The organism is Streptacidiphilus sp. EB103A (assembly GCF_041261405.1).
Classification (GTDB): Bacteria; Actinomycetota; Actinomycetes; order Streptomycetales; family Streptomycetaceae; genus Streptacidiphilus.
In genome coordinates, this window is sequence record NZ_JBGCAQ010000008.1 from 1 (window position 1) to 226,640 (window position 226,640).

The following is a 226,640-nucleotide window of genomic DNA, read 5'->3' on the forward strand; positions in this document are numbered from 1 at the left end:
CTGATCCACCCCGAAGGGCTTCACCGTTCGACTTGCATGTGTTAAGCACGCCGCCAGCGTTCGTCCTGAGCCAGGATCAAACTCTCCGTGAATGTTCTCGGGATATCCCGATCGCACCCGCGAAAGAGCGGCACGACGATCAGCGGAATAGCCGACCTCGTACACTGCGTCCTCGCTAGTGTTTACTACTATTTTTTCCCAAAGGAACCTCGACCGCCCACAGAATTGCAGGCGGACGGGGTATCAACATTTGGCGTTGACTTTTGGCACGCTGTTGAGTTCTCAAGGTACGGACGCTTCCTTTGAGGCCGTTTCACCGGCACTCTCCGGGCGCTTCGTTCTGTTCTCACCTTAGCAGATTCGTTTCGTCCGGGCGAACCGTCCGAATTTCGTTTCTGCACCCTGCTGAGCTGGGCTGTCGCTTGGCGACCGGAGTTACGTTACCGCATTTTCCGGATGTCCGGAAATCGCGGCTGCTAATTCGCACGACAAAGCGAACCCGTCCGAATCCGACGCATGCGTCGACTCGAAAAGTTCAGTTTCGAAGTGGCGGATAAGCTTGGCAACTTTGGTCACGTGAGGACCGGTGCGGCGAGGCGAAGCCCCGTACGACGTACCGGCCCGAATCAGGCGACTCGGCCAACACTAGACGACCCTGGGGGATACGTCAAACATCGGGGGTGAAGATCCTTTGGAATCCTCACCCCCGATGCCGTCGACGCAGGTCAGGCCGTGGGAATGAGCTCCACGGCGGCCAGGCTTCGCTTGCCGCGACGGAGCAGGAGCCAGCGGCCGTGCAGGAGGTCGGCGGTGGTGGGGGCGGCCTCCTCGTCAGTCACCTTGGCGTTGTTGAGGTAGGCACCGCCCTCCTTGACTGCGCGTCGGGCGGCCGACTTGCTGGGGACCAGGCCGGTGGCGGCTAGCAGGTCGACGACGCTGGCGAGTTCACCCACCTGGGCCTGCGGGAGCTCCGCGACGGCCGCGTCCAGGGTGGCGGCGTCCAACTCGGCGAGGTCGCCCTGGCCGAAAAGGGCCCTGGAGGCGGCGATCGCTCGGTCGAGCTGCTCCTGGCCGTGCACCAGTACGGTGACGTCCTCGGCCAGGGCCCGCTGTGCTGTGCGGGCGGCCGGCTTCTCGACGGTCTGCCGCTCCAGCTCCTCGATCTCCTCCTGCGAGCGGAAGGTGAAGATGCGAAGGAAGTTGGCCACGTCGCGGTCGTCCGCGTTCAGCCAGAACTGGTAGAAGGCGTACGGGGAGGTCATCTCTGCGTCCAGCCAGATGGCGCCGCCCTCGGTCTTGCCGAACTTGGTGCCGTCCGCCTTGGTGATCAGCGGGGTGCCGAGGGCGTGAACGGACTTGCCCTCGGCCTTGCGGATCAGTTCGGTGCCGGCCGTGAGGTTGCCCCACTGGTCGCTGCCACCGGTCTGCAGGGTGCAGCCGTAGCGGCGGTTCAGCTCCAGGTAGTCCATGCCCTGGAGGACCTGGTAGCTGAACTCCGTGTAGCTGATGCCGGCGTCGGAGTTGAGCCGTCGGGCGACGGCCTCCTTGGCGATCATGGTGTTGACCCGGAAGTACTTGCCGATGTCGCGCAGCAGGCTGATCGCCGACATCCCCGAGGTCCAGTCCAGGTTGTTGACGACCCGGGCCGCGTGCGGTCCCTCGAAGTCGAGGAACCGCTCGACCTGGCCGCGGAGCCGGAGCACCCACGCGGCGACCGTCTCCGGGTCGTTGAGGGTGCGCTCGGAGGTGGGGCGGGGGTCACCGATGAGCCCGGTGGCGCCGCCCACCAGGGGCAGCGGGAAGTTCCCCGCGTTCTGGATGTGCCGCATGGTGATCAGCTGCACCAGATTGCCGATGTGCAGGCTGGGCGCCGTCGGGTCGAAGCCGCAATAGAACGTGACCGGACCGTCCGCGAATGCCTTGCGCAGTGCGTCCTCGTCGGTGGAAAGGGCGATCAGCCCGCGCCACTTCAGCTCGTCGACGATGTCCGTCACGGTGTCGCTTCTCCTTCGGTCCGGTGCCGGCGGTGGTCCGCACAGCCTGACCGAGCCTACGCGGTTCCTGCCACTCGATTCCTCTCGGCTTCGGCGTGGAGCTGCTCCGACTCGGTGAGGCGTTCGCCCAGGCGCCTGGCAGTGCTGGGCGCGGCGATGACGGCCACGACCGCGGCCAGCAGCCAGCCGCCGGCGACGATGGGGAACCAGTGGCCCGGCCCCGAGGACGGGTAGGGGACGACGTTGCGGTAGAGGGTGTAGCCGAGCAGGGCCAGGGCGGCGAGGGGGATGACGATCTGCCACATCGGCACCGGCATCCGGCGCTGGACGAAGATCAGCCGGATCGCGCCGATGGTGGTGAGGGCGTAGGCGACCAGCAGGATCAGGGTGCCGATGGTGCCGCCCCAGACGAAAGTGGACTCCGGTACGGCGGAGAAGGCGACGATGCACAGGCCCAGGACCAGCGCCATCGTCGCGCTGACGAGGACCGCGGCGCGGGCCGGGGTGCCGTAGCGGGAGACCCGGCCCAGGCCGCGTTCGCCGAAGCCGTCCCTGCTCATCGCGTAGAGCAGGCGGGCCGAGCCGACGGTGCAGGCGAGGCAGCAGCCGAAGGCGCTGACGGTGGCGCCGAGGGTGACCAGATTGCCGACCCACGAGCTGAGATAGCTCGCGCCGAGGTCGCCGATCAGGGAGGACGAGGAGCCGAAGGCGGCGACGCCGGTCTTGCCGGCCCCGAAGCCCATCATCTCGACGGCGGTGACCACGACGAAGAAGGCGCCGCCGAAGAGGGTGGTGCCGAGGATCGCCCTGGGAATGTCGCGGCGGGGGTTGAGCGACTCCTCGCCGAGGGTGGAGGCGGCCTCGAAGCCGGCGAAGGAGAGGAAGCCGAAGACCACGCCGAGGAAGAGGGCGGACGGGGCGGTCCCGGGCGGCACCGAGAAGACGGACATGGTGAAGCCGTGTCCGGCCGGGGCGTTGCCGGCGATCAGCCGGACCAGGACCACGGCGGTGACGATCAGGATCAGCGCGACGGTCGCGCCCTCCACGGTGAGCAGCACATTGGTGCCGCGGCGGACCGAGGCGATGGTCAGCCAGCAGGCCAGCAGCAGCACCACGCCGGTGAGGATGAACGGGGCGTCCACCGGCGGGTTCGACCAGGCGCCGGTGCGCTGCAGGAAGGAGACGCCGAAGATGCCGACCACGGAGGAGGTGGTGACGCCGTAGAACAGGTAGGTGCCGACCAGGCCCCAGCCGGCGACCACGCCGCTGCGGGGGCCGAGGGTGGCGCCGACGAAGGCGTAGACCGAGCCGGCGTGCTGGTAGTACTGGCACAGCCGGACGAAGACATAGGCCACCAGCAGCACGCCGACGGCGGCGATCAGGAAGGCGAGGGGGACGGCGCGGCCGACGCTGGGCGCGGCGGCCTGGGGGTTGATGTTGACGGCCATGCTGGGTGCCATGAGTGCCATGGAGAGTCCCACGGCCTGCCAGACATTGAGGCTGGGGCGCAGTCCCCGCTGTGCGGGACGGTCGGTGGGGGTGGTCAGGGTGGAGTCGGACATGCCAGGTCCTTCCGCCGGGGGCGAGCGTCACGTCATCGCGCGGTACGTAGTGTGCTCGCGGCTTGTTACGGGCGTAAGGGGGCCTACGTGTAGAGCCTGGTGGCGTTGTCGGCGCCGATGAGGCCGGCGATGCGGGCGGCCTCGGCGGGGCGCAGGCCGGCGTCCCTGGTCCAGTTGGTGATCGCGTCGCGGAAGGCGCCGGCGCCGACGAGGTGGAGCTCGGGGAGGCCGTAGGCGTCGGTGGAGAACAGGACCTTGCCGAAGGGGGCCAGCTCCAGGGTTTCGGCGAGCAGGCGGGGGGCGGCCGGGCCGGTGTAGGAGAGGGTCAGGCCGACGTCGCAGTAGACGTGCGGGAAGGCCTGGGCGAGCCAGGCGGCCTGGCGGTGGTACGGGTAGCAGTGCAGCAGCACCAGCGGGGTGCCGTGCGGCTCCACGGCCCTGATGAAGTCGGTGAGGAGGGACGGGTCCGACCGATGGAGCGTCAGATCGGGGTCGCCGAAGCCGGTGTGGATCTGGATCGGGAGGCCCAGGTCGACGGCGGTCCAGAGGAGGTGGCGCAGCAGGGTCGGGTGGGTGAGACGGGGGTTGCCGCTGCGGGCAGACTCGGCGAGGTGCTCGCCGGCGGCGTGGGCGACTTCGGCGGGGGCGGGGCGGGCCGGGTCGATGTCCAGGCCGTGGCGGTAGGCGAGGACGGATTTCACTGCGATGGCGTCGGCGGCTCGGACGGCCTCGGCGATGGCGGTGCGGGTGGTCTCGCCCCAGTGGGCGGCGGTGGAGGTGGCGGCGGTGGCGGCCTGTTGGGCGACGTGTTCCAGGCGGACGACCTCGCGGACGGGGGTGCCGGAGAGGGCGGCGAAGGCGGGGAGGTCGAGGAGGGGGGAGCCTGCGGCCGTCTGGAGGCCGGTGTCGATGAAGCAGGAGTCGAGTGCGGCGGCGTGGAGGAGGCGGCGGGCGGATTCGGTGGGGCCCAGGGACGCGCGGGCCGCGAGGTAGGTGTCGGGGGTGGGGTGGCGACCTGCGTCGAGGACGGGGCCGCAGGTGCGGAGGACGGCGAGGCCCAGGGCGGAGTCCCAGGGGGTGGTGCCGGGGGGTGGGGGGCGGTCGGACTCTGTGAGGAGGGAGGCGAAGGCTTCGGGGGTGAGGGGGTGGGGGGTGAGGGGGTCGGGGGCGACGATGCTGTGGGTGTGGTGGTCGATCAGGTGCACGGGGCCTCCGGGGGTGGGGGCTGCGGGTTGTGCGGGTTGGGGGTGGTTGGTCGCGCAGTTCCCCGCGCCCCTTTGGTAGGTGCGGGGTTGGGGTGGTGCGGGGGTGCGGGTTGGGGGTGGTTGGTCGCGCAGTTCCCCGCGCCCCTGAGGTGGGAGCGGGGTTGGGGTGGTGCGGGGGTGCGGGTTGGGGGTGGTTGGCGGCGCGGGCGGTTGAAACAAGCACAGCCCCGCGCCGCTGGGGGTTAGTAGCGCCAGCGGGTTTGTTCGGCGATTTGGGTGGGGGTTTGGTTGGTGAAGAGGGTGATTTCGGCTTGGCGGACGGCCTGGATGGCGTGGAAGAGGGGGTCGCCCAGGGCTTCGTGGAGGGTGGTGGAGCGGGTGAAGGCGGCTAGGGCCTCGGGGGCGGTTTCGGGGAGGCGGGGTGGTGGGGTGGGGAGATGGGACGGGTCGCCGTTGACCTCGGCGGGGAGGGTGGCTGCGGTGTCCAGGCCAGCCAGGGCGGTGGCGATGGTGCCGCCGAGGGCCAGGTAGGGGTTGGCGGCGGCGTCGAAGCACTTGATCTCGGCGTTGGCGGAGCGGCCGGAGATCAGCCGCAGTGCGGCCTCGCGGTTCTCCAGGCCCCAGCACTGGTAGGCGCCGGCCCAATGCGAGGGGACCAGGCGGAGGTGGCTGGCCGGGCTGGGGGCGCCCAGCGCCAGCAGCGCGGGGAGGGCGTCGAGGATTCCGGCCAGGAAGGACTCGCCCTCCTTGGTGAGCTGGTGCCGGCCCTCGCCGCCGGTCATCAGGTTTCTGCCGTCGCGCCAGGCGCTGAGGTGGAGGTGGGCGCCGTTGCCGACGGTGCCGGGTTCGAAGGAGGGGGCGAAGGAGGCCCGCAGGCCGTGGCGGGCGGAGACGCCTCGGATGGTCTGGCGGACCAGCACGGTGGTGTCGGCTGCGGCCACGGGCTCCTCGGCGGCGACCGAGACCTCGAACTGGCCTGCGGCGTACTCGGGGTGGATCTGCTGGAGGTCCAGGCCCTGGGCCTCCAGGGCCTGGAGCAGGTCGCGGAGGTAGTCGGAGAGGTCGGTGAGGCGGTGCAGGCCGTAGGCGGGGCCGTTCTCGGCCGGGTCGGTGCCGTCGGGGCGGCGGAGGACCCATTCGACCTCGTAGGCCGCCAGCAGGCTCAGCCCCCGGGCGCGGGCCTGCTCGGTCATCCGGCGGGCGAACAGTCGCTGGCAGGCGGGGTGCGGGGTGCCGTCCTGGGCGTAGCGGTCGGCGGGGGCCCAGGCCCAGCCCGGCTGGGCGGCGAGCGGGACCGCGCGCTGCAGGTCGGGGAAGAGCCGCAGGTCGCCGTCGGGTCCGCCGAGGAAGCGGCTGGTGGTGGTGGAGTCGTCGACCAGGAAGACGTCGAAGACCGGGGACATGCCGACGCCGTCCCGGACGGCCTCGTCCAGTCTGCGCAGCGGGATGGCCTTGGTGCGGGTGATCCCGGCGTTGTCCACCCAGCTCAGCGCGAGTCCGACGACGCCCTCGGCGGCGAGTTGAGCCCGGGTCAGATGGGACTGTGCTGACCGTTCTTCGTCCATGGGAGCCCATGGTGCCGTGTGGGGGCCCTGTGGCGCGAGAGGGCGGCACGCACCGGAGTGACGGTGGTCACCCTGGCGGCGACGGCCTTGGGCTTCCTGGCGTCTTTATGTCATCATCTGAAGACATCAACTGATGACAATCTCTGGGAGAACGCCGATGGATGCCACACATGCTGCGCCCGGCGGTCTTCGTGAACGCGCTCTGGTGCCGGTGCTGGTGTTCCTCGGCATGGTGGTCGCGGTCATCAGCAGCCTGGGGTCGCCGCTGGTGCCCACCATCGCCTCCGTCGACCATGTCTCGCTGTCCGACGCGCAGTGGTCGCTGACCATCACCCTGCTGGTCGGCGCCGTCGCCACGCCCACGATGGGGCGGCTCGGCGACGGGCCGCACCGGCGACGGGTGATCATCGGCGCCATCACGGTGGTGCTGCTGGGCAGCGTGCTGGCGGCGCTGCCGCTCGGGTTCGGCTTCCTGATCGTCGGACGGGGCATGCAGGGCCTCGGCCTGGGCCTCACCCCGCTGGCCATCGCCACGGCGCGGGACGCGCTGCCGGCCGAGCGGTCGCGCCCCGCCGTCGCGCTGCTCTCCATCACCACGGTGGCCGGTGTCGGCCTGGGCTACCCGCTCACCGGGCTGATAGCGGAGTCCTGGGGCGTGCACGCCGGCTTCTGGTTCGGGGCGATCATCAGTGCGCTGGCGCTGACCGCCGCCGTTCTGGTCGTGCCGAACGCGCGGGGACGGGAGAAGCGTCCGCTGGACGCGCCCGGCGCGGTGCTGCTGGCCGTCGGGTTGGCCGCGCTGCTGCTCGCGCTGAGCGAGGGCGGGCTCTGGGGCTGGGGCTCGGCCCGGCTGCTCGGCCTGACCGTTGCCGCGCTGGTGCTGCTGGCCTGGTGGACCTTCCACGAACTGCGCACCGCGCACCCGCTGGTGGACCTGCGGTCGCTGCGGAACCGGGTGGTGCTCACCGCCGATGTGTCCGGGCTGATTGCCGGCGTCGCGATGTACATGTTGATGTCGATGGTGACCCGCTTCGTCCAGACGCCCTCCTCCGCCGGATACGGATTCGGGACCTCGGTCCTGGTCACCGGCCTGGTGCTGCTGCCGTTCTCGGTGGCCAGCGTCGCCTCCAGCAAGCTGGTGCCGCTGCTGGCCCGGCGCACCTCCACCGCGCTGGTGCTGCCGGTGGGCTGCGCGGTCTCGCTGCTGTCGATGGCGATGTTCCTGTTCGGCCGCAACAGCCTGTGGGAGCTCTTCGTGATCATGGGCGTCGCCGGGCTGGGCGTCGGCTGCACCTTCGCGGTGATGCCCGGACTGATCGTCGCCTCGGTCCCCGCGGACGAGACCGGCAGCGCCATCAGCTTCAACCAGGTGCTGCGGACCGTGGGCTACTCCACCGGCAGCGTGCTGAGCGCGGTGATCCTGGAGGCGCACACCCCCGCCGGGCGGCTGCTGCCCGAGAACAGCGGATACCAGGCCGCCGCCTGGCTGGGTTGCGCGGTCTGGGTGGTCACCGCCGTGGTTACCATCGTCCTGCCGCGACGGGGAGCCCGCGTGCGGAGCACGGTGACCGTGGACGAGGAGCTGCTGATGGACGAGAGCATCGCCGACGCCGAGACGGCGGAGGACAGCGTCTCCGCTGTGCCCGGACCGGGCCGCCGGTGAGCACGCCCAGGCGACGGGATTCGGCCCGCAGTCGCGAACTGCTGCTGGCGGCCGCGACCGACCTCTTCGCCGAGCGCGGCTTCGACCGCAGCACCATCCGGGAGATCGGCGAACGGGCCGGGGTGGACCCGGCCCTGATCGCCCGCTACTTCGGCGGCAAGGCCCAGCTCTACCTGGCCACACTGCAGTTGGACCAGCTCAACGCCAACCCGGCCGACCTGTTGGAGCCCGAGCGGGTCAGAGCCCTGCTCGACGGCGCGACGAAGCGCGGCCCGGGGCCGATCCACCGGGCCGCGGTCGCCCCGCACGAGGATCCCGAGGTGCAGGCCGCCGCCGCCGAGCAGTTGCACCGGCGGCTGGTCGACCCGCTGTGCGAGCGCTTCACCCGCGAGGGCCTGGACCGGCCGCAGCTGCGGGCGGAACTGGCCGTGGCCGCCTTCATCGGGGTGAGCCTGTCGCGGAGCAGCGGGACCTTCGCGGCGCTGGCGGAGGCCGAGACCGAGGAGATCGTCGGGCTGGTGGTGGAGTTGCTGACACCGCGAGCCTGACGGTTGGTCAGGCGGTCTGTGTGCGCCGCTTCTTGGGGACATGACGGCGGTAGGGGCTCACGGTGGGATCGTCGGTGATCCAGAAGCGCCAGGGGATGTCGGCCGCCGAGGAGACGCCGGTACGCGGGCCGGTGGAGACGGCTTCGGGTCCCGGCGGCGTTCCGGGCAGGATCCTGACCGGGGTGCCCGGCGAGCAGGCGTCGACGCCGTTGACGGCGCGGTCGAGGCCGAGGGCGGAGGCCAACCGGGCCGGGCCCCGGGCGAGGTCGGCATCGTTGCGGGAGCTGGGGCGGCGACGACGGGCCAGGAGGTGGCCGGAGCGGATCTCACCCGCGCGGAGCAGCACGCCGGAGGCGGTGGTGCCGGGGCCTGTCACCAGATTGGCGCAGAAGTGCATGCCGTAGGTGAAGTAGACGTAGACATGGCCGGGCTCCCCGAACATGACCGCGTTGCGGGCGGTCCTGCCCCGGTAGGAGTGAGCGGCGGGGTCGGCGGCGCCGCTGTATGCCTCGACCTCGGTGATCCGCAGCTCCACCGTTCCCTCGGGAAGCTCGGAGACCAGCGTCCGGCCGAGCAGGTCGGGGGCGACAAGCTCCGCCGGGCGGTCGAAGAAGCTGCGGCCGAGGGCGGCGGGGGCGGGGCGGGGCATGGGGTCGAGGGTACTGTCCGGGGTGGCCCGCGGGGTCCCTGCGGGGGCCCGGCGGCGTCCGGCACGGGTAGCGTTGGGGCCGACGAACCAGCGCTACGCAGGAGGTTGAACACGTGTCTGCAGCAAGGCGGCCCCTCCCCCACGACTTCCACCCGCCGGTACCGGAGCTCTCCGTCAGCAGCGAGGACATCGCCGACGGCGGCACCCTTCCGGACGACCACGTCTACAGCGAAGGCAATCTGTCGCCGCAGCTCAGCTGGGCCGGGGCGCCGGCCGGGACCAAGAGCTACGCGGTCACCTGCTACGACCCGGACGCGCCGACCGGCAGCGGGTTCTGGCACTGGACGGTGTTCGACATCCCGGCGAACGTGACCGAACTGCCCAGGGGCGCCGGCAGCGGCGACTTCAAGGGGCTGCCCGAGGGCGCCGTGCAGGTCCGCAATGACTACGGCACCCGGGACTTCGGCGGCGCCGCGCCGCCGCCCGGCGACGGCTCGCACCGCTACGTCTTCACCGTCTACGCCGTGGACCAGGAGAAACTGGGTCCCGACGCGGAGGTCTCGCCGGCCGTGGTCGGCTTCAACCTCCGCTTCCACGCGCTGGCGCGCGGACAGGTGATCGCCGAGTACGCCGCCCCGGAGGGCTGAGCAGCCGAAATTGCGTTGTTCCGGGGGCGGTCCGGCCCGCACAGTGGTCTCGCGTACTCCGAGGGGAACAGCCCTCGGAGTACGCGGCGCCGCCGTGCGGGCGGGGCACATCCTGTACCGCCTGGAGGTGGCCGGAATGCGCAACACACTCGTGCTGAACGCGAGCTACGAGCCGCTGTCGACGGTATCGCTGCAGCGTGCCGTGGTGCTGGTGCTCCAGGACAAGGCCGTGGTCGAGCACGCGCACCCGCTGCGCCGGGTCCGGGCCGCCTCGGTCGATCTGCCGGTGCCCCGGGTGGTGCGGCTGCGGCGCTATGTGCGGGTGCCGTTCCGACAACGGGCTCCGTGGTCACGGCGTGGAGTACTGGTACGGGACGGGTTCCGCTGCGCCTACTGCGGGCGGCGGGCGACCACCGTCGACCATGTGCTGCCGCGGTCCCGCGGGGGCGGGGACACCTGGCTGAACACGGTCGCGGCCTGTGCCGCCGACAACCACCGCAAGGCGGACCGGACACCGGAGCAGGCCGGGATGGCGCTGCTGGTGACCCCGTTCGAGCCGACTCCCGAGGCCACGCTGATGCTGGCGCTGGGGGCCGATCAGGACGATCTGCCGGAGTGGCTGCCGCTGCCGGCCTGACCGGGTCGGGGGCAGCAGTACAGGGGGTGAGGACTGCCGTCGGCCCGGCGCGGGGGACCGGGTCGGCGGTGGGGTCGGCTCAGCCGGTGGTGGTGAAGGCCGTGGCGGCGGTGCTGTAGGTGCTGGTGAACTCGGGCAGGGCGACCACCAGGTTGCCCTGGTAGAGGATCCGGCCCGAGGTCAGCAGCGAGCCGGTGTTCTGCGGGAAGCCGCCGCCGGGGGTCTCCTTGCCGGTGGCCAGGTCGAAGTGGCTGAGCCGGGCGGCCTGGCCGATGCGCTCCTCGGTCGCGACCACCGCGTCGTTGCCGTCGATGCCGACCAGCGCGATGTTGCCCTTCTCCTGGGGCGTCGACTGCCACAGCTGCTTGCCGTCGGCGAGGGTGAAGGCGGTGAGGACTCCCCCGGCACCGGCGCTGGCCTTCGGCGCCGCCAGCTCGGCGACCATGGTGGTGCTGGTGAAGTACAGGGCCGGGTCGGGATCGAAGCTGCCGTGGATGGCGTCCAGGGTCCCGGCGGTCTGCGAGACGAAGATCGTCGCCTGGGTGTCGCCCTTGGCGCTGAAGGACATGATGCTGTCCTTGGTGGCGTCGGACATGTGCACGGCCACGACGGCGGGGGTGGCCGACAGCACCGTGTACGAGGAGGCGCTCGCGGGCAGTCCGCGCCACCAGGTGAGCTTGCCGGTGCCCGCGTCCAGCGAGATCGCCTGCTGCTTGGGGCTGCTGTCGGCGCAGGTGCTCTGCACCAGCAGGGTGCTGCCGGTGCCGCTGCCGCTGATGCCGCCGCAGTACTTGCCGGGACCCGCGTAGGTCCAGCTCTGCTTTCCGGTAGCGATGTCGTAGCCGACCGCGGCGGAGTCGCCGACCGCGACGGCCCTGGTGTCGTTGACCATCACCGAGGCGCCGTAGGCGGAGGTGGCGTTGGCGATGGTCGCCTTCCACTTCTGCTGCCCGGTCGCGGTGTCGACGGCGACGAGCTGGGTGCAGGCCTGTCCGGTGCCGGCCTTCGCCTGGAAGAGGACGGCGCCGATCCCGGCGGCGTTGACGGTGGCGGACATCGCACAGGGGACGGCGCCGGCGCTGGGCGGAGCCACCGTCCACAGTTTGCTGCCGCTGGCGGAGTCGTAGGCGGTGACCCCCGTGCCGTCGCCGCGGACCAGGGCCTTGGCCAGCAGCCAGGAGCCGAGCAGGCCGTCGTTGCCCTGGGCCGCACCGGTGTCGGCTGCGGCCGCCCAGGCCTTGGAGTGGCTGCCGGCCAGGTTGGCGGTGGCGCCGCTCGCCGCGGCCTTGGTACCGCCGCTGCCCTGCCCGGCGACGACGACACCGGCGGCCACCACGACGATCAGGGCGACGGCGCCGACGGCCGCGCGCAGCAGGAAGGTTTTACGGTCCGTGCCCGGCGCCCTTCCCGTCGCCGCGGCCAACAGCCGGGAGTAGAGGGTGCCTTCGGCGCCGGGGTCCTTGTCGCGGTCGGAAGCCTCGGGGTCGGAAGCTTCGGGGTCGAGAGCCTCGGCTTCGGGGGCAGCAGGTTCGGCGGCGGCGTCGGGTTCCGGCTGGTCCGCAGCGGGCTCGGCGGTGTAGGGCTGGTACGGGTACGGCTCCGCGACCGGCTGGTAGTAGCCCTGCGGATCTCCGTAGGTCTGGTCGGTGTAGGGCTGGTATGCCTGCTGCTGGTACTCCTGGGAGTAGCCCTGCTGGGGGTAGTACTCCGGCTGCTGGTACGCCTGCTGGGAGAAATCCTGCTGCCCGTACTCCTGCTGCCCGTACCCCTGCGGCGCGTATTCCTGCTGCGGGTACGGCTGCTGGGAGTAACCGTCGGCGGGGTATCCGTAACCCTCCGGCTGCCAGTACTGCTGCTGCCCTTCCGGCGTCGGCCACTCGGGGTTCACCTGCGGGTACGCAGGGTCACTCCCCGTGAAGTCGCCGGGAACGTGTTCCTGGCCGTAGCCCTGACCGTAGTCATGGACGTAATCCGGGCTCTGGCCGGTGCCGGTTGGGTCGTGTTCCATGGGTTCCGTCAGCTCCCGCCTTCACGATGCGTGCGCCAGCATCTCATGCGGGACTGAGGAATCAGGCGTGCGTACCGGCGGCTTTTGCGAGGACGGATTCGATCGCGCTGTCGATGACAGCGGCCAGGCGCAGGTCCAGGGCGGTGATGCCGCCGGCGTCGTGAGTGCTGAGCGAGAAGTGCAGGGTGCGCCAGCGAATGTCGATGTCGGGGTGGTGGTCCATCGCCTCGGCGGCCTCACCGACAGCGACGACCATGCTGATGGCGGTGGGGAAGTCGGGCGCCTGGAGGGTGCGCAGCAGGGCGTCGCCTTCGCGGTGCCAGTGCGGGACGGCCTTGAGACCGTCGGCGATTTGTTCGTCGCTGAGGCGGGCACGGGACGGGCTCATGAGCTTGCTCCTGGTCGGCGAGTGGGGGGTTCAGGTTCCGTTCCCGCTGCGCCTCCGGATATGCGCGAAACAGCCTGTGGATCTGCCTGTCAGAGAAGGAGCTTGGCCATGGCCGCCAGGCCGACGACGACGATCAGAGCGCGCAGCGCGATCGGTGGCAGCCGGCGGCCGACCCGGGCGCCGATCTGGCCGCCGATGACCGATCCCGCGGCGATCAGCAGGGCGGCGGTCCAGTCGATGGAGGCCGCGAAGAGGAAGAACACCGCGGCGATGCCGTTGACCAGCCCGGCCAGGATGTTCTTGGTGGCGTTGATCCGCTGCAGGTCCTCGTCGAGCAGCAGGCCCATCAGCCCGAGCAGCAGCACGCCCTGGGCCGCGCCGAAGTAGCCGCCGTAGATGCCGGTGCCGAAGACCCCGACCAGCAGCGCCACCCCGCCGTCGGCGCGGTCCGGTCCGTGGCCGCGGGCCGCGAGGTAGCGGGCCAGCCGAGGTTGCAGGATCACCAGCAGCAGTGCGACGCCGATGAGCACCGGGACGATCGCCTGGAACGCGCCGGAGGGGAGCACCAGCAGCAGGATCGCGCCCAGCAGACCACCGAGCAGCGCGGCGCTGCCGAGCCGCAGCAGCCGGGAGCGCTGGCCCTTGAGCTCGGCGCGGTAGCCGAGGGCGCCGCTGAGCGAACCCGGGACCAGCCCGAGGGTGTTGGAGACATTGGCCGTGATCGGCGGCAGGCCGACGGCGAGCAGCACCGGGAAGGTGATCAGGGTGCCCGAGCCGACGACCGTGTTGATCGTCCCCGCGCCTATGCCGGCGGCGAAGACGCCGACCGCTTCCCACGGTGACATGGCTGCGCCCCTTCACTCCTGGTTCGTGTCCGGTCCGATCATGCACGATGCGGGGAGTGGAGGGGCGAGCGGGTTTGCGATGTGGGACGGCGTCCGCTGCTGCGGGCCCTACTCCGGGTCGATGGAGGGGTATTCGCGGCGCTTCTCCATCCGCGGCGGCGGCACGGCGCTGCCGTTGCTGTCCGAAGGGGCGTCACTGCCCTTGGGGGCGAGCCCGGTGAAGGCGCCGCTGAGGCCCTTGAGTGCGTCGCCGACCTCGCTGGGGATGATCCACAGCTTGTTGGAGTCGCCCTTGGCGATCTCCGGCAGCGTCTGCAGGTACTGGTAGGCCAGCAGCTTCTGGTCGGCGTCGCCCTCGTGGATGGCCTCGAAGACGGTGCGGATCGCGGCCGCCTCACCGTCGGCGCGCAGCACGGCGGCCTGGGCCTCGCCCTCGGCGCGGAGCACCTCGGCCTGCTTCTGGCCCTCGGCGGTGAGGATCTGGGCCTGCCGGGCGCCCTCGGCGGTGAGGATCGCGGCGCGCTTGTCGCGGTCCGCGCGCATCTGCTTCTCCATCGAGTCCTGGATGGAGGTGGGCGGCTCAATGGCCTTCAGCTCGACGCGGTTGACGCGGATGCCCCACTTGCCGGTGGCCTCGTCGAGGACCCCGCGCAGGCCGGCGTTGATGGTCTCCCGGGAGGTGAGGGTGGACTCCAGGTCCATGGAGCCGATGATGTTGCGCAGGGTGGTGACGGTGAGCTGCTCGATCGCCTGGATGTAGCTGGCGACCTCGTAGGTCGCCGCGCGGGCGTCGGTGACCTGGTAGTAGATGACGGTGTCGATGTTGACGACCAGGTTGTCCTGGGTGATCACCGGCTGCGGGGGGAACGGCACGACCTGCTCGCGCAGGTCGATCCGGTTGCGGATGGTGTCGATGAACGGCACCACGATGTTGAGGCCCGCGTTGAGGGTGCGGGTGTAGCGGCCGAACCGCTCCACGATGGCCGCGCTCGCCTGCGGGATCACCTGGATCGTCTTGATCAGTGCGACGAACGCCAGCACGACCAGGATGATCAGGACGATGATCACGGCATTCACGGGGACTCCACTTCCTGAACTTCCAGACTGCCGGGGACCTAGGAGGACAAGCGGGCTAAAGAACGATTGCGGTGGCGCCGTCGATCTGGGCGACGTTCACCTGCTGGCCCGGTGCGAAGACCTGGCCGGGATCCAGGGATCGCGCGGACCAGACCTCGCCCTGGAGCTTGATCCGGCCGCCGTGCTCGTCCACCTGCTCAAGGACCAGCGCGGTGGCGCCGGTGAGCGCCTCGATCCCCATCCGCACCTGGGGCCGGCCGCGCAGGCTGCGCATCGCCAACGGGCGTACGAAGACCACGAGCAGGACCGAGACGGCCAGGAAGACGACGAACTGCGCGACCGTCCCGACCCGGAGGACGGAGGCGAGCGCGGCGGCGCCGGCGCCGATCGCGAACATGGCGAATTCGGGCATGGCCGTGACCACCAGCGGCACGCCCAGGGCTGCCATGACGATCAACCACCACGTCCAGTTCTCCACAGCCTCATGGTAGGGGCGGAGAGGGGTCCGGGGAGAGGGCTTTGCGCAGGTAGTCCGGATGTTGACGTTGTGACGGAAGAGTGTGGGGGACGGTTGCGGAGGGGGCGGGCGCGGAGGGGACGGGCGGCTCAGCCCATCGGGAGGCCGCGGGCGGACCAGCGGTCGCCGTGGCGCTCCAGGGTGAGCGGGAGGCCGAAGCAGAGCGAGAGGTTGCGGGCGGTGAGGGTGTCGTCGATGGGGCCGGCCGCCAGCACCGTGCCCTGGCGGATCATCAGGACATGGGTGAAACCCGGGGCGATCTCCTCGACATGGTGGGTGACCATCACCATCGCGGGGGCCTTGGGGTCGCGGGCCAGCGCGCCGAGGCGGCGGACCAGGTCCTCGCGGCCGCCGAGGTCGAGGCCGGCTGCGGGCTCGTCCAGCAGCAGCAGTTCGGGGTCGGTCATCAGGGCGCGGGCGATCAGGGTGCGCTTGCGCTCGCCCTCGGAGAGGGTGCCGAACTTGCGGTCGGTGAACTCGGCCATGCCGAGCAGGTCGAGCAGCAGCCTGGCCCGGGACTCGTCGGAGGTCTCGTACTGCTCGCGCCAGGTGGCGGTCATGCCATAGGCGGCGGTGAGGACGGTGTCCAGCACGGTCTGCCGGCGCGGCAGCTTGTCGATCATCGCCGCGCCGGCCAGGCCGATCCTGGGGCGCAGTTCGAAGACGTCCACGCTGCCGAGCTTCTCGCCGAGGATCGCGGCGGTGCCGGTGGAGGGGAAGAGGTAGGAGGCGGCGATCTGGAGCAGCGTGGTCTTGCCCGCGCCGTTGGGGCCGAGAATCACCCAGCGCTCGCCTTCGGCGACGGACCAGGACACCTGCTCCACCAGCGCGCGTCCGTCCCGGACCACGGATACGTCCACCAGCTCGAGCACGTCGCTCATGCGTACGCCTTCCCCACTGCCTTGTTCTTGCGCCTCTGTGTATGCGTCGAGGGAAAACCTACGCCACGGAAGTGTGGGACTTCTCCGTAGGCTTGCCCCATGGCGCAGAACACCGGCGAAAGCCGTCCCGATGACCGATTCGACGAGCCCCGGTCGGGGCGCCTCGTTGCCTGGGGCAACGCCTGGCTGGGCGGGTTCGCCTCACCCGACCATGCGGGCGAGGGAATCAGGGGCCGGGACGACGCGCATACCGTGGACGGGATAGAGGGAGCGGCCGGGGCGGGACTCACCCTGGCTCTGGGTCGGTTGCGGGCCCAGGGGGTGACGGGGTTTCGGCTGGCGCTGCCGGCGCCGGGGCATCCGGTCGGGCTGACCGGTCCGGCGTCGTTCAACGAGCGGGCGCTGCCGGCCGGGGAGGCGGTGCTGACCGTGGGAGAGCTGTCGGTCGGACTGGTGCCGGAGGTGGTGCGGCACGGGCCGGTCGGCGACCAGCTGGTCCGGGTGGTGTGGCATGCGTCACCCGTGGACACCGGGGTCCCCGCCGATGTCCCCCAGCTGCGGGACGCCGAGCGGGAGCTGGCGCAGACACTGCGGGAGGCGACGGAGCTGCTGCTGCGCCTGGACGTGGCCGGGGGCGGCCCGGAGGTGCAGCAGGCGCTGGAGGCCTACCGCAGGCGGCGCCAGCCGGAGCTGCTGGCGCCCGGCTACCAGCCGCGCGCGGTACGGGTGCTGCAGTCGGCCCGGCAGGTGCGGGCGGTGCTGGAGCTGGCCGCGACCACCGACGGGGCGGCGGTCAGCGCCGGGGAGATGGCGGCGCGGGAGGCCGCGATGCGCCCGCTGGAGCGGGCGGCCCGGCGGGCTGCGGTGGCGGCCTACAACGCGATGGTGGACGAGCCGGCCCGGGACCCGTTCTAGGTTCTGCGGGAGTGGGTGCTGCGGGTGTCCGCGCCCCCGCGCGGAGGTTCGGCCTGCGGCGGGGGCGCGGGTGTCGGCGCTGTGTCAGTCGTTGTGGCAGCAGTTGCCGAACGCCGGGTTCAGCAGGCCGATCACATTGACGCTGTTGCCGCAGACGTTCACCGGGATGTGGACCGGCACCTGGACGGTGTTGCCGGAGACGACGCCGGGCGAGCCCTCGGTGTGTCCCGCCGCGACGGACTGCGCCGAGGCGGCGCCGGCGCCGGCCAGGACGGCGGCACCCGCGGCGGTGACGACGAGAGCACCCTTGCGAACGTTCATGTGTTGTGTCCTCCTTGAGCGGGCCCGGCGCCGCAGTTCGGCGTCGGGCTTCGACGTGGAGGCTAGGGAGAACCAACCGGTGAGTTCACCTTTTGACACTCTTTCGGGTTGATGTGACTGTTGCGCAGATCTGCTCTTCACTCCCCCCTGTGCCACCTGCGCGCCCCTAGCGCCATGGCGTTCGTCCGACAGTCCTACCGGGTTGCTCCGTTGCGGACCGCCCAGAGCGCCGCCTGGGTGCGATCGGCCAGGTCAAGCTTCATCAGGATGTTCGAGACATGGGTTTTCACCGTCTTCTCGGACAGATGCAGAGCCCGGGCGATCTCGCGGTTGGAACGACCGTCCGCGATATGCCCCAGCACCTCCTGCTCGCGCTCGGTCAGGGTGCCGCCGCGCCCCTGCGGGCCGCCTCGCGGGGACTCGTCCGCGAGCAGCGCCCCCGCCAGCTCCGGCTGCAGCAGCACATGTCCGGCGTGCACCGAGCGGATCGCGCCGGCCAGGGCCTCCGGGTCGACGTCCTTGTACACGTAGCCGGCCGCGCCGGCCCGCAGCGCGGGGACCACCGTGCGGTGCTCGGTGAAGCTGGTCACCACCAGGACCCGGGCCGGGTTGCCGCGCTCCTTGAGGATGCGCAGCGCCTCGATGCCGTCGGTGCCCGGCATCTTCACGTCCATCAGCACCACGTCGGGGTGGAGCTCCTCGGCGCGCTCGACGCCCTCGGCCCCGTCCGCGGCCTCGCCGACGACCTCGATGTCGTCCTGGACCTCCAGGAAGGTGCGCAGCCCCCGGCGCACCACCTGGTGGTCGTCCACCAGTAGGACGGTGATGCGCTTCGGGCTGTCAGCCACCGGGAACCTCCAGTACGACCACGGTCCCCTGGCCGGGGGCCGACTCGATCCGCAGCGTGCCGCCGACTCCGGCGGCACGGTCGCGCATGGACACCAGGCCGAGGTGCCGGCCGGCCCGGCGCACCTCGTCCGGGACGAAGCCGGCGCCGTCGTCGGTGACGGTCAGCACCGCGCCGCGGCCCGCACCGGCCGGGTGCAGCTCCACCCGTACCGCCTTCGCACCCGAGTGCCGCAGGGCGTTGTGCAGGGCCTCCTGGGCGACCCGGAGCAGTGCCGCCTCCTGTGCCGAGGGCAGGGCGCGGACGCGGGTGTGGGTGAAGCTGACGCGCGCGGCGTGGGCCCGGTCCAGGACCTCGATCTGGGAGCTGAGGGTCGGCAGCAGCCCGTCCTCGTCCAGGGCGGCCGGACGCAGCTCGATCACGACGCCGCGCAGTTCCTCGGCCGCCTCGGCGGCGAGCCGGGAGACCTCGGCCAGCTCGGCGCGGGCCCGGTCCGGATCCCGGCTGACCAGGGCGGAGGCCGCCTGGGCGGTCAGCCGCAGCGAGAACAGCTTCTGCGAGACCGCGTCGTGCAGATCGTGGGCGATCCGGGCGCGCTCGCCGGCCAGGGTCAGCTCTCGGCTGCGCTCGTAGAGGCGGGCGTTGGTGAGGGCGATGGCGGCGTGGGCGGCGAGGATGCGCAGCAGGTGCTCGTCGTGGGCGGTGAAGATCTCGCCGGGACGGCGCTTGTTGGCGAGACTGTGCTTGTTTGCAAGAAAGAGCGCTCCGATGATGTCGTCGCCGTCCAGGATCGGGACGCCGAGGAAGGCGCTCATGTCCGGGTGGGCGCTCGGCCAGCCGCCGAAGCGGGGGTCGTCGCGGACGTCGGCGAGGCGCTGCGGGGCGGTGTCCTTGAGCATCGCGGCCAGGATGCCGTGCTGGCGCGGCAGCGGGCCGATGGCCCGCCACTGGGCGTCGCTGATGCCGTCCACCACGAACTGGGCGAAGCCGCCGTGATCGTCAGGGACGCCCAGGGCCGCGTACTCCGCGCCGACCAGGGTGCGGGCCGAGGCGACGATGCGCTGCAGCACCTCGCGCACCTCCAGGTGACGGCTCATCGCCAGCACGGCGGAGCTGATCGCCTCGATGCCGCCCAGGCAGGGTTCGTCGGACGCTGCCTGGGCACTCGGCTGCTCGGTGCTCAGCTGCTCAGTGCTCAGCTGCTCGGCGCTCGGACGTTTGGCCATGCCGTCACCGTACCGCCGGGGTGATCGCCGGGCATCGGGCTCAGGGGGTGGCGGACCAGGACGGAAGGACTAGGACCAAGGGCCCGCCGGACCGCTCCCCGACGACCGAGGTACGGCGGCCCCGCTCCTGCCTACCGTCGGAGGCAGAAGGACACGACCACCCGAGGAGTGGACATGGCTGTCGCAGTGGTGACCGGAGCGTCGCGGGGGCTGGGCCGGGCGCTCGCCCTGGCGCTCGCCGCGCAGGGCTGGTCCTTGGTGCTGGACGCCCGGGGCGCGGAGGCGCTCGGCGCCGTCGCGGCGGAGCTGGACGGACCGGTGGTGGCGCTGCCCGGGGATGTCGCCGACCCCGCGCACCGGGCCGAACTGGTCTCGGCCGCACACGGGTTGGGCGGGATCGACCTGCTGGTCAACAATGCCAGTGTGCTGGGCGCGGAGCCGCTGGTGCCGCTGGCCGAGCAGTCGCTGACGGGCTTCGCCGAGGCGCTGACGGTGAACACGGTGGCGCCGCTGGGCCTGGTGCAGGCCGCGCTGCCGCTGCTGCGGGAGTCCGGCGGGGCGGTGCTGAACATCAGCTCGGACGCCGCCGTGGAGGCGTACGAGACCTGGGGCGGCTACGGGGCCAGCAAGGCCGCGCTGGACCACTGGTCCGCGGTGCTGGCCCAGGAGGAGCCCGCGCTGCGGGTGTGGTCGGTGGACCCGGGGGACATGCGCACCGCGATGTACGCGGCGGCGGTGCCCGGCGACGACGACAGCGGTCGGCCGCTGCCGGAGGAGGCCGCCGTCCCGGCGCTGCTGGAGCTGATCGGCAGCGGGGCCGCGAGCGGACGGTACGTGGTGTCGGGGCGGACGGCGAAGGAATGGACACGATGAGGGTGAAGCAAAAGGCGGGGGACGTGATGGTGCAAGGGAACGGGGCGCCACGGCTGCCCGGGAGGCTTCCGGCACCCGGACAGGACCGCAAGCGGCTGGGGAAGCGCGGGGACAGGGCCGGACACCTGGCCGCACCCGCACCCGATCCGGTGGCGGCCCTGGACGGCTTCGGCCTGGACGAGTTCGAACTGCCGGACGAGCTGGAGGCGACCGCGCCGCCGGAGGAGCGAGGACGCACCGGCCGGGACGACGTCCGGCTGCTGTACGGCGGCCGGGGCCCGCACGGGGAACTGACGGTCGGTCACCATGCCTTCCGGGAGCTGCCGCAGCTGCTGCAGCCCGGGGACGTGCTGGTGGTGAACGTCTCGGCCACGCTGCCCGCCGCGGTCGACGGCCGGGTGGCCGGCAGCGGAGAGCAGGTCGTCGTCCACTTCTCGACCCGGCGGTCCCGGCAGCGCTGGGTGGTGGAGCTGCGTACGCCGGACGGGCACGGCAGCACCCGGCAGCGCGACCACCGGGACGGCGCGGTCACGGTACGGCTGGCGGGCGGGGCCTCGCTGAGGCTGCTGGAGGGCGTCGGCCCCCGGCTGTGGGCGGCGGAGTTCACCGTCCCCGATCCCTTGGCCTACCTGGCGGCGCACGGGCGGGCGATCCGCTACGCCTACACCGACGCCGACCGGCCGATCGCCGCCTACCAGACGGTGTTCGCCCGGCCGCCGGCCGAGGTGCGCGGCGGATCGGCGGAGATGCCCAGTGCCGGGCGGCCGTTCACGGCCGAACTGGTGGCCCGGCTGGTGAGCCGGGGGGTGCAGATCGTGCCGATCACCCTGCACACCGGGGTCGCCTCGCTGGAGTCGCACGAACCGCCCTACGCGGAGTGGTTCGAGGTGCTGGAGCCGACGGTACGGGTGGTGCGGGCGGCGAGACGGGCCGGATCGCGGGTGGTGGCGGTGGGGACGACCGCGGTGCGGGCCCTGGAGTCCGCCGCCGACAGCGGCGACGGCAGGGGTGACCGTGCGGACGGCGTGCTGCGGGCGTCGTCGGGCTGGACCGAGCTGGTGATCACACCGCAGCGCGGGGTGCGGGTGGTGGACGGGATTCTGACGGGCCTTCATGAGCCGCGCGCCTCACACCTGTTGATGCTGGAGGCGATCGCCGGCCGACCGCTGCTCGACCTGAGCTACGCCGAGGCGCTGCGCGAGCGGTACCTCTGGCACGAGTTCGGCGACCTGCATCTCATCCTCTCCCGGTGACCGGACGCACACGGAGCGTATGATCACGGTGTGAACGAGGAGATGGCGGCGCTGTTCGCGCTGTTGGGGAAGCGCTGGACGCTGTCCGTACTGGGCGCGTTGCTGCGCGGCGACGACCGCTTCGACCAGCTGCGGGCCGCGGCGCCGCGGTTGAACGCACGGATGCTGTCGTCCCGGCTGTCCGAACTGGTCCACGCCGGGCTGCTGGTGCGTGAACTGGCGGCCGGGCCGCCGCCGTTGGTGCACTACCGGCTGACCACCGCGGGGGCCGCACTGGGGCCGGCGCTGGCGGGCTTCGACCGCTGTATGGACCGGGCGCCAGCCCCGACGCAGGAGGCTGCCTGACGGTGGCTCAGTTCCCGCGGAACCTGCCCTCGAACAGGTCGACCTGGATCCGCTCCTGGGGTTCCGCCTCGCGCTCCTCCCGCCAGCCCTCCCGCGGTGACATCGCGACGGTGATCGCCGCCACGGTCAGGAACACCACGATGCCCACCGCCACCGGAAGGATGAACTGGCCGACCGGGACGCCGCTCCGCGGCTCCGTCCCGGAGAGCCGGACGCTGACCGCCTGCATCGCCGTGTAGTGCATCGCGGTCACCGCCACCCCCGCGATCAGCGCGGACAGCAGCGACGCCCACAGCTTCCTGATGTTCAGCGTCATCCACAGCGCCGCGGTGGCGGCGAAGACGGCGATGAGGACCGAGAGGACCACCACGAGCGGGTTGTAGTCGACCGATCCGTTGAGCTCCATGGCAGCCATGCCCAGGTAGTGCATCACGGCGACACCGCCGCCGGTCAGCACTCCGCCGACCAGCAGGGTGGTGGCGTCGGGCGGGCGGTGGCCGACGTAGAAGACCCCGACGCCGACCACGACGATCGCCAGCAGCAGGCTGGCCAGGGTCATCGGGATGTTGTAGACGATGGTGGCGCTGCTGACGGAGAAGCCCAGCATCGCGATGAAGTGCATGGTCCAGATTCCGCAGCCGATGGAGCAGGCGGCCAGGAACAGCCAGCCGCGGCGCCGCTCCGGAGGCAGGTCCAGGGCCCGTACCGTGCAGCGAAGACCCAGTGCCGCGCCGATCACGGCGACGATGTAGGCCAGCAAGGGGTTCACCCAGCCGTAGGTGAACCCATCCATGTGCGCCATCCGCATTGTCCCCGTTCAGTGGTCAACGTGTGATTCCTGTGAGGTACGCGTGAATGGTATGAGCCCGTAAAGATCCTTTCTCGGTAATGCCGATTGTGATATGCGGTCGAACAAGACAAGGGGCCGCTCGCCTGTCGAGCAGGCGGGCGGCCCCGGTCGGTCGGGCGGGGTCAGCGTTGCCGCATGACCTCGGGCTCGTGCCGACGGAGCAGCCGGACCACCAGAACCGCGCAGACCACCCCGAGCAGCACCAGGGCGCCGGTGTCGATGGACCACTGGGCCAGCGTGTGCTTCCACAGCGGGTCGTCGGCATGCGCCGGGTCCCCGATGTGGGCCAGGTCGATGGTGGACGCCACGGCGGCGACCGCCCAGCGTGAGGGCACCAGCCAGACCAGCTGGGCCACGCCCGGCTGGGTCAGCTTGACCAGCACGCCACAGAAGACCACCTGGAGGATGGCCAGCAGCACCAGCAACGGCATGGTCTTCTCGGCGGTCTTGACCACGGCGGACACCACCAGGCCGAGCATCATCGAGACGATGCCGAGCAGGGTGAAGACGATCACCATCTCGGGCAGCGGCGAGGACGAGAACACCAGGCCGCTCTTCGGCAGCTTGTTCGGCAGAATGCCGATCACCGAGAGCACGATCGACTGCAGCGCGGTGATCAGGCCCAGCACGACCACCTTGGACATCATGTACGCCGAGCGGGACAGGCCGACCGCGCGCTCGCGCTCGTAGATCACCCGTTCTTTGATCAGTTCCCGGACCGAGTTGGCCGCCCCGGTGAGGACCACGCCCACGGCGATCACCAGCAGCAGGGTACCGGCGTCCGAGTTGGGCTTCTGCGGATCACCCGTGCCCACCAGGCCGGCCGAGGTGCCCAGGGCCAGGCTCATCGCACCCATGATCAGCGGTAGCGCGATCAGCAGGCCGACGAAGCCCTTGTCCGCGCCGATGACCGTGGCGTAGCGGCGGATCAGGGTGGACAGCTGGGAGCCCCAGCTCTGCTGCTTCGGCGGCTTGGACTGCTCGTGCTGTATCTGCACGGACTGGGCCTGCACGGCTTCGACGTCGGCCGAGTACATCTGGTAGTGCACCGAGCCGCGGAAGCGTCCGGCCCAGTCATGGTCCGGGTAGTTCTCGAAGGCCTGGAACACGTCGGCCCAGGTCTCGTACCCGAAGAAGTGCAGCGCCTCCTTCGGCGGGCCGAAGTAGGCCACCGAGCCGCCCGGCGCCATCACCAGCAGCCGGTCGCAGAGCGCGAGTTCGGCCACCGAGTGGGTCACCACCAGGACCGTGCGGCCCTCGTCGGCCAGACCGCGCAGCATCTTCATGACGTCGCGGTCCATGCCCGGGTCCAGGCCCGAGGTGGGCTCGTCCAGGAAGATCAGCGACGGCTTGGTGAGCAGCTCCAGGGCGACCGAGACGCGCTTGCGCTGGCCGCCGGAGAGCGCGGTGATCCGGTTGTCGGCGCGCTTCTCCAGGTGCAGCTCGGTGAGCACCTCGTCCACCCGGCGCTCGCGCTCGGAGGCCTCGGTGTCGCCGGGGAACCGCAGCTCGGCCGCGTACTTCAGGGCCGTACGGACCGTCAGCTGGGAGTGCAGGATGTCGTCCTGGGGCACCAGGCCGATGCGCTGGCGCAGCTCGGCGAACTGCTTGTAGAGGTTCCGGCCGTCGTAGAGCACGTCGCCGTTGTCGGCGGGGCGGTAGCCGGTGAGCGCCCGCAGCAGCGTGGACTTGCCGGAACCGGACGGGCCGATGACCGCGACCAGCGACTTCTCCGGGACCCCGAAGCTGACGTTGTTCAGCAGGATCTTCTCGGCGCCCTTGTGCTGGACCTTGACCACCAGGTGGCGGGCCGAGAAGGACACCTCACCGGTGTCGACGAACTCCTCCAGCTGGTCCCCGACCAGCCGGAAGGTCGAGTGGCCGACGCCGACGATGTCGGTGGGGCCGAGCAGCTGACGGGAGATCGGCTGGCCGTTGAGGTAGGTGCCGTTGTGGCTCTCGAGGTCGACGATCTCGTAGCGGCCGTCCTGCAGCTGGCGCAGTTCGGCGTGGTGCCGGGAGACCGAGAGGTCCGAGACCACCAGCTCGTTGTCCAGCCCGCGGCCGATCCTGATGGTGCGCAGGCCGCCGGCCAGGTTGCGGACCATGGTGGGGTTGCGCGAGCCGTAGACCGGCTCGGGGGCGGGCTGCGAGGGCTGCTGGGCGTAGCCGCCGAAGCCGCCGCCCTGCTGCGGGGGCACCGCCGCGCCGCCTCCGTACTGCTGCTCCCACTGCGGGGTCTGCTGGGCCTGCTGCGGCGGCTGCTGGACGTAGCCGGCCTGGGCCGCGTTCTGGGCCCCGGGGTTGAAGCGGGCGGTGCCCTGGTCGTGCCAGGCCTCGCCGCCGACCGGGGCGACCGGGCTGGGCAGGCCCGCGAAGTTCAGCCTCGGACCGCTCTCGGCGTTGCCCAGGGTCACCACGGTGCCCTGGCCCAGCTGGACCTGATTGGCCCTCTGGCCGTTGGCGAAGGTGCCGTTGGTGCTGCCCAGGTCCTCCATGACCCAGCCGTTGCCGTGGTAGGCGATGGTGGCGTGGCGCCAGGAGACCCTGGCGTCGTCCACCGCCACATCGGACTGCGGATCGCGCCCGATCGAGTAGCTCCGGCCGGGTTCCAGTGTTCTGCGTTGTCCGTTGAGTTCAAGTACCAGCTGCGGCACTGTTGCCTGCCCCACGATGTAGTCCCCCGAGATAGTCCCCACTCTTGACAGGGGAAGTTTAGGGATGCCGAACGATGGGGGGAATCATTCCAGCTCGATCAACGTGCGGGGAACCGGACCCCACTACCGTGACCGTGTGGCAATCTGACGGATGGGCAGCAGTTCGCTTGGGGGCGGTTAGACGATGACGGTGTACGGGCACCAGCGACCGACGGCGGGCACGGCAGGGCCGGGCGGCGGACTGCGCGACGGCGCGCTGTACGCGGCGGTCTCCGGGGCGGTGGCCGTGAGTTGGGCCTTCGCCGCGATGGCGGGGGTGGCCGCGCTGGGGATTCACCTGCTGGGCCTGGACACCTACGCGAAGCTGGGTTCGCTCACCGCGGCCCTGGTCGCGATGGCCGTCGGCGGCAGGATCAGCCCCTCGGGTGACGTCTCGTTCTTCGGCATCGACGCGGCCGGCGCCCAGGGCGCCATCGGGATCATCCCGCTGGGAATCACCCTGGTGGGTGCGGTGGTGCTGGGTTGGCTGTTCGTCAGACCGCTCCGGCGCCACCCGGTGCTGCGGCCCGGGCCGCTGCTGTCCAGGGTCGCCGGGGCGGTGGTCGCCTTCATGGTGCTGCTGGCGGTCGGGGCCTGGTCCGGGAACGGCACCGTGGCCATCAAGCTGAACTCGCTGCCGGGCAGCGGGAGCGGCTCGGGCTCCGGGAGCGGCGATCCGCTCGGCGGACTCGGCGGGCTGATCGGCAACAACAGCTCCGGATCCGGGTCCGGTTCGGGATCGGGCGGGACCGGCGGCCTGCTCGGGGGTATCGGGAGCCTCCTCGGCGGCGGCACCAACCCGACCGTGGGCTTCAAGGTCAACATGGCGCCGACGCTCGCCCTGGGCCTGCTCTGGGTGCTGGTGGTGCTGGCGCTCGCGCTGCTCGCCTCCAGGCGCTGCCCGCTGCCGGCCGGCTGGGAGTCGCTGCACCGCACCGTCCGCCCGGTCGCCTCGGCCGTGGTGACGATGCTGGTCGGGACCGTGCTGGTGGGCGCGCTGTCCGGGATCGTGGTCGGGCTGATGGGCAACGGCGGGGCGAAGACGGTGGGTGCGGCGCTGCTGGCGACGCCCAACGGGGTGTTCCTCGCCGTGGTGCTCGGCATGGCCGTCCCGTTCACCGGCAAGGCCAGCGGTCCGCTGGCGCAGTTCCTGCCCTCCCCGGTGAACCAACTGCTCAAGGGCGGCAGCGGACAGAGCATCACCCTGACGAAGCTGACGCAGCTGGACGGCCGGGTGTGGCTGCTGCCGGTGGCCGTGGCGCTGATGCTGCTGGCGGTCGGCGTGGTGGCGGCGGTACGGACCCCGCGTCCGGTGCTGCCGCAGAGCGGCGCGCGCGAGGCGGCCGGAGCCGCGCTGCGGCTGGGGGTGGCCATGGCCGTGGTCACCCCGGTGCTGCTGGTGCTGGCGGACGTGTCGGTGAACGCCAACCTGTCGGTGTTCGGCTTCAACGCGGTCGGCGCCGGACTGAGCATCAGCGGGAACCTGCTGATGGGGGTGGTGCTGGGGCTGGTCGAGGGGGCGGTGTTCGGCTTCCTCGGGGCGCTGCTGGTGGGCCGGTTCGCCTCCGCGAAGCGGGTGGCCATGACGCCGTCGGCACCGGGCGGCATCCCCGGCGACCGTGGGAACCTCGGGGACCGCACGGCGGAGTACCCGGCCGGCTACCCCTCGCCGTACCCGTCCGCGTACCAGGAGCAGGCGACGCGCCAGGACCCGCTGCCCTACCGGCAACCGCCGCAGCAGCCCTACCTTCCACCCGGCGGGCCGCCACCGGCCCCCGCGCCCGACAACCCGTACGCCACTCCCCCGGCCGCCCCCCCGGCCCCGCCGCCGGTGGGACCCCCGCCCGGCGGCTACAACCCGTACTCGGGCGGTCCCGCACAGACACCACCGCCGCCCACGGCCCCACCTGGGAGGTAGCGGCCCCGAATCCACTGTCCGGTGGGCGGGACGGTACGCGGAGCGGTCACTGCGGCCAGGTAGCGTTGGCCGCATCATGAGCGCTCAGTCCCCGGCCCCCGAGGCCGCTCCCGCACCCCGGACTCTGCTGGTCAAGGTGTTCGGCAAGGACCGCCCCGGTATCACCACCGGCCTCTTCACCACCCTCGCCGAGTACGGGGTCGACGTGGTCGACTTCGAGCAGGTGGTGACCCGGGGCCGGATAGTCCTCTGCGCCCTGGTGACGGCCCCGCCGCAGGAGGGCGAGCTGCGTGCCACCGTGCACCAGTGGGCCGACCGGCAGCATCTGCAGGCCGAGGTCATCTCCGGGACCGGCGACAACCGCCCGCGCGGCGAGGGCCGCTCGCACGTGACCGTCCTGGGCCACCCGCTGAGCGCCGCGGCGGTGGCGGCGCTCAGCGCCCGGATCACCGACTGCGGCGGCAACATCGACCGGGTGTTCCGGCTGGCCAAGTACCCCGTCACCGCGGTGGAACTGGCCGTCTCCGGGGTGCCCACCGAGCGGCTGCGGGCCGAGCTCGCGGCCGAGGCCGCGGTGCAGCGGGTCGATGTCGCGGTGGTCCGCTCGGGCCTGGAGCGGCGGGCGAAGCGGCTGATCGTGATGGACGTCGACTCGACGCTGATCCAGGACGAGGTGATCGAGCTCTTCGCGGCGCACGCGGGCTGCGAGGCCGAGGTGGCGGCGGTGACCGCCGCGGCCATGGCCGGCGAGCTGGACTTCGCCGAGTCGCTGCGGGCCCGGGTGGCGCTGCTGGCGGGCCTGGACGCGGACGTGGTCGCCAAGGTCCGGTCCGAGGTCCGACTGACGCCGGGGGCCAGGACCCTGATCCGCACCCTGAAGCGGCTCGGGTACCAGGTGGCCATCGTCTCCGGCGGCTTCACCCAGGTCACCGACGACCTGGTGGAGCGGCTCGGCCTGGACTTCGCCGCGGCCAACACCCTGGAGGTGGTGGACGGAAAGTTCACCGGCCGGGTGGTCGGCGAGATCGTGGACCGGGCCGGCAAGGCCCGGATGCTGATCCGCTTCGCCGAGGCCGCCGGCGTCCCGCTGGAGCAGACCGTCGCGATCGGCGACGGCGCCAACGACCTGGACATGCTCAACGCGGCCGGCCTGGGCGTCGCCTTCAACGCCAAGCCGGTGGTCCGCGAGGCCGCCGACACCGCGGTCAACGTCCCGTTCCTGGACACCGTGCTCTACCTGCTGGGCATCTCCCGCGAAGAGGTCGAGGACGCGGACGGGCCGTTGGCGGCGCACTGATCGCAGCGCACCTCGCAGGGGTGCGCGAGTCGACTCGCGCACCCCTGGGCCGGAGGGGTCTTCGGGTCAGTCCTTGGGTCAGTCCTTGGGGGACCAGAAGGTGGTGAGGTGGGCCACCCCGGGCTCGACGGCCTTCCAGGGCGTGTCGAGGGTGAGCACGGCGACCGCGGAGGTCGGGAAGCCGCTGCTGCGCAGCCGGGTCAGGGTGTCGCCCTCGAAGCCGCCGGTGAGGACCTCGGTCAGGCCCTGCACGCCCGGGTTGTGGCCGACCAGCAGGACGGTCCGGACCTCCTCGGGGACCAGTTCCTGCATCACCTCGATCAGCCGACCCGGGCTCGCCTCGTAGAGGCGCTCCTCGTAGACCGTTCTGGGCCGGGTCGGAAGCTCGTGGGCGAACAGCTTCCAGGTCTCCCTGGTGCGCTCGGAGGTGGAGCACAGGGCCAGGTCGGGGGTGATGCCGGTGCCGGCGAGCCAGCGTCCGGCGACGGGTGCGTCCTTGCGGCCGCGGTCGGCCAGCGGCCGCTCGTGGTCGGGCACGGCGGGCCAGTCGGCCTTGGCGTGCCGGAGGACGATGATCCTGCGGGACGAATCGACGCTCATACCTGCCAGCTTCCCAGAATTCGCGGAACCGGGTACTGGGAGCGGGACCAAGTCAGCCCATTGTGGTGGCGAAGGAGGCGATGACGCCGATCACCACGAGGATGGCGAGGATCAGGCCGAACATCTGCAGCAGCTTCTTGTTGCCGCCGGTGGGATTGGGTTCGAGAACGGGCATGCGACGAGTCTGCCACCGGCTTTCCGATGAGAACCGGCGGGGTCGTCCCTCTTACCCGCGGCCCGGCCGGACCTGGATCTCGTCCTCGATCTGGCGCGGACGGGCCGCCCGGCGGCCGACCAGGGCCTGCACCGACATCAGCACCGCGAGGAAGGCCAGCGGCCCGTACCAGCCGTGCTCGTGCTGGTAGAGGACGCCGATCAGGATCGGTCCGGGCACCGAGATCAGATAGCCGACGCCCTGGGTGAAGGAGGAGAGCCGGGTCACGCCCTCCCCGGCCCGGGCCCGCAGGCCGATCATGGTCAGGGTGAGCGGGAAGGCGCAGTTGGCGAAGCCGGCGAGCAGCGCCCAGATCCAGGGAGCGGCAGCCGGGGCGAACGCCAGCCCGGCGTAGGCGGCAAGGCCGGCTGCGGACAGGATGACCACGATGGCGCCCTGGTCGGGGCGGCGTACGGCGTAGGCCGGGATGACGAAGGACAGCGGGGCGCTGACGGCCATGGAGACCGCGAGCAGCAGCCCGGACTCGGAGGCCGAGATCCCGGCGTCCTGGAAGATCTGCGGCAGCCAGCCCAGGGTGGCGTAGGCGGCGGTGGCCTGCAGACCGAAGAAGACGGCGAGGGCCCAGGCGGTACGGCTGCGGGTGATCTTCAGCTTGGCCAGGGCGGGCGCGGCGAGGGCCGGGGCGGCGCCGACGCGGTCGCGGCGGATGAGCGCGAGCTGGGCCAGCCAGACCGCCAGGGCGACGGCCGCGGTCAGCGACCAGACGCCGAGGCCGACCCGCCAGCTGCCACCCAGCGCCTTGGTCAGCGGGACGGCGACGGCGGCCGCCGCGGAGGTGCCGAGGGCCAGCGACATCGAGTAGAGCCCGGTGACCGGGCCCACCCGGTCCGGGAAGTAGCGCTTCACCAGCACCGGCATCAGTACGTTGGAGACCGCGATGCCGCCCAGGGCCAGCGCGCTGAGCAGCAGGAACAGCGCGCTGTTCGGGGCGATCGAGCGGGCGGCCAGACCGAGCGTGATGGCGCCCATGCCCGCGCAGACGGTGGCGGCGGGACCGATCCGGCGGGCCAGGGTGGGTGCCAGCAGGCCGAACAGGGCGAAGCAGAGCGAGGGCAGCGCGGTCAGGATGCCGGCGACGGCCGCGCTCATCCCCAGCGTGCTGCGGACCTGGTCGAGCATCGGGCCGAGGGCGGCGACGGCGGGACGCAGGTTGAAGGCGGCCACCGCGATGGCGACGGCGAGCAGGTGGCGGGCGCGCTGAGGAGTGAGGATCGGCGGCGGCCGGTGGGCGGTGGAAGGCGGCGTGGGTGCGGTGGTCTCAGCGGCAGGCATGGCACCATCATAGAATGATGGGATGACTTAGTTTTGCGCAGCTCGGGAGCGCGATGATGGGATCACTGCACATCCCTCGACAAGGAGAGTCCATGGCACTGACCTCGCCCCGGCGTGAGCCGCTGGCCGACCAGGTGATCGCGCAGCTGCGGATCCAGATCACCTCGGGCGAGTGGCCGGTGGGCTCCCGCATCCCCACCGAGGTCGAGCTGGTCGAACAGCTGGGCGTGGCCCGCAACACCGTCCGCGAGGCGGTGCGGGCGCTGGCGCACAACGGGCTGCTGGACATCCGGCAGGGCTCGGGCACCTATGTGCTGGCGACGAGCGAGCTGGCCGGGGTGATGCACCGGCGGTTCGCGGACGCGGAGCAGGAGCAGGTCGCCGAACTGCGGGCGACGCTGGAGTCGTCGGCGGCGCGGTTGGCCGCGGGGCGGCGGACCGAGCGGGACCTGGAGCTGCTGGATCTCGCCAGCGAGCGGCGGGAGGAGGCCTGGAGGAGCGGGGACGCCGAGTCCTTCGTCCAGGCCGACGCCGCGTTCCACCAGGCGGTGGTGGCCGCCAGCCACAACGAGGTGCTGGCCGCGCTCTACGCGGACCTGGGCGAGGTGCTGCGGACGCATCTGCGGAACGATGTGGGGCCGGTGCTGGCCGCGGAGCGGTACGTGCCGCATGCCGACATCGTCGAGGCGATCAGGGTGCAGGACGGGGCGAGGGCTGCGGAGCGGGCGGCTTGGGTGGTGGGGCGGTGCAGCGTTGAGGAGGGAACCTGAGGGGGCGCGGGGGCTGTTTGGGCAACCGTGTACCTGGGTGGTGGGTTGGCCGCGCAGTTCCCCGCGCCCCTAAAAAAAATCAGGCGCCGATGGCGTGGAGGCCGCCGTCTACGTGGACGATCTCGCCGGTGGTCTTGGGGAACCAGTCCGAGAGCAGGGCGACCACGCCGCGGCCGGCCGGCTCGGGGTCGGTGACGTCCCAGGGCAGCGGGGAGCGGCCGTTCCAGGTGTCGGCCAGGGTGTCGAAGCCGGGGATCGACTTGGCGGCCATGGACTTGAGCGGGCCGGCGGAGACCAGGTTGCAGCGCACGTTCTGCTTGCCGAGGTCGCGGGCCAGGTAGCGGGAGGTGGCCTCCAGCGCGGCCTTCGCCGGGCCCATCCAGTCGTACTGCGGCCAGGCGATGGTGGCGTCGAAGGTCAGACCGACGACCGAGCCGCCCTCCTCCATCAGCGGCAGGCAGGCCATGGTCAGCGACTTCAGCGAGAACGCCGAGACGTGCACGGCGGTGGCCACGGACTCCCACGGGGTGTTGAGGAAGTTGCCGCCGAGGGCGTCCTGCGGGGCGAAGCCGATGGAGTGGACCACTCCGTCCAGGCCGCCCAGCTCCTCGCGGACCTTCTCGGCCAGCCCGGCCAGGTGCTCCGCGTTGGTGACGTCCAGCTCCAGCACCTTGCAGGGCTTGGGCAGCTTCTTGGCGATGCGCTCGGTCAGGCTGGGGCGGGGGAAGGCGGTGAGGATGATCTCCGCGCCCTGCTCCTGGGCCAGCTTGGCCACCTGGAATGCGATGGAGGTCTCCAACAGCACGCCGGTGACGAGGATGCGCTTGCCTTCGAGGATTCCACTCATGTCGGTCAGTGACCCATGCCCAATCCGCCGTCGACGGGAATGACGGCTCCGGTGATGTACGCGGCCTCGTCGGAGGAGAGGAAGCGGACGGTGGACGCGATCTCGGACGGATCCGCGTAGCGGCCCAGCGGCACGCCCGCGACGATCTCGGCCCGGCGCTCGTCGCTGAGCACCGAGGTCATGTCGGTGTCGACAAACCCGGGGGCGACCACATTGACGGTGATGTTGCGCGGGCCCAGCTCGCGCGCCAGCGAGCGGGCGAAGCCGACCAGGCCGGCCTTGGAGGCGGCGTAGTTGGCCTGGCCCGGAGACCCGCTCAGGCCGACGACCGAGGAGATCAGCACGACACGGCCCGTGCGCGCCCGCATCATCAGCTTGGTGGCGCGCTTCACGACGCGGAACGTGCCGGTCAGGTTGGTGTCCAGGACCGAGGTGAAGTCCTCCTCGGTCATGCGCAGCAGCAGCACGTCCCTGGTGACGCCGGCGTTGGCGATCAGGACCTCGACGGGGCCGTGCTCCGCCTCGACCTCCTTGAACGCCTGGTCGACCTGCTCGGCGTCGGTGATGTCGCACTTGACCCCGAAGAGGCCCTCCGGGGGCTCACCGGAGCGGTAGGTGACGGCGACCTTGTCGCCCGCCTCGGCGAAGGCTCGGGCGATCGCGAGGCCGATGCCCCGGTTGCCTCCGGTGACGAGAACCGAGCGGCTCAACGGTCCACCTCTCTCTCCTGGGTGACAGCTACTGGCAGAAACAGCCAACGCATGAGTACGCAGGCCTACGCATGGCGACGCTATCCGCAGAGGACACAGGCAGGCGAATCGGCGCCCGACAGTGGAACCGGTCCTCAGCTGTGGGTTTCCCACAGTGGGGTGCGCAGGCACGAGAACGCCATGTCCGGATATCGCAGCCGGACATGGCAGAAGGCCCGGCACCTGAGTGCCGGACCTTCCGTCGTGCGAGTAGCGGGGACAGGATTTGAACCTGCGACCTCTGGGTTATGAGCCCAGCGAGCTACCGAGCTGCTCCACCCCGCGTCGTTGTGTCCACACCGTACCCCGGCCGCGCCGATAAAAGCGAATGGGTATCGGCGGAGGTAGGGCAGGATGCCAGGCGAGACCCATCATCTGGAGGAGCTTGATGACGGACACATCACCGTCCCTCGATCCCACCTTCCTGGCGCTGCCGCTGCGCGCGCTGGCCGACGCGGCGCTGGCGCGGGCCGGCGAGCTCGGTGCGAGCCATGCCGACTTCCGGTTGGAGCGGGTGCGCAGCGCGTCCTGGCGGCTGCGGGACGCGCGGCCCGCCGGGACCTCGGACACGCTGCAGCTCGGCTTCGCCGTGCGGGTGGTGCTGGGCGGCGCCTGGGGCTTCGCGGCCGGGGTGGACCTGACCCCGTCGGCTGCGGCGCGGGTCGCCGAGCAGGCCGTGGCGATGGCCAGGCTCTCGGCCGGCATCGGCGCCGCCTCCGGCACCGAGGACCTGGTGGAGCTGGCCGAGGAGCCGGTGTACCCGGACGCGACCTGGGTCTCCTCGTACGAGGTGAACCCCTTCGAGGTCTCCGACGCGGAGAAGACCGCGCTGCTCGCCGACTGGAGCAGCCGGCTGCTGGGCGCCGAGGGCGTGTCCCATGTGACGGCGTCACTGCTGGCCGTGCAGGAGAACAAGTTCTACGCCGACAGCGCCGGGACGGTCACCACCCAGCAGCGGATCCGGCTGAACCCGGAGCTGGAGGCGGTCTCGGTGGACGACGCCACCGGCGCCTTCGACTCGATGCGGACGCTGGCGCCGCCGGTCGGGCGGGGCTGGGAGTACCTGGGCGGGAAGGGCTGGGACTGGGAGTCCGAGCTGGCGGAGCTGCCGGTGCTGCTGGCCGAGAAGATGAAGGCTCCGAGCGTCGAGGCCGGACGCTACGACCTGGTGATCGACCCGACCAACCTGTGGCTGACGATCCATGAGTCGATCGGCCACGCCACCGAGTTGGACCGGGCGCTGGGCTACGAGGCCGCCTACGCCGGGACCTCGTTCGCCACCTTCGACAAGCTCGGCAGCCTGCGCTACGGCTCCGACATCATGCATGTCACCGGGGACCGCACCGCCGAGCACGGCCTGTCCACCATCGGCTACGACGACGAGGGCGTGCGGACGCAGTCCTGGGACCTGGTGAAGGACGGCACCCTGGTCGGCTACCAGCTCGACCGGCGGATGGCGAGGCTCAAGGGCCTGGGCCGCTCCAACGGCTGCGCCTTCGCCGACTCCCCCGGCCATGTGCCGGTGCAGCGGATGGCCAACGTGTCGCTGCAGCCGGCCGCTGACGGCCCGGACACCGCCGGGCTGATCGCCGGCGTCGAGGACGGCATCTACATCGCCGGGGACCGCTCCTGGTCCATCGACATGCAGCGCTACAACTTCCAGTTCACCGGGCAGCGGGCCTACCGGATCCGCGGCGGACGGCTGGCCGGGCAGGTCAAGGACTTCGCCTACCAGGCCACCACCACCGACTTCTGGGGCTCGATGGAGGCCGTCGGCGGGCCGCAGACCTACCGGCTGGGCGGCGCCTTCAACTGCGGGAAGGCGCAGCCGGGCCAGGTCGCGGCAGTGTCGCACGGCTGCCCCTCGGCGCTGTTCCGCTCCGTCAACATTCTCAACACGCAGCAGGAAGCGGGTCGCTGATGTCTTCTCCTTCGGAGCTGGTCGAGCGGGCGCTCGAACTCTCGCGCACCGACGGCTGCGTCGTCATCGCCGACGAGGAGTCCGACGCCAATCTGCGCTGGGCCGGGAACGCGCTGACCACCAACGGGGTGACCCGGGGCCGGACGCTGACCGTGATCGCCACGGTGGACGGCAGCGAGGGCACCGCCTCCGGGGTGGTCTCCCGCGAGGCGGTGACCGCGGACGAGCTGGAGTCGCTGGTGCGGGCGGCCGAGGCGGCGGCCCGCGAGGCGGGCCCGGCCGAGGACGCCCAGCCGCTGGTGCGGCCAAGCGGTCCGGCCTCGGCCGACTTCACCGCGGAGCCCGCCGAGACCGGTGTGGACGTCTTCGCGGCCTTCGCCCCGGCGCTGGGCGAGGCCTTCGCGCGGGCGCGGAAGAGCGGCCGGCTGCTGTACGGCTTCGCCAACCACTCGGTCACCTCGACCTACCTGGGCAGCTCCACCGGCCTGCGGCTGCGGCACGACCAGCCGACCGGCACGGTCGAGCTCAACGCCAAGACCGCGGACCTGTCCGGCTCGGCCTGGGCCGGCGCGGCCACCCGGGACTTCACCGATGTGGACCCGGCCGCGCTGGAGGAGCAGCTGGCCCAGCGGCTGGTCTGGGGCGAGCGCAGGATCGACCTGCCGGCCGGACGCTACGAAACGCTGCTGCCGCCGTCGGCGCTGGCCGATCTGCTGATCTATCTGAGCTGGTCGGCCGGCGGCCGGGACGCGGCGGAGGGCCGTACGGTCTTCTCCAAGCCGGGCGGAGGAACCCGGATCGGCGAGCGACTGGCCGCGCTGCCGCTGACGCTGCGCAGCGACCCGGCCTACCCGGGCCTGGAGTCGGCCCCGTTCGTGATCACCCACTCCTCCGGCGGGGACTCCTCGGCCTTCGACAACGGGCTGCCGATCGAGCCGACGGACTGGATCAGGGACGGCGAGCTGGCCAACCTGCTGACGACCCGTCACTCGGCGGGCCTGACCGGGCTGCCGGTGCGGCCGGGCCCCGACAATCTGATCGTTGAATGTCACAGCGTCGACGCGGGCGGCACCGCCTCGATGGAGGAGATGGTCGCCCGCACCGAGCGCGGGCTGCTGCTGACCTGCCTGTGGTACATCCGCGAGGTGGACCCGGCCACGCTGCTGCTCACCGGGCTCACCCGGGACGGCGTCTACCTGGTGGAGAACGGCGAGGTCACCGGGGCGGTCAACAACTTCCGCTTCAACGAGTCGCCGGTGGACCTGCTGGGCCGGATCACCGAGGCCGGACGGACCGAGCGCTGCCTGCCGCGGGAGTGGTCCGACTGGTTCACCCGGGCCGCGATGCCGCCGGTCCGGGTGGCCGACTTCAACATGAGTTCGGTGAGCCAGGCGTCCTGACGGACCGCTGGGACGGCCGGGGCTACCGGTGGGGGGAATCCTGGGAATCTCCTCCAGAAACCGGGTGCCCCGGCCACGATGCGGCACGTGGCGCGGCGTACCGTGACGAGCATGGCGAAGTCCAAGGGCAAGGTCGAGGTCGTACGGATCACCGGGGCTCGTTCGAGCCTCACCGAGGACGTGCGCGGGCGGCAGCGTCGCTACATGATCGCCATGGCGGTGCGCACGCTCTGCGTGATCCTGGCCGTGGTGCTCTGGAAGGAGTCCCGGATCGTCGCGATCATCGCACTGGTCGGCGGGATATTCATCCCGTACCTCGCCGTGGTGGTCGCCAACGCCGGCCGTGAGAACTCCCCCAGCATGCCGGACACCTTCATCGGCCACCAGCCGCAGCCGATGCTGGAACCGGGCGCCGCCGCGCCGGCGCCGACCCCGACCGCGGCACCCCCGGTGAGCTGACTCACAGGGTTCTGCCAGGCTCTTTGCAGCCTGCTGAGATTTTCTCGTTTCCCCCTCTCAGGCCCCGTTTGCGCATGCAATACTTCACTCGCGTTCCGGACCTTCACCGGAACCGACGGACCGATGCCGGGCAGCTCCCCCCGTGGCTGCCCGGCATCTCCATGTGGTCACCGTGGTCACCGGCGGTACGCCGTCACCCGGCCCAGTCGGCGAACGGGACGACGTCCTTGAGGAAGCCCCGAAGGTCCAGGAACTGCGACAGGTGCTCCTTGTGCTCGTCGCAGGCGAGCCAGGTCTTGCGGCGCTCGGGGGTGTGCAGCTTGGGGTTGTTCCAGGCCAGGACCCAGACGGCGGTCTGACGGCAGCCCTTCGCGGAACAGTGCGGGTTCTCCTCGGTGCTCATGGGTGGAGTATCGCCCGCTCAGCCGCCGATGGCGGACATCGGGCGGTCCGGCTGGTGGAACGAGGGGTCGTCGATGCCGGCGCCGGCCTTCTTGCCCCACATGGCCTTGCGCCACAGCTCGGCGACGACCTCGTCGCCGGAGCCGTCGCGCAGGGCGGCGCGCAGGTCGGTCTCCTCGGTCGCGAAGAGGCAGTTGCGGATCTGGCCGTCGGCGGTGAGCCGGGTCCGGTCGCAGGCCCGGCAGAACGGGCGGGTGACACTGGCGATCACGCCGACCCGGGCCGGGCGGCCGTCCGGCCCGGTCCGGCCGTCGACCAGCCAGCGCTCGGCGGGGGCCGCGCCGCGCCGTCCGTCCGGTTCCGGGGTCAGCGCGAAGCGCTCGCCGAGGCGGGCGAGGATCTCCTCGGCGGTGACCATGTCGGTGCGGTCCCAGCCGTGCTGGGCGTCCAGCGGCATCTGTTCGATGAAGCGCAGCTCATAGCCGTGGTCCAGGCACCAGTCGAGCAGGTCGGCGGCCTCGTGGTCGTTGACGCCCCGCATCAGCACGGTATTGATCTTCACCGGACTCAGGCCCGCCGCTTCGGCGGCGGCCAGGCCGGCCACCACGTCGTCCAGGCGGTCGCGGCGGGTGAGGGTGTGGAAGGTCTCCCGGTCCAGGGTGTCCAGCGAGACGTTGACCCGGTCGAGACCGGCCTCGCGCAGGGCGGCGGCGGTACGGCCCAGGCCGATGCCGTTGGTGGTGAGCGACAGTTCGGGGCGCGGCTCCAGGGCCGCGCAGGCGGCGACGATGCCGACCAGGCCGGGCCGCAGCAGCGGCTCACCGCCGGTGAAGCGGACCTCGGTCACCCCGAGCGCGGTGACGGCCAGCCGCACCAGGCGCACGACCTCCGCGTCGGTCAGCAGCTGGGGCTTGGGCAGCCACTGCAGGCCCTGCTCGGGCATGCAGTAGGTGCAACGCAGGTTGCAGCGATCGGTCAGCGACACACGCAGATCGACTGCGCGGCGTCCGAATGTGTCGATCAACATGGCGGCCCGCTCCCCTTGACTGCCTCCCAGGGTATGACCTGGACCGGATCACCGGTCCCAGGAGTTCTGTCAGGACGCTTTGTCGATGAATTTCTCTACCGATGGCAGCCGCCGGCCCGCTACCGGAGGCAGGGGTGCGTCGTTGTCCAGTCTGAACCCCTTCGAGTGCGCACCGTCCCTGCGGGACAGCTGCGGAGGTCTGCCATGCCCAGGCGCCCCACATCCCGGAGCCGTGGCTCCGAACCCGAGCCCGAGCCGGGTACCGATCCCGGTCCGGTCCGGCCGCCCTTCGGGACGGTCCGGCTGGAGCGGGCGATCACGCCGGTGCCGCCGCCGGCCACGGTCCGGCACCCGCACGCGCTGCCACTGGGGCCGTCGGTGCCGATGCCGGTGCTGAGTTTCGCGGCGCTGCGCCGGATGCCCTAGGACGGCTGGGCCCGCCGGCCGGTCCGTGCGTGCCGGTCAGAAGGTGATCTTGACCTTGAGGGCGGTGCGCTCGTCCATGGACTTGTAGCCGATCGGGACGCCGTCCAGGCCGACGGTGGCGTCGAAGACCGGGGAGGGGTCGATGGTGCCGTTGAGGACGTCGGCCAGCAGCTCGGGGATGTAGGCGCGGGCCGGGGCGACGCCGCCGCGCAGGGCGACATTGCGGTCGAACATCTGGCCGATGTCGACGCCCGCGCTGCCGCCGTGCGGCACGCCGACATAGCCGACGGCCCCGCCGTCGCGGGTGATGGAGATCGCGGTGCGCATCGACTCCTCGGTGCCCACCGCCTCCAGCACCGCGTGCGCGCCGACGCCGCCGGTCAGCTCCTGCACCGCGGCGACGGCCGCCTCGCCGCGCTCCGCGACGATGTCGGTGGCACCGAACGTCCTGGCGATCGCGGTGCGGGACTCGTGCCGTCCCAGGGCGATGATCCGGTCCGCGCCCAGGCGCCGGGCGGCCAGCACCCCGCACAGGCCCACCGCGCCGTCGCCGACCACGGCGACCGTCGACCCCGGGCCCACCCCGGCCGCGACGGCGGCGTGATGCCCGGTCGCCATCACGTCGGAGAGCGCCAGCAGCGCGGTCAGCAGGTGCTGGTCCGCGGCTGCCTCCTGGGGAAGCTGCACCAGTGTGCCGTCGGCGAAGGGGACCCGGACCGCCTCGCCCTGGCCGCCGTCCGAACCGGGGCTGCCCCAGAAACCGCCGTGCGGGCAGGAGGTCTGCAGGCCCTCGACGCAGAACTCGCAGACGCCGTCGGACCAGACGAACGGGGCGACGACCAGGTCGCCGGGCCTGAAGCCGCGCACCTCGGAGCCCACGGCCTCGACCACGCCGAGGAACTCGTGGCCGATCCGCTGCCCCGGCTCGCGCGCCGAGACCCCGCGGTAGGCCCACAGGTCGCTGCCGCAGATACAGGCCAGCACGGTGCGTACCACGGCGTCCGTGGGCTTCTGTATCGCGGCGTCGGGGACCTCCTCGATCCGGATGTCGTGGGGGCCGTGGATCACGGTGGCACGCATGGAGGGGTCTCAATCTCTCGAGTGACAGAAGCCGACAAGCTGCAGCTGGTTCTCCGCCTACGATATTCCGCCCGCACGGGTGCGGCGGTCGTGGCGGGAGCTGTCAGAGTGGGCCCCTATTCTGGACGACCATGGAACCGACCCGCCTGGACGACATCGACGCGCAGCGCGCGGGCCGCCCCGCGGTCCACCCCTATCCCCCGGGCGGCTGGGCCGTGGTGGACGTCGAGACGACCGGCCTGGGCCGCACCGACCGCATCGTCTCGGTGGGTGTGTACCGGCTCGACCCGCTGGGCGAGGTGCTGGACCACTGGTACACCCCGGTCAACCCCGAGCGCGATCCCGGACCGGTCTGGATCCATGGTCTGACCAGCGAACACCTGGAGGGCGCCCCCACCTTCCCGGAGATCGCCGAGCCGCTGGCGGAGCGGCTGTCCGGACGGGTGCTGGTCGCGCACAACGCGCTCTTCGACTGGTCGATGATCTCCCGCGAGTACGCCCGGATGGGTGGCCGGGCCCCGGTCGAGCAGCGGCTGTGCACCATCGTGCTGGCCCGGGACCTGCGGCTGCCGCTGGCCAACCACCGGCTGGGCACCCTGGCCGGACACTTCGGGGTGATCCCCCGTCAGGCGCACCACGCGCTGGACGACGCCCGGGTGCTCGCCGAGGTGTTCCGGCCGAGCCTGCGGATGGCCGTGGAGGCCGGGCTGCCGCTGCCGTTCCAGCCGTGCGTGGCGCCCGCGCTGGTGGACCACCTCGCGGACGACGCCGACGCCGCGCCCTCGAACCGCGGCGGTGTGCTGAGCACTGCCGTCCGGACCGGCGGCTGGAGCCCCTACCGCCCCGCGCGACGGCGCCCGGCCTGCCCGTACCCGAATCCTGGACGCTGGGCGCCGGAGCAGCCGCTGGTGCAGGGGATGCGGGTGGCGATCAGCGGCGACACCGCCACCGACCGCGAGCTGCTGGAGGACCGGCTGACCGAGGCCGGCCTGCATGTGGCGAGTTCGGTCAGCAGCAGGACCAGCCTGCTGGTCACCAACGAGCCGGGCGGCTGGACCACCAAGGCGCGGCGCGCCCGCGAGGTCGGCACGCCGGTGGTCGACGAGGCCGCGTTCCTGCACCTGCTGCAGGCCGTCGTGCCGCAGCAGCGCCAGGGCTGACGCTCCCGCAGGCCGAGGCCGGGGCCCGCCGTAAGCGGACAGATCGGGCGGGGGTACCTTCAATGGGTGCTCCGCATCCTGCTGACCCGGCGCTGGGTGATCCTGACCCTGGTCTTCTTCGTGCTGATCCCGGTGATGTACCTGCTGGGCATGTGGCAGTTCCACCGCTACCAGCAGACCAACGTCGGCAACCGGCTGATCTCGCAGAACCTCTCGGCCGGGCCCGTCCCGATCGGGTCGCTGACCCGGCCCGGGGCCACCGTGCCCGGCAGCGAGCGGTACCGGAAGGTCACGGCGACCGGCCACTACGACACCGCGCACCAGTTCGTGGTGCGGCACCGCACCGACGCGGCCGGGGACACCATCGGCTACTACGTGGTCACCCCGCTGATCACCGCCGACGGCGACGCGGTGCTGGTGAACCGGGGCTGGGTGACCGCCGGCAACACCACCGGCGACCAGTACCCCAAGGTGCCCGGCGCCCCGTCCGGCACGGTCACCGTCACCGGGCTGCTGCAGCCGGACGAGACCACGGCGGTCAGCGGCATCCGCGACGTCAAGGGGCTCCCCGACCGGCAGTTCATGCTGATCAACAGCGTCGAACAGGCCGCGCACCAGCCCGAACCGGTGCTGGCCGGCTATCTGCAGCTGGTCGGCACCAGCCCGACCGCACCGGCCGGCGACTCCGCCGAACTCGTGCCCCTGCCGAACAACAGCGACAGCAGCAGCATGGCGGTGGTCGGCAAGGGCGTGCACCTGCCGTACGCGATCCAGTGGTGGCTGTTCGCGCTGCTGGTCCCGATCGCCTGGGGCGCACTGCTGCGCCGGGAGGTCAGGGACCGCGAACGCAAGGCCGTGGTCGCCGAGAAGAAGGCTGCCTTCCTGGCCGCGCAGCAGGCGCAGAGGGCCGAGAGGGACACGCCCGAGGAGTCGGTTGGCGCCCCCGCCGGGGCGACCGGGGAGTAGCGTCCGACCAGGAAATCGTCGGCCTTACCGAGTGAGGGGGACGCACATGCCCGGACGTATCGAGGACTACGCGCTGATCGGGGATCTGCAGACAGCGGCCCTGGTCGGCCGCGACGGCTCCATCGACTGGCTGTGCCTGCCCCGGTTCGACTCCCCCACCTGCTTCGCGGCCCTGCTCGGCGGCGAGGAGCACGGCGGCTGGCGGCTCGCGCCCGAGGGCGCCGAGGAGTGCACCAGCCGCTCCTACGTCGGTGACAGCCTGGTCCTGGAGACCGTCTGGGAGACCGACACCGGCACCGTCAAGGTGATCGACTTCATGCCGCAACGGGACCACACCCCCGATGTGATGCGGATCGTCGTGGGCATCTCGGGATGCGTGCGGATGCACGCCGAGATGCGGCTGCGCTTCGACTACGCCCGGGTGGTGCCGTGGATGCGGCGCACCGACCACCACCGGGTCGCGGTGGCGGGCCCGGACTCGGTGTGGATCCGCGGGCACTCCGCGATCCGCACCTTCGGCAAGAACTTCACCACCTTCGGGCAGTTCGAGGTCAACGCCGGCGACCGGATCCCCATAGTGCTGAGCTGGCTGCCCTCGCACCACTCCAGCCCGCCGCGCCAGGACGCCGAGAAGTCGCTCCAGGAGACCCTGCGGGGCTGGCAGGAGTGGGCGGCGGTGAGCAAGTACCGCGGGCCCTACCGGGATCCGGTGATGCGCTCGCTGGTCGTGCTCAAGGCGCTGACCTACGAGCCCACCGGCGGCATCGTCGCAGCCGCCACCGCCTCGCTGCCCGAGGAGATCGGCGGCGAGCGCAACTGGGACTACCGCTTCTGCTGGCTCCGCGACTCCACCATGACTCTCTCCGCGCTGCTGCGCAGCGGCTATGTCGAGGAGGCCTCGGCCTGGCGCGAGTGGCTGCTGCGCGCCATCGCCGGCGACCCGGCCGACCTGCAGACCATGTACGGGGTGGCCGGCGAGCGGAGACTGACCGAAATCACCGCCGACTGGCTCCCCGGGTACGAGGGCTCGGCGCCGGTCCGCTTCGGCAACGCCGCCGTCGACCAGCTGCAGCTGGACGTGTACGGGGAGGTGATAGACACCCTGTACCTCGCGCTGACGGCGGGAATACCGATGGAGCGTCATGTCTGGGCGCTCATCAACTCGTTCATGCGCTTCCTGGCGGACCACTGGAGCGACCCCGACGAGGGCCTGTGGGAGGTGCGCGGCGGACGCCGCCACTTCGTCCACTCCAAGGTGATGTGCTGGGTCGCCTTCGACCGGGCCGTGAAGATGGCCGAGATGACCGGCATGCCCGCACCGGTGGACCGCTGGCGCGAGGTCCGCGACGCGATCCACCTGGACGTCTGCACCCGGGGCTTCGACCAGGAGTTGGGCAGTTTCACCCAGTACTACGGCAGCAAGGAACTGGACGCGTCGACCCTCTTCGTGGTCAAGACCGGCTTTCTGCCGGCCGACGACCCACGGGTGGTCGGCACCGTCGACGCCGTGCAGAAGGGGCTGGACCACGACGGATTCGTCCTGCGGTACTCCACCGGGGAGTCGGAGGACGCCCAGGTGGACGGCCTGCAGGGCACCGAAGGCGCGTTCCTGGCCTGCTCGTTCTGGCTGGCGGACGCGCTGATCGCGATCGGGCGGAGGGAGGAGGGACGGCAGCTGTTCGAGCGGGTCGCCGCCATCTCCAACGACCTGGGCCTGATCTCCGAGGAGTGGGACCCGAAGGCCGGGCGGCAACTGGGCAACACCCCGCAGGCGTTCACCCATGTCGCCCTGGTCAACACCGCCTTCGCGCTGGAAGAGCCGAAGAAAGCACGACAGGAGGAGCTCTGATCCATGGATCTCGGACTTGAGGGACGTGTCTACGCCGTCACCGCCGCCACCCGCGGCCTCGGCTTCGCCAGCGCGGAGGCGCTGGTGGCCGACGGGGCCCGGGTGGTGCTGACCGGGCGCGGCCAGGCCTCGGTGGACGAGGCCGTCAAGCGGCTGGGCGGTGCGGCCGTGGCGGTCGGCGTGGTCGCCGACAACGCCACGGCGGACACCGGGGAGCGGCTGATCGCCGCGGCGAGGCAGCACTTCGGCCGGATCGACGGGGTGCTCGTCAGCGCGGGCGGCCCCCCGGCCGGGTCGATGCTCTCCGCGACGGACGAGGAGTGGGTCGGGGCGTTCGAGTCGGTGTTCCTGGGGGCGGTTCGCATCGCGCGACAGTTCGCGGGTGAACTGGGGGACGGCGGCTCGATCGGGTTTGTGCTGTCGACCTCGGTGCAGGAGCCGATCGGCGGGCTGGCGATCTCCAACGGCCTGCGGCCGGGGCTCGCGATGGCGGCGAAGACGCTCGCGGAGGAGCTGGGACCGCGGGGCATCCGGGTCTTCGGACTGCTGCCGGCCCGGATCGACACCGAAAGGGTCCAGCATCTCGACTCGCTCGGCGGTGACCCGGAGGGCGCGCGGGCCAGCGCGGCGGCGGGGATTCCGCTGCGGCGATACGGGAGGCCCGAGGAGTTCGGGAGGGTGGCGGCGTTTTATCTTTCACCGGCGGCTTCGTATCTGACTGGTGTCATGGTGCCGGTCGACGGGGGTGCGCTCCGGGGGATTTGAGCGGGGTTGGATTGCGTCTGCGGGTGGTGCATGGTTTCTGTTCGCGCAGTTCCCCGCGCCCCTAAGCAATTGCAACTGAGCCAGTGGCACAACCTGGGGGCGCGGGGAACTGCGCGAACAGAAACCCCCACGAACGTTCACTGAACCCTCGGAACCGCACCTGATTCCACCCGCAACCGCACCTCCGCCGACAGTGCCACCCCCAAAGAGCGCCGTGCGTTGGCGAGTGGGCCCGACGACAGCTCCCGAAGGACGGGGCCCGGGGCCGCCCCCGGGGCGAGGGTCAGAGCAATCCGCGCACGCGGACCGCCGAGGATCCGTACGCGGGCCCGGGAGACTCCGGCCATCTGCTCGGCCTCGTCGGTGACGGCCCGCGCCAGCGCCGCGCCACGCAGGCGGACCGGGAGGTCGGCCAGGTCCGGGACGGTGATCCGGTCCGCCGTGCCGGTCCGGAGCTGGGCCACGAGCCAGCTCAGCGACAGCAGCGCGGCCACCGCCAGCCCGGCGAACAGAGACGGCCACCACCAGCCCTCGCCGCGCCAGCGCACCCGGTCGGCCGGGGCCAGCACCGCGTGGTGCGGGTCCGTGAAGGTCCAGTCGGTCAGGTTCAGCCCCCCGGCCAGCAGCAGCGCTCCCCCGGCGAGAAGCACCAGGCCGACCAGGGCCAGCAGGGTGCGGTTGACCGCGCTCCGGCTCACGACTTCCCCCGGGGCTTGCCGTCCGCGCCGACCCTGACATGGACCATCGGCGGGCGGACCAGGCCCAACCGGGCGCGCTCCGCCGTGAGCTGCTCGGCCAGCGCCGACTTCACCTCGCTGGGATCGCCGAAGCCGACGACCGCGCGCACCCGCGCCCTGCGCCGCCCGACCTGCACCCGCGCCTCGCGCACCCCCGGCGTCTCCAGCGCGGCCCGGCGCAGCATCGCGGCCGCCGCACGCCGGTCCAGGCCGGCGCGCAGGCCGACGGTACCGTCCGTGGCGAGCGGCAGCAGGCGGCGCAGGCCGGGGGTGGCGGCGAGCAGCAGCAGCCACAGGCCCAGCGCGCAGGCCACGGCCGCGCCGGTGACCACCCAGGCGTCGTCGAGGTGACGCTGCGCCAGTTCGTCGGTGATCCGGATGCGCCAGGCATGGGCCCGGTGCCCGCTGCGGATGTAGCTCTCCTCGTAGAGCAGCGCTCCGGCCGCGGCGGTCAGGACCAGGGCGGTGAGGGCGGCGGCGTTGCGGCGGGCCGACCAGAACCGGCGGCCGCGCGGGGAGTCCGGCTGCTCCGGTGCGGCGGGGGCGGCCGGGGCGGGCGCCGTCCCGGCAGGTGAAGCGACGCTCATCGCAGTCTTCCGCCGGGGGCTGCCGGGACCAGGCGTTCCACCACCAGGTCGATCCTCGGGTCCTCCGAGCCCGCCAGCTGGACCACGCGCTCGGTGACCCGGCGGTGCACCGCGCGGGTGACGGCGGCGATGTCGAGGGGGTAGGGCAGGTCGAGGCCCACCGTGATGCTGACGCCGCGCCGCCCCTGCGAGGCGGTCGCCCGGGGGGAGTCGATCCGTCCAGGCCCGGTCAGCTGGTCGGCGAGGGCCTCGGCGGCCGCGCGGGCGGCGATCCGGGCGAGCACCCTGTCGGCGAGGCGGAGGCTGCCGCGCTCGCCCGGGGCGGGCAGGGACGGGGCGGGGACGGCGCCGTAGGCCATCAGCTCCTCCGGTCCCTGACCTTGCTGCTGCGGATCAGGTCGCCGAACTCCAGGTCACCGTCGAGAAGCCGCCCGGCCACGAAGCCGACCGCACCCAGGGCTGCGACCAGCAGGAACGCGGCGAAGCCGCCGAAGTATCCGGCGAAGCCGAGGGCCATGCCCACGGCCAGGCCGATCAGTGCCATGCTCACTGGACCCTGCTCTCGGTGGGTTCGTCGTCGTCCTGCTCGTCCGGCAGATGGACGTCGTTGACGGCGATATTGACCTCGACGACCTGCAGACCGGTGATCCGCTCCACCGAGCTGATCACGTTCTTCCGCACCACTGTCGCCAACTCCGCGATGGGGACCCCGTATTCGACCACCAGGTCGATGTCGAGGGCGGCCTGCCGCTCGCCGACCTCGGCCTTGACGCCCTTGCCGACATTGGGCCTGTTCCCGGGGACCCGGTCGCGCACCGCGCCGAAGCCACGGGATCCGCTGCCCAGGGCATGGATGCCCTGCACCTCCCTGGCCGCCATCCCGGCGACCTTCTCCACCACGCCCACGGCGATGGTGGTACGTCCGCGCTCACCGCTGGGCGCCAGTTGAACGGTCTCGTGCTGACGGGCACTGGGCTTGGTCACGTCGGTCATGGTGTGGGCTCCCGGTCGGGGTGCCCGGACTCAGCAGTCACAATCTGCATATACCGGGCATATCACCTCGACCTTAGGGGAGCCCCACGACACGCACACCGCAGTGAAGACGAACGGGTGAGGCGCTGCCGGGCGGCTACTCCCCCAGCCCCGCTAGGTCACGCAGCCGGCGCAGCTGCGCGGCGCGCTCAGCCGCACGCTGTTCGTCGTAGCCACGGCCGGGGGCGCCCTGGAGCAGTGCCTTGGTCTCCACCAGTGCGTCCCGGGGGGCGGCGAGCAGCGCCGCGGCCAGGTCCGCGGCGGCGGCGTGGAGTTCGGCGACGGGGAGGGCGGCGTTGGCCAGGCCGATGCGCACCGCCTCGTCCGCGCCGACCCAGCGGCCGGTGCCGCAGATCTCCAGCGCGCGGGCCGGACCCACCAGGTCCACCAGCGGCTTGGTCCCGCCCAGGTCCGGCACCAGGCCCAGGGCGGTCTCACGCATGGCGAACTGGACGTCGGCGGCGACCAGTCTGAGGTCGCAGGCCAGGGCGAGCTGGAATCCGGCGCCCACCGCATGGCCCTGCACCGCGGCGATGCTCACCAGGTCGGGACGGCGCCACCAGGTGAAGGCCTGCTGGTAGCCGGCGATGACCGCGTCGCCCTCCTCGCCCTTGGCCAGGTCGAGCAGACCGCGCTCGCCGGGGATCCCCTCCGGGGTGAAGGCGGCCCGGTCGAGACCGGCCGAGAAGGACTTGCCCTCGGCGAGCAGCAGCACCGCCCGCACCGTCCCGGGCAGGCCGCGGCCGACCGCGGCGAGGGAGCGCCACAGCGCGGGCGACTGGGCGTTGCGCCGCTCGGGGCGGCACAGCGTCACCGTCGCGACGGCGCCGTCCTCGGCCAGCTCCAGCCGGAGACCGGCCTCCGCCCACTCGGACGGGTCGGCGCCGGGGCCGGTGTGCATGGTGGGCGCGGAATGGGACACAGGGACCTCCAGCAGCGGTGCGGCTCCGAACTCTTCGGGCGCGGGCTACTGAAGAGTAACTTGTCGGACGCGACGATCGGCGACCGGGTGGGAGGCCCATGGTGCGGGACTCCGCCAGCCGCCGAAGCGTCAGGGATCTGACGTACTGATGGGTCGTACTGATGGATGCGTTTCAGGACGTGGCCGCGGCGGTCGCCTTGGCCTTACCGCGCGTGGCGCCACCGCGACCGCGGAGGGAAACTCCGGACTCGCTGAGCATGCGGTGGACGAATCCGTAGGACCGGCCCGTCTCCTCCGCCAACGCCCGGATACTCGCACCGGAGTCGTACTTCTTCTTCAGCTCGGTCGCGAGCTTCTCCCGTGCGGGGCCCGTTACCCGGCTGCCCTTTTTCAGAGTCTCGGCCACCCGTGCCTCCTCGTAGCAAGTGCTCTGTCGGAATCCCATGATCACCCATGGGTGACCTCCTGGCCACCCATTCCGCAAGGTCGGCAACGAAAATCCCGGCGGGCAGTGCCGGGCCGCGCGGCTGACCAGCGCGCGGTTTGCTGTCGCACGCCCGGGGACGTCACCGTGACATGGCGTGAAAATGCTGATCAGCAGCGGTGAATGGGCAATGCACGGGATTCCCGAATGAGCAGAAACAGAGCCGGTTCACTCGTACAGGTGGTGGGCCGTGCGATATGAACTCTTCTGGTCCAGATGCATGATCCAGCGACTACTCCGGCCGGTCGGAGCGGGGTCAGGCGAGGGAGACCAGATCGGCGTAGCCCTCGTTCCAGAGGTCCTCGATGCCGTCCGGCAGCAGGATGATCCGCTCCGGCTCCAGTGCCATGACGGCCCCCTCGTCGTGGGTGACCAGGACGACGGCACCGCTGAAGGAACGCAGCGCGCCCAGGATCTCTTCCCGGCTGGCCGGGTCGAGGTTGTTGGTGGGCTCGTCGAGGAGCAGCACATTGGCGCTGGACACCACCAGGGTCGCCAGGGCCAGCCGGGTCTTCTCGCCGCCGGAGAGCACTCCGGCGGGCTTGTCCACGTCGTCGCCGGAGAACAGGAACGAGCCGAGGATCTTGCGGACCTCCACCAGGTCCATGTCCGGCGCGGCCGAGCGCATGTTCTCCAGGATGGTGCGGTCGTTGTCCAGGGTCTCGTGCTCCTGGGCGTAGTAGCCGATCTTCAGCCCGTGGCCGGGGATGAGCGTGCCGGTGTCGGGCTCCTCCACGCCGGCCAGCATCCGCAGCAGCGTGGTCTTGCCGGCGCCGTTCAGGCCCAGCACGACCACCTTGGAGCCCTTGTCGATGGCCAGGTCGACATCGGTGAAGATCTCCAGCGAACCGTAGGACTTGGAGAGCCCCTCGGCCATCAGCGGGGTCTTGCCGCAGGGGGCCGGGTCGGGGAAGCGCAGCTTGGCGACCTTGTCGCTGACCCGGACCGCCTCAAGACCGGAGAGCAGCTTCTCCGCGCGGCGGGCCATGTTCTGGGCGGCCACGGTCTTGGTGGCCTTGGCCCGCATCTTGTCGGCCTGCGAGTTCAGCTGGGAGGCCTTCTTCTCGGCGTTGGCGCGTTCGCGCTTGCGGCGCTTCTCGTCGGCCTCGCGCTGCTGCTGGTAGAGCTTCCAGCCCATGTTGTAGACGTCGATGCAGGTGCGGTTGGCGTCCAGGTAGAACACCTTGTTGACGACCGTCTCCACCAGGTTGATGTCGTGGGAGATGACGATGAAGCCGCCGCGGTAGGTCTTCAGGTAGTCCCGGAGCCAGATGATGGAGTCGGCGTCCAGGTGGTTGGTGGGCTCGTCCAGGAGCAGGGTGTCGGAGTCCGAGAACAGGATCCGGGCCAGCTCGACCCGGCGCCGCTGACCGCCGGAGAGGGTGTGCAGCGGCTGGGCCAGGATGCGGTCCGGCAGCCCGAGGCTGGCGGCGATGGTGGCCGCCTCGGCCTCGGCGGCGTAGCCGCCCTTGGTGACGAACTCGGTCTCCAGCCGCGAGTACTTCTTCATGGCGTCGTCGCGGGTCTGGCCCTTGCCGTTGGCCATCTTGTCCTCGGCGATGCGCATCTTGCGCAGCACCTCGTCCAGGCCGCGGGCGCCCAGGATGCGGTTGCTGGCCAGCACGTCCAGATCCCCGGTGCGGGGGTCCTGCGGCAGGTAGCCGACCTGGCCGCTGCGGGTGACCGTGCCGGCGGCGGGGGCGCCCTCACCGGCCAGCACCTTGGTGAGCGTGGTCTTGCCGGCCCCGTTGCGGCCGACCAGGCCGATCCGGTCGCCGGGGGCTACCCGGAAGCTGGCGGACTCCAGCAGGATGCGGGCACCGGCACGCAGTTCGATGGCGTTGGCGGCAATCATGGCGAAGGTACTCCCGGGACGGCGAAGCGCTGGCGCGGGCCGTCGAGCGGGGCCCTGCTTGAGGCGGAGAGGCCCAGTCTACCGGGGGCCGGGCAGCGTCCTGATCGGCAAGGCGGGCGCGGGCTTGCCGGTGAGCCGCTGGACCACCTGGGTCGTGAGCCACGGAACGTCGCGGATGCCCACCGTGGTCGTCCCGGTGGCGACCGGCCGGGCCAGCGGGGTGGACTGGACCTGCCAGACCCTGCCCGTCCCGTCGAAGGCCTCGACGGTGCTGTAGCTGTCGCAGGGGCGGGCCAGCACCAGCAGGTCGTCGAGGGCCAGCGCCTGGGCCGGGGCGTAGGAGCAGCCGGCCTGCGGCAGGGTGTCGCTGCGGATGGAGCCGTCGGCGGTGTTGTACTCCATCACCACCTGCGCGGTGGGGACCAGGAAGACCTTGCCGCGGTCCAACGAGGCGACCAGTACGCCCACGTCGGCCGGGTGCAGGCGGAGCCGGTCGGCCAGGCCGGGGACGAAGCGGTGCCAGGCCACGGCGGCCGGATCGGCGCGGACGCCGGTGAGCATCCCGTCGCTCCAGACCGCCACGGTGATCCCGGCCAGCGGCACCACGCTCACCGGCTCGCTGCCGGGCCGCTTGTAGGACCACAGGGTGTGCCCGCTGTCGCTGCCCCTGGTCGCGTACAGCTGGACCGAGCCGTCGGCGCCGATCCGGAAGGCCCCGCCGTCCTCCTTGGAGACCGTGTCGTTGCTGTGGACCACCACCGAGTCGCCGAACGGGGCGGGCCGGTGGTCGCGCGCAGCGGCGCCCACGCCGACGGCGGCGAGGATCACGATGAGTGCTGCGAGCGCGGTACGCATGTTCACTACCGTAGGTCGAGGGGGCGGGGAAGGGGTGCAGGGTCGGCAAAATGGCGGTCCCAGGAGCGTAACGTTTCTCCTTCGGGCTGCCCGCAGGGCCCTCTGCGGCAGCTCAGCCGCGTGGCTGGTAGATGATCACCGCCGCGCCGAGCAGGCAGACCGCGGCGCCGGAGAGGTCCCACCCGGTGGGGCGGAAGCCGTCCACCAGCACGCCCCAGGCCAGCGACCCGGCGACGAACACCCCGCCGTAGGCGGCCAGCACCCGGCCGAAGGACGCGTCCGGCTGCAGGGCGGCGACAAAGCCGTAGGCGCCGAGCGCCAGCACCCCGCAGACCGCGTACTGCCACCCCCGGTTCTCCTTCACCGACTGCCAGACCAGCCAGCAGCCGCCGATCTCGGCGAACGCCGCCAGTACGAACAGCAGGATCGAACGCGTGACGGTCATCCCCGCACGATATGACGGATCACCGGTGAATCACCGGCGGCCCCAGGTGTGTCCCGTCACGCTGGACGGATCGGGCACCTAGCGTGAGCCCGAACCGGTCGAGGGAGGATGCCGATGTCGCGCCGCCGTGCGGTGACGCTGCTGGTCACGGCGGTGGTGGTGGTCGCCGCCGGGTTGGGGCTGTACGGGTGGTCCGGGGACGACGGCGGCGGGCGTGGCCCGGGGGCCGACGCGACCGCGGTGCCGGCCCACCCGGTGCCCTTCGGCGCCTTCCTGGGATCGACCGAGTCCGACGACGCGATGGCACAGCTCTCGGCCTGGCTGGGCGGCGCGCCGGTCCGGGTCGGGCACACCTATCTCCCCGGCGCCTCCTGGTCGGACATCGAGGGCAGCACCACCCTGCTCGGCCCGTGGGCGGCCTGGCGGGACGCCGCGCCGGACCGGCTGCTGGTGTTGGGGGTGCCGATGCTCCCCGACAACGAGGGGCAAGTCCCCGACGACCAGGTCCGGCAGCTGCTGGAACAGGGCGCCACCGGACGGAACGACGCCCACTACACCACCCTGGCCCGTACCCTGGTCGCGCTCGGCGCGCCGGACACGGTGCTCACCCTCGGCTGGGAGATGAACGGCACCAGCTACACCGGCCGCTGCGGTCCGGACCCCGCCGCCTGGAAGCAGTACTGGCGCCGGATCGTCACCGCCATGCGCGCGGTGCCCGGGCAGCGCTTCCGCTTCGAGTTCGCGCCGACCAGGGGCGCCGACGCGCACCCCTGGCCGGACTGCTACCCCGGCGACGACGTGACCGACGTCATCGGGATGGACAGCTACGACCTGGCCGGCTCCGACCCGGAGCGGACCGCGCCGTTCGCCAGCTATGTGGACGAGCCCTACGGACTGCTGGCCCAGGTCCGCTTCGCGGCGGCGCACCGCAAGCCGGTGTCGTACCCGGAGTGGGGGATGTACCACCGGGGCGACGACCCCGCGTACGTCAGAGGGATGCTGGACTGGGCGAGCACCCACGACACCCTCTACCAGACCATCACCGACTACTGCCCGCACGGGGTCTGGCGCTGCACCGACAATCCCCGCTCCGGACGGGTGTTCCGGGAGGCGCTCAGCGCGCGGTCAGGAGGCCGCTGAAGATCTGGGCCGGATCAGGGAGCGGCGTCCTGGGGCTTCGATGGCAAGGCGGAGGAGGGAGCCAACCGTGGTTGGTAAAGGGTGACCAGGGGGCACCTCCCGCCCGAAGGGTGGGGGAGACAACGCGGCCAGCGGAGTCTCAGGGCGTCGCGAGCCCGGCCCAGATCTTCAGCGGCCTCCTAGCTCCCTGAGCCTGGTGCGGACGGCGGCCAGCCAGGGGGCGCGGGCGCGCAGCCGGCGGACCGCGCCGGCGCGCAGGGCGATCGCCGCCGCGTGGACGGCCACCGCGGGCGCCCCGCCCAACAGCAGCCGCTCGTTCCGGGCCTGCTCGGGGCGCCAGCGCTGCTTGTAGGGCTCGTCACCGCGCAGCAGGCTCAGCTCGCCGCGACCGGTGGCGACGGCGTGGGCCGCGCTCTCCCGGAGCAGTATTCCGGCGACGTCCACCCGCTCCCGCAGCTCCGGGCGCACCCCGTAGAGGTAGAGCGCGGACAGTCCGTGCACCTGCAGCGTCAGATCGCAGGCCACCAGCTCGCCGTCCAGGCGGTACCGGCGGACGGTCGCGCGGCCGGCGGCGGCCATCCGCTCGGCGGACCGCGACAGGTGCTCGGCGAACCGGGGACGCAGATGCTCGGGGGTGACGCCGCGGCCGCGCCACTGCAGCTCATGCAGGGCCAGCAGCTCGCGGAGGGCCCGGGGCACCTCCTCGGGCGGCACCGTCCGGGTCTCGACCCCGGCGGCCTCCAGTCTGCGCAGCTTGACCCGGCTGCGCTGCGCGGTGCGTCCCGGCAGCCGGGACACCAGCTCCTCCATCGGCACGCCGGGCAGATGCTGGCACAGCGAGTCGGGCAGCCGCCGGGCCGCCCCCGGCCAGTGCTCGGCGATCCGGTGCGCGGCCGATCCCGGGCGCAGCTCGCGCAGGTCGAGCGCGACCCAGGGACGGCGCAGGCCGAGCTCCCCGGCCAGCGCCCGGGCCAGCACCGCCGCGGTCCGCTCGGCGTCGGCGTCGTCCAGCAGCACGTCCAGGAAGTCGGTCAGCCCCTGGCCGACCCCGGTCAGCAGCGGCAGCGCCCGCCGACGGAGCATCAGCGGGGCCGCGCCCACCAGGACGCCGTCCCGACGCACCGTCACCACCCGCAGCCGTCCCGGCCTGCCGTAGCTGTGCCACCAGGAGGAGAGCCAGGCGTGGCTCTGGAACGGGGTGGCCACGGGGCAGCGGTCGACCAGGGCGTCCCAGTCGGCTGCCAGGGCGTCGAAAGCGGCGGCTTCCCGCACCGTGCGCACCTCGGTCACCGGGGCCGGAGCCTGCGCCGATGCCGGTACCGGGGAGGCGCCTGCGGGGACGGAGCCGGCGAGCTGAGATGCCGTCATCGACGGGCCTGGGTCGCGGACTGCCGGGGGCGCTTGGAACCCGCCTCGGTGGAGGTGGGGGCGGAGGCGGAGTCCGGGGTCGGGGTCTCAGCAGGGGCCGGTTCGGCGGGCAGTTCGTCGGCCGACGCGTCGTCGGAAAGACCGTCCGAGCGGGGCTGCGGGAGCGGGGAGGGGGCCGGGCCGCCGCCGGTCCCCGACTGCCGGGCCATCATGCCGAGACCGCCGACCAGCAGGCCGGCCGCGCCGCCCACCGCCACATCCAGGCTGCGGGAGGGTGAACTCGCGGCGGCCGGCCTGGCCGCGGCGGCGAAGGTGATCAGGTGGACCCTGGTCTGCTTGGACGCGTCGTTGCCGAAGGTCACCAGCGAGCTCGCCACCGCGTTGGCCTCCGCGGCGGCGCGTGCGGCCGTCGGCGCGCTGCCGGTGATCTGGACCATCGGCGCGTCCGGCGAGGTGGTCGCCTGGATCAGCGGGGTCAGCTGCGCCAGCGGGACACCGGTACTGGCGGACGCGTCCAGCAGGATCTCCGGCTGGGCGATCACCCGACCGTAGGCCTGGGCGAAGTTGACGGCGGTGGCGCTGTCGCCGTCCGCCTGCGGTACCACCATCACATAGGCATTGGCCTGGTACTGCACCGGCGCGGCCAGCGCGTAGGCGCCACCGCAGGCGGCGCCGAGCGGGACGGCGGCGAGGACGGGCCAGCAGCGGCGCAGGATGCTGCGCGCGGCGTTGCGGCTAGTGTCGGACATGGCTGCGGGGCTCCTTGGGTTATCGAGAGGTCTTCGCCGCGGCAGCGGGCGGGTGCTGGGGAAGCGGAACAGTGCGGGCAGGGGCTGGGGTGGGGACGGCGGTACCGGCCCCGCCGAGCTGGTCGTAGAGCCCGGCCACCAGGGGGGCGAGCCGGGCGATGTCGTAGTGCCGGACCGCCTCCGGCTGCGGCAGCGGCGTACGGCACTGGCGCAGCAGCGCCAGTTCGGCGGCATAGGCGGCCGGGTCGGAGCGGACCCGACGGGCCCCCGGGGCCGCCTCCGGCGGGAGTTCGGACAGCGCCGGACCGGAGGACCAGCGCACCGGGAGCCCGGCGGCCAGTCCCTCGATCAGCGCCATGCCGAAGGTCTCGTTCCGGGACGGGGCCGCCAGCACGTCCATCGCCGTGAGCAGGTCGGGGACGTCGTCGCGCTCCCCGGCGAACACCACCCGGTCGGCGACGCCGGCCGCGCGGGCGCGCCGCTCCAGCGCCGGACGCTGCTCGCCGTCGCCGACCAGCAGCAGCCGGGCCCCGCCGTCCCGTTGGGGCATCAGGGCCAGGGCGTCCACCAGGACCTCGAACCGCTTGCCCGGAACCAGCCGACCGAGACCGCCGACCACCAGCGCGTCCTGCGGCAGGCCCAGGCCGGCCCGGAGGAACCGGCGGGTGGCGGCGCGGGTCGGCGCGGGCTGCGCGTAGCGGGCCGCGTCCACGCCGTTGGGGATGGTCAGCACCCGGTGCGCCGGCACCTTCCAGTCGGCCAGATGCTCGGCGACCGACTCTGACACCGCCAGGGTGCACTGCCCCAGCCGCTCCGCGGCCAGGTAGAGGGCCCGCACGCCGGGGGTGATCCGGCGTCCCTCGATGACCCCGGGCAGCAGTGAGTGCTCGGTGGCGACCACGGCGCCGACCCCGGCCAGCCGGGCGGCCAGCCGTCCGTAGACGCAGGCCCGGTAGAGGTGGCAGTGCACCAGGTCGTAACGGCCGTGCCGGATCAGACCGGTGAGCCGGGGCAGCGCGGCCGGGTCGCGGTTGCCCCGCATGCCCAGGTCGAACACCCGGACGCCGTCCTCGCGCAGGCCCTGGGCCACCGTGCCCGGGTTCTCCAGGGCCACCACGTCACACCGGTGACGATCCGGCAGATGCCGAAGCAGCAGCCGTAGTTGCTGCTCGGCGCCGCCGGCCGCGAGGCCGGTGATCACATGCAGGACCTTCATCGGGCATCCTCTCCGTCGACCCGGACACGCAGGCCGCGCAGCCGGTGCCGGGCGCGCTTGGCGCGCAGCCGCAGTCCGTTGTCGCGTTCGCCGACGTAGGAGCGCGGCAGCGCCCAGCGGCCGGTGAGCGGTCCGTGCGCGATGGCGGCGCCGTAGTGGTAGCCACTGTCGCGGACTGCGGCGGCCGCGGCGGCGTCGACCGCGCCGTAGGGGTAGCAGAATCCTCCGACCGGCTCACCGAGCAGGTCGCGCAGCAGCTCACGGCTGTGCCGGGTCTCCTCGGCCAGGGTTGCGGCGGCGATCCCCGGCAGCGAGCGGTGGTACATGCCGTGCGAGCCGATCTCGACCCCGCAGTCGTGCAGCCGGAAGATCTGATCCGCCGTCAGCAGCGGCTTGCGTGGCCCCTCGTCCCAGATGTTGTGCCCGCCGAGGCGGCCGACCACGACGAAGGCGGTGGCGCTGAACCCGTACCGCTGCAGCACCGGCAGCACCCCGCGGGTCAGGTCGGCGTAGCCGTCGTCGAAGGTCAGCCCGACCAGGTCGGCAGCCCGGCCCAGCGCGTGCGCGCGGAGCAGTTCGCCGAGGCCGACCCCGCGCAGGCCGTGGGCGTGCAGCCAGGCCATCTGCCGGGCGAAGCGCTCGGGGGTGACGGTGACCCGGTAGGGGTCCTCGGTGTAGTGGTCCACCGAGTGGTACATCAGCGTCCAGGGTGACTTGGCGGGTTTGATCCTGGGGCCGTGGAAGAGTTCCGTGCCCGAGGGGTTCGCAGGAACGGGGTCGGTCCGGGCAGTATCCGACAAGACGCCGTCGGACCGGACGCCGTCGGTCCGCGGCTCAGCCACCATGGCGTCCCTCCCCTTCGTCCTTGCGGCCACGGGTCCACAGCCGGGCCGTCAGTGCTGCCAGCGGTCCGGTCACCACCGGCGCCCTGAGCGCGGCGGCGGCGAGTACGAAGGCGGCGACGCCGGCTGCGGCGCCCAGGAGCACCGAGGGCAGCGCGTGGGCGGCGAAGGGCTGGGCCGCGGTGTAGGCGGCCGCGGCGGCGAGGGCGGCGGCGAGCAGCAGCCGGGCCTGGTCCAGCAGGACCGTGCGCAGCCGCAGGGCCACCCCGCGGGTCCTGATCCCCACCAGCAGCAGCACCGCGGTCAGGGTGATGCCGGTGGCGTTGGCGGCGGCCAGCCCGATCGCTCCGTGGCGTGCCACGGCGGCCAGCCCGATCGTGGTGGTGACCAGGAGTCCGAGGGCCATCGCGGCCAGCGGGAACCAGTCACTGCGGGACCCCGACCTGGCCGGGGCGGTGCCGAAGGCCACCACCGGACGGGTCGAGAAGAACGGCCGGACCAGCGCGCCGACCATGGCCTGGCCGAGCAGTCCCAGGCTGTAGACGCGCATCACCGAGCCGGTGGCGGCGGTGTCCTGGGCGGTGAAGGCCCCCCGCTGGAACAGCAGCGCGACGATCTGCGGGGCGCAGGCCATCAGCACGGCGGTGCCGGCCAGGACCAGTGCGCCGATCAGTGCGAGGTCCTTCTGAACCCGCTCCCGGGCCGCCTCCAGATCGCCGTCGGCGAGGGCCCTGGCGATGACCGGGAAGGTCACGGTGCACACCAGCACGCCGAGGGTCATCGCCATCTGGGCGACCTTCTCGGCGTAGTTGAGGTGCGAGATGGTTCCGGGGGCCAGCGAGGAGGCGAGATACCGCTCGACGAAGACCTGGGACTGGCGGGTGAGGGTGAACAGGGCGATGGGGAGCAGCGCGAGCGGGCTCAGCACCAGGGCGGGCGAGGCGGCGGTCTGCGGTCGCCGACGGGGCGTCAGGCGGGCGCAGTGGCGGGTGAAGGGCGGCAGCAGGACGGCCGTCATGAGGACGCTGCCGAGGGCGACGCCGGCTGCTGCGGCGCGGACTCCGAGAGAGCCGTGCAGCAGCACCATCAGCAGCAGGATGCCGGTGTTGTACGCGATGTAGACCGCGCCGGGGGCGGTGAAGCGGCGGTGCGCGCGGAGGCCGGCGCTGAGGTAACCGGTGAGGCCGAACGGCAGGATGGTGAGGGCGGTGAGGCGGGTGCAGACCACGGCGAGGGCGGGGTCGGCGAGGCCGGGGGCGAGGAGGTGGACCAGGAAGGGGGCGCCCAGGAGGGTTGCGGCTGAGACTGCAGCCAGGAGCAGGGCGAGTGGGGGGAGGGTGGCTCCGACCAGGTCTGCTACGGCGGGGGGGAGGGCCGGGGTACGGGGGGTGGGGGGCTGGTCGCGCAGTTCCCCGCGCCCCTTGGGTGCTGCATGGCTGGGCGCTGCGGGGACGTTCTCGCTGGCCCGGACCAACCTGCTGCGGGGTGTGGGGACTTGGGGCGGTTGTTGAGCGGTTTCGGTGTCGGCGGAGAGGGCGAGGCTGAAGGCGGGGACCATGAGGAAGGCCATGGCGTCCTCGATCAGCAGCGGGGCCGCGGTCTCGGGGACGGTCCAGGAGACGAGGAAGGCGTCGGTGCCTCGGCCCGCGCCGAAGTAGCGGGCCAGCAGGAGGTCGCGGAGCAGGCCGAGCAGGGAGCCGCCGGCGCTCATCACGGCGGTGATGCCGAAGGCTCGGGCCAGGACGGAGCGGGCGCGGCCGCGGGTCTCGGTGGGGCGGGGTGCGGTCAGGGTCACGTCGCGGCCTTCCGGTCGGACGCGTCGAAGGTCCCGAACGCGGCGAGGCCGACGACCACCGAGACCAGCACCGTGGTGGTGCCGCCGATGTCCGCGTAGAGGAAGTCGACGAGTTGCCAGACCAGCAGTCCGAGCAGCGCCGCCCCCAGGCCGCCCCGCTCGCGGGCGGTGCGGCGGACGGTGCCCAGGAGCAGCGAGAGGAAGAGCGCGGCGAAGGCCGTCAGGCCGACCAGTCCGTCCTCGCTGAGCAGCAGCAGGTACATGTTGTGCGGGGAGAGCAGCGGCTCGCGGGAGAAGCCCGCGCCCGCGCCGCCGGTGTCGCTGCCCGAGGACAGCCGCAGCGGTGCGTGGCCGTCGCGGAACTGGGGGAACTCCTTGGGGCCGACACCGGTCACCGGGTGGTCCCGCCAGATCCGGCCCGCCGTGGTCCAGAGGTCGTAGCGGTCCGTCACGGAGTGGTCGGGGGCGGCCCCGGCCACGGTGGTGATGCTGCCGAGCCGCTCGGCGACACTGGCGCCGCCGAGGCCGAACCCGCCGACCAGGACCACGGCAGCAGCGGCGGCGAACAGCGCGCCGCGCAGCGCCAGCCGGACGTCGGAGAGGACCAGGGCGACGACGGCGGCGCAGCCGGTGGCGATCCAGCTGCCCCGGCTGAAGGAGACGGCCAGCGGGAAGACCAGCCCGGCCGCGGTCAGACCGAGCAGCCAGGAGGCGCGGCGGCGCCCGGCCCGGCGGGCCTCCAGGGCCAAGCCCAGAGCGGCCAGCAGTCCGTAGCTGACGACGGCGGACATGGCCATCACGTCCTGGGCCCCGAAGGTGCCGACCGCGCGGGCGCTGCCGCCGGCATAGGAGGCGCCGGTGCCGGTGAGGAACTGCGCGGCGCCGACCGTACCCTCGATCACCGCGGCGCCCACCATCGCGCCCAGCACCAGCACCAGGTCCAGGCGTTCGCGCAGGGCGAGCAGCACGGCCAGCGGGACCAGCACGAACACCTGGATCAGCCGGACGAAGCCGGACAGGCTCTGGGACGGGTCCCGCGAGGCGATGGTGGAGGCGGCCACGGCGACGGCGATCACGCAGAACAGCACCGCGGCCCGGGTCGGGGCCAGGGCCCGCCCGGCGCGGAACGCGGAGAGAACCCGCAGTCCGCAGATCGCCACCAGCCCGACCGAGGCGACATCGGCGGGGGTCACATGGACGGCCGCGGTGACGTCCTGGTTGCCCAGGGGCACGCAGACGAGCAGCACCGTCAGCGCCGCCAGGGCGCTGGGACGCCGCAGCAGCGCCAGCAGCGCCTCCCGCCGTCCGGGCGGTGCGCCGGTCTGTGGATTGGCCTGCCGTGGCTGCGGCACGCTGAGAAGGGTCACCGCGGTGTCAGCTCCCGTCGGACTGGAGCACCGAGGAGATGGTGCGCAGCAGGATCTTGACGTCCTGCCAGAGGCTCCAGCTCTCGATGTAGTAGTTGTCGAAGCGGGTCCTGTCCTCGATGGAGGTGTCCCCGCGTAGGCCGTTGACCTGGGCGAATCCGGTGATGCCGACCGGCACCCGGTGCCGGTCGCGGTACTGCGGGTAGGCCTGGGCGAAGCGGGTCACGAAGTAGGGGCGCTCGGGGCGGGGGCCGACCAGGCTCATCTCGCCACGCAGCACGTTCCACAGCTGCGGAAGCTCGTCCAGGGAGGTACGGCGCAGGAAGCGGCCGATCGCGCTCATCCGCTGGTCCTGCGAGATGTTCCAGCGGGTGGCCGACTCCTGCTCGTCGGCCGGGCGCAGGCTGCGGAACTTGAGCACGGTGAAGCTCTCGCCGTCCAGGCCGATCCGCTCCTGACGGAAGATCACCCCCGGACCGCCGTCCACCCGTACCGCGATCGCGCAGGCGGCCAGGATCGGGGCGGCCAGCAGCAGGCCGAGACCGGCCAGACCGGCGTCGACCGCGCGCTTGACCGCCCAGGACGGTCGGCGCATCGCGGTGGGCCCGAGCCGCAGACAGGGGAACCCCCAGAGGTGGTCGCCCACCACGGTGCGGCGGTTGCCGTACTCGAAGGCGCCGAACTCCGGGAAGCCGGGCACGAACCAGACCTCGCAGCCGTGGCCGGAGCTGGTGCGCATGGTCTGCGCGACCTCGGCGTCGTCGGCGCCGCCGGAGGTGAGGATGACGTCGCGGATGCCCCGCGCGGGGATCGCCAGATCGAGCACCGCGGGACCGCCGAGCACCGGGACGGCGGAGTCGACCGGCAGGAAGAGCGGCTCGGGGTCGATGAACCCGACCGGGCGCAGCCCGTACTCAGGGTGGTCGAGCAGGGCGGCGGCGATCCGCTGGCCGATGTGCCCGGCGCCGGCGATCAGGGTCGGCCGGGGACGGCGCCGGCGGTGGCGGCGGAGCAGCGCGTAGGCGGCGCCCCGCCCCAGCACGTCCAGGCCGAGCTGGCACAGCACCAGCGCGACCAGCAGCCGGAGGTCCACCGGGACCACGGCGAGCCAGAGCCCGTGCAGGCCCCGGTCGAGCGTCAGCGCGAGGGAGACGGCGACGGCGGCCCGCGCCGCGAGCGAGGGGATCTCGTCGAGGACCGAGGGGGCCAGCCGCAACCGGTAGAGGCCGCCGTAGGAGTTGAGCAGTACCAGCACCGGCAGGATGACGCAGGCCGCCCACAGCACCCGGTCCGGCTCGCCCGAACCCAGCAGCGCCAGGGCCAGCACCGGCGCGAGCGCGTCCACGGCGAGCAGGGCGGCCGGGATCCCGGTACCGGGGCGCCGCCGCCGACGGCGCACGGCGGGCCCGGTGACCGCCGCGCCGCGCTCCACGGCGGTTGACGGGTAGGTGAGTTGGGCCGTGCCCAACCCGGAGGGAGTCGGCCCGGTCAGAGTCGGTCCGGTCAGAGTCGGTCCGGTCAGAGTGGGCGCGGTCGGAGTCGACGCAGTGGCACGCGGCAGTTCGTCGTTGTCAATGGTGGTCATCCGCGCACGTACTCCTCTGCTGTGTGCCCATGGGGACGGGGCCCTCCCGAAGCCCGGGCTCGGTCGAGGTAGCACCTGCCGTCGCGATCGACGACTCGGCCCGATTGCGACAAAAGGAATGAAGCAGGCAAATACGACAGTACAGAATGTCTCCAGTCGTTTTCTCAGCCGACGTGCTCATTCACACCGATGAGCATTAGTCAGATTTTCCGGCTGGAATTCGCGCAGCTGTCCCACCCGCAGCGGGCGCGGGAATGCGCCGCTCGGCGACCACTTCCTGATACACCGTCATCACGGCGGCGAGGGTCGTTCTCACGTCATGGTGTTCGACCATCCGTTCCCTCGCCCTGGCACCGGCCGCCAGACAGGCCACCGGATCCGCCAGCCGCGCCACCAGCGCCTCCCGCAGGGCGGCCGGATCGTCCACCGGCAGCAGCTTCTCGCCCGGCCCCAGGCACTCCCGGGCTCCGGCCACCTCGGTCAGCAGGACCGGGCAGCCGCAGGCCATGGCCTCCAGCGGAACCAACGCCATGCCCTCCCAACGGGAGGGCAGCACCAGCAGATCCGCCGCCGCGTACCAGTCCCGGGGATCGTCGGTGCGGCCGGCGAAGACCACGCTGTCGGGATCGGGCAGGCCGGCGGCCTGCGCCTGCAGTGCGGCGCGCTCGGGGCCGTCGCCGACCAGCGCGAGCCGCGCTCCGGGGATCCGGGACGGGATCGCGGACCAGGCCCGCAGCAGCACGTCCTGCCCCTTCTGCCGGCACAGCCTGCCGACGCAGACGACCAGCGGGGCAACGTCCCCCGGCCTGTCCTGCTGGGGCGGGGACAGCCTCAGCAGCTCCCTGGCCCGGGTCTGCGGCGGCAGCCGGACCGGGTCGAAACGGTCCAGGTCCACCCCGTTCGGGGCCAGCGCCCAGCGCCCGCCCACGCCGACGGACTCGCCCTCGGCACGCTCCTGCTCGCTGACGCACAGCAGCCGGTCGGTCCAGCGGACCGCCCAGCGCTCCCAGACCCGGGAGCCGATCGCCAGCGGCCCGCCGACCGCGGCGAACGACCAGGCGTGCGGCTGGAAGACGGTCGGGAACACGCCCCGGACCGCCAGCCGCCCCGCCAGACCCGCCTTGGCGCTGTGCAGATGCACCAGGTCGGGACGGGACTCGGCGACCAGCCGCCGCAGCGAGGCGATCTCGCCCGGCAGGCCGGGGCCCGGGGCGCGCACCGCCGTCCAGGGCAGCACCGTCGCACCCACCGCCACCGCCGCGTCCGCGAGCGGGCTCTGCGGCGGGCAGGCCAGCAGCACCCGGTGGCCGTCCTCGGCCTGCCCCCGGAGCAGGTCGACGACGACCCTGGCGACACCGCCGTCGACGGGCTGGGAGACATGAAGAATGGTCAGGGGCACGACGCGCAACCTACGGGCCGTGAGTCGTGCGTGCGGCATTCCCTCACCCCCAGGAATGAGGAACTCCACCCGGGAGAGTGATGCACGGGATTGCCGCGTAACTATCTACGGAAGGGATTACCGGGGCTTTGCTTTCGGCTGGAAATGACGGTTCGCCGGGCGCCTCGCCGCGCCTCGCCGCGCCCCGCCTCAGTCGTCCAGCCGGTGCGAGAGGTGGAGGTCCCGCTCGGTGTGGCCGTCCTCGATCCGGAGCGCGGTGGCCACCGGCGGGTAGCCGCTGGCGATCACGGTGTACTCCCCCGGCTCCAGGTCGGTGAAGCGGAACTGGCCGTCGGAGCCGGTGGTCGCGGCGGCGACCACGGTGCCGGTGGAGTCCAGCAGGGTGACCCTGGCGTCCTCGACCGCGTGCCCGGCGTTGGTGCGCACCGTCCCGCGCAGGGTGCCGCTGCCGGCCATGGCGACGTCCTGGCGGGTCTCCCCGCTGGGGGCGACGTCGACGGCCAGCGCGGTCGGGCGGTAGGCGCGGGCGCTGACGGCGAGGGTGTAGCGGCCGCAGACCAGGTCGCGGAAGTGGTACGCGCCGTCCGAGTCGGCATGGGTGGTGGCGGCGACCTCACCGCGGGCGTCGGTGAGGGTGACCGTGGCGTCGGCGACCGGCGCGCCCTCGGCGCTGCGGACCGCGCCGGAGAGCCGCCCGGTGCCGCCCAGCACCACATCGAGGTCCACCGGTCGGTTGCCCACGGTGACGGTGACCGCCTGCGGCTGATGGCCGGGCGCGGCGGCGATCAGCACGTAGTTGCCGCCCCGGGGCGCGGCCAGGGTCCAGCGGCCGTCCTGGCCGCTGCCGGCCCGGGCCACCTGGCGCCCGTCCATGTCGATCAGCGTCAGCACGGCGCGGGGCACTCCGGTCCGGTCGGGCTCCAGCACCGCGCCGCTGACCGGGGTACCGGGGGCGCCGGGGACGCCTGCGGTGTCCAGCGGGGAGGACGGTTGGTGCGGCACGGGAACCTCCTGGGCGGCCGGCTGGGCGGACTGTGCTGCCTCGTGGGGGAAGGCTGCCTCATAGGGGAGGCCGTCGTCGGTACCGGCCTGCGAGGGCGCGTGGGTGACCAAGGGTTTCTCCTTGAGCAGGAAGGCGAGCAGGAAGCCCAGCGCCAGGACCGGCACCAGGTAGAGGAACACCCGCGGCATCGCGGCCGCGAAGGAGTCGACATAGGCCAGCCGCAGCGGCGTCGGCAGCGACCGGACCAGCTCAGGCGTGATCGAGTCGGTCGGCGGGACGGCCCCGGCGGCGACGCCGACATGCGGCAGCCGGTCCCGGAGCTGCTCCGTCAGCCGGGAGTTGAACAGGGTGCCGAAGACCGCCGCGCCGACCGAACCACCGATCTGGCGCAGGTAGTTGTTGGCGGAGGTGGCGGCGCCCAGGTCGCCCGGAGCCACGGAGTTCTGCACCGCCAGCACCATCACCGGCAGCGCCAGCCCGACGCCGAGGCCCAGCACCGCCATCCCTGCGCTCTGCAGCAGGTAGGAGCTGTCGGCGTGGAGCAGGCCGAGCATGGCCATCCCGGCCGTGGACAGGGCGCCGCCGACGATCGGATAGACCTTGTAGCGTCCGGTGCGGCTGATCAACTGGCCCGAAGCGATGGAGGCCAGGACGATGCCGCCCATCATCGGCAGCATCTTCAGTCCGGAGACGGTGGCGCTGGCGCCGTCCACCATCTGCAGGAAGCTGGGCAGATAGCTGGCCGCGCCGAACAGGGCGACCCCGACCACGACGCCGATGGCGCCGGAGACATTGAAGACGCCGTCACGGAACAGCCGCAGCGGGATCACCGGCTCCACGGCCCGGCGTTCGGCCATCGGGAAGAGCAGCAGCGACAGCACCGCCCCGCCGATCAGACCGAGGATCACCGGCGAGCTCCAGGCGTACTGGCTGCCGCCCCAACTCGTCGCCAGGACCAGGCAGGTGCCGGTGACGGCGAGCAGCAGCGAGCCCAGCACGTCCAGCCTGGGGCGGCGTTCGCCCTCGCCCCGGCTGCGCTTCGGCTTGAGCACGAGGGAGGTGACGACCAGGGCGGCCAGCCCCAGCGGCAGGTTGACGTAGAAGCACCAGCGCCAGCCCGGACCGTCGGTGAACCAACCGCCGAGCAGCGGGCCCGCCACGGACGAAAGTCCGAACACGGCGCTGATCAGGCCCATGTAGCGCCCCCGGGCACGCGGCGAGACGACATCGCCGATGATCGCCTGGACGCCGATCATCAGCCCGCCGCCGCCGATGCCCTGGACCGCCCGATAGGCGATCAACTCGTCCATGCTGTGCGCCCAGCCGGCGAGCGCGGAGCCGACCAGGAAGACCGCGATGGCGAACTGGAACACGGACTTGCGGCCCAGCAGGTCGCCGAGTTTGCCGTAGACCGGCAACCCGATGGTGGAGGCCAGCAGATAGGCGGTCACCACCCAGGACATGTGCTGCAGGCCGTGCAGTTCGCCGACGATCCGTGGCAGCGCGGTGGCCACGATGGTCTGGTCGAGCGCGGCGAGCAGCAGTGCCATCATCAGTCCGGCGAATACCAGGCGAAGTTGACGTGGCGTCAAGTCGGCTGCGTCGGCGGCGGCTCCGGAACTGCGGGCAGGCGATGCTGGGGCAGGTGCGCTCTTGGCCGGACGGCTGGTCTGGGTCACGGACATGGCACGGATCATTGCATTGACCACGCACCGTCCTCGAACTGGTCATACGATCAGTTCGAGGACGGTCGAGGCCGGAAAATGGTCGACCGGGCGCGATTACCAGCGGAAATGTGACGCCATGTCGACGAGTTGCGAAACTCGCTTCATCGACATTTGGATCAGGTTCACTCCTGCGGGAGTTCCCTCGTCCCCGTGTTCCCCTGCGACCGATGCCGAACGGTCAGTTCTGGTCCGCCAGCGTCGGCGCCAGCTCCTCCAGCGCTCCCGTCACGATCGCCCGCATCGCCCGCTCCGCCGCCGCGGCGTCCTGCACGCAGACCGCCTCAGCGACCTCCCGGTGCAGTGCCACGGCATAGGGGGCCGGGTGGTGCGGCATGAGCTTGTGCTCGGTGCGCCCGGTGAGCACCGCGCCCACGGCGTCGGCGAGGTGGGCGAACATCTCGTTGCCCGAGGCGCGCAGGACCAGCGCATGGAAGGCGATGTCATGACGCAGGAAGGTCCGCAGGTCTCCGCTGCGCGCGGTGACGGTCAGCTCCACCGCGAGGGCGCTGAGCTCGCGGCAGTGGTCCTCGGTCGCCTGCTGGGCGGCGAGCGCCGCGGCCACCGGCTCGACCGCGACCCGCAGGCCGCCGAGCGAGCTCAGCTGCGCCGCGCGGTCGGCCCCGGCCAGCCGCCAGCGGATCACCAAAGGGTCGAATACGTCCCAGGCCTCGCGCGGCTGCACCGTCGTCCCGACCCGGCGGCGCGAGGCGACCAGGCGCATCGCCTCCAGCACCCGGACCGCTTCGCGGACCACCGTCCGGGACACCCCGTAGCGGGCCTCCAGCTCCTCGCCGCGCAGCACCGTCCCCTCCGGGATCTCACCGGAGGCGATGGCGGGCCCGAGGTCCGCGAGAAGGCGCCCGTGCAGGCCCTGGATGTCCATGGGGTCAGGGTATCCGGGCCTGCGGTAGCGAACTCATATGATGATTGCATCTCATCCACTTGAATAAGTCATACCTTTGGAGTCATAGTCCTCCCATGGCTCACAACGTCGTCGTCATGGGCGTCTCCGGTGTCGGCAAGACCACCGTCGCCCGGCTGCTCTCCGAACGACTCGCCCTCCCCTACGGGGAGGCCGACGACTTCCACCCGCCCGCCAACATCGCCAAGATGGCGGCCGGGACGCCGCTCGACGACGCCGACCGCCAACCCTGGCTGGAAGCCATCGGGGCGTGGCTGCAGCGGCAGAACGACGCCGGGGTCGGTGGCGTGGTGACCTGTTCCGCACTCAAGCGCCGCTACCGCGACACCCTGCGCGCCGCCTGCCCGGACATCTGGTTCCTGCACCTGGCCGGCCCCCACGACCTGGTCGCCGACCGGATCGGCCACCGCACCGGCCACTTCATGCCGCCCTCGCTGCTCGACTCGCAGTACTCGACGCTCGAACCGCTCGGGGCGGACGAGCGCGGTGCCGTCCTGGACGTGGGACCGGCGCCCGAGGAGCTCGTCGACGCGGCCGTCCGCCTGCTCACCACCCCCTGAGCCGTCAACACACTCTTGTCAACACACTCTTGTCAACGGAGACAACGCGTGACCCTCCTGCTGGCCGCTGACGCGGCCCTCCCCCACAGCGGCAGCGACGCCAGACTCGTCACCGCCATGCTGCTCGGCATCGCCGTGATCGTGGCCCTGATCAGCGGGCTGAAGCTGCATCCCTTCCTCGCCCTCACCCTGGGCTCGGGGGTCCTGGCGGCCGTCGCCGGCGTCCCCTTCGACAAGCTGATGACCGGCTTCTCGACCGGTTTCGGCGCGACCGTCACCAGCGTCGGCCTGCTCATCGGCCTCGGCGCGATGCTGGGCAAACTGCTGGCCGACTCGGGCGGCGCGGACATCATCGCGGACACGGTGTTGGCCCGTTCCGGGCCCCGTTCGATGCCCTGGGCGATGGGGCTGATCGCGGCTGTGCTCGGGCTGCCGCTGTTCTTCGAGATCGGCGTGGTGCTGCTGGTCCCGATCGTGGTGCTGGTCGCCCGGCGCGGAAACCTGCCGCTGCTGCGTGTCGGCATCCCCGCGCTGGCCGGGCTGTCCGTCCTGCACGGACTGATCCCGCCGCATCCGGGCCCGCTGGTCGCCGTGGCCGCGCTGCACGCGAACCTCGGCGTCACGCTGGGCCTCGGCCTGCTGGTCGCCGTACCCACCCTGGTCGTCGCAGGCCCCCTGTTCGCCCGCGTCGCCGAGCGCTGGGTCGGACCACTGGAGCTGCCGGCGGTGGACCAGTCGGAGGCGGAGGCGGAGTCGGAGGCGGAGGCGGAAGCGGAGGCGGCTGCCCGCCACAGGCCCGGCTTCGGCGCGACTCTCGGCACGATCCTGCTGCCGGTCGTGCTGATGCTGGGCAAGGCCCTGGTGGACATCACGGTCGACAAGCCGACCGCGACCCCGCAGCGCATCCTCGACTTCGTCGGATCACCGCTGATCGCGCTGCTGCTGGCGGTGCTGGTCGCGATGGTCACTCTGGGCCGCGCGGCCGGCTTCGACCGGGGCCGGATCTCGGCCACCGCGGCGGCCGCCCTCGGCCCGATCGCCGGGATCGTCTTCATCGTCGGCGCGGGCGGCGGCTTCAAGCAGACCCTGGTGGACGTGGGCGTCGGCAATGTCGTCAGCAGCTGGGCGACTCACCTGCACATCTCCGCGTTGCTGCTCGGCTGGCTGATCGCGGTGCTCATCCGGATCGCGACCGGCTCCGCCACGGTCGCCACCATCACTGCCGCCGGCATCGTCGCGCCGCTGGCGGCCGGGATGAGCACCACCCACACCTCGCTGCTGGTGCTCGCCATCGGCGCCGGATCGCTGTTCTTCTCGCACGTCAACGACGCCGGCTTCTGGCTGGTGAAGGAGTACTTCGGGATGAGCGTGGGTCAGACGCTCAAGTCCTGGTCGGTGATGGAGACGGTGATCTCGGTGATGGCGATAGCCCTGATCCTGCCGCTGAGCCTGCTGATCTGACGGGGTGGCTGGAGCCCCCGGAGCAGGGCTCCAGCCATTGGCTCAGTCGACGGAGGACGCCAGGCGGTCCAGGACCTCGTTGTTGATCCGGTTCAGGCCCTTGGGAGCGAAGGTCCGCTCGAAGAAGCCGCCGACGCCGCTGGCACCGGCCCAGGCCGTCTCGACGACCACCTTGGCCTTGCCCTCGCCCGCCGGGGTGACCGTCCAGGTGACCACCATGGTGGAGTTGGCGTCCGTCTCCACCAGCTGCCCCGGCGAGGGCTCGGTGACGGTGAACAGGCAGTCGCGCACCCGCTTCTCGGTCGCCTGCAGCTTCCAGTGCACAACCGTGCCCGCGCCCTTGCCGCCCTCTCGTACCTCGTACTCACTGAACTGGGCCGGGAGGATCGCCCCTCGGGACGACTGGTAGTCGGCCAGCACGTCGAAGACCCGCTCCGGCGAGGCGTCCAGCACCCGCTCGGTAACCGCGTAGACCTGGCCCATGGTTGTACTCCTCAAGCTCACTGTCAGTACCTGCTCACTGCTTACGTGGAAAGACAACCACCGCGCGAGCCGCCGTCCAAACCGGGGGCAGCCCTCTCCCGGTCACCGACCGTCCTGCGATGATGTCCGCCATGACGACCACCTGGGACGCGGCCGCTTTTGACGCCTTCGAACGGTCGGGCTGGGCGGGACGCGGCGCGGCATACGGGAGCGGCTTCGCCCGGCTGACCGCCCATACCGTCGATCCGCTGCTGGACGCGGCGGGGGTGACCTCGGGCACTGCAGTGCTGGACGTCGGCACCGGGCCCGGCATCGTCGCGGCGGCGGCGCTGGCGCGCGGCGCGGTCGTCACGGCGGTGGACGCCTCCCCGGAGATGACCGCGCTGGCGGGCGCCGCCTGCCCGGGCGCGGATGTGCGTCTCGCCGTCCTCCCCGAACTCCCCTTCCCTGACGGTTCGTTCGACGCCGTGGTCGGCAACTTCGTGATCAACCACCTGGGCGACGCGGCGGCCGGACTGGCCGAGCTGCACCGGGTGCTTCGACCCGGCGGCCGGATCGCGCTGACCTGCTGGGAGAAGGAGGCGATGCGCGCCACCGCGGTCTTCGGCGAGGCCGTCGCCGCGGTGGGCATCCCCCAGCAGGCCGACCTGCCGTCGTCGGGACCCTTCCTCGCGGGGGCCACCGACCGTGCCGCCGCATTCGGTGCGTTGCTCGCCGACTCCGGATTCACCGACGAGTCGGCCCGGCATCTGCGCTGGACCCACTCCGTGGACCGGGACGACTGGTGGGCCGCCGTCGTCGGCGGCACCCCGCTGACCGGCTCACTCATCGCGCGCCAGTCGGGCGAGGTGGTCGCCGAGATCAAGCGCCGCTACGACGACCTGGTCGCACCGTACGCGGAGGGGGCGTCGGGCCTGGTCACGCTGCCCGCCGTCGCGATACTCGGTGCAGGACGCAAGGGGGTGGGCCAACCGCTCGGCGCCGACGAGATCCTCGACATCGTCGACGCCGAGGACAAGGTGATCGGCCAGGCTTTGCGTGGCGAGGCCACCGCGAAGCGGCTGCGCCACCGCTGCGTCTTCATCCTCGCCCGGGACGCCGACGACCGAGTCTTCGTCCACCGCCGCACGGCCGAGAAGCTGGTCTTCCCGTCGATGCACGACATGTTCGTGGGCGGGGTGGTCGGCGCCGGCGAGAGCTACGACGAGGCGGCCAAGCGCGAGGCCGAGGAGGAACTGGGCGTCTCCGGCCTCTCCCCCGTCCCGCTGTTCCGCTTCCTCTACGAGTCCCCGGAACACACCTGGTGGTCAGCCGTCTACGAGACCAGGACCCCGACGGCGGTCGCCCCCCAGCAGGAAGAGGTCGCCTGGCACGCCTTCCTCACGGAGGCCGAACTCGCCGCCCGCCTCACCGCGTGGGAGTGGGTCCCGGACGGTCTGGAAGCCTGGCGTCGGCTGACCGCCTGGCGCAGCGGAAGGCCCGCCGACTGAGGCGAGGGCCTCGCGGGGCGGGGCAGGCGGGTGCAGAGTCCCTCCCCAAGCACTTCGTGCCGGGCATACCCCACCGCGGCCGAGCCCCCTTCCAGCGGCCGAGTCCGACGTGCGCGATTGCTCCCGCTGACTCGCCGTCGCCTCCGTGGGGCACGCCGATCCGTGCCTGGCTGGGGTGGCTCGGCTCCGCCTCGCGGCAACCACGAGGAGCGGGGGCGGTCAGCGGGGCGTGCGTTGCCGGGTGCGCGCCGGTGCCGGGGCTGCAGAAACGTTCCTTCTAGCCGGATTGCCCGTGCTGGGGGGAGTTACAACCACGCTGGGGTGTATTACACCCATATATGGTTGCTACGCCCCCCAGCGTGGTTGTAACTCCCCCCAGGTAACCCATATGGGGGACACACTCGCCCCGCCCCGCGCCCCCGCGAGCGCTCCGCGCCGGACCCGGGCCACCCCCGGCCTTGTCGCGCATGGGGTATCCCCTGCACGAAGTGCTTGGGGAGGAAGCCGCTTCCTTCCGGGCGTGAGCCCGGGAGACGGCGCGCAACTCGCCCCACCACACGCTGCCGTTGCAACCGTGGAGCGTCACACGCCTGAGCCTTTCGAGCGCGGGGCCCCGCCTCGGTAAACTTCTCTGTATGGATGTCCAGGAGACGATCTACAGGCACCTGCGTGACTACGCCGACCAGCTCACTCCGCCCGCGCCCTTCACCGACCACGTGGAGATCAGCGGAGGACACATCGTCGTGATAATGGCCCCGATGGGGACCCATGAACTCGTCGCATGGAACATCGCCGACGTGCTGCGGCCACAGTTGCCGTCCGGGATCATCGTTCACACCGGCGGTGATGTGGAGGATGCCGCACTGGGTATTCTGCGCCGCCCCGACGCCATCGTGGTCCCCTACGCCGCCATGCAGACGGACGGCGCGCTGAACCCCCGTGACCTGCTTCTCGCCGTCGAGGTCGTCTCGCCTTCCAATCCGGCCAACGACTACGTCGACAAGCTCGCCGAGTACCCGCTGATGGGCATCCCCCACTATCTGATCGTCGACCCGCGCGACGGGACGGCTCAGCACTACTGGCAGATCGTCCAGCGGAACGGGCGCCCCGGGTACGACGCGCATGTGCCGTATGTCTTCGGCGACAAAATCCCCGTGGGTGACTGGATTGTCGACACCACAGCGCTCCCTCGGTACGGCGAAGCTGCCAAGTAACCCCCTTCCTACTTCCCGGTAGCCCGGCTACAGTGTCCGCACCACCCCAGTCCGCGTCGGGAGCCGCAGCGACGGGTTGGTTGTTCTTTTCTGGCATGCCGTCACATCTATGGATCCGGCAGTGCCACTTCTCACGGTGACCTCAGTCGCGCCGTGCATCAGCACCACTCCCCCCTCATCATTTGTTGCGTGACCGTCCGAGCGACGTGACGGGCGCAACGCTCCCCGAGGAGTACCCAGCCATGACCCTGACTGAGCCCACCCCTGAGCCTGCCCCCGCCCTGGATGTCTTCCCCGTCGTCGCCGTCGTCGGACTCGGCACCATGGGGGCCGGAATCGCCGAGATCGCCGCGCGCAGCCGGCGCAGGGTGGTCGGCGTCGAGCTGGACGCCGCCGCTGCCGGAGCCGCGCTGCGGCGGATCGAGGAGTCGACGGCGCACTCCGTGGAACGCGGGCGGATGACCGCCGAGGAGCGTGCCGAGTTGCTCGGACGGATCAGCGTCGGGCACGACCTCAACGCCGCGGCCGAGGCGCAGCTGGTGATCGAGGAGATCCCCGAGCAGTTGGACGCGAAGCGCGAGCTGTTCGCCGAGCTGGACCGGATCTGCCCGGCCGGGACGGTGCTCGCGACCGGCACCACCGCGCTGTCGGTCACCCGGATCGCCGCGGCGACCCAGCGTCCCGAACGGGTGATCGGGCTGCACTTCTTCAACCCGGCCCCGGTGATGCAACTGGTCGAGGTCGTCCGCACGGTGCTGACCAGCGCTGATGTGGCCGAGGCGGCTGCCGCGTTCGCCCGGGGCCTGGGCAAGTCCCCGGTCGCCGCGGGCGACCGTCCGGGCTTCATCGTCAACGGTCTGCTGTTCGCCTACCTCAACCAGGCCGCCGCGATGTACGAGTCGCGCTATGCCACCCGGGAGGACATCGACGCGGCCATGCGGCTGGGCTGCGGGCTGCCGATGGGGCCGCTGGCGCTGCTCGACCTGATCGGGGTCGACGTGGCCAAGACCGTGCTGGAGGCGATGTACGCGCAGTCGCACGACCGGCTGCATGCCCCTGCTCCGGTGCTGGGTCAGCTGGTGGCGGCCGGGCTGCTGGGGCGGAAGACCGGGCGCGGCTTCTACACCTACGCCGCGCCAGGGTCGTCCCAGCCGGTGGCCGAGCCGGATGCGCACGGCGACATCGTGGCGGTGGCCGGACGGCAGGTCCGCGGCGTCGGCGTCTGCGGGTCGGGGACGATGGCGACCGGTATCGCGGAGGTCTTCGCCAAGGCCGGCTACGACGTCACCCTGGTCGCTCGCAGCCAGGAGAAGGCGGACCGGGCCAAGGCCGCGCTGGCGAAGTCGCTGGAGCGGATGGTGGCCAAGGGACGCCTGGGCGAGGCCGACCGGGACGCGGCGCTGGCGCGGGTCACCGCCTCGGGTTCGCTGGAGGACCTGGCCTCCGCCGATCTGGTGCTGGAGGCCGTCGCCGAGGACCTGGCGGTGAAGCAGGAGCTGTTCGCCACCCTGGACAAGATCTGCAGGCCCGGCGCGGTGCTGGCGACCACCACGTCCAGCCTGCCGGTGATCCAGTGCGCGATGGCGACCGGACGCCCGCAGGACGTGGTGGGGATGCACTTCTTCAACCCGGCCCCGGCGATGCGCCTGGTCGAGGTGGTCAGCACGGTGCTGACCGGGCCCGATGTCACCGCCACGGTGCTGGAGCTCTGCACAGCGGTGCGCAAGCACCCGGTGGAGTGCGGCGACCGGGCCGGCTTCATCGTCAACGCCCTGCTGTTCCCCTACCTCAACGACGCGGTGCGGATGATCGAGGAGCACTATGCCTCGGTCGACGACGTCGACACCGCGATGCAGCTGGGCTGCGGCTACCCGATGGGCCCGTTCGCGCTGCTGGACGTGGTCGGCCTGGATGTCTCGCTGACGATCGAGAAGGTGCTGCACGGCGAGTTCCGCGAGCCCGGACTGGCTCCGGCGCCGCTGCTGGAGCATCTGGTGGCGGCCGGATGCCTGGGCCGCAAGACGGGGCGTGGCTTCCGCGACCACGCGCGCCGGTGACGGCGCCGCTGCGGGCGCGCACGGCCGGACCGCCGAGGGTGCCCGTACGGGCGGGGCCGGCGTGTAGCGTTCCCGTCATGAGCGGGGCAGAGAACGGCGGGACGGTAACGGCGGTCGACCAGGCCAACGGCGCTCCGCGCCGGGTGACGGCACAGCGGCAGCAGATGCGCCAGGACCTGGCGGCGGCGGCCATGGAGCTGTTCGCCAACCAGGGCTACGAGGAGACGACGGTCGATCAGATCGCCGCCGCGGCCGGCGTGGCCAGGCGCACCTTCTTCCGCTACTTCCGGTCCAAGGAGGAGGCGATCTTCCCGGACCACGACGACACCCTGGTCCGGGTCGCCGACCTGCTGGCCGGCGCCGATCCGGCGGAGCATCCGCTGGACGTGGTCTGCCGGGGCATCAAGGAGGTGCTGCGGATGTACGCGGCGACGCCTGGAGTCTCGGTGGCCCGCTACCGGCTGATCCGGCAGGTGCCGACCCTGCGCGAGCGGGAGATCGCCGTGGTGGCCCGGTACGAGCGGCTGTTCACCCGGTATCTGCTGGGGCGCTTCGACACGGCGGGGCAGGCCTCCGGGGGCTGGGAGCGGGGGGTCGGCGACGACGCGATGCTGGCCGAGGTGTCGGCGGCGGCCGTGGTCGCGGCCCACAACCACGTGCTGCGGCGCTGGCTGCGTTCCGGCGGCCGGGGCGAGGTCGAACCGCAGCTGGACCACGCCTTCGAGGTGATCCGGCGGACCTTCTGGGGGAACGCACCCTCAGCCGGGGCATCCCAGCTGGCACCCAGTGCCACCAATGGCGTCGCGGCGACGTTGAGCAGCGCCGTGGAGAGCGCGGTGAGTGCCACGCCCTCAGGCGAGGTGCTGATCACCGTGGCCCGTACGGACGCTCCGCTGGACGAGGTGCTGCAGAGCATCCGCGCCGCACTCGGGGCCAAGTAGGGGACGTAACCGCAGGTCAGAGCAGAATCGTCAGGCCCCTCCCGGCGTGCCGGAGGGGCCCGACGCATGCCCTGGGGTATGTGTTGCCACGTGATGACGCTCACGTGTCCTGAGTCCATATTGGTGGCACGCAGTGTCTTTACGGGTGGCACAGGGTGCCAGTACCTTGTTACTCACTGGTCGCGGCGCCGCGGCTCCCCACCCTGGCGCGCCATGCCCAGGGCCCGTGCGACACCCCTGCACGGGCGGTCGGCAGCAGCCCCACCACCACGCGACTGAAGCGCAGCCCAGCAAGGCCCAGCACCTAAGCCCCTCATCACCGGTGTCCGTTCCCGGTACCCCCAACAGACGTCCCCGCACCCCTCAAGCGGGGAAGCCGCCGGAGGCAACCATGAAGGCCCCAGCCATGAAAAGCATCCTCGAAGCGATCACCAGCGAGGACGCGAGCCCGGCCGATTTCGCCGCACTCGACGTCCCCGAGTCCTACCGGGCGGTCACCCTCCACAAGGACGAGGAGCAGATGTTCGCCGGCCAGGACAGCCGCGACAAGGATCCTCGCAAGTCGCTGCACCTGGACGAGATCGCCGTGCCGGAGCTCGGCCCGGGCGAGGCCCTGGTCGCGGTGATGGCCAGCGCGGTGAACTACAACACCGTGTGGAGCTCGATCTTCGAGCCGGTCTCCACGTTCTCCTTCCTGGAGCGCTACGGGAAGCTCTCGCCGGAGACCTCGCGCCACAACCTGCCCTACCACGTGGTGGGTTCGGACCTGGCGGGCGTGGTGCTGCGCACCGGCCCCGGGGTGCACGCCTGGAAGCCCGGCGACGAGGTGGTCGCGCACTGCCTGAGCGTCGAGCTGGAGAGCGCGGACGGCCACAACGACACCATGCTCGACCCGGAGCAGCGGATCTGGGGCTTCGAGACCAACTTCGGCGGCCTGGCCGAGATCGCGCTGGTGAAGTCCAACCAGCTGATGCCCAAGCCGCAGCATCTGACCTGGGAGGAGGCCGCCTCCCCCGGCCTGGTGAACTCCACCGCCTACCGGCAGCTGGTCTCCCGCAACGGCGCCGGCATGAAGCAGGGGGACAACGTGCTGATCTGGGGGGCCAGCGGCGGCCTCGGCTCCTACGCCACCCAGTACGCGCTGGCCGGCGGTGCGACGCCGATCTGTGTGGTCTCCAACGACGCCAAGGCCGACATCTGCCGGGCGATGGGCGCCGAGGCGATCATCGACCGCAGCGCCGAGGGCTACCGGTTCTGGAAGGACGAGAACAACCAGGACCCGAAGGAGTGGAAGCGGCTGGGCGGGAGGATCCGCGAGCTGACGGGCGGTGAGGACGTCGACATCGTCTTCGAGCACCCGGGCCGGGAGACCTTCGGCGCGAGTGTCTACGTGACCCGGAAGGGCGGCACCATCGTCACCTGCGCGTCGACAAGTGGCTATATGCACCAGTATGACAACCGCTACCTCTGGATGTCCCTGAAGCGCATCGTCGGCTCGCACTTCGCCAACTACCGCGAGGCCTGGGAGGCGAACCGGCTGATCGCCAAGGGGAAGATCCACCCGACCCTGTCGAAGACCTACACTCTGGAGGAGACCGGCCAGGCGGCGCTGGACGTCCACCACAACCGGCACCAGGGCAAGGTGGGCGTGCTCTGCCTCTCCCCGCGCGAAGGTCTGGGCGTCAGGGACGAGGAACTGCGGGACAAGCATCTGTCGGCGATCAACCGCTTCAGGGGCGAGTGACTCCATGACCCAGCGAGACCGCCCCTGGCTGATGCGGACCTATGCGGGGCACTCCTCCGCCACCGCGTCGAACGAGCTGTACCGCAAGAACCTGGCGAAGGGTCAGACCGGCCTCTCCGTGGCCTTCGACCTGCCCACCCAGACCGGCTACGACCCCGACCACGTCCTGGCCAAGGGCGAGGTCGGCCGGGTCGGCGTGCCGGTGGGCCATGTCGGCGACATGCGGGCACTGTTCGACGGCATCCCGCTGGAGCGCACCAACACCTCCATGACGATCAACGCCACCGCCATGTGGCTGCTGGCGATGTACCAGGTCGTCGCGGAGGAGCAGGGCGCGGACATCGCCAAGCTCACCGGCACCACCCAGAACGACATCATCAAGGAGTACCTGTCACGCGGGACGCATGTCTTCCCGCCCGGTCCCAGCATCCGGCTGACCACCGACATGATCGCCTACACCGTGGCGAACATCCCCAAGTGGAACCCCATCAACATCTGCAGCTACCACCTCCAGGAGGCCGGGGCCACTCCGGTCCAGGAACTGGCGTTCGCGATGTGCACCGCGATCGCCGTGCTGGACGCGGTGCGGGACGGCGGCCAGGTCGCCCCCGAGCAGATGGGCGAGGTGGTCGCCCGGATCTCCTTCTTCGTCAACGCGGGCGTCCGCTTCGTCGAGGAGATGTGCAAGCTCCGTGCCTTCGGCCGGATCTGGGACACCGTCACCCGCGAGCGCTACGGCATCCAGGACGCCAAGCAACGGCGCTTCCGGTACGGGGTCCAGGTCAACTCACTGGGCCTGACGGAGGCCCAGCCGGAGAACAACGTCCAGCGGATCGTGCTGGAGATGCTGGCCGTGACGCTGTCCAAGGACGCCCGCGCCCGGGCCGTCCAGCTCCCGGCCTGGAACGAGGCGCTGGGCCTGCCCCGGCCCTGGGACCAGCAGTGGTCGCTGCGGATCCAGCAGGTGCTGGCGTACGAGTCGGACCTGCTGGAGTACGGCGACCTGTTCGAGGGCAGCCGGGTCGTCGAGGCCAAGGTGCAGGAGCTGGTCGAGGGCGCGACCGCCGAGATCGACAAGGTGCTGGCCATGGGCGGGGTCACTCCCGCCGTGGAGTCCGGCTACCTCAAGGCGGCTCTGGTCGGCTCGCACGCCGAGCGCCGGGCCCGGATCGAGTCCGGCGAGGACAAGGTCGTCGGGGTCAACTGCTTCGAGACCACCGAGCCCAGCCCGCTCACCGCCGATCTCGACACCGCGATCATGCAGGTCGACCCGGACGCGGAGCGGGCCGTGGTGGAGGCCTTCGCGCAGTGGCGCAAGGAGCGCGACGAGGACGCCGCTGTGGCCGCCCTGGCCGAGCTCAAGCGCCAGGCCGCCACTGACGCCAACCTGATGCCGGCCACCCTCGCCTGCGTCCGGGCCGGGGTGACCACCGGGGAGTGGGCCTTCGCGCTGCGCGAGGTCTTCGGCGAGTACCGCGCCCCCACCGGCGTCGGCGGCGCGCCGATCACCGGCTCGGTCGAGGGCGAGAGCGGCGCCGAGCTGCTGGCCGTCCGCGAGGCCGTCCGCGTCACCGCCGAGGAGATCGGCGCGGGCCGACTGCGGCTGCTGGTGGGCAAGCCCGGCCTGGACGGCCACTCCAACGGCGCCGAGCAGATCGCCGTACGGGCGCGCGACGCCGGGTTCGAGGTGGTCTACCAGGGCATCAGGCTGACGCCCGAGCAGATCACCTCGGCGGCGGTCGCCGAGGACGTCCACTGCGTCGGCCTGTCCATCCTCTCCGGCGCGCACGCCGAGCTCGTCCCGGACGTGCTGCGGCGGCTGCGGCGGGCCGGGGTGGAGGACGTGCCGGTGATCGTCGGCGGGATCATCCCGGCGGCGGACGAGCAGGACCTGCTGGCGCAGGGCGTCGCCGCCGTCTTCACCCCCAAGGACTTCGGTATCACCCACATCATCGGCCGTATTGTCGACGAGATCCGTCGCGCACACGGACTTCCACCGTTCTCGGACCTCAAGGAAGAGACCCTCACCGCATGACCGTGAATCGCCTCCGCCCCCGCCGCTCCTGCCTCGCCGTCCCGGGCAGCAACCCGCGCTTCCTGGAGAAGGCCCAGGGCCTGCCCGCCGACCAGGTCTTCCTGGACCTGGAGGACGCCTGCGCGCCGCTGGCCAAGGAGGGCGCCCGCCACACCATCGTGGACGCGCTGAACCAGGGCGACTGGACCGGGAAGACCCGGGTGGTCCGGGTCAACGACTGGACCACCCACTGGACCTACCGCGACGTGGTGACCGTCGTCGAGGGCGCCGGCCAGAACCTGGACTGCATCATGCTGCCCAAGGTCCAGGACGCCCAGCAGGTGGTCGCGCTGGACCTGCTGCTCACCCAGATCGAGAAGACCATGGGCTTCGAGGTCGGGAAGATCGGCATCGAGGCGCAGATCGAGAACGCCAAGGGCTTGATCAACGTGGACGCCATCGCGGAGGCCTCGCCCCGGCTGGAGACCATCATCTTCGGCCCGGCCGACTTCATGGCCTCCATCAACATGAAGACCCTGGTCGTCGGCGAGCAGCCGCCCGGCTACGGCGCGGACGCCTACCACTACATCCTGATGCGCATCCTGATGGCCGCCCGCGCCAACGACCTGCAGGCCATCGACGGCCCGTACCTGCAGATCCGCAACGTCGACGGCTACCGCGAGGTCGCCGGGCGCGCGGCCGCGCTGGGCTACGACGGCAAGTGGGTGCTGCACCCCGGCCAGGTGGACGCCGCCAACGAGGTGTTCTCGCCGAGCCAGGAGGACTACGACCACGCCGAGCTGATCCTGGACGCGTACGACTGGTGCACGTCCGAGGCCGGCGGCAAGAAGGGCTCGGCGATGCTCGGCGACGAGATGATCGACGAGGCCAGCCGGAAGATGGCGCTGGTCATCTCCGGGAAGGGCCGTGCGGCGGGGATGCAGCGGACCACCAAGTTCGAGATTCCGGAGGCGTAGGGTCATGCAGTTCGGACGCACCTTTGAGGAGTTCGAGGTCGGCGCGGTCTACAAGCACTGGCCCGGGAAGACCGTCACCGAGTACGACGACCACCTCTTCTGCCTGCTGACCATGAACCACCACCCGCTGCACCTGGACAGCAACTACGCCGAGAAGACCACGGACTTCGGGAAGAACGTGGTGGTCGGCAACTACATCTACTCGCTGCTGCTGGGGATGTCGGTGCCGGACGTCTCCGGCAAGGCGATCGCCAACCTGGAGGTCGAGTCGCTGAAGCACATCGCGCCGACGTTCCACGGGGACACCATCTACGGCGAAACGCTGGTCCTGGACAAGACGCCGTCGAAGTCCAAGAGCGACCGGGGGATCGTGTATGTGGAGACCAAGGGGTACAAGCAGGACGGCACCGTGGTGTGTGTGTTCCGCCGGAAGGTGATGGTTCCCACGGAGAGCTATATCAAGGAGCGGGGTGGGGATCAGGCGGGACGGCCTGAACCTCTGAGCTGACGGTGCGGGCCGTAGATGGTTGTTCGCGCAGTTCCCCGCGCCCCTAAAGAAAGACCCCCACGTGCCAGGTGTCCTGCGGCTGCTGCCACGGCCGCAGGACACCTACCCCCTCATCACATTTCCAGGAGCCAGCCATGGGACGCCTCGCTCAGACCGAAGGCCTCACCGAGATTCAGCAGGACATCCTCAGCACTGTCCGGAGCTTTGTCGACAAGGAGATCATTCCGGTCGCCACTGAGTTGGAGCACCGGGACGAGTACCCCGCCGCCATCGTCGAGGGCATGAAGGAGATGGGCCTGTTCGGGCTCATGATCCCGGAGGAGTACGGCGGTCTAGGCGAGTCGTTGCTGACCTACGCCCTGGTGGTGGAGGAGATCGCGCGCGGCTGGATGTCGGTGTCCGGCATCGTCAACACCCACTTCATCGTGGCGTACATGATCGCCCAGCACGGGACCCAGGCCCAGAAGGACCACTTCCTGCCGCGGATGGCGACCGGCGAGGTCCGCGGCGCCTTCTCGATGTCGGAGCCCGGCCTGGGGTCGGACGTCGGGGCGATCCGGACCAAGGGTGTCCGGGACGGCGACCACTACGTCATCAACGGCCAGAAGATGTGGCTGACCAACGGCGGCACCTCCACCCTGGTCGCGGTGCTCTGCCGGACCGACGAGGGGCACCCCGAGGGCACCGCCCCGCACAAGTCGATGACCACCTTCCTGATCGAGAAGACGCCGGGTTTTGGCCCCAACGAGAGCGTTCCGGGGCTCACCATCCCCGGCAAGATCGAGAAGATGGGCTACAAGGGCGTCGACACCACCGAGATGATCCTGGAGGACGTCCGCATCCCGGCGGACATGGTCCTCGGCGGGACCTCGGGCCGCGGCTTCTACCAGATGATGGACGGGGTCGAGGTGGGCCGGGTCAATGTCGCGGCCCGTGGCTGCGGCGTCGCCCATCGCGCCTTCGAGTTGGGCATCCGCTACGCCCAGCAGCGCAGCACCTTCGGCAAGAAGATCGCCGAGCACCAGGCGATCCAGTTCAAACTGTCGGAGATGGCCACCAAGGTCGAGGCCGCCCACCAGATGATGGTGATGGCCGCCCGCAAGAAGGACTCGGGCCAGCGCAACGACCTGGAGGCCGGCATGGCGAAGTACCTGGCCTCCGAGTACTGCAAAGAGGTGGTCGAGGACTCCTTCCGGATCCACGGCGGCTACGGCTTCTCCAAGGAGTACGAGATCGAGCGCCTCTACCGGGAGGCTCCGATGCTGCTCATCGGTGAGGGGACTGCGGAGATCCAGAAAATGATCATCGGTCGCCGGCTGCTGGAGGACTATCGTCTCGGAGAATGAGACGCGCTGTGCCGTCAACGGCGAGAATCGGCCGGAACCACTGGGTTCCGGCCGATTTCCCCGTTCTGCCTTCCGTACCATGGAGTACGTGCTTCGGTGCCCCGTTCGGCCCCGCGCGCGGGGCTGCTTCGCACGCCCCCTGTTGGCCTCGACAAGCCCCTGACCACTCCTGAGAGAGTTGTCACCGATCCTGTGAAACGCTTGGCCCCAAGGGGTCGACACCTCTACGTTCGTAGCAGGGGACGAGGCCGTGGAGAGCTTCCCCGCCTCCTGGAGGTTGCCTAGTGACCGTCTGCTGCCGATAGCATCCACCCCTGGACAGATACGTCCCCGAACCCCTCGATCACGCGGCCCCTCGCGCGGTCACCGTACGCCGGTACGCTCGGCGTCCATACCGTTCCCGGGCCCCCGCGACAAAGGTCTTCGATGCCCCTCAGTCCGTCCCCACGATCCGCGAGCCGTCCCCGTGTCACGCTTGCACGCGGCTGCTCGCCCTGGCTTGCCCCCACGGTCCTCACCGCCGCCGCCTGCACCGCCCTCACCCGGCGCAGCGGCAAGTGGGCCCTGGCGGCAGTACCGGCCTCCGCGCTCAGCGCGGGGATGCTGTGGTTCTTCCGCGACCCCGAGCGCACCATCGGCCAGGGTCGGGTGATCTCCCCCGCCGACGGCGTGGTGCAGAGCATCGACGCCTGGCCCGACGGCCGCACCCGGGTCGCGATCTTCATGAGCCCGCTCAATGTGCACGTCAACCGGGCGCCGCTGCCCGGCACGGTCACCTCGGTCGAGCATGTGGCCGGCGGGTTCGTCCCGGCGTTCAACAAGGACAGCGACCGCAACGAACGAGTGGTGTGGCACTTCGACACCGAGCTCGGCGACATCGAGATGGTCCAGATCGCCGGGGCCGTCGCCCGCCGGATCATCCCCTACCTGCCCGCCGGGACCAAGGTCGAGCAGGGCGAGCGGATCGGGCTGATCCGCTTCGGTTCGCGGGTCGACACCTATCTGCCCGCAGGCGTCGAGCCCGGGGTGCAGGTCGGCCAGAAGACCACGGCTGGGGTGACTCGCCTTGACCGTGACTGACCCCGAGACCCTGCAGGAGTCCGACGACGACCGGGACGGCGCGGCCCGTCGGCTGCGCTGGGTGCGCGACCGCGAGCTGCGCACCCCCCGTTCGCCCCAGCACCTGTCCACCGCGGACATGTTCACCCTGGGCAACGCCGTCTGCGGCTTCCTGGCGGTCTACTGCACCACCACCGGGGTGCTGATCCCACACCTCACCGGGGTGGCCACCAACGGCGACCGGCGCAGCGCGGCCACCGCGGTGACGCTGCTGCTGATCGGCTCGATGTGCGACCTGTTCGACGGCCTGGTGGCGCGCAAGCTGCGCTCCTCCGCGCTGGGCGCCGAACTGGACAACCTGGCCGACCTGATCAGCTTCGGCATCGCGCCTGCCTACTTCGTCGTGGTCTGGGGCATGGTCTCGGACGGCGCGCACCAGCGGGTGTCCGCCGGAATCGCCATCCTGGTGCTGCTCGCCGTGGTGCTGCGGCTGGCACGGTTCTCCTGCACCACGATGCGGCCCGGGGTGTTCCAGGGCATGCCCTGCCCGATGGGCGCGCTGACGGTGATCTCGATCGTGCTGCTCAACCCGCCGTTCGTGCTGGCCGTCCTGGGCATCGTCGCGGTGGCCGGGCTGATGGTGAGCCGGGTCGAGTACCCCAAGCCGCACGGGGTGCTGGCGACGGCGACGCTGTGCTGGATCGTGGTCAGCATGGGCTGCCTGGCGGCCTGGGCCACCGGCGTGCCCGGCGGCGAGACGCTGCTCAAGGTCGGCGCGACGCTCCAGGTCACGCTGGCGCTGGTGGCGCCGCTGATGGTGATCCGCCGCAAGGTCGGCGACGTCCGGGCCCGCCGCGCGGAGTCCCGTACCAGCTGAGTCCAGAGCAACTGAAGCCCCCGTGACCGCATCTGAGCGGACGCGGGGGCTTCGGCGTGGGCCGGCTCAGACCGCGGGGCTCGGCTCCGGCGCGGCCGCGACGGCGGCCGGTTCCGGCTTGCGCTCCCAGGGCGCCGGCTCGCCGCGTCGGACCAGGGCGAACACCAGCAGCCCCGCGGCGATGCCGGTGACGCCGGCGACCAGGTAGACCCGGTCGAGACCGGCCGCGAAGGAGGCGTGCACCAGCTGCCGGACGGTGTCCCGCCGGTCCGCGGGGACGGCGGCCAGCACCGCCTGGGCCCGGCCGCCGCTGAGCGCGGAGGCGGCCGCGTGCGGGTCGGTGAGGTGGCCGTCGGCCGTGACGAAGGACTGCACCCGATTGGCGAAGACCGTGCCGAGGACGGCGATGCCCAGGGCGTAGCCGAGCTGGCGGCCGGTGTTGACCACGCCGCTGGCCATCCCGACCCGCTCGCGCGGAACGCTGCCCAGAGCGGCGGACATCAGCACCGGCATGGCCGCGCCGACCCCGGCACCGCTGACGATCAGACCGGGCAGCGCCGTGGTCCAGGAGGAGCCGGGCGAGACCAGCATCAGCAGCAGCGCGCCGACGCCGACCAGGACCAGCCCGAGGCCGACCGGCAGCTGCGGCGGCGCCTTGCGGAAGATGCGGGCGTTGTTGCCGGAGACCACGAAGGCGGCCAGGGCCAGCGGGCAGACCGCCAGGCCCGCCTGGATCGGGCTGAGGCCCAGCACCGACTGCATCCAGATGCCGGTGTAGGTGAGGTGGGCGAAGGCGGCGGCGTTCACCAGCAGCGCGGCCAGGGTCAGCCCCACGAAGCTGCGGTTGCGCAGCAGCGACAGGTCCAACAGCGGGTCGGACACCCGCAGTTCCAGCAGGAAGAAGGCGAGCAGCGCCACGGCGGCCACGCCGAGCCAGATCAGCACGGTGCTGCTGCCCCAGCCCTGGTCGGCGCCCTCGATCAGGCCGTAGACCAGCGCACCGGAGAAGGCCGTGAAGGCGAAGGCTCCGGCGTAGTCGAGCGTCGCCGCGTCGAGTCGGCCCCGGCCAGGGCCCTGATCGCTTTTCAGATGACGCAGGGTCATCACTACGGCCAGTGCGGCGATCGGCAGATTGACGTAGAAGATCGCGCGCCAGTCGATCCGGTCGGTGAGCACCCCGCCGAGGACCGGGCCCACGGCCGCGGCGCCGCCGCTGACGGCGCCCCAGATGCCGAAGGCGGTGCCCCGGTCGCGGCCCTGGTAGGCGGCGTTGAGCAGCGAGGTGGTGGAGGTCAGCATCGCGGCGCCGCCGACGCCCTGGGCGGCGCGGGCCGCGATCAGGGTCGCGGCATCGGGCGCGAGGCCGCAGGCGAGCGAGGCGACGGCGAAGACGACCAGTCCGGCGAGGTAGAGCCGACGGTGGCCGAGTCGGTCGCCGAGCGCGCCGACGACCATCAGCAGGGCGGCCAGCACCAGTGCGTACATGTCCACCACCCACTGCAGCGAGGTGAAGGAGGAGTGCAGGTCGGAGGCCATGTCGGGCAGGGCGACATTCACGATGCTGACGTCGACCAGCAGCATGAAGGTGCCGAGGCAGATGGCGATCAGGGGGATCCACTTACGCATGCGACCAGCATCGGCGCCGGAGCACCGGGTTCCCCAGCCAGCGGCCCGCCAGCGGCGGAACTCGACATAATCTAGGCTGGAGCGGTGAAATCCCATGAGTTCGACCGGCTGGACCGGCAGCTGGTGCGCGCCCTCCAGGTCGACGGACGGGCCTCGTTCAACCGGATCGCGCAGGCGCTCGGGGTCTCCGACCAGACCGTCGCGCGCCGCTACGGCAGGCTGCGCGGCCAGGGATCGGTCCAGGTGATGGGGCTGACCAGCCCCGCCGTGATGGGCGAGGTCCAGTGGATCATCAGAGTCCAGTGCACCCCGGACGGCGCGGCCCCGGTCGCGGAGGCCCTGGCCCGCCGCGACGACACCGCCTGGATCAGCCTGATCTCCGGTGGCACCGAGATCACCTGCATGAGTCGCTCGGGCAGCGACCGCAACGACTCGCTGCTGCTGCAGCGGCTGCCGAGGACCCGCAGCGTGGTCGGGGTCACCGCCTACTGCGTGCTGCACACCTACTTCGGCGAATCACTCAGCCTGATCAGCAAGTTGGACACGCTGACGGTGGAGCAGGTGCAGCGGCTGGAGCCGGGGCCGTCCACCGCCGCACCACGGCCGGCCGGGTCGCTGGACGAGGCCGACCGCCGGATGCTGGCACTGTTGCAGCAGGACGGCCGTACCGGCCTGGCCGAGCTCGCGGCCGCCGGCGGGCTCTCGCAGACCTCGGTGCGCCGACGGATGGCCGAGCTGCAGGCGAGCGGGGTGCTCTACTTCGACATCGACTTCGACCGGAAGATCTTCGGGCTCGACACCGTGGCGATGCTGTGGCTGTCGGTCTCCCCGTCCGAGCTGGAGCGCACCGGGCGCGATCTGGCCGACCACCCCGAGGTGGCTTTCTGCTGCGCCACCACCGGGCCGACCAATCTGCACGCGGTGGTGATCTGCAAGTCCATTCCGGCCTTCTACACCTATCTGACCACCAGCATCTCCGCCCTGGACGCCGTCCAGCAGGTGGAGACCGGGCCGGTGCTGCGCCGGATCAAGGCCGCGGGCCCGTACCCGGCCGCGCCGGGGGACGTCCGGTACTGGAGCGGGCGGAAGGCGTAGCGCCGGCGGGGCTCAGCCCAGCGGGGGCAGCGCCTCCAGGGCGTGCAGGCTGAGCCGGTCCAGGCCGTCCACCACGGCGCCGGCCCGGTCGGCCGGGAGGACGGCGAAGACATGGCGGTCGAGTTCCTCGACATGGCGGCGGGCCGCCTGGACCAGCCGGGCCGCCCCGGCGGGGGTGAGCGTGACGACCTGCACCCGCTTGTCCTCGCTGGAGCGCTGCCGCTGGACCAGCCCGGTGGCGATCATCCGGTCGATCAGCCGGGTGGCCCCGCCGCTGGTGAGCACCAGGCGGCGGGAGAGGTCGCCCATGGGGGCGCCCTCCGGTTTGGCGGCCAGCAGCAGCAGGACTTCGAACATGGGGTGGCTGAGCCCGCTCTCGTGCTCCATCGAGGAGCCGAGCAGGCGCTCCAGCCGGTTGGCCGCGGTCAGCAGCACTCCGAAGGCCTGGATCCGGGAGTCGGCGACCGCGTCCGCGGGCGAATCGATCCGTCCTAAGGCTGTCATGTCCATTCCCCTCACCCGACTGCTGCCACACACCGTACTCGCCCTGCGGGTGGGGCAGTCGGCCGCGGGGCCGCGGGTCTCAGCGGCCGCCCTCGTGCACGCTGAAGGCGCTGCGGCGGGCCGCGCGGGCCACACCGGGGTCGGGGTGGGCCGAGGCGACGGCGGCCAGGACCTGGCCCGCCCTGGGGTGGCCGATCCTGCGGGCCAGCGCGAACAGCCGGCCCGGGTCGCCGTCGGTGGCGCCCTGGACATGGCGGACCAGCATCGCGGTGTCGCCGTGTTCGAGCACGGCCGCGCCGGTGTCCACCCACAGCCAGGCGGCGTCGTCCTGGCCGAGCACGTCCGAGGGCAGCACCTCCTCGTCGGTCTGCTCGGCCAGCCAGAGCAGCGCGTACGGGCGCAGCAGCGGCTCCTCGGTGCAGTCCCTGATGGCCGGCTCGGCCGGGTGCCCGGCGACCCGCAGCGCCTCGAAGGCGAGCCCGCGCAGCAGCGCGTCCTCGCCGCGGGCGACGTCGAGCAGGTCCGCGACCGCGCTCTCGGCCTGACGGGCCGCCAGCCAGGCCCGGTACTCGGCGCGGGCCGGGCCCGGGGAGTACTGCGCGCAGGCCGTCAGCAGCTCCAGCGCGGACTGCTCGATGTGCCCGGCGGCGGTCTGCGCGACGGTGCAGATCTCCTCCAGCTTGGCCCGCACCGCCCAGTGGCCCAGCGGGGTGAGCTCGGCGCAGACGTCCGCGACGGCGCTCTCGGCGTCGGCCGTGGCGAGGTCGGTGCGGACGGCGAGGTCGGTGCGGACCACGGCGCCGACGGCGGCGAAGCCGTCCAGCATCCAGTCCAGGACCCCGGCGACCTCGGTCGCGCCCGGAGTGAGGGTCAGCGCCAGCGCGCTGTCGCCGCGGACGGCGCTGACGGCCCAGGCGGCGTGCGGGACGGGGGCGCCCAGCGCGGGGGGAACGCCCCCGTGCCACTGCTCCTCCAGGCCGCGGCGCAGCAGTTCCAGCAGCTCGGTGAGCGGCACCGGGCCGTCCACCAGGTGCAGGAAGGAGAGCAGTTGCGGGGCGTGGTCGACGGCGAGCCCGGCCAGCGAGGTCAGGTTGCGGTCCGGTACCGGCACCAGCAGCGTCCAGGCGTCGAACAGCGCCGCCCAGCCGCGCAGCACGGCCTCGTCGTCGTGCTCCCAGGCGTGCAGCCGCCAGCCGGGGCCCGCGCCGCTGCCGCGCAGTTCGACCAGGCCGGCCAGCCGGGCCCGTTCCCAGGAGGCGACGGCGGCGTCATGGGTCATCGCCAGAGCGCGGCCGGCCGAGACCACGTCGCCCTCCAGCAGGTCGCCGCGCCGGTCGACGTTGGGCAGTTCGCCGGCCCAGCGGGCGATCCGGACCGCGTCGGCGAGCAGCCTGCGGGCGAGCGGGGAGAGCTGGGCGGGGCCGGGCAGCCCAGCAGGGGGCGTGCGGCGTGCATGCGCGCCGGAGCGCGCAGCGCCGGCGCTGCCCCCGCCTGCGGGTGGCACTGTGCCTGAGGTCGCCGCGCGGGGCTGCGGCGGGCGGGCGGCGGTCGGCAGCCGGGTCACCCTCGCGGGTGCACCCTCCTGTCGCCCGCCGACGGTGTCGGGTCGGCCAGAAATCTCGGATCGGCCAGTACGGTCACGCGAATTCCGGGACGTCACGCCGTGCAGTCTTCCCCGTCCGCGGGCCAGTTGTCACATCCCCTGGCGCGGCGGGGTCCTATCGGTCCCGGAATGGTGACGGAAGGGTCACAGGAGGGGGGTGAGGAATCTGAGCAGGGTCGCCTGGTAGCGCTCCGGATCCGCGTTCCACAGCGCCTCGTGCTCCGCGCCGGCGTACTCCTCGTAGACCACGAGATGCTCGCGCCGCCGGGCGAGCTCCCGGGCCGGGGCGACGGCCGCGACGGTGTCGTCCGCGCTGTGCAGCAACAGCGCCGGGACGGTGAGGTCGGCGCCGAGGGCCAGCCGGTCGAAACCGGCCGGATCGACCGCGGAGCGCCCCTGGGCCGCCCGTACGCCCAACTCGGCCAGGGCGCCGGGGACGCCGCGCCTGGTGGCCTGACGGCGCACCGTGTCCTCCCAGTCCAGCACCGGGGAGTCCAGCACCAGGCCGCGGACGGCCTCGCGGTGGTCGGAGCGGGCCGCCGCCCGGAGCGCCATGGTGGCTCCGACGGACCAGCCGTAGAGCAGGATCCGCCCCGCGCCGCCGTCCACCGCGAGACGGATCGCGGCCTCCACGTCGCGCCACTCGGTCTCGCCGAAGTGGGCGATGCCGTCGGGCGAGCGCGGCGCGCCCTCGTCGTTGCGGTAGGTCACCACCAGCACCGGGACCTTGAGCCGGTCCAGCAGCGGCAGCAGCGGCAGCGCCTGGCGGCGGTCGGCGCCGATGCCGTGGACGGCGATCACGCACAGGTCGCGCACGCCCGGCAGGTACCAGGCGGGCATCGGGCCGAGCTCGCCGCGGACATGGATCTCGGAGTAGTCGAGGCCGAGCGCGGAGCGGGGGTCGCCGGTGAGGACCTGCGGGGTGATCAGCACGGTCTGCCCGACCGCGAGCGCGGCGCCGGCGGTGCTCTCCAGCCGACGCACCACGGTCTGCGCGGTGGTGCCGAGCACCTCGCCCACGACCGCGTGTCCTGACGCGTACTCAAGCGCGTAGCGGCCGGGGCGCTGGGTCTCCCAGGAGCGGGTCAGCTCGACCCGCCCGGCGGCCAGGGAGTGGACCCGGAGCCCGCCGCCCGCCGCCGGGGCCGCGCCGCGGGGCCGGACCGAGAAATCGGAGACCACCCGTCCGGCGACCAGTGCGGCCGCGCCGGCGCCCACCGCCGTGGCCGTGGCCAGCACAGCCGTTCGTCCCCAGCGCATCTGGCTCCCAAGGTCGGTCCGCTACGACGTCCATACCCGCTCCAGACAATCCCAGTACCCCGCGGCGGTACGCGCCAGCGGTGCGCGGCCATCCGACGGAGTGTCCGAGTCCACCGTGCGCACCTGACACAGTGGGCATTGCCGCAGGTCCGGGGCATCGGTAGCGTGCCGGGCACTATCCGCAGCAGGGAAGCAGGTCTCGCGTGGGCACGTCCGCCACCGCCAACGGCGGTGTCTCGTTCTGGTATTCGACCATCGGGCTCCCCACCCCGCGAAGGCCGCTGGACGGTTCGGCCGAGGCCGATGTCTGCATCGTGGGCGGCGGCTACACCGGCCTGTGGACCGCGTACTACCTGAAGAAGGCCGATCCCGGCCTGCGCGTCACCGTCCTGGAGCAGCGCTTCTGCGGGTACGGCGCGTCCGGCCGCAACGGCGGCTGGCTCTACAACGGCTTCGCCGGGCGCGGCGTCTTCGCCCGCAGGTACGGCAAACCCGGCGCGATCGCCATGCAGCAGGCGATGAACGGCGCGGTGGACGAGGTGATCGCGGTGTGCGCGGCCGAGGGCATCGACGCCGACATCGCCAAGGGCGGGATGATGGAGGTCGCCCGCACCCCCGCCCAGTTGGAGCGGCTTGGGGCGTACGTCGAGAACGAGCACTCCTTCGGCGAGACCGGCCTGGAGCTGCTGAGCCCGACCGAGGCCGCCGCGCGGATCGACGTGGACGGCGCCCTGGGCGCCTGCTGGACCCCGCACGGGGCCCGGATCCAGCCCGCGAAGCTGGTGGTCGGGCTGGCCCGGGTGGTCGAGTCGATGGGCGTGTCGGTGTACGAGTCCACGACGGTGACCGAGATCGTTCCGGGCTCGTCAAGTGCGCTCGCCAAGGCGGTCACCGACCGGGGCACGGTGTCGGCGCGATTCGTGCTGCGGGCCACCGAGGGCTTCACCTCGGCGCTGCGCGGCGAGCGGCGGTCCTGGCTGCCGATGAACTCCTCGATGGTGGTCACCGAGCCGCTGCCGGCCGCGTTCTGGGAGGCGGTCGGCTGGTCCGGGCGGGAGACCCTGGGCGACATGGCGCACGCCTACATGTACGCGCAGCGCACCGCCGACGACCGGATCGCCCTGGGCGGACGCGGCGTCCCGTACCGCTTCGGCTCGCGCACCGACAACGACGGGCTGACGGCGCAGAAGACGGTGGACCAGCTGCGGGCGATCCTGGAGGACTTCTTCCCGGCCGCGGCCGGAGCGCGGATCGACCACGCCTGGTCCGGTGTGCTGGGCGTGCCACGGGACTGGTGTTCGACGGTGGAGCTGGACCCGGCCACCGGTCTCGGCCTGGCCGGCGGCTATGTCGGCAGCGGCGTGACCACCACCAACCTGGCCGCCCGGACCCTGCGGGACCTGGTGCTAGGGGAGGACACCGGGCTGACGGCACTGCCCTGGGTGAACCACCGGGTCAGGCGCTGGGAGCCGGAACCGCTGCGCTGGATCGGCGTGCACGGCATGTACGCCGCCTACCACGCGGCGGACCGGCAGGAACGCGGCGGCAGGGCGACGACCTCGCCGATCGCCCGGGTCGCCGACGTGGTCTCGGGACGGCACTGAGCCGGGACGGACCGGCGGGCGGGCCGCAGGGCGCTGACTGTCCGCAGTCGCGTGCGGACTCCCCGAGATGCGGAACACGGAGCGGTGGCTGAGGCTGGGATCCGGGGGGAGTCGGAAGACCGCAGCAGCACTGACCGCCTGGGGTGCCCATGTCTGTCCTACTCTGCGTCGTCATAGCTCCGATCGGCCTGCTCGTGATCCTGGGCATGTCATGGTTCGAGGACCACTTCCTCCGCCCGCCCACCAGCCCCGGTGAGCAGGTCGTACTCAGCCAGGTCGTGCAGGGGCAGGTGCTGCCCGGTCCGGTCCTGGGCCCGGTCCAGGCCCCGGCGTCGTCCGAGCCGGGATCGCCCGGCGTCGAACTGCTGCGCGTCGTCCGCACACCGAAGCAGCTGCCGGCGAGCAAGAACAACGCCGCCTGAGAAGGGGGCCGTCGGTGGCCGGGGTCGGCGTCGGTTGACGCTCGGTCCGGCTGCGTGGTGGTATCAGCAGGCCAAACGGAGGCATGGAGAGGAAGCCGGTGAAGGGGGAGACCCCCAGTCCGGCGCGGTCCCGCCACTGTCACCGGGGAGCGCCCTCGAACGACGGCCACGGCGGCGGCCACACCTGCTTCAGGCGGTGGCAGCTGCGGGAAGGCCCGGGGGCGTGTCGATCCGGGAGCCAGGAGACTCTCGCCCCCGGTTCGTCGATCCAGGGCGCGGACCCTGAGTGAGGACATTCACCGCCATGCGCGTTGCTGCCGCACCACCACTTCTGCCTGTAGTCCCCGTCGCCGCTCAGCCCTGCGGCTGACCGCCGTGCGGGCGACCACCGCCCTGGGCCTCGCAGCGGGATTCGCGGCCGACGCCGCCCTCGGCGACCCCCGGCGCGGGCACCCGGTGGCCGGGTTCGGCCGGGCGGCCGGAGCACTGGAGCGGCTGATCTGGCGTGACCGGCGCGGCACCGGAGCGGTCTTCACCGGGCTCTGCGTCGGCGCCGTCGCCGGGGCGGCCCGCTGCGGCGAGCACGCCCTGCGCGGCAACCCGGCCGGGACGGCGCTGTTCACGGCCGGGGCCACCTGGACCGTGCTCGGCGGCGCCTCCCTGGTGCGGGAGGCGCGCACCATTGGCGCCGCGCTGGAGGCGGGTGACCTCGCGGCCGCGCGCAAGCGGCTGCCCTACCTCTGCGGCCGCGACCCCAGGGAGCTGACCGAGCAGCAGATCGCCCGTGCGGTGGTCGAGTCGGTGGCCGAGAACACCGCCGACGCGGTGGTGAACGCCCTGGTGTGGGGCGCGGTGGCGGGCGCTCCCGGGCTGCTGGCGTTCCGCGCGGTGAACACCCTGGACGCCATGGTGGGCCATCGCTCGCCCCGCTACCTGCGGTTCGGCTGGGCCTCGGCCCGGCTCGACGACGTGGCGGGCTGGCCGGGGGCCCGGTTCACCGCGCTGCTGACGGTGGTCGCGGCGGGGTCGGAACACCGCCGGGACGCCTGGCGGGTCTGGCGGGCGGACGCCTCCAGCCACCCCAGCCCCAACGCCGGCCAGGCGGAGGCGGCCTTCGCGGGGGCGCTCGGGGTGCGACTGGGCGGGACCTTGAAGTACGGCGAAAGAACCGAGCACCGTCCGGTGCTCGGGGCCGGGTCGCGGCCGGTGGCGGTCGCGGACATCGAACGGGCCTGTCGGCTTTCGCGACGGGTAGGACTGCTGGCGGTCGGCGTGACCGCGCTGGTCGCGGCAGGAAAGGGGAGGCGCCGATGAACGGGGCACTGCTGGTCGCGGGGACCACGTCGGACGCGGGGAAGAGCGTGGTCACCGCCGGTGTCTGCCGCTGGCTGGCGCGCCAGGGGGTCTCGGTCGCGCCGTTCAAGGCGCAGAACATGTCGCTGAACTCCTTTGTCACCGCCGACGGCGCCGAGATCGGCCGGGCCCAGGCGATGCAGTCGGCCGCCGCCCGGATCGAACCCGAGGCGGCGATGAACCCGGTGCTGCTCAAGCCCGGCGCCGACCACCGCAGCCAGGTGGTGGTGCTGGGGCAGCCGGTCGCCGAGGTCGGCGCGCTGGACTACCGCGAGCGCAAGCCCGCGCTGCTGCGGATCGCCCTGGACTGCCTGGCCGATCTGCGCAGCCGCTACGACGTGGTGGTCTGCGAGGGCGCGGGCTCCCCCGCCGAGATCAACCTGCGGGACCGGGACATCGCCAACATGGGCCTGGCGGTCGCGGCCTCGCTGCCGGTGGTGGTGGTCGGCGACATCGACCGCGGCGGGGTGTTCGCGTCCATGTACGGGACGCTGGCGCTGCTGTCGGCCGAGGACCAGCGGCACCTGGCCGGCTGGATCGTCAACAAGTTCCGCGGCGACGTCCGGCTGCTCAAGCCCGGTCTGGACATGCTGGAAAAGCTGACGCACCGTCCGTCCCTGGGGGTGCTGCCGATGCTGCCGGGGCTCTGGCTGGACGCCGAGGACTCGCTGGACCTGGCCGGCCTGGTCGACCGGGCGCCCAGCGGCGGCGCCTCCGGGGAGGAGGTGCTGCGGGTCTCCGTGGTGCGGCTGCCCCGGCTGTCCAACTTCACCGACATCGACGCGCTGGCGCAGGAGCCCGGCGTGCTGGTGCGCTGGGCGACCCGGCCGGAGGAGCTGGCCGACGCCGACCTGGTGGTGCTCCCCGGAACCCGGGCGACCGTCGCCGACCTGCTCTGGCTGCGCGAGCGCGGCCTGGACGCGGCGCTGGCCGGTCGCGCCGCCGAGGGACGGCCGGTGCTGGGGGTGTGCGGCGGCTACCAGATGCTGGGGCGGACCATCGTGGACGAGGTCGAGTCCAAGGCCGGAGCCGTCCCCGGGCTGGGGCTGCTGCCGGTACGGGTGGAGTTCGCGGCCGCGAAGACCCTGGCCCGGCCGGTGGGCGAGGCCTACGGGGAGACCGTGGCCGGCTACGAGATCCACCACGGGACGGCTGTCGTCGAGGGCGGCGAGCCCTGGCTGGACGGAGTGCGCCAGGGCGCGCTGTGGGGCACCACCTGGCACGGCGCGCTGGAGAACGACGGCTTCCGCCGCGCCTTTCTGCGCGAGGTCGCGGCAGCCGCCGGGCGGCGCTTCGTCCCGGCCCCGGACACCAGCTTCGCCGCCGCGCGCGAGGAACGGCTGGACCGGCTGGGCGACCTGATCGAAGAACACGCCGACACCGCGGCGCTGCTGCGGCTGATCGAGGACGGTGTGCCGGACGGACTGCCGTTCGTGCCGCCGGGTGCGCCGTGACCGAACGAACCACTTCTGGAGAGGTACCTGCTGTGACAACGGTGCTGCTGCTGTCCACCTCGGACACCGACCTGCTGGCGGCCGGTGCCGCCGACGCCGGGTACCGGGTCGGCAACCCGACCCGGGTCGAGGTCGGTGAGGAGCTGGACCGGCTGCTCACCGGCTCGGACGTGGTCGTCGTGCGCCTGCTCGGCGGCCGGCGCGCCTGGGAGGAGGGGCTGGCCGCGATCGCCCGCTCCGGGGTGCCCGCAGTGCTGCTGGGCGGCGAGTCGGTGCCGGACGCCGAGCTGATGGGGATGTCCTCGGTCCCGGCCGGGGTGGTCGCCGAGGCGCTGTCCTACCTGGTCGAGGGCGGTCCGGCCAACCTGGCCGAGCTGGCCCGGTTCCTCTCCGACACGGTGCTGCTGACCGGCGAGGGCTTCGCCCCGCCGCAGCCGATGCCGCTCTACGGGGTCAGCGGCTCGCGTCCGGTGGTGGAGGGCCGTCCCACTGTCGGGGTGCTCTTCTACCGGGCGCACGAACTGTCCGGCAACACCGCCTTCGTGGACACCCTGTGCGACGCGGTGGAGGCCAGAGGCGGCAATGCGCTGCCGGTGTTCTGCGGCTCGCTGCGCGGCGCCGACGCCGAGCTGTTCGCGCTGCTGGGCCGCTGCGACGCGGTGGTGGCGACGGTGCTGGCCTCCGGCGGCACGGTGGCGGCCGACGCCAGCGCCGGGGGCGCCGAGGAGGCCTGGGACATCGGGGCGCTGGCCCAACTGGACATCCCGGTGCTGCAGGGCCTGTGCCTGACCTCCTCCCGCGCCGCCTGGGAGGCCTCGGACGCGGCACTCTCGCCGATGGACGCGGCCATGCAGGTCGCCATCCCCGAGTTCGACGGACGGCTGATCACCGTCCCGTTCTCGTTCAAGGAGCTGGGCGAGGACGGCATCCCGGTCTACGCCGCCGACCCCGAGCGGGCCGGACGGGTGGCCGGGATCGCGCTGCGGCACGCGGCGCTGAAGCACAAGCCCAATGCCGAGAAGAAGATCGCCGTGGTCTTCACCGCCTACCCGACCAAGCACTCCAGGGTCGGCAACGCGGTGGGCCTGGACACCCCCGCCTCGGCGGTGCGGCTGCTGGACGCGCTGCGCGGGGCCGGCTACCGGGTCGCCGACTACCCGTCCGGCGGCGACGAGCTGATCCACAAGCTGATCGCCGCCGGCGGCCACGACGTGGAGTGGCTGACCGAGGAGCAGCTGCGGGCCGCCCCGGCCCGGGTGCCGCTGGCCGACTACCAGCGCTGGTTCGCCACCCTGGAGCCCGAGTTGCGGGAGGGCATCCTGCGGCACTGGGGCGAGGCGCCCGGCAGCCTCTACGTCGACAACGGCGACATCGTGCTGGCCGCGCTGCAGTTCGACAACGTGATGCTGATGATCCAGCCTCCGCGCGGCTTCGGCGAGAACCCCATCGCCATCTACCACGACCCCGACCTGCCGCCCTCGCACCACTACCTGGCCGCCTACCGCTGGCTGGAGCAGTCCTGGGGCGCCGACGCCGTGGTCCACCTGGGCAAGCACGGCACCATGGAGTGGCTGCCCGGCAAGGGCCTCGGCCTGTCGGCGGGCTGCGCCCCGGACGCGGTGCTGGGCGAACTGCCGCTGGTCTACCCGTTCATCGTGAACGACCCCGGCGAGGGCACCCAGGCCAAGCGCCGCGGCCACGCCACCGTCGTGGACCACCTGGTGCCGCCGATGGCCCGCGCCGACACCTATGGCGACCTGGCCAAGCTGGAGCAGCTGCTCGACGAGTACGCGCTGGTCAAGGACTTGGACCCGGCCAAGGCCCCGGCGGTCCGGGCCCAGATCTGGACCCTGGTGAAGGCCGCCGAGCTGCACCACGACCTGCATGTCGAGGACCAGCCCGACGAAGAGGCCTTCGACGAGTTCGTGATGCACATCGACGGCTACCTCTGCGAGATCAAGGACGTTCAGATCCGCGACGGCCTGCACATCCTGGGCAGCGGGCCGGTCGACGAGGCCAGGGTCAACCTGGTGCTGGCGGTGCTGCGTTCGGCGCAGGTGTGGGGTGGGAAGGCCGATGCGCTGCCGGGGCTACGGGCGGCGCTGGCGGCGGAATTCGGGCTGGTGGAGAAGGAGTTGCTGGCGGAGCCGGGCACGCCGGTGAAGGTTCCGGCCGAGCTGACAGCCCTGGTGGCCGGACCGGCCCGGAGCGCGGCCGACGCGGTGGACCTGCTGGAACAGCTGTGCCGCAGGCTGGCCGAGGGCATGGAGCAGGCGGGTTGGGCCGCTGCCGCCGCCGAGCCGCTGGTACGGGAGGTGCTGGGGCACCGCAACGCCGACGCCGTGGCCGTGCTGCGGTTCGCCGCCGACGAGGTGGTCCCCCGGCTGGAGCGGACCACCGACGAGCTGACCCACATCCTGCGGGCCCTGCGCGGCGGCTACGTCCCCGCCGGACCGTCGGGTTCGCCGACCCGCGGACTGGTGAACGTCCTGCCGACCGGCCGGAACTTCTACTCCGTCGACCCCAAGGCCATTCCCTCCCGGCTGAGTTGGGAGGTCGGCCAGGCGCTGGCCGACTCGCTGGTGGCCCGCTACCTGGCCGACACCGGCGGCTATCCGCGCTCGGTCGGGCTGACCGTGTGGGGCACCTCCTGCATGCGCACCCAGGGCGACGACATCGCCGAGATCCTGGCCCTGCTCGGCTGCCGTCCGGTCTGGGACGACGCCTCCCGCCGGGTCACCGGCTTCGAGGTCGTCCCGACGGCCGAACTCGGCCGTCCCCGGGTGGATGTGACGGTCCGTATCTCCGGCTTCTTCCGGGACGCCTTCCCGCATGTGGTGGCGCTGCTGGACGACGCGGTGCAGGCGGTGGCGGCGCTGGACGAGCCCGAGGACGCCAACTACGTCCGGGCCCACGTCGAGCAGGACACCGCCGAGCACGGCGACCGCCGCCGGGCCACGGCCAGGATCTTCGGTTCAAAGCCCGGTGCCTACGGCGCGGGCCTGCTGCCGCTGATCGACGCCCGCAACTGGCACTCGGACGCGGACCTCGCCGAGGTCTACGCGGTCTGGGGCGGCTACGCCTACGGCCGCGGCCTGGACGGCCGGGCCGCGCGGGGCGACATGGAACAGGCGTTCCGCCGGATCTCGGTGGCGGCGAAGAATGTGGACACCCGCGAGCACGACATCGTCGACGCCGACGACTACTTCCAGTACCACGGCGGCATGGTGGCGATGGTGCGCCACCTGACGGGGACGTCACCCGAGGCCTATGTCGGCGACAGCGCGACCCCGGACCAGGTCAAGACCCGCACCCTCGGCGAGGAGACCCACCGGGTCTTCCGCGCCCGGGTGGTCAACCCCCGCTGGATGGCGGCCATGCGCCGCCACGGCTACAAGGGCGCCTTCGAGATGGCCGCGACGGTGGACTACCTCTTCGGCTACGACGCCACGGCAGGGGTGGTGGACGACTGGATGTACGAGAAGCTGGCGACCGAGTACGTCTTCGACCCCACCAACCGCGAGTTCATGAAGCAGTCCAACCCGTGGGCCCTGCGCGGCATCACCGAACGTCTGCTGGAGGCGGCCGACCGGCAGCTGTGGGCCGAGCCGGACCAGAACACCCTGGACCAGTTGCGCGCCACCTACCTCGAACTCGAAGGCGACCTCGAAGGGGACGACCAGTGACCGACTCCCGCTATCCCTTCACCGCGATCGTCGGCATGGACGACCTGCGCCTCTCGCTCCTGCTCAACGCGGTGTCACCGCAGGTCGGCGGGGTGCTGGTGCGCGGCGAGAAGGGGACCGCCAAGTCGACCATGGTGCGAGCGCTGGCCGGGCTGCTGCCGTCGATAGCCGTGGTCGACGGCTGCCGCTTCGCCTGCGACCCGGCGGCGCCGGACGCCCAGTGCCCGGACGGGCCGCACGACTTGGGCTTGCCGGACGCCGAACGGGCAACCCGGCTGGTGGAGTTGCCGGTCGGCGTCTCCGAGGACCGCATCGTCGGCTCGCTGGACCTGGAGCGGGCGCTCGCCGAGGGCGTCAAGGCGTACGAGCCGGGGCTGCTCGCCGCCGCGCACCGGGGCGTGCTCTACATCGACGAGGTGAATCTCCTCAACGACCACTTGGTCGACCTGCTGCTGGACGCCGCCGCGATGGGCCGCTCCTATGTCGAGCGCGAGGGCGTCTCGGTGCGGCACGCGGCGCGGTTCCTGCTGGTCGGGACGATGAACCCGGAGGAGGGCGAGCTGCGTCCGCAGCTGCTGGACCGCTTCGGGCTGACCGTGGAGGTCGCCGCCACCCGGGAACCGGTCGAGCGGGCTGAGGTGGTCCGGCGGCGGCTCGCCTACGACGCCGACCCGGAGGGCTTCGCGGAGCGCTGGGCGCAGGAGGAGAAGGAACTCGCGGTCCGGATCACGGCGGCGCGGTCGCTGCTGCCCTCGGTGGTCCTGGGCGATCCGGCGCTGCGTCAGATCACTGCTGTGTGCGCCGCGTTCGAGGTGGACGGGCTGCGCGCGGACATCGTGATGGCGCGCACCGCAGTCGCCCTCGCCGCCTGGGCGGGCCGGACCGATGTCATCGCCGAGGACGTCCGCACAGCCGCGCAGCTGGCGCTGCCGCACCGGCGTCGGCGCAATCCGTTCGACGCACCGGGGCTGGACGAGGAGAAGCTGGAGCAGACCCTGGAGCAGTCGGCCGGCGAGGAGCCGGACGGCGGCCCCGAGGACGACGGCCCCGGTCCCGAAGGACCGCCCGACGGCGGAGGCCCTGACGGCCCGTCCGGCGGCGGCCAGGACGCGCCCGAGCAGGAGGCCTCCGGCGAAGGGGCAGAGGCCGCGCCCAGCCGCACCGCCCCGGCCCCGCCCCAGCCCGCAGCGCCCGCGGCCTCCCCCTACCGGACCCGGCTGCTGACCGTGCCCGGGCTCGGCGAGGGCGCCGGGGGGCGCCGCTCGCGAGCCCGCACCGACAGCGGGGGGCACACCGTCCGCGCCGCCCGGCCGACCGGGGCGCTGCAGCGGTTGCACCTGGCCGCCACGATCCAGGCGGCGGCCCCGCACCAGCTCGCCAGGGGCCGGGACGGGCGGGCCCTGCGGCTGCGCCGGGACGACTTCCGCGAGCAGATCCGCGAGGGCCGCGAATCCAACCTGGTGCTGTTCGTGGTGGACGCCTCCGGCTCGATGGCCGCCCGCCAGCGGATGTCCGCGGTCAAGGGCGCGGTGCTGTCCCTGCTGATGGACGCCTACCAGCGCCGCGACAAGATCGGCATGGTCACCTTCCGGGGCTCGGACGCGGTGCTGGCACTGCCGCCGACCTCCTCGGTCGAGGTCGGCGCGGCCCGGCTGGAGCAGCTGCCCACGGGCGGCCGCACGCCGCTCGCCGCCGGGCTGCTGCGGGCCCACGAGACGCTGCGGCTGGAGCGGCTGCGCGACCCGCGCCGCCGTCCGCTGCTGGTCGTGGTCACCGACGGCCGGGCCACCGGCGGTCCGCAGGCGCTGCCCGACGCCCGCCGGGCGGCGCAGCTGCTGGCCGCCCAGGGGACCGCCGCCGTGGTCGTCGACTGCGAGAGCGGACCGGTCCGGCTCGGCCTGGCCGCCGAACTGGCGCAGCACCTCGCCGGAGAGGTGGTCCGGCTGGACGAGCTGGCCGCCGACAGTGTCACCCACCTCGTCACCGACCTCATCCGGAGCAAGCAGAAGGAGGCGGCGTAGCCATGCCGCAGGGACAGCCGACCACCGTTCCCGACGACGGTCTGACCACCCGTCAGCGCCGTACCCAGCCCGTGCTCGCCGTCCACACCGGGCCCGGCAAGGGCAAGTCGACCGCCGCCTTCGGCCTGGCCCTGCGGGCCTGGAACCAGGGATGGCCGATCGGGGTGTTCCAGTTCGTCAAGTCCGCCAAGTGGAAGGTCGGCGAGGAGCACGCGCTGCGGGTGCTGGGGGCCAGCGGCGAGGGCGGCAGTGTGGCCTGGCACAAGATGGGCGAGGGCTGGTCCTGGGTGCAGCGCGACATCGAGAACAGCGAGGACGCGGCCCGCGAGGGCTGGGAGCAGGTCAAGCGCGACCTGGCGGCCGAGACCTACCGGCTTTACGTGCTGGACGAGTTCACCTATCCGCTGCACTGGGGCTGGATCGACGCCGACGAGGTGCTGGCGGTGCTCAAGGACCGTCCCGGCAGCCAGCATGTGGTGATCACCGGCCGCAACGCCCCGGCAGCACTGGTGGACGCGGCGGACCTGGTGACCGAGATGACCAAGGTCAAGCACCCGATGGACGCGGGCCGCAAGGGCCAGCGCGGGATCGAGTGGTAGAGAGATCGCCATGCCGCACTCCCTCCCCCGCGTCGTCCTGGCCGCCCCCTCCTCCGGCAGCGGGAAGACCACCGTCGCCACCGGGCTGATGGCCGCGCTCACCGCGCGGGGGCTGGCGGTGTCGCCGCACAAGGTCGGTCCCGACTACATCGACCCCGGCTACCACGCGCTGGCCACCGGCCGTCCCGGACGCAATCTGGACGCCTTCCTGTGCGGGCCCGAGCGGCTGCCGGGCTTGCTGTTGCACGGCGCGGTCGGGGCGGACATCGCCGTGGTCGAGGGCGTGATGGGGATGTTCGACGGAGCGGCGGGGCGTGGGGAGTTCGCCTCGACGGCGCATGTGGCGAAGCTGCTGCGGGCCCCGGTGGTGCTGGTGGTGGACGCGTCCTCGCAGAGCAGGTCGGTGGCGGCGCTGGTGCACGGGTTCGCGTCCTGGGACCCGGAGGTGCGGCTGGGAGGGGTGATCCTCAACCGGGTCGCCTCGGACCGGCACGAGGAGCTGCTGCGGGACGCCCTGGAGGCCGGCGAGGGTGTGCCGGTGCTCGGTGCGGTGCGGCGGCAGGCGGAGGTGGTGACGCCCAGTCGGCACCTGGGGCTGATCCCCGCCGTGGAGCGCGACGCCGAGGCCCTGCGCGCGGTGCGGGACATGGGCGAACTGATCCGGGCCGGGGTGGATCTGGAGGCACTGCTGGCGCTGGCCCGCAGCGCTCCCCCGCTCACCGCCGAACCCTGGGACGCCGGGGCGGAGATCGCCGCGCTGGGCGGACCGGTGCCCGGACGCCCGGTGGTCGCGCTGGCCTCGGGCGCCGCCTTCTCCTTCTCCTACGCCGAGAACGCCGAACTCCTCACCGCCGCCGGGGCCGAGGTCGCCCCGTTCGACCCGCTGCGCGACGAGAAGCTGCCGGAAGGCACGTCCGCGCTGGTCATCGGGGGCGGCTTCCCCGAGGTGTATGCGGAGCGGCTGTCCGGCAACACCGCCCTGCGCGAGTCGGTACGAGCGCTCGCCGCCTCCGGTGCGCCGCTGGTGGCCGAGTGCGCCGGCCTGCTCTATCTCGCGCGCTCCCTGGACGGCGCCCCGATGTGCGGGGTGCTGGACGCCGAGGCGCGGATGACGGAGCGGCTGACGCTGGGCTACCGCGAGGCGGTGGCCCTGTCGGACAGTCCGCTGGCCGCTGCCGGGACCCGGCTGAACGGGCATGAGTTCCACCGCACGGTCTGCGAACCGGGCGGCGGTCCCGCGCCCGCCTGGGGCTGGCGCTCCACCGACGGACCGCGCACCGAGGGGTTCACCTCCCCCACCCTGCACGCCTCCTATCTGCACCTGCACTGGGCCGGCGCACCGCAGCTGCCGTACCGGCTGCTCACCCACGCGCCGCTCAGCGGCTGAGCCGCCGCGCCCGCTCCCGACCGTAGGCACGCAGCAGGAAGGGCAGCCGGTAGCGGGCCGCGCCGGCCCCGTAGGGGACCAGCACCGAACCGCGGATCAGCCCGGCCCAGGCGGTCTCCAGCGCCGCGCCGGACACGGGCGTGCAGGCCTGGTGGGCGTCGGACAGGTCGAAACCGACCGGCACCGCCGACAGTCGGGCCCACAGCAGTCGCTCGTCCCCCGTGCACAGCTCATGGCTGGCCTCGGCGGCGGATCGCAGCGTGCGGTCGGGCAGGTAGCGGCGGCCGGCTGCGGCGTGCGCCGGATCGAGCCCGCCGGGGGCCAGCGCGAGCAGCCCGGCCGGGCGGGCGGTCTCGGCCATCAGCCGCCGCGGCGGGGTAGTGACCAGTCGGCTGGCGGCGAGCTCGATGGCCAGCGGGTTGCGGTCCAGGAGGTGGCACAGCAGCAGCGCGTCCGGGTGCTCCCGGCGGCGCCGGACCATTGGGCTCGCGCCGAACTGGCGGGCCCGCAGGCAGAGCAGCGCGGTGGCCGGCGCCTCCGCGAGCGGGTCCAGGCGCTGGACGTACTCGTAGGGCGAACCGGGGGCGGCCCGGCCGACGCAGAGCACCGTCAGCTCGGGGCAGGTGTCCAGCAGGTACTCCAGAACCGCCGCGCCCCGGCCCCTGAGCCGTTCGGCGCCGTCCAGCAGCAGCAGGGTCGGCTCGGCGCCCAGGGTGCGGGCCAGGCCGCCGAGTTCGGACATGCCGGGGCGCTCGGGCACCCGCAGGGCGTAGCCGAGGGTACCGGCGAAGAGCTCGGGGGCCAGCAATGCGCCGAGATCGGCCCGGCGGACCCGTCCCGCGCCCTCCCCGCGCCAGGCTTCCGCGGCCTTCGCCGCGAGGCTCGACTTGCCGACGCCCACCGTTCCGGTCAGCGCGACCAGTCTCCAGGAGCCCAGAGCCCGGCGCAGATCTGCGAGTTCACGCTCCCGACCGAGCAGGGCGTCACCGGTCGGGCAGGGATCGGGGGGTGTGAATGCCTCGGTGGCCATGACGGCCTCCTCGCGCTGGTACGGGAAGGATCGGGCCCGCCACGGCACCCCCCGCCAGTGGAACCGGGGGAGCCCCTGCTGCAACGGCGGATGCCGTGACGGTCGCCGGGCCGCCCCCCGTACCGGTACCAGAGGCCCTTGCGGACCTCCTGCTGTACCCGGCTCCGGTGCGACCCGACGTGCTCCCAGCATCGACCGCGGCCCTGGGGCCCGGCATCGGTATCCCACGGAACCGGGTATACCTAGATCCGCGACGGCACCTACCTACACCGGGTCCTCCACGGTCCGCGACCGGGCCACCGCCGCCGCGATCTCGGTGCGCGAGGAGAAGCCCAGCTTGGCCAGGATGTGCTCGACATGGGCGTCCGCCGTGCGCTTGGAGATCACCAGCCGCTCGGCCACCTGACGGTTCGAGAGCCCCTCGGCGACCAGCGCGGCGACCTCGCGCTCACGGCGGGTGAGGGCGTCCGGACCGGGGACCGGCCGCTGCTCCCCCTGCGGCACCGCCGGCGGGCTGTCCGCGTCGGACCAGGCCAGGGCCACGACCTGGTCCAACTCGCCGGCCGCGCCCTGGCGGTGGCACTCCTCCCGGACCCGCTCACCGAGGGCCGCGATGATCTGCCGCACCGCCGTGTCATGCGGCCCGTGGAGCTCGACGGCGCCGCTCAGCGGCAGGCCCGACCGCTCCCAGAGCGCGGCGGCCGCGCCCAGCAGCCAGGCGGCCCGGCGGTGCCGGCCCTCCGCCGCCGCGACCCAGGCCAGCACCTCCAGGGCGTAGGCCTGGCCGGTGCGGTCGCCCAGCTCGGTTCGCAGTCGCAGGGACTGACGGGCACTCAGCGATGCCTCCCGGTACTGCCCGAGGGCGAACCTGGCCTGGGCCTTCACCAGCAGCAGAAAGCCGCGCAGCCAGCACTCCTCCGGTGCGGCGGCGAGTACGGCCAGATACGCGTCGCACACCTCGACACCCTTGTCCGCGCGGCCGGTGGTCACGTACTTGAGCGCCCAGTGCGCCATCATCAGGCCGTCGCTGACCGGGTCCTCGCCGGGGCGCACGTACTCGAAAACCTTCTGCGTATGGACCTCAACCTGCTCGTAGTCACCACGCCACCCGGCGGCCAGGGTCAGGAAGTGGTGGGCGTGCAGCCGCAGCCGGTCGTCGTCCAGGCGTTCCGCGATCGCCAGCGCCTCCTGCAGGCCCGGCAGGGCGCCGTCGTGGTCGCCGACGAACAGCGACAGCTCGGCGCCCAGGCTGAGCGCGAGCGATCGGGCCGCGGTGGGCTCGGGCTGCTCGGCGAGGGCGAGGTCGATCCAGTGCCGCCCCTCGGCGTGCATCCCTGAGCAGATCCAGAACACCCACAGGTCGGTACAGAAGGAGAGGGCCTGGTCCGAGTCCCCCGAGGTCTCGATCATGAAGCGCAGCGCGGCGCGCAGGTTCTCCAGCTCCGGGCAGAGCGCCCGGAACAGCGGCAGCTGCGCGTCGGTGGCGAAGCGCGCCCGGAACTCGGCTGCCAGCACCCGGTAGTGGTCCAGGTGCCGCTGCCGGACCTCGGGCCCTCCGCCACTCTGCTCCAGCCACTCGCCGCCGTACTCGCGGATGGTGTCGAGCAGCCGGTAGCGGGTCCGGGCGTCGTCGGTGTCGACCCGCAGCACCACCGACTTGTCGACCAGGCCGATCAGATGCTCCAGCACCGTCCCGCCGCCGAGTTCGCCGCCGGCGCAGATCCGCTCCACGGCGGTCAGGTCGAAGCTGCCGGCGAACACCGACAGCCGGGCCCAGAGCAGCCGCTCCTCGGCCGTGCACAGCTCATGGCTCCAGCCGATGGTGGTGCGCAGGGTCTGGTGCCGGGGCAGCGCGGTGCGGCGGCCGCCGGTGAGCAGCCGGAAGCGGTCCTCCAGCCGGGCGACCAGCTGGTCCAGCGGGATCGCCCGGAGCCGCACCGTGGCGAGCTCGATGGCCAGCGGGATGCCGTCGAGACGGCGGCACAGCGCCAGGACGTCGGCGCGGTTGGCGTCGCTGAGGGTGAATCCCGGCAGCACCGCGGCCGCCCGCTGGGCGAACAGGGCCACCGCGCCGACCCCGTCCGGGCCCTCGTCCTGGACCGGCAGCGGGGGGATGACCAGGGTGTGCTCCCCCGGGACGTCCAGCGGCTGGCGGCTGGTCGCCAGGATGCCGATCCCGGGCGCGTCGCGCAGCAGCAGGTCGGCGAGCATGGCGCAGGCGTCGACCAGGTGCTCGCAGGTGTCCAGGACCAGCAGCGCGGTCCGGTCGGCCAGGTACTCGGTGAGGAAGTCCAGCGGCGGACGCGCCGTCTGGTCCACTATCCCCAGCGAGGCGCAGACCGCCCTGGGCAGCAGTTCCGGCTCCGGGAGGGCGGAGAGCTCGACCAGGTAGACCCCGTCCGGGTAGCGCTCGCGCATCCCGGCGACGGTGCGCAGCGCGATCCGGGTCTTGCCGACACCGCCGGGACCGGTCAGCGTGACCAGTCTGGCCTGCGTCAACAGCCGTTCCACGGAGGCCAGTTCGGCTCTGCGGCCGACGAAGCCGGTGACTTCGGCGGGCAGTTCCCCGACCCGCCTGCCATGGACGCTGAAGGTCATCTCCACCCCGCCCGCCTCGCCGGTCAGCACCCTCCCGAGAGTATCGGTTCGTTCACTGCCTGTGGTGGTGATCAGTCAGAACGGAGGTGGGCGAGGACACAGCCGCTCCGGTTGACCTGGCGACGGCGCACGTGGTGGGATTTTGAAGCCTTGTACGGCGGCAATGATGAGGAAGTCCGGTGCGAATCCGGCGCGGTCCCGCCACTGTCACCGGGCGACGCGTCCCGTTACCGGGCGCGGCCGTCCCCGAGCCAGGAACTCTGGCCGCCGACACCACGATCCGGGGCGCGGACCCCGAGTGAGGACTACTGCCATGCGCTGCTGCGCTCCCGTGCCCCGCTGCCTGCCCACACCGTGGTGACGCCTCGACTGACCGGCGTGGGCATGGGCCCCGGCGATCCCGAGCTGGTCACGGTCAAGGCGGTCCGGGTGCTGCGCGAGGCCGCCGTGGTGGTCGTCCCGGTGCTGGACAGCGGCGAGACCGGACGGGCCGAGGCGACCGTGCTGCACCATCTGGACGGTGCCGCGGCCAAGGTCGAACGGGTGGTCTTCGCCCTGAACGAGCGCGAGGACCGGGCCCGCCGCGAGGCCGCCTGGGACGCGGCCGGCGCCCGGGTCGCCGAGCTGCTGCGGGAGCACGGCAGCGTCGCCTTCGCCACCATCGGCGACCCCAATGTCTACTCGACCTTCACCTACCTCGCCCAGACGCTGGCCCCGCTGGTCCCGGGCCTGGTCGTGGCGACCGTCCCCGGGATCACCGCGATGCAGGACCTGGCCGCGCGCAGCGGCACCGTCCTGGCCGAGGGCACCGAGCCGCTGACGCTGGTCCCGGTGACCGCGGGAGCGGAGGTGCTGCGGGACGCCCTGGCCGGGCCCGGCACCGTCGTCGCCTACAAGTTCGGACGGCTGGCCGAGCAGGTCGCCGCCGCGCTGCGGGAGACCGACCGGGACGGCACCGCCGTCTGGGGGTCCGCGCTGGGCCTGCCGGACGAGCAGATCCGCCCGGCCGGGCATCCGCTGACCGGATCGCTGCCGTACCTCTCGACCCTGATCGCACCCGCGACCCGCACCCGCCGTGGAGGCAAGCTGTGACCGGTACCGAGGCCATCAACGGCAAGGTCACCTTTGTCGGCGCGGGCCCCGGAGCCGCGGACCTGCTCACCTTCCGCGCGGCCCGGGCCATCGCCGAGGCCGACACGGTGATCTGGGCCGCCAGCCTGGTCCAGGCCGAGGTGCTGGAGCACGCCCGCGAGGACGCCGAGATCCTGGACTCCTCGCTGATCCCGATGGAGGACGTGCTGGCGGAGTACCAGCGCGCCGCCGACCAGGGCCGCCGGGTGGCCAGGATCCACTCGGGGGACCCCTCGCTGTGGGGTGCGGTCCAGGAGCAGCTGGACCGCTGCCGTGAGCTGGGCCTGGAGACCGAGATTGTCCCCGGCGTCTCCTCCTTCTCCGCCGTCGCCGCGATCATCCAGCGCGAACTGACCATCCCCGAGGTGGCCCAGAGCGTCATCCTGACCCGGCTCGGCGGGGGCAAGACCCCGATGCCGCCCGGCGAGGAGGTGCGCGACTTCGCCCGGCACGGCACCACCATGGCGATCTTCCTGTCCGCCGCGCGCACCAAGCAGCTGGTGGAGGAGCTGACCGCGGGCGGCTACCCGCCGGAGACCCCGGTCGTGGTCGCCTACCAGGCGACCTGGCCGGACGAGCTGGTGCTCCACGGCACGCTGGAGAGCCTGGAGGCGACCGTCAAGGAGCACCGGCTGTGGAAGCACACCCTGTTCCTGGTCGGCCCGGCGCTGGCGGCGACGGGGACCCGGTCGCACCTCTACCACCCCGGCCACTTCCACACCTTCCGCAAGGCCGACCCGGCGGCCCGGCGCGCCCTGCGCAGCAGCGGAGCGTCGTGACGGACCGGCACCCGATCACCGTCCTCGGCGCCGGGCAGGCCGCGGAGCACGCTGCCCTGATCGCCGGCGCCGGGCTGGCTCTGGGCGCGCGTCGGCACCTGGACGCCGCCGGGGTGCCACCGGAGCGGGCGGTGGTGCTCGGCCCGCTGGCCCCGGCGCTGGACGCGGTCGCCGCCGCGCTGGCTGCCGACGCCGGTCCGGTGCTGGTGCTGGCCTCCGGGGACCCGGGGTTCTTCGGCATCGTCCGCGCCCTGACCGAGCGTTTCGGCCCGGGGGCGCTGGACGTCCGACCCGGCGTCAGCAGTGTCGCCGAGGCCTTCGCCCGGGTGGGTCTGCCCTGGGACGACGCGGTGGTGGTGAGCGCCCACGGCCGTGACCCGCGTACCGCCCTGAACGTCTGCCGGGCGCACCGCAAGGTCGCTGTGCTGACGGCTCCGGGCGCCGGCCCCGCCGAGATCGGGGCGGCCCTGGCCGCCGTCCCGGGGCTGTGGCGTCGGCTGCTGGTGGCGACCGACCTCGGCGCGGACAGCGAGCGGATCGAGGAGGTGACGCCGGAGCAGGCCGCAGCGCGGGACTGGCCCGGCGTCCAGGTGGTGCTGAGCCTGGGTCCCGGTGCCGAGCTCCCCGGTCCGATGCGCGCCGTCGCCGGGGGCGCGGGCGTCGCCGAGGGCGGCTGGGGACTGCCCGAGGACGCCTTCGAGCACCGCGACTCGATGGTCACCAAGGCCGAGGTCCGCGCCCTGGCCCTGGCCCGACTCGGGCCGCGGCTGGGCGAGCTGGTCTGGGACGTGGGCGCGGGCAGCGGCTCGGTGGCCGTCGAGTGCGCCCGGCTCGGCTCGGCCGTGGTCGCGGTCGAGAAGACAGCAGACGGAGTGCAGCGGGTTACCGCGAACGCAGCGGCACATGGCGTCGATGTACTCGTGGTACACGGAGCCGCCCCGGACGCCCTCGCCGAACTGCCGGAGCCGGACGCGGTGTTCGTCGGCGGCGGCGGCGCGGACCTGGCGGAGATCGTCGCCGCCTGCGCCGAGCGCGCCCGGCGCAGCGTGGTGGTGACACTGGCCGCGCTGGACCGGATCCCCGCCGTACGGGCCGCGCTGCTCGCGGCGGGCTTCACCGCCGAGGGCGTACAGCTGCAGTCGTCACGGCTGGCCCCGCTGCCCGGCGGAGTGGTCCGCCTGGCCGCCACCAATCCGGTATTCGTCCTCTGGGGCACCCGACTTGATTCACCGTCAGCCCAGTCGTCAGGAGACACACTGTGATCGGCTTGATCGCCGCCACCTCGGCGGGCCGCTCGGCAGCCGCCGAACTCGCCGAGGCGCTGGGCGACTGCACCCTCTACCAGGAGCGGACCGTCGCCGCCTCGATCGCCCGGGCCTGGGCCGAGTGCGAGCAGTTGGTCTGCTTCCTCGCCACCGGCGCCACCGTGCGGTTGATCGCCCCGCTGCTGGCGGACAAGCACAGCGACCCCGGGGTGGTCTGCGTCGACGAGGCCCGGCGCTTCGCGGTGTCGCTCGTCGGCGGCCATGACGGCGGCGCCAACCGACTGGCCGCCCGGGTCGCCGAAGCCCTGGACGCCCAGCCGGTGCTGACCACGGCCACCGACGCGACGGGCCTGCCCGGCCTGGACACCCTCGGCTGGCACACCGAGGGCGAACTCGCCGCGGTGAGCCGCGCGCTGCTGGACGGCGCGCCGGTTCGGCTGCGGGCCGACGCGGTCCACCCGCTGCCCGCGCTGCCGCCGAACCTGACCGCCGACGCACCCTCGGACGCACCCACGGTCGTCATCAGCGACCGCATGCCCCAGCTGCCAACGGCGGAGTCCGGTCCGCAGCCCCCGGCCACCTCGGAGGTTCGCGGGGGTTCGGGGGGTCGCTCCCCGGAAGATCGGAGTATCAGCGACCGCATCGAGGCTTCCCGGCTCACGACGGTGACGCTGCGTCCGCGCACGCTGGTCGTCGGTGTCGGCGCCAGCCGCGGCGCTCCGGCCGAGGAGGTGCTCGGGCTGGTCGAAGCAGCCCTCGCGGACGCCGGGCTGAGCCGGCACTCCGTCAGCCACCTGGCCACCGTGGACGCCAAGGCCGACGAGCCCGCCCTGCTCGCGGCGGCCGCCGCCCTCGGCGTCGAGTTGGTCACCCACCCCGCCGAGGCGCTCGCCGCCGTAGCCGTCCCCAACCCCTCCCCCGCTCCGCAGGCGGCCGTCGGCACGCCCAGCGTCGCCGAGGCGGCCGCCCTGCTCGGCGGCGGCGAACTGCTGGTGCCCAAGCGGAAGTCCGCCCCCGAGGGGCGGGCCGCCATGGCCACCGTCGCCGTCGTCCGGCGGGCGCCGCGCGGACGGCTGGCGCTGGTCGGGCTCGGCCCGGGGGCGCGCGACCTGCTGACCCCGCGGGCGCGCGAGGAACTGCGCCGGGCCTCGGTCGTCGTCGGCCTGGACCAGTACGTCGACCAGATCCGCGACCTGCTGCGGCCCGGCACCCGGATCGAGGCCACCGGCCTCGGCGCCGAGGAGGAGCGCGCGCGCAGCGCCGTACGCCTCGCCGAGCAGGGTCACGCCGTCGCCCTGATCGGCAGCGGCGACGCCGGCGTCTACGCCATGGCCTCCCCCGCGCTGGCCGAGGCCGGCCCGGACATCGACGTCGTCGGCGTCCCCGGGGTCACCGCCGCTCTGGCCGCCTCCTCGCTGCTGGGCGCGCCGCTGGGCCACGACCATGTCTCGATCAGCCTCTCCGACCTGCACACCCCCTGGGAGGTCATCGAACGCCGGGTCCGCGCGGCGGCCGAGGCCGACCTGGTGGTCACCTTCTACAACCCGCGCAGCCGGGGCCGCGACTGGCAGCTCCCCAAGGCGCTGTCCCTGCTGGCCGAACACCGGACGCCGGACACCCCGGTCGGGGTCGCCCATGCGATCTCCCGCGCCGACGAGTGGCACACCGTCACCACCCTGGCCGAACTGGACGTCACCACCGTCGACATGACGACCGTCGTGGTGGTCGGCAACACCGCCTCGCGCACGGTCGCAGGCCGGATGGTCACCCCGCGCGGCTACCGGTGGCAGTCATGACGGCGCGCCAGGTCCACCCCATCGAACGCGAGTCCTACCGCCGCCTGCGGGCCAGGGCCGACACCAGCCATCTCCCCCCGCTCACCCGAGCCGTGGCCGAGCGGGTGGTGCACTCCAGCGCCGACCTCGCCTACCTCGACGACCTGGTGATCGCCGACGAGACGGTCCTGCGCGCCGCCGCCGACGCCCTGGCGGCCGGAGCGCCGCTGGTGGCCGATGTGCAGATGGTCGCCGCGGGCATCACCACCCGCCGGGCGCTGTGCCGGCTGAGCGACGCCAAGGGCGACCCGGCCACCGGGTTGACCCGCTCGGCCGCCGCCGTCCGGCTGGCCCTGGAGCAGGTCGGCCACGGCGCGGTGTGGGTGATCGGCTGCGCCCCCACCGCGCTGGAGGAACTGCTGCTGCTGGACGCCCGTCCGGCGCTGGTCATCGGCCTGCCGGTGGGCTTCGTCGGCGCGGCCGAGTCCAAGGCGGCACTGCGGGCCTCGGGGCTGCCGGCCGTCAGCAACATCTCCGAGAAGGGCGGCTCGGCGGTCGCCGCAGCGGCCGCCAACGCCCTGCTCTACCCGGATCTCTACGAGGAGCCTTCCCTGTGACGCCCCCAGCCCTGTTGATCGTCGGCCACGGCACCCGCGACGAGGCCGGCGCCGAGGCGTTCCGCTCCTTCGTCGACGGGCTGCGCGACCGGCTGCCGGACACCCCCGTCGGCGGCGGCTTCATCGAGCTGTCCCCGCCGCCGCTCGCCGACGCCGTCGCCGGACTGGTAACCGCCGGCGCCCGCCGCTTCGCCGCGGTGCCGCTGGTGCTGGTCTCCGCCGGGCATGCCAAGGGCGACATCCCGGCCGCCCTGGTCCGCGAGCGCGAGCGCCACCCCGGCACCTCCTTCTCCTACGGGCGGCCCCTCGGACCGCACCCCGCCCTGCTCACCGTCCTGGAGCGGCGGCTGGACGAGGTGCTGGCGCCCGAGGACCGCGCCGACACCACCGTGCTGCTGGTCGGCCGGGGCTCCACCGACCCCGATGCCAACGCCGAGGTGGTCAAGGTCGCCCGACTGCTCTGGGAGGGCCGCGGACTGGCCGGGGTGGAGACCTCGTTCGTCTCGCTCGCGGCGCCCGACGTCCCGTCCGGACTGACCCGCTGCCGACTGCTCGGCGCCAGGCGGATCGTGGTGCTGCCCTACTTCCTGTTCACCGGCATCCTCCCCGAACGGGTGGAACAGCAGGCCGCCGACTGGGCCGCCGCCCACCCGGACACCGACCTGCGCCAGGCTGCGGTGATGGGCCCCACCGAGGAGTTGGCCGAGCTGGTGCTGGCCCGCTACCGGGAGGCCCTCGCCGGAGATCTGCGGATGAACTGTGACACCTGCGTCTATCGTGTCGCCATGCCTGGTTTTGAGGACCGCGTCGGTGCGGCGCAGCGCCCGCACCACCACCCTGACGATCCTTCACACGACCACGACCACGGCCACGGCTCGCACACGCATGTTCACTGATCGAGAGCCCAACCTGCGCCACCACGGCGACACCGAGGTCGGCGGCGGCCTGGTCGATCTCGCGGTGAACGTAAGAGCGGGCACACCCCCGCCCTGGCTGCGGCAGCTGCTGGCGGACACCCTGGGCGGCCTCGCCGCCTACCCGGACGGGCGCTCCGCCCGCGCGGCCGTCGCCCGGCGGCACCGGCGCCCGGACAGCGAGACACTGCTCACCTCGGGCGCCGCCGAGGCGTTCGTGCTGCTGGCCCGAACGCTCAGGCCGCGTCGGACGGTTGTGGTGCACCCGCAGTTCACCGAGCCGGAGGCGGCGCTGCGCGACGCCGGGCACCCGGTGGAGCGGCTGATGCTCCGTCCCAGGAACGGTTTCCGGCTCGATCCGGCGACCGTCCCCGCCGACGCCGATCTGGTGGTCGTCGGCAATCCCACCAACCCGACCTCGATCCTGCACCCGGCCGCCGACCTCGCGGCGCTGGCCCGTCCCGGCCGAACCCTGGTGGTGGACGAGGCCTTCGCGGACACCGTGCCGGGCGAGGCGGAGAGCCTGGCCGGACGGCGCGACCTGCCGGGCGTGGTGGTACTGCGCAGCCTCACCAAGACCTGGGGGCTGGCCGGACTGCGCATCGGCTACGTCCTCGCCGCCCCCGGGATGATCGCCGCCCTGGAGGCCGCCCAGCCGCTGTGGCCGGTCTCGACGCCGGCCCTGGTCGCGGCCGAGGCGTGCAGCACCCCGGCCGCGCTCGCCGAGGCCGAGGCGGCCGCCCGCGCCACCGCCGAGGACCGGGAGTATCTGCTCTCCCGGCTCGCAGAGCTGCCCACCATCCGGACCTACGGTCAGCCTGCTGCATCGTTCGTCCTCATCCGCATGGCCGGCGCCACCACCGTCAGGGAGCGGCTGCGCGGTACCGGGTTCGCCGTCAGGCGCGGGGACACCTTCCCAGGTCTGGGCCCCGACTGGCTGCGGATCGCGGTGCGCGACAAGGCCACCCTGGACGCCTTCTTCGAGGCGCTGACGGCACTTCAACTGTAGTTCACATACCTGAACTTCGTCCAGCATCTTGACTCCGCCGAGTCGGCGGCGTGTCATGTCCTCACACCTGACCCCACGTCACCGAGGACGTACGCATGGACGACAGCACGCACCTCGCCGCACCCCTGCGCCGCCGCCACTTCCTCGGCGCCGGCGCCGCCGTGACCGGAGCCGCAATGCTCGGAGCCGGCACCACCGGAACGGCCACCGCCGCGACCCCCACCGCGGCGGTGGCCCCAACCTCCACCGCGGCCTCCACAACGGCCTCCACAACGGCCTCCACAGCCGACGCCTTCGACCAGCTCCGTGGCGTCTGGTCGGACATCCTCACCGGTGGCAGCGCCGTCGACCCGACCGACCCCGACTACGCGACGGCCATCGCCACCATCGACGCCACGGCCGCGGCCGCCATCGCGCGCTACGACAACTCCGCCGCCCCCGCGTCCGTCTACACCGACCTGCCGTTCACCCATGTCGAGAACGCCAGCGGCACCTACTACCGGATCCGCGACACCGCCATCGCCTGGGCCACCCCGGGCTCGGCCCACTACCAGGACGCCGCCGTCGTCGCCCGCCTGGTCGCCGCGCTGAAGCTGATCGGCGCCGCCTACTACAACCCCTCCTCCAACGAGGTCGGCAACTGGTACCACTGGGAGATCGGCGCCCCGCAGGCCCTGGTCAACGCCTGCGCCGTGCTGGGCAGCCAGGTCCCCGCCGCCGACCTGGCGACCTACCTCGGCACCGTGGCCCACTTCGTGCCCGACCCCACCCGCCAGCAGTCCGGCACCGTCCTCACCACCGGCGCCAACCGATCCGACATGTGCCAGATCACCATCCTGCGCGGCATCCTCGCCAAGGACGGCGCCCTGATCGCGCTCGGCCGCGACAAGCTCTCCGACATCTACCCCTACGTCACCACCTCGGACGGCTACTACCGCGACGGCGGCTACATCCAGCACGGCGCCATCCCCTACAACGGGCACTACTCCTACGTCCTGCTGAACGACCTCAGCCAGCTCTCGCTGCTGCTCAACGGCTCCGGCTGGCCGATCGCCGACCCCCAGTTCTCGGTCATCCTGGACTCGGTGGACCTCACCTACGCGCCCTTCATGTACGACGGGCTGGTGATGGACGTGGTCCGGGGCCGCTTCCTGTCCCGCCAGGGCGAGACCGACCACGACGCCGGGCACGCCATCACCGAGGCGATCCTCCGGCTGATCCCGGTCGGCTCCCGGGACCAGCAGAAGCGCTGGAAGGCGCTCTGCAAGGGCTGGATCGAGCGCGAGACCTTCACCACCATCCGAGCGTCGGCCACCCCCGCGCGGATGGCCCTGGTGAAGTCCGTCCTGGACGACAGCAAGGTGCACGCCATCGGCCAGGGCCCCGACCACGTCCAGCAGCCCTCGATCGAACGCGCCGTGCACCGCCGTCCCGGCTGGGCCTGGACGGTGGGCCTGTCCAGCAGCAGGATCGCCCGGCTGGAGGCCATCAACGGCGAGAACCAGCGCGGCTGGCACACCGGCGATGGCGCGACCTACCTCTACAACGACGACAACGGCCACTACACCGACGCCTACTGGCCCACCGTGGACGGCACCAGGCTGCCCGGCGTCACCGCGGACACCCTGCCGCTGGCCCCCAGCGCCGGAAGCGGCACCCTGCCGCCGACGACCTGGTCCGGCGGTGCGGTGCTGGACGGCAGGTGGGGCGCGGTCGGCCTGGACCTGGTCCCCTATGGCTCGCCGCTGCGGGCCAGGAAGTCCTGGTTCTGCCTGGACGACGGCGTGGTGGCGCTCGGCGCGGGGATCACCGGGAGCTCCGGCCACGCCGTCGAGACCACCATCGAGAACCGCAACCTCCATGCCTCGGGCAGCAACCGACTGACCGTCAACGGCCGCCCCACGCCCACCACCGCAGGCTGGACCGGCAGCTTCGCGGCCTCCGGCTGGGCCCATCTGGAGGGGGTCGGCGGCTACGTCATCCCGCCGGATTCCGCCCCCGGCGCCACCCTGCGCGCCCTGCGCGAACAGCGCACGGCCGCCTGGGCGGACATCGACAACGGACCCAGCACCGGCGGCACCACCACGCCCTACACCAACACCTTCGCGACCCTCTGGCTCGACCACGGCATCGACCCCAGCGGCGGCAGCTACGTCTATCTGCTGCTGCCCGGAGCGAGCGCCGCGAAGACCGCTCGCAGGGTGGAGCGCCCGGACGTCACCGTGCTGTCCAACACTCCGGCCCTGCAGGCGATCCACTCGCAGCGCAACAGCCTCACCGCCGCCAACTTCTTCACCGCCGGCGCCCTCCCCTCCGTGGGCGCCAGCGGCCCGGCCTCCGTGCTGTTCCAGGAGCACGACGGCCGACTGACCCTCGCGGTCAGCGACCCGACCTGCACCCAGACCTCACTGACCGTCACCCTCGACTCCAGGGCCCGCTACCGTCGCGGGTTCAGCGACGATCCCGGCGTCTCCGTCGACCTCAAGGGCGCCGCCCCGGTGATCACCCTGGACCTCACCCAGGGCCTGCCCGGCACCTCCAGGACGGTGCACCTGTCCTTCTGACCCGGCTCAGTGCCGACGCCGCCGGCGGCGGGTCGTCCCCACGACCGCGGCACCGGCGCCGACCAGCACCAGCGCGACACCGGCTATCACCGGGGTGTTGCTGCCGCCGCCGGTCTCGGCGAGGTTGGTGGTGGCAGCGGCCGGCGAGGCCGCCGCAGCGGCAGCGGAAGCCGGGACTGAGGTCAGCGGCGGCGGGGGCAGGGCGGCCCCGCTCGACGAGGCGGACCCGCCGGGCGCGGCCGAGCCGGAGGCAGCGGCGGAGGAAGAGGCGGAGGTCGACGGCGTGGACGAGCCGCCACCGCCTCCCTGGCCGCCGCTCTGACCCTTGGCGCAGTGCACGGCCGCGAGTTCGACCGTGCCGGTGACCTCGGCGACATTCAGGTTCAGTGGATTGACATGGACGTTGAGCTCCAGCGCGGTGGCGGCCGCCGTGATGGAGGTCACCGTCTTCCTGGAGAGCTCCAGATCGACCACCCCGATGCCGGGCACGCTGACCCTGGTCGGACCGGCCGCGCTCAGCGAGACCCCCTTGCCCAGCACGCTCAGCGTCCCCAGGATGCTGACGTCCGCGCTGGGCTGCCCGTCGACCGGGCAGTCCGCGGTGGCATGCACCTCCTTGAGGCCCACCACCTGGGTGAGCAGCCCGGGGAGGCTGATGTTCGCCTTGACCAGGTCGACCTGGGCATGGGCGCCGTGCCTGTCCACGGTGGCGGCGCTGTGGCCCAGGGTGGCGTCGAGCAGCGTCAGCTGCCGGCCCTGGTCGACGCCGCCGATGGTCGTCGTCAGCATCGAGCCGTCCACGCTCCTGGGCGTGTGCACCGCGTTCAGGCTGAGGGCCACCGGGATGTCCACGGCACCGTTGATCAGTCTGACGTCCAGCGCCAGCCCGGCGGTGGTGGCTGACGCCGCACCCCACGGGGAGCCGCCGGCGCCGTCGGCACGGGCGGGCTGGGCCGCCGCGAGCAGCGAGACGGCGAGTAAGGCGCCGGCGGCGGAGCCGGCGCGGCGGATGGTCATCATAGGAGCCCCCACAGATGTTCGTCGATCACAGACAGCAAGGAGAAGGCGCCGGACGCTCACCCCCTGTGACGGAGTGCCCGGACGCAATCTTGGATGCGGCCTATCCTTACGAACCGTGCGTCACTCTGGAGGCACACAGAGTGTGTTCACCCGAACGAGTGACGGAACCTCAGGTGTCGCTGCCGTCCCACCAGTTCAGGGCAGGCGCCAGTCAATCGGCTGCGCGCCCTGTCGTACCAACAGCTCATTGGCGCGGCTGAACGGGCGGGAACCGAAGAAGCCCCGATCCGCCGACCTGGGGCTGGGGTGCGGCGCCTCCAGGCAGGGCGCGGGACCCAGTAGCGGGCGCAGATTGCGGGCGTCGCGCCCCCAGAGAATGGCCACCAGCGCCGGTCCGCGCTCGACCAGCGCCCGGATCGCCTGCTCGGTCACGGCCTCCCAGCCCTTGTCGCGGTGGGCGTTGGGATTGCGCGGCGCGGTGGTGAGCGACCGGTTGAGCAGCAGCACGCCCTGCTCGGTCCACGGCGTCAGATCGCCGGTGCCCGGCGCGGGCAGACCGAGGTCCTGCTGGTACTCCTGGAAGATGTTGATCAGGCTGCCCGGCAGCGGCCGCACCTCGGGCGCCACCGAGAACGACAGGCCCACCGCGTGCCCCGGCGTGGGGTAGGGGTCCTGACCCACGATCAGTACCCGGACCTGCTCGAACGGCTGCTGGAACGCCCGTAGCACCTGCGGCCCCGGCGGGAGGTAGCCGCGCCCGGCGGCGATCTCCGCGCGCAGGAAGTCGCCCATCGCGGCGACCTGCCCGGCGACCGGCTCCAACGCCTTGGCCCAGCCGGGCTCGACGATCTCATGCAAAGGACGTGCGGCCATGGAGCGTCACTCTAATGCCACACCGACCCCCTTCTCCACGCGCGCGACAAACCCTGCGAAACAGGAAAGAATCGCCCCATGAACGCGCCGCCGGCCCCGGCACGACCCGTCCCGGAGCCACCGCACCATCTCGTCCGGGCCCTGGTCGCCACCTGGACGTACCTCCGCCGCGCGCCCGGCACCCACCTCTGGCTGCTGGCCCTGTTCGTCACCACCGTGGCGATCCACCATATGAGCCCGGATTTCGAGGAGGACTTCCTCCGCCAGCGCTCCACCAATCTGCACCAGCTGGCGACCGACCCGGTCCGGGTGCTGATCGCCAGCGCGTTCTGGCTGGACGGCAGCAGCTGGGTCCCCTACGTCTTCCTGTACACCGTCTTCCACGCCCCCGCCGAGCGCTGGCTCGGCACCTGGCGCTGGCTGGTCGCCGTGGCCGTCTGCCACGTCGGTGCCACCTACATCAGCGAGGGCGTCCTCTATGTGGCCATCCACCAGGGCCGCGCCCCGGCCTCGGCCGTCAACACCCTGGACGTGGGCGTCAGTTACGCCCTGGCCGGGATCCAGGCCCTGCTCTTCTACCGGATCGCCGACCCCTGGCGCTGGTTCTACCTGGCAGCCGTGCTGCTCTGGTACGGCTCGGCCCTGGTCCACGGCCGCACCTTCACCGACGTCGGCCACCTCACCGCCGCCCTGCTCGGCCTCGCCTGCTACCCGCTCACCTTCGGCCGGGACGGGGTCTGGCAGCCGACCCGGTCGCGGGCGGTCACCTGGCTGCGCGGCCTGCGCCACCGCTCAGCCGACCACTGACCCCCGCACCACCACGGCCTGCGGATCCGCCAGCACCCGTACATCCGCCCGCGGGTCCTCCCGGTACACGACCAGGTCGGCAGGGGCGCCCTCGGTCAGCCCGGGACGTCCCAGCCACTCCCGGGCGGACCAGCTGGCCGCCGCCAGTGCGGTCAGCGGCGGCAGTCCGGCGGCGACCAGCTCGGCGACCTCGTCCGCCACCAGTCCGTGCGGCAGCGAGCCGCCCGCGTCGGTCCCCACGAAGACCGGGACGCCCGCGTCATGGGCCGCCGCGACGGTGGCGTAGCGCCGTTGGTGAAGCTCCCTCATATGCCGGGCGTAGCCCGGGAACTTGCCCTCGGCCGCGGCGGCGATCCCCGGGAAGGTCGCGATGTTGACCAGGGTCGGCACGATCGCCACCCCCCGCTCGGCGAACAGCGGCAGCGTCTCCTCGGTGAGGCCGGTCGCGTGCTCCACGCAGTCGATCCCCGCCTGCACCAGGTCCGCCAGCGACTCCTCGGCGAAGCAGTGCGCGGTGACCCGCGCCCCCTCGGCGTGGGCGGCGGCCATCGCCTCGTCCAGGGCCCAGCGCGGCCAGCACGGCGCCAGGTCCCCGGTCTCCCGGTCGATCCAGTCGCCGACCAGCTTCACCCAGCCGTCGCCGCGCCGCGCCTCCTGCCGGATGTACGCGGCCAGGTCGCCGGGCTCGATCTCATGGGCGTAGTTGCGGATGTAGCGACGGGTACGGGCGATGTGCCGCCCGGCCCTGATGATCCGGGGCAGGTCGTCCCGGTCGTCCATCCAGCGGGTGTCGGACGGCGACCCGGCGTCGCGCAGCAGCAGCGCACCCGCCCCGCGGTCGGTCAGCGCCTGCTTCTCGGCGGTGGCCGCGTCGACCGCGCCGTGGCCGTCCAGGCCGACATGGCAGTGCGCGTCCACCAGTCCGGGCAGCACCCAGCCGTCGACCGTGCCGGCCTCGGCCGCCCCCGGCGGCCGGGAGAAGGTCACCCGGCCGCCGACCACCCAGAGCTCGTCCCGCACCTCCTCGGGGCCGACCAGGATCCGGCCCCTGACGTGCAGCGGCTGCGGCGCTGTCCCCGGCTGCGTCCCCATCGCGCTCACTTCGCCGCGGCCTCTCGGGCCCGGACCGCGCGGCGCAGGTCGTCCACCTGGTCCACCAGCCCCCGCCGCAGCGCCGCGGTGAGATCCGTCCTGGCCAGACATGCCTCCGCGGCCAGCACGGTCTCCTCGGTGGCGTGGTAGGCCGGGAAGCCGTAGCGGGTGAGCAGCCGCCCGACCGCGGGCCCGCGCCGCTGCGCGGTGTCCACCACGGCCTCGAAGTAGCGCTGCGGCCGGTCGCCCAGCAGTTCGTCCTGCTCCGGCTGCCAGAAGCCCTGGGCGGTCGCGGCGATCAGGTAGTTGGACAGGTCGCTGTCGAAGAGCGCCGTCCAGGCCGCCTCCTTGGCCTCCGGGTCGGGCAGCGCCGCGCGGCAGCGGGCCGCGCCCTCCTGCCCGGTGGCGCTGGTGTCCCGGACCAGTTCGGCCGCGATCTCGGCCTCGCCGGCCGCCCCCAGCACACACAGCCGCAGCAGCAGCTGCCAGCTCAACTCCGGGTCCAGCAGTGGGCCGCCGGGCACCCCGCCCTCCTCGCGCCAGGACTCCAGCACGGCCAGCTCGGCCGGGGTGGACGAGGCCGCGATCAGGCTGCGGACGGCGAGCAGCCGCAGCCCGGACGCGTCCTCGGGACCGCCCTCGGTCCGGCGCAGCAGATCGCGGCCGACCCCGGCCAGCAGCCCCAGCCCGGCCGAACGCCGGTCCGGCGTCAGGTACTGCTCGGCGAGGGTGGTCCGGGCGAAGCCGAGCACCGACTGCACCAGGTGCGCGGAGGACTCCCCCGGCAGATGGGCCGCGACCAGCTCCAGGTAACCCTGCGCGTCCAGCTCGCCGTCCCGCACCATGTCGCGCGCGGCGCCCCACAGCACCGCCCGGGCCAGCTCCTGCGGGATGCCGCCCAGCGATTCGGTGACAGTCCGCCAGGAACGGTCGTCCAGGCGGATCTTGACGAAGCCGAGGTCGGTGTCGTTGAGCAGCAGCAGATCGGGGTCGCCCGCCCCCACGCTGTCCAGCTCGTGCTCGGGCTCGGCCGGGAGGTCCAGCGAGCGGCGGGCCCGCAGCACCAAATGGCCGTCGGCGACGCGCTCGTAGGTGGCCGCGGTGATCAGCAGCGGGCGCAGCTCGCCGTCGGCCGAGGTGTGCGCGATGCGCGTGCCGCCACGGCCGCCGCTGTCCTCGCCGAGCTGGGCCGGTTCGACCCGCAGCGTGTCCACCCCGGTGGTGCGCAGCCAGCGCTCGGCCCAGGCGTGCACGTCCCGGCCGCTGCTCGCGGCCAGCGCCTGGAGCAGGTCGGCGAGCGCGGCGTTGCCGAAGGCGTGCTGCTGGAAGTAGGAGTTGACGCCCTTGAAGAAAGCCTCCTCTCCCAGCCAGGCGACGAGTTGGCGCAGCGCCGCGGCGCCCTTGGAGTAGGAGATGCCGTCGAAGTTCTGCAGCGCCTCCGCAGTGTCGTCCACGTTCTCGGGGGCCACCGGGTGGGTGGAGGGACGCTGGTCGGCGTCGTAGCCCCAGGACTTGCGGGCAGCCGCGAAGCCGGTCCAGGCGCCGGAGAAGCGGGTCGACTCGGAGACGACCGTGTAGGCCAGGTACTCGGCGAAGGACTCGTTCAGCCACAGGTCGTCCCACCAGCGCATGGTGACCAGGTCGCCGAACCACATGTGCGCCATCTCATGGGCGATGACGATGGCGCGTTCCTCGCGCTCGGTGTCGGTGACCGCCGAGCGGAACACGAACTCGTCGCGGAAGGTCACACAGCCGGGGTTCTCCATCGCTCCGGCGTTGAACTCGGGGACGAAGCACTGGTCGTAGGAGTCGAAGGGGTACCGCTGGTCGAACACCCGGTGGTAGTGGTCGAAGCTGCGCCGGGTGGTGTCCAGCATCTCCTCGGCGTCGACTTCCAGGTAGGGGGCGAGCGAGCGCCGGCAGTGCAGGCCGAGCGGGATGCCGTCGTGCTCGGACCGCACCGTGAACAGCGGCCCGGCGACGACGGCGACCAGGTAGTTGCTGATCGGCGGGGTGGGCGCGAACTCCCAGCGGCCGCCCTCCTGCCGGGTGACCAGACCGTTGGCGACCACGGTCCAGTCCTCCGGCGCCGTCACGCTCACCTCGTAGGCGGCCTTGAGGTCGGGCTGGTCGAAGCTGGCGAAGAAACGCGGCCCGTCGTCCAGGAACGCCTGCGTGTAGACGTAGGCCTCGCCGTCGGCGGGGTCGACGAACCGGTGCATCCCCTCGCCGGTACGGGAGTAGGCCATGACCGCCTCGACCAGCAGCTCGTTCTCCGCCGCGAGACCGTGCAGCGGGAGCCGCCCGTCGGCCAGCGCGCCCGGGTCCAGCTCCCGCCCGTTGAGCACGGCCCGCAGCAGGGTCTTCGGCTTCACGTCGACAAAGCTGCCCGCCCCGGGGCTGGAGCAGGCGAACCGGATCACCGTCACCGACCCGAAGACCTCGTCCCCCTGGGTCAGGTCCAGGTCCACAGTGCTGCTGCGGACCTCCAACAGACGACGGCGTTCAACGGCTTCAGCAAGCGTCAGAGCAGACATGCAGATCATGCTGCCACTGACCCACCCCGGATCACATCCCCACCCGCCTCAGCCACCCACCTACCTCAGGGGCGCGGGGAACTGCGCGAACAACCCACCACCCAGGTTCACCGCTGCAACACCCCGTCCACCCGCCTCGGCACGCCCACCCCACCATCCCGCAGTTCAACAGGAAGCAGAGCCTCAGGCACCCCCTGGTAGGCCACCGGCCGCACCCACCGCTCGATCGCCGTCCCCCCCACCGACGTCCCCGTCGACGTCGTGGCCGGGTACGGCCCCCCGTGCTGCATGGCCGGCGCCACCGCCACCCCCGTCGGCCACCCGCCGAACAGCACCCGCCCCGCCAGCGGCGTCAACCGCGCCAGCAGGTCCTCCGCGTCCGCCTCCCCCGGCTCCGCGTGCAGCGTCGCCGTGAGGTTGCCGCCCAGCCGCCCCAGCACCGCCTCGACCTCCGCCGCGTCCCGGTAGCGGGCCACGACCGTCACCGGTCCGAAGCACTCCTCCAACAGAACCTCGTGCGCGTCCTCGACCAGCCGCGCCGCGGCCACGCTCAGGTACCCGGCGCGTACCGCATAGCCGTCCTCGCCCGCCCGCACCGGCACGGACACCCCAGGCAGCGAGGCCCGCTCGGCGAACCCGGCCAGGAACCCGGCGCGCATCCGCGCGTCCAGCAGCGCCCCGGACGGGCTGTCGTCGGCACCGGCCGCCAGGGCCTTCTCCAACCGGTCGCCGGCCGCGCCCGCGGGCACCAGCACCAACCCGGGCTTGGTGCAGAACTGACCCATGCCCAGGGTGAACGACCCGGCCAGACCGGCCCCGATCTCCTCGGCGCGCTCGGCCGCGGCCTGCTCGGTCACCACCACCGGGTTGAGGCTGCCCAGCTCCCCGTGGAAGGGGATCGGCACCGGGCGGGCCGCGGCCAGGTCGAACAGGGCCCGGCCGCCCGCGATGGACCCGGTGAAGCCGGCCGCGCTCAGCAGCGGGTGCTGCACCAGGTCCACCCCGGCCTGCCGTCCGTGCACCAGCACCAGCACGTCCGCGGGCAACCCGACCGCCACTGCGGCCTCCCGCAGCGCCGCCGCCGCGAGTTCGCTGGTGCTCGGGTGGTCGGGGTGGGCCTTGACCACGACCGCGCAGCCGGCCGCGAGGGCGCTGGCGGTGTCCCCGCCGGGCACGCTGAAGGCGAAGGGGAAGTTGCTGGCGGCGAAGACGCCGACCACCCCGAGCGGCACCTTCCAGCGCCGCAGGTCGGGGCGCGGGGCGGGCGCGGCCTTCGGGTCGGCGTGGTCGATCACCACGTCCAGGAAGGCGCCCTCGTCCACGATGTCCGCGAAGGCCCGCAGTTGGTACGTGGTCCGGGCGAGCTCGCCGGTCAGCCGACCGGTGCCGAGCGCTGTCTCCCGGTCGGCCGTCGCGATCAGCTCCTCACCGTGCGCCTCCAGCCGGTCCGCGGCCGCACGCAGGAAGGCGGCGCGGAGCGTACGGTCGCCGAGCGCAGGCTGCGCCGCGTGCGCGGCCCGTACGGCGGCATCCACCGCAGCGGTGTCCGCCTCCGCTGCGACCTGCTCCGTACGGTCACCGGTACGGGCGTCGACACTCCACACTGGTGTGGTGTTCATTTGAGGGCCGCCTCCAGGCGCAAGCTTCGGGAGCATGCATTCCATATGCTGAACGCTGTCCAGTACGCTGAACACCTCCGACGATACGTCCCTGACAGAAATGGGGTCAACCCAGATGGCCCAAGCCCGACCCGCCCCCACCGACGCCGGCGGAGCCCAGGTCAAGTCGGCCGTCCGCACCGTTGAGCTGCTGGAATACTTCGCGGGCCGCCCCGGCATGCACAGCCTCGCCGAGGTGCAGGAGGCCGTGGGCTACCCCAAGAGCAGCCTCTACATGCTGCTGCGCACCCTGGTCGAGCTGGGCTGGGTCGAGACCGAGTCCACCGGCACCCGCTACGGCATCGGCGTCCGCGCGCTGCTGGTCGGCACCTCCTACATCGACGGCGACGAGGTCGTGGCCGCCGCCAGGACCACCCTGGACCGGCTCGCCGACGACACCACCGAGACCATCCACCTGGCCCGACTGGACGGCTCGGACGTCATCTACCTCGCCACCCGCCAGTCCCAGCACTACCTGCGGCCCTTCACCCGGGTCGGACGCCGACTGCCGGCCCACTCCACCTCCCTGGGCAAGGCCCTGCTCGCGACCTACTCCGACGAGGAGGTCCGCAAGCTGCTCCCGGCCCGCCTGGAACCGCTCACCGAGCACACCCACACCGACATCGACGCCCTGATCGAGGACCTGCACGCGATCCGCGAGCGCGGCTACGCCGTCGACGCCGAGGAGAACACCCTCGGCCTCCGCTGCTTCGGCATCGCCATCCCCTACCGCACCCCGGCCCGCGACGCCGTCAGCTGCTCCGTCCCAGTCGCCCGCCTCACTCCGGGCCGTGAGCAGATGATCCGCGACGCCCTCTTCGACGCCCGCGACCGGCTGACGCTGGCGACGCGGCACCTCTGACGGACGGGTGCACGTGAGTGGTGGGTTGTTCGCGCAGTTCCCCGCGCCCCTAACGGGCTGCAACTGAGCCAGTTGCAGTACTTGGGGGCGCGGGGAACTGCGCGAACAACCATCTACGGACGCAAGCTCCTCCGCACCACCGCAAGATCCTCTTCGGAGGCCAGTCCAGCATGGTAAAGCCGCAACTCCGTAGCCCCAGGAGGCGGCATGACCGCAGGGTCACCCCCCATCCCCGTCACCACAGTGAAGTTCGCCGCAAAGGTCCGCCCCGGCACATCAGGAAACACCGCCGGCGCCCCCGTGCACGGCATCACCAACCCGTCCGCGCCCCCCTCCCCCAGCAGCCACTCCGCCTCCACCCCCACGTTCGCACCCACCCGATGCGCCGCAGTGTCCGCATGCAGCAGCACCGAGAAGTCCGCCGCACCCACCGCGTCCCGCACCGCGCTCAAGCACGCCTGCTGCACAGCCCGAGCCCGCCCCTTCCGCCAGCGCAGCGTCACTGCCGCGAGGTCCGCGCCCAGCAGCTTCTCCACCCCTGACCACTCGTCAGCGAACTGCTCGACCCGCCCCGCCCACACCGGCGCCAACGCCCCCCGTACCGCCGCCGCCAGCTCCGTCGCGCCCGCCTCCGCATAGCCGGCTTCGCACACCTCGCAGAAGCAGAGCGACATCAGATACTGCGCCGCGCCGTCCAACCGCACGCCACCGATCTTGTCGTGCGCGTGCAGATGCGCCAGCCCGTACCACCCGCAGGACTCCAGCTCCGCCCCCACCGCGCCGGGCCGCGCCCCCGCCTCGCCGGCCAGGGTCGCGCAGTACTCGACCACCTCGGGGCGGGCGATGCACAGCGCCCAGGGGTAGCGGTCGCCGTACGCGTTCCGCACCGTACTGTCCGGGTTCTCTCCGCCCAAGCGCGAGTTGTGCGCCAGCACCACCCAGGTGGCGACCTCCAGCCCGGCCGCGGACAACCGCTCCGCGGCCTCGCCCCAGGCGTCCTCCGAGTCGACCCACCGCTGCCGGTGCGGCCGCAAGGTCCGACCGGCCCAAGTCTCTTCCGACGGCGGGTAGTAGACCGCCGCGTACGACGCCGTGACGATCCGGCTCCGCGGGTGACGCGGCGTCAGCGCCCGGGTGCTGTGGTATGCGGAGGCCAGGGTGACGCCGTCGACGCCCAGGTCGGCGATGCGGGCCGGGGCGTCCGGGTCGCCGAGGACGTCCCAGGGATAGAGGAAGGCGGAGCTGCGCATCGATGGACCCTTCTCAGTTGCCCGCGAGCAACGCGCGCCCACGAGCGATCAGTTCGGCCAGTTCCTTGACGTGCTGCGGCGCCGGGTCCGACAGCGGCGGGCGCACCCCGCCGACGTCCAGGCCCTCCAGCCGCACCCCCGCCTTGACCAGCGACACCGCGTACCCCCGCCCCTGGTTGCGCAGTTCCACCAGCGGTCGGTAGAAGCCGTCCAGCAGTGCGTTCACCACCGCGTCGTCACCGCCCAGCAGGGCCCGGTGGAAGGCGAGGGCGATGTCGGGGGCGAAGCAGTAGACGGCTGAGGAGTAGAGGGTGATGCCGATGCCGCGGTAGGCGAGGCCGGTGAGTTCCGCCGTGGGCAGGCCGTTGAAGAAGAGGAAGCGCCGGTCGGGGGCCTCGGTGCGCATCGCGCTGATGATGCGCTGCATCAGGTCGAGGTCGCCGCAGCCGTCCTTGATGCCGATCACCTGCGGCAGTCGGGCCAGGGCGACCACCGAGGACGGGGTCAGCACGGCGTTGTCGCGCTGATAGACGATCAGGTCGAGGTCGGTCGCCGCGGCGAGAGCGGCGAAGTGCCGCAGCAGTCCGTCCTGGTCGGCGCTGACCAGGTACGGAGGCAGCACCAGTAGGCCGTCCGCGCCGGCCCGGCGGGCCCGCGCGGCGAACTGCTTGGCCAGGGCGGTGCCATGGCCGACCCCGGCGACCACCGGTACCCGCCCGTCCACCGCCACGACGGTCGCGGCGACGACGGCCTCGTACTCGTCCAGGTCCAGCGCGTGGTACTCGCCGGTGCCGCAGGCCGCGAAGACCGCCCCCGCGCCCCCGGCGACACCAGTGCCGACATGGGCGCGAAGGACGTCGAGGTCGATCGAGCCGTCAGGGGCGAACGGGGTCACCGGGAAGAAGAGGAGTCCGTGCAGCCGGTCGGCGAGGGGCGGTACGGCGCGGTCCGGCATGTGTCGCTCTCCCTGATGGCTCTGCTGGGCTTGTTGACTGCATCATGCAGCGACTCCTAGGCTAGCCATATATGTGAATGCGATCCACATTCTTGTTCAATCTTCTCCTCTGGAGGCCAGATGCCCGCCCCGCACCATGTGCTCCTGACCGGCGCCGCCGGCGGCGTCGGCACCTTCCTCCGCGAGAGCCTCCCCGGCTACGGCTACAGCCTGCGCCTCAGCGACATCGCCCCGGTCCCCGGCGCGCCGGAGTCCCTCGCCGTGGACCTGCAGGACCGGGACGCAGTACGGGAGGCCGTCCGCGGCGTCGACGCCGTGGTCCACCTCGGCGGGCTCTCCCTGGAGAACACCTTCGACCGCATTCTCGCCGCCAACATCGAAGGCGCCTACAACCTCTACGAGGCCGTCCGTACCGAGGGCATCCGCCGGGTCGTCTTCGCCAGCAGCAACCACGCCATCGGCTTCACCCCCCGGCCCGAGCACCCCGAGGACCGCAAGCAGGACCTCCCCATCGACACCCCGTTCCGCCCCGACACCTTCTACGGCCTGTCCAAGTGCTTCGGCGAGTCGCTCGCCTCGCTCTACGCCGACAAGTACGGCGTGGAGACGGTCTCGATCCGGATCGGCTCCTGCTTCGCGGTCCCCGCCAACACCCGGATGCTGGAGACCTGGCTCAGCCCGGCCGACTGCGCCCGGCTGGTGCACGCGGCCCTCACCGCGCCCGATGTCGGCCACTCCGTCGTCTTCGGCACCAGCGCCAACACCCGCGGCTGGTGGGACCTGGCCCCGGCCCGCGCCCTCGGCTACGAACCGCAGGACGACTCCGAGGCGTACGCCGAAGCCGTCGTCGCCGAGCACGGCCCGCTGGTCCCGGGCACACCCGAGTACCGGTACCTCGGCGGCGCCTTCACCACGGTCCAACCCGATGGATTCCGACCGGTCAACTCCTGATTGCGGGGTTCTGCGGTTACGGTGGGTGCCGTAGGCGTCCGGATCGGACATCCGGCCATCGTGCGAGCCTTGGAGACCCCTGTGACCGCAGTCCTCACGCCCGGTGGCAACACGCCGCTGACCAGCACGCGCGTCAGCGTGGAGGTCGCCGCCGCGAAACTGCTGGACGTCTCCGCGCTGCTGCTCACCGCGGCCGGAAAGGTTCGTTCCGACAACGACTTCATCTTCTTCAACGCGCCCACCGGACCCGGCGTCAGCTACAGCCAGACCGGCATCGCCGTGGACACCGGCGGCGTGCCCGCCGAGATCGACAAGATCGTGATCACCGCCAGCCTGGACGACCAGCACGCCACCTTCGCCGGCACCGAGCCCACCGCGACCGTGAAGGACAGCACCAACGGCACCGTCCTGGCGACCTTCACCCCGCCGCGGCTCACCACCGAGACAGCGCTGATCGTGGTGGAGCTTTACCGGCGCGGCGCGGAGTGGAAGCTGCGCGCCGTCGGCCAGGGCTACGCCAGCGGCCTCGCGGGCATCGCCACCGACTTCGGCATCTCGGTCGAGGAGCCGTCAGCGGCCCCCGCCCAGCCCGAACCCGACGACTGGCACCTCGCCTCCCCGACCCCGGCACCCGCCCTGGCTGCCGTCGCGCCCGCTGCCCCCGCCGGACCGGCCAAGATCACCCTCGACAAGGGCCGGGTCTCCCTCACCAAGGGCAGCTCGGTCTCCCTGGTCAAGGACGGCAAGCCGTTCCTCTCCTCGGTCAAGATGGGCCTGGGCTGGGAGCCCGCCTACCGCGGCCGCAACGTCGACCTGGACGCCAGCGTCATCGCCTTCGACAGCCACCGCAAGGAGCTCGAGAAGATCTACTTCATGCACCTGGTCGGCTTCAACGGCGCCATCCAGCACATGGGCGACAACCTCACCGGCGCCGGCTCCGGCGACGACGAGGTCATCACCGTCCACCTGCAGAGCCTCCCCCCGCAGGTCACCGGCCTGGTCTTCACAGTCAACTCCTTCTCGGGCCAGAAGTTCACCGAAATCGCCAAGGCCTACTGCCGCCTCATCGACGCCAACACCAACGTCGAACTCGTCCGCTTCGACCTCACCCACGCCGAACCCCGCACCGGCGTCATGGTCTGCAAGCTCATCCGCATGAACACCGGCGAATGGGTCATGACCGCCCTCGAGGAGTACGCCGACGCCAAAAGCGCCCGCGGCATGGTCAAACCCGCTTCCAAGCTCCTCTGACCAGCCCATTCACCGTCCCGGCAATTGGGCAACAGCCTGTTTCCCAATTGTGCAGCAGGTCGCTGCACAATCATCCGGGCCGAGCCGGGTTCGAACATTCCCCTCACCCGTTTGGTGTTTGTAAAGTCGTCACATTGACGAGGTTCACGCATATGAGCGAGCAGGATCGTTTCGGCCATTCGGATGACCCAGTCGACCCGGATCATTGCCCTCATGACAGACGATCAGGTCAATCGACCGCTTGCGCCCATGTCCACCGAGGACCTCCCGGCTGGCTACACCGACTTGCTGCACGACATCAAGTCCGAGATCACCTCCGCCCGGATCCGGGCTCACCGCGCCGTCAACACCGAGCAGATCGAGCTGTACTGGCGCGTCGGTCGGCTGATCCTGGATCGCCAGGAGCAGGAAGGCTGGGGAACCCAGGTCATCAAGCGACTCTCGATCGACCTCTGCACGGCATATCCGAACCAGCGCGGGCTCTCGCCCCGCAGCCTCCGATACATGCAGAACTTCGCCAAAAGGTGGCCGAATGCAATTGGGCAGCAACCTGCTGCCCAATTGCCCTGGGGTCACATCATGATCCTGCTGGACAAGACCGGCACCCCCGCTGAGCTGGACTTCTACACCCGCTCCGCCGTGCAGCACGGCTGGTCCAGGGCCATGCTGCAGCACTGGATCGCCAGTGGCCTGCACCTCTCCCAGGGTGCTGCGCAGACCAACTTCGCCACGACCGTCATCCCCGAGCAGTCCGACGCTGTCCGCGAGCTGGTCAAGGACCCCTACCGGCTTGAGTTCCTCGGCCTCGACGGCGACCACGCCGAGCGCGACTTCGAGGACGCCCTCGTAGCCCGGCTCATCGAGTTCCTCACCGAACTGGGCGTCGGCTTCTCGTTCGTCGGTCGGCAGTACCGGGTGCTGGTCGGCGGGGAAGAGTTCCGCATCGACCTGCTCTTCTACCACTGCCGCTTGCACCGTTACGTCGTCTTCGAGCTGAAGACCAGGACGGCCCGCCCCGAACACGTCGGCAAACTCGGCTTCTACGTGGCCGTCGTGGACGACCTGGTCCGGGACAAGGAGCGGGACGACGAGACCATCGGCATCCTTCTCAGCGCAGGTCGAAACCACGCCGCCGTCGAGTACGCCCTGCAGAGCCACAACCGCCCGCTCGCCGTGAGCAGTTACGTCGGGCTGCCCCGGCAGGTGCGCGAGTTGCTCCCCAGCGGCGAGGACCTGGCCCGCGTGGCCCAGGGCGTCATGGAGCAGGGAGCCCAGCGGTGAACCCCGCCCCTCGCCATCGTTGAGCTGCGACAATGCGTCGCAGCTCAACGAACCGGAGGAAGCACCGATGGCCCAGACCGCCATACCGATCCGCACTACTGGCGACCATGACCTCGACGGCGTGACCGTCAAGTACGCCTGGGCCGTGACCGTGACCGGTATCAGGAACCCGGCCTATGCGTTCCAGGAGTTGGCGCGTCAGGCCCAGGCGGAGGGCGCGCACTGTGTCACCGGTGCACGCCTGGTGTTCGACGCGAGCCACCACGCTTGGTGTGCCTACGGGACCGGCGAGATCCTGGCGCGAGAGACAAGCCGGGAGACAAGTAGCCCGCCATTCGTCAGTTTTTGGTCGCCAGCGCCCGCAGGAAGAAGGCCAGGTTGGCCGGGCGTTCGGCCAGCCGCCGCATGAAGTAGCCGTACCACTCGCCTCCGTAGGGGAGGTAGATGCGCATGGTGGCGCCGGTGTCGACGAGGCGTTGCTGTTCGTCCGGGCGGATGCCGTAGAGCATCTGGTACTCGAAGGTGTCGAGTTTGCGGTTGCTCCACTGGGCCAGCTGGCCGGCGATGCGGATCATGCGGGGGTCGTGCGAGGCGACCATGGGGTAACCCTCGCCGCGCATCAGCTGCTTGAGGCAGCGGACGTAGGAGAGGTCGACCTCGCGCTTGGACTGGAACGCCACAGACACGGGCTCCTGGTAGGCGCCCTTGCAGAGGCGGACCCGGGAGCCGGGGCCGGCGAAGTCGGCGCAGTCGGCCTCGGTGCGGTGCAGGTAGGCCTGCAGCACCACGCCCAGCCAGGGGAAGTCCGCCCGCAGTTCGCGGGCGATGCCGAGGGTGGAGTCCGTGGTGGTGTGGTCCTCCATGTCGAGGGTGACCGTGGTGCCCGCGTCCGTCGCGGCGGCGCAGATGCGGCGGGCGTTGTCCAGGGCAACCCGCTCGCCGTCGGCGCCCAGGAACTGGCCGACGGCCGACAGCTTGACCGAGACCTCGGCGCGTTCGGCCAGGCCGGTCTCCTTGAGCGCGCCCAGCAGCCGCTCGTACGCGGCGGCGGTCTCCGCGGCCTGGGCCGCGTCGCGGGTGTCCTCGCCGAGGTGGTCCAGGGTGATCCGCCGGCCCGCGCCGACCAGTTCGTCGGTCACGGCCACGGCGTCGTCCAGCCCCTCGCCGGCGACGAAGCGCTCGACCAGGGCCCGGGTGGGCGGCAGTTGCTGCACCACCGCGCGGGCACGCGGGGACCGGGCAGCGGCGAGAAGGGGGGCACGGAGCATGACGACTCCAAGGAGAAAAGTGCGGCAGGGGAATGGATGGAGCGTCAGCCCATGTGCGGGTAGCGGAAGTCCGTCGGCGGGACGAAGGTCTCCTTGATGGAGCGGGTCGAGGTCCAGCGCAGCAGGTTCTGCGCCGCCCCCGCCTTGTCGTTGGTGCCGGAGGCCCGTCCGCCGCCGAAGGGCTGCTGGCCGACGACCGCGCCGGTGGGCTTGTCGTTGATGTAGAAGTTGCCCGCGGCGAAGCGCAGCTTCTCCATGGTCGCGGCGATGGCCGCCCGGTCCCGGGCGACGACCGCGCCGGTGAGGGCGTAGGAGGAGACCGAGTCGAGCTGCTCCAGCACCTCCTCGTACCGCTCGTCCGCGAACACGTGCACGGCCAGGACCGGGCCGAAGTACTCCTCGCGGAAGTACTCGGCCGCCGGGTCCTCGCAGACCAGCACGGTCGGGCGGACGAAGTAGCCGACCGAGTCGTCGTAGCCGCCGCCCGCGAGGATCTCGACCTTCGGATCGGCGGCGGCGCGGTCGATCGCGGCCTTGTTCTTGGCGAAGGAGCGGGCGTCGATGACGGCGCCCATGAAGTTGGCCAGGTCGGTGACGTCGCCCATGGTGAGCCGCTCCACCTCGTCCCTGAAGCCGTCCCGGATCTGCTCCCAGAGCGAGGCCGGGACATAGGCGCGGGACAGCGCCGAGCACTTCTGACCCTGGTACTCGAAGGCGCCGCGGGTCATCGCGGTCTTGAGCACCGCCGGGTCGGCGCTGGGGTGGGCGACCAGGAAGTCCTTGCCGCCGGTCTCGCCGACCAGGCGGGGGTAGCTGCGGTAGCCGCCGATGTTGGCGCCCACCGTGGCCCAGAGCTTCTGGAAGGTGGCGGTGGAGCCGGTGAAGTGAATCCCTGCCAGGTCACGGTGGGTCAGCGCGACCTCGGAGACGGCCAGCCCGTCGCCGGTGACCATGTTGATGACGCCGGCCGGCAGCCCGGCCTCCTCCAGCAGGTCCATCAGCAGGTGCGCGGAGAACTGCTGGGTCGGCGAGGGCTTCCACACCACGGTGTTGCCCATCAGCGCGGGCGCGGTGGGCAGGTTCCCGGCGATGGCGGTGAAGTTGAAGGGCGTGATCGCGTAGACGAAGCCCTCCAGCGGCCGGTGGTCGCTGCGGTTCCAGACGCCGGGCGAGGACTGCGGCTGCTCGGCCAGGATCTCCCGGGCGAAGTGGACGTTGAAGCGCCAGAAGTCGACCAGCTCGCAGGGGCTGTCGATCTCGGCCTGCTGGACGGTCTTGGACTGGCCCAGCATGGTGGCCGCGACGATGGTCTCCCGCCAGGGGCCGGCCAGCAGGTCGGCGGCCTTGAGGAAGATCGCGGCACGGTCGTCGAAGGAGAGCGCCCGCCAGGCGGGGGCGGCGGCAAGCGCGGCGTCGACGGCCTCCTGGGCGTCCTCGCGGGTGGCGTTGCGCAGGGTGCCGAGCACGGCGGCGTGGCAGTGCGGCTGGACCACGTCGACCGGCTCGCCGCGGCCGAGCCGGCGGACCCCGCCGACGGCCATGGTCAGCTCCACCGGGCCCTGCTCGCCGAGCCGCTTCAAGGCGGCCTCCAGCCGGGCCCGCTCGGGGCTGCCCGGCGCATAGCTGTGCACCGGCTCATTGACCGGCGCGGGAATCCGGGTCACAGCGTCCAACACGCGCGCTCTCCTCTTGTGCCAAGGGCTGGAGCGGGGTCTCTGCTCCTGTGCAGCACGCTAGGGCCCGGCAGCGGACCACCGATTTGGCCGAGCGGATAACATCTGGCCATGTGAGCTGGCCGATCGGACAAGAGGTGACCCAGTGCAGGAAGTCACGCAGGACGCCGACGGCATCTCGCTGCGCCAGCTGCTGATGTCCTTCGGTGAGCCGCTGGCCGAGCTCCAGTACGCCCCGGACCTGGACGCGCCGGTCACCGGGGTCGCCCTGCTCGACCCGGAGGACCCTCCCGCCGCCCGCCCAGGCGACCTGGTGCTGGCCCTGGGCGTGCGCGGCCGCTCCGCCCTCCCGGTGCTGCGCGCCGCCGCGCGGGACGGGGCGACGGCCGTCGCGGTGAAACCGGCGCCCGGCGCCCCGCCGGAGGCGCTGCGAACGGCGGCCGAGGACGCGGGCGTGGCCCTGCTCTCGGTCCATCCGGAGGCCCGCTGGGACCGGCTGGACGCCCTGGTCCGCGCCGCCCTCGCGGCGGGCAGGCCGCAGCAGACCCACGCCGACGCCCAGGAGGGCGACCTCTTCGGCCTGGCCCAGACCACGGCGGTGCTCACCGGCGGCATCGTCAGCATCGAGGACACCGCCAACCGGATCCTGGCCTACTCGCGCTCGGCCGATTCCGACGAGGCGGACGACCTGCGCCGGCTGACCATCCTCGGCTGGCAGGGGCCCGAGCCGTACCTGTCCAAGCTGCGTGAGTGGGGTGTGTTCCAGCGGCTGCGCACCCTGGACGCGGTGGTGTCCATCGACCCGCACCCCGAACTGGGCCTGCGCCGCCGCCTGGTGGTCGCGATCCGGTCCGGCGAACGGCAGCTGGGGACGATCTGGGTGCAGGAGGGATCGACCCCGCTGGCCGGGCGCGCCGACCAGGCGCTGCTGGGCGCGGCCCGGGTCGCGGCGCTGTACCTGGTCCGGCGCCGCAGCGAGGTCAGCGCCGACCTGCGGCTCACCCGCACCCTGCTGGCCGGACTGCTCGACGGGGCGACCGGGCCGCAGACCCTGGCCGGACACCTGGCCCTGGACGTCCGCCGTCCGGCCGCCGTCCTCGGCTTCACCCTGCCCGGCGGACCCGAGCCGGGCCGCAGCGAGACGCTCAATGTCATCTCGGTGCACGCCGCCGCCCGGCACCGCAACGCGCTGGTCGCCCCGGTCGGCGACCGGGTCTACGTGCTGCTGCCCGAACTCCCGCGCGGTGTCTCACCGGAGACCCTGCGCGGCTGGGCCCAGGAGATCGCCGACGCGGCCCGGCGGTATGCGGCGGAGCCGCTGCGCGGCGCCGTCGGCCGGGTCGTCCCCGACCTCCACGCGGTGCCGGAGTCCCGGGCCGAGGCCGACCGGGTGATGGACGCCATGGCGGCCGGACGGATCACCGCCGACATCGCGGCGCTGCCCGATGTCAGGGCCCAGGTGCTGCTGGGCGAACTGCTGGAACTGCTGGCCGCCAACCCCGAGGTCCGCGACCCCCGGCTGACCGCGCTGGTGGCCCACGACACGCTGCACAACGGCCGGTTGGCCGCCTCGGTGCTGGCCTGGCTGGACGGTCTCGGCGATGTCCGCGAGGCCGCCGCCGGGCTGCACATCCACCCCAACACCCTGCGCTACCGGGTCCGCAGGGCCCAACAGCTCACCGGGCTGGACCTGGGCAGCCCCGAGCAGCGGCTGCTGGCGATGCTCCAACTGCGACTGCCGACGTCCGAGTAGCCCCCGGACCAGCAGTGACGTTTCCGCATCGGACTGACGGACCGTCAATCAGGCTCCGGCAGCGGAGCGTTCTCTGAGCCACTGCTGCCACAGCTCCCGCCAGTCGTCGGCAGCGGCGTAGAGCGCCCGGTACCTGCGGACGCGTTCCTCCTCCGCCTCCCCCTCCCGGCGCGGCTCCATCTTCGCCTCCCACTGGCTCTGCCAGGCACGTTGGGCCAATTCACTGGGTACCTCACTGGCGAAGACGGTGAAGCGGATGCTCTCCTCGACGGCTGCCTCGGCGTCGTCGGTGCCGGGGAACCACTCGACCCGCCGGGCCAGCGTCGTCATCTGGTTGACCAGGGCCGTCACCGCCTCGGTCGCCTCGATCCGGTCCTCCCCCGCCAGTCGCATCTGCTGACGCACCGCCACCTCCCACAGCTGGCGACGGCTGGTCTCCCCCCTCGGGGTCCGCGGCTTGTGCCCGGCTTCCAGGCTCGCCTCCAGCTGCAGCGACTCCTGCACCGAGAAGTCGACCAGCCGGCGGTGCGCCTCCAGCCCCCGGGGCTGGGGCAGTTCGCGCTCGCTGATGTGCGGTTCGGGCGCGCCGCGCCGCTCGGTGATGGCCTGCAGCAGGCCCTGCCGTCCCAGCGCATAGGGCTGCAACTCCTCGACCGTGCGCAGGGCGACCCGCTCGGGGGCGACGCCGCGCGCGGTCAGCGTGATCAGCACCGGATCGCCGCCCCGCCCGCGCAGCGGACTCTCGGGGCCACCGACGGCGAATCTGGCGGCCCACAGCTTTCCCTCGACCCGTAGCCGGGCCCGCACCGGGATGCCGTCCACGGTGAACCAGGGCTCCGACTCCTCGGCCGGGGCCGTCCCCGCGCCCTCGTCGATCCCGGCGTGCGAGAACAGCCGGTCGCGCTCGTCCTCGATCACCTCCTGCAGCGGGTACAGGCTGAGCCCGTCCTGCTCCACCTGGGTCTGGACCGCGACATAGGGCCCGTCCGGATCGAACAGCGAACCGTGGCAGAGGACGACCACGGCGAGTCTGCCGTTGTGCTGCTCCCAGGAGGCCAGCGCGGGCGAGTCGAGCAGCGGCGCGATCGGGCCGTAGACCCGGAAGCTGCGTCTGCCGAGACTGCGCAGGTCCGCCTCGGCCAGCTCGCGCCAGATGTCACGCGGCCCCTCGGATCCGGAGCCGCTACCCCTGAGATGCACGCAGAATCCCCTTCTCGCCAGACATCCCTGACCCCAGCCTACGGATCGGCGACCCGGCCCGGCAGCGAGTTGACCGGCCCGGGCGCTCCGTCCTTCGCCCCCGGACCTGTCACACCGCGGTCCGGGCCGCCAGTCCGTCCAGCAGCAGCCGCAGCGCGAGTTCGAAGCCGCGCTCGTCCAGGCCGGACGGGCCGCCGCCCCGGGCCGACGCCGCTTCCAGGGACTCGGCCAGTGCGGCCACTTTCGTGCCGTTCTTCCTGCTCACCCTGGTCGCCCTGGTGGCCCGGCTGCGCAGCGGCTGGAAGCCGTCCGGAGAGGTCTCCTACGGCCGCTTCGGCACCCTGCTGAACGTCCTCGCGGTGCTCTGGACCGGCCTGGAGGTGGTCAACATCTGCTGGCCCCGCACCATCCTCGCCCCGGTCGGCGCGCCCTGGTACCAGGTCTGGGCCGCCCTGCTGGGCGTCGGCATCGTCAGCCTGGCCGGCCTCGGCTACCTGCCGGCCCGGCGCCCGGACCGGAGGATGCGCGACACGGCCACCGGCGGGGACCGCACCGACGAACTGGCCCCCGCCGTCCTCTGACAGTCCCGCCGACTCGCGCCGACTCCCGCCGACGCCCGCTACCGCTGCGAGCCCATCCGTGAACGCGCCTTGTACGCGGCCTTGCGGGCCTCCTTGGCGGTCGCCTTGTCCGGGTGCCGCTCGCCCACGGCCTCCAGCACGGCCGTGGTGTAGGGGTGTTCGATCCGCCACAGCTCGGCGAAGAGCTGGGCCGGCTGCTCCTCGGACGAGAGCTGCTCCAGGAACTCGGCGAACGCGCTCTCCTCCGGCCCCGCCTCGATCAGCTGCGCGGCCAGGGTGTCCACCATGGTCCAGAGCATCACCGGCCGCCCTGGCGGGTCGAAGTCCTCCACACCCCGTCCGGCCAGCCAGGTCGTCGCCAGCCCCGCCAGCTCGGGATCGCCCAGCACCTCGCGCAGCGCCGGCTCGGCGCCGTCGTCGAGGCTGTCCAGCGCCGTCGCGCAGAGAAGTCGGCGCATCGGGCCGGTCAGGTCGTTGCCACGGGCGGCCGCGAGCAGCTCCGCCGCCGCCGGCAGGGGTTCGCGGTCGACCAGCCACTCGGCGATCTCCTCCTCCGGCAGCACGTTCACCGCCTCGCAGATCCCCTCCAGCAGCTCGGCCGCGGTGCCCCGGGCCAGGTCCCCGATCAGCGGCGCCTCGTACCCCTCCTCCAGCAGCCACTGCCGGACCTGGTGCACACCCAGTGCGGTGAGCCTGGCCAGGCCGAACCGGGCCGCCTCGTCGTCGTCGACCTCCAGGTCCGGGTCGAACGGCGCCACCGGCTCAGCGTCCTCGTCACTCCCCGACTCGTCGAAGAGCGCCGGGTCGATCGGACGGTAGTCCAGGACGCCGATGTCGGCGAGGTCCTGCAACATGGGGTCAAGCGCGACCATCACGGCGGTGATGTCGCCGAGCATCTCCTCGGTGGGCTCCTCGCCGTCCGGCACCACCAGCAGCGCGGCCAGCACGCCCAGCGGGACGGTCTCCTCCGCCTCGGTCCCCGCGAAGGCCTTGGCCTCGTAGAGCACCTGCAGGGCGTCGTCCAGCAGCCCGGAGGCCTGTTCGCGCGCCGTCTCCAGGCGCTCGTACATGGCCTCGGACTCCTCCTCGTCCCTGCCCTCGGAGGCCTCCTCCAGCGCCGCCAGCTCATTGGGGTCCAGATCGGCCTCGACGACGACGTCCGCGATCGTGGTGGCGGCCAGCTGCCAGGCCTCCAGCACGGCCTCCGGGTCCTCGCCGGTCAGCGCGGTCAGCGCCGCGGTGGGACGGGCGGTGTCCGCGCCCTCCGAGTCCGGTTCGCCCAGCTCGACCAGGGCGAGGTCCAGGGCCAGGGTCCAGGCCCGGGCCACCGCGAGCACGCCCACGTCGCCCTCGCCGAGCCCGAGCTCGGCCGCGGCCAGCTCCTCCTGCTCCCGGCCCAGCTCACCGAACTCGTCCACCGGACGCCCGGACCCGACCCAGCCGGCCAGCCGGATCGCCTGCTCGAACAGCGGCACCCGGAGCGCCTCCGCCGCCAGCTCCTCGCGCGGCAGCAGCCGCACCGGCGGGACGATGATCAGCTCATCCTCCTCCTCGTCGAAGAGCTCCTCCCCGACCGCTCCGGACGCGCCGTAGAGCGTTTCCAGATCCAGGTCGGCCGGGAGTGAAACCCCTGCCGACGAACCACTCTTCTTCCGGCTGGGACCTGCCATGATCGGACGCTCGCTCTCGACGGGAGATGGGGCGACAGACTCGGTCCGCCCGCTCCGCTGAGCCTATCCGCAGCGACGGCCCGGAACACGGCAGAAGCTGCCGTCCCCCTCACCCCTTGGAGTGAACGGGACGGCAGCTTCAGGAAACACGCACGGACTCAGTCGGATTCGGACGGACTCAGACGTTGAAGCCGAGCGCCCGCAGCTGGTCGCGGCCGTCGTCGGTGATCTTGTCCGGGCCCCACGGCGGCATCCAGACCCAGTTGATCCGCAGATTCTGGACCAGTCCGTCGGTGGCGGTGCGGGCCTGGTCCTCGATGACATCGGTCAGCGGGCAGGCCGCCGAGGTCAGCGTCATGTCGATGGTGGCGACGTCGCTCTCGTCGATGTGGACGCCGTAGATCAGGCCCAGGTTGACGACATCGATGCCCAGTTCCGGGTCGACGACGTCCAGCAGGGCCTCCATCAGGTCGTCCACGGCGACGGTGCCGGCCGTGGTCCCGACGAAGGTGCTCTCCTCGACTGCCTCAGCAGGCGAGGTTTCGGTGTCGCTCATGCGCTCTCCTTGACGGGGGTCCCGGCCAGCGCCTGCGCGGTGGCGTCCTTCCAGGCCATCCAGCTGAGCAGGGCGCACTTGACGCGCGCCGGATACTTGGAGACCCCGGCGAACGCAATGGCGTCCTCCAGCAGCTCCTCGTCGCCCTCGGACTGGCCCTTGCTCTGCATCAGTTCCAGGAACGCCTCCTGGACCTGCTGCGCCTCCCCGATCTGCTTCCCGACCAGCAGGTCGTTCAGCACGGACGCGCTCGCCTGGCTGATCGAGCAGCCCTGCGATTCGTACGAGATGTCGGCGACGGTGCTGCCGTCCAGCCGCACCCGCAGGGTGATCTCGTCACCGCAGGTCGGATTGACATGGTGCACCTCGGCGTCGCCGTCCCGCAGGCCCTTGCCGTGGGGGTGCTTGTAGTGGTCCAGGATGATCTCCTGGTACATGGAGTCCATCTTCATCGCGTCGTCATCTCCTCTCTCAGCCGAAGAAGGCGCGGACCGTGTGCAGCCCCTCGATCAGGGCGTCCACCTCCGCCTCGGTGGAGTACAGATAGAACGACGCCCGCGTGGTCGCAGGAATTCCGTACCGCAGGCAGACCGGCCGGGCGCAGTGGTGGCCGACCCGGACCGCGATGCCCTGCTCGTCCAGCACCTGGCCGACATCGTGCGGGTGGATGTCGCCCAGGGTGAAGGAGATCGCCGCGCCCCGGCCCTCGGCCGTGTCCGGTCCGATGATCTTCAGGTCGGGGACCTCCTTGAGCCGACGCACCGCGTACTCGACGATCTCCCGCTCGTGCGCGGCGATGTTCTCCATGCCGATCGCGTTGAGGTAGTCGATCGCCGCGCCCAGGCCGATGGCCTGGGAGATCGGCGGGGTGCCGGCCTCGAACTTGTGCGGCGCCGGGGCGTAGGTGGACGAGCTCATCGACACGGTCTCGATCATCTCGCCGCCGCCCAGGAACGGCGGCAGGTCCTCCAGCAGCTCCTGGCGGCCCCAGAGCACGCCGATGCCGGTCGGCGCCAGCATCTTGTGCCCGGTGAAGGCGACGAAGTCGGCCTCCAGCGCCTGCACGTCCAGCGGCATGTGCGGAGCGGCCTGCGAGGCGTCGATGACGACCAGCGCGCCGACGTCCTGGGCGCGCCGGACGATCGCCTCGGCCGGGTTGATGGTGCCCAGGATGTTGGAGACCAGCACGAACGAGACGACCTTGGTCTTCTCGGTGATGATCTCGTCGATGTTGGAGAGGTCCAGCCGGCCGTCGTCGGTCAGCCCGAACCACTTCAGCTTGGCACCGGTGCGCTGCGACAGCAGCTGCCACGGCACGATGTTGGAGTGGTGCTCCATCTCCGTGATCACGATCTCGGAGTCCGCGTCCACCCGGTAGGGCTCGTCGGCCCAGCCCAGCATGTTGGCGACCAGGTTGAGCGACTCGGAGGCGTTCTTGGTGAAGATCACCTCGTCCCGGCTGGGCGCGTTGATGAAGGACGCGACCTTGTCACGGGCGCCCTCGTAGAGCGCCGTGGCCTCTTCGGCGAGCGTGTGCACGCCGCGGTGGACGTTGGCGTTGTGCTGCTCGTAGTAGGCGTTGATCGCGTCGAGCACCTGGCGGGGCTTCTGCGAGGTCGCCGCGCTGTCCAGGTAGACCAGCGGCTTTCCGTCGTGCAGCACCCGCTGCAGGATCGGGAAGTCCTTGCGGATGGCGTCGGTGTCCAGCGCGGACGCCGCGGCGCCGCCGGGGGCCACCAGGCCGGGACGAGGTGTATGGATCACGCTGCAGCGCCGCCCTTCGCGTACTTCTCGTAGCCCTCGTTCTCGAGCTCGTCGGCGAGCTCCGGGCCGCCGGACTTGACGATCTTGCCCGCCGCGAAGACATGCACGTAGTCGGGCTTGATGTAGCGCAGGATGCGCGTGTAGTGGGTGATCAGCAGGGTGCCGACCTCGCCGGTCGCGCGGACCCGGTTGACGCCCTCGGAGACCACGCGCAGGGCGTCGACGTCCAGGCCGGAGTCGGTCTCGTCCAGGATCGCGACCTTGGGCTTGAGCAGCTCCATCTGGAGGATCTCGTGGCGCTTCTTCTCGCCGCCGGAGAAGCCCTCGTTGACGTTGCGCTCGGCGAAGGACGGGTCCATCTGCAGGTCCGCCATGGCCGCCTTGACCTCCTTCACCCAGGTGCGGAGCTTGGGCGCCTCGCCGCGGACGGCGGTGGCGGAGGTGCGCAGGAAGTTGGAGATCGACACGCCGGGGATCTCGACCGGGTACTGCATGGCCAGGAAGAGGCCCGCGCGGGCGCGCTCGTCCACGGTCATCGCCAGCACGTCCTCGCCGTCCAGGGTCACCGTGCCACGGGTGATCGTGTACTTGGGGTGGCCGGCGATGGAGTAGGCGAGGGTGGTCTTGCCGGAGCCGTTGGGGCCCATGATGGCGTGGGTCTCGCCCTGCTTCACCGTCAGGTCGACGCCGCTGAGGATCTCGCGGGGGCCGTTCTCGGTCTCGACGGTGACGTGCAGGTCGTTGATTTCAAGGGTTGCCATGAGGCTCAGGACTCCTGGGTGACGGAGACGAGCACATCGTCCCCTTCGATCTTTACGGGGTACACGGGGACGGGCCGGGTGGCGGGCAGCCCGTTGGGCTTTCCGGTGCGCAGGTCGAAGCTCGACCCGTGCAGCCAGCACTCGATGGAGCAGTCCTCCACCTCGCCCTCGGAGAGCGAGACATTGGCGTGCGAGCAGATGTCGTTGATCGCGAACACCTCGCCCTCGGTGCGCACCAGCGAGACCGGAGTGTCGCCGACGGTGACCCGCTTGGGGGTGTCGGCCTCCAGCTCGCTCAGCGCGGCGACTCGAACGAAGCTCATCCGACCGACGCCTCCAGCTCGGCGTCGATCCGCTCGATCAGGCGCTCCTGCAGGTCGGGCAGGCCGATCTGCTGGACCAGCTCGGCGAAGAAGCCGCGGACCACCAGGCGACGGGCCTCGTCGGCCGGAATGCCGCGGGACTGCAGGTAGAACAGCTGCTCGTCGTCGAAGCGGCCGGTGGCCGAGGCGTGTCCGGCGCCGACGATCTCGCCGGTCTCGATCTCCAGGTTGGGGACCGAGTCGACCCGCGCGCCGTCGGTGAGGACCAGGTTGCGGTTGAGCTCGTAGGTGTCGGTGCCCTCGGCGGCGGCGCGGATCAGCACGTCGCCGATCCAGACCGCCCGCGCGTCCTTGCCCTGCAGCGCGCCCTTGTAGGCGACGTTGCTGCGGCAGTGCGGGGTGTCGTGGTCGATGAAGAGCCGGTGCTCCAGGTGCTGGCCGGCGTCGGCGAAGTAGAGCCCGTAGAGGTCGGCCTCGCCGCCGGGCGCGCCGTAGACCACCCGGGGGTGCAGCCGGACCAGGTCGCCGCCGAAGCTGACCACCACGGACTTGAACGAGGCGTCCCGGCCGACCAGCGCGGTGTGCTGGGCGACATGGACGGCGGTGTCGTCCCAGTCCTGGACCGAGACCACGGTGAGCTTGGCGCCGTCGCCGATCAGGTACTCGACATTGGCTGCCACTACGGCGTCGCCGGTGTGCTCGATGACGACCAGCGCCTCGGCGAACGCGCCGAGCTCGATCACCTGGTGGCCGTAGGCGGTGCCGCCCTGGCCGTGCACGCTGATCCGGATCGGCTCGGTCAGCACGGTGTCGCGCGGGACCGAGACCAGACCGGCCTTCTCGAAGCTGCTGAAGGCCTGGGCGGCGACCCGGTCGACCGGCTTCCCGGCCCTGCCGACCCGCGGGTCGGTGCGCTCCACCATCTCGACGACGACCCCGGCGGGGGCGCTGACGTCGACCTTGAGCGCCCCGTCGGTCGCCTCGGCGCTGCCGTCGTGCAGGCCGCGCAGCCGGTTCAGCGGGGTGAACCGCCAGTTCTCCTCGCGCCCGGTGGGCACGGCGAAGTCCGCGACGTCGTAGGAGTCGACGGCGTCCAGCCGGGCGTCGACCGGCTGGACGACGGCGACGGTGTCGCGGCCGGTGCCGGGACCGGCGAGCTGCGCGCCGGCCCCTGCCGTGCCGACCTCGATGGATCCCGCGGTGGTCGAGCCGCCAGGCGTGTTGGTGGCCTCAGCCATTACTAGTACTGCTCTCTCTCGAACTCGGATGGAAGCGACTGGGTGGGGGGTGGACCGGTCAGCCGACCGAGCCCTCCATCTGCAGCTCGATCAGCCGGTTGAGCTCCAGCGCGTACTCCATCGGGAGCTCCTTGGCGATCGGCTCGACGAAGCCGCGGACGATCATCGCCATCGCCTCGAACTCGGTCAGACCACGGCTCATCAGGTAGAACAGCTGGTCCTCGCTGACCTTGGAGACCGTCGCCTCGTGGCCCATCGACACGTCGTCCTCGCGGACGTCCACATAGGGGTAGGTGTCCGAGCGGGAGATGGTGTCCACCAGCAGCGCGTCACACAGGACGTTGGACTTGGCGCCCTTGGAGCCCTCGCCGATCTCGATCAGACCGCGGTAGGAGGTCCGGCCGCCGCCCCGGGCCACCGACTTGGAGACGATGTTGGAGGAGGTGTTCGGCGCCATGTGGACCATCTTGGCCCCGGCGTCCTGGTGCTGGCCGGCGCCCGCGAAGGCGATCGACAGGGTCTCGCCCTTGGCGTGCTCGCCCATCAGGTAGACGGCCGGGTACTTCATGGTGACCTTGGAGCCGATGTTGCCGTCGACCCACTCCATGGTCGCGCCCTCGTAGGCCACGGCCCGCTTGGTCACCAGGTTGTAGACGTTGTTCGACCAGTTCTGGATGGTCGTGTAGCGGCAGCGGCCGCCCTTCTTCACGATGATCTCGACCACGGCGCTGTGCAGCGAGTCCGAGGAGTAGATCGGGGCGGTGCAGCCCTCGACGTAGTGGACGTAGGCGTCCTCGTCGACGATGATCAGCGTCCGCTCGAACTGACCCATGTTCTCGGTGTTGATCCGGAAGTAGGCCTGCAGCGGGATGTCCACGCGCACGCCCTTCGGCACGTAGATGAACGAGCCGCCGGACCACACCGCGCTGTTCAGCGAGGCGAACTTGTTGTCGCCGACCGGGATGACCGTGCCGAAGTACTCCTGGAACAGCTCCGGGTGCTGCTTCAGCGCGGTGTCCGTGTCGAGGAAGATCACGCCCTGCTCCTCCAGGTCCTCGCGGATCTGGTGGTAGACGACCTCGGACTCGTACTGCGCCGCGACACCGGCGACCAGGCGCTGCTTCTCCGCCTCCGGGATGCCGAGCTTGTCGTAGGTGTTCTTGATGTCGGCGGGCAGGTCCTCCCAGGACTCCGCCTGCTTCTCGGTGGAGCGGACGAAGTACTTGATGTTGTCGAAGTCGATGCCGGAGAGGTCGGAACCCCAGGTCGGCATGGGCTTCTTGCCGAACAGCTTCAGACCCTTGAGGCGAAGGTTCAGCATCCACTCCGGCTCGGACTTCTTGGCCGAGATGTCGCGGACGACGGCCTCGGACAGACCGCGCTTGGCGGTAGCGCCTGCGGCGTCGGAGTCGGACCAGCCGAACTCGTAGGTGCCCAGGCCCTCAAGCTCCGGGTGAGCGGTGGTGGTCATACGGGGTTCCTCCCGGAGACTGGTGAACTGGTATCGGGCGAACTGGTATCGGTGGCAGAAAGTGTGTGGGCCGGGGTGGGCACGAAGGTCGTGCAGACCCCGTCGCCGTGGGCGATGGTGGCCAGCCGCTGCACATGCGTGCCCAGCAGCTGCGAGAAGACCTCGGTCTCGGCCTCGCAGAACTGCGGGAACTGCTCGGCGATGTGCGCGACCGGGCAGTGGTGCTGGCAGAGCTGCTCTCCGAGAGGGGCACGCCGCACCGTGGCAGCGTACCCGTCGGCGGAGAGCACCCCGGCGAGCTTCTCGGTGGGGGTGAGCCCGTCGCCTTCACCGAGCGCCTCGCGGTAGCGGTCCGCGTCCCGGGCCAGCCTGGCCCGGGCGAAGGCGGCCAGCGCGTCGCGTCCGGCGTCCCCGCCGCCCGCGGCCTCGGCGAGGAAGCGCAGGGCGTCGGCGGCGAGCTGGTCGTAGGCCTGGTAGAAGGCGTCCCGGCCGGAGTCGGTGAGCAGGAAGACCTTGGCGGGGCGGCCGCGGCCGCGGTGCCCGTACACCTTCTGCTCGCGGGCGGTGACCAGCCCGGCGGCGAGCAGGGAGTCCAGGTGGCGGCGGACGGCCGCCTGGGTGAGGCCGAGCCGCTCGGCGAGGTCCGCGGCGCTGCTGGGGCCGTGGTCCAGAATGGAGCGGGCCACCCGCTCCCGCGAGGAGATCGCGGAGGGCATGGCAACAGAGGCCGTCGCCTCAACGACTGCCTCGGATCCCTCCTCGCGCTCCCGCATGTATTTCACAACGCCATTGTTGCGTAATTCATTCCGCCGGAACAACTTCCTTCCAGCAGCATCCGCTGTCTGATCTATCACTAAGGATTGCCTAACCTGACCTGTGCATTCGGCACCGGGTTCGGTGCGCCCCCGGCCGCTTCGTAGACTCGTCGCCATGCAAACCACTGCTGCTGCCGTCGCGGTCACCGGCCTGGTCAAGCGGTACGGCGACAAAACGGCGGTGAACGGCCTCGATCTCACCGTGCCCCGGGGCGGCGTCACCGCCGTCCTCGGCCCCAACGGCGCGGGCAAGACCACCACCATCGAGACCTGCGAGGGCTACCGCCGCGCCGACGCCGGCACGGTACGGGTGCTCGGCCTGGACCCGGGCGACCCGGCGCAGGCCGCGCGGCTGCGCCCGCGCATCGGCGTCATGCTCCAGTCCGGCGGCATCTACCCCGGCGCGCGCGCCCTGGAAATGCTCCGGCACACGGCGAAACTGCACGCCCACCCGCTGGACGTGGACGAGCTGGCCGCCCGCCTCGGCCTGGACTCCTGCGGCCGCACCGCCTACCGCCGCCTCTCCGGCGGCCAGCAGCAGCGGCTCGCCCTGGCCCTGGCCGTGGTCGGCCGCCCGGAGCTGGTCTTCCTGGACGAGCCCACCGCCGGACTCGACCCGCACGCCCGCCGCGCCACCTGGGACCTGGTCGGGGACCTGCGCCGGGACGGCGTCACCGTGGTGCTGACCACCCATCACATGGACGAGGCCGAGCAGCTCGCCGACCGGATCGCCATCGTGGACGGCGGCAGGGTCATCGCTGAGGGCGCCCCGGAAGAGCTGTGCCACAGCGAGGCCGCCGACACGGTGCGCTTCCGCGCCCGCCCCGGGCTGGACCTGGGCAGCCTGCTCAAGGCCCTGCCGGACGGCACGGCAGTCGCCGAGTCCACCCCCGGCGCCTACCTGGTCGAGGGCGCGGTCAACCCCCAGCTGCTGGCCACCCTCACCAGCTGGTGCGCCCAGTCCGGGGTGATGCCCGAACAGCTGGCGGTGGGCCGCCGCACCCTCGAAGACGTCTTCCTCGAACTCACCGGACGGGACCTCCGCGCATGAGCGGCACCAGTTACGCCCCGCAGCCGGGCGCGGCCCCCCTGGGCCGGATGCTCCGGGCGCAGACCGGCCTGGAGACCAGGATGCTGCTGCGCAACGGCGAGCAGCTGCTGCTCACCGTGGTCATCCCCAGCGTGCTGCTGGTGCTGTTCAGCGCGGTGGACATCGTCACCACCACCGGCCCCGGGGCGCGGGTCGACTTCCTCGCGCCGGGGCTGCTCGCCCTGGCCGTGCTGTCGACGGCCTTCACCGGGCAGGCCATCGCCACCGGCTTCGAACGCCGCTACGGCGTGCTCAAGCGCCTGGGCGCCAGCCCGCTGCCGCGCTGGGCGCTGATGACCGCCAAGACCGGGAGCGTGCTGGTCACCGAGGTGCTGCAGGTCGCCCTGCTGTCGGCGATCGCGCTGCTGCTCGGCTGGCATCCGCACGGCGACCCCGCCGCCGTGCTGCTGCTCCTACTGCTGGGCACCGCCGCCTTCTCCGGCCTGGGCCTGCTGATGGCCGGCACGCTGCGGGCCGAGGCGACGCTGGCCGCCGCCAATCTGGTCTTCATCCTGCTGCTGCTGGCCGGCGGCGTGATCGTGCCACTGACGAAGTTCCCCGCAGCGGTGCGCCCGGTGCTGGAGGCCCTGCCGATCAGCGCCCTGTCGGACGGGCTGCGCGCGGTGCTGCAGCAGGGCTCGGCGATGCCCTGGGGCGATGTCGGCATCCTCGCCGCCTGGGCGGTCGTCGCGCTGGCAGCGGCGGCCCGGTTCTTCCGTTGGGAGTGAGACCTGGCAACTGCCGCGGCCTGCACGGTTCCTGGGTGGCTTGTAACAGCCGTGGCACAAAATCCGCGCCTGCCCGACCGATCGCTCCGCTTTTCCTCGGTAATTGCCGGTTTTTTGATGAATTGACAACACTCCAGGGAAAATTAAGCATGTGTGATGCTCCTGTGGGGGAAGGTGCATCCTCTCCGGTCGTCAACGGCCGCCCCCAGGGCGTCCCCACCTGTTCCAGGCTCGACCGGAAAGTAAGGGAAGACGTGTCCCACACTCGTCGTACCGCAACACTGCTGCGCATAGCCGGTACCGGCTCCGCAGCCCTCGCCCTGGGCCTCGGCGCCTCGGGCACCTCGTTCGCCCAGGGCCACGTCTGGAACGGCCACCGGGTCGGCTTCAGCGCCGGCCACGCGCAGCCCACCACCGTCGGCGCCGGCGGCGACTGCGCCATCTCCACCCCGGACTCGCTGGTGCCGACCGCCTCGGGCACCGTGCAGATCACCGTGTCCACCAGCGGCCAGGCCACCTGTGACGTCTCGCTGGCCTCCTACCTGACCGAGGGCGCCACCTGGGCCACCTCGGGCACCCAGACGCTGGTCGACGTCGCCCATGTCAGCGTGCAGCCGGGCCAGTCGGCGAAGCTCTCGGTGAAGGTCCCGGACGCCGGCTGCTTCGGCCAGATCGACCTCTACAAGGGGTCCAAGGTCTTCTCCGGCGACAACGCCCCGCACTACCCCCACGGCGTGTTCAACGGCGACAGCGGCCTGATCAAGTCCTGGAACGGCGGCAGCCAGCTCTGCTCGCCCACCCCCAGCACCTCGGCCTCGGCCAGCCCGTCGGACACTCCCAGCTCGGCGAGCCCGTCCGCGAGCGACTCGACCTCGGCCGTGCCGTCCGACAGCGCCTCCGCCTCGGCGAGCAGCTCGACCGGCACCGGCACGTCCGCCTCGGCCTCGGCGTCCTCCTCGGTCGAGGCCAGCTCGTCCGCCGGCGCGAGTGCGGCGGCCAGCGCCAGCGCCACCTCCAGCGGCGGCGGGCTCGCCGACACCGGCAGCAGCGGCACCGGCACCATCGCCGGCATCGCCGGCGCCCTGGTCGTCGCGGGCGGTGCGGCGGTCTTCGCACTGCGTCGCCGGGCTGCGGGCAACCACAGCTGATCCTCGGCACCGTTCGGAACTGCGGCCCGCACCGGTCCAACCGGTGCGGGCCGCAGTCGTGTCATGAGTGACCCCGCCGGAAGATCCCCAATTGTGCAACCTACGATGAAGGGCGTGCGTACACCCTTCTCCCTCCTCGCCGAGCGCGTCACGGTCTCCGACCGGATCATCCGCTGGGCGGCGTTCGCAACGCTGGTCATGAGCGTGCTGGTCGTGGTGACCGGCGGCGCGGTACGGCTGACCAGCTCGGGGCTGGGCTGCCCGACCTGGCCGACCTGCACCGGCAGCAGCATCGCCACCACCCCTGCGATGGGCATCCACGGAATCATCGAGTTCGGCAACCGGATGCTCACCGACGTGCTCTGCGGGGTGATCGGACTGGCCATCATCGCCGCACGCTGCGGCCGACCCTGGCGGCGCAGCCTGACCAGGCTCGGCTGGGCGCAGTTCTGGGTGACGGTGGCTCAGGCGGTACTGGGCGGGATCACCGTGCTGACGCACCTCAACCCCTTCATCGTGGCCTGCCACTTCCTGGCCTCGACGGTGCTGATCCTGACCGCGCTGGCGATGTGGCAGCGCAGCCGCGAGGGCGACGGCGATCCGGTGCGCACCGTCGGCCGACCGGTGGTCCAGCTGTCGCGGCTGACCATCGCGGTGACCTCGGCGCTGATCGTGGCCGGCACCCTGGCCACCGGCACCGGCAAGCACTCGGGCGACGGCACCGCGGTCAAGCGGATGCCCTTCGACGCGGAGAAGATCACCCAGTTCCACGCCGACTTCGCCATGGTCACCATCGGCCTGTCGCTGGCGATGGTCTTCGTGCTGATGGCCGTGGACGCCCCGGCCGAGCCGCGACGGCGCGCACGCGAGTTCTTCGTCGTGCTGATGTCGCAGGCCGTCATCGGCTTCGTCCAGTACTTCACGCACACGCCCGAACTGCTGGTCGCGGTGCACCTGCTGGGGGCGGCCCTGGTCTGGGTCGCGGTGCTCCGGCTGCACCTGTCGCTGCGCACCCGGCCCTCGGTCGGCGCGTTGCCGCGGCCCGCGAACATCGAGTCCGTGGCGAGCCTGGCGCAGGTCTAGTTCCTGGCTGCGGCGTGTGCCTGGCTACTGTTCGCGCAGTTCCCCGCGCCCCTAGCAAGTGCAACTGGCCCAGTTGCAGACCCCTGGGGGCGCGGGGAACTGCGCGACCAGCCCACTACGGTCCGCAGCCGTCAGCCCTGGGTACCCCCCAGCTGCAGACCAGCCATCCGCTTCCACTCGTAGGCACTGGTGCGGACCTTCAGACCCAGCTCGCCCTCGAAGGACTCGTGCACGGTGATCCCGGACAGCTGCACCGCCCGGTCGGCCACCGCGACGCTGGGCGCCACCTGGTCGCCCCACGCGCCGTCCGCGCCGACCAGGGCGATCCGGGTGGAGATCCCGCCGATGTACTCGACGACCCCGTCGGCGCTGCCGCCGTGGGCCGCCGCGAAGGCCTTGATGTGCTTGGCGATGCGGGCCGCGCGGCGCTCGTCACGAGCGGAGGGGGCGGCGGGAGTGGTCGTTTCGCTCATACGGCTGATGCTACCCACGGGTACTCCCCGGCACGACAGCGCCCCGATGTGCCGCGTGGCACATCGGGGCGGAAGACAGTCCTGCGGAACTACTTCAGGAACGGGTCGATCGCGATCTCGACGAACAGCAGCGTCAGATAGGTGATGGACCAGTGGAACAGCCGCATCTCCTTCAGCTTGGCGCCGACCACCCCGGCCCTGGCCCGGGAGAGCAGGCCGTGCGCCTCCTTCAGCCAGAACGCGCCCAGCACCACGGCCGACACCGGGTAGAGCAGGCTGGTGTGGGCCAGCGGCCACAGCGCCAGCGACACCGCGACCATCGCCCAGCTGTACGCCACGATCTGCTTGGCGACGGCCTCGTTGGTGGCGATCACCGGCAGCATCGGGATGCCCGCGTTGGCGTAGTCCTCCTTCACCTTCATCGACAGCGGCCAGTAGTGCGGCGGCGTCCAGAGGAAGATGACCAGGAACAGCACCACCGGCGCCCAGCTGAGCGAGTCGGTGACCGCGGCCCAGCCGATGAAGACCGGCATGCAGCCGGCGATACCGCCCCAGACGATGTTCTGCGAGGTGCGGCGCTTCAGCCCCAGGGTGTAGACGAAGACGTAGAAGAGCAGTGCCGCCAGGGCCAGCGCCGCCGAGAGCGGGTTGACCAGCGCGGCCAGCCAGACCGTGGAGCCGATCGCCAGTGCGATCCCGAAGACCAGGCACTCGCGCGGCGACACCATGCCGGTGACCAGCGGGCGGCGCTCGGTACGGTGCATCAGCGCGTCGATGTCGCGGTCGATGTACATGTTGAGGGCGTTGGCGCCACCGGCCGACAGATAGCCGCCCACGACGACGTACAGCACCAGCAGCAGGTCCGGGACCCCGCGCTGCGCCAGGAACATCACCGGGACGGTGGTGATCAGCAGCAGCTCGATGATCCGCGGTTTGGTCAGTGCGACGAATGCCCCGACACGGGCCGGCAGCGGCCGATGCCCGGGGTTCGCCTTGACCAGCCCGGCTGGGCGGGTTTCGACGGCGGTCACGAACACCCCTGGTTGATGGAGAGCCGCAGGACCGGGACGAGGCCCGGCGGCCCTGCGCGTACCACGCCACCTTAGACGTTGCATATGTCGGCTTCGGCGCGGGGTCCCGGTTCCGGTAACCGTGTTGCACCGTTCAGCGGGCGGTTCCCCGGACGATCCCTCAGGCTGCCATATAGGAGTTGCCGCCGAGGACGGGCTGCCGGTCGCCTGGAATGCGTCCCGTGTTCGTGCGGTTGCTCCGGGGTGGCTGCCCACGCTCCGGAACGCAGAGAACCAGTGAACGCATGAGCGGTAGGCTCGCCTCGTACAGCGGGTCAACGCTCTGTGACCAGGGTCCGCCACCGTCGACGGTCCACGGCACCGGGTCGAATGACGATATGGAAGGAGCCCTGATTCAGGGTGAGTACGAAGCCGAGCAACACCTTCGAGTGGACCGAGCTCGACCGGCGGGCGGTGGACACTGTCCGGGTTCTGGCGGCGGACGCCGTGCAGAAGGTCGGGAACGGCCACCCGGGCACGGCGATGTCGCTGGCCCCGGCCGCGTACCTGATTTTCCAGCGGTTCCTGCAGCACGACCCGGCGGACCCGGCCTGGACCGGACGCGACCGCTTCGTGCTGTCGCCCGGACACACCAGCCTGACCCTCTACATCCAGCTCTACCTGTCCGGGTACGGACTGACGCTGGAGGACCTCAAGTCGTTCCGGGTGTGGGGTTCGCTGACCCCCGGTCACCCCGAGCACGGTCACACCGCGGGTGTTGAGACCACCACCGGTCCGCTGGGCCAGGGGGTGGGCAACGCGGTCGGCATGGCGATGGCCGCGCGCTACGAGCGCGGACTGTTCGACCCCGAGGCCCCCGCCGGGGCCTCGCCGTTCGACCACACCATCTGGGGCATCTGCTCGGACGGCGACCTGGAGGAGGGCGTCTCCGGCGAGGCATCCTCCCTCGCGGGCCACCAGAAGCTGGGCAACCTGGTGTTCCTGTACGACGACAACCACATCTCCATCGAGGGCGACACCGAGACCGCGTTCTCCGAGGACGTCCTCAAGCGCTACGAGGCCTACGGCTGGCACGTCCAGCGCGTCGCCCCGGCCGCCGACGGCGACCTGGACCCCAAGGCCCTGCACGACGCCATGGTCATCGCCAAGGCCGAGACCGAGCGCCCCTCGATCATCGCGATGCGCACCGTCATCGCCTGGCCGGCCCCCAACGCCAAGGGCACCGAGGAGTCGCACGGCTCCGCCCTGGGCGCCGACGAGGTCGCCGCCACCAAGCGCGTGCTGGGCTTCGACCCTGAGCAGTCCTTCGAGGTCACCGAGCAGGTCCTGGCCCACGCCCGCGAGGTCGGCGACCGCGGCCGCGAGGCGCACGCCGCCTGGACCAAGCGGTTCGAGGACTGGCGCACCGCCAACCCGCAGCGCGCGGCCGAGTTCGACCGCATCGCGGCCGGCCGACTGCCCGACGGCTGGGAGAACGCCATCCCCTCCTTCCCGGCGGGCAAGGACGTGGCCACCCGCAAGGCCTCGGGCGAGTTCCTCAAGGCCGTCGGCGCCGTGGTCCCGGAGCTGTGGGGCGGCTCGGCCGACCTGGCCGGCTCCAATCTGACCACCATCGACGCGAACTCCTCGTTCCTCCCCGCGGGCAACCCGCTGGCGTCGGCGGACCCGTACGGGCGCACGATCCACTTCGGGATCCGTGAGCACGCCATGGGCGCGGCCATGAACGGAATCGCGCTGCACGGCAACACCCGGATCTACGGCGGCACCTTCCTCACCTTCTCGGACTACATGCGCGGCGCGGTCCGCCTGGCCGCGCTGATGAAGCTGCCGGTGACCTACGTGTGGACGCACGACTCCATCGGCCTGGGCGAGGACGGCCCCACCCACCAGCCGGTCGAGCACATGGCCGCGCTGCGCGCCATCCCGGGGCTGAACATGGTGCGCCCCGCGGACGCCAACGAGACCGCGGCGGTGTGGGCCGAGGTGCTGCGCCGGCACGACGCCAACCCGGCTCCGCACGGGCTGGCGCTGACCCGGCAGAACGTGCCCACCTACGAGGCCAACCCGCACGCGGCCAAGGGCGGCTACGTGCTGTTCGAGGCCGAGGGCGGCGCCGCCCAGGTGATCCTGATCGGCACCGGCTCCGAGGTCCAGCTCGCGGTCGCCGCCCGCGAGAAGCTGCAGGCCGAGGGCATCCCCACCCGCGTGGTGTCGATGCCGTGCGTGGAGTGGTTCCAGGAGCAGGACCTCGCCTACCGCGACAGCGTCCTGCCCCCGGCCGTCCGGGCCCGCGTCGCCGTCGAGGCCGGCATCGCGCTGACCTGGTACCGCTACGTCGGCGACGCCGGACGCGTCGTCAGCCTGGAGCACTTCGGCGCCTCCGCCGACTACAAGGTGCTCTACAAGGAGTTCGGCCTCACCGACGACGCCGTGGTCACCGCCGCCCACGAGTCGCTCGCCGACCTCGCCTCGGGCCGCTGAGCAGTCCAGCCATCGAACAGTCAGTACGAACCAGAGAGAGAAGTGACGAGGATCATGACTGACGCTCTGAAGCGCCTCAGCGACGAAGGCGTGGCGATCTGGCTGGACGACCTCAGCCGCACCCGCCTGACCTCCGGCAACCTGGCCGAGCTGGTCCGCGACAAGCACGTCGTCGGAGTCACCACCAACCCGACCATCTTCCAGAAGGCCATCGGCGGCAGCTCCGACGCCTACGACGCCCAGCTCCGCGACCTCGCGGTCCGCGGCGTCACGGTCGAGGAGGCCGTCCGCATGATGACCGCCGCCGACGTCCGCGAGGCCGCCGACGTGCTGCGTCCGGTCTACGACGCCAGCAACGGCCGCGACGGCCGGGTCTCCATCGAGGTCGACCCCCGGCTGGCCCACAACACCGAGGCGACCATCGCCGAGGCCAAGCAGCTGGCCTGGCTGGTGGACCGCCCCAACACCCTGATCAAGATCCCGGCGACCAAGGCCGGCCTGCCGGCCATCGCGGCCGTCCTCGGCGAGGGCATCAGCGTCAACGTGACGCTGATCTTCTCGCTGGAGCGCTACCGCGGTGTCATGGACGCCTTCCTGACCGGCCTGGAGACGGCCAAGGCCAACGGCCAGGACCTGTCCTCCATCGAGTCCGTCGCGTCCTTCTTCGTGTCCCGGGTGGACACCGAGATCGACAAGCGCCTGGACAAGCTGGCCACCCCCGAGGCCAAGGCCGCCAAGAGCAAGGCCGCCGTCGCCAACGCCCAGCTGGCCTACCAGGCCTACGAAGAGGTCTTCAGTTCGGACCGCTGGGCGGCCCTGGCCGAGGCCGGCGCCAAGCCGCAGCGTCCGCTGTGGGCCTCCACCGGCGTCAAGGACCCGTCCCTGGACGACACCCTCTACGTGGTCGAGCTGGTCGCGCCGGGCACCGTCAACACCATGCCGGAGGCGACGCTGAACGCGGTCGCCGACCACGGCGTCATCCGCGGCGACAGCGTCACCGGCAGCTACGCGGCGGCGCAGGGCGTCATGGACGAGCTGGCCGGGCTGGGGATCTCCTACGACGACGTGGTCCAGGTGCTGGAGGACGAGGGCGTGGAGAAGTTCGAGGCCTCCTGGAAGGAACTGCTGGACACCGTTTCCGCCTCGCTCGCGAAGTTCGCCCCGAAGGGGGGCACCGCGAAGTGAGTGAGGAAGCCTCAGTAGTACTGGAGGAGGACACAGGTGTCATTGACGCCTGGGTCAATCCGCTGCGTGATCCGGCGGACCGTCGGCTGCCCCGGATCGCGGGCCCGTCCGGGCTGGTGATCTTCGGGGTCACCGGCGACCTGTCCCGCAAGAAGCTGATGCCGGCCGTCTACGACCTGGCCAACCGGGGCCTGCTGCCGCCGGGCTTCTCGCTGATCGGCTTCGCCCGCCGCGACTGGGAGGACGAGGACTTCGCCAAGGTCGTCCACGACTCCGTCAAGGAGCACGCGCGCACGCCCTTCCGCGAGGAGGTCTGGCAGCAGCTCGCCAAGGGCATGCGCTTCGTCCAGGGCGAGTTCGTCGACGACGACGCCTTCGAGAAGCTCCGCGAGACCATCGAGGAGCTCGACAAGGCCCAGGGCACGGGTGGCAACTTCGCGTTCTACCTGTCGGTGCCGCCCAAGTTCTTCCCGCAGGTGGTGCAGCAGCTCAAGGCGCACGGCCTGGCCGATCCGCCCAAGGGCTCCTGGCGCCGGGCGGTCATCGAGAAGCCCTTCGGCCACGACCTGAAGAGCGCTCAGGAGCTCAACCAGGTCGTGCACTCGGTGTTCCCGCGCGACGAGGTCTTCCGCATCGACCACTACCTGGGCAAGGAGACGGTCCAGAACATCCTGGCGCTGCGGTTCGCCAACTCGATGTTCGAACCGATCTGGAACCGCTCGTACGTGGACCACGTGCAGATCACCATGGCCGAGGACATCGGCATCGGCGGCCGCGCGGGCTACTACGACGGCATCGGCTCGGCCCGCGACGTCATCCAGAACCACCTGCTGCAGCTCCTGGCGCTGACCGCGATCGAGGAGCCCGCCTCGTTCCACCCCAAGGCCCTGGTCGCCGAGAAGCTCAAGGTCCTCTCCGCGGTGCGGATCCCCAAGGACCTGGGCCGGCACACCGTACGCGGGCAGTACACCCACGGCTGGCAGGGCGGCGAGGAGGTGCTCGGCTACCTGGAGGAGGAGGGCATCGACCCCAAGTCCACCACCGACACCTACGCCGCGGTGAAGCTGGAGATCAACAACCGCCGTTGGGCCGGGGTGCCGTTCTACCTGCGCACCGGCAAGCGCCTGGGCCGACGGGTCACCGAGATCGCGGTGGTCTTCCAGCGCGCTCCCTACCTGCCCTTCGACTCCTCGGCCACCGAGGAGCTGGGGCAGAACGCCCTGGTCATCCGGGTCCAGCCGGACGAGGGCGTGACCATGCGGTTCGGCTCCAAGGTGCCCGGCACCTCGATGGAGGTCCGGGACGTGAGCATGGACTTCGCCTACGGCGAGTCGTTCACCGAGTCCAGCCCCGAGGCCTACGAGCGGCTGATCCTGGACGTGCTGCTGGGCGACGCCAACCTGTTCCCGCGCCACCAGGAGGTCGAGGAGTCCTGGCGGATCCTGGACCCGATCGAGGCCTACTGGGACAAGCACGGCAGGCCCGCCGGGTACGAGTCGGGTACCTGGGGCCCGGCCGAGGCGGACGAGATGCTCGCACGAGACGGTAGGAGCTGGCGCCGGCCATGAAAATCGACCTTACGGACACCACCTCCAGCAAGATCAACTCCGGCCTCGTCGAAGCCCGCAGGGCGATCGGCACCGGCGCCATCGGGATGGTGCTGACGCTGGTCATCGTCACCGACGAGGGCAGCGCCTACGACGCCCTCAAGGCGGCCGGCGACGCCTCCCGCGAGCACCCCTCGCGGATCCTCGCGGTCATCCGCCGACCCGGGCGCTCGCCCCGGGCCCGCGCGGAGGCCCGTCTGGACGCCGAGATCCGGGTCGGCTCGGACGCAGGCACCGGCGAGACCGTCCTGCTCCGCCTGCACGGCGAACTCGCCTCGCAGGCGCAGTCGGTGGTCCTGCCGCTGCTGCTGCCGGACGCCCCCGTGGTCGTCTGGTGGCCCGAGAACGCCCCCGAGAACGCCGCCAAGGACCCGCTCGGGGCACTCGCCCAGCGGCGGATCACCGACGCGGTGTCGGCCGAGTCCCCGGTCGAGCAGCTCGGGGTCCGGGCCGCCTCCTACACCCCCGGCGACACGGACCTCGCCTGGACCCGGATCACCCCCTGGCGCTCCATGCTGGCGGCGGCCCTGGACCAGCGGCGGGTCAAGGTCGCCTCGGCGGTCGTCGAGGGCGAGTCCTACAACCCCAGCGCGGAGCTGCTGGCGCTGTGGCTCGCCGACCGGCTGAACATCAAGGTGGACCGGGTCGTCTCGGACGGCCCCGGACTGACCGCCGTACGCCTGCACACCGCGGGCGGCGACGTCACCCTGGAGCGTTCGGACGGCCTGCTGGCCAAGCTCTCCATGCCCGACCAGCCGGACCGGATGGTGGCGCTGAAGCGCCGCGAGACGGCCGAGCTGATCGCCGAGGAGCTGCGCCGGCTCGACCCGGACGACATCTACGCGGCGGCTGTGCGCTACGGCGTGGAGAAGCTGCACCAGGACGCTCCGCCGGTCGGGCACGAGTTCGTCGACGCCAGGACCCCGGCCGGGCAGGCCCGGGCGGAGCAGGCGGAGGCGGAGGCTGGGAAGCCCGCCGCCAAGACCCCGTCCAAGAAGGCCGCCTCGGCCAACCGGACCCAGAGGTGACAGCGCCACAACTCGTGGTCCACCGCGACAAGGACCTGATGGCCCTTGCCGCGGCGGCCCGGCTGATCACCCGGATCGTGGACGCCCAGTCCGCCCGCGGCACCGCCTCGGTGGTGCTGACGGGCGGCCGCAACGGCAACGCGCTGCTCGCCGCGCTGGCGTCGTCGCCGGCCCGGGACGCGGTCGACTGGTCCAGGCTCGACCTGTGGTGGGGCGACGAGCGCTTCCTGCCGGAGGGCGACCCGGAGCGCAACGCCACCCAGGCCCGGGACGAACTGCTCGACGCCGTCCCGCTCGACCCGGCGCGGGTGCATGCCATGCCCGCCTCGGACGGGGTGGACGGCGACAACGCGGAGGCGGCGGCGGAACGCTACGCCGCCGAGCTCGCCAAGGCGGCCGGGCCCGGCGACCACGCCGGCGTGCCCAGCTTCGACGTGCTGCTGCTGGGTGTCGGCCCCGACACCCACGTCGCCTCGCTGTTCCCCGAACTCCCCGGCGTGCGGGAGACCTCCCGCACCGTCGTGGGCGTCAGGGGCGCGCCGAAGCCGCCGCCGGTCCGGGTCTCGCTGACCCTCCCGGCGATCCGGGCGGCACGCGAGGTCTGGCTGCTCGCCGCGGGCGAGGACAAGGCCGAGGCGGTCGCCCTGGCCCTCAGCGGCCCGGGCGAGATCCAGGCCCCCGCCTCCGGCGCGTACGGGCAGCAGCGCACGCTGTGGCTGCTGGACCGCGCCGCGGCGTCGAAGATCCCGCCGGAGATGTACCCGCTGTCGTCCTCCTGACGGCTGCCCGACGGCCCTGTTCCTGCTGCCTCGGCAGCAGGAACAGGGCCGTCGCCGTTGATCTGACCCATCGACAGTTCCCGCGCACCGCGCCTACGATGCGGCACATGGGGGATACCGGCATCACCGTCCGACCGGCCACCGAAGCGGACGTCGACGAGACCGCGGGCACGCTGGCGCTGGCGTTCCACGACGATCCGCAGTGGCTCTGGTCGCTGCCGGTGGAGACGACCAGGCCGGAGCGGCTGCGGCGGATCTTCGCCACGATGCTGCGCCACGAGGTGCTGCGGCACGGCGCGGTCGAGGTGGCCTGCGACGAGGACGGCCGGATCGTCGGCGCCGCGCTCTGGCTGCCGCCGGGCAAGGCCAAGCCCACCCTGCGCGAGCAGGCCGCCGCAGCCCCCGGCTACCTGCGCGCCTACGGACGCCGGATCTGGTACGGCAACGCCCTGCAGGCCGCCTGCTTCAAGGCCCACCCCAGCGGCGAACCCCACTGGTACCTCTTCATCCTCGGCGTCGACCCCGACCTCCAGGGCCAGGGCGTGGGCGCCGCCCTGCTCCGCTCCCGCCTGGACCGCGTGGACGCGGAAGGCCTGGCCGCCTACCTGGAGTCCACCAACCCCGCCAACGTCCCGCTCTACGAACACTTCGGCTTCGAGCTCACCGGCGCCCTCAAGCTGCCGAAGGCCGCGCCGCGGATCGACACCATGTGGCGGCCCCAGCGCAAAGCCTGACCCGAGCATGTATGCATGCAGTACCATACACATATGTCTCTGAAGCGAACCACGGTCTACGCCGACGCCGAGGACCTCGCCATCATCAAGGAAGCCGCCGCGCGCGAGGGAATCGCCGAGGCGGAGATAATCCGCGAGGCGATCCACCTGGCCGCCCTGGCCAAACGATCCTGGGCCGAGCCGCTGGGCTGGCCGTCCTTCGCGAGCGGCAGCTCGCAGCCCGGTGAGGACGTCGACCGAGCTCTCGACCAGGTGTGGGACGAGAAGGCAGCAGCCTACGAAGCGGGCAAGCGCCGAACGCCATGATCCTTGTCGTCGCGGACACCTCCGCCCTCCTCGCGACCGCCGACACCGACCACCCCGAGCAGGCGGCCAGCCTCAAAGCGCTGGAGAACGCCGGTCTGGTCGTGATCTCCCCGCTGATCATCGCCGAGGCCGACCATCTGATGCACCGAATCGGCGGCCCGGTCCTGCGTGACGCCCTGCTCGACGGCATCATCGAACAGGGACGACGCGGTCGCTTCCTCGTACCCGACATCACCGTGGACATGCTGGCGACCGCCCGCGCCGTCATGCGGCGCTACGCCTCCCTCGACCTCGACCTCGCCGACGCGGTGAACGTCGCCCTCGCCGCCGAGTACCGAACCGACGCCGTACTGACCTTGGATCGCCGCGACTTCCGAGCCATGCGCCCACTGACCGCCCACACCTGCTTCCGACTGCTGCCGGACGATGCCTGAGGCTCCCTAAAACGATTTGCCGGACTGCGCCGAGAGCCTCGCCGATCCCAAGCCGTGCGGCCCGCTGCTGGACGCGATGCGGCGGACCGAGTCGGTGCCTTCACTGCTGGGCGTGAGCGGCCATCTGCTCACCGTCGGAACGAGTAGCTGATGAACAATCAACTATCTTTCTGCAGCGGGGAGATCAGCTGACCGGATGGGGCTGGGATACGATCCGGGCATGAGTACTCCAGTCCCCCAGGGCACGAGGTGGGATCTCCTCACCGAGGCACACCAGGCACTGCGTACCGCTGTCATGGGCATCCCGGCCGACGGCTGGGACCGGCCCACTCCCGCCGAGGCATGGAATGTCACCCAGGTGCTGCAGCACGCAGCTGGTGACCAGTTTGCCTATGCCTCGGCGCTGACCGATGGGCCGAAGCCGACGGAAGACCCGTTCGCCCCCTCCGGGGAACTCCGGGGCACCCCGGCGCAAGTACTGGAACCCGCACTCGCCGCCACCGTCGCCGCCTTCGGCGCGGTGGAGTCACCCGACACTGAGGTTGCCGTACCGCTGCCGCCCTTCAAACTGCCCGCAGGGGTGGCCGTGGCTGCGGCGGCGCTGGACGCGGCGGTGCATGCGTGGGACATCGCCGTTGCCACCGGGCAACTGTCGCCGCTCACCCCGGGCCTCGCCCTGGCGCTGCGGCCGGCCGCCGACGCCCTGGTGGAGCCGTTGCGCGGCTTTGCCTACGGCCCCGCGATCGAGCCGGCCATCGACGCGGACGAAGCCGATTCGCTGCTCAACTTCCTCGGCCGTAGGGCTGACTGGAAGGCCTGAAGCCGGGAGGTCAGCGGGCCCCGTAGACCGGCAGGGGCGGTTCGGCCTGCGCGAGCAGCTTTCGGACCGCCTCCCCGGCCTCGACCGGGGTCCAGCGGGGGGCGTTGTGCGCGGTGGGCCCGGGGTGCCACCCCTCCATCACCGTGATCCTGCCCCCCTCCGCCTCGAACACCCGCCCGGTTACCCCCGCGCTGGCGTCGCTGCCGAGCCACACCACGAGCGGGGAGACGTCCTCGGGCTCCGGCAGCGCGGCGGCGATCGCTCCCTCGGTCATCCTGGTCCGGGCCGACGGTGCGATCGCGTTCACCTGCACGCCGTAGGACGCGAATTCGGCGGCGGCGACAGAGGTCAGGCCGAGGATCCCGGCCTTGGCGGCCGAGTAGTTCCCCTGGCCGACGCTGCCCAGCAGCCCCGCCCCGGAGCTGGTGTTGACGATCCGTCCGGCCACCGGCCGCCCCGCTTTGGCCTCGGCCCGCCAGTGCGCGGCGGCCTCGCGCAGCGGCAGGAAGTGCCCGCGCAGATGGACCCGCATCACCGCGTCCCAGTCGTCCGCGTCCAGGTTCACCAGCATCCGGTCGCGCAGAAAGCCCGCGTTGTTGACCAGGGTGTCCAGGCGGCCGTAGGCGTCCAGGGCGAGGGCGACCAGGTCGGCCGCGCCCTCCTCCGTCGTGATGTCGCCGTGGTGGGCGACCGCTCGGCCGCCGAGGGCCAGGATCTCGCCGACCACGGCGTCGGCCGGACTGTCCCCGGCAGGGCTCCCGTCCCGGCCGACGCCGAGGTCGTTGACGACGACTGCGGCACCCTCGGCGGCGAAGGCGAGGGCGTGCGCACGGCCGAGCCCGCGCCCGGCGCCGGTGACGATGACGGTGCGGCCTTCGGCCAGTCCTGGCATGGTCGTTGCTCCTTCAGCGGTCCGGCGATCCAAGGGTTCAACGGTTGGCGGTGGCGGCGTCGAGGAAAGCGGGACGCTCCCCGCCGCCGTGCAGCAGCAGTGAGGCGCCGCTGATGTAGGCGGCCCGGGGCGAGGCCAGGAAGACCACGGCCTCGCCGACCTCCTCCGGCTGGGCGAGCCGGCCGAGCGGGACGGTGCGTCCGACGGCCGCGACGCCCTCCTCGTCCCCGTAGTGCAGCGCGGAGGCCTCGGTTCGCACCATGCCGAGGACGAGGGTGTTCACCCGAACGGTCGGGGCCCACTCCACCGCGAGACTGCGGGCCAGGTGGTCGAGCCCGGCCTTGGCCGCGCCATAGGCGGCGCTGCCGGGGGACGGTCGCGAACCGCTGACGCTGCCGATCATGACGATGGCCCCGCCGTCCTGCTGCTCCCGCATCACCGCATGCGCGGACCGGGACAGCAGCAACGGCGCGATCAGGTTCAGCTCCAGGATCCTGCGGTGCCGTTCGGCCTCCCCCTCGGCCAGCGGCAGGTACGGCGTCCCACCGGCGTTGTTGACCAACAGGTCGAGCCGACCGTGGTCGGCGGCCACCGCCGCCAGCAGCGCGGCGCCGGCCTCCGGGTCGCGTACGTCGAGCGCGCGGAACTCCGCCTTCCCGCCCGCTGCTTCGATGGCCCCGGCCGGGGGTCGGCGGGCCGCCGCGACCACCACGGCGCCGGCCGCCAGCAGCGTCCGTACGATTCCGGCACCCACCCCCCGGGTCCCCCCGGTGACCACGGCGACACGGCCGGACAGTTCTTGACGGTGTGTCATCCGGGGCTCCCCTGCGGCTTGTTGCGCTGCTACCGTCGACCTGGACGTACCTAACTAACGTTTGGTGGAAAGGTAGCCGAGAATCCCATGGGTGTCTCCACCTCGATCGCCGGCACTGAAGAAGCGGACGACGGCATAGCCGTGGTCACCGTCGCCTATCCACCCGTCAACGCCCTACCGGTGGCGGGCTGGTACGAGCTCGCCCGCGCACTGCGGGAGGCCGGGCAGGACCCCGGCGTGAGGGTGGTGGTGCTGGAGGCCTCCGGCCGCGGCTTCAACGCCGGCGTCGACATCAAGGAGATCCAGCGCGACCCCGGGCCGCAGTCCCTGATCGGCGCCAACCGGGGCTGTGCCGAGGCCTTCGCCGCCGTCTACGAGTGCCAGGTGCCGGTCATCGCCGCCGTGCAGGGCTTCTGCCTGGGCGGCGGCATCGGTCTGGTCGGCAACGCCGACGCGATCGTCGCCGCCGAGGACGCCGTCTTCGGCCTGCCCGAACTGGACCGCGGCGCGCTCGGCGCGGCCACCCATCTGGCCCGGCTGGTCCCGCCGCATCTGATGCGTCCGCTCTACTACACCGGACGGACCGTCAGCGCGGCCGAGCTGCACCGCTTCGGGACGGTCTGGGAGGTCGTCCCGCGCGAGCGGCTCCGGGAGGCGGCGATGGCGCTGGCCCGGCGCATCGCGGCCAAGGACGGCTATCTGCTGCGCCTGGCCAAGGAGGCCATCAACGGCATCGACCCGGTCGACGTCCGCCGCAGCTACCGCTTCGAGCAGGGGTTCACCTTCGAGGCCAATCTCGCCGGGGCCTCGGACGCCCACCGCGAGGCCTTCATCGCGGCAGGGGGCAAGTAGCGCCATGGTGGACAAGCGTATGAGCGCCGACGAGGTCGTCGGCAGGCTCTCCAGCGGGATGACCCTGGGGATCGGCGGCTGGGGCTCACGGCGCAAGCCGATGGCCCTGGTCAGAGCCATCCTGCGGTCCGGCCTGCGGGATCTGACCGTGGTCTCCTACGGGGGTCCCGACATCGGGCTGCTGGCCGCGGCCGGACGGATCCGGCACCTCGTCACCGCCTTCGTCACCCTGGACTCGATCCCGCTGGAACCCCACTTCCGGGCGGCGCGGGAGAGCGGGACGCTGGAACGACTGACCGAGTACGACGAGGGCATGCTGCTGCTGGGACTGACCGCAGCCGCCCACCGACTCCCCTTCCTGCCGACCCGGGCCGGGCTGGGCTCGGACGTGCTGCGGCTCAACCCGGAACTGCGGACCGTGGTCTCCCCCTACCAGGACGGCGAGGAGTTGGTCGCCGTACCGGCCCTGCGCCTGGACGCCGCCCTGGTCCACCTGAACCGCGCGGACCGACTCGGCAACGGCCAGTACCTGGGCCCCGACCCCTACATGGACGATCTGTTCTGCGCCGCCGCCGACACCGCCTACCTCAGCTGCGAACGGCTGGTCGACACCGCCGACCTGCAGAAGGAGGGCTCCCCCGGCACGGTGCTGGTCCCACGCTGGTCTGTCACCGGCGTGGTGGAGGCGCCCGGCGGCGCCCACTTCACCTCCTGCGTCCCGGACTACGACCGCGACGAGCCCTTCCAGCGCGCCTACGCCCAGGCCGCCGCCGACCCCTCGTCCTGGCCCGTCTTCGAGCAGCGCTTCCTGTCGGGGGACGAAGAGGACTACCGGGCCGCCGTGGCGGCCCTCCGAGCGGAGGCGACCTCATGACCGCGTCGATCGGTGCGGACCTGGCCGTCACCAGGGCCGAGTACTGCGTCATCGCCTGCGCCGAGGCCTGGCGCGGGGACGGGGAAGTGCTGGCCGCCGCGATGGGGACCATCCCGACCCTGGGCGCACGGCTGGCGAAACTCACCTTTGCGCCGGACCTGCTGATCACCGACGGCGAGGCGCAGCTCGCCGCCGATGTGCCCGCCCTCGGCGCGGCCCCGGCGGCGGTCGAGGGCGCGCTGCCGTACCGGAAGCATCTGGAGCTGGTGGCCATGGGCCACCGCCACGTGATGATGGGCGCCAGCCAGCTCGACCGCCACGGCAACCAGAACATCTCCGCCATCGGCGACTGGTCCCGACCGACCCGGCAACTGCTCGGCATGCGCGGAGCGCCCGGAAACACCGTCAACAACCCCACCAGCTACTGGATCCCGCGCCACAGCCCACGGGTCTTCGTCCCCGGGACGGTCGATGTGGTCAGCGGCGTCGGGTACGGACGGCTGCACGGCGCGGCGGCACGCTTCCAGGATCTCCGACGGATCGTCACCGACCTTGCGGTACTGGACTTCGGCGGGGACGGGCACGCCATCCGGCTGCTCTCGGTGCACCCAGGAGTGACGGTCGATCAGGTCATCGCCGCCACCGGCTTCCCGCTGGTCCTGCCCAGCGATATTGCCTCCACCCGAGCCCCCTCCGCCGAAGAACTGCGCCTGATCCGCGAAGTCCTGGACCCGCGCGGGGCCCGCGATCGGGAGGTTCGCGGATGACCCCCTCCCCGATCCGGCTGGACACCGCGCTCACCCGACTCGTCGGCGTCCGCCACCCCATCGTCCAGACCGGCATGGGCTGGGTCGCCGGACCTCGCCTGGTCACCGCGACCGCCCGGGCCGGCGGGCTCGGCATCCTTGCCTCGGCCACCATGACGCCGGGTCAGCTGCAGTCAGCTGTAAGGGAGGTGAAGGATCGTACCGACGCGCCCTTCGGGGTCAACCTGCGCGCCGACGCCGGGGATGCGACCGAGCGCGCCGAGATCATCGTGAAGGAGGGCGTCCGGGTCGCCTCCTTCGCGCTGGCCCCCTCGCGTGAGCTGATCGTCAGGCTCAAGGACGCCGGTGTGGTCGTCATCCCCAGCATCGGCGCGCGTCGGCACGCGGAGAAGGTCGCCGCCTGGGGGGCGGACGCCGTCCTGGTCCAGGGCGGCGAGGGCGGCGGGCACACCGGCACGGTCGCCACGACCGTACTGCTCCCCCAGGTCGTGGACGCTGTGGACATCCCCGTCATCGCCGCCGGCGGCTTCCGCGACGGCCGGGGCCTGATCGCGGCGCTGGCCTTCGGGGCGGCCGGCATCGCGATGGGCACCCGCTTCCTGCTCAGCTCCGACAGCACCGTCCCCGACGCGGTCAAGGCCCGCTACCTCGCCGCCGGGGTCAACGACATCGCCGTCACCACCAAGGTCGACGGCCTGCCGCACCGCATGCTCCGCAGTGACCTGGTCACCGCCCTCGAACACGCCGGACGCACCCGCTCGCTGGCCCGCGCGCTGCGCCACGCCGCCGCCTTCCGCACCGTCTCCGGCCTCTCCTGGCCAGCGATGATCCGCGACGGCCTGGCCATGAAACACGGCCACGACCTGACCTGGAGCCAGGTCCTGCTAGCCGCCAACACCCCCATGCTCCTGAAGGCCGCCATGGTCGACGGCCGCACCGACCTCGGCGTGATGGCCGCCGGCCAGGTCGCCGGCCTGATCGACGACCTGCCCTCGGTGCAGGAGCTGATCGACCGCATCATGGCCGAGGCGGGAGTCGTCTTGGCGGGTGTTGCGGGGGCGGTGGTGAGCTAGGCGTTCGGGTGCGGGTTGTGCCTGGCTTGTCGCGCAGTTCCCCGCGCCCCTGATAGTGCAACTTGCGCGCAGTTGGTCAGTTGCAGCCCCCAGGGGCGCGGGGAACTGCGCGATCAACCCCCCACCAGCGAGTCCCCGGCCTCCGTACGCTGGTACACCACCCTCCTCCCCACCCTCGTCCCCGCGACCAACTCGGCGTCGCGCAGGACGGCGAGGTGGCCGCCGATGGTGCCGAGTGACTGGCCGAGGTGGGAGGCGAGTTCGGTGCTGGTTGCGGGGCGGTCGAGTTCGTGGAGGATGGCCGCGCGGCCGGTGCCGATGAGCCGGTGCAGGACGCTGCGGGGGCGAGAGCCGGGGCGTGCCTCGGCGGCGGACTCCGCTGCCGCCCCTCGGGCCGGGTAGACCAGGGCGTAGCGGTCGTCCCGGCTCTCGCAGAGCCAGGTGCCGCGGGACAGGGCGCTGACCGGGACGAATAGCATGCCGTCGTCGCCGATCTGCCGGTCCGGGAAGTCCTGGTCGCTGAAGCGGATCGCGTCCGCGCCGACCCAGGCGCTGCGGCGGCTCATGCGCTCCAGGGCGCGGGGCCAGCCGTAGGCGGCCAGCAGCCCGGCCCGGTAGGTGACGTCCCGTTCGAGCAGCGCGCGGCGTCGTGGCCAGTCCGGTTCCACGTGGGCGGTCCACGCCGAGCGGAACAGTTCCACGGTGCGCGCGAACCAGTTCCGGCCGGTGAGCCAGGACAGGTCGTGCTGCTCCCAGCTGTGGGCCACGGACAGCTCCAGTTCGGCGCGTACCTCCTCGTCGGAGAACGGCGCGAGCGCCGCCAGCTCCTCGGCCATGGTCGTGCGCATCCCGCCCTGCGGCGGCGCGGTGAAAAAGAGCGGCATCCACTTGGTCGAGTTGATCAACCGGACCATGCCACGCGCGAAGGGGTCGGCGTCGAGGGCGGCCAGAAACGCGCCGTGGTGCCGGGCGTACCAGGAGGTCATCCAGGGATCGCAGTAGTCCGCGTGCAGCACCTTGATCGAGGCCAGCGTCTCGGCCAGCGGGGACAGCGCGAACCGGGACCGCGACAGGGCCAGCGGGGTCAGCCGCAGCAGGGTCATCTTTCGCCTCCTGCCGAAAGAATAGTGTCCGTCCCATCGGCCCTCGCAGACTGCCGCCCATGCCCTCCCCGGCCGCGCCCTCCGCACCCACCCCGCGCTCGTCCCTGCTCCGGTCACCCGACTTCCGCTGGTTCTTCACCGGACAGCTGGTCTCGCTGCTCGGCTCGTCGATGGCGCCGGTCGCGCTGACCTTCGCGGTTCTCAATGCCTCTGGCAGCACCGGCGACCTCGGCATCATCCTCACCGCACACATGATCCCGCTGGTGGGCTTCCTGTTGCTGGGCGGCGCCACCGCCGACCGGTTCCCGCGCCGGACCGTGCTGCTGGTCGCCAACCTCGGCTCGGCGCTCACCCAGGGCGGGGTGGCCGCGCTGTTGCTGACCAGCCACTACTCACTCGTTCCGGTCGCCGTGCTGGGCCTGCTCAACGGGGTGCTGGAGGCGTTCACCACACCGGCGCTGCGCGGCGTGGTGCCTCAGCTCGTCGGCCGGGACCAACTGCGGCAGGCCAACTCGCTGCTGGGCTCGATGCGCAACGGGACGAGGATCCTGGGGCCGAGTCTCTCCGGCATCCTGGTGGTCGTCGCGGGCGGCGGTCCGGCCATTGCCTTCGACGCGCTGACCTATCTGCTGGCGGCGGTGTGCCTGGCCCGGCTCAGCCTCCCCGGCAGCGTGCCCGCATCGTCGCGGGCCACCAGCATGCTGACCGACATCCGCTCGGGATGGGCCGAGTTCCGCCGGATCCCCTGGGTGTGGACGGTGGCGCTCTCCTTCTGCGTGATCAACCTGGTGCAGGTCGGCACCTGGCAGATCCTCGGCCCCTCGCTCACCAAGCAGGTCAGCGGGGAGGCCGCCTGGGGCTTCGTGCTCAGCGCCCGGGGCGCGGGGCTGCTGGTGATGAGCGCGGTGATGTACCGGTTGACGGTCCGTCATCTGCTGCGGCTGGGACAGCTGGTGACACTGCTCGGGGCGCTGCCGCTGCTGGTGCTGGGCACCGCACTGCAGGCCCCCTGGCTGATCGCGGCCGCCTTCGTCGCGGGTCTGGGCTCCTCGGTGGCGGGCATCGGCTGGGACACCTCACTGCAGGAGCACGTCCCGGCCGAGGTGCTGTCGCGGGTCTCCTCCTACGACGACCTGCTGTCCTATCTGGCGATCCCGATCGGCCAGTTGAGCGTGGGACCGCTGGCGCACGCCTTCGGCGGCTTCCGGGTGGCCACCACCGCGGGCGTCGTCTACGCGCTCGCGGCGGTGGCCCCGCTCGCCTCGGCCGCCGTACGGCGGCTGCCGCACGGCGTCCCGGAGCCGGACCAGGAAACCCCGCCGGCGTCCGTGCCTACGACAACCGCTCGATGATCGTCACATTGGCCTGGCCGCCGCCCTCGCACATGGTCTGCAGGCCGTAGCGGCCGCCGGTGCGCTCCAGTTCGTGCAGCAGGGTGGTCATCAGCCGCACACCCGTCGCGCCCAGCGGGTGGCCCAGGGCGATGGCGCCGCCGTTGACGTTCACCCGGGCCGGATCTGCTCCGGTCTCCTTGAGCCAGGCGAGGACGACCGGGGCGAAGGCCTCGTTGATCTCCACCAGGTCCATGGACTCGATGCTCATCCCGGTCTTCTTCAGCGCGTACGCGGTGGCCGGGATGGGGGCGGAGAGCATCCGGATCGGGTCCTCGCCGCGCACGGAGAGGTGGTGCACCCGGGCGCGCGGGGTCAGGCCGTACTCGGCGACGGCGCGCTCGGAGGCGATGAGCATCGCCGAGGCACCGTCGGAGACCTGGGAGGAGACCGCGGCGGTGAGCCGGCCGCCCTCGGTCAGCGGCTTCAGCTCGGCCATCTTCTCCAGGGTGGTGTCCCAGCGCGGGCCCTCGTCCTGCCGCACCTCGCCGTACGGGGCGATCTCGCGGTCGAAGCGGCCCTCGTCGATGGCGCGGGCCGCCCGCTGGTGCGACTGGAGGGCGAAGCGCTCCATTTCCTCCCGGGAGATGCCCCACTTCTCGGCGATCAGTTCGGCTCCGTAGAACTGGTTCACCGGCTGGTCGCCGTAGCGCTCGCGCCAGCCGATGGAACCGGCGTACGGGCCCTCGGTGAGGCCCAGCGGCAGCGCGGCCTCGCGTGCGGAGTAGGCGATCGGGATCTGCGACATGCTCTGGGTGCCGCCGGCCACCACCAGGTCGCTGGTCCCGGACATCACCGCCTGCGCGGCGAAGTGGACCGCCTGCTGCGAGGAGCCGCACTGGCGGTCGATGGTGACACCGGGTACCTCCTCCGGAAGCCCGGCCGCCAGCCAGCTGGTGCGGGCGATGTCCCCGGCCTGCGGGCCGACGGTGTCCAGGCAGCCGAAGACCACGTCCTCGACCAGCGCCGGGTCCACGCCGGACCGCTCGACCAGGGCCTTCAGCACATGTGCGCCCAGGTCGGCGGGGTGGGCGGACGCCAGGCCGCCGCGGCGACGGCCGACGGGGGTGCGGACGGCTTCGACGATGTAGGCCTCGGGCATGGTGGTCGTTCCTCCTACTGGGTAGCTGGGTAGCTGGGTACTGGGGTGGGGTCACTGATGAAGGGTGGAGATTCCGTCGAGCAGCATGCTGAGGTACTGGCGGGCGATCTCCGCCGCGTCATGGCGGCCGCCCGGCCGGTACCAGGAGGCGGCGACCCAGACGGTGTCGCGGACGAAGCGGTACGCCAGTCGCAGGTCCAGGTCGGCGCGGAAGGCGCCCTCGGCGACCCCGCGTTCCAGCGTCCCCTGCCAGGCGGCCTCGAAGCGGCTCATCGAGTCGGCGAGGTAGCCGAACCTGGGCTGCCCGGCGAGATGCCGTTCGCGCTGGTAGATGGCGACGGCGTCGCGGTGCCGGTCGATCTCCCGGAAGGACTCGACGACCAGCGCCTCCAGGGTCTCCCGGGGGCCGAGGTCCGCGGCGAGCACGGCGTCGTAGCCGGTCCAGAGCTCGTTCAGGAAGCCGGAGAGGATCTCGTCCAGCATCGACTCCTTGGAGTCGAAGTGGTAGTAGAGGCTGCCGGCCAGGATGCCCGCGGCGTCGGCGATCTCCCGCACGGTGGTGGCGTCGTAGCCCTGCCGGGCGAACACCTGAGCGGCTGTGGCCAGCAGCTCGTCCCTTCGGGTGGCCGCTGCCGTTCTCGGCTGGGACGTCATCGCGGGTCGACTCCTCGTCGGCGTGCTGGCTGTCAGGGGTGCTGGCTGTCACGGGTGCTGGCTGCTGACGGAGAGGACCTCGCCCGTCAGATAGGACGAGTATCCGCTCGCCAGGAACACGATCACATTCGCCACCTCCCACGGCTCGGCCCAGCGGCCGAAGGCCTCCCGGGCCGTCAGCTGTTCCAGCAGCTCCGGTGTGGTGACCCTGACCAGGTGCGGGTGCATCGCCAGGCTCGGCGAGACCGCGTTCACCCGGACGCCCAGGTCGGCGGCCTCGACGGCGGCGCAGCGGGTCAGCGCCATCACCCCGGCCTTCGCCGCCGCGTAGTGGGACTGCCCGGCCTGGGCCCGCCAGCCCACCACCGAGGCGTTGTTGACGATCACCCCGGCACCGCCGGAGGACCGGAACCTCCGCAGCGCCGCCCGGGTGCAGCGCATGGTGCCGGTGAGGGTGACGTCGAGGACCCGGTCCCACTGCTCGTCGGTCATCTCCTCCAGCGTCGACGTCCCGCCCAGGCCGGCGTTGTTGACCAGGATGTCGAGCCGTCCGTGCCGCGTCTCGGCGAGGTCGAGCAGCGCGGAGACCTGCTGCTCGTCGGTGACGTCGCAGGCGGTGCCGGCGACCCGGTCCGCGCCGAACTCCTCGGCCAGGGCCTCGACGGTCTCCTTGAGGCGGCGCGCATGGGCGTCGCCGAGGACGACCGCCGCCCCCTCCTCCAGGAACCGCCGGGCGGTCGCGCCGCCGATCCCGGCCCCTGCCGCCGCCGTGACCACGGCGCTGCGACCGTTCAGCAGCCCATGTGCTGACGGATAGTCAGGTACGGTGCTCACGACCTGGCCCACCTCTCGACGGCCGACTCCCCGCACGTTAACCTACCAAACACTTGTTAGGGAAGGAGGGGTCGAGATGCCCGAGGAGACGGATGTCGTCCTCTACGAGCGCCAGGACTCGACCGCCCTGGTCACCCTGAACCGCCCCGAGTACCGCAACGCCCAGAACTCGGCCATGACCTACGCCCTCGACCGCGCCTTCTACCGGGCCGCCGACGATCCCGAGGTCAAGGTCGTGGTGCTGCGCGGCGCCGGACCGCACTTCTCGGCCGGCCACGACATCGGCACCCCCGGGCGCGACGCCCACCTCCCCTTCGAGCGCAGGGCCTCGCTGTGGTGGGACCACTCGGAGCGGCAGGGCGCCGAGAGCCGCTACGCCCGCGAGTCCGAGGTCTACCTGGGCATGTGCCGCCGCTGGCGGGAACTGCCCAAACCGGTGATCGCCTCCGTCCACGGGGCCTGCGTGGCAGGCGGGTTGATGCTCGCCTGGGTCTGCGACCTGATCGTGGCCGCCGACGACGCCTTCTTCGCCGACCCGGTGGTGCGGATGGGCATCCCCGGCGTCGAGTACTTCGCGCACCCCTGGGTGCTGCCGCCGCGCATCGCCAAGGAGTTCCTCTACACCGGCGAACGGATGACCGCGCGGCGGGCGTACGAGCTCGCCATGGTCAACCGGCTGGTGCCGCGTGCCGAACTGCACCGGGAGACGATGGCGCTGGCGGCCCGCATCGCCGAGATGCCCACCATGGGCCTGGCCCTCACCAAGCGCGCCGTCAACCAGGCCGAGGACCTGCAGGGCCTGCACAGCGGCCTGGACTCGGTCTTCGGTCTGCATCACCTCGCCCACGCCCACAACGCGGAGACCGCCAAGGACTCGCTGGGCGGGATGGACGCCCGCTCGATGAAGGCCGCGGCCCAAGGGCGGGACAATAGCTGATGGATCTTCAGATAAGCACTGAGGACCAGGAGTTCCGCGCCGAGGCGCGCGAGTGGCTGCGCCGGCACGTCCCGGCGCGCCGGCTGCCCTCGCTGGAGACCGGGGCCGGCTTCGCCGAGCACCGCGCCTGGGAGCAGGAACTCCACGCCGACCGCTGGTCCGTGGTCTCCTGGCCGGAGCAGTACGGCGGCCGGGACGCCTCGCTGCTGCGCTGGCTGCTCTTCGAGGAGGAGTACTACGCCGCCGGCGCGCCCGGGCGGGTCAGCCAGAACGGCATCAACCTGCTCGCACCGACCCTGTTCGAGCACGGCACCGAGGAGCAACGGGCCCGCATCCTCCCGGAGATGGCGAGTGGAACGACCGTCTGGGCCCAGGCCTGGTCCGAACCCGGCGCCGGCAGCGACCTGGCCGCCCTGCGCTCCACCGCCACCCGCACCGAGGGCGGCTGGCTGCTGGACGGCGCCAAGACCTGGTCCTCCCGGGCCGCCTTCGCCGACCGCGCCTTCGGCCTGTTCCGGTCCACTCCGGTCGAGGAGTCCGGGGCCCGGCACCGCGGCCTCAGCTATCTGATGTTCCCGCTGGTCGCACCGGGGGTGACGGTGCGTCCGATCGGCCGGCTGGACGGCAGGCCCGCCTTCGCCGAGATCTTCCTGGACGGCGTCTTCGTCCCGGACCGGGACGTGATCGGCGAGGCCGGGCAGGGCTGGCGGGCGGCGATGAGCACGGCCGGCAACGAGCGCGGGCTTTCCCTGCGCAGCCCGGGGCGATTCCTGGCCGCCGCGGACCGGCTGGTGGAGCTCTGGCGCCAGGTCGGCGACCCCGGCGACACAGCGATGGCCGAGCGGGTCGCCGACGCGGTGATCGGCGCGCGGGCGTACCAACTGTCCGCCTTCGCGGCGGCCTCGGGCGAGGGCGGGCCGACCGGGGCGGCGTCCAGCCTCAACAAACTGCACTGGTCCGAGCTTGATCTGACGCTCCATGAGACGGCGCTCGATCTGCTGGGCCACGAGGGCGAGTTGGCCGATGTGGAGGAGTGGTCCGAGGGCTATGTCTTCGCCCTGGCCGGCCCGATCTACGGCGGCACCAACGAGATCCAGCGGGACATCGTCGCCGAGCGGCTGCTCGGCCTGCCGAAGGGGCGGCGCGGATGAGGTTCGTTCTCGACACCGAGCAGCGGGACTTCGCCGCCAGCCTGGACGCGCTGCTGTCTGCCGCCGACATCCCGGCCGTGGTCCGGGCCCGCGCCGCCGGGGACGACGCACCGCTGCGGGCGCTGTGGCGGCGGCTCGGCGACGCCGGGGTGTTCGCTCTCGCGGTGCCCGGGGAGTTCGGCGGCACCGGCCTGCTTCCGGTCGAACTGGTGCTCTGCTGCGTCGAATTGGGACGCCACGGCATGCCGGGACCACTTGCCGAGACCTTCGCGGCCAGCGCGCTGCTGGCGGGCACGGAGCAGGCGGGGCTGCTCCCCGGCGTGGCATCGGGGCAGGTGATCCTCTCCCTGGCCGCCGACGGCGGCCAGGCCGCGGACCCCGACCTGGCCGACGCCGTGCTGCGGATCGGCGAGGGAAAGGCGCCACTGCGCCAGTCCCTGGACCCGGCCCGCCGGGTGGGCCTGCCCGACGACGCGATCGGCATCAGCGCTGGTCCGGGCAGCTCGGCGGCCACCGAGCTGGCCGCCCTCGCGACCGCGGCGCTCGCCCTGGGCGCCGGCCGTCACCTCCTCGCCGCCACCGTCGAGTACGCCAGGACCCGCACCCAGTTCGGCACCCCCATCGGCGGCTTCCAGGCCGTCAAGCACCGGCTCGCCGACGTGCTGCTCCAACTGGACTTCGCCGAACCGCTGTTGTACGGCGCCGCGGTCGCCCTGCAGGACGCTGCGGCGGACACGGCCGTCGCGATCGCGGCGGCCAAGGCCGCCTGCGGTGAGGCCGGCTACGCCGCCGCCAGGGCCGCGCTGCAACTGCACGGCGCGATCGGCTACACCGACGAGTTCGACCTCTCGCTGTGGATCCGCCGGGCCCGGGTGCTGCGCAACGCCTGGGGCACCCCGTCCGCCTGCCGCCGAAAGGTCCTGGAGAGCAGGGACGGCCGAGACAGCCGACAGGGGCCCCGCCCGGACCGCCTGGTGAGGTAGGTGTCCGGGGCGACGCCCCTGCGAACGTGCTGCTTGCTGCGGAAGCCCTGCTCAGATCTCCCCGCGCAGCTTGGCCAGCGCCTCAGCGAGGATCGCCTCGCCGTCGGCGTCGCTGCGGCGCTCGCGGACATACGCGAGGTGGGTTTTGTAGGGCTCGGTACGCGGCGGAGCCGGCGGGTTCTCTTCGTCCTGCCCGGCCGGGAATCCACAACGCGGGCAGTCCCAGGTGTCCGGGATCTGCGCGTCGGAGGCGAACGACGGGCGGGTCTCATGCCCGTTGGCACACCAGAAGGAGATACGGAGCCGAGGAGCGGACTCGCCGCGCTCGGCTTCCCCCATGGGGCCTGCCCCGACCCTGCTGCCACGGATGGCGTTGCCACTTGCCACGGTCTGACTCCCTGCGTGCTGGTGCGTTGCGATAGTCACGTGGGAGTGGTTCGCGCCCCAGAGGCCCGGCCCCCACTGTGTCCCGTCGCCCCCCTTCTCCGACGGAGTCGTCCCAGTGTACGGAGCGCATAAGTGCCGCCCGACACCGCCACCGGTGACAACTGTCACTCATGATAAGCGGCCGGGCGACACTCCGTCAGCTTTCGCGGCAGGGGTGCTGCGCAGAGGTTCTGCCCGCAGCGGGCTGATCAGCCGTTCTTGGCCTTCAGCAGCAGCGACAGAATGATGATGCAGGCGAACCAACCGACACCCATGAAGATGGTGATGCGGTCGAGGTTGCGCTCGGCGACGGCAGAGCCACCGCCGGTGGAGGACATACCGCCACCGAACATGTCAGAAAGACCGCCGCCCTTGCCCTTGTGCAGCAGGACGAGGACGACCATCATCACGCTGAAGAAGATCAGCGCGATCGAGAAGCCGAGGATCACGGCGGGACCAATCTCTCGTAATCGATGTGTGAAGCTGTGACGCAGGGCCGGGTCGACGGATCCTGACCGTCGTCCCGACCCTGCATACTCTAGACCGCTGTCAGCCTACTGCCTGGTCCCGGTAGCGAACGATCTTCACGAACTCTTCCGGATCCAGCGCCGCGCCGCCGATCAGGGCGCCGTCGACGTCCGGCTTGGCCATGATCCCGGCCGCGTTCGAGGACTTCACCGAGCCGCCGTAGAGCACCCGGACCTTGTCCGCCAGCTCCTGGCTGTAGAGCTCGGCCAGCCGGACCCGGATCGCGCCGCAGACCTCCTGGGCGTCCTCGGGGGTGGCGACCTCGCCGGTGCCGATGGCCCACACCGGCTCGTACGCCACCACGATCGACTCGGCGTCCTCGGCCGGCACGCCGTCCAGCGCGCCGTCCAGCTGCGCCAGGGTGTAGGAGACCTGGTTTCCGGCCTTGCGGACGTCCAGGCCCTCGCCGACGCAGAGGATCGGCACGATGCCGTTCCGGAACGCGGCCTTGACCTTGGCGTTGACGATCGGCTCGGTCTCGGCGTGGTACTGGCGCCGCTCCGAGTGGCCGATGGCCACATAGGTGCACTTCAGCTTGGACAGCATCGGCCCGGAGATCTCACCGGTGTAGGCGCCGGAGTCCTGGGCGGAGATGTCCTGGGCACCGTACTTGATCTTCATCTTGTCGCCGTCGACCAGGGTCTGCACCGAGCGCAGATCCGTGAACGGCGGCAGGACGGCGACCTCGACGGCCGCGTAGTCCTTGTCGTTGAGCGCGAAGAAGAGCTTCTGGGTGTGGGCGATGGCCTCGAGGTGGTTGAGGTTCATCTTCCAGTTGCCCGCCATCAGCGGGGTGCGTGCAGCAGTCATGGGGATCAGTTCTCCAGTGCGGCCAGGCCGGGGAGGGTCTTGCCCTCCAGGTACTCGAGGCTGGCGCCGCCACCCGTCGAGATGTGCCCGAACTTCTTCTCGTCGAAGCCCAGGATGCGGACGGCCGCGGCCGAGTCGCCGCCGCCGACCACGGAGAACGCGTCACCGTCGGCCAGGGCCGCGGCGACGGCCCTGGTGCCCTCGGCGAAGTCGGGGTGCTCGAAGACGCCCATCGGGCCGTTCCAGAACACGGTGCTGGCGTCGGCGAGCTTCTCGGCGAACAGCTTGCCGGTGGCCGGGCCGAGGTCCAGGCCCATCTTCCCGGCCGGCATCGCGTCGGCGGCGACCACCTCGAAGTCCGCGACCGGGGTCTTGGCCTTCAGGTCGGGGAAGGACGCGGAAACCGCGACGTCGACGGGCAGGACGAACTCCACGCCGTTCTGCTTCGCGCGCTCCAGGTACTCCAGGACGACCGGGATCTGGTCCTGCTGCAGCAGGCTGCTGCCGACGTCGTGGCCCTGCGCCTTGAGGAAGGTGAAGGCCATGCCGCCGCCGATGAGGATCCGGTCGGCCTTGCCCAGCAGGTTGTCGATCACACCGAGCTTGTCGGAGACCTTGGAGCCGCCGAGGACGACCACGTAGGGGCGGTCGACCTGCTCGGTCAGCCGCTTGAGCACGCCGACCTCGGTGGCGATCAGCAGGCCGACCGCGTGCGGCAGCCGGGCCGGGAGGTCGTAGACCGAGGCGTGCCTGCGGTGCACGGCGCCGAAGCCGTCGCCCACGTAGACGTCGGCGAGGGCGGCCAGCTGGTCCGCGAAGGCGCCGCGCTCGGCGTCGTCCTTGCTGGTCTCGCCGGCGTTGAAGCGCAGGTTCTCCAGCAGCGCGACCTGGCCGTCCGCCAGGCCGGCCACGACCGCGGCGGCGCTGTCGCCGACGGTGTCGGTCGCGAAGGCGACGTCCTGGCCGAGGATGGCGCCCAGCCGTACGGCCACCGGGGCCAGGCTGAACTGGGGGTCGGGCGCGCCCTTGGGACGGCCCAGGTGGGAGGCGACGATCACCTTGGCGCCGGCCGCGACCAGCTTGGCGATGGTCGGCGCGACGGCGCGGATCCGGCCGTCGTCGGTGATGTCGGTGCCGGACAGCGGCACATTGAGGTCGGCGCGGACGAATACCCGCTTGCCCGCGACGTCGAGGTCGTCGATGGTCTGCACGTCAGGACGCTCCTGGGAGGTTTTCGACAGTTGGACATGGAGTGACGCGAGCAGGACCCGGCCCCATCGGAGTCCGGGTCCTGCTCACCTCAGCTGCTCACCGTGCCGCTCGTCAGAGCTGGCCACCGACGAGGGTGGTCAGGTTGACGAGACGGTTGGAGTAGCCCCACTCGTTGTCGTACCAGCCGAAGATCTTCACCTGGTTGCCCTGGACCATGGTCAGCGGGGCGTCGAAGATGCAGGAGAACGGCGAGTTGACGATGTCGCGGGAGACGATCTCGTCCTCGTTGTAGTACAGGTAGCCCTTGAGCTGGCCCTGGGAAGCCTTCTGGAAGGCCGCGTTGACCTCGTCCTTGGTGACCTCGCGCTCCAGGTCCACCACCAGGTCGGTGATGGAGCCGGTGGGGACCGGGACGCGCAGCGAGGTGCCGTCCAGCTTGCCCTTGAGCTCCGGCAGCACCAGCGCGGTGGCCTTGGCGGCACCGGTGGAGGTCGGGATGATGCTCAGGGCCGCGGCGCGGGCGCGACGCAGGTCCTTGTGCGGGAAGTCCAGGGTGACCTGGTCGTTGGTGTACGCGTGCACCGTCGTCATCATGCCCTTGACGATGCCGAACGCCTCGTGCAGGACCTTCGCCATCGGCGCCACGCAGTTGGTGGTGCAGGAGGCGTTGGAGATGATGGTGTGCTTGGCGACGTCGAGCTTGTCGTCGTTGACGCCCATGACGACGGTGATGTCCTCATCGCTGGCCGGAGCCGAGATCAGGACCTTCTTGGCGCCACCGACCAGGTGCTTCTTGGCCTGCTCGGCCTTGGTGAAGAAGCCGGTCGACTCGATCACGATGTCGGCGCCCAGCTCGCCCCACTTGAGGGCGGCGGGGTCACGCTCGGCGGTGACCTTGAAGCTCTTGCCGTCGACGGTGATGCTGTCGTCGCTGTGGGACACCTCGGCGTGCAGGGTGCCCAGGGTCGAGTCGTACTTGAGCAGGTGCGCCAGGGTCTTGGTGTCGGTCAGGTCGTTGACACCGACGATCTCGATGTCCGCGCCCTGGGCGATAACCGCACGGAAGAAGTTACGACCAATGCGGCCGAACCCGTTGATGCCTACCCGGATCGTCACGAACCGATCTCCTCGCTGGTACGTCGGCGCTTTACACCGACGAGCTGGAATGGGATGTCCCCGACCGCTTAAAACCCTACCCCGCGCCAGTGGCGGAGAGCACATCAGACCGGCCGTACGCACCGATGCCGCCCCTGGACATCGAGTCCAGAGGCGGCATTCACCCCGGTTTCATACGAATTTCACTGGTATTTCCATGGATTACCGCACAGTAGGACGCACGAACGGGGTATGGCCGACTCTCAGTGCGAGGCCAGCTCCTGAGCCCCGTACGGCTCGCCGCGGTAGGGCTCGCTGCCGTACGGGTCCGCACTGTAGGACTCGCCGGCGTAGGAGTCGCCCTCGGACAGGCTGTGCTCGGTGCTGGGCAGGCCCAGCTCCGACGCCCGCTTGTCGGCCATCGCCAGCAGCCGCCGGATCCGCCCGGCCACCGCGTCCTTGGTGAGCGGCGGGTCCGCCAGCGAGCCCAGCTCCTCCAGCGATGCCTGCTTGTGCTCCATCCGCAGGCGTCCGGCCGCGGCCAGGTGCTCCGGGACCTCCTCGCCGAGGATCTCCAGGGCCCGCTGCACCCGGGCGCCCGCGGCCACCGCGGCCCGGGCCGAGCGGCGCAGGTTGGCGTCGTCGAAGTTGGCCAGCCGGTTCGCCGTCGCCCGGACCTCGCGGCGCATCCGCCGCTCCTCCCAGGCCAGCACCGACTCGTGCGCGCCCAGCCGGGTCAGCAGCGCGCCGATGGCGTCGCCGTCCCGGATCACCACCCGGTCCACCCCGCGCACCTCGCGGGCCTTGGCCGGGATGCCCAGCCGCCGGGCCGCGCCGACCAGGGCCAGTGCGGCCTCCGAGCCGGGGCAGGTGATCTCCAGCGAGGAGGACCTGCCGGGCTCGGTGAGCGAGCCGTGCGCCAGGAAGGCCCCGCGCCAGGCCGCCTCGGCGTCACAGGTCGCCCCGGAGACCACCGCCGGGGGAAGACCCCGGATCGGCCGTCCGCGCCCGTCCACCAGCCCGGTCTGCCGGGCCAGCAGGTCGCCGTCCTTCACCACCCGCACCACGTACCGGCTGCCGCGTCGCAGCCCGCCGGGGGCCATCACCACCAGGTCCGAGGAGTGTCCGAAGATCTCCAGCAGATCCTTGCGCAGCCGCCGTGCCGCAACGCCGGTGTCCAGCTCCGCCTCGATCACGATGCGTCCGCTCACCAGGTGCAGACCGCCCGCGAACCGCAGGATCGCCGACACCTCCGCCTTGCGGCAGCATGCCCGGGTGACGGGGAGCCGGCTGATTTCGTCCTTCACCGCTGCCGTCATCGCCATGGCGCGATCCTTCCATGCATCCTGAAGATCCGGTCGTACGCTGCGGCCAGAAGCTCTGGGTCGTGTCGCCCGCAAGAGCCGTCCGGGGCGGCGACGTTGTCGAGTACCAGTTCGGCGCCGAGGCGTTTGGCCGCACTGCGCAACGCCTCCGGGTCGGCCACCGTGCCCGCGTTGGCGAGCACGAAGTCGACGGTGAGGTCCGGGGCGTGGGCGCCGAGCACCTCCAGGTGGCGCTGCGGCGAGAAGCCCTCGGTCTCCCCCGGCTGGGCCACCAGGTTGAGCGCCAGCACCTTCCGGGACCGGGTCTGCACCAGGGCGTCGCGCAGGTCAGGGACCATCAGATGCGGTAGCACGCTGGTGAACCAGGACCCTGGGCCCAGCACCACCCAGTCCGCCTCGCGCACCGCGGCGACCGCCTCGGGCACCGCCGGCGGATCCTGCGGCAGCAGCCGCACCGACTCCACCTCGCCCGGGGTGACCGCGACTTCGGCCTGCCCGCGAACGGTGGACAGCCGCTCGGGGTCCTCCGGGTCCAGGCCCCGTACGGTGGCCTCGATGTCCAGCGGCACCGCGGACATGGGCAGCACCCGGCCGTGCGCGCCGAGCAGCCTGCCGACGTACTCCAGGGCCTCGACCGGGTCGCCGAGCTTCTCCCACAGCGCCACGATCAGCAGGTTCCCCACGGCGTGGCCGTGCAGTTCGCCGTCGCTCTGGAAGCGGTGCTGGATCACCTCGGACCAGGTCCGGCCCCACTCGTCGTCACCGCACAGCGCGGCCAGCGCCTTGCGCAGATCCCCGGGCGGCAGAACGCCCAACTCGGCGCGCAGCCGCCCGCTGGAGCCACCGTCGTCGGCGACGGTGACCACGGCGGTGAGGTCTCCGGTGAGTCTGCGCAGCGCCCGCAGCGAGGCTGCCAGGCCCTGCCCGCCGCCCAGCGCGGTGATCCTCGGAGCGCCTCGGCGTCGCGCCTGCTGCCGTCCAGCAACGATGTGTGACGCCACCCGTGCCCCTGTTCTGTCCGCACTCCAATTTTCCGGGGCCCGAGGGGACCTACTCGCGCCCCATGTCCCGGTGCACCAGCACCGTCTCCAGCCCGTCGGCGATCAGCCGTTTCGCCAGCCGTTCCGACATCGCGACGCTGCGGTGCTTCCCTCCGGTGCAGCCTACGGCAAGTGTCATGTAGCGCTTGCCCTCCCGGCGATAGCCCTCGGTGACGATCCTGAGGAGATCGGCGTACTGGTCCAGGAACTCCTTGGCGCCCGGCTGGTCGAAGACATAGCGGGCCACCTCCTCGTCGGTCCCGGTGCGCGGGCGCAGCTCCGGGACCCAGTGCGGATTGGGCAGGAACCGGCAGTCCACCACCAGGTCGGCGTCGACCGGCAGGCCGTACTTGAAGCCGAAGGACATCACCGTGGCGCGGAGCTGCGGCTCCTGGTCGTCGGAGAACTGGGCGTCCATCTTGGCGCGCAGTTCATGGACGTTGAGGCTGGAGGTGTCGATCACCAGGTCGGCCTCGCCGCGCAGGTCGCGCAGCAGGGTGCGTTCCTGTTCGATGCCGTCCACGATGCGCCCGTCGCCCTGCAGCGGATGCGGGCGGCGCACACTCTCGAACCGGCGCACCAGGGCGTCGTCGGATGCCTCCAGGAACAGCACCCGCAGCCGGACGCCGCGCCGCTCCAGGTCCTCCAGCGAGGCCAGCAGGTCGTCGAAGAAGCTGCGGCCGCGCACGTCCACGACCGCGCCTATCCGCGCCACCGCGCCCTGCGAGCGGGCGCCGAGATCCACCATCGTCGGTATCAGCGACGGCGGCAGATTGTCGACGACGAACCAGCCGAGGTCCTCCAGGCATTTCGCGGCCGTACTGCGGCCGGCCCCGGACATGCCGGAAATGATCACCAGCTCGGGTACGGTCTCACCGCCGGACTCACTCACGTGGGCTCCCCTGTTTCGGACATCTCGTCCATCTCGTCATTGGTGTCAACGCCCGGCGTCGGCTGCGGCTTCCCGCTTTCACTCGGACGAGTGACCTGGCCACTGGGCTCTTCGAGGATCTCACCGGTCGCCGTGTTGACCGCGGGGGCCGCCGGGCGCTGCCCGGCCAGGGCGGCGATCACTGCCTCGGCCGTGCGCCGGCCGACGCCGGGAACCTCGCAGATCTCTTCCACTGTCGCCGCCCTGAGCCGCTTCAGCGAGCCGAAGTGCTTGAGCAGCGCCTGCCGCCGGCTCTCGCCGAGGCCCGGTACGGAGTCCAGGGCGCCCGCGGTGAGCCGCTTGGCGCGCTTCTGGCGCTGGTAGGTGATGGCGAACCGGTGCGCCTCGTCGCGGACCCGCTGCAGCAGGTAGAGGCCCTCGCTGCTGCGCGGCAGCACCACCGGGTCGTCCTCGTCCGGCAGCCAGACCTCCTCCAGGCGCTTGGCCAGCCCGCACAGCGCCACATCGGTGACCCCCAACTCGGTGAGCGCCCGCTGGGCGGCCGCGACCTGCGGCTCGCCGCCGTCCACCACGATCAGCTGCGGCGGATAGGCGAAGCGGCGAGGCTTGCCGGTCTCCTCGTCCCGCTCGCTCGGCTGCTCCTGGTGCCGGAACCGGCGGGTGATCACCTCATGCATCGAGCGGACGTCGTCCTGGCCCTCGAAGCTCTTGATGGCGAAGCGGCGGTACTCGCTCTTGCGGGCCAGGCCGTCCTCGAACACCACCATGGAGGCGACCACGTCCTGCCCCTGGAGGTGGGAGATGTCGTAGCACTCGATCCGCAGCGGCGCGGTCTCCAGGCCCAGGGCGTCGGCGATCTCCTGGAGGGCGACGCTGCGGGTGGTGAGGTCGGCGGCGCGCTTGGTCTTGTGCAGAGCCAGGGCCTGGGCGGCGTTGCGCTCCACGGTGACCATCAGCTCGCGCTTGTCGCCGCGCTGCGGCACCCGCAGGTCCACCGCGCTGCCCCGGCGCTGGCCGAGCCACACCGACACCGGCTCCACCGGCTGCGGCAGCGCCGGGACCAGCACCTCGCGCGGGACGGCCTCGCCGGTCTCCTCGCCGTACAGCTGGAGCAGGGCGTGCTCGACCAGGCCCGCGGTGTCGACGTTCTCGACCTTGTCGGTGACCCAGCCGCGCTGGCCCCTGACCCGGCCGCCGCGGACATGGAAGATCTGGACCGCGGCCTCGAGTTCGTCCTCGGCGATGGCCAGCAGGTCGGCGTCGGTGCCGTCGGCCAGGACGACGGCGTTCTTCTCCATGGCGCGGTTCAGCGCCTCGATGTCGTCCCGCAGCCGCCCGGCCCGCTCGTACTCCATCTCGGCGGCGGCCTCCTTCATCTCGCGTTCGAGACGGCGGAGGTAGGTGCCGGTCCGCCCGGCCATGAAGTCGCAGAACTCCTCGGCGAGTTCGCGGTGCTGCTCCGGGGTGACCCGGCCGACGCAGGGCGCCGAGCACTTGCCGATATAGCCCAGCAGGCAGGGCCGGCCGACCTGCTCCGCGCGCTTGAACACCCCGGCGGAGCAGGTACGCACCGGGAACACCCGGAGCAGCAGGTCGACCGTCTCCCGGATCGCCCAGGCGTGCCCGTAGGGCCCGAAGTAGCGCACCCCGCGCTTCTTGGGCCCGCGCATCACCTGCACCCGCGGGAACTCCTCGTTCAGCGTCACCGCGAGCGAGGGATAGCTCTTGTCGTCGCGGTACTTGACGTTGAAGCGCGGGTCGAACTCCTTGATCCAGCTGTACTCCAGCTGCAGCGCCTCGACCTCGGTCCCGACCACGGTCCACTCCACCGAGGCGGCCGTGGTGACCATCTGCCGGGTGCGCGGGTGGAGATTGGCCAGGTCCTGGAAGTAGGAGGACAGCCTGGGGCGCAGGCTCTTCGCCTTCCCGACGTAGATCACCCTGGAGTTGGCGTCACGGAACTTGTAGACGCCGGGCGAGGTCGGGATCTGCCCCGGTGCTGGACGGTACGTGGACGGGTCGGCCATCAGGTTCCCCCAACCCGGTACACTGGGCCTGACCAGCGCACACTAGGCGATGACATTGCGAGTACTCCCCTGCAAACGGATCAGTCGCGACACTGAAGACAGTAGCGCTCTGGAACGACAGGGCGTCGAACTGTCCGAAGCCATCCATAGCGGTGACCATGAACTCGTCGCCTGGGTTGAGGACGCCACCGTCTCGGGCTCGGTCAACCTCGACCAGCGACCTTCCCTGGGCAAATGGCTCACCGAGCCGCTGCTCCACCAGTGGGACGCGCTGATGGTGACCACCCAGGACCGGATCAGCCGCGACGACCTGCACTGGTGGGCCTTCGTCGCCTGGGTCCTGGAGCACCGCAAGACCGTCCTGGTCCTGGACGACCCCTCGCTCGACCTGACGACCGAGGACGGCCGCATGATCGCCGGAATCAAGGCGACCCAGGCAGCGAAGTACCGCAAGACCGTGCAGGAGAAGAAGCGCAACCAGTACTACCGCGACGAGGACCTGTGGCCCGGCGGCGTCTGGCCCTACGGCTACCGCGCCGAACGCGTCCAGCACAAGGATGCGAAACGCTGGAAACTCGTGATCGACCCCTACAGCGCCGGCATGGTCCGCGAAGCCTACGACCGGATCGCCAACCACAGCGACAGCCTGTCGGAAGTCGCCCGCGACTGGAACAAACGTGCCATTCTCTGCCCGATCGACTACCAGCGGCACTGCAACGCCCTGGCCGGCCGACCCGGCCGCGCAGCCCTGTAGCCGTTCCCCTGATCAACGTCGGCGGCATCACCGACGGCCTCGTCAAGCGTCCAGGTGTGCGCGAATCAAGGTGTCGAGTCGCTGCCATGCCGGGGACGAGGCGTTGACCGTGCCCTGGACGAGGGCCGGGATCTCGGAGTCCGCGTCCGCACCGGGCAGGTTGTCGGGGCCGTAGCGTTCCCAGGTCGCCGCGGCGATCCTGTGGGCGAGGTCGTTGATGCGGGGATCGTCGGCGTCGAGGTCGTGCGCGTGGTCGTAGTCCAGGAAGAGCTGCCGCAGCGCCTGGTCGGCCAGGGCTTCGGCCTGGTCGTTGAACAGGGTGAGTGCGAGGTCCGGGTGGGTGGCGAACACGAGGATCCACAGATCGCGTTGCAGGTCCACCCATCGAGGAGTAAATCCCCAGCGGGTCAGGTGCTCCAGATGAGTGCTGACTTCGGTGGGAAGCGGTGCCAGGCGTCCGGCGGCGAGCTGGCGCAGGCGCCGCTGTGTCGCCCGCAGGCCACGTACGCGGGCCGTGATCTCGCCGTCGATCTCGTGCAGTGCCTGCTGGAACTCGTCGTTGGTCGCTGATTTCAGGTCCCGGATGCGGGCCAGGGGGACGCCGGCTTCGGCGAGGGTCCGGATCTTGATCAGGTCGATGGCGTCGCGCGCGCCGTACCGTCGGTAGCCGGACGCGTCACGGTCGGGCTCGGGGAGCAGTCCCTTGTCGTGATAGACGCGGATGGTCTTGGTCGACACTCCGACGTATCCGGCCAGCTGCCCGATGGTGATCACCCGGCCATTGTCCCATTTGACCTTTCCCTTGGGGCAGGGTTGCAGTATGGCGTCATGGCAAACAAGGATTTCGATCGAGAGACCCTGCGCGAGCTGGCTGACGAGGGCAACGAGCCCGCCCTGGACCGGCTGGCCGATCTTGCCGACGCGGACGGCGACCTCGGGGAGCTGAGCGAGCTGTTGGACGAGGGATCCATGCACGCTGGATTCCTCCTCACGCGATGCGCCGTCGCGGCCGGCGACCTGCGCGAGCTGCAACGGATCTCGGACGCCGGGTACGACGAGGCCGGGCACGAGCTGGAGCGGCTGCTGAAGGCACCAACCGACGGGCACCGGGATTGAGGAAATCGCCGTGCGGGCCAGAGCCACCTTGCCGCTCCGTGGAGAGGCATCCGGTGATGGGTAGGAGCCTGGCCCCGGCCACCGGCAGGGTCCGGTGAACAGCCGTCAGGTGGCAGTGGGAATCCTGCCGTGCCCTTGGGTGCCGCTCCCGTCTCTTATCCCTCGGCTTCGGCGGTGGCGTCGCGGATGCCGCGGGGGCGTCCGGCCTTGACCCACATGCGGTACAGGACCCCGGCGATCAGCAGGGCGGCGGCGAGGGAGGCGATGGGTTCGCCGCGGAGCAGGTTGACGACGAGGACGAAGGCGACGGCGACTGCGCCGACGGTGTTCACGACGAGGTGGCCCCAGTTGCGGTCGCGCAGCGAGAAGCGGGCCATGGCGATGAGTCCGGCGAGGAAGGACATGAAGACGGAGACGGCGTAGAAGAGGACGAGGCGCTGGTCCTGGCCGCCGGCGGCGACGATCACGGCGGCGGAGACGGTGAGGAACAGTAGGACACCCCAGTAGGGGGTGTGGTGCTGGTTGGTGCGTCCCCACAGGGCGGGCAGGATTCCGGCGTCGGTGTCGCCGGGGCGGTGGTGGCGGGCCAGTGCCTTGAGGAGGCCGACTTTACCGCATCCTTAACACCGTTCGGCCCGGTGCTGGGCGTCCTGGCCGGTCACGCCGAGCCTGTCCGCGTCACTGGCTGCGGCTCGGTTGCGTCCAGGTTGACGGCGGGTTCGCCGCGGCGGACCGAGCCGGGGGCGCGTCGGGCGGGGCGGTCGGCGCGGGTGGAGGAGGTGAGCTGCCAGGGGACGCTGATGACCATGACGCCGGGGGTGAACAGGAGGCGGCTCTTGAGCCACAGGGCGGACTGGTTGTGCAGCAGGTGTTCCCACCAGTGGCCGACCACGTATTCGGGGATGAACACCGCCACGGCCTCGCGGGGGCTGGTGCGGCGGATGGAGCGGACGTAGCCGACCACCGGTTTGGTGATCTCGCGGAAGGGCGAGTCCAGGACCTTGAGCGGTACCTGGATGTCGAACTCGGACCACTTGGCCTTGAGGTCCTCGGTGGAGTCCTTCTCCACCGCGACTGTCACCGCCTCCAATGTGTCAGGGCGGAAGGCCTGGGCGTAGCCCAGTGCGCGCAGTGTCGGTTTGTGGATGGTGGAGACCAGCACGATGGCGTGGACCTTGGACGGGCGTACCGACTCGGCCTTCAGGTCCTCGACGGCGAGTTCTTCGGCGACGGCGTCGTAGTGCTTGTGGATGCCGCGCATCATGCCGAACAGCAGGACTGCGGCGACCACGGCGAGCCAGGCGCCCTCGGTGAACTTGGTGATCATGACGATCGCCAGGACCAGGGCGGTGAACCCGGCGCCGAAGCCGTTGATGATCCGTGAGCGTTTCGCGGAGCCGCGGACCCTGGGGTCGGTCTCGGTGGCCAGCAGTCGGTTCCAGTGCTTGACCATGCCGATCTGACTCAGGGTGAAGGAGGTGAAGACGCCCAGGATGTAGAGGTGGATCAGGTTGGTGACGTCGGCCTTGTAGGCCCACAGCAGCGCGATGTTGACCACGGCCAGGGCGATGATGCCGTTGGAGAAGGCGAGGCGGTCGCCGCGGGTGTGCAGTTGGCGGGGCAGGTAGCGGTGCTGGGCCAGGATCGAGGAGAGCAGCGGGAAGCCGTTGAAGGCGGTGTTCGCGGCCAGGATCAGGACCAGGGCGGTGACCGCCTGGATGAAGTAGAACAGCGGGCTGTGGTCGCCGCCGAAGATCGAGGACGCGAGCTGGGCGATCACGGTGGGCTGCGAGGCGGTGTGGCAGTTGCCGGGGTAGTTCGCCAGCTGGCAGGTGTCGTCGGTCTTGTGGACCTTGGCGACCAGTGCCAGGGCGGTGATGCCGATGAACATGACCACCGCGGTGATGCCCATGGCGGACATGGTGGTGGCGGCGTTCTTGGACTTGGGCTTGCGGAACGCGGGCACCCCGTTGGAGATCGACTCCACGCCGGTCAGCGCGGTGCAGCCGGACGCGAAGGCGCGCAGGCCCAGCATCAGCAGGCCCAGACCCGCCAGCGTGTCCTTGTGGCCCACCGGGATGATCGCGTAGTGGGCGCTGGCCGCCACCGGGGTGTGGCCGAACAGCATCTTGACGAACCCGGTCACGATCATCAGCACGATGCCGAAGATGAACAGGTATGTGGGTGCGGCGAAGGCGCGTCCGGCCTCACGGACTCCGCGCAGGTTCATCGCGCTGAGCACCACCACGAACCCGATCGCCATGGGGACTCGGGCGGCGGAGATGCTGGGGAACGCGGAGATGATGTTGTCGACGCCGGACGCGACCGAGACCGCGACCGTCATCACGTAGTCGACGAGCAACGATGCCGCCACGACCAGGCCGGCGTTGGCGCCCAGGTTGGTGGTCACCACCTCGTAGGAGCCGCCGCCGCTGGGGTAGGCGCGCACCACCTGCCGGTAGGACATCACCACGACTGCCATCAGCAGCACCACGCCCGCGGCGATCCACGGGGTCAGGTACAGGAAGGCAGTGCCGCCGACGGTCAGGACCAGCAGGATCTCCTCGGTGGCATAGGCCACGGAGGACAGCGGGTCGGAGGCGAAGATCGGCAGCGCCAGGCGCTTGGGCAGCAGGGTCTCCCCCAGCTCCTCGCTACGCATGGCCGGGCCGATGACGAGGCGTTTGAACACCTGGGGCAGGTTCAGCACAGAGGCGAGCGTAGGGGGCCGTGACAACCGGATGGGGGAATCCGGGGGTGCGGCGCGTCAGGAAAGCGTCAAGATTCGCGCGTCTGCGCTAAGGGCGCGTTAGAGCGAGGCTGTGGCCTTACGCGCGCGATCTAGCGTCCGGGCCATGGAGCGCCATCGCGGACCTGTGGCCGACGCGGGCTGGCGTGCCTCGGCGCGCTTTGCCGTGCGCGGGGCACTGGTGTGCGGCGTCCTGTTCCTGGGGGCGGATCTGGTGGCTGGCGGGGTGACGTCTGGCCGGGCGGCTCTGGCGGTGGGTGCGGCGTGCGTGTTGGGGCTGATCCTGTGGCCGGCCCGGGTGACGGCGGGTCCGGGGTGGCTTCAGGTGCGCTGGCTGTGGTCGGTGCGCCGGGTCGACACCGGCCGCCTGGTGCTGCTGCGCCAGTTGCCGGGCCGGGCGGAGCGGATGCAGTTGCGCGACGCCGACGGCGCCCGGGTGGAGCTGGACACCGAGGCGGTGGTCGGCACCCCGGGGTTGTGGCTGCTGCTGGATCGCGGCGTCGATGCTTCGCGCCGCGCCGGGTGGCTGCGGCGCGAGCGCGTCGACGCCGCGCTGCTGGACCGGATGGGTGCGCGGGCGGCGGAGTGCACCCTGCTGGGTGCCGCGCCGCCGCTGCCCCGGCCAGGGGTCGAGGAGGAGCTGGATCCTCACGGGTCGTAGCGGTACCCCATGCCGGGCTCGGTGCGCAGGTGGCGCGGGTGGGCCGGGTCGGTCTCCAACTTGCGGCGAATGCCTGCGACGTAGACGCGCAGATAGTTGGTGTTGCCCTCGTGGCCTGGACCCCAGACGCTGTGCAGGATCTCGGTTCCGGTCACCAGCCGTCCGGGATGCTGGATCAGCAAGGTGATGATGCCCCATTCCGTCGGGGTCAGCCGCACCGCGGCCACACCGTCGTGGCGCGGGCTGACCGTACAGCTCGCCAGGTCCACGGTGTAGTCGCCGATGACGGCGACACCGGTCGGGGCCCCCTCGATCGGCGGACGGCGCAGGACCGCGCGTACCCGGGCCAGCAGCTCGTTCATGGCGAAGGGCTTGGTGACGTAGTCGTCGGCTCCGGCGTCCAGGGCCGCGACTTTCTCCGTCGCGCTGGAGCGGCCGGACACAACGATCACCGGGACCGTGCTCCACACCCGCAGGGCGGCCAGGACCTCCAGTCCGTCCAGACCGGGCAGTCCCAGATCCAGGATGATCGCGTCCGGCCGGCTGCGGGCGGTCTCCTCCAGCGCGAGGGTGCCGTCCGCTGCGGTAGTGACGTCGTACTGGCGGGCCTGAAGGTTGATCTGCAGGGCGCGGAGCATCTGCGGTTCGTCGTCGACGACCAGGATGCGGGTCACGGCGTGGCTGCTCCGTCCGTGCTGGTGCGGTCGGCGGGCAGGGACAGGACCATGGTCAGTCCGCCGCCGGGGGTGTCCTCGGGAGTCAGGGTTCCACCCATGGCTTCGGCCAGGCCACGCGAGAGGGCCAGGCCCAATCCCACGCCGGTGCTGTTGTCGGTGTCGCCCTGGCGTTGGAAGGGTTGGAAGACCCGGTCGCGGTCCTCGATCGGCAGGCCGGGGCCGCGGTCGACGACGCGGATCTCGACGCGGTCGGCGATCGCACTGGCGGTCACCAGTACAGGCTCTCCGCCCGCGTGACGCAGGGCATTGGCCAGCAAGTTGGCGATCACCCGTTCCAGCAGCGGGGCGTCGGCGACCACGGCCGAAGCCTGCTCCAGGCCCTGGGTACGCACCAGGACGGGGGTGTCGGTCAGGGAGTCCACGGCGAGGGAGACCACGTCCTCCAGCGCGGTCGGCTGAAGGTCCAGGGTGAGGGCGCCTGCTTGCAGGCGGCTCATGTCCAGGAGGTTGTCGACCAGATGGGTCAGTTTGACCAGGGAGTCCTCAGCGCTGGTGAGCAGTTCGGCCTGGTCCTCCTCGGAGAATTCGACGTCCTGATTGCGCAGGGAGCTGACCGAGGCCCGGGCGACGGCCAGGGGGGTGCGCAGGTCGTGGCTGACGGCGGCGAGCAGGGCGGTGCGCAGCCGGTCGGCGGCTTTGACCGGTTCGATCTCGGCGGCGGCTTCGGCCAGGCGGGCGCGTTCCAGGGCGACGGCGACGTGCGCGGCGAACGCGGCCAGCACCCGCCGGTCGGCTGCGGGCAGCGGGCGCCCGCGCAGCATCAGCGTGGCGTCCTGGCCGACGGCGACCTCTTCGAGGGCGTGCACCGGTGCGGCCAGGGACTGTTCCTCGCTGCTGGTGGCCTGGTGCGGGGACTCGGCATAGGCGACCTCGTCACCGGTACTCGCGTCCAGCAGGGTCACCGACTCCATGGCGAAGGTCTCCCGCAGCCGCGCCAGGAGCGCAGGGACCGCTTGGTCGCCACGCAGCACGCTGCCCGCGAGGGCGGACAGCGTCTCGGCCTCGGCGGTGGCCCGGGCCGCGCGCTTGGCCAGCCGTGTCGCCTGGTCCACGATGCTCGCCACGACCAGCGCCACGGTCGCGAAGACGGCCAGTGCCAGGACGTTGTTGGGCGCAGAGATGGTGAAGCGGTGGATGGGTGGGATGAAGTAGTAGTTGAGGAGCAGTGAGGCGGTCACCGAAGCCAGCAGGGCGGAGGCGATGCCGCCCAGCAGCGCGATGCCGACCACGGCGACCAGGAACAGCAGGGCGTCGCTGGTCAGGTTGATGGAGCCGCGGGTCTGGGTGAGCGCCAGGGTCAGCAGCGGGGGCACGACCAGACCGGCCACCAGACCGGTGAGGCGACGGCCGGGCGAGTGCAGGCGGCCAAGGCCGGGCATGCGGCGTCCGCGTCCGGACTGCTCGTGAGTGACCATATGGACGTCGATGTCGCCTGACAGTTCGACGGTGGTCTCGCCGATGCCGCGTCCGGTGAGCGAGCGCAGCAGGGTGCCGCGGCGGCTGGTGCCCAGCACCAGTTGGGTGGCGTTCTCGGCGCGGGCGAAGTCCAGCAGTGCGGTGGGGATGTTGTCGCCGACCACGGAGTGGTAGCTGCCGCCCAGGGTCTCCACCAGCTGGCGCTGGGCGGCGAGGGCGGCGGGGCTGGCATCGGCCAGGCCGTCGCTACGGGCTACGTGCACCGCGAGGAGTTCCCCGCCGGCGGAGCGGTCGGCGATGCGGGCGGCGCGCCGGATCAGGGTCTCGCCCTCCGGGCCGCCGGTCAGCGCGACCACGACGCGTTCGCGGGTCTCCCACACCCGGTCGATGTCGTGCTCGGCGCGGTACCTCTGCAGGCCCTCGTCCACCCGGCCCGCGAGCCACAGCAGGGCCAGTTCGCGCAACGCGGTCAGGTTGCCGACACGGAAGTAGTTCGCCAGGGCGGCGTCGACCTTCTCAGCGGCGTAGACGTTGCCGTGCGCCATCCGGCGACGCAGCCCGTCGGGAGCCATGTCGACCAGCTCGATCTGGTCGGCCCGACGGACCACCTCGTCGGGGACGGTCTCGCGCTGCGGCACCCCGGTGATCTTCTGGACGACATCGTTGAGCGACTCCAGGTGCTGCACGTTGACCGTGGTCAGCACGTCGATGCCGGCGTCCAGGAGTTCCTGGACGTCCTGCCAGCGTTTGACGTTGCGTCCGCCGGGGATGTTGGTGTGGGCGAGCTCGTCGACCAGCGCCAGTTGCGGGTGGCGGGCGAGGGCCGCGTCGACGTCGAGTTCGGTGAAGGAGCCGCCCCGGTAGTCGCGGTAGGTGCGCGGCAGGATCTCCAGGTCGTCGAGCCGTTCCTCGGTGTGCTGCCGTCCGTGGCACTCGACGTAGGCCACCACGACATCGGTGCCGCGCTCGGCTCGGCGCTGGGCCTCGTCCAGCATCTTGTAGGTCTTGCCGACACCGGGCGCCGAGCCCAGGAAGACCTTCAGCTTTCCCCTGCTCGCGCTGCCGCTGCTGCGCGGCGGCGGCTGGGCCGCCTGCTTGATCACCACGAACTCCGTTCCGTAACTACGGCTGCGGCCCGGCCGCGCGGGGACTGGTGTCTCCGCGCGGCCGGGCGTGATCCGATGCCTGCCCCGGGGTCAGCCGAGCTTGGCCAGGGCGATGTTGAGGTTGAGGACGTCCACCCGGGGCTCGCCCAGGAAGCCGAGAGTGCGGTCCTGGGTGTACTTCTTCACCAGCGCCTGGACCTGACCCACGCTCAGGCCGCGGGCCTGGGCGACCCGGTTGACCTGGATGGCGGCGTAGGCCGGGGAGATGTCCGGATCCAGACCCGAGCCGGAGGAAGTGATCGCGTCGGGGGGGACCTGGCTCTGCGCGACGCCGTTGAACGCCGCGATGTCCTTCTTCAGCTGCGTGTAGGTGGTCACCAGACCGGGGTCGTTGGTGCCCTTGTTGCTGCCGGCCGAGGCGGTGGGGTCGTAGCCGGTGGCTCCGGCGGCGGAGGGCCGGGACTGGAAGAACTTCGGGTCGGGGCTGACGGTCTTGCCGTCCTTGCCCACGATCGTGAAGTTCTGGCCGATCAGCGAGGAGCCGACGACCTTGCCGCTGCTGTCCTTGACCAGCGAGCCGTTGGCCTGGCTGGAGAAGGCGACCTGGGAGATCCCGGTGATCAGCAGCGGGTACGCCAGACCGCAGACCACGGTGAACAGCAGCAACAGCCGCAATCCGGTCAGGTGGTTCCGCACCGGGGTGGGAAGAGGCTTAGCCATGATGTGTCACATCTCTTCTTCTCGTTGCGGGTTTCAGTGCAGACCGGGGATGAACTGGACGATCAGGTCGATCGCCTTGATGCCGACGAAGGGCAGGATCAGGCCGCCGATGCCGTAGATGCCCAGGTTGCGGCGCAGCAGCGACTGCGCGGAGGCCGGTCGGTAGCGCACGCCTCGAAGCGCGAGCGGGATCAGGCCGATGATGATCAGTGCGTTGAAGATGATCGCCGAGGTGATCGCCGACATCGGGCTGTGCAGGTGCATGATGTTCAGGTGCCGCAGGCCCGGGTACACGACGGCGAACATCGCGGGGATGATCGCGAAGTACTTGGCCACGTCGTTGGCGATGGAGAACGTGGTCAGTGCGCCGCGGGTGATCAGGAGCTGCTTGCCGATCTCGACGATCTCGATCAGCTTGGTGGGGTTGGAGTCCAGGTCCACCATGTTCCCGGCCTCCTTGGCGGCCGAGGTCCCGGTGTTCATCGCCACCCCGACGTCGGCCTGAGCCAGGGCCGGGGCGTCGTTGGTGCCGTCCCCGGTCATCGCGACGAGCTTGCCGCCGGCCTGCTCCTTCTTGATCAGGGCCATCTTGTCCTCGGGGGTGGCCTCGGCGAGGAAGTCGTCCACCCCGGCCTCCTCCGCGATCGCGGCGGCCGTCAGCGGGTTGTCGCCGGTGATCATGACGGTCTTGATGCCCATCGCGCGCATCTCCTCGAAGCGCTGGCGGATGCCGGGCTTGACCACGTCCTTGAGGTAGATGACCCCGAGCACCCGGGCGGGCTGGCCGCCGCGCTTGTCCGCGACCACCAGCGGGGTGCCGCCGAGGTTGGAGATCCGCTCGACCGCGACGTCCAGCTCGTTGTCGGTGACCCCGTTGTTCTCCCTGACCCAGGTGGCCACCGCGGCTGCCGCGCCCTTGCGGGTGGCGTGCACGCCGTCCTTCTCGTCCAGGTCCACACCGGACATGCGGGTCTGGGCGGTGAACTCGATCCAGGTGGCGTGGCTCAGCTCGCCCTGCGCGCGCTCACGCAGCCCGTACTTCTCCTTCGCCAGCACGACGATGGAACGGCCCTCAGGGGTCTCATCGGCGAGGCTGGAAAGCTGGGCTGCGTCGGCGAGATCAGCCTCCGTCACCCCACCGACCGTCAAGAACTCGGCAGCCTGGCGGTTGCCGAAGGTGATGGTGCCGGTCTTGTCCAGCAGCAGGGTGGAGACGTCGCCGGCGGCCTCGACCGCGCGGCCGGACATGGCCAGCACGTTGCGCTGCACCAGCCGGTCCATGCCTGCGATGCCGATCGCCGACAGCAACGCGCCGATGGTCGTCGGAATCAGCGCCACCAGCAGCGCGACCAGCACCACGATGCTCTGCTCGGCCCCGGCGAACTTCGCCATCGGCTGCAGCGTCACCACCGCCAGCAGGAACACGATGGTCAGCGACGCCAGCAGGATGTTCAGCGCGATCTCGTTGGGGGTCTTCTGCCTTGATGCCCCCTCGACCAGGGCAATCATGCGGTCGATGAAGGTCTTGCCGGGCTCCGAGGTGATCTTCACGACGACCCGGTCCGACAGCACCTTCGTGCCACCGGTCACGGCCGACCGGTCACCGCCGGACTCCCGGATCACAGGGGCGGACTCGCCGGTGATCGCCGACTCGTCCACGCTGGCCACGCCCTCGACCACATCGCCGTCCCCGGGGATGATCTGCCCGGCCTCGACGATCACATGGTCGCCCAACTGCAGCTCGGCGGCCGGGATCTCCTCCTCGGCCACGCCGGTCGTGCCGGGCGTCCAGGTGCCGACGACGCGGCGGGCCACGGTGTCGGTCTTGGTCTTGCGCAGGGTGTCGGCCTGGGCCTTGCCGCGGCCCTCGGCCACGGCCTCGGCCAGGTTGGCGAACACGGTCGTCAGCCACAGCCACACGGTGATCACCCAGGCGAAGGTGCTGGGCTTCTCGATCGCCGAGATCGTGGTCAGCACCGAGCCGACCTCGACCACGAACATGACCGGGTTCTTGAACATCACCCGGGGGTCGAGCTTCTTGACCGCGTCGGGGAAGGACTTGAGCAGCTGCTTGGGGTCCAGCAGCCCACCGCCGATGCGGTGCTCGCCCTCACCTGCCTGCGGGTCGGCCGCCGGCGCGGGGGCCGGGTTGTCGAGTGTGGGGGTGGACATCAGTGGAGACCTTCCGCGAGCGGCCCCAGCGCCAGGGCCGGGAAGTAGGTGAGCCCGACGACGATCAGGATCACGCCGGAGAGCATGCCCACGAACAGCGGGCTGGTGGTCTTGAGGGTGCCGCTGGTCTCCGGGACCGGCTGCTGCCGGGCCAGGGAGCCGGCCAGGGCCAGCACGAACACCATCGGCAGGAAGCGGCCGAACAGCATGGCCAGGCCGAGCGCCAGCTCCCAGTGGGTGCTGGTGACGCCGATGCCGGCGAACGCGGAGCCGTTGTTGTTGGCCGCCGAGGTGAACGCGTACAGCACTTCGGAGAAGCCGTGCGGCCCGCTATTGGCCATCCCGCCGCCGTGACCGGCCTTGAGCGACATCGCCAGACCCGTACCGCAGAGCACGATCGCCGGGGTGGTCAGGATGTAGAGGGCGGCGAACTTCATCTCCCGCGCACCCAGCTTCTTGCCCAGGTACTCGGGGGTGCGGCCGACCATCAGACCGGCCACAAAGACCGTAACGACCGCCAGCACCAGGATCCCGTACAGTCCCGAACCGGTGCCGCCGGGAGCGATCTCACCGAACATCATGTTCAAGATCGCGGTACCGCCGCCGAGCGGGGTGAACGAGTCGTGCATCGAGTTAACCGCGCCCGTGGACGTCAGTGTCGTGGACGCTGCGAACAGCGAGGACGCGGGGATGCCGAAGCGGACTTCCTTGCCCTCCATCGCCGCCCCGGCGATCTGCGAGGCGATGCCCGAGTTCTGGTTCTCGAAGAAGGTGATCAGCGCTGCCGACGCCATCCAGTACAGGCCCATCACCGAGACGATGGTGTAGCCCTGCCTGTGGTTGCCGACCATCTTCCCGAAGGTGCGGCACAGCGAGAACGAGATCACCAGCAGCAGGTAGATCTCCAGCCAGTCGGTGAACGGGTTCGGGTTCTCGAAGGGGTGCGCGGAGTTGGCGTTGTAGAAGCCGCCGCCGTTGGTCCCCAGTTCCTTGATGGCCTCCTGCGAGGCCACCGGACCGCCGGTGATGGACTGCACGCCCCCGGACAGGGTGTGGATCACCTGGGTGCCGTGCAGGTTCTGGATGGCGCCGCCAGCGACCAGGACCAGTGCGAACACGATGGAGATCGGCAGCAGGACGCGCAGCACGATCCGGGTCAGGTCCACCCAGAAGTTGCCCAGCTGGTCCGTCTTGTTGCGGGTGAATCCCCGGATCAGCGCGGCCACCACGGCGATGCCCACCGCCGCGGAGGCGAAGTTCTGCACCGCAAGGCCGGCCATCTGCACCAGGTGGCCCAGGGTCGACTCACCCGAGTACGACTGCCAGTTGGTGTTGGTCACAAACGAGGCGGCTGTGTTCCAGGCGGTGGCGGAAGTGACCGCAGGCAGACCGAGCGCCAGCCACAAGTGGTTCTGCAGCCGCAGGAACGCGAACAGGAACAGCACCGAGACAAAGGAGAACGCCAGGACGCTGCGCAGATAGGAGGCCCAGGTCTGCTCCGCGTCCCCGTTGACGCCGATCAACCGGTAGACGCCGCGCTCCACGCGCAGGTGCTTGCGGCTGGTGAGGAGGTGGGCCATGTAGTCGCCGAGAGGCCGGTAGGACAGCGCGAGTGCGCCCACCAGGGCCAGGACTTGCAGGAAGCCCGCGAGGGTCGGGTTCACTAGAACTTCTCCGGGAGGATCAGAGCGGCGATCAGGTAGGCGACCAGGCCGATCGCGACGATCAGGCCCACGATGTTGTCGGCGCTCACAGCTTCTCCACCGCCTTGACGATCAGAGCGAGGACGACGAACACAAGGATCGTCACCCCGACGAACAGCACGTCGAGCATGAGAGAAGCACCCCAGGAGTGGTTGGGATCCGACCCGCCCGGGGAAGGTCCGGCGCGGTACCGCGAGGACGCGGCACCGCTAAGGAAAGCGTGTGTAAGTCCGAGTTAACGCGTTCCTTAACGACGCCCTTGCGCCAGTCGGGGGAACCTTGACGCCGTCTTGATGCCTGTGCTGCGCCGACCGGGTGACACGAATCCGCGCGCACTGGTCACCTCCGGAATTCGGCAAGCCGTGGGCGGACCCCCAGCAGCGTGAGCAGTGCCACCAGCACGAGACTGCCCGCGAGCACCGGGATGCGGGCCTCAAGCTCCCGCTGCCCGTCGCGCACGGCCGAGCCGAACGCATCGGTGTTGATGCCGATCAGTTTCTGCAATGCCGCGTCGTGCGCGGTGAATGCGGCGTTGGAGCCGCCAGGGGCGTAGTTCGTGCAGTAGGCGATGGCCTGCCGCAGATGGCCCACGTCGACCAGGGCGCGGATCGCGCGGTCGTCGCGCTCGTACACCTGGTACTGCAGCAGCGCCTGCTCCGCTGCCGCGCGCTCACCGGTGAAGGTGATGTTGCGGAACTCGGTGCCGTAGAAACCGCCGAAGCGCACGTCGCTGTGGTCGGCCCGGTAGGCCGTGATCGCGGAGACCAGCGCGGCGTCGTAACCGGCCAGCGTCGCCCCGGGCAGTGCGACGATCTGCTGGGACTTGGCCTCGAAGGCGTCCTGGTACTGCGGGGCCCGCGCGTGGTCCAGCAGGTAGCGGCTCTCGTCCGCGTTCGCGTCGTAGGCCACCGCCCGCGCCCGGGACAGTGCGACCACCGAGTCGAAGGCATCCCGGCGCGCATGGCGCAAGTGATCGCCCTGATCGGGAAACAGCGACCCGGCCAGGCCCACGAACAGCAGCACCAGCAACGTCGCCGCCGCCAGCGGCGGATTGACGATCCGGCGGAACCGGCGCGCCAGCCACACCTGCAGACCCAGCAGCGCCACCAACAGTCCCGCACCCAGCACGAGCGTCCACAACTCGGCGGTGCCCAGCGCGGAGCGCTCGCTGGCGTAGGTCTGATTGAAGGCGTCGTTGTTGGCCTGCACCAGCCGGTCAGCCGCAGGCAGCAGCGTGAGCCGCATCAGATCAGTTGCCTGCCGGTACTCCGCCAACGCGCCCGAATCCGGCTGCCCCGCGGTGGCGCGGACGTGCTCGTTGAGCTCCAGGGCGCGCCCGGCCAGATCCTGGTAGCTGCCCATCCCGTCCAGCACCGCCACCAGCGCCTGCTGGACCGAGGTGCTCCCCGCGGCGTCCACAGTGGCACGCTGCAGGTCCCGGTCCGCGACCGTACGGTCCTGCGCGTACTGGGTCAGCGCGGTGGCCCGGTTGCCCGACAACTGCGCGTCGGAGCCGAACATCATCACATTGGCGGTCTGCGCATCCATGTCGGTCAGCGCCTGGTACAAGCCGGTGGCATCCACCACCTGCGGCGCCTGCTGGTCGGCGACCGTGGACCAGGTGCCCTGCGTACCCGCAGCGGCGGTCAGGCACACCGCAGCGAGCACGATGGCCAGCACCAGACAGCCTGCGGTGACCAGCCGCAACCGGGCCGGAAGATCAGGCCGCCGGATCCACCGCGGCAGTCGCTGCGAGCGTCGCCGCAGCTGGACGGCGCCGATCCGCCGGTGGTAAGTGCGCGCTGCAGCAGAAGACTTCGCGGATCCCGCCTGCTCCCCCGTGGCCGGCCCATCCCCGGCTGCCGCCTCCGTCAGTTGCGTCCCAGCCCCAGGCTCGCGTTCGCCCACCACTGTCATCGCCCCGCATCAGCCTCTCCCCGAGCCGTGGAACACGGCCCGACCCCTGGCACAGACCCTGCGGATCCGCGTGACCGGGGAAGCCGTCACCTCGGCCGACGCGCTCCATACCGGGGCACAGAGCCCCGATGAGCTACCCGGTGTCTCGTTGTCCCGCACGGCACCGGCCCTCCCCGAGGGGTCACTGTGCTGCAAGCCCTCCGGCCGCAGCCCGGTTCTTGACGCCCCCCTGACGTCAAGGGCCCGGATCTTGACGGCACCTTGTCGCCCACTCACCGATGGACTGTGCGCGGTTCACAGTCACAGCCCACCTGGTCCAGCCCCACGGCCACTCCCGCCAAGGCGGGGCATCGCCCGCAAGGGTTGCGTTAACGACCCGCCGTGCCGCTTGTACGGAGTAGTGACATCGGCCTATACCGGATTCCAGGAGGTGCGCAATGCGCTACTACGTCACGCGTGGCCCGGTCTCCCTGCTGATGGCTGCACTGTGCCCGTTGGCACTCACGGCGGTCCTGCTGCCGTGGCGCGGAAGCCTGGCCAACACCAACGTGGCGCTGCTGCAGGTCGTGGTGGTGGTCGCGGTCGCCGCGCTGGGGCACCGTTTGGCGGGAGCGACGGCCGCGTTGAGCGCAGCCGTATGGTTCGACTTCTTCTTCACCCACCCCTACGAACAGTTGACGATCAGCAATTCGTCCGACATCACCACGGCCGTGCTGCTGCTCCTGGTGGGGCTGGCCGTGTCGCAGCTCGCGGCCCGCGCCCGCCGGTTCCAGGTGATCGCCGTCACCGACGCCGGCTACCTGGGCAGGATCCACGACGCTGCCGCCCTGGCACACTCCGCCACATCGGCGCATGCCGTCGCCGACCACGTATGCGCCGAACTGGTCGACCTGCTGGAGCTACGCGGCTGCCGCTTCGAGTACGGCACGCTCCTGGGGCATCCGCCGCGTCTGGAGTACGACGGTTCCGTCACCACGGGACGCAGGCACTGGGACGCAGACCGGCTCGGCCTGCCGAGCGAGGTGGAACTACGTGTGTTCGGCAACGGCAGATACGTCGGCCGGTTCATGCTCGACCCCACACCGGGCACGATTCCCTCCGCCCAGGCCCGGCTGGTGGCAGTCACCCTGGCCGGTCAGGCCGGTGCCGCACTGGACTCCACGCTGCGGCAGGTGGAGACGCTCTGAGCCCCGCATGCCCCCCCCAGTGTGTCGGCGAGCACTGTTGTCATCGAGAACATGCAGGTGGCCTGACCCTGGGCCAGCTATCGTTCCCCCGGGTCAGGCACCGTGATCACGCTGTCCCTCAGGCCGCTGTCGAGGAGTGACGGGTGACGGGCACGCCAGTGACACCGGCGGGGGCCGGGGAGTTGAAGCGCAGGCTGGGCGTGTTCGACGCGGTGGTGATCGGCCTCGGGTCGATGATCGGTGCAGGGATCTTCGCCTCCCTGGCCCCGGCCGCCTCCGCTGCCGGCTCCGGACTGCTGCTGGGCCTGGCAGGGGCGGCCGTGGTGGCGTACTGCAACGCGACGTCCTCAGCGCGATTGGCCGCCCGTTACCCGCAGTCCGGCGGAACCTACGTCTACGGCCGCGAACGGCTCGGCACCTTCTGGGGCTATCTTGCCGGCTGGGGTTTTGTGGTCGGCAAGACCGCCTCCTGCGCGGCCATGGCCCTGACCGTCGGCTCCTACCTGTGGCCCGGGCAGACGCACACGGTAGCCGTAGCCGCCGTAGTGGTGCTGACCGCGGTTGAACTATACCGGCGTGCAGAAGTCCGCCTGGCTGACCCGGGTGATCGTCGCTGTGGTCCTGGTGGTGCTCGCCGCGGTCGTGACCACCTGCCTGAGCGGCGGCAGCGCCGAGGCCGCCCGTCTGGACATCGGCCGGGACGCCACCTTCGGCGGGGTGCTGCAGGCCGCCGGACTGCTGTTCTTCGCCTTCGCCGGGTACGCACGCATCGCCACCCTGGGCGAGGAGGTCCGCGCCCCGGCGCGCACCATCCCCCGCGCCATCTCGACAGCGCTCGCGATCACCCTGGTGGTTTACTCGGCCGTCGCCATCGCCGTGCTGTGCGTCCTTGGACCCGGCCAACTCGCCCACACCGCCGCGCCGCTGGCCGACGCGGTCCGCGCCGCCGGCGTCCGGGGCCTGGCCCCGGTGGTGCGCCTCGGCGCCGCCCTGGCAGCGCTCGGCTCGCTGCTCGCGCTGATCCTCGGCGTCTCACGCACCACCTTCGCGATGGCCCGCGACCGGCACCTGCCGCACGCACTGGCCGCCGTCCACCCACGCTACGAGGTCCCGCACCGCGCCGAACTCGCGGTCGGCGCGGCGGTCACCGTCCTGGCCGCCACCACCGACGTGCGAGGGGCGATCGGCTTCTCGTCCTTCGGCGTCCTGGCCTACTACGCCATCGCCAACGCCTCCGCGTGGACCCTGACCCCGAACGAAGGCCGACCTGCGCGGATCATCCCAGTTGTCGGCACGGCAGGCTGCCTGGCCCTGGCCTTCGCACTGCCTCTGACCTCGGTGCTGGTCGGAGCGGGTGTCATCGCACTCGGCGCTATCGCCTACGCCCTGCGCAAAACCGCTGCCCGCACCTGAACCACGCTGCTGCGAGAGCCGATCGGCAGGCCGCATCGCCGGCCAACTCGGGTGCGGCTCAGGCAGGTCAGCCGTGGGCAGACAGGGGTGCGGGCTTCCTCAGCAGCCACTGGCCGACTGTCCGCCTTCGGTGCCGCACGACGACGCGGCCCGTGCGCGCCGACATGGCGCCCTCCAGGCGCTCGTCCAACTCGGCCGCAGTCAGACGGCCGTCGCCCGCCGCGACACGCAGTACCTCACCCGGTCTCGGTCCGCCTGAGACGCCCGCGCAAGCTCTCCATTGCGACCAACGGCCCGGGGTCGCCCGAGGTGTGGAGCGAGGTGCGGCGTTGGTTAAGGCTGCGGCAGGATTGGGATGTCAGCCGCCAAGAGCGCGCCAGGAAACCCCTCGACGTCTTGCCCGGTGCCGACCGTGCCGCTTGCATCGGTCCATGGGCCCATTCATCCGCAGCACCGACAGCGCCGTGACGGCGCCGGGCTGCCCTGCCCTGCCGGAGCACACCGCTCCGCACCCCGGCCGTCTCCACGACGACCGGCCGCCGCATCCCGGCTGCTGAACACCGCCCTTCCAGGCCCGCCTTCTCCTGCGGTCCGGCGCCGACGCGCGCCCCGCCGCCTGCTCCCGCACTCCGGACGTCTCCGTTCGGGGTGCGGTGAGGTCTGACCTTCCATGGACCGGAGCCTGCCACCGCCCGCCCGGTCCTTCATCGAACGGACCCCCTGTGTCTTCTGTCTCCTCCCACGGCCTCGCCTTCGCCGACCGCACCGCCCTGGTCACCGGCGCCACCGAGGGCCTCGGCTTCCAGACCGCGCTGCGCCTGGCCACCGGCGGCGCACGGGTGATCGTCCACGGCCCCAGCGCCGAGAACACCGCCCTCGCCGTCCAGCGCCTGGCAGCGGCCGGCGCCCCCGCATCGCAGCTGGAGCAGGCCGTCGCCGACTTCGCCCACCTCGACCAGGTCCACCGGCTCGGCACCGCGCTGGCCGAGCGGCATGCGCGCCTGGACCTGCTGGTCAACAACGCCGGCATCGCCGCACCCGAGCGGCGCACCCTGACCCGGCAGGGCAACGAGCTCTGCTTCCAGGTCAACTACCTCGCGCCCTACCTGCTCACCCGCCTGCTGGAACGCCCGCTGGCCCGCAGCACCGACAGCCGCATCGTCGCCCTGGGCTCCAGCCTGCACCGCACCGCCAACATCGACTGGACCGACCTCACCCGCGCCAAGCGCTACTCCCGCGTGGTCGCCTACGGCCAGTCCAAGCTGGCCCTGACCACCTTCATCGGAGCGCTGGCCAAGTGGCTCCCGGCCGGGCACACCGCCATCACCGTGCACCCCGGCGTCGCCGAGACCGCGATCCGCCCGCTGTACGGGACCTCGGGGCGTCCCGCCACCGAGGTCGCCGAGACCCTGCTCACGCTCTGCTGCCCACTGACCGAAGTCGTCAACGGCGCCTACTACAACCAGCTGATGCTCAGCGCCCCCGGCCCCCAGGTCAACGACAAGCGCTCCATCGAGCGCCTGCTCAAGCTCAGCGAGAAGCTCACCGAGCGCACACCGCTGACCGTCTGACGATGCGCCACACCGCCTTCCAGCGCACACCCACCACGAGGAACCCATGTCCAAACGCGCCCGCAAAAAGCACGACCGCCGCAAGAAGAACGGCAACCACGGTAGCCGCCCCGGCTCCTGAACACTGACGACCGACACGGGGGACGGCTCGGCCGAAACCCTCGGCCGAGCCGTCCCCCGCAGCGACTCACCGCCGCTGCTCGACGACCTTCGCGTGCAGGAGCTTCCCGGCGAACTCAAGGCGGAGACGGGGATCGGCAGCGGCGTTCTTGGAGTGGAGCTTGAGCTTGGAGTAGGTGAGGGTGAGCCCGTCAGTGTCGATCACGATGCCCGGCGCACTGACGATAAACAGCTTGCCGTGCACCATGTCCGTCTCGATTCGCAGGACGTTCGAGGTGGTCACCGCGTGGGTGAAGTCCAGGGTGACTCGGCACTCCCGCGTGCGAAGCTCGATCCGCGCGGGTACCTGCCAGAGCCCGTCCCGGACGTACTTGCCACCGTGTTGCTCGACCACGAGGACATCTTTGGCTGCGGGCGCGACCGGCAGGTCGGCAGTGAGCCGGGCCAGCTCGCTGAGCGTCCGGGCTGAAAGCGCGCCCTCCAGCCGGGCGTCGAGCTCCTCGGCGCTGAGTCGGCCGTCACCGCCGGCAACCCGCAGCGCGTCCACGACGCGGTCGCGATCCTCGTGCGATGCCCGCAGCTCGGGCAGATCCTCCGACATGGCAGCCACAGTAGCAAGGCAAACCGTGCCCACTACCTGAGCAATTCAGCAAGGTGCTGGCCCGGTTCGGCCGGGCGCTCGCCGCTGGCGGCCACGGTGCTGGGCGGGCTCGGGATGCGACTGCATCCGGAGAAGACCGACATCGTCTGCCTTCGTGAAGGCGGGCAGGGCTTCGATTTCCTCGGCTTCCATCACCGCAGGGTGGAGTCGTGGAAGCGGCGGGGCAGGTTCTACCTGCAACGCTGGCCCTCGGCCAGGGCGTTGGGGGTGCTGCGGGACAAGATCCGTGCGGCGACCTCCAGTTCCCGGACCGAACGGCCGGTCGACGCCGTGGTGGCCGACCTCAACCCCGTCCTGCGGGGCTGGGCCGGGTACTTCCGCAACGGGAACTCCGGGCGGAAGTTCAACGCGGTCGACGGCTACGTCCACGAGCGGCTGGCGATCTTCGCCAGCCGAAAACACGGCCTCAAGGGCCGGAACTGGACCACCCGCTACACCTATGGGTGGATCACCCGGCTCGGGGTCTACCGCCTGACCGGAAACGTACGCGGGGCGTCAGCGCATGCCCAGCGGTGAACGATGTCGGAAAGCCGGATGCGGGAGAACCGCACGTCCGGTTTGAGGTGGCGGGGACTGGAAACGGAGCGGAAGCCACCGCGCCAGTCCCCGACCCTACTAGAAAGTCACAACGCTGCGTGCGGTAGTCCAGTTGCCCGAGGGGTCGGCCATGGGATTACCGTACCGACTGGCGGTGACATTCCCAGTTGTCCACCCTGCACAGAGCGCGGGGCTCCCAACAGGAGAATCGCGGCAGGATGTGTCAGGCGGTGAAGACCAGGCTGCCGTTCTGGACGGCCACCGTCTTGGCCGGCAGCGGGGACGACGCCGGACCGTTGGCGACGGAGCCGTCGGCGACCTTGAACCGGCTGCCGTGGCAGGGGCACACGATGGCGCCGCTCTGCACGCCGTCGACCAGGCAGCCGGCGTGGGTGCAGACCGCGCTGAACGCCTTGAACTGGCCGGCGACGGGCTGGGTCACCACGATCTTCTGGTCCTTGTAGACCTTGCCGCCGCCGACCGGGACATCGCTGGTCGGCCCCAGCGTGGTCGGCCCGGAGGCGGCGCTGGTGCTGGTGCTGCCGGAGGCGGTCGAGCAGGCGGCGAGCGCCAGCCCGGCGACGCCGGCCACCCCCACGGCGGCCGCGCCGCGCAGCAGCGCGCGTCGGTCGGTGCCGCAGCAGCCTCCGCAGTCGGCGGTCTCCATGGCGGGGGCGGCGTCGGGCTGGGTCATGGTCGCGGGCTCCATCGGCAGACGTGACGCGGGGCATCACGCTGACGCGGTGCACCCGGGGCTGGTTTCGGCTCCGGGTGCACCCTATGCGGCTTTCCTGAGACTACTTCTTACCGGGGGCGGCCTTCTTCGCCACCGCTTTCTTGGCCACTGCCTTCCCTGCGGCCTTCCCAGGCGCCGGCTGCTTCGCCGGAGCCTTCTTGGCCACCGCCTTCCGCGCCGCCGGCTTCTTGGCCGCGGCGGCCTCCTCCGCCGCCTCCTGCGCGAACACCCGCTCGCCCAGGATGTCGCGGAGGAACTTGCCGGTGTGGCTCTCGGCCACCGTCGCGATGTGCTCGGGGGTGCCCTCGGCGACGACCAGGCCGCCGCCGTTGCCGCCCTCGGGGCCCATGTCGACGACCCAGTCGGCGGTCTTGATCACATCCAGGTTGTGTTCGATCACGATCACCGTGTTGCCCTTGTCGACCAGCCCGGTCAGCACCTTGATCAGCTTGCTGATGTCCTCGAAGTGCAGCCCGGTGGTGGGCTCGTCCAGGACGTAGACGGTGCGTCCGGTGGAGCGCTTCTGCAGTTCGGAGGCCAGCTTGACGCGCTGCGCCTCGCCGCCGGAGAGCGTCGGCGCGGACTGGCCGAGCCGGACGTAGCCGAGGCCGACCTCGGTGAGGGTGCGCAGATGCCGGGCGATCGGCGGAACGGCCTCGAAGAACGCCAGGCCCTCCTCGATCGGCATGTCCAGCACCTCGGCGATGGACTTGCCCTTGAAGTGGACGTCCAGGGTCTCCCGGTTGTAACGCGCCCCGTGGCACACCTCGCAGGGGACGTAGACGTCCGGCAGGAAGTTCATCTCGATCTTGATGGTGCCGTCGCCGGCGCAGTTCTCGCAGCGGCCGCCCTTGACGTTGAAGGAGAAGCGGCCCGGCAGATAGCCGCGCACCTTCGCCTCGGTGGTCTCCGCGAACAGCCGGCGGACATGGTCGAAGACACCGGTGTAGGTCGCCGGGTTGGACCGCGGGGTGCGGCCGATCGGCGACTGGTCGACATGGACCACCTTGTCGACCAGGTCGGTACCGGTGACCCGGGTGTGCCGGCCGGGGACGCTGCGGGCGCCGTTGAGCTCGCGCGCCAGGTGGGTGTAGAGGATGTCGTTGACCAGCGTGGACTTGCCCGAGCCGGAGACGCCGGTGATCGCGGTCAGGGTGCCCAGCGGGAAGCTGACGTCCACGTCCTGCAGGTTGTGCTCGCGCGCGCCCTGCACGGTGATGTGCCGCGCGGGGTCGATCGGGCGGCGCATGGCCGGGATGGGGATGCTGCGCCGGCCGGAGAGATAGGCGCCGGTCAGCGACTCCTTGTTGGCCAGCAGTCCCTCGCGGGAACCGGAGTGCACCACATGGCCGCCGTGCTCCCCCGCACCCGGGCCGATGTCCACCACCCAGTCCGCGGTACGGATGGTGTCCTCGTCGTGCTCCACCACGATCAGGGTGTTGCCCAGGTCGCGCAGCCGCACCAGGGTCTCGATCAGCCGGTGGTTGTCGCGCTGGTGCAGCCCGATCGAGGGCTCGTCCAGCACGTAGAGCACGCCGACCAGGCCGGAGCCGATCTGGGTGGCCAGCCGGATCCGCTGGGCCTCACCGCCGGAGAGGGTGCCGGCGGCGCGGTTCAGCGAGAGGTAGTCCAGGCCCACGTCGACCAGGAACTTCAGCCGCTCGTTGACCTCCTTGAGGACCCGCTCGGCGATGGTCTTCTCGCGGTCGGAGAGTTCCATCGCGCCCAGGAAGTCGGCGCAGTCGCTGATGGACATCGAGGAGACCTCGGCGATGGACTTCCCGGCCATGGTCACCGCCAGCACCACTGGCTTGAGCCGGGTGCCGTGGCAGGCCGGGCAGTCCACCTCGCGCATATAGCCCTCGAAGCGCTCCCGGCTGCTGTCGGTCTCGGACTCGGAGTGCCGGCGCTGGACGAACGGCACCGCGCCCTCGAAGCCGGTGATGTAGGAGCGCTCGCGGCCGAAGCGGTTCCGGAACTTCACCTCGACCTGGGAGTTGTGCCCGTACAGCAGCGCCTTCCTGGCGCGTTGCGGCAGCCCGGCCCAGGGGATGTCGGTGCGGAAGCCCAACTCCTTGGCCAGCGCGCTGATCAGCCGCTGGTGGTACTCCCGGGTGTGGCCCAGCGACCAGGGGTGGATGGCGCCCTCGTCGAGGGTCTTCTCCTCGTCGGGGACGATCAGGTCCGGGTCCACCTCCATCCGCGAGCCCAGCCCGGTGCACTCGGGGCAGGCGCCGAACGGCGAGTTGAAGGAGAAGGAACGCGGCTCCATCTCCTCGTAGGAGATGTCGTCGAAGGTGCAGTAGAGGTGCTCGGAGTACATCCGCTCACGCTCGGGGTCGTCCGCCGGCAGGTCGACGAAGTCCAGCACGACCGTGCCGCCGGAGAGCTTGAGCGCGGTCTCGACCGAGTCGGTGAGCCGGCGCTGGGCGCTCTTCTTCACGGTGAGGCGGTCGATGACCACCTCGATGGTGTGCTTCTCCTGCTTCTTGAGCACCGGCGGCTCGGTCAGCTGGATCGTCGCGCCGTCGACCCTGGCCCTGGAGTAGCCCTTGGTCTGCAGATCGGCGAAGAGGTCGACGAACTCGCCCTTGCGGGCCCGGATCAGCGGGCTGAGCAGCTGGAACCTGGTGCCCTCGGGCAGCTCCAGCACCTTGTCCACGATCTGCTGCGGCGACTGCCGGGCGATGGGCCGCCCGCAGACCGGACAGTGCGGGTGACCGATGCGCGCGAAGAGCAGCCGGAGGTAGTCGTAGACCTCGGTGATGGTGCCGACGGTGGAGCGGGGGTTGCGCGAGGTGGACTTCTGGTCGATCGAGACGGCCGGGGAGAGGCCCTCGATGAAGTCCACGTCGGGCTTGTCCATCTGCCCGAGGAACTGCCGGGCGTAGGAGGACAGCGACTCGACGTAACGGCGCTGGCCCTCCGCGAAGATGGTGTCGAAGGCCAGCGACGACTTGCCCGACCCGGAGAGGCCGGTGAACACGATGAGGGAGTCACGCGGCAGGTCGAGCGAGACGTTCTTCAGGTTGTGCTCGCGAGCACCGCGAACGATGAGGCGGTCTGCCACGCTTCTGCGCCTTCCGGATTGTATGGGGCGTCGGGCGGCCGGGGACGGGGCGAGGCCCTGGAGGGGGCGATCCTGGACCGCCCGACGCGAGAACTCTATGGGAGCACGTGTTCGATTTTTGAGGCAATCGAGAACCGTCACCCGAAGGGATGAACACGACGCTAGCGTGAGAGCTTCCCCGCCGTGGGAAACGACAGAAAACCACGCGGGACACGCGCCTCGGACGTGACGGGAGACACCTATGACCGCCCCTGCCCAGATCCCCACGCAGAGCATCGCCCAGGCCGCGGAGGCCACCGAACGGCTGCTGCACAGCGTCGAGGCGATGGTCCCCGGCCGGCTGTACCAGCCCTCCGCGCTGCCGGGCTGGACCAGGGGCCATGTCCTCACCCACATCGCACGCAACGCCGACGCGCTCTGCAACCTGCTGCGCGGCGCCCGCGCCTCGCAGCCCATCCCGATGTACCCGAGCCTGGAGGCCCGCGAGCGCGCCATCGAGGACGGGGCCAAGCGGTCGCTCCCCGAGCACCTCGCCGACCTGCGCGCCTCCGCGCTCCGCTTCGTCGGCGCCTGCGAGGCCATGCCGGACGCAGCCTGGTCGATCGAGGTCCCGCACCGGCTCGGCGCGTTCCCCGCCTTCGGCGTTCCGTACAAGCGCGTCTCCGAGCTCGAGTACCACCACGTCGACCTGGCCCTGGACTACACCCCGGCGCACTGGCCCGCCGACTTCGTCGCCCGCGAGCTCGCCTCGCTCACCGCCCGCTTCCGCGACAACGCCGACCTGCCGACGCTGTACCTGCACGACTCCGGCAGCGACGCCGGCTACCGCATCGGCCGTGGCCCGCAGCGGACCCCGGAGCCGTTGCGGCTCTCCGGGCCGGCCGCGGCACTGGTCGCCTGGCTCTCCGGACGCTCCGACGGATCCGCGCTGGGCGTGCCCACCGCCGACCTGCCGGCGCTGCCGCCGCTAGGCTGACGTCATGTCGTACCACGGAGCGGTGAAGGTCGGCGGGACCCCTGCGGTGCGGGAGCTCCCGCAGCTCATGATCACCAAGGTGGCCGTCGGGCCCATGAACAACAACGCGTATCTGCTGCGCTGTCGGGCCACCGACGAGCAGCTGCTGATCGACGCCGCCGCCGAGGCCCCGGTCCTGCTGGAGACCGTCGGCGGCAGCCTCGCCACCGTGGTCACCACCCACCGCCACCAGGACCACTGGAACGCCCTCGCCCCGGTCGTCCAGGCCACCGGCGCCCGCACCGCAGCCGGCCGCCTGGACGCCGAGGGCATCCCGGTCCCCACCGACCTGCTCCTCGACGACGGCGACATGCTCCGCTTCGGTGAGATCGAACTGACCGTCCGCCACCTGGTCGGCCACACCCCGGGCGCGATCGTCCTGATCTACGACGACCCCAAGGGCCACCCCCACCTCTTCACCGGCGACTGCCTCTTCCCCGGCGGCATCGGCAACACCTGGGGCGACACCGCGGCCTTCACCAGCCTCCTCGACGGCGTCGAGACCAAACTCTTCGCCGCCCTCCCCGACGAGACCTGGGTCTACCCGGGCCACGGCGACGACACCACCCTCGGCACCGAACGCCCCAACCTCGCCGAATGGCGCACCCGGGGCTGGTGACGGGGGCTCAGGTCCCGGCGGACGGTGCCCCGCATCCACGCGACCCGGGGCACCGGTACGCGACCGGGGGATGCGCGCACACCGACTTCTTGTCCATGCACCGGCAAAATAATCATGCGACCGTCGATGCTTACCAACCAGAGACCACAGCGGGCCCGCCCCGGTTCCCGACGAACTGACGGGACGGGTCGGCAGCGCGGCCATGACCCTATGCTGGGAAGTCCGCCACGCACCCCCGCTGCCCTCGGGCCGCTAGCAGAGAGGCACGCTCCAGCGAGGGAAATTCAGATAAGACGTGTACACGCCATGGTTGATTCAATTACCTTGCTCGAGTCACCGTTGGCGCATCGGAGATGACATGGGCACCCGTTCAGACATATCCGTCCTCCTGATGGACGGCTCCAGGACCGCAGAGATCATGCTCACCGGCCGCGTTGACCGGCGGGCCGACGCGATGCTCGCCGAGGCCCTGGAACTGCTGCTCACCGATCCACAGGTGGGGCGGATCGAGATCGACACCGCGCTGGTGAACTTCTGCGACCGGGGCGGACTGACGGTGTTCATCCGGGCTCAGCGCCAGGCCGCCCACTACGGGGTCCCGCTCTGCATCGTCCGGGCGGCGCCGCTGCTGCAGCACGTCCTCAAGTCCACCGGCCTGTCCCAGATGCTCACCTCGGCGTAGTCGCGGGCGGGCGGGCTTCGACCGGTTTTCGACGGGCGGGAACGCGGCGGCGGAGGGACGATGGCCCCCATACGTATCAGCCGTGCGAGAGGTTGCCGACATGAGCGTCTCCTCCGATCCCTACTCCGGTCCGCACCGTGACCGTCCCGCCGCGGGTATCCGCTCGGGGCTCACGATCGAGGCCCTCGCCAACGCCGCCTGGCAGGTGCTCGCCACCGCCGGTGCGGCCTCGATCGTCCTGGGCCTGCTGGTCCTGATCTGGCCGCACGCGACGCTCGCCGTCGTCGGCGTCCTCTTCGGGATCTACCTGCTGGTCAGCGGTGTCTTCCAGATCGCGGGAGCGTTCGGCGACCATGTGCCGGGAGCGCTGCGCGCCGTCTGGTTCGTCAGCGGCGCGGTCTGCCTCATGCTGGGGCTGATCTGCTTCCGCGGGGCCGCTGAGTCCATCCTGCTGCTCGGTCTGTGGATCGGCTTCGGCTGGTTGCTCCAAGGAGTGATGCTGACGGCCGTCGCCCTCTCCACGGAGGGGCTGCCGGCCCGCGGCTGGCAGTTGTTCCTCGGCGTGATCACTGCGATCGCGGGCATCGTGCTGATCGTCTCGCCGTTCCACTCACTCACGGTGCTCACCGTGGTGTCCGGGATCTGGCTGCTGGTGCTGGGCGTGACCGGCATCGTCCATGCTTTCCAGCTGCGCTCGCTCGCCAGGCCGCGACGAGTCGGATGAACACCCGCACCCGGCCTCTCACAGACCGTCACCAGCACCGGGCCGCACGGCGGTGACCCGCCCGGCCGGGTGCGCCGGACCCTGCCCGGGAATGTGCCCTTCCGTCGAACTTCCGGTCGTCATATGCTCATTGCGTTGCCCCGGACCCCGGCTGCACGCACTTGACCGGTGCGAACCCCCAGCCTGGGGGACCCGGAGCGGAAGGCAACCTCCGTACCCACGGTGCCTTCTGCCGCCTGGTCCCCGTCCTCCGTCACCCGCGGACAGGTCGGCGCGTCCGCACCCAAGTGCCGCTCGGGGCGCCCAGTGCCCACGCACCCTGACGCGGATGGGTTCTCCGTCGGGGCTGCTTCCACCCGTCGCTCCAGGGCATGCGACGGCAGACGGTCCGTACCGGTCCGGCCACCGGCGCGGACCGTCCTGGATGTCCGGGGCCGACGAACCGGGACCACCCTGTCAGCTCCTGATGGAACAGTGAATCGTGCCGTCATGGGCGTAGTGCCCGGACCGCCCGGTTTCCTACGATGATCACCGCAAGGCCCTGTTGTGCCCCTGTGCGGACCACGGTGGCACCCGAACGCCACGCGGATACGGAGCACTCGCGCGATGACAGCTCTGCACTGGCGAACTGCGCGTGAACTGCGCCTCATCGCCAAGATCATCCCTGATCCGCGCCATCCCGGCGAATGCCTCGACCAGCTCGCCGACGTCCGCGTCGCCGCGAGCGGACCGGTCCTCTACGTGGACGCCCGGCGGACCGGGGAGGACGACGGGGGCCCGGCGGAGCCGGAGGTCTACGCGATACCCAGCTCCTCAGTGATCTTCCTGGCTTTCCGCTAGCCGCAAGCCGCCGGCCAGGAACGGCCCGCTACTCCCCCGTGTCGGCGCCCCAGAAGCCCGGGCCGCCGCCCACCCAGGCCACGGCCTCGGACTGGGCCACGTCGACGTCCTCCAGTCCGGCCCTGCGGGCGAACTCCTCGACGTCGGCCAGGTTGTAGGCCTTCCCCACCACGGTGCCGAGGATCTCGACCCCGCGGTACGGCGGCCGGGTCGTCATGTTCGGCGGGTGGACCACGATGTGGGCGCCGTGGCTGCTGTGCTCGGTGCTGTCGGTGTGGTTCATGCCTACCATCCTGCCGCCCGCATCCGGCGAAAGCGCGTCATTGAACCGGGCCGGCCCCCGCCGCGTACCCTCGGTGGACCGCCGATCCCGGTGGGGGCGGCCGACGCGGAGCGGAGTGGCTCATGTGGGTGCGTGGAGTCGGCGGGGTACTGCTGATCGTGCTGGGGGCGGTCTGGGTCGCCCAGGGGACGGGGGCGGTGCACGGTTCGATGATGAGCGGCCACAGCCAGTACGCGGCGCTCGGGGCGCTGGTGATCCTGGCGGGGGTCGCGCTGCTCGGATGGGCCTGGCGGGTCCGGGCAGGACGGTCCCGCGACGGTCGCTGACCGGCGCGGGACCGTCGGCCGCAACGCGGAACGCCCCGCACCGGGGGTACCGGTGCGGGGCGTTCGCTGGTCTTTCGCGGTCGGGGCCTGCGGCCCCTGGAGCGGAGGACCTTACAGCGGGCGGATGTTCTCGGCCTGCGGGCCCTTCTGGCCCTGCGTGACGTCGAACTCGACCTTCTGGCCCTCGAGGAGCTCGCGGAAGCCCTGGGCGTTGATGTTGGAGTAGTGGGCGAAGACGTCGGCGCCGCCGCCGTCCTGCTCGATGAAGCCGAAGCCCTTTTCGGCGTTGAACCACTTGACGGTACCGGTGGCCATGTCTCTCGTTCTCCTCTGTAGTCGTGCAGGAACCGCACCGTGCGGAGTCCGAGTACTCGATCCGCACGCCCGTGCCATGAATGAGGGGAGATCCCGGACAGCAAAAAAGCCCGCGATCGGGATCACGGGCGTACAAACGTCGAGAACCACGACTACTACAGGGCAAAACCGTACACTATGGGCGCTCTCCGGACCACGCGACGCGAGGACCACCGCGTGTCGCGCGACCTGGATCACCGCGACCCGGATCAGGGATCTGTTGACGCCACCCGGTACGCACCCTGTATTCTCTAGATCAGTTGCAGTGCGTGGTTCCCTAAGTTTTGGCCGCCCGTGATCGCGATCACGGGCGTTCGTGCTTTTGCAGGTCCCTTCGTGACCAGGGTGATCATTCCGGCGACACAGGGCCCGTACCGTGCGAGTCCTGGCACCAGCCCCTGACAGAAGGAGACCAATATGGCCACCGGTACCGTGAAGTGGTTCAACGCCGAAAAGGGTTTCGGCTTCATTGAGCAGGACGGCGGCGGCGCCGACGTCTTCGCCCACTACTCCAACATCAACGCGCAGGGCTTCCGCGAGCTCCTCGAGGGCCAGAAGGTCGAGTTCGACGTCACGCAGGGCCAGAAGGGCCCGCAGGCCGAGAACATCCGCACGATCTGACGATCGCCGCGCGTCGAGGACGCCCCCGCACTCCGGTGCGGGGGCGTCCTTGCGTTTTCCGCCGGCGGCGCTAGGCGAACAGCCGGTCGGGCTCGTCGGCCGCCGGGACCGCCTCCGCCGCACCCGCGGTCCTGCGCTCCAGCGCGGAGGAGAGGACGGCCAGCCCCAGGGCGGCCACCGCGAACGCGGCGCCGACCCAGTTGGGCGCGGTGTAGCCGAGGCCCGCCGAGATCACCAGGCCGCCGGCCCAGGCGGCCAGGGCGTTGCCGAGGTTGAAGGCGCCGATGTTGAGGGCCGAGGCCAACGTGGGCGCCCCTGCCGCCTGGTCCAGCACCCGCTTCTGCAGCGGCGGCACGGTCGCGAAGCCCAGGGCGCCGATCAGGAAGACGGTGACCGTGGCCGCGACCTTGTCGTGCGCGGTCACGGTGAACAGCGCCAGCACGGCGGCCAGCGCGCCGAGGGTGACGTAGAGCATGCGCATCAGCGAGCGGTCCGCGTAGCGGCCGCCGACCAGGTTGCCGACCACCATGCCCAGGCCGAACAGGGCCAGCAGCCAGGTCACCGAGGTGTCGGCGAAGCCGGCCACCCCGGTCATCATCGGCACCAGATAGGTGATCGCGGCGAACACCCCGCCGAAGCCCAGCACGGTCATCGCCATCGCCAGCAGCACCTGCGGATTGCGCAGGACCGCGAGCTCGTCCCGCAGCCGCACGTCCCCGGAGCGGGACTGCTCCGGGATCAGCCGGGCGACCCCGAACAGGCCCACCACACCGAGACCGGCGATGAACAGGAAGGTGGCGCGCCAGCCGAGGTGCTGCCCGACCAGGGTGCCCAGCGGCACTCCGACCACATTGGCGACGGTCAGGCCGGTGAACATCAGCGCGATGGCCCCGGCCTTCCTGTGCGGCGCCACCAGGTCGGCGGCGACCACCGAGCCGATGCCGAAGAAGGCTCCATGGGCCAGCGAGGCGATGATCCGCCCGGCCAGCATCATCCCGAAGGAGGGAGCCAGCGCGGAGACGGTGTTGCCGATGACGAACAGCCCCATCAGCAGCATCAGCATCCGCTTGCGGGGTATCCGGGTGCCGAGCACGGTCATCAGCGGTGCACCGGCCACCACACCCAGCGCATAGCCGGTGACCAGCAGGCCCGCGGTGGGAACGGTGACGCCGAACGTGTCGCCGATCTGTGGCAGCAGCCCCATGACCACGAACTCGGTGGTGCCGATGCCGAAGGCCCCGATGGCCAGGGCGAGGAGTGCGAGCGGCATGGGGGTGCGCCTTCCGTGACGTGCGGACTTCCAGTGACGCGGAAGCACCGTGGGGACAACCGGGTACGGATGGCAAGGTTAGTTGCAGACGCTGTCTATTTGCAAACGCTGGTTATTGCAGAAGTGTCGTATCATCGGGGTATGACCGCCACGGACCCAGACCTCACAGCGCTCGCCCAGGGCTGGTGCGCCCTCTCGCTGCTGCACGGACGGATCGAGTCGCACATCGAGCAGGCCCTGCAGGCCGGGCACGACCTCAGCGTGCGGGAGTACTCGCTGCTGGACGTACTGAGCCGGCAGCACAACGGCACCGGCGGCCATCTGCGGATGTCCCAGGTCGCGGAGGCGGTCGTGCTCAGCCAGAGCGCGACGACCCGGCTGGTCTCCCGACTGGAGGACCGCGGTCTGCTGTCCCGCTACCTCTGCCCGACGGACCGGCGCGGCATCTACACCGATGTCACCGAGGCCGGACTGGCACTGCTGGAACAGGCGCGCCCCACCCATGAGCGCACCCTGCGCGAGGCCCTGGACGCCGCGGCACAGAACCCCGAGCTGGCGCCGCTGGTGCGCGCCGTCAGCTCACTGCACGCGGTGCACGCCTGAGCTTCGCCTTCGGCGGACCCGCTACGCCTCGTCCAGCGCGCGGCGGGCGTACTCGGCGAGTTCGTCGGCGGCGCAGGACTCGGCCAGCTTCAGCGCGGCACGGAACTGCTCCAGCGCCTCCTTGGTGCGCCCCTCGTCGAGCAGCGCCGTCGCCAGGTCGACCACCGCGCGGGTGTGCTCGTACGGGGCGGAGCAGCGTTCGAACCGGTCGACGGACCTGCGCAGCAGGTCGATCCTGGCCTCGTTCCCCTCGGCGAACTCGGCGGCAGCGCGCAGCGCCGTGCCGACGGCGGAGTCGGTGCCGAATCGTTCCGCCCGGACCAGCTGGTCCTCGGCCAGGGAGCGGGCCAGTTCCAGGTGGCCGAGCCGGCCGTGCGCCTGGGCCAGCGCCCGCTGCCAGCCGCACCAGCCCGGGTTGCCCATCTCGCGACGGTCGAACCGCTCGCCGGCGGCGGTCAGTTCGGCCACCGCGCCCTCGGCGTCGCCGAGCGCGATCAGCATTCCGCCGCGGACCGTCTGCGAGTCGGGGAACACCACGGCCGCCGAGTAGGGGGCCTGGAAGTGGTAGCGCTCAGCGAGCTGCCGCGCCTCCTCCAGCTTGCCGCGCGCCATCAGCACTGCGGCCAGCGTCCCCACCGCGTACCAGTGCACCGGCACGCCCTCGCCGCCGACCCGGTTGGCGATGGCCAGGCCCTCGCGGGCGCTGCGCTCGGCATCGGCCAGGCTGCCGCAGCGGTAGCGGATGTAGCCGAGGATGGTGTGCCCGAAGGCGAGGTGGGCGCCGCGCCAGCCGGCCTCCTCGTACTCGGCGATGCCCTTGGCGAACAGCTCCTCGGCGCGCTCGGGGAGGTCGGCGAACATGTAGACCAGCGAGGCCAGGGTGGGCACTTCGAAAGCCCACTCCTGGTCGGTCCAGCTCAGGCCCTGTTCCTGGGCCAGGTCGGCGTAGCGGACCGCGGTGGCCACCGGCTCACCGCGGACCACGGCGTCCCAGGCACGCAGCCCGAAGACGTAGCGCTCCGCGGTGCCGATGGTCTGCTCGCCGCGTTCCAGCAGCAGCGCCAGATCGGCGAGGCGTTCGGAGCGGGCCGCCGAGCCCTCCTCATCCGCGTCGAAGGCGCACCACATGAAGTTCCAGACCAGCAGCCGCAGCCGGGTCTGGTCGGAGACCGCCAGCGCGGCCGCCTCGGCGGTGGTCTGCGACGCCTCCAGCAGGCTGTTGCTGTGCGCGAGCGACTGGGCGAGCCGGACCGTGATGCCCTCGTGCAACTGATCCGGGAGCTGCGGCTGCTCCAGCGCGGCCCGCAGATGGCCGACGGTCTGCGCCGGGTCGTAGAGCAGGGTGGAGCACCCCAGTTCGAACAGCACCTCGGCCCGCTGGGCCGGGGACGGGGGCTCGCGCAGCGCCCTGGCCAGGCAGCGCTGAGCCGTTTCGGGTGCCCCGGCCTGCATGAACGCCCGCGCGGCGGAACGCAGTTGATCCACCACGGCGGTGTCGCCCTGCGGCGGCAGCTCCAGCCAGTGCCGGGCCGCGGTGATCGGGCCCTTCCCCGCGCCGAGGACCACCCAGCCGGCCCGGCCGTGCATGGCGGTGCGCAGGTCGTCCGGGATGCCCCGGTAGACCGAGGTGGCGACCAGCGGGTGGATGAACTCCAGGATCTGATGACCGGTCAGGATGCGGGCCGCGCGCAGCCGGTCGGCCGCCTCGGCGGCGTCGGCGGGTGTGAGCGAGGCGGTCGCAGCGGCGAGTTCCAACGGGGTGTGGATGCCCAGCACGGACACCGCCCAGGCCAGCCGCACCGAGGAGGCCCCGAGCCGCTCCAGCCGGGCGACCAGACCACTGCCCTTGGTGGCCGCGGCCACCTCGCGCAGCAGCGGGCAGGACTCCTCGACCGCGGCCAGCTCGCGTTCCTGGGCCTTGGCCAGCAGTTCCACCGTCTCAAAGGGGTTGCCGCCGGTCACCGCCCAGACCTCACGGCAGAAGGCGTCCTCGACCCGGGTCGGCGGGCTGCCGAACATCCTGCGCACCAGGGCCGCCACCGCGTCGGGGGTGAGCGCGGTGAGGCCCAGCGGAACGGCGCCGTTGGCCCCGGCCATGGTGCGGAAGGACGCCGGGCTGTCCGGGAGTTCGTCCGGGCGGTAGGCGGTGACCAGCAGCACCGGCAGTCCGTCGACCCGGCTGGCGAAGGCGGCCAGCCAGCTCAGCGACTCCGCGTCGGCCCAGTGCGCGTCGTCCACCACCAGGACCAGCGGGCCCCGGGAGACGGCGAGGTTGGTGACCACCCAGTCGAGGCCGTCCCTGACGCCCTGCGGGTCGGGCGGCGCGGAGGCCGGTCCGTCGTCCTCCTGGGCCAGGCCGATCGCCGGGCCGACGATGTCGTTCCAGCCGCCGAGCAGATCGCGCTGCTCCTCCTCCCCGAGGGCGGCGAGGAACGGCTTCAGCAGGGCCCGGACCACATGGAAGGCGGAGAGCTGTTCCTGCTCACCGCCGCGGGCGGCCAGGACCAGCAGCCCCCGGGCCGCCGCCTCCTCGCGCACCGCGGCGAGCAGACTGGTCTTGCCCAGACCGGCGGCGCCCGTGTAGACGAGCAGCCGCTCACCGGGCCGTGCGGGGACCGCCCGGGCCGCCAGACTGTCCAGCGCGCCGCGGGCTGCGTCGAGTTCGGCGTCACGTTCCAGCAGTACGCCGCTACCTGCATGCTTCTGCTCCGCCACGGATCGAGCCTAGCGCCAACACAGACGGCGGGCGGGCTCCTTGCGGAACCCGCCCGCCGCCGTGCTGCAGAGATTTTTGACGCCCTGTCACTCAATCTCCACAAGCGGAGCGGTGCAGTCGCTGCTCAGGGTTACTGCTTCTGCAGCTCGTGCTCCGACTGCTCCAGCTCCTGCCGCTCCTCCTTGCGGGAGGCGGCCAGGCTGGTGAAGGTGGTCACCGCCAGGACCACCACGATGAAGCCGAGCGAGAACGGGATGCCGATCTCCGGGGCCCAGTGGGCGCCGGCCTCGTGCAGGGCGTGCAGCAGCAGCTTCACACCGATGAAGCCGAGGATCACCGAGAGGCCGTAGGAGAGGTGGACCAGCTTCTTCAGCAGACCGCCGATCAGGAAGTAGAGCTGGCGCAGGCCCATCAGCGCGAAGGCGTTGGCGGTGAAGACGATGTACGGGTCCTGGGTGAGTCCGAAGATGGCGGGGATGGAGTCCATCGCGAACAGGACGTCGGTGGTGCCGATGGCCAGCATCACGATCAGCATCGGCGTGATCAGCCGCTTGCCGTTCTGTACCACCAGGAGCTTGGTGCCGTGGTAGCGATCGGTCGCCGGGAAGCGCTGCTCGACGGCCTTGAGGAGTCGGTTCTCCTCGAACTCCTCCTCCGCTTCGTCGGCCCTGGCCTCCTTGACGAGCTTCCAGGCGGTCCAGATCAGGAAGGCCCCGAAGATGAAGAAGACCCAGGAGAAGCCGGCGATGATCGCGGCGCCGGCGGCGATGAAGGCCGCCCGCAGCACCAGTGCGATCAGCACACCGACCATCAGCACCCGCTGCTGGTAGATGCTGGGCACGGCGAACTTCGCCATGATCAGGATGAAGACGAACAGGTTGTCGACGCTGAGCGACTTCTCGGTGATGTACCCGGCGAAGAACTGACCGGCCGGGGCCGAGCCGGAGTGCCACCAGAGGAAGCCGCCGAAGGCGACGGCCAGCAGGACCCAGACGGCCGTCCAGATCCCCGCCTCCTTGAGCGAGACGTCGTGCGGCTTGCGGCCGCCGATGAAGAAATCGGCGGCGATCAGGGCGACGAGCACCCCGATGGTGGTGGCCCACATGGCCATGGAAACGTCCATGTACTGCTCCTTCGGCAAACGTGTCGGGCTGCCGAAGGTCTCCTCCGCCCCGCCGTCATGATGGCGGGGCCGACGCTTCCGGGCGCGGAACGGACCGCCGCCGTGTTGACGGAAACATCGTTCTAGGGAGTACTCCCCTTCGTGGTTCCATCATCCTGATCACATGGTAAAACGCAGGTAAAGGATGGAATCTCGAAGTAAAGTCACAGGTCAGATGGGTCAGAGGTAGGGCGCGATGGCCGGGAGCATGTCCTGGAAGGTGCGCCCGCGGGCCGGGGCGCCGATGGCCGACATCTGCCAGCCGCCGTTGGTGTTCCGCTGGACCTTGGCCATCACCTGGCCGGTGTGCGCGCCGCCGCCGGTGAGGCTGTAGCGGGCCAGTTCCTGCCCGGTGCTCTCGTCGACCAAGCGGCAGTGCGCGTTCTCGACCTCCTGGAAGGTCTGACCGGTGTAGGAGTTCACGGTGAACACGATCTGGTTGACATGCTCGGGGACCCGGGAGAGGTCCACCAGGATCGACTCGTCGTCCTCGCCGCCGGCGCCACCGGTGAGGTTGTCACCGGTGTGCCGCACCGAGCCGTCATTGCTCACCAGGTGCTGGAAGAAGACCACGTCTGCCAGCTGGTGGTCGGCGAAGAGCACCGCCGACGCGTCCAGGTCGATCTGCCGCGCGCGCCGACCGAACAGCCCCTTTCGCGGAGCGGCCTGCCAGCCCAGGCCCATCCGCACCACTGTGAGCGTGCCCCCGCCGGCCTTCTCCAGGCTGACGCTCTGACCCTTGTTCAGACTCACTGACATGGTGGACATCCTCCCCGTTCCTGACGCGCACGGATGCCCTGATTGCAAACCCGGGCGCCCCGCAGCAAACCTTACGCAAGGAACGGGCGGTTCGCTCACGCCATTCCGGCCTCACGCATCTGGCGCAACTCCTTCTTGAGCTCGTTGACTTCGTCCCGCAGTCTGGCGGCCACCTCGAACTGCAGCTCGGCGGCGGCCGTGTGCATACGGTCGGTCAGCTCGGCGATGAGGTCGGCGAGCTCGGCCGCGGGCAGCCCCTTGGCGTCGGCGGCGCCGCGCTTGCCGGCCGCGCCCAGCGCCGGTACCGGCGCCTTCGCGCCCCTGCCGCCCTTCACCCCACCCGGCTGCCGGTAGCCCGTGCTCAGCAGCTCGCCGGTGTCGATGTCCTCGCGGGCGATGGAGTCGAGGATGTCGCCGATCTTCTTGCGCAGCGGCTGCGGGTCGATGCCGTGCTCGGTGTTGTACGCCTGCTGGATCTCGCGGCGGCGGTTGGTCTCCTCGATGGCCTTCTCCATCGCCGGGGTGATCCGGTCCGCGTACATGTGGACCTGGCCCGAGACGTTACGGGCGGCACGGCCGATGGTCTGGATCAGCGAGGTGCCGGAGCGCAGGAAGCCCTCCTTGTCCGCGTCCAGGATCGCCACCAGCGAGACCTCGGGCAGGTCCAGGCCCTCGCGGAGCAGGTTGATGCCGACCAGGACGTCGTACTCGCCGGCCCGCAGCTCGCGCAGCAGCTCCACCCGGCGCAGGGTGTCGATGTCGCTGTGCAGGTACCGGACCCGGATGTCCAGGTCGAGCATGTAGTCGGTGAGGTCCTCGGACATCTTCTTGGTGAGGGTGGTGACCAGGATCCGCTCGTCCTTCTCGGTCCGCAGCCGGATCTCGTGGATCAGGTCGTCGATCTGACCCTCGGTGGGCTTGACCACGACCTCCGGGTCGATCAGGCCGGTGGGACGGATGATCTGGTCGACCTGGCCGTCGCCGCGGGCCAGCTCGAACTTGCCGGGGGTCGCCGAGAGGTAGACGGTCTGGCCGATCCGCTCCAGGAACTCCTCCCACTTCAGCGGGCGGTTGTCCATCGCGGAGGGCAGCCGGAAGCCGTGCTCGACCAGGGCGCGCTTGCGCGAGGCGTCGCCCTCGTACATCGCGCCGATCTGCGGGACGGTGACATGGGACTCGTCGATGACCAGGAGGAAGTCCTCCGGGAAGAAGTCCAGCAGGGTGTTGGGCGCGGTGCCGGCCGAGCGGCCGTCGATATGGCGGGAGTAGTTCTCGATGCCCGCGCAGGTGCCGATCTGACGCATCATCTCGATGTCGTAGCTGGTACGCATCCGCAGCCGCTGGGCCTCCAGCAGCTTGCCCTGCTTGTCCATGGTGGCCAGGGTCTGCTCCAGCTCCGCCTCGATCCCGGCGATGGCGCGCTCCATCCGCTCCGGGCCGGCGACGTAGTGCGAGGCCGGGAAGACGTAGAGCTCCTGGTCCTCGCTGATGACCTCGCCGGTGAGCGGGTGCAGCGTGGTCAGCGCCTCGATCTCGTCGCCGAACATCTCGATCCGGACCGCGAGTTCCTCGTACACCGGGAAGATCTCGATGGTGTCGCCGCGGACCCGGAAGGTGCCGCGGGTGAAGGCGACGTCGTTGCGGGTGTACTGGATGTCGACGAAGCGGCGCAGCAGGGCGTCCCGGTCGAACTCCTGGCCGACCTTGAGCCGGACCATCCGGTCGACGTACTCCTGCGGCGTGCCGAGGCCGTAGATGCAGGACACCGAGGCGACCACGATCACGTCCCGACGGGTCAGCAGCGAGTTGGTGGTGGAGTGCCGCAGCCGCTCCACCTCCTCGTTGATGGAGGAGTCCTTCTCGATGTAGGTGTCCGTCTGCGCGATGTACGCCTCGGGCTGGTAGTAGTCGTAGTACGAGACGAAGTACTCGACGGCGTTGTTGGGGAACAGCTCGCGGAACTCGTTGGCGAGCTGCGCGGCCAGCGTCTTGTTGGGCGCCATCACCAGCGTCGGCCGCTGGAGCTTCTCGACCATCCAGGCGGTGGTGGCGGACTTGCCGGTGCCGGTCGCGCCGAGCAGGACGACATCCTTCTCACCTGCGCGGATACGGCGTTCCAGCTCGGCGATCGCGGTGGGCTGGTCGCCGCTGGGCTGGTAGGGGCTGACGACCTCGAAGGGCGCCACTGTTCGCTCTAGATCGGTGATGGGTCTCACGGAACCAACCGTACGGCCCGCCACTGACAATCCGCTGCGGCCGGCGCCCCGCCGGTCCGCGGTCAGCGCACCCTGGCGCCGTCGCGCGCCAGCGCGACCAGCCGGGACACGGCCCGCAGGTACTTCTTGCGGTAGCCGCCGTTCAGCATCTCCTCGCTGAATATCCGGTCGAACGGCAGCCCGGAGGCCACCACCGGCAGCTCCCGGTCGTACATCCGGTCGGCCAGCACCACCAGCCGCAGCGCGGTGCTCTGGTCCGCCACCGGGACGACCCCGGTCAGACAGACCGCCTGGACGCCGTCCAGCAGGGCGCCGTAGCGGCTGGGGTGGACGGCGGCGAGATGCGCCAGCAGTTCCTCGAAGCCGTCCAGCGAGGCGCCCGCGCCGATCCTGGCCGCCACCGCGCCGACCTCCTCGTCGGTGTACGGCGCCGGGGCCTCGGGCAGGCCGCGGTGGCGGTAGTCCTGCCCGTCGATCCGGACGCTGTGGAACCGCGAGGACAGTCCCTGGATCTCGCGCAGGAAGTCGGCGGCGGCGAAGCGGCCCTCGCCGAGCCTCCCGGGGAGGGTGTTGGAGGTCGCGGCGAGCTTCACCCCGGCCTCGGCCAGCCGGCTGAGCAGCGTGGACACCAGGACGGTGTCGCCCGGGTCGTCCAGCTCGAACTCGTCGATGCACAGCAGCCGGTGCCCGGACAGCGCCTGGACGGCCTGCTGGAATCCCAGCGCGCCGACCAGGTTGGTCAGCTCCACGAAGGTGCCGAAGGCCTTGGGCCCCGGCGCGGCATGCCACAGCGAGGCGAGCAGGTGGGTCTTGCCGACGCCGTAGCCGCCGTCGAGGTAGATGCCGCCGGGACCGGCCGGGACCGGGGCGGGGCGACCGAACCAGCGCTTCTTCGCGGTCTGCCCCGGGCCGGTCCGGTTCATGGTGCCGACGAAGGACTCCAGCACCCGTACCGCCTCGGCCTGGCTGGGCTGGTCCGGGTCCGGGAGGTAGGTGCTGAACCTGGCGCCCTGGAACCGCGGCGGCGGCACCATCTCGGCCACCATCCGGTCGGCGGGCACCACCGGGCTGCGCGAGGTCAGCGAGGCGGGCCGCAGCTCGGCGTCGGAGAGGGCGGCGGGGGCAGGCGTTTCGGCGGCTGGCACAGCTCCCAAGCGTACGGTCCTCCCACCCGTGGAAGACTCACGACTATGCGTCGACTGCTGCCGGAGACCCCGGATGTGACAGACCTCACCAGCCTGACCGGGCTGGCCGAGGCCTACGCCTACCCCGAGCCGACCGAACGCCCGGACCCCTCGGGACCCGTCCGCCCCTGGCTCCGCGCCAACATGGTGGCGAGCCTGGACGGCGCCTCCCGCCTGGACGGGCTCTCCGACGGCCTCTCCTCCGAGGGCGACAAACGGATCTTCGGGGTGCTGCGGGCCCTCGCCGACGTGGTGCTGGCAGGCGCCCAGACGGTACGCGCCGAGGGCTACCGGCCGGCCAGGGCCCGCGCCGAGTTCGCGCAGGCCAGGGCGGGCCGCGGCCAGCAGCCCGCCGCCGCGATCGCCGTGGTCACCCGCAGCCTGGACCTGGACCTGGACCTGCCGCTGTTCACCGAGCCGCTGGTGCCGACCCTGGTGATCACCTGCGCCGGCGCCCCGGCGGACGCGCTGAGGGCGACCCGGAAGGTGGCCGACGTGGTGATCGCCGGGGAGGAGCGGGTGGACCTCGCAGCGGCGGTGGCGGCCCTGGCCGAACGCGGCTGGACCCGGCTGCTCACCGAGGGCGGTCCGCGGCTGCTGGGCCAGCTGGCGGCGGACGGCCTGCTGGACGAGCTGTGCCTCACCCTGGCGCCGCTGGTGGCCTCCGGGGACGCGCCCAGGATCACCAACGGACCGGCCGGGCTCACCCAACGGATGGACCTGGTGTCGCTGCTTGAGGAGAAAGGTTTCCTCTTTGCCAGGTACGCCCGTAGCGTGAACAGTCCCACCTAACGGAAGCGGATCGTCCACCTACCGGGCGCGGATGACGGGACACCCCGTTCCGCCCGGGCAGTATAAGGCCAGTGCCAGTGGTGCCGGGGGAAGCAGAAGGAAGAAGGGACGCGCGTGTTCACCACCGTACTTTTGATCGAGAAGTCTCTCTCCGCCGCCGATGTCGAGCTGCTCACCACTCTCCACGGCGACGAGCCGGTGTCGTTCCATGTGCTGATGCAGCCGCGCGGCCGGCAGGACGAGTTCCTGCGCGCCGTCGACGACGTGGCCTTCGGCTATCTGGACCGCGCCGCCCACGAGCGCGACGAGCCGCACGGCGCCGCGGCCGTCGACACCGCGGCCGCCGGACTGGCGCACACCCTGGACGGACTGCGGGCCGCCGGGGCGGAGGCCACCGGACGGGTGGTCGAGGAGAACCCGCTGCAGGACCTCAAGGCACTGGTCGCCGACGTGTCCGCGGACGAGGTCATCGTGCTGGCCGCGCCGCACTGGATCGAAGGGCTGTTCCATCGGGACTGGGCCTCGCAGGCCCGGCACAAGGTCGGCGTCCCGGTGCTCCAGCTGTTCGCCCAGCAGGACTGACGCCCGGCGGGGCGGGGCGGCAGGGACTGACCGGACGTCGACTGCTGGCAGAATCGAGCCAGACCGTGCCGCCGCAACCCTCGGAGAGCCTCAGTGACGTCCCCTGCCCCCGCGAGTGCCGCTGATCTCGCCGCACCGCACTTCATCGGGATCGGCGGCGCGGGCATGTCCGGCCTGGCCAAGATCCTGGCGCTGCGCGGCGCCGCGGTCTCCGGCAGCGACGCCAAGGAGTCCACCGTCGTGCTGGCGCTCAAGCAGCTGGGCGCCGAGGTGTTCGTCGGGCACGCCGCCGAGCACCTGCCGGCCGGGGCGAGCTGCATCGTGGTCTCCAGTGCCATCCGCGAGGACAACCCGGAGCTGGTCGCCGCCCGCGAGCGCGGCCTGCCGGTGATCCACCGCGCGGACGCGCTGGCCGCGCTGATGCAGGGCAGCCGCGGGCTGGCCGTCGCCGGCACCCACGGCAAGACCACCACCACCAGCATGCTCGCGGTCAGCCTCACCGCCCTGGGCCTGGACCCCTCCTTCGCCATCGGCGGGGACCTCAACGAGCCCGGCAGCAACGCCCACCACGGCACCGGCGAGATCTTCGTCGCCGAGGCCGACGAGAGCGACCGCAGCTTCCAGAAGTACTCCCCCGAGGTCGCGGTGGTCCTCAACGTGGAGCTGGACCACCACGCCAACTACGCCTCCATGGACGAGATCTACGAATCCTTCGAGGCCTTCGTCGCGCGGATCGTGTCTGGTGGCACCCTGGTCGTGGACTCCGACCACGCGGGCGCGGCAGAGCTCGCGGCGCGGGTCGCCGGTCGCGAGGGCCTGACCGTGGTCCGGGTCGGCGAGGCCGAGGGCGCCGACGTCCGCATCCTCTCGATCGCCGCGCACGGGATGACCAGCGAGGTCACCGTCCGCGTCGACGGCAGCGAGCTGACGTTCACGGTCTCCGTCCCCGGTCGCCACTACGCCCACAACGCCGTCGCCGCCCTCGCGGCCGGCGTCGCCCTGGGCGTCCCGGCGGCCGAGCTGGCCCAGGCGCTCAGCAGCTACCAGGGCGTGCGCCGCCGGCTCCAGCTCAAGGGCGAGGTCCGCGGGGTGCAGGTGATCGACTCCTACGCCCACCACCCCACCGAGATCGCCGCCGACCTGGAGGCCATCAACGCGGCCTCCGGCGACGGACGCGTCCTGGTCGTCTTCCAGCCGCACCTGTTCAGCCGCACCCAGCAGCTCGGCGCCGAGATGGGCGAGGCGCTGTCCCACGCCGACGCGGTGGTCGTCCTGGACATCTACCCGGCCCGCGAGGACCCGGTCCCCGGAGTCACCAGCGACCTGGTCATCGACGCCGCCCGGGCCCACGGCGCGGACGTCACCCCGGCCCACTCGCTCGCGGACGTGCCCGACCTGCTCGCGGGAATGGCCAAGGACGGCGACCTTGTTCTCACCATGGGCGCCGGGGACGTCACCTTCCTCGGACCCGAGATCCTCGCCCGCCTCGCCTGAAAGGCAGGACACCTGATGTCGTACGAGATCGAGAAGACCGACGCCGAGTGGCGCGAGCAGCTCACCCCGGCCGAGTACGCCGTCCTGCGACAGGCCGGCACCGAGCGCCCGGGCGTCGGCGAGTACACCGACACCAAGACCGAGGGCGTCTACTCCTGTCGCGCCTGCGGCAACGAGCTCTTCAGCTCCGAGACCAAGTTCGACAGCCACTGCGGCTGGCCCTCCTACTTCTCCCCCCTCGCCGAGGACCGGGTGCAGTACATCGAGGACACCACCATGGGCATGCGCCGGGTCGAGGTCCGCTGCGCCAAGTGCGGCTCCCACCTCGGCCACGTCTTCGAGGGCGAGGGCTACGGCACCCCGACCGACCAGCGCTACTGCATCAACAGCATCTCCCTGAAGCTGCGGCCCACGGCGGGCTGAGTCAGCACGGAGCCCCCGGTGCGCGGACCTCGCACCGGGGGCTCTGCCGTGTCCACGAGGGTCGACTGCCGCTAGCGGTAGCGGAGTTCGGCGAGTTCTGTGGTGAGGGTGGTGCGGAAGGCCGGGATGCGGGCGAGGAGGGGGAGGAGGGTGTTGCGGAGGGTGCGGGTCAGGGGGTTGCGGGTGGTGGCGATGCGGGTCATGCGGTCGGTGAAGGCGACCACGCGGAGGGCGACCGGGCGGCGCTGGGGCTCGTAGCGGGACGGGTCGGCGGCGGCGAGGGCCCGGCCGAGGGCGTAGCCGTCCTGGATGCCGGTGTTCATGCCCTGGCCTCCGGCCGGGCTGTGCACATGGGCGGCGTCGCCGGCCAGGAACAGCCGTCCGGCGCGGTAGTGGTCGGCGACCCGGTGGTGCACCCGGAAGCGGGAGGACCAGGCCACGGCGGTGACCTTCGCCTGCCCCGGGGCCCGCTCGTCGAGCAGCCGCTGGACGAAGGCCAGGTCGGGCTCGGCGGGGGCCTCGGCCACGGTGGCGACGACGCGGTAGTGACCGCCGGGGAGCGGGGCGACGACGCTGATCCCGAGGGCGCCGAAGCCCA

Annotated in this window: 209 protein-coding genes, 1 tRNA gene, 1 rRNA gene, 3 pseudogenes and 2 riboswitches (1 of these 216 running past the window's edge); of the genes and pseudogenes, 100 read left to right on the forward strand and 114 right to left on the reverse strand. The window is 71.6% G+C overall.

The window, feature by feature from the left end:
- The 5 genes from ABH941_RS14435 to ABH941_RS14455 form a co-directional block, all read right to left on the reverse strand.
- Positions 1-92, reverse strand: a 16S ribosomal RNA gene (locus ABH941_RS14435); the annotation flags it as partial.
- A gap of 633 nt (positions 93-725) precedes the next feature.
- The gene (tyrS, locus tag ABH941_RS14440) at positions 726-1,994 is read right to left on the reverse strand and encodes a tyrosine--tRNA ligase (protein WP_370129494.1); all 1,269 of its coding nucleotides are present in this window, start codon (positions 1,992-1,994) and stop codon (positions 726-728) included.
- A 56-nt stretch (positions 1,995-2,050) separates the two neighbouring features.
- Positions 2,051-3,556, reverse strand: a complete 1,506-nt coding sequence (locus ABH941_RS14445) for an APC family permease (RefSeq protein ID WP_370129495.1) — start codon at positions 3,554-3,556, stop codon at positions 2,051-2,053.
- 83 nt (positions 3,557-3,639) lie between these two features.
- On the reverse strand, positions 3,640-4,761 hold the full coding sequence (locus tag ABH941_RS14450; protein ID WP_370129496.1) for an amidohydrolase family protein: 1,122 nt from the start codon (positions 4,759-4,761) through the stop codon (positions 3,640-3,642).
- 242 nt (positions 4,762-5,003) lie between these two features.
- On the reverse strand, positions 5,004-6,326 hold the full coding sequence (locus ABH941_RS14455) for a glutamine synthetase (protein ID WP_370129498.1): 1,323 nt from the start codon (positions 6,324-6,326) through the stop codon (positions 5,004-5,006).
- A gap of 157 nt (positions 6,327-6,483) precedes the next feature.
- Here ABH941_RS14455 and ABH941_RS14460 point away from each other — a divergent pair, with 157 nt between their 5' ends.
- Positions 6,484-7,989 carry an MFS transporter gene (locus tag ABH941_RS14460; protein WP_370129499.1) on the forward strand — a complete coding sequence of 502 codons (1,506 nt, stop codon included), beginning with the start codon at positions 6,484-6,486 and terminating at the stop codon, positions 7,987-7,989.
- Positions 7,986-8,537, forward strand: coding sequence for a TetR/AcrR family transcriptional regulator (locus ABH941_RS14465; protein WP_370129500.1), 552 nt, complete (start codon positions 7,986-7,988; stop codon positions 8,535-8,537). The genes ABH941_RS14460 and ABH941_RS14465 overlap by 4 nt, the downstream gene beginning before the upstream one ends.
- Before the next feature lie 7 nt (positions 8,538-8,544).
- Here the strand turns inward: ABH941_RS14465 and ABH941_RS14470 are convergent, their stop codons facing one another.
- Positions 8,545-9,186 (reverse strand): DNA-3-methyladenine glycosylase, encoded by a 642-nt coding sequence (locus ABH941_RS14470; RefSeq protein ID WP_370129501.1) that lies wholly within the window; start codon positions 9,184-9,186, stop codon positions 8,545-8,547.
- 113 nt (positions 9,187-9,299) lie between these two features.
- On the opposite strand from ABH941_RS14470, the gene ABH941_RS14475 reads away from it, so the two are divergent.
- Together ABH941_RS14475 and ABH941_RS14480 are read left to right on the forward strand one after the other, a co-directional pair.
- Positions 9,300-9,833, forward strand: coding sequence for a YbhB/YbcL family Raf kinase inhibitor-like protein (locus tag ABH941_RS14475; RefSeq protein ID WP_370129502.1), 534 nt, complete (start codon positions 9,300-9,302; stop codon positions 9,831-9,833).
- Positions 9,834-9,969: 136 nt separating this feature from the next.
- Positions 9,970-10,470: an HNH endonuclease gene (locus ABH941_RS14480; protein WP_370129503.1), complete on the forward strand. Its 501-nt coding sequence runs from the start codon at positions 9,970-9,972 to the stop codon at positions 10,468-10,470.
- 79 nt (positions 10,471-10,549) lie between these two features.
- Here ABH941_RS14480 and ABH941_RS14485 read toward each other — a convergent pair whose 3' ends face one another.
- The 6 genes from ABH941_RS14485 to ABH941_RS14510 all read right to left on the reverse strand — a co-directional run bounded on the left by ABH941_RS14485 (position 10,550) and on the right by ABH941_RS14510 (position 16,186).
- On the reverse strand, positions 10,550-12,478 hold the full coding sequence (locus ABH941_RS14485; RefSeq protein WP_370129504.1) for a PQQ-binding-like beta-propeller repeat protein: 1,929 nt from the start codon (positions 12,476-12,478) through the stop codon (positions 10,550-10,552).
- A gap of 61 nt (positions 12,479-12,539) precedes the next feature.
- Positions 12,540-12,866 carry a 4a-hydroxytetrahydrobiopterin dehydratase gene (locus ABH941_RS14490; protein ID WP_370129505.1) on the reverse strand — a complete coding sequence of 109 codons (327 nt, stop codon included), beginning with the start codon at positions 12,864-12,866 and terminating at the stop codon, positions 12,540-12,542.
- Between the two features lie 89 nt (positions 12,867-12,955).
- Positions 12,956-13,711, reverse strand: coding sequence for a sulfite exporter TauE/SafE family protein (locus ABH941_RS14495; RefSeq protein WP_370129507.1), 756 nt, complete (start codon positions 13,709-13,711; stop codon positions 12,956-12,958).
- 108 nt (positions 13,712-13,819) lie between these two features.
- Complete coding sequence (locus tag ABH941_RS14500; RefSeq protein WP_370129508.1) at positions 13,820-14,788, reverse strand: SPFH domain-containing protein; 969 nt, start codon at positions 14,786-14,788, stop codon at positions 13,820-13,822.
- Between the two features lie 55 nt (positions 14,789-14,843).
- A complete protein-coding gene (locus ABH941_RS14505; RefSeq protein ID WP_370129826.1) occupies positions 14,844-15,236 on the reverse strand; it encodes an NfeD family protein in 393 nt (130 codons plus the stop codon).
- Positions 15,237-15,394: 158 nt separating this feature from the next.
- Positions 15,395-16,186, reverse strand: coding sequence for an ABC transporter ATP-binding protein (locus ABH941_RS14510; RefSeq protein ID WP_133999381.1), 792 nt, complete (start codon positions 16,184-16,186; stop codon positions 15,395-15,397).
- Between the two features lie 99 nt (positions 16,187-16,285).
- Here ABH941_RS14510 and ABH941_RS14515 point away from each other — a divergent pair, with 99 nt between their 5' ends.
- Positions 16,286-17,101 carry a hypothetical protein gene (locus tag ABH941_RS14515; RefSeq protein ID WP_370129509.1) on the forward strand — a complete coding sequence of 272 codons (816 nt, stop codon included), beginning with the start codon at positions 16,286-16,288 and terminating at the stop codon, positions 17,099-17,101.
- A gap of 84 nt (positions 17,102-17,185) precedes the next feature.
- Here the strand turns inward: ABH941_RS14515 and ABH941_RS14520 are convergent, their stop codons facing one another.
- The 3 genes from ABH941_RS14520 to ABH941_RS14530 all read right to left on the reverse strand — a co-directional run bounded on the left by ABH941_RS14520 (position 17,186) and on the right by ABH941_RS14530 (position 19,366).
- Entirely contained in the window at positions 17,186-17,422 is a 237-nt protein-coding gene (locus ABH941_RS14520) for a chaplin (RefSeq protein WP_370129510.1), read from the reverse strand.
- Positions 17,423-17,616: 194 nt separating this feature from the next.
- Positions 17,617-18,270 carry a response regulator gene (locus tag ABH941_RS14525; protein ID WP_370129511.1) on the reverse strand — a complete coding sequence of 218 codons (654 nt, stop codon included), beginning with the start codon at positions 18,268-18,270 and terminating at the stop codon, positions 17,617-17,619.
- The gene (locus ABH941_RS14530) at positions 18,263-19,366 is read right to left on the reverse strand and encodes a GAF domain-containing sensor histidine kinase (RefSeq protein WP_370129827.1); all 1,104 of its coding nucleotides are present in this window, start codon (positions 19,364-19,366) and stop codon (positions 18,263-18,265) included. The genes ABH941_RS14525 and ABH941_RS14530 overlap by 8 nt, the downstream gene beginning before the upstream one ends.
- A gap of 303 nt (positions 19,367-19,669) precedes the next feature.
- On the opposite strand from ABH941_RS14530, the gene ABH941_RS14535 reads away from it, so the two are divergent.
- The 3 genes from ABH941_RS14535 to ABH941_RS14545 are packed head-to-tail and all read left to right on the forward strand — an operon-like array spanning position 19,670 to position 21,966.
- On the forward strand, positions 19,670-20,368 hold the full coding sequence (locus ABH941_RS14535; RefSeq protein WP_370129512.1) for an SDR family NAD(P)-dependent oxidoreductase: 699 nt from the start codon (positions 19,670-19,672) through the stop codon (positions 20,366-20,368).
- The gene (locus tag ABH941_RS14540; protein WP_370129513.1) at positions 20,365-21,621 is read left to right on the forward strand and encodes an S-adenosylmethionine:tRNA ribosyltransferase-isomerase; all 1,257 of its coding nucleotides are present in this window, start codon (positions 20,365-20,367) and stop codon (positions 21,619-21,621) included. The genes ABH941_RS14535 and ABH941_RS14540 overlap by 4 nt, the downstream gene beginning before the upstream one ends.
- 30 nt (positions 21,622-21,651) lie before the next feature.
- A complete protein-coding gene (locus ABH941_RS14545; protein ID WP_370129514.1) occupies positions 21,652-21,966 on the forward strand; it encodes a winged helix-turn-helix transcriptional regulator in 315 nt (104 codons plus the stop codon).
- Between the two features lie 7 nt (positions 21,967-21,973).
- Here the strand turns inward: ABH941_RS14545 and ABH941_RS14550 are convergent, their stop codons facing one another.
- On the reverse strand, positions 21,974-22,768 hold the full coding sequence (locus ABH941_RS14550) for an MHYT domain-containing protein (RefSeq protein WP_370129516.1): 795 nt from the start codon (positions 22,766-22,768) through the stop codon (positions 21,974-21,976).
- Positions 22,769-22,938: 170 nt separating this feature from the next.
- The gene (locus ABH941_RS14555) at positions 22,939-25,473 is read right to left on the reverse strand and encodes an FHA domain-containing protein (protein WP_370129828.1); all 2,535 of its coding nucleotides are present in this window, start codon (positions 25,471-25,473) and stop codon (positions 22,939-22,941) included.
- A gap of 184 nt (positions 25,474-25,657) precedes the next feature.
- Between ABH941_RS14555 and ABH941_RS14560 the strand changes: the two genes are divergently transcribed.
- A complete protein-coding gene (locus ABH941_RS14560) occupies positions 25,658-27,430 on the forward strand; it encodes a streptophobe family protein (protein WP_370129517.1) in 1,773 nt (590 codons plus the stop codon).
- A 76-nt stretch (positions 27,431-27,506) separates the two neighbouring features.
- Complete coding sequence (gene serB / locus ABH941_RS14565) at positions 27,507-28,727, forward strand: phosphoserine phosphatase SerB (protein ID WP_370129518.1); 1,221 nt, start codon at positions 27,507-27,509, stop codon at positions 28,725-28,727.
- A gap of 78 nt (positions 28,728-28,805) precedes the next feature.
- Here the strand turns inward: serB and ABH941_RS14570 are convergent, their stop codons facing one another.
- From ABH941_RS14570 to ABH941_RS14580, 3 genes are read right to left on the reverse strand one after another with little or no spacing between them, the layout of a single operon-like run.
- Positions 28,806-29,327, reverse strand: a complete 522-nt coding sequence (locus tag ABH941_RS14570; RefSeq protein ID WP_370129519.1) for a histidine phosphatase family protein — start codon at positions 29,325-29,327, stop codon at positions 28,806-28,808.
- Positions 29,328-29,379: 52 nt separating this feature from the next.
- A complete protein-coding gene (locus tag ABH941_RS14575) occupies positions 29,380-29,502 on the reverse strand; it encodes an SGM_5486 family transporter-associated protein (RefSeq protein WP_279591797.1) in 123 nt (40 codons plus the stop codon).
- A gap of 51 nt (positions 29,503-29,553) precedes the next feature.
- Positions 29,554-30,834 carry an MFS transporter gene (locus ABH941_RS14580; RefSeq protein WP_370129520.1) on the reverse strand — a complete coding sequence of 427 codons (1,281 nt, stop codon included), beginning with the start codon at positions 30,832-30,834 and terminating at the stop codon, positions 29,554-29,556.
- Positions 30,835-30,926: 92 nt separating this feature from the next.
- Here ABH941_RS14580 and ABH941_RS14585 point away from each other — a divergent pair, with 92 nt between their 5' ends.
- Positions 30,927-31,604, forward strand: a complete 678-nt coding sequence (locus ABH941_RS14585; RefSeq protein WP_370129521.1) for a FadR/GntR family transcriptional regulator — start codon at positions 30,927-30,929, stop codon at positions 31,602-31,604.
- 79 nt (positions 31,605-31,683) lie between these two features.
- On the opposite strand, the gene fabI is transcribed toward ABH941_RS14585, so the two are convergent.
- From fabI to ABH941_RS14600, 3 genes are all read right to left on the reverse strand, one after another.
- Complete coding sequence (gene fabI, locus ABH941_RS14590; protein WP_370129522.1) at positions 31,684-32,451, reverse strand: enoyl-ACP reductase FabI; 768 nt, start codon at positions 32,449-32,451, stop codon at positions 31,684-31,686.
- 5 nt (positions 32,452-32,456) lie between these two features.
- Positions 32,457-33,161: a 3-oxoacyl-[acyl-carrier-protein] reductase gene (gene fabG / locus ABH941_RS14595; protein WP_370129523.1), complete on the reverse strand. Its 705-nt coding sequence runs from the start codon at positions 33,159-33,161 to the stop codon at positions 32,457-32,459.
- Between the two features lie 250 nt (positions 33,162-33,411).
- Positions 33,412-33,485, reverse strand: a tRNA-Met gene (locus tag ABH941_RS14600).
- A 103-nt stretch (positions 33,486-33,588) separates the two neighbouring features.
- Here ABH941_RS14600 and ABH941_RS14605 point away from each other — a divergent pair.
- From ABH941_RS14605 to ABH941_RS14615, 3 genes are all read left to right on the forward strand, one after another.
- Complete coding sequence (locus ABH941_RS14605; protein WP_370129524.1) at positions 33,589-35,121, forward strand: TldD/PmbA family protein; 1,533 nt, start codon at positions 33,589-33,591, stop codon at positions 35,119-35,121.
- Positions 35,121-36,521 (forward strand): metallopeptidase TldD-related protein, encoded by a 1,401-nt coding sequence (locus tag ABH941_RS14610; RefSeq protein WP_370129526.1) that lies wholly within the window; start codon positions 35,121-35,123, stop codon positions 36,519-36,521. The genes ABH941_RS14605 and ABH941_RS14610 overlap by 1 nt, the downstream gene beginning before the upstream one ends.
- Before the next feature lie 111 nt (positions 36,522-36,632).
- Positions 36,633-36,980, forward strand: coding sequence for a DUF3099 domain-containing protein (locus tag ABH941_RS14615; RefSeq protein WP_370129528.1), 348 nt, complete (start codon positions 36,633-36,635; stop codon positions 36,978-36,980).
- A gap of 193 nt (positions 36,981-37,173) precedes the next feature.
- On the opposite strand, the gene ABH941_RS14620 is transcribed toward ABH941_RS14615, so the two are convergent.
- Positions 37,174-37,383 carry a hypothetical protein gene (locus ABH941_RS14620; protein WP_370129530.1) on the reverse strand — a complete coding sequence of 70 codons (210 nt, stop codon included), beginning with the start codon at positions 37,381-37,383 and terminating at the stop codon, positions 37,174-37,176.
- Between the two features lie 18 nt (positions 37,384-37,401).
- Positions 37,402-38,409 carry a GTP 3',8-cyclase MoaA gene (gene moaA, locus ABH941_RS14625; protein WP_370129531.1) on the reverse strand — a complete coding sequence of 336 codons (1,008 nt, stop codon included), beginning with the start codon at positions 38,407-38,409 and terminating at the stop codon, positions 37,402-37,404.
- A gap of 204 nt (positions 38,410-38,613) precedes the next feature.
- On the opposite strand from moaA, the gene ABH941_RS14630 reads away from it, so the two are divergent.
- Positions 38,614-38,835: a hypothetical protein gene (locus tag ABH941_RS14630; protein WP_370129532.1), complete on the forward strand. Its 222-nt coding sequence runs from the start codon at positions 38,614-38,616 to the stop codon at positions 38,833-38,835.
- Between the two features lie 36 nt (positions 38,836-38,871).
- On the opposite strand, the gene ABH941_RS14635 is transcribed toward ABH941_RS14630, so the two are convergent.
- The gene (locus tag ABH941_RS14635; protein ID WP_370129534.1) at positions 38,872-39,915 is read right to left on the reverse strand and encodes a zinc-dependent alcohol dehydrogenase family protein; all 1,044 of its coding nucleotides are present in this window, start codon (positions 39,913-39,915) and stop codon (positions 38,872-38,874) included.
- A 131-nt stretch (positions 39,916-40,046) separates the two neighbouring features.
- Here ABH941_RS14635 and ABH941_RS14640 point away from each other — a divergent pair, with 131 nt between their 5' ends.
- From ABH941_RS14640 to ABH941_RS14655, 4 genes are all read left to right on the forward strand, one after another.
- Entirely contained in the window at positions 40,047-41,075 is a 1,029-nt protein-coding gene (locus tag ABH941_RS14640; RefSeq protein ID WP_370129535.1) for a DEDDh family exonuclease, read from the forward strand.
- 66 nt (positions 41,076-41,141) lie between these two features.
- Positions 41,142-42,041 (forward strand): SURF1 family protein, encoded by a 900-nt coding sequence (locus ABH941_RS14645; RefSeq protein ID WP_370129536.1) that lies wholly within the window; start codon positions 41,142-41,144, stop codon positions 42,039-42,041.
- Positions 42,042-42,087: 46 nt separating this feature from the next.
- Positions 42,088-43,890 (forward strand): glycoside hydrolase family 15 protein, encoded by a 1,803-nt coding sequence (locus ABH941_RS14650; protein WP_370129537.1) that lies wholly within the window; start codon positions 42,088-42,090, stop codon positions 43,888-43,890.
- A gap of 3 nt (positions 43,891-43,893) precedes the next feature.
- Positions 43,894-44,655 carry an SDR family oxidoreductase gene (locus ABH941_RS14655; protein WP_370129538.1) on the forward strand — a complete coding sequence of 254 codons (762 nt, stop codon included), beginning with the start codon at positions 43,894-43,896 and terminating at the stop codon, positions 44,653-44,655.
- A 137-nt stretch (positions 44,656-44,792) separates the two neighbouring features.
- Here the strand turns inward: ABH941_RS14655 and ABH941_RS14660 are convergent, their stop codons facing one another.
- From ABH941_RS14660 to ABH941_RS14705, 10 genes are all read right to left on the reverse strand, one after another.
- Positions 44,793-45,353: an alkaline shock response membrane anchor protein AmaP gene (locus tag ABH941_RS14660; protein ID WP_370129539.1), complete on the reverse strand. Its 561-nt coding sequence runs from the start codon at positions 45,351-45,353 to the stop codon at positions 44,793-44,795.
- Complete coding sequence (locus ABH941_RS14665; protein WP_370129540.1) at positions 45,350-45,979, reverse strand: DUF6286 domain-containing protein; 630 nt, start codon at positions 45,977-45,979, stop codon at positions 45,350-45,352. Before ABH941_RS14665 ends, ABH941_RS14660 begins: the two co-directional genes overlap by 4 nt.
- Complete coding sequence (locus tag ABH941_RS14670) at positions 45,976-46,338, reverse strand: hypothetical protein (RefSeq protein WP_370129541.1); 363 nt, start codon at positions 46,336-46,338, stop codon at positions 45,976-45,978. Before ABH941_RS14670 ends, ABH941_RS14665 begins: the two co-directional genes overlap by 4 nt.
- On the reverse strand, positions 46,338-46,529 hold the full coding sequence (locus tag ABH941_RS14675; RefSeq protein ID WP_370129542.1) for a hypothetical protein: 192 nt from the start codon (positions 46,527-46,529) through the stop codon (positions 46,338-46,340). Before ABH941_RS14675 ends, ABH941_RS14670 begins: the two co-directional genes overlap by 1 nt.
- On the reverse strand, positions 46,526-46,972 hold the full coding sequence (locus ABH941_RS14680; RefSeq protein WP_370129543.1) for an Asp23/Gls24 family envelope stress response protein: 447 nt from the start codon (positions 46,970-46,972) through the stop codon (positions 46,526-46,528). The genes ABH941_RS14675 and ABH941_RS14680 overlap by 4 nt, the downstream gene beginning before the upstream one ends.
- Positions 46,973-47,108: 136 nt before the next feature.
- The gene (locus ABH941_RS14685) at positions 47,109-47,912 is read right to left on the reverse strand and encodes an enoyl-CoA hydratase/isomerase family protein (RefSeq protein ID WP_370129829.1); all 804 of its coding nucleotides are present in this window, start codon (positions 47,910-47,912) and stop codon (positions 47,109-47,111) included.
- A 193-nt stretch (positions 47,913-48,105) separates the two neighbouring features.
- Complete coding sequence (locus tag ABH941_RS14690) at positions 48,106-48,339, reverse strand: helix-turn-helix domain-containing protein (protein WP_030266545.1); 234 nt, start codon at positions 48,337-48,339, stop codon at positions 48,106-48,108.
- A gap of 334 nt (positions 48,340-48,673) precedes the next feature.
- Positions 48,674-50,272: a ribosomal protection-like ABC-F family protein gene (gene abc-f / locus ABH941_RS14695; protein WP_133999470.1), complete on the reverse strand. Its 1,599-nt coding sequence runs from the start codon at positions 50,270-50,272 to the stop codon at positions 48,674-48,676.
- Positions 50,273-50,350: 78 nt separating this feature from the next.
- Positions 50,351-51,127, reverse strand: coding sequence for a hypothetical protein (locus tag ABH941_RS14700; RefSeq protein ID WP_370129544.1), 777 nt, complete (start codon positions 51,125-51,127; stop codon positions 50,351-50,353).
- A gap of 112 nt (positions 51,128-51,239) precedes the next feature.
- Positions 51,240-51,572: a YnfA family protein gene (locus tag ABH941_RS14705; protein WP_370129545.1), complete on the reverse strand. Its 333-nt coding sequence runs from the start codon at positions 51,570-51,572 to the stop codon at positions 51,240-51,242.
- A 114-nt stretch (positions 51,573-51,686) separates the two neighbouring features.
- Between ABH941_RS14705 and ABH941_RS14710 the strand changes: the two genes are divergently transcribed.
- Complete coding sequence (locus tag ABH941_RS14710) at positions 51,687-52,712, forward strand: glycoside hydrolase family 26 protein (RefSeq protein ID WP_370129546.1); 1,026 nt, start codon at positions 51,687-51,689, stop codon at positions 52,710-52,712.
- A 168-nt stretch (positions 52,713-52,880) separates the two neighbouring features.
- Here ABH941_RS14710 and ABH941_RS14715 read toward each other — a convergent pair whose 3' ends face one another.
- The 10 genes from ABH941_RS14715 to ABH941_RS14760 all read right to left on the reverse strand — a co-directional run bounded on the left by ABH941_RS14715 (position 52,881) and on the right by ABH941_RS14760 (position 66,646).
- A complete protein-coding gene (locus ABH941_RS14715; protein WP_370129547.1) occupies positions 52,881-54,080 on the reverse strand; it encodes a GNAT family N-acetyltransferase in 1,200 nt (399 codons plus the stop codon).
- On the reverse strand, positions 54,077-54,829 hold the full coding sequence (locus tag ABH941_RS14720; protein WP_370129548.1) for a Wzz/FepE/Etk N-terminal domain-containing protein: 753 nt from the start codon (positions 54,827-54,829) through the stop codon (positions 54,077-54,079). The genes ABH941_RS14715 and ABH941_RS14720 overlap by 4 nt, the downstream gene beginning before the upstream one ends.
- Positions 54,830-54,848: 19 nt before the next feature.
- Positions 54,849-56,045, reverse strand: a complete 1,197-nt coding sequence (locus ABH941_RS14725; RefSeq protein WP_370129549.1) for a glycosyltransferase — start codon at positions 56,043-56,045, stop codon at positions 54,849-54,851.
- Positions 56,042-56,890: a polysaccharide deacetylase family protein gene (locus ABH941_RS14730; protein ID WP_370129550.1), complete on the reverse strand. Its 849-nt coding sequence runs from the start codon at positions 56,888-56,890 to the stop codon at positions 56,042-56,044. The genes ABH941_RS14725 and ABH941_RS14730 overlap by 4 nt, the downstream gene beginning before the upstream one ends.
- Positions 56,880-58,682: a murein biosynthesis integral membrane protein MurJ gene (gene murJ / locus ABH941_RS14735; RefSeq protein ID WP_370129551.1), complete on the reverse strand. Its 1,803-nt coding sequence runs from the start codon at positions 58,680-58,682 to the stop codon at positions 56,880-56,882. The genes ABH941_RS14730 and murJ overlap by 11 nt, the downstream gene beginning before the upstream one ends.
- The gene (locus ABH941_RS14740) at positions 58,679-60,034 is read right to left on the reverse strand and encodes an O-antigen ligase family protein (protein ID WP_370129552.1); all 1,356 of its coding nucleotides are present in this window, start codon (positions 60,032-60,034) and stop codon (positions 58,679-58,681) included. The genes murJ and ABH941_RS14740 overlap by 4 nt, the downstream gene beginning before the upstream one ends.
- 22 nt (positions 60,035-60,056) lie before the next feature.
- Positions 60,057-61,634, reverse strand: a complete 1,578-nt coding sequence (locus ABH941_RS14745; RefSeq protein ID WP_370129553.1) for a sugar transferase — start codon at positions 61,632-61,634, stop codon at positions 60,057-60,059.
- Positions 61,635-61,830: 196 nt separating this feature from the next.
- The gene (locus ABH941_RS14750; protein WP_370129555.1) at positions 61,831-63,033 is read right to left on the reverse strand and encodes a glycosyltransferase; all 1,203 of its coding nucleotides are present in this window, start codon (positions 63,031-63,033) and stop codon (positions 61,831-61,833) included.
- 189 nt (positions 63,034-63,222) lie between these two features.
- Positions 63,223-65,721: an MFS transporter gene (locus ABH941_RS14755; protein WP_370129556.1), complete on the reverse strand. Its 2,499-nt coding sequence runs from the start codon at positions 65,719-65,721 to the stop codon at positions 63,223-63,225.
- Between the two features lie 220 nt (positions 65,722-65,941).
- Positions 65,942-66,646: a FadR/GntR family transcriptional regulator gene (locus tag ABH941_RS14760; RefSeq protein WP_370129557.1), complete on the reverse strand. Its 705-nt coding sequence runs from the start codon at positions 66,644-66,646 to the stop codon at positions 65,942-65,944.
- A gap of 95 nt (positions 66,647-66,741) precedes the next feature.
- On the opposite strand from ABH941_RS14760, the gene ABH941_RS14765 reads away from it, so the two are divergent.
- The gene (locus ABH941_RS14765) at positions 66,742-67,245 is read left to right on the forward strand and encodes a gluconokinase (protein WP_370129558.1); all 504 of its coding nucleotides are present in this window, start codon (positions 66,742-66,744) and stop codon (positions 67,243-67,245) included.
- Between the two features lie 48 nt (positions 67,246-67,293).
- Positions 67,294-68,706, forward strand: coding sequence for a gluconate:H+ symporter (locus ABH941_RS14770; RefSeq protein ID WP_370129559.1), 1,413 nt, complete (start codon positions 67,294-67,296; stop codon positions 68,704-68,706).
- A gap of 42 nt (positions 68,707-68,748) precedes the next feature.
- Here ABH941_RS14770 and ABH941_RS14775 read toward each other — a convergent pair whose 3' ends face one another.
- On the reverse strand, positions 68,749-69,189 hold the full coding sequence (locus ABH941_RS14775) for an SRPBCC family protein (protein WP_370129560.1): 441 nt from the start codon (positions 69,187-69,189) through the stop codon (positions 68,749-68,751).
- 131 nt (positions 69,190-69,320) lie between these two features.
- Here ABH941_RS14775 and ABH941_RS14780 point away from each other — a divergent pair.
- The 12 genes and pseudogenes from ABH941_RS14780 to ABH941_RS14835 all read left to right on the forward strand — a co-directional run.
- Positions 69,321-69,758, forward strand: a pseudogene (locus ABH941_RS14780) (class I SAM-dependent methyltransferase); the annotation flags it as partial.
- 369 nt (positions 69,759-70,127) lie between these two features.
- Positions 70,128-70,679, forward strand: a complete 552-nt coding sequence (locus tag ABH941_RS14785; protein WP_370129830.1) for an NUDIX hydrolase — start codon at positions 70,128-70,130, stop codon at positions 70,677-70,679.
- Positions 70,680-71,314: 635 nt separating this feature from the next.
- On the forward strand, positions 71,315-71,893 hold the full coding sequence (locus tag ABH941_RS14790) for a Uma2 family endonuclease (protein WP_370129561.1): 579 nt from the start codon (positions 71,315-71,317) through the stop codon (positions 71,891-71,893).
- Between the two features lie 242 nt (positions 71,894-72,135).
- Entirely contained in the window at positions 72,136-73,950 is a 1,815-nt protein-coding gene (locus tag ABH941_RS14795; protein ID WP_370129562.1) for a 3-hydroxyacyl-CoA dehydrogenase family protein, read from the forward strand.
- Between the two features lie 77 nt (positions 73,951-74,027).
- Positions 74,028-74,891 (forward strand): TetR family transcriptional regulator, encoded by an 864-nt coding sequence (locus ABH941_RS14800; protein ID WP_370129563.1) that lies wholly within the window; start codon positions 74,028-74,030, stop codon positions 74,889-74,891.
- A 406-nt stretch (positions 74,892-75,297) separates the two neighbouring features.
- A complete protein-coding gene (gene ccrA, locus ABH941_RS14805) occupies positions 75,298-76,635 on the forward strand; it encodes a crotonyl-CoA carboxylase/reductase (RefSeq protein WP_370129565.1) in 1,338 nt (445 codons plus the stop codon).
- Between the two features lie 4 nt (positions 76,636-76,639).
- A complete protein-coding gene (locus ABH941_RS14810) occupies positions 76,640-78,670 on the forward strand; it encodes a protein meaA (protein WP_370129567.1) in 2,031 nt (676 codons plus the stop codon).
- Complete coding sequence (locus ABH941_RS14815; protein ID WP_370129568.1) at positions 78,667-79,626, forward strand: CoA ester lyase; 960 nt, start codon at positions 78,667-78,669, stop codon at positions 79,624-79,626. Before ABH941_RS14810 ends, ABH941_RS14815 begins: the two co-directional genes overlap by 4 nt.
- A gap of 4 nt (positions 79,627-79,630) precedes the next feature.
- Positions 79,631-80,134: a MaoC family dehydratase gene (locus ABH941_RS14820; protein WP_370129569.1), complete on the forward strand. Its 504-nt coding sequence runs from the start codon at positions 79,631-79,633 to the stop codon at positions 80,132-80,134.
- A 134-nt stretch (positions 80,135-80,268) separates the two neighbouring features.
- Entirely contained in the window at positions 80,269-81,480 is a 1,212-nt protein-coding gene (locus ABH941_RS14825) for an acyl-CoA dehydrogenase family protein (protein ID WP_370129570.1), read from the forward strand.
- A gap of 426 nt (positions 81,481-81,906) precedes the next feature.
- Positions 81,907-82,560, forward strand: coding sequence for a phosphatidylserine decarboxylase (locus tag ABH941_RS14830; protein ID WP_133999538.1), 654 nt, complete (start codon positions 81,907-81,909; stop codon positions 82,558-82,560).
- On the forward strand, positions 82,547-83,416 hold the full coding sequence (locus ABH941_RS14835) for a phosphatidylcholine/phosphatidylserine synthase (protein ID WP_370129571.1): 870 nt from the start codon (positions 82,547-82,549) through the stop codon (positions 83,414-83,416). Before ABH941_RS14830 ends, ABH941_RS14835 begins: the two co-directional genes overlap by 14 nt.
- A gap of 66 nt (positions 83,417-83,482) precedes the next feature.
- Here the strand turns inward: ABH941_RS14835 and ABH941_RS14840 are convergent, their stop codons facing one another.
- Positions 83,483-85,042 (reverse strand): MFS transporter, encoded by a 1,560-nt coding sequence (locus ABH941_RS14840; protein WP_370129573.1) that lies wholly within the window; start codon positions 85,040-85,042, stop codon positions 83,483-83,485.
- Positions 85,043-85,126: 84 nt separating this feature from the next.
- Here ABH941_RS14840 and ABH941_RS14845 point away from each other — a divergent pair, with 84 nt between their 5' ends.
- Complete coding sequence (locus ABH941_RS14845; RefSeq protein ID WP_370129574.1) at positions 85,127-86,137, forward strand: Lrp/AsnC family transcriptional regulator; 1,011 nt, start codon at positions 85,127-85,129, stop codon at positions 86,135-86,137.
- A gap of 12 nt (positions 86,138-86,149) precedes the next feature.
- Here the strand turns inward: ABH941_RS14845 and ABH941_RS14850 are convergent, their stop codons facing one another.
- The 3 genes from ABH941_RS14850 to ABH941_RS14860 all read right to left on the reverse strand — a co-directional run bounded on the left by ABH941_RS14850 (position 86,150) and on the right by ABH941_RS14860 (position 89,504).
- Positions 86,150-86,641, reverse strand: a complete 492-nt coding sequence (locus tag ABH941_RS14850) for a MarR family winged helix-turn-helix transcriptional regulator (protein WP_370129575.1) — start codon at positions 86,639-86,641, stop codon at positions 86,150-86,152.
- 79 nt (positions 86,642-86,720) lie between these two features.
- Complete coding sequence (locus tag ABH941_RS14855) at positions 86,721-88,205, reverse strand: hypothetical protein (RefSeq protein WP_370129576.1); 1,485 nt, start codon at positions 88,203-88,205, stop codon at positions 86,721-86,723.
- Between the two features lie 183 nt (positions 88,206-88,388).
- A complete protein-coding gene (locus ABH941_RS14860; protein WP_370129577.1) occupies positions 88,389-89,504 on the reverse strand; it encodes an alpha/beta hydrolase family protein in 1,116 nt (371 codons plus the stop codon).
- Positions 89,505-89,707: 203 nt separating this feature from the next.
- Between ABH941_RS14860 and ABH941_RS14865 the strand changes: the two genes are divergently transcribed.
- From ABH941_RS14865 to ABH941_RS14900, 8 genes are all read left to right on the forward strand, one after another.
- Entirely contained in the window at positions 89,708-91,108 is a 1,401-nt protein-coding gene (locus ABH941_RS14865) for an NAD(P)/FAD-dependent oxidoreductase (protein WP_370129578.1), read from the forward strand.
- A gap of 149 nt (positions 91,109-91,257) precedes the next feature.
- Complete coding sequence (locus ABH941_RS14870) at positions 91,258-91,530, forward strand: hypothetical protein (protein ID WP_370129579.1); 273 nt, start codon at positions 91,258-91,260, stop codon at positions 91,528-91,530.
- A gap of 41 nt (positions 91,531-91,571) precedes the next feature.
- A riboswitch (cobalamin riboswitch) is annotated at positions 91,572-91,802 on the forward strand.
- A 103-nt stretch (positions 91,803-91,905) separates the two neighbouring features.
- Positions 91,906-92,844 carry a cobalamin biosynthesis protein gene (locus ABH941_RS14875; RefSeq protein ID WP_370129580.1) on the forward strand — a complete coding sequence of 313 codons (939 nt, stop codon included), beginning with the start codon at positions 91,906-91,908 and terminating at the stop codon, positions 92,842-92,844.
- Positions 92,841-94,337 (forward strand): cobyric acid synthase, encoded by a 1,497-nt coding sequence (locus ABH941_RS14880; RefSeq protein ID WP_370129581.1) that lies wholly within the window; start codon positions 92,841-92,843, stop codon positions 94,335-94,337. The genes ABH941_RS14875 and ABH941_RS14880 overlap by 4 nt, the downstream gene beginning before the upstream one ends.
- Positions 94,338-94,369: 32 nt before the next feature.
- Entirely contained in the window at positions 94,370-98,023 is a 3,654-nt protein-coding gene (cobN, locus tag ABH941_RS14885; RefSeq protein ID WP_370129582.1) for a cobaltochelatase subunit CobN, read from the forward strand.
- Between the two features lie 35 nt (positions 98,024-98,058).
- Positions 98,059-100,044, forward strand: a complete 1,986-nt coding sequence (locus ABH941_RS14890) for a putative cobaltochelatase (protein ID WP_370129831.1) — start codon at positions 98,059-98,061, stop codon at positions 100,042-100,044.
- Between the two features lie 2 nt (positions 100,045-100,046).
- Positions 100,047-100,643 (forward strand): cob(I)yrinic acid a,c-diamide adenosyltransferase, encoded by a 597-nt coding sequence (cobO, locus tag ABH941_RS14895; protein ID WP_370129584.1) that lies wholly within the window; start codon positions 100,047-100,049, stop codon positions 100,641-100,643.
- Between the two features lie 10 nt (positions 100,644-100,653).
- Complete coding sequence (locus ABH941_RS14900) at positions 100,654-102,030, forward strand: cobyrinate a,c-diamide synthase (protein ID WP_370129585.1); 1,377 nt, start codon at positions 100,654-100,656, stop codon at positions 102,028-102,030.
- On the opposite strand, the gene ABH941_RS14905 is transcribed toward ABH941_RS14900, so the two are convergent.
- Both ABH941_RS14905 and ABH941_RS14910 read right to left on the reverse strand, forming a co-directional pair.
- A complete protein-coding gene (locus tag ABH941_RS14905) occupies positions 102,020-103,060 on the reverse strand; it encodes a hypothetical protein (RefSeq protein ID WP_370129586.1) in 1,041 nt (346 codons plus the stop codon). The genes ABH941_RS14900 and ABH941_RS14905 overlap by 11 nt on opposite strands.
- 264 nt (positions 103,061-103,324) lie before the next feature.
- Positions 103,325-105,688: a LuxR C-terminal-related transcriptional regulator gene (locus ABH941_RS14910; RefSeq protein WP_370129588.1), complete on the reverse strand. Its 2,364-nt coding sequence runs from the start codon at positions 105,686-105,688 to the stop codon at positions 103,325-103,327.
- Between the two features lie 99 nt (positions 105,689-105,787).
- A riboswitch (cobalamin riboswitch) is annotated at positions 105,788-105,941 on the forward strand.
- A 74-nt stretch (positions 105,942-106,015) separates the two neighbouring features.
- Here ABH941_RS14910 and cobI point away from each other — a divergent pair.
- The 8 genes from cobI (at position 106,016) to ABH941_RS14950 (ending at position 115,712) form a co-directional block, all read left to right on the forward strand.
- Complete coding sequence (cobI, locus tag ABH941_RS14915; RefSeq protein WP_370129590.1) at positions 106,016-106,750, forward strand: precorrin-2 C(20)-methyltransferase; 735 nt, start codon at positions 106,016-106,018, stop codon at positions 106,748-106,750.
- On the forward strand, positions 106,747-107,568 hold the full coding sequence (gene cobM / locus ABH941_RS14920; RefSeq protein ID WP_370129592.1) for a precorrin-4 C(11)-methyltransferase: 822 nt from the start codon (positions 106,747-106,749) through the stop codon (positions 107,566-107,568). The genes cobI and cobM overlap by 4 nt, the downstream gene beginning before the upstream one ends.
- A complete protein-coding gene (cbiE, locus tag ABH941_RS14925; protein ID WP_370129594.1) occupies positions 107,565-108,830 on the forward strand; it encodes a precorrin-6y C5,15-methyltransferase (decarboxylating) subunit CbiE in 1,266 nt (421 codons plus the stop codon). The genes cobM and cbiE overlap by 4 nt, the downstream gene beginning before the upstream one ends.
- Entirely contained in the window at positions 108,827-110,629 is a 1,803-nt protein-coding gene (cobJ, locus tag ABH941_RS14930; protein ID WP_370129595.1) for a precorrin-3B C(17)-methyltransferase, read from the forward strand. Before cbiE ends, cobJ begins: the two co-directional genes overlap by 4 nt.
- Positions 110,626-111,225 (forward strand): precorrin-8X methylmutase, encoded by a 600-nt coding sequence (locus ABH941_RS14935; protein WP_370129597.1) that lies wholly within the window; start codon positions 110,626-110,628, stop codon positions 111,223-111,225. The genes cobJ and ABH941_RS14935 overlap by 4 nt, the downstream gene beginning before the upstream one ends.
- On the forward strand, positions 111,222-112,121 hold the full coding sequence (locus ABH941_RS14940) for a sirohydrochlorin chelatase (RefSeq protein WP_370129599.1): 900 nt from the start codon (positions 111,222-111,224) through the stop codon (positions 112,119-112,121). Before ABH941_RS14935 ends, ABH941_RS14940 begins: the two co-directional genes overlap by 4 nt.
- Complete coding sequence (gene cobC / locus ABH941_RS14945; RefSeq protein WP_370129600.1) at positions 112,111-113,148, forward strand: Rv2231c family pyridoxal phosphate-dependent protein CobC; 1,038 nt, start codon at positions 112,111-112,113, stop codon at positions 113,146-113,148. Before ABH941_RS14940 ends, cobC begins: the two co-directional genes overlap by 11 nt.
- 95 nt (positions 113,149-113,243) lie before the next feature.
- On the forward strand, positions 113,244-115,712 hold the full coding sequence (locus ABH941_RS14950) for a polysaccharide lyase 8 family protein (RefSeq protein WP_370129601.1): 2,469 nt from the start codon (positions 113,244-113,246) through the stop codon (positions 115,710-115,712).
- Positions 115,713-115,718: 6 nt separating this feature from the next.
- Here ABH941_RS14950 and ABH941_RS14955 read toward each other — a convergent pair whose 3' ends face one another.
- Positions 115,719-116,732 (reverse strand): SCO1860 family LAETG-anchored protein, encoded by a 1,014-nt coding sequence (locus ABH941_RS14955; RefSeq protein WP_370129602.1) that lies wholly within the window; start codon positions 116,730-116,732, stop codon positions 115,719-115,721.
- A gap of 195 nt (positions 116,733-116,927) precedes the next feature.
- Entirely contained in the window at positions 116,928-117,605 is a 678-nt protein-coding gene (locus ABH941_RS14960) for a uracil-DNA glycosylase (RefSeq protein ID WP_370129603.1), read from the reverse strand.
- 78 nt (positions 117,606-117,683) lie between these two features.
- On the opposite strand from ABH941_RS14960, the gene ABH941_RS14965 reads away from it, so the two are divergent.
- Positions 117,684-118,412, forward strand: coding sequence for a rhomboid-like protein (locus ABH941_RS14965; protein ID WP_370129605.1), 729 nt, complete (start codon positions 117,684-117,686; stop codon positions 118,410-118,412).
- Here ABH941_RS14965 and ABH941_RS14970 read toward each other — a convergent pair.
- The 3 genes from ABH941_RS14970 to ABH941_RS14980 form a co-directional block, all read right to left on the reverse strand.
- Entirely contained in the window at positions 118,398-119,504 is a 1,107-nt protein-coding gene (locus ABH941_RS14970) for an amidohydrolase family protein (RefSeq protein ID WP_370129607.1), read from the reverse strand. The two genes, ABH941_RS14965 and ABH941_RS14970, sit on opposite strands and share 15 nt — an antisense overlap.
- Before the next feature lie 5 nt (positions 119,505-119,509).
- Positions 119,510-122,041 carry an aminopeptidase N gene (pepN, locus tag ABH941_RS14975; RefSeq protein WP_370129608.1) on the reverse strand — a complete coding sequence of 844 codons (2,532 nt, stop codon included), beginning with the start codon at positions 122,039-122,041 and terminating at the stop codon, positions 119,510-119,512.
- 107 nt (positions 122,042-122,148) lie between these two features.
- Positions 122,149-123,660 (reverse strand): aldehyde dehydrogenase (NADP(+)), encoded by a 1,512-nt coding sequence (locus tag ABH941_RS14980; protein WP_370129609.1) that lies wholly within the window; start codon positions 123,658-123,660, stop codon positions 122,149-122,151.
- 115 nt (positions 123,661-123,775) lie between these two features.
- On the opposite strand from ABH941_RS14980, the gene ABH941_RS14985 reads away from it, so the two are divergent.
- Positions 123,776-124,561 carry an IclR family transcriptional regulator gene (locus ABH941_RS14985; protein ID WP_370129610.1) on the forward strand — a complete coding sequence of 262 codons (786 nt, stop codon included), beginning with the start codon at positions 123,776-123,778 and terminating at the stop codon, positions 124,559-124,561.
- Positions 124,562-124,674: 113 nt separating this feature from the next.
- Here ABH941_RS14985 and ABH941_RS14990 read toward each other — a convergent pair whose 3' ends face one another.
- The gene (locus tag ABH941_RS14990) at positions 124,675-125,811 is read right to left on the reverse strand and encodes a hypothetical protein (RefSeq protein WP_370129611.1); all 1,137 of its coding nucleotides are present in this window, start codon (positions 125,809-125,811) and stop codon (positions 124,675-124,677) included.
- A 13-nt stretch (positions 125,812-125,824) separates the two neighbouring features.
- The gene (locus tag ABH941_RS14995; RefSeq protein WP_370129612.1) at positions 125,825-126,766 is read right to left on the reverse strand and encodes a 5-dehydro-4-deoxyglucarate dehydratase; all 942 of its coding nucleotides are present in this window, start codon (positions 126,764-126,766) and stop codon (positions 125,825-125,827) included.
- Between the two features lie 120 nt (positions 126,767-126,886).
- On the opposite strand from ABH941_RS14995, the gene ABH941_RS15000 reads away from it, so the two are divergent.
- The 3 genes from ABH941_RS15000 to ABH941_RS15010 all read left to right on the forward strand — a co-directional run bounded on the left by ABH941_RS15000 (position 126,887) and on the right by ABH941_RS15010 (position 130,249).
- Positions 126,887-127,717, forward strand: a complete 831-nt coding sequence (locus ABH941_RS15000) for an NAD-dependent epimerase/dehydratase family protein (protein ID WP_370129613.1) — start codon at positions 126,887-126,889, stop codon at positions 127,715-127,717.
- A gap of 81 nt (positions 127,718-127,798) precedes the next feature.
- The gene (locus ABH941_RS15005; RefSeq protein ID WP_370129615.1) at positions 127,799-128,968 is read left to right on the forward strand and encodes a TerD family protein; all 1,170 of its coding nucleotides are present in this window, start codon (positions 127,799-127,801) and stop codon (positions 128,966-128,968) included.
- Between the two features lie 213 nt (positions 128,969-129,181).
- Positions 129,182-130,249: a YhcG family protein gene (locus ABH941_RS15010; protein WP_370129617.1), complete on the forward strand. Its 1,068-nt coding sequence runs from the start codon at positions 129,182-129,184 to the stop codon at positions 130,247-130,249.
- A gap of 338 nt (positions 130,250-130,587) precedes the next feature.
- On the opposite strand, the gene ABH941_RS15015 is transcribed toward ABH941_RS15010, so the two are convergent.
- A complete protein-coding gene (locus ABH941_RS15015) occupies positions 130,588-131,517 on the reverse strand; it encodes a proline dehydrogenase family protein (RefSeq protein ID WP_370129618.1) in 930 nt (309 codons plus the stop codon).
- A 44-nt stretch (positions 131,518-131,561) separates the two neighbouring features.
- Positions 131,562-133,190, reverse strand: a complete 1,629-nt coding sequence (gene pruA / locus ABH941_RS15020; RefSeq protein WP_370129832.1) for an L-glutamate gamma-semialdehyde dehydrogenase — start codon at positions 133,188-133,190, stop codon at positions 131,562-131,564.
- Positions 133,191-133,335: 145 nt separating this feature from the next.
- Here pruA and ABH941_RS15025 point away from each other — a divergent pair, with 145 nt between their 5' ends.
- The gene (locus ABH941_RS15025) at positions 133,336-134,943 is read left to right on the forward strand and encodes a PucR family transcriptional regulator (protein ID WP_370129619.1); all 1,608 of its coding nucleotides are present in this window, start codon (positions 133,336-133,338) and stop codon (positions 134,941-134,943) included.
- A 48-nt stretch (positions 134,944-134,991) separates the two neighbouring features.
- Here ABH941_RS15025 and ABH941_RS15030 read toward each other — a convergent pair whose 3' ends face one another.
- Positions 134,992-136,143, reverse strand: coding sequence for a hypothetical protein (locus tag ABH941_RS15030; RefSeq protein WP_370129620.1), 1,152 nt, complete (start codon positions 136,141-136,143; stop codon positions 134,992-134,994).
- A 109-nt stretch (positions 136,144-136,252) separates the two neighbouring features.
- The gene (locus ABH941_RS15035) at positions 136,253-136,384 is read right to left on the reverse strand and encodes a hypothetical protein (RefSeq protein WP_370129622.1); all 132 of its coding nucleotides are present in this window, start codon (positions 136,382-136,384) and stop codon (positions 136,253-136,255) included.
- Positions 136,385-136,388: 4 nt separating this feature from the next.
- Between ABH941_RS15035 and ABH941_RS15040 the strand changes: the two genes are divergently transcribed.
- Complete coding sequence (locus tag ABH941_RS15040) at positions 136,389-136,724, forward strand: hypothetical protein (RefSeq protein ID WP_370129624.1); 336 nt, start codon at positions 136,389-136,391, stop codon at positions 136,722-136,724.
- Positions 136,725-136,762: 38 nt separating this feature from the next.
- Here the strand turns inward: ABH941_RS15040 and ABH941_RS15045 are convergent, their stop codons facing one another.
- From ABH941_RS15045 to ABH941_RS15085, 9 genes are all read right to left on the reverse strand, one after another.
- Positions 136,763-138,394, reverse strand: a complete 1,632-nt coding sequence (locus tag ABH941_RS15045; RefSeq protein WP_370129626.1) for a hypothetical protein — start codon at positions 138,392-138,394, stop codon at positions 136,763-136,765.
- Positions 138,395-138,572: 178 nt separating this feature from the next.
- Entirely contained in the window at positions 138,573-138,950 is a 378-nt protein-coding gene (locus ABH941_RS15050) for a metal-sulfur cluster assembly factor (protein WP_370129628.1), read from the reverse strand.
- Positions 138,947-139,402, reverse strand: a complete 456-nt coding sequence (gene sufU / locus ABH941_RS15055) for a Fe-S cluster assembly sulfur transfer protein SufU (RefSeq protein WP_370129630.1) — start codon at positions 139,400-139,402, stop codon at positions 138,947-138,949. Before sufU ends, ABH941_RS15050 begins: the two co-directional genes overlap by 4 nt.
- A 19-nt stretch (positions 139,403-139,421) precedes the next feature.
- A complete protein-coding gene (locus ABH941_RS15060; protein ID WP_370129833.1) occupies positions 139,422-140,657 on the reverse strand; it encodes a cysteine desulfurase in 1,236 nt (411 codons plus the stop codon).
- Between the two features lie 53 nt (positions 140,658-140,710).
- Positions 140,711-141,475: a Fe-S cluster assembly ATPase SufC gene (gene sufC / locus ABH941_RS15065; RefSeq protein WP_133999641.1), complete on the reverse strand. Its 765-nt coding sequence runs from the start codon at positions 141,473-141,475 to the stop codon at positions 140,711-140,713.
- 5 nt (positions 141,476-141,480) lie between these two features.
- A complete protein-coding gene (locus ABH941_RS15070; RefSeq protein WP_133999645.1) occupies positions 141,481-141,798 on the reverse strand; it encodes a non-heme iron oxygenase ferredoxin subunit in 318 nt (105 codons plus the stop codon).
- The gene (sufD, locus tag ABH941_RS15075) at positions 141,795-143,036 is read right to left on the reverse strand and encodes a Fe-S cluster assembly protein SufD (RefSeq protein ID WP_370129633.1); all 1,242 of its coding nucleotides are present in this window, start codon (positions 143,034-143,036) and stop codon (positions 141,795-141,797) included. The genes ABH941_RS15070 and sufD overlap by 4 nt, the downstream gene beginning before the upstream one ends.
- A 58-nt stretch (positions 143,037-143,094) precedes the next feature.
- Positions 143,095-144,507: a Fe-S cluster assembly protein SufB gene (sufB, locus tag ABH941_RS15080; protein WP_133999652.1), complete on the reverse strand. Its 1,413-nt coding sequence runs from the start codon at positions 144,505-144,507 to the stop codon at positions 143,095-143,097.
- Positions 144,504-145,280, reverse strand: coding sequence for a helix-turn-helix transcriptional regulator (locus ABH941_RS15085; protein ID WP_370129835.1), 777 nt, complete (start codon positions 145,278-145,280; stop codon positions 144,504-144,506). The genes sufB and ABH941_RS15085 overlap by 4 nt, the downstream gene beginning before the upstream one ends.
- Positions 145,281-145,437: 157 nt before the next feature.
- Between ABH941_RS15085 and ABH941_RS15090 the strand changes: the two genes are divergently transcribed.
- The 4 genes from ABH941_RS15090 (at position 145,438) to ABH941_RS15105 (ending at position 149,371) form a co-directional block, all read left to right on the forward strand.
- Positions 145,438-146,373, forward strand: a complete 936-nt coding sequence (locus ABH941_RS15090; RefSeq protein ID WP_370129635.1) for an ABC transporter ATP-binding protein — start codon at positions 145,438-145,440, stop codon at positions 146,371-146,373.
- Complete coding sequence (locus tag ABH941_RS15095; RefSeq protein ID WP_370129637.1) at positions 146,370-147,140, forward strand: ABC transporter permease; 771 nt, start codon at positions 146,370-146,372, stop codon at positions 147,138-147,140. Before ABH941_RS15090 ends, ABH941_RS15095 begins: the two co-directional genes overlap by 4 nt.
- 254 nt (positions 147,141-147,394) lie before the next feature.
- Positions 147,395-148,288 (forward strand): hypothetical protein, encoded by an 894-nt coding sequence (locus tag ABH941_RS15100; RefSeq protein ID WP_370129640.1) that lies wholly within the window; start codon positions 147,395-147,397, stop codon positions 148,286-148,288.
- Positions 148,289-148,393: 105 nt separating this feature from the next.
- Positions 148,394-149,371 carry a heme A synthase gene (locus tag ABH941_RS15105; protein ID WP_370129642.1) on the forward strand — a complete coding sequence of 326 codons (978 nt, stop codon included), beginning with the start codon at positions 148,394-148,396 and terminating at the stop codon, positions 149,369-149,371.
- A 131-nt stretch (positions 149,372-149,502) separates the two neighbouring features.
- Here ABH941_RS15105 and ABH941_RS15110 read toward each other — a convergent pair whose 3' ends face one another.
- A complete protein-coding gene (locus tag ABH941_RS15110; protein WP_370129644.1) occupies positions 149,503-149,844 on the reverse strand; it encodes a hypothetical protein in 342 nt (113 codons plus the stop codon).
- Between the two features lie 89 nt (positions 149,845-149,933).
- A complete protein-coding gene (locus tag ABH941_RS15115; RefSeq protein ID WP_133999671.1) occupies positions 149,934-150,875 on the reverse strand; it encodes a heme o synthase in 942 nt (313 codons plus the stop codon).
- A 399-nt stretch (positions 150,876-151,274) separates the two neighbouring features.
- On the opposite strand from ABH941_RS15115, the gene tkt reads away from it, so the two are divergent.
- The 10 genes from tkt (at position 151,275) to ABH941_RS15165 (ending at position 160,249) form a co-directional block, all read left to right on the forward strand.
- Positions 151,275-153,356: a transketolase gene (gene tkt, locus ABH941_RS15120; protein ID WP_370129647.1), complete on the forward strand. Its 2,082-nt coding sequence runs from the start codon at positions 151,275-151,277 to the stop codon at positions 153,354-153,356.
- A gap of 54 nt (positions 153,357-153,410) precedes the next feature.
- On the forward strand, positions 153,411-154,541 hold the full coding sequence (tal, locus tag ABH941_RS15125; RefSeq protein WP_370129649.1) for a transaldolase: 1,131 nt from the start codon (positions 153,411-153,413) through the stop codon (positions 154,539-154,541).
- Entirely contained in the window at positions 154,538-156,109 is a 1,572-nt protein-coding gene (gene zwf, locus ABH941_RS15130; protein WP_370129651.1) for a glucose-6-phosphate dehydrogenase, read from the forward strand. Before tal ends, zwf begins: the two co-directional genes overlap by 4 nt.
- Positions 156,106-157,176 carry a glucose-6-phosphate dehydrogenase assembly protein OpcA gene (gene opcA, locus ABH941_RS15135; protein WP_370129653.1) on the forward strand — a complete coding sequence of 357 codons (1,071 nt, stop codon included), beginning with the start codon at positions 156,106-156,108 and terminating at the stop codon, positions 157,174-157,176. Before zwf ends, opcA begins: the two co-directional genes overlap by 4 nt.
- Positions 157,173-157,955: a 6-phosphogluconolactonase gene (gene pgl, locus ABH941_RS15140; protein ID WP_133999686.1), complete on the forward strand. Its 783-nt coding sequence runs from the start codon at positions 157,173-157,175 to the stop codon at positions 157,953-157,955. Before opcA ends, pgl begins: the two co-directional genes overlap by 4 nt.
- A 107-nt stretch (positions 157,956-158,062) precedes the next feature.
- On the forward strand, positions 158,063-158,689 hold the full coding sequence (locus ABH941_RS15145; RefSeq protein WP_370129656.1) for a GNAT family N-acetyltransferase: 627 nt from the start codon (positions 158,063-158,065) through the stop codon (positions 158,687-158,689).
- A 33-nt stretch (positions 158,690-158,722) separates the two neighbouring features.
- Positions 158,723-158,995, forward strand: a complete 273-nt coding sequence (locus ABH941_RS15150; protein WP_370129658.1) for a CopG family transcriptional regulator — start codon at positions 158,723-158,725, stop codon at positions 158,993-158,995.
- Entirely contained in the window at positions 158,992-159,429 is a 438-nt protein-coding gene (locus ABH941_RS15155) for a type II toxin-antitoxin system VapC family toxin (protein WP_370129660.1), read from the forward strand. Before ABH941_RS15150 ends, ABH941_RS15155 begins: the two co-directional genes overlap by 4 nt.
- 16 nt (positions 159,430-159,445) lie before the next feature.
- Positions 159,446-159,580 (forward strand): hypothetical protein, encoded by a 135-nt coding sequence (locus tag ABH941_RS15160; protein ID WP_370129661.1) that lies wholly within the window; start codon positions 159,446-159,448, stop codon positions 159,578-159,580.
- Between the two features lie 69 nt (positions 159,581-159,649).
- On the forward strand, positions 159,650-160,249 hold the full coding sequence (locus ABH941_RS15165; protein WP_370129663.1) for a TIGR03086 family metal-binding protein: 600 nt from the start codon (positions 159,650-159,652) through the stop codon (positions 160,247-160,249).
- 10 nt (positions 160,250-160,259) lie between these two features.
- On the opposite strand, the gene ABH941_RS15170 is transcribed toward ABH941_RS15165, so the two are convergent.
- The gene (locus ABH941_RS15170; protein ID WP_370129665.1) at positions 160,260-161,141 is read right to left on the reverse strand and encodes an SDR family oxidoreductase; all 882 of its coding nucleotides are present in this window, start codon (positions 161,139-161,141) and stop codon (positions 160,260-160,262) included.
- Positions 161,142-161,178: 37 nt separating this feature from the next.
- Positions 161,179-161,955 carry an SDR family oxidoreductase gene (locus ABH941_RS15175; RefSeq protein WP_370129667.1) on the reverse strand — a complete coding sequence of 259 codons (777 nt, stop codon included), beginning with the start codon at positions 161,953-161,955 and terminating at the stop codon, positions 161,179-161,181.
- A gap of 87 nt (positions 161,956-162,042) precedes the next feature.
- Between ABH941_RS15175 and ABH941_RS15180 the strand changes: the two genes are divergently transcribed.
- From ABH941_RS15180 to ABH941_RS15195, 4 genes are read left to right on the forward strand one after another with little or no spacing between them, the layout of a single operon-like run.
- The gene (locus ABH941_RS15180) at positions 162,043-162,807 is read left to right on the forward strand and encodes an enoyl-CoA hydratase family protein (RefSeq protein ID WP_370129669.1); all 765 of its coding nucleotides are present in this window, start codon (positions 162,043-162,045) and stop codon (positions 162,805-162,807) included.
- 4 nt (positions 162,808-162,811) lie between these two features.
- Positions 162,812-163,681, forward strand: coding sequence for a CoA transferase subunit A (locus tag ABH941_RS15185; protein ID WP_370129671.1), 870 nt, complete (start codon positions 162,812-162,814; stop codon positions 163,679-163,681).
- Positions 163,678-164,448, forward strand: coding sequence for a CoA-transferase subunit beta (locus ABH941_RS15190; protein WP_370129673.1), 771 nt, complete (start codon positions 163,678-163,680; stop codon positions 164,446-164,448). Before ABH941_RS15185 ends, ABH941_RS15190 begins: the two co-directional genes overlap by 4 nt.
- Positions 164,445-165,521: an NAD(P)H-dependent flavin oxidoreductase gene (locus tag ABH941_RS15195; RefSeq protein ID WP_370129675.1), complete on the forward strand. Its 1,077-nt coding sequence runs from the start codon at positions 164,445-164,447 to the stop codon at positions 165,519-165,521. Before ABH941_RS15190 ends, ABH941_RS15195 begins: the two co-directional genes overlap by 4 nt.
- A gap of 113 nt (positions 165,522-165,634) precedes the next feature.
- Here the strand turns inward: ABH941_RS15195 and ABH941_RS15200 are convergent, their stop codons facing one another.
- Positions 165,635-166,624 (reverse strand): ArsR/SmtB family transcription factor, encoded by a 990-nt coding sequence (locus ABH941_RS15200; protein WP_370129676.1) that lies wholly within the window; start codon positions 166,622-166,624, stop codon positions 165,635-165,637.
- A 59-nt stretch (positions 166,625-166,683) separates the two neighbouring features.
- Here ABH941_RS15200 and ABH941_RS15205 point away from each other — a divergent pair, with 59 nt between their 5' ends.
- Complete coding sequence (locus ABH941_RS15205; RefSeq protein WP_370129678.1) at positions 166,684-167,976, forward strand: MFS transporter; 1,293 nt, start codon at positions 166,684-166,686, stop codon at positions 167,974-167,976.
- Here the strand turns inward: ABH941_RS15205 and ABH941_RS15210 are convergent.
- The 3 genes from ABH941_RS15210 to ABH941_RS15220 are packed head-to-tail and all read right to left on the reverse strand — an operon-like array spanning position 167,957 to position 170,605.
- Entirely contained in the window at positions 167,957-169,117 is a 1,161-nt protein-coding gene (locus ABH941_RS15210) for an acetyl-CoA C-acetyltransferase (RefSeq protein WP_370129680.1), read from the reverse strand. The genes ABH941_RS15205 and ABH941_RS15210 overlap by 20 nt on opposite strands.
- Before the next feature lie 51 nt (positions 169,118-169,168).
- The gene (locus tag ABH941_RS15215) at positions 169,169-169,771 is read right to left on the reverse strand and encodes a TetR/AcrR family transcriptional regulator (RefSeq protein ID WP_370129681.1); all 603 of its coding nucleotides are present in this window, start codon (positions 169,769-169,771) and stop codon (positions 169,169-169,171) included.
- Positions 169,772-169,819: 48 nt separating this feature from the next.
- Positions 169,820-170,605 carry an SDR family oxidoreductase gene (locus tag ABH941_RS15220; RefSeq protein WP_370129682.1) on the reverse strand — a complete coding sequence of 262 codons (786 nt, stop codon included), beginning with the start codon at positions 170,603-170,605 and terminating at the stop codon, positions 169,820-169,822.
- Between the two features lie 76 nt (positions 170,606-170,681).
- Between ABH941_RS15220 and ABH941_RS15225 the strand changes: the two genes are divergently transcribed.
- The 3 genes from ABH941_RS15225 to ABH941_RS15235 are packed head-to-tail and all read left to right on the forward strand — an operon-like array spanning position 170,682 to position 173,676.
- Positions 170,682-171,542: an enoyl-CoA hydratase gene (locus ABH941_RS15225; protein ID WP_370129683.1), complete on the forward strand. Its 861-nt coding sequence runs from the start codon at positions 170,682-170,684 to the stop codon at positions 171,540-171,542.
- Positions 171,542-172,693, forward strand: a complete 1,152-nt coding sequence (locus tag ABH941_RS15230) for an acyl-CoA dehydrogenase family protein (protein ID WP_370129684.1) — start codon at positions 171,542-171,544, stop codon at positions 172,691-172,693. Before ABH941_RS15225 ends, ABH941_RS15230 begins: the two co-directional genes overlap by 1 nt.
- Positions 172,690-173,676 (forward strand): acyl-CoA dehydrogenase family protein, encoded by a 987-nt coding sequence (locus ABH941_RS15235; protein WP_370129685.1) that lies wholly within the window; start codon positions 172,690-172,692, stop codon positions 173,674-173,676. Before ABH941_RS15230 ends, ABH941_RS15235 begins: the two co-directional genes overlap by 4 nt.
- A gap of 51 nt (positions 173,677-173,727) precedes the next feature.
- Here ABH941_RS15235 and ABH941_RS15240 read toward each other — a convergent pair whose 3' ends face one another.
- From ABH941_RS15240 to uvrC, 9 genes are all read right to left on the reverse strand, one after another.
- Entirely contained in the window at positions 173,728-174,063 is a 336-nt protein-coding gene (locus tag ABH941_RS15240) for an RNA polymerase-binding protein RbpA (protein WP_084714863.1), read from the reverse strand.
- Positions 174,064-174,311: 248 nt separating this feature from the next.
- Complete coding sequence (gene secG / locus ABH941_RS15245) at positions 174,312-174,551, reverse strand: preprotein translocase subunit SecG (RefSeq protein WP_030258736.1); 240 nt, start codon at positions 174,549-174,551, stop codon at positions 174,312-174,314.
- Between the two features lie 100 nt (positions 174,552-174,651).
- A complete protein-coding gene (gene tpiA / locus ABH941_RS15250) occupies positions 174,652-175,440 on the reverse strand; it encodes a triose-phosphate isomerase (protein ID WP_370129686.1) in 789 nt (262 codons plus the stop codon).
- Between the two features lie 5 nt (positions 175,441-175,445).
- Complete coding sequence (gene pgk, locus ABH941_RS15255) at positions 175,446-176,651, reverse strand: phosphoglycerate kinase (RefSeq protein WP_370129687.1); 1,206 nt, start codon at positions 176,649-176,651, stop codon at positions 175,446-175,448.
- A gap of 112 nt (positions 176,652-176,763) precedes the next feature.
- On the reverse strand, positions 176,764-177,768 hold the full coding sequence (gene gap, locus ABH941_RS15260; RefSeq protein ID WP_370129688.1) for a type I glyceraldehyde-3-phosphate dehydrogenase: 1,005 nt from the start codon (positions 177,766-177,768) through the stop codon (positions 176,764-176,766).
- A gap of 242 nt (positions 177,769-178,010) precedes the next feature.
- Entirely contained in the window at positions 178,011-179,072 is a 1,062-nt protein-coding gene (gene whiA, locus ABH941_RS15265) for a DNA-binding protein WhiA (RefSeq protein WP_370129689.1), read from the reverse strand.
- Positions 179,063-180,073: a uridine diphosphate-N-acetylglucosamine-binding protein YvcK gene (yvcK, locus tag ABH941_RS15270; protein WP_370129691.1), complete on the reverse strand. Its 1,011-nt coding sequence runs from the start codon at positions 180,071-180,073 to the stop codon at positions 179,063-179,065. The genes whiA and yvcK overlap by 10 nt, the downstream gene beginning before the upstream one ends.
- A gap of 49 nt (positions 180,074-180,122) precedes the next feature.
- On the reverse strand, positions 180,123-180,953 hold the full coding sequence (rapZ, locus tag ABH941_RS15275) for an RNase adapter RapZ (RefSeq protein WP_084717915.1): 831 nt from the start codon (positions 180,951-180,953) through the stop codon (positions 180,123-180,125).
- A 47-nt stretch (positions 180,954-181,000) separates the two neighbouring features.
- Complete coding sequence (gene uvrC, locus ABH941_RS15280) at positions 181,001-183,031, reverse strand: excinuclease ABC subunit UvrC (RefSeq protein WP_370129692.1); 2,031 nt, start codon at positions 183,029-183,031, stop codon at positions 181,001-181,003.
- A 49-nt stretch (positions 183,032-183,080) separates the two neighbouring features.
- On the opposite strand from uvrC, the gene ABH941_RS15285 reads away from it, so the two are divergent.
- Entirely contained in the window at positions 183,081-183,785 is a 705-nt protein-coding gene (locus tag ABH941_RS15285) for a recombinase family protein (RefSeq protein ID WP_370129694.1), read from the forward strand.
- Positions 183,786-183,827: 42 nt separating this feature from the next.
- Here the strand turns inward: ABH941_RS15285 and ABH941_RS15290 are convergent, their stop codons facing one another.
- A complete protein-coding gene (locus tag ABH941_RS15290) occupies positions 183,828-184,559 on the reverse strand; it encodes a MerR family transcriptional regulator (protein WP_370129696.1) in 732 nt (243 codons plus the stop codon).
- 54 nt (positions 184,560-184,613) lie between these two features.
- Between ABH941_RS15290 and ABH941_RS15295 the strand changes: the two genes are divergently transcribed.
- Complete coding sequence (locus ABH941_RS15295; protein WP_370129699.1) at positions 184,614-184,901, forward strand: hypothetical protein; 288 nt, start codon at positions 184,614-184,616, stop codon at positions 184,899-184,901.
- Positions 184,902-185,056: 155 nt separating this feature from the next.
- On the opposite strand, the gene ABH941_RS15300 is transcribed toward ABH941_RS15295, so the two are convergent.
- Complete coding sequence (locus tag ABH941_RS15300) at positions 185,057-185,368, reverse strand: hypothetical protein (protein WP_370129700.1); 312 nt, start codon at positions 185,366-185,368, stop codon at positions 185,057-185,059.
- Between the two features lie 191 nt (positions 185,369-185,559).
- Positions 185,560-187,611, reverse strand: coding sequence for an APC family permease (locus ABH941_RS15305; protein ID WP_370129701.1), 2,052 nt, complete (start codon positions 187,609-187,611; stop codon positions 185,560-185,562).
- A gap of 145 nt (positions 187,612-187,756) precedes the next feature.
- Between ABH941_RS15305 and ABH941_RS15310 the strand changes: the two genes are divergently transcribed.
- Positions 187,757-188,311, forward strand: a complete 555-nt coding sequence (locus ABH941_RS15310) for a hypothetical protein (protein ID WP_370129702.1) — start codon at positions 187,757-187,759, stop codon at positions 188,309-188,311.
- On the opposite strand, the gene ABH941_RS15315 is transcribed toward ABH941_RS15310, so the two are convergent.
- The 7 genes from ABH941_RS15315 to ABH941_RS15345 form a co-directional block, all read right to left on the reverse strand.
- Positions 188,299-188,985 carry a response regulator gene (locus tag ABH941_RS15315; RefSeq protein ID WP_370129703.1) on the reverse strand — a complete coding sequence of 229 codons (687 nt, stop codon included), beginning with the start codon at positions 188,983-188,985 and terminating at the stop codon, positions 188,299-188,301. The two genes, ABH941_RS15310 and ABH941_RS15315, sit on opposite strands and share 13 nt — an antisense overlap.
- Entirely contained in the window at positions 188,982-191,567 is a 2,586-nt protein-coding gene (locus ABH941_RS15320) for an ATP-binding protein (RefSeq protein ID WP_370129704.1), read from the reverse strand. Before ABH941_RS15320 ends, ABH941_RS15315 begins: the two co-directional genes overlap by 4 nt.
- A gap of 93 nt (positions 191,568-191,660) precedes the next feature.
- Positions 191,661-192,290, reverse strand: coding sequence for a potassium-transporting ATPase subunit KdpC (kdpC, locus tag ABH941_RS15325; protein WP_370129706.1), 630 nt, complete (start codon positions 192,288-192,290; stop codon positions 191,661-191,663).
- Positions 192,291-192,323: 33 nt separating this feature from the next.
- Positions 192,324-194,462 carry a potassium-transporting ATPase subunit KdpB gene (gene kdpB / locus ABH941_RS15330; protein WP_370129707.1) on the reverse strand — a complete coding sequence of 713 codons (2,139 nt, stop codon included), beginning with the start codon at positions 194,460-194,462 and terminating at the stop codon, positions 192,324-192,326.
- Positions 194,462-196,126, reverse strand: coding sequence for a potassium-transporting ATPase subunit KdpA (gene kdpA / locus ABH941_RS15335; RefSeq protein WP_370129709.1), 1,665 nt, complete (start codon positions 196,124-196,126; stop codon positions 194,462-194,464). Before kdpA ends, kdpB begins: the two co-directional genes overlap by 1 nt.
- Positions 196,126-196,215, reverse strand: a complete 90-nt coding sequence (gene kdpF / locus ABH941_RS15340; RefSeq protein WP_370129710.1) for a K(+)-transporting ATPase subunit F — start codon at positions 196,213-196,215, stop codon at positions 196,126-196,128. The genes kdpA and kdpF overlap by 1 nt, the downstream gene beginning before the upstream one ends.
- 289 nt (positions 196,216-196,504) lie before the next feature.
- Entirely contained in the window at positions 196,505-197,872 is a 1,368-nt protein-coding gene (locus ABH941_RS15345) for a hypothetical protein (protein ID WP_370129711.1), read from the reverse strand.
- Between the two features lie 647 nt (positions 197,873-198,519).
- Here ABH941_RS15345 and ABH941_RS15350 point away from each other — a divergent pair.
- The gene (locus tag ABH941_RS15350; RefSeq protein ID WP_370129712.1) at positions 198,520-199,269 is read left to right on the forward strand and encodes a DUF4118 domain-containing protein; all 750 of its coding nucleotides are present in this window, start codon (positions 198,520-198,522) and stop codon (positions 199,267-199,269) included.
- 118 nt (positions 199,270-199,387) lie between these two features.
- Here the strand turns inward: ABH941_RS15350 and ABH941_RS15355 are convergent, their stop codons facing one another.
- A complete protein-coding gene (locus ABH941_RS15355; protein WP_370129841.1) occupies positions 199,388-199,606 on the reverse strand; it encodes a hypothetical protein in 219 nt (72 codons plus the stop codon).
- Between ABH941_RS15355 and ABH941_RS15360 the strand changes: the two are divergent.
- A pseudogene (locus tag ABH941_RS15360) lies at positions 199,503-200,682 on the forward strand (APC family permease). The gene ABH941_RS15355 and the pseudogene ABH941_RS15360 overlap by 104 nt on opposite strands.
- Before the next feature lie 151 nt (positions 200,683-200,833).
- Here ABH941_RS15360 and ABH941_RS15365 read toward each other — a convergent pair.
- Positions 200,834-200,922: pseudogene (locus ABH941_RS15365) on the reverse strand (DUF1707 domain-containing protein); the annotation flags it as partial.
- A gap of 482 nt (positions 200,923-201,404) precedes the next feature.
- Here ABH941_RS15365 and ABH941_RS15370 point away from each other — a divergent pair.
- Positions 201,405-202,253, forward strand: coding sequence for an SDR family NAD(P)-dependent oxidoreductase (locus ABH941_RS15370; protein ID WP_370129713.1), 849 nt, complete (start codon positions 201,405-201,407; stop codon positions 202,251-202,253).
- Positions 202,254-202,299: 46 nt separating this feature from the next.
- Positions 202,300-202,374 (forward strand): 50S ribosomal protein bL37, encoded by a 75-nt coding sequence (locus tag ABH941_RS15375; protein WP_370129837.1) that lies wholly within the window; start codon positions 202,300-202,302, stop codon positions 202,372-202,374.
- 66 nt (positions 202,375-202,440) lie between these two features.
- Here ABH941_RS15375 and ABH941_RS15380 read toward each other — a convergent pair whose 3' ends face one another.
- The gene (locus ABH941_RS15380; RefSeq protein WP_370129714.1) at positions 202,441-202,974 is read right to left on the reverse strand and encodes a DUF1707 domain-containing protein; all 534 of its coding nucleotides are present in this window, start codon (positions 202,972-202,974) and stop codon (positions 202,441-202,443) included.
- 114 nt (positions 202,975-203,088) lie between these two features.
- Here ABH941_RS15380 and ABH941_RS15385 point away from each other — a divergent pair, with 114 nt between their 5' ends.
- Entirely contained in the window at positions 203,089-203,550 is a 462-nt protein-coding gene (locus ABH941_RS15385) for a group II intron maturase-specific domain-containing protein (protein WP_370129716.1), read from the forward strand.
- 244 nt (positions 203,551-203,794) lie between these two features.
- Here the strand turns inward: ABH941_RS15385 and ABH941_RS15390 are convergent, their stop codons facing one another.
- Together ABH941_RS15390 and uvrA are read right to left on the reverse strand one after the other, a co-directional pair.
- Positions 203,795-204,265, reverse strand: a complete 471-nt coding sequence (locus ABH941_RS15390; RefSeq protein ID WP_370129718.1) for a Rieske (2Fe-2S) protein — start codon at positions 204,263-204,265, stop codon at positions 203,795-203,797.
- A gap of 103 nt (positions 204,266-204,368) precedes the next feature.
- Entirely contained in the window at positions 204,369-207,377 is a 3,009-nt protein-coding gene (gene uvrA / locus ABH941_RS15395) for an excinuclease ABC subunit UvrA (protein WP_370129719.1), read from the reverse strand.
- A 241-nt stretch (positions 207,378-207,618) separates the two neighbouring features.
- Between uvrA and ABH941_RS15400 the strand changes: the two genes are divergently transcribed.
- The 5 genes from ABH941_RS15400 (at position 207,619) to ABH941_RS15420 (ending at position 211,257) form a co-directional block, all read left to right on the forward strand.
- The gene (locus tag ABH941_RS15400; RefSeq protein ID WP_370129720.1) at positions 207,619-208,353 is read left to right on the forward strand and encodes a maleylpyruvate isomerase family mycothiol-dependent enzyme; all 735 of its coding nucleotides are present in this window, start codon (positions 207,619-207,621) and stop codon (positions 208,351-208,353) included.
- A 4-nt stretch (positions 208,354-208,357) separates the two neighbouring features.
- Positions 208,358-209,011, forward strand: a complete 654-nt coding sequence (locus ABH941_RS15405) for an MBL fold metallo-hydrolase (protein WP_370129721.1) — start codon at positions 208,358-208,360, stop codon at positions 209,009-209,011.
- A gap of 358 nt (positions 209,012-209,369) precedes the next feature.
- Entirely contained in the window at positions 209,370-209,693 is a 324-nt protein-coding gene (locus ABH941_RS15410) for an STAS domain-containing protein (protein WP_133999770.1), read from the forward strand.
- 100 nt (positions 209,694-209,793) lie between these two features.
- Positions 209,794-210,417: an HdeD family acid-resistance protein gene (locus ABH941_RS15415; RefSeq protein ID WP_370129723.1), complete on the forward strand. Its 624-nt coding sequence runs from the start codon at positions 209,794-209,796 to the stop codon at positions 210,415-210,417.
- A 606-nt stretch (positions 210,418-211,023) separates the two neighbouring features.
- On the forward strand, positions 211,024-211,257 hold the full coding sequence (locus ABH941_RS15420; RefSeq protein WP_370129724.1) for a hypothetical protein: 234 nt from the start codon (positions 211,024-211,026) through the stop codon (positions 211,255-211,257).
- A 28-nt stretch (positions 211,258-211,285) separates the two neighbouring features.
- Here the strand turns inward: ABH941_RS15420 and ABH941_RS15425 are convergent, their stop codons facing one another.
- Entirely contained in the window at positions 211,286-211,540 is a 255-nt protein-coding gene (locus ABH941_RS15425) for a hypothetical protein (RefSeq protein ID WP_243876083.1), read from the reverse strand.
- A 122-nt stretch (positions 211,541-211,662) separates the two neighbouring features.
- Here ABH941_RS15425 and ABH941_RS15430 point away from each other — a divergent pair, with 122 nt between their 5' ends.
- Entirely contained in the window at positions 211,663-211,866 is a 204-nt protein-coding gene (locus tag ABH941_RS15430; RefSeq protein WP_370129725.1) for a hypothetical protein, read from the forward strand.
- A 111-nt stretch (positions 211,867-211,977) separates the two neighbouring features.
- Here ABH941_RS15430 and ABH941_RS15435 read toward each other — a convergent pair whose 3' ends face one another.
- A complete protein-coding gene (locus tag ABH941_RS15435; RefSeq protein WP_034090357.1) occupies positions 211,978-212,181 on the reverse strand; it encodes a cold-shock protein in 204 nt (67 codons plus the stop codon).
- Positions 212,182-212,637: 456 nt separating this feature from the next.
- Between ABH941_RS15435 and ABH941_RS15440 the strand changes: the two genes are divergently transcribed.
- Entirely contained in the window at positions 212,638-212,841 is a 204-nt protein-coding gene (locus ABH941_RS15440; protein ID WP_030258797.1) for a cold-shock protein, read from the forward strand.
- A gap of 70 nt (positions 212,842-212,911) precedes the next feature.
- Here the strand turns inward: ABH941_RS15440 and ABH941_RS15445 are convergent, their stop codons facing one another.
- The gene (locus ABH941_RS15445) at positions 212,912-214,111 is read right to left on the reverse strand and encodes an MFS transporter (protein ID WP_370129726.1); all 1,200 of its coding nucleotides are present in this window, start codon (positions 214,109-214,111) and stop codon (positions 212,912-212,914) included.
- Between the two features lie 141 nt (positions 214,112-214,252).
- On the opposite strand from ABH941_RS15445, the gene ABH941_RS15450 reads away from it, so the two are divergent.
- Entirely contained in the window at positions 214,253-214,714 is a 462-nt protein-coding gene (locus ABH941_RS15450) for a MarR family winged helix-turn-helix transcriptional regulator (protein ID WP_370129727.1), read from the forward strand.
- Positions 214,715-214,735: 21 nt separating this feature from the next.
- Here the strand turns inward: ABH941_RS15450 and ABH941_RS15455 are convergent, their stop codons facing one another.
- From ABH941_RS15455 to zapE, 5 genes are all read right to left on the reverse strand, one after another.
- Positions 214,736-217,429 (reverse strand): AAA family ATPase, encoded by a 2,694-nt coding sequence (locus ABH941_RS15455; protein WP_370129728.1) that lies wholly within the window; start codon positions 217,427-217,429, stop codon positions 214,736-214,738.
- 131 nt (positions 217,430-217,560) lie between these two features.
- Entirely contained in the window at positions 217,561-218,553 is a 993-nt protein-coding gene (locus tag ABH941_RS15460) for a TerC family protein (RefSeq protein WP_370129729.1), read from the reverse strand.
- A gap of 219 nt (positions 218,554-218,772) precedes the next feature.
- Positions 218,773-219,351, reverse strand: coding sequence for a TerD family protein (locus tag ABH941_RS15465; RefSeq protein ID WP_370129731.1), 579 nt, complete (start codon positions 219,349-219,351; stop codon positions 218,773-218,775).
- Between the two features lie 95 nt (positions 219,352-219,446).
- A complete protein-coding gene (gene uvrB / locus ABH941_RS15470; protein WP_370129732.1) occupies positions 219,447-221,567 on the reverse strand; it encodes an excinuclease ABC subunit UvrB in 2,121 nt (706 codons plus the stop codon).
- Positions 221,568-221,629: 62 nt separating this feature from the next.
- Positions 221,630-222,721: a cell division protein ZapE gene (gene zapE, locus ABH941_RS15475; RefSeq protein ID WP_370129734.1), complete on the reverse strand. Its 1,092-nt coding sequence runs from the start codon at positions 222,719-222,721 to the stop codon at positions 221,630-221,632.
- A 36-nt stretch (positions 222,722-222,757) separates the two neighbouring features.
- Between zapE and ABH941_RS15480 the strand changes: the two genes are divergently transcribed.
- The 4 genes from ABH941_RS15480 to msrB all read left to right on the forward strand — a co-directional run bounded on the left by ABH941_RS15480 (position 222,758) and on the right by msrB (position 226,042).
- Positions 222,758-223,543, forward strand: coding sequence for a pyrimidine reductase family protein (locus tag ABH941_RS15480; RefSeq protein ID WP_370129735.1), 786 nt, complete (start codon positions 222,758-222,760; stop codon positions 223,541-223,543).
- Between the two features lie 114 nt (positions 223,544-223,657).
- Positions 223,658-224,125: an indole-3-glycerol phosphate synthase gene (locus ABH941_RS15485; RefSeq protein ID WP_370129736.1), complete on the forward strand. Its 468-nt coding sequence runs from the start codon at positions 223,658-223,660 to the stop codon at positions 224,123-224,125.
- A 93-nt stretch (positions 224,126-224,218) separates the two neighbouring features.
- Positions 224,219-225,619, forward strand: coding sequence for a UDP-N-acetylmuramate--L-alanine ligase (gene murC / locus ABH941_RS15490; RefSeq protein ID WP_370129737.1), 1,401 nt, complete (start codon positions 224,219-224,221; stop codon positions 225,617-225,619).
- Between the two features lie 15 nt (positions 225,620-225,634).
- Positions 225,635-226,042 carry a peptide-methionine (R)-S-oxide reductase MsrB gene (gene msrB, locus ABH941_RS15495; RefSeq protein ID WP_370129738.1) on the forward strand — a complete coding sequence of 136 codons (408 nt, stop codon included), beginning with the start codon at positions 225,635-225,637 and terminating at the stop codon, positions 226,040-226,042.
- A 71-nt stretch (positions 226,043-226,113) separates the two neighbouring features.
- On the opposite strand, the gene ABH941_RS15500 is transcribed toward msrB, so the two are convergent.
- Positions 226,114-226,640: the final stretch of an FAD-dependent monooxygenase gene (locus ABH941_RS15500; protein WP_370129739.1), read on the reverse strand. It continues 607 nt past the right edge of the window; only the last 527 of its 1,134 coding nucleotides appear in the window; its start codon lies off the right edge, out of view; the stop codon is at positions 226,114-226,116.

Coding starts and splice junctions, on each gene's coding strand:
- ABH941_RS14445 (WP_370129495.1), bottom strand. CDS start 3,556: ATGTCCGACTCCACCCTGACCACCCCCACCGACCGTCCCGCACAGCGG.
- ABH941_RS14455 (WP_370129498.1), bottom strand. CDS start 6,326: ATGGACGAAGAACGGTCAGCACAGTCCCATCTGACCCGGGCTCAACTC.
- ABH941_RS14460 (WP_370129499.1), top strand. CDS start 6,484: ATGGATGCCACACATGCTGCGCCCGGCGGTCTTCGTGAACGCGCTCTG.
- ABH941_RS14470 (WP_370129501.1), bottom strand. CDS start 9,186: ATGCCCCGCCCCGCCCCCGCCGCCCTCGGCCGCAGCTTCTTCGACCGC.
- ABH941_RS14480 (WP_370129503.1), top strand. CDS start 9,970: ATGCGCAACACACTCGTGCTGAACGCGAGCTACGAGCCGCTGTCGACG.
- ABH941_RS14485 (WP_370129504.1), bottom strand. CDS start 12,478: ATGGAACACGACCCAACCGGCACCGGCCAGAGCCCGGATTACGTCCAT.
- ABH941_RS14490 (WP_370129505.1), bottom strand. CDS start 12,866: ATGAGCCCGTCCCGTGCCCGCCTCAGCGACGAACAAATCGCCGACGGT.
- ABH941_RS14495 (WP_370129507.1), bottom strand. CDS start 13,711: ATGTCACCGTGGGAAGCGGTCGGCGTCTTCGCCGCCGGCATAGGCGCG.
- ABH941_RS14505 (WP_370129826.1), bottom strand. CDS start 15,236: ATGGCAGCCCTGGGCGTGCCGCTGGTGGTCACGGCCATGCCCGAATTC.
- ABH941_RS14510 (WP_133999381.1), bottom strand. CDS start 16,186: ATGAGCGACGTGCTCGAGCTGGTGGACGTATCCGTGGTCCGGGACGGA.
- ABH941_RS14515 (WP_370129509.1), top strand. CDS start 16,286: ATGGCGCAGAACACCGGCGAAAGCCGTCCCGATGACCGATTCGACGAG.
- ABH941_RS14520 (WP_370129510.1), bottom strand. CDS start 17,422: ATGAACGTTCGCAAGGGTGCTCTCGTCGTCACCGCCGCGGGTGCCGCC.
- ABH941_RS14530 (WP_370129827.1), bottom strand. CDS start 19,366: ATGAGCCGTCACCTGGAGGTGCGCGAGGTGCTGCAGCGCATCGTCGCC.
- ABH941_RS14535 (WP_370129512.1), top strand. CDS start 19,670: ATGGCTGTCGCAGTGGTGACCGGAGCGTCGCGGGGGCTGGGCCGGGCG.
- ABH941_RS14540 (WP_370129513.1), top strand. CDS start 20,365: ATGAGGGTGAAGCAAAAGGCGGGGGACGTGATGGTGCAAGGGAACGGG.
- ABH941_RS14550 (WP_370129516.1), bottom strand. CDS start 22,768: ATGGCGCACATGGATGGGTTCACCTACGGCTGGGTGAACCCCTTGCTG.
- ABH941_RS14560 (WP_370129517.1), top strand. CDS start 25,658: ATGACGGTGTACGGGCACCAGCGACCGACGGCGGGCACGGCAGGGCCG.
- serB (WP_370129518.1), top strand. CDS start 27,507: ATGAGCGCTCAGTCCCCGGCCCCCGAGGCCGCTCCCGCACCCCGGACT.
- ABH941_RS14570 (WP_370129519.1), bottom strand. CDS start 29,327: ATGAGCGTCGATTCGTCCCGCAGGATCATCGTCCTCCGGCACGCCAAG.
- ABH941_RS14575 (WP_279591797.1), bottom strand. CDS start 29,502: ATGCCCGTTCTCGAACCCAATCCCACCGGCGGCAACAAGAAGCTGCTG.
- ABH941_RS14580 (WP_370129520.1), bottom strand. CDS start 30,834: ATGCCTGCCGCTGAGACCACCGCACCCACGCCGCCTTCCACCGCCCAC.
- ABH941_RS14585 (WP_370129521.1), top strand. CDS start 30,927: ATGGCACTGACCTCGCCCCGGCGTGAGCCGCTGGCCGACCAGGTGATC.
- fabI (WP_370129522.1), bottom strand. CDS start 32,451: ATGAGTGGAATCCTCGAAGGCAAGCGCATCCTCGTCACCGGCGTGCTG.
- ABH941_RS14605 (WP_370129524.1), top strand. CDS start 33,589: ATGACGGACACATCACCGTCCCTCGATCCCACCTTCCTGGCGCTGCCG.
- ABH941_RS14610 (WP_370129526.1), top strand. CDS start 35,121: ATGTCTTCTCCTTCGGAGCTGGTCGAGCGGGCGCTCGAACTCTCGCGC.
- ABH941_RS14615 (WP_370129528.1), top strand. CDS start 36,633: ATGGCGAAGTCCAAGGGCAAGGTCGAGGTCGTACGGATCACCGGGGCT.
- ABH941_RS14620 (WP_370129530.1), bottom strand. CDS start 37,383: ATGAGCACCGAGGAGAACCCGCACTGTTCCGCGAAGGGCTGCCGTCAG.
- moaA (WP_370129531.1), bottom strand. CDS start 38,409: ATGTTGATCGACACATTCGGACGCCGCGCAGTCGATCTGCGTGTGTCG.
- ABH941_RS14630 (WP_370129532.1), top strand. CDS start 38,614: ATGCCCAGGCGCCCCACATCCCGGAGCCGTGGCTCCGAACCCGAGCCC.
- ABH941_RS14635 (WP_370129534.1), bottom strand. CDS start 39,915: ATGCGTGCCACCGTGATCCACGGCCCCCACGACATCCGGATCGAGGAG.
- ABH941_RS14640 (WP_370129535.1), top strand. CDS start 40,047: ATGGAACCGACCCGCCTGGACGACATCGACGCGCAGCGCGCGGGCCGC.
- ABH941_RS14650 (WP_370129537.1), top strand. CDS start 42,088: ATGCCCGGACGTATCGAGGACTACGCGCTGATCGGGGATCTGCAGACA.
- ABH941_RS14655 (WP_370129538.1), top strand. CDS start 43,894: ATGGATCTCGGACTTGAGGGACGTGTCTACGCCGTCACCGCCGCCACC.
- ABH941_RS14665 (WP_370129540.1), bottom strand. CDS start 45,979: ATGAGCGTCGCTTCACCTGCCGGGACGGCGCCCGCCCCGGCCGCCCCC.
- ABH941_RS14670 (WP_370129541.1), bottom strand. CDS start 46,338: ATGGCCTACGGCGCCGTCCCCGCCCCGTCCCTGCCCGCCCCGGGCGAG.
- ABH941_RS14680 (WP_370129543.1), bottom strand. CDS start 46,972: ATGACCGACGTGACCAAGCCCAGTGCCCGTCAGCACGAGACCGTTCAA.
- ABH941_RS14685 (WP_370129829.1), bottom strand. CDS start 47,912: ATGCACACCGGCCCCGGCGCCGACCCGTCCGAGTGGGCGGAGGCCGGT.
- abc-f (WP_133999470.1), bottom strand. CDS start 50,272: ATGATTGCCGCCAACGCCATCGAACTGCGTGCCGGTGCCCGCATCCTG.
- ABH941_RS14700 (WP_370129544.1), bottom strand. CDS start 51,127: ATGCGTACCGCGCTCGCAGCACTCATCGTGATCCTCGCCGCCGTCGGC.
- ABH941_RS14705 (WP_370129545.1), bottom strand. CDS start 51,572: ATGACCGTCACGCGTTCGATCCTGCTGTTCGTACTGGCGGCGTTCGCC.
- ABH941_RS14710 (WP_370129546.1), top strand. CDS start 51,687: ATGTCGCGCCGCCGTGCGGTGACGCTGCTGGTCACGGCGGTGGTGGTG.
- ABH941_RS14715 (WP_370129547.1), bottom strand. CDS start 54,080: ATGACGGCATCTCAGCTCGCCGGCTCCGTCCCCGCAGGCGCCTCCCCG.
- ABH941_RS14720 (WP_370129548.1), bottom strand. CDS start 54,829: ATGTCCGACACTAGCCGCAACGCCGCGCGCAGCATCCTGCGCCGCTGC.
- ABH941_RS14725 (WP_370129549.1), bottom strand. CDS start 56,045: ATGAAGGTCCTGCATGTGATCACCGGCCTCGCGGCCGGCGGCGCCGAG.
- ABH941_RS14730 (WP_370129550.1), bottom strand. CDS start 56,890: ATGGTGGCTGAGCCGCGGACCGACGGCGTCCGGTCCGACGGCGTCTTG.
- ABH941_RS14745 (WP_370129553.1), bottom strand. CDS start 61,634: ATGACCACCATTGACAACGACGAACTGCCGCGTGCCACTGCGTCGACT.
- ABH941_RS14755 (WP_370129556.1), bottom strand. CDS start 65,721: ATGTCCGTGACCCAGACCAGCCGTCCGGCCAAGAGCGCACCTGCCCCA.
- ABH941_RS14760 (WP_370129557.1), bottom strand. CDS start 66,646: ATGGACATCCAGGGCCTGCACGGGCGCCTTCTCGCGGACCTCGGGCCC.
- ABH941_RS14765 (WP_370129558.1), top strand. CDS start 66,742: ATGGCTCACAACGTCGTCGTCATGGGCGTCTCCGGTGTCGGCAAGACC.
- ABH941_RS14775 (WP_370129560.1), bottom strand. CDS start 69,189: ATGGGCCAGGTCTACGCGGTTACCGAGCGGGTGCTGGACGCCTCGCCG.
- ABH941_RS14790 (WP_370129561.1), top strand. CDS start 71,315: ATGGATGTCCAGGAGACGATCTACAGGCACCTGCGTGACTACGCCGAC.
- ABH941_RS14795 (WP_370129562.1), top strand. CDS start 72,136: ATGACCCTGACTGAGCCCACCCCTGAGCCTGCCCCCGCCCTGGATGTC.
- ABH941_RS14800 (WP_370129563.1), top strand. CDS start 74,028: ATGAGCGGGGCAGAGAACGGCGGGACGGTAACGGCGGTCGACCAGGCC.
- ccrA (WP_370129565.1), top strand. CDS start 75,298: ATGAAAAGCATCCTCGAAGCGATCACCAGCGAGGACGCGAGCCCGGCC.
- ABH941_RS14810 (WP_370129567.1), top strand. CDS start 76,640: ATGACCCAGCGAGACCGCCCCTGGCTGATGCGGACCTATGCGGGGCAC.
- ABH941_RS14815 (WP_370129568.1), top strand. CDS start 78,667: ATGACCGTGAATCGCCTCCGCCCCCGCCGCTCCTGCCTCGCCGTCCCG.
- ABH941_RS14820 (WP_370129569.1), top strand. CDS start 79,631: ATGCAGTTCGGACGCACCTTTGAGGAGTTCGAGGTCGGCGCGGTCTAC.
- ABH941_RS14825 (WP_370129570.1), top strand. CDS start 80,269: ATGGGACGCCTCGCTCAGACCGAAGGCCTCACCGAGATTCAGCAGGAC.
- ABH941_RS14830 (WP_133999538.1), top strand. CDS start 81,907: ATGCCCCTCAGTCCGTCCCCACGATCCGCGAGCCGTCCCCGTGTCACG.
- ABH941_RS14840 (WP_370129573.1), bottom strand. CDS start 85,042: ATGCGTAAGTGGATCCCCCTGATCGCCATCTGCCTCGGCACCTTCATG.
- ABH941_RS14850 (WP_370129575.1), bottom strand. CDS start 86,641: ATGACAGCCTTAGGACGGATCGATTCGCCCGCGGACGCGGTCGCCGAC.
- ABH941_RS14860 (WP_370129577.1), bottom strand. CDS start 89,504: ATGCGCTGGGGACGAACGGCTGTGCTGGCCACGGCCACGGCGGTGGGC.
- ABH941_RS14870 (WP_370129579.1), top strand. CDS start 91,258: ATGTCTGTCCTACTCTGCGTCGTCATAGCTCCGATCGGCCTGCTCGTG.
- ABH941_RS14880 (WP_370129581.1), top strand. CDS start 92,841: ATGAACGGGGCACTGCTGGTCGCGGGGACCACGTCGGACGCGGGGAAG.
- ABH941_RS14890 (WP_370129831.1), top strand. CDS start 98,059: ATGGACGACCTGCGCCTCTCGCTCCTGCTCAACGCGGTGTCACCGCAG.
- cobO (WP_370129584.1), top strand. CDS start 100,047: ATGCCGCAGGGACAGCCGACCACCGTTCCCGACGACGGTCTGACCACC.
- ABH941_RS14900 (WP_370129585.1), top strand. CDS start 100,654: ATGCCGCACTCCCTCCCCCGCGTCGTCCTGGCCGCCCCCTCCTCCGGC.
- ABH941_RS14905 (WP_370129586.1), bottom strand. CDS start 103,060: ATGGCCACCGAGGCATTCACACCCCCCGATCCCTGCCCGACCGGTGAC.
- ABH941_RS14935 (WP_370129597.1), top strand. CDS start 110,626: ATGACGGCGCGCCAGGTCCACCCCATCGAACGCGAGTCCTACCGCCGC.
- cobC (WP_370129600.1), top strand. CDS start 112,111: ATGTTCACTGATCGAGAGCCCAACCTGCGCCACCACGGCGACACCGAG.
- ABH941_RS14950 (WP_370129601.1), top strand. CDS start 113,244: ATGGACGACAGCACGCACCTCGCCGCACCCCTGCGCCGCCGCCACTTC.
- ABH941_RS14955 (WP_370129602.1), bottom strand. CDS start 116,732: ATGATGACCATCCGCCGCGCCGGCTCCGCCGCCGGCGCCTTACTCGCC.
- ABH941_RS14960 (WP_370129603.1), bottom strand. CDS start 117,605: ATGGCCGCACGTCCTTTGCATGAGATCGTCGAGCCCGGCTGGGCCAAG.
- ABH941_RS14965 (WP_370129605.1), top strand. CDS start 117,684: ATGAACGCGCCGCCGGCCCCGGCACGACCCGTCCCGGAGCCACCGCAC.
- ABH941_RS14970 (WP_370129607.1), bottom strand. CDS start 119,504: ATGGGGACGCAGCCGGGGACAGCGCCGCAGCCGCTGCACGTCAGGGGC.
- pepN (WP_370129608.1), bottom strand. CDS start 122,041: ATGTCTGCTCTGACGCTTGCTGAAGCCGTTGAACGCCGTCGTCTGTTG.
- ABH941_RS14980 (WP_370129609.1), bottom strand. CDS start 123,660: ATGAACACCACACCAGTGTGGAGTGTCGACGCCCGTACCGGTGACCGT.
- ABH941_RS14985 (WP_370129610.1), top strand. CDS start 123,776: ATGGCCCAAGCCCGACCCGCCCCCACCGACGCCGGCGGAGCCCAGGTC.
- ABH941_RS14990 (WP_370129611.1), bottom strand. CDS start 125,811: ATGCGCAGCTCCGCCTTCCTCTATCCCTGGGACGTCCTCGGCGACCCG.
- ABH941_RS14995 (WP_370129612.1), bottom strand. CDS start 126,766: ATGCCGGACCGCGCCGTACCGCCCCTCGCCGACCGGCTGCACGGACTC.
- ABH941_RS15000 (WP_370129613.1), top strand. CDS start 126,887: ATGCCCGCCCCGCACCATGTGCTCCTGACCGGCGCCGCCGGCGGCGTC.
- ABH941_RS15010 (WP_370129617.1), top strand. CDS start 129,182: ATGACAGACGATCAGGTCAATCGACCGCTTGCGCCCATGTCCACCGAG.
- ABH941_RS15015 (WP_370129618.1), bottom strand. CDS start 131,517: ATGCTCCGTGCCCCCCTTCTCGCCGCTGCCCGGTCCCCGCGTGCCCGC.
- ABH941_RS15045 (WP_370129626.1), bottom strand. CDS start 138,394: ATGGCAGGTCCCAGCCGGAAGAAGAGTGGTTCGTCGGCAGGGGTTTCA.
- ABH941_RS15050 (WP_370129628.1), bottom strand. CDS start 138,950: ATGAGCGACACCGAAACCTCGCCTGCTGAGGCAGTCGAGGAGAGCACC.
- sufU (WP_370129630.1), bottom strand. CDS start 139,402: ATGAAGATGGACTCCATGTACCAGGAGATCATCCTGGACCACTACAAG.
- sufC (WP_133999641.1), bottom strand. CDS start 141,475: ATGGCAACCCTTGAAATCAACGACCTGCACGTCACCGTCGAGACCGAG.
- ABH941_RS15070 (WP_133999645.1), bottom strand. CDS start 141,798: ATGAGCTTCGTTCGAGTCGCCGCGCTGAGCGAGCTGGAGGCCGACACC.
- sufD (WP_370129633.1), bottom strand. CDS start 143,036: ATGGCTGAGGCCACCAACACGCCTGGCGGCTCGACCACCGCGGGATCC.
- sufB (WP_133999652.1), bottom strand. CDS start 144,507: ATGACCACCACCGCTCACCCGGAGCTTGAGGGCCTGGGCACCTACGAG.
- ABH941_RS15085 (WP_370129835.1), bottom strand. CDS start 145,280: ATGCGGGAGCGCGAGGAGGGATCCGAGGCAGTCGTTGAGGCGACGGCC.
- ABH941_RS15090 (WP_370129635.1), top strand. CDS start 145,438: ATGCAAACCACTGCTGCTGCCGTCGCGGTCACCGGCCTGGTCAAGCGG.
- ABH941_RS15095 (WP_370129637.1), top strand. CDS start 146,370: ATGAGCGGCACCAGTTACGCCCCGCAGCCGGGCGCGGCCCCCCTGGGC.
- ABH941_RS15105 (WP_370129642.1), top strand. CDS start 148,394: ATGAAGGGCGTGCGTACACCCTTCTCCCTCCTCGCCGAGCGCGTCACG.
- ABH941_RS15110 (WP_370129644.1), bottom strand. CDS start 149,844: ATGAGCGAAACGACCACTCCCGCCGCCCCCTCCGCTCGTGACGAGCGC.
- tal (WP_370129649.1), top strand. CDS start 153,411: ATGACTGACGCTCTGAAGCGCCTCAGCGACGAAGGCGTGGCGATCTGG.
- opcA (WP_370129653.1), top strand. CDS start 156,106: ATGAAAATCGACCTTACGGACACCACCTCCAGCAAGATCAACTCCGGC.
- ABH941_RS15145 (WP_370129656.1), top strand. CDS start 158,063: ATGGGGGATACCGGCATCACCGTCCGACCGGCCACCGAAGCGGACGTC.
- ABH941_RS15150 (WP_370129658.1), top strand. CDS start 158,723: ATGTCTCTGAAGCGAACCACGGTCTACGCCGACGCCGAGGACCTCGCC.
- ABH941_RS15155 (WP_370129660.1), top strand. CDS start 158,992: ATGATCCTTGTCGTCGCGGACACCTCCGCCCTCCTCGCGACCGCCGAC.
- ABH941_RS15165 (WP_370129663.1), top strand. CDS start 159,650: ATGAGTACTCCAGTCCCCCAGGGCACGAGGTGGGATCTCCTCACCGAG.
- ABH941_RS15170 (WP_370129665.1), bottom strand. CDS start 161,141: ATGCCAGGACTGGCCGAAGGCCGCACCGTCATCGTCACCGGCGCCGGG.
- ABH941_RS15175 (WP_370129667.1), bottom strand. CDS start 161,955: ATGACACACCGTCAAGAACTGTCCGGCCGTGTCGCCGTGGTCACCGGG.
- ABH941_RS15180 (WP_370129669.1), top strand. CDS start 162,043: ATGGGTGTCTCCACCTCGATCGCCGGCACTGAAGAAGCGGACGACGGC.
- ABH941_RS15185 (WP_370129671.1), top strand. CDS start 162,812: ATGGTGGACAAGCGTATGAGCGCCGACGAGGTCGTCGGCAGGCTCTCC.
- ABH941_RS15190 (WP_370129673.1), top strand. CDS start 163,678: ATGACCGCGTCGATCGGTGCGGACCTGGCCGTCACCAGGGCCGAGTAC.
- ABH941_RS15195 (WP_370129675.1), top strand. CDS start 164,445: ATGACCCCCTCCCCGATCCGGCTGGACACCGCGCTCACCCGACTCGTC.
- ABH941_RS15200 (WP_370129676.1), bottom strand. CDS start 166,624: ATGACCCTGCTGCGGCTGACCCCGCTGGCCCTGTCGCGGTCCCGGTTC.
- ABH941_RS15205 (WP_370129678.1), top strand. CDS start 166,684: ATGCCCTCCCCGGCCGCGCCCTCCGCACCCACCCCGCGCTCGTCCCTG.
- ABH941_RS15210 (WP_370129680.1), bottom strand. CDS start 169,117: ATGCCCGAGGCCTACATCGTCGAAGCCGTCCGCACCCCCGTCGGCCGT.
- ABH941_RS15215 (WP_370129681.1), bottom strand. CDS start 169,771: ATGACGTCCCAGCCGAGAACGGCAGCGGCCACCCGAAGGGACGAGCTG.
- ABH941_RS15225 (WP_370129683.1), top strand. CDS start 170,682: ATGCCCGAGGAGACGGATGTCGTCCTCTACGAGCGCCAGGACTCGACC.
- ABH941_RS15230 (WP_370129684.1), top strand. CDS start 171,542: ATGGATCTTCAGATAAGCACTGAGGACCAGGAGTTCCGCGCCGAGGCG.
- ABH941_RS15235 (WP_370129685.1), top strand. CDS start 172,690: ATGAGGTTCGTTCTCGACACCGAGCAGCGGGACTTCGCCGCCAGCCTG.
- tpiA (WP_370129686.1), bottom strand. CDS start 175,440: ATGACTGCTGCACGCACCCCGCTGATGGCGGGCAACTGGAAGATGAAC.
- whiA (WP_370129689.1), bottom strand. CDS start 179,072: ATGGCGATGACGGCAGCGGTGAAGGACGAAATCAGCCGGCTCCCCGTC.
- rapZ (WP_084717915.1), bottom strand. CDS start 180,953: ATGTCCGGGGCCGGCCGCAGTACGGCCGCGAAATGCCTGGAGGACCTC.
- uvrC (WP_370129692.1), bottom strand. CDS start 183,031: ATGGCCGACCCGTCCACGTACCGTCCAGCACCGGGGCAGATCCCGACC.
- ABH941_RS15285 (WP_370129694.1), top strand. CDS start 183,081: ATGACATTGCGAGTACTCCCCTGCAAACGGATCAGTCGCGACACTGAA.
- ABH941_RS15295 (WP_370129699.1), top strand. CDS start 184,614: ATGGCAAACAAGGATTTCGATCGAGAGACCCTGCGCGAGCTGGCTGAC.
- ABH941_RS15310 (WP_370129702.1), top strand. CDS start 187,757: ATGGAGCGCCATCGCGGACCTGTGGCCGACGCGGGCTGGCGTGCCTCG.
- kdpC (WP_370129706.1), bottom strand. CDS start 192,290: ATGGCTAAGCCTCTTCCCACCCCGGTGCGGAACCACCTGACCGGATTG.
- kdpB (WP_370129707.1), bottom strand. CDS start 194,462: ATGTCCACCCCCACACTCGACAACCCGGCCCCCGCGCCGGCGGCCGAC.
- ABH941_RS15350 (WP_370129712.1), top strand. CDS start 198,520: ATGCGCTACTACGTCACGCGTGGCCCGGTCTCCCTGCTGATGGCTGCA.
- ABH941_RS15380 (WP_370129714.1), bottom strand. CDS start 202,974: ATGTCGGAGGATCTGCCCGAGCTGCGGGCATCGCACGAGGATCGCGAC.
- ABH941_RS15385 (WP_370129716.1), top strand. CDS start 203,089: ATGCGACTGCATCCGGAGAAGACCGACATCGTCTGCCTTCGTGAAGGC.
- ABH941_RS15390 (WP_370129718.1), bottom strand. CDS start 204,265: ATGACCCAGCCCGACGCCGCCCCCGCCATGGAGACCGCCGACTGCGGA.
- ABH941_RS15400 (WP_370129720.1), top strand. CDS start 207,619: ATGACCGCCCCTGCCCAGATCCCCACGCAGAGCATCGCCCAGGCCGCG.
- ABH941_RS15405 (WP_370129721.1), top strand. CDS start 208,358: ATGTCGTACCACGGAGCGGTGAAGGTCGGCGGGACCCCTGCGGTGCGG.
- ABH941_RS15410 (WP_133999770.1), top strand. CDS start 209,370: ATGGGCACCCGTTCAGACATATCCGTCCTCCTGATGGACGGCTCCAGG.
- ABH941_RS15415 (WP_370129723.1), top strand. CDS start 209,794: ATGAGCGTCTCCTCCGATCCCTACTCCGGTCCGCACCGTGACCGTCCC.
- ABH941_RS15420 (WP_370129724.1), top strand. CDS start 211,024: ATGACAGCTCTGCACTGGCGAACTGCGCGTGAACTGCGCCTCATCGCC.
- ABH941_RS15425 (WP_243876083.1), bottom strand. CDS start 211,540: ATGAACCACACCGACAGCACCGAGCACAGCAGCCACGGCGCCCACATC.
- ABH941_RS15430 (WP_370129725.1), top strand. CDS start 211,663: ATGTGGGTGCGTGGAGTCGGCGGGGTACTGCTGATCGTGCTGGGGGCG.
- ABH941_RS15435 (WP_034090357.1), bottom strand. CDS start 212,181: ATGGCCACCGGTACCGTCAAGTGGTTCAACGCCGAAAAGGGCTTCGGC.
- ABH941_RS15440 (WP_030258797.1), top strand. CDS start 212,638: ATGGCCACCGGTACCGTGAAGTGGTTCAACGCCGAAAAGGGTTTCGGC.
- ABH941_RS15445 (WP_370129726.1), bottom strand. CDS start 214,111: ATGCCGCTCGCACTCCTCGCCCTGGCCATCGGGGCCTTCGGCATCGGC.
- ABH941_RS15450 (WP_370129727.1), top strand. CDS start 214,253: ATGACCGCCACGGACCCAGACCTCACAGCGCTCGCCCAGGGCTGGTGC.
- ABH941_RS15460 (WP_370129729.1), bottom strand. CDS start 218,553: ATGGACGTTTCCATGGCCATGTGGGCCACCACCATCGGGGTGCTCGTC.
- ABH941_RS15465 (WP_370129731.1), bottom strand. CDS start 219,351: ATGTCAGTGAGTCTGAACAAGGGTCAGAGCGTCAGCCTGGAGAAGGCC.
- ABH941_RS15480 (WP_370129735.1), top strand. CDS start 222,758: ATGCGTCGACTGCTGCCGGAGACCCCGGATGTGACAGACCTCACCAGC.
- msrB (WP_370129738.1), top strand. CDS start 225,635: ATGTCGTACGAGATCGAGAAGACCGACGCCGAGTGGCGCGAGCAGCTC.